This is a genomic window from Enterobacter sp. MGH 38 (genome assembly GCF_000492855.1).
Lineage (GTDB): Bacteria > Pseudomonadota > Gammaproteobacteria > Enterobacterales > Enterobacteriaceae > Enterobacter > Enterobacter hormaechei_C.
The window spans coordinates 766,995-991,959 of the sequence record NZ_KI535608.1; the positions used below are offsets into that span (position 1 = coordinate 766,995).

A 224,965-nucleotide genomic window follows, 5' to 3' on the forward strand; every position below is an offset into this window, starting at 1 on the left:
CGGCGACCCGAAAGGGTTCTAGAGTTCGAATCTCTACGCTTCCGCCAAATTCGAAAACCCTGCGATAGCAATATCGCAGGGTTTTTTCGTTATTCCAGCCCCAGCGTATACTGCGCAATTTTGAAGTAGATAATCAGCCCGGTGCCGTCGATTAGCGTGGCGATAAACGGTGCGGAGACCACCGCTGGGTCGATTTTGCAGCGTTTCAGTACCATCGGGATCACCGACGAGACGATGGCGCTCCACAGCGTAATGCAGACCAGCGTCAGGCTGACGATGAGCGTGATTTCCATCCCAATGCCCATCATCCAGGCGCGAACGCAACCCGCCAGACCCAGCGTGGCGGCAATCATTAACGAGGTGCTCATCTCTTTGCGCAGCACGCGACCCACATCGCGAAGGTGGACTTCACCCAGCGCCATGGCGCGCACCAGCGTCGAGGTGATCTGCGTCCCGCTGTTTCCGCCGGTGCCAATCAGCAGCGGAATAAAGAACGCCAGCGCCATGGCGGATTCCAGCGCCTCTTCAAAATGCTGGATCACCGAGCTGGTATACGCTTCCGCGACAAACAGCAGCAGCAGCCAGACGGAGCGTTTCTTCCACAGGCTGAAGGCGCTGGTTTCCAGATAGGGCTTCTCCAGCGGCAGCGTCGCCCCCTGAAGCTGGGCATCTTCAGTAACGTCATCTTCCAGCAGATGGGCGATTTCACGCTCGGTAAGGCAGCCCACCAGCTTGCCGTGGGTCACCACCGGCACTACATCCGCACCCGCATGCGCCAGCAGCCCGGCGACATCCGCCCGCTCATCTTCCGGTTTGAGCTGAATAAAATCCGATATCATCAACCCCTTAACGGGCTGCACGGTGTCGGTGGCCTGCAACAATTTGCGTACGGCGATCAAACCCGCGAGGCGACCGTTATCTTCGATAAAAATATGCGACGGAATATCATCATCTTTTAATTTTTCAAAGAACTGCTCGCGTGCCAGAGCCACGCATAATGAAATATCAATAACGATAAAATCGGTATTCATATATTGCGCGATGGCGCTGTCATTGAAAGCCAGGTTTTGGTTGTGAATAGCGTAAGACATAGTAAATTCCCTTTGAATAATAAAATCTCTCAGGGGCGAGCAAGACAGGGCATGTCGGAAAGGAGATCCCCACGTCCTGGGTTCAGCACTGTACACCGTATCCCGCAAGGGAAGTTATACTGACAAAGCCTTGATTCGACAGTGCCTGTTTTACCCTGTGCCGGTTCTCTCGAACCCACCAGAGCGATAACGTTTATTTGTACAGGAGCCTCGCCATAACGAGATCGTTGTAAAACGAGAGGGATAATACGCTTATTTAAAACTGCTGCTGAGGAATTTTAATAATGTTGAAGAACGGTTTAAATGAATAGTATTAAACGCATGTTGAGGTTTTATTTAACTGTTTTCTTTTTAAATGGAGAATTCATTTGTTACCGGAGAGAGTAAAATGGCATGGCTGGACACGCTGCTGGATCATTTTGCGCATTATCCGACGCATCTGTTCGCGCTGCTCGTTGTTATGGCGTTGAGTAAATCGACGGTGCTGGTCTCCTCGGTGCTGCCGCCCGCATCGGTCATGCTGATGGCGGGGATCGCCGTCAGCCAGTCGAGTCTGCATCCCGGAATGACGTGGCTGGCGGTGGTGATGGGCGCTACGGCAGGTTCGGTGCTGAATTACCATATCGGCCAGCTGATGGGGCATACCCGGCTGGTGTCACGCCTCACCGCAAAACATGCCGATAAGATTCTGCGGGTACAGCATCAGCTGCAAAAGAACGGCGTAGTCGCGCTGTTCACGTCGCGTTTCCTGGCGGTGCTGCGTTATATCGTGCCGCTGGCGGCCGGCATGCTCAGGATGAGCGCGATGAAGGTTTACGTCGTTAGCCTGCTGTCAGCCTGCGCATGGGCGGCGCTGTATGTCGGCATCGTCACCGGCATCAGCATCTGAACGTATTCATCAGTTTGAGAAATGCTTCCCGAAAAAACGGTCACCAGTCTGTCACACTCAGCGTAACGATAAAAACGCATGAGGAAAAAGGGATGAGAAAAGCACTACTCGCTGTCGCCGTGGCAGGAACGTTTTCAGTGACGTTTGGGGCGCAGGCACAGGACACGCCGGATGGCTATCAGCTGGAACAGGTGCTCATCATGAGCCGCCACAACCTGCGCGCGCCGCTTGCCAATAACGGCAGCGTGCTGGAGCAGTCCACGCCCAAGCAGTGGCCGGAGTGGGACGTCCCGGGTGGACAGCTCACCACCAAAGGCGGCGTACTGGAAGTGTATATGGGTCACTATATGCGCGAGTGGCTGGCAGAGCAGGGAATGGTGAAGACGGGTGAATGCCCGCCAGCGGATACCGTCTATGCCTACGCCAACAGCCTCCAGCGCACCGTGGCGACCGCGCAGTTCTTTATCACCGGCGCGTTCCCCGGGTGCGATGTTCCTGTGCATCACCAGGAAAAAATGGGCACCATGGACCCCACCTTCAATCCGGTCATTACCGATAACTCCCCTGAGTTTCGCGAGAAAGCGCTGAAAGCGATGGAGACGGAACGGCAGAAAATGCAGCTGGATGAAAGCTACAAACTGCTGGAACAGCTGACAAACTACAGCGACTCGCCGTCCTGCAAGGAGAAAAAAGTCTGCTCCCTGACGGAGGCGAAAGATACGTTCAGCGCCGATTATGAAAAAGAGCCGGGCGTCTCCGGGCCGCTGAAGGTGGGTAACTCGCTGGTAGATGCTTTCACGCTACAGTATTACGAAGGCTTCCCGACAGACCAGGTTGCCTGGGGGGAAATCAAAACCGATCAGCAGTGGCGCGTGCTGTCGAAGCTGAAAAACGGCTATCAGGACTCGCTGTTTACGTCGACGGAGGTGGCGCAGAACGTGGCTAAACCGCTGGTGAAGTACATTGATAAAGCGCTGGTGACCGACCAGGCAAAAGCGCCAAAAATCACCCTGCTGGTAGGGCACGACTCTAACATCGCCTCGCTGCTGACCGCGCTGGACTTCAGGCCTTATCAGCTGCACGACCAGCAGGAAAGAACCCCGATTGGCGGTAAAATTGTCTTCCAGCGCTGGCATGATAAAAACACTAACCAGGAGCTGATGAAAATTGAGTATGTTTACCAGAGTTCAGATCAGCTGCGTAACGCCAGCGTACTGTCGCTGCAATCCCCTGCGCAGCGCGTGACGCTGGAGCTGAAGGGCTGTCCGGTGGATGGCAACGGCTTCTGTCCTGTCGATAAATTCAATGCGGTGATGGATAACGCGGCGAAATAGAAAATACCCCCCCGCGTGGGCGGGGGGAACGTTCAGACGTTTTTACGTTCGATGGTTTGCTCGCCCCAGAACAGCGAGTCTTTGTCGGTTTTTTTGAAGGCGCGAACCAGCACTTCATCGTTGCCTTCTTCCCAAATCTGTTCAGCCAGCTTTTCGTCATAATTGGCGACTTCAAAGATGGCTTCGGCAATCTCCGGAGAGGTATTGCGTAAACTTGCCCATTCGCCCACGTGGTGAGCTTTGGATTCTTGAGTTGGCATACTTGTCCTCCTGTTAGGTTAGCCGTTCAGTTTTTTGGCAAGACCCGCGACGTATTCACCCTGATAGCGGGCGATTGAAAGTTCTTCATTGCTTGGCTGACGTGAACCATCCCCACCGGCAATCGTTGTTGCGCCATAGGGCGTACCACCACGGGCCTGGGAGACATCAAACAGTTCCTGCGCGCCGTAGCCAATCGGCACAATGACCATCCCATGATGCGCAAGCGTTGTCCAGGTGGAAGTGATCGTCTGCTCCTGACCGCCGCCCGTGCCGGTAGAGCTGAACACGCTGGCCAGCTTGCCGTATAACGCGCCGGAGGCCCAGAGCCCGCCCGTCTGGTCGAGGAAGGTGCGCATCTGGCCGGACATATTGCCGAAGCGGGTCGGGGTGCCGAAGATAATGGCATCATAGTCCGCGAGCTCCTGCGGGGTGGCGACCGGGGCGTTTTGTGTTTTCCCCCCGGCTTTGGCGAAGGCTTCCGCCTGCATGGTTTCCGGTACGCGTTTAACCACGACCTCAACGCCGTCTACTCTGTTTGCGCCTTCTGCTACTGCGTGAGCCATGGTTTCAATGTGTCCATACATGGAATAATAGAGCACCAGAACTTTTGCCATTTTGCATCACTCCTCGTTGGTTTTTCTTACAGCGGATCGCTGCGTTCCTTTAAAGATATGACATCACAGCCAGACTGCAAAAATGAACGGTATTTCTTTGATATATAACAATATCTTTTCGTTACGTGCTTTGTAGCAAAATGAAACAACTTTCGCGGCGCGGATTTTTCAAAATATAAGAATGGCTTATGAATGACTTCCTCAATATTTCATACGAAAGGCTGAGATCATGTTGCAGAATATTACCTCTCGCTTGCCGGATAGCCGCATTACACTAAGCTTAGTTTCACGCGGCACAGATAAAGGCACTGTCCTTGAGCCGCGAGGTGAAAGAATCCTCTTTTACTGAATGCAATATGATGTCTAATGTTTCACACTCTGGAGGTTAGAGATGGCAAACCATCGTGGTGGTTCAGGTAATTTCGCTGAAGACCGTGAAAGAGCATCAGAAGCAGGTCGTAAAGGTGGCCAGTCTAGCGGGGGCAACTTTAAAAACGACCCTCAGCGCGCATCAGAGGCTGGTAAAAAAGGGGGTAAAAATAGCCACGGCAGCAACAAGTAGTACGCCGGGTTAACTCTCTGCCGCCGGGTTTCCCGGCGGTTTTTTTATGTCTGCTACATTGAACTGTCATCAAAGGCATCGCACACTACAGGATTGATTCTTCGTGCTGGTGTCCCATGTCCGTTTCCCGTTTTACCTTCTCCATTAAGCCTCAGGAAGCCATCCTGATTTTGATCACCATGTTCTGGGGCGGAACCTTTCTTGCCGTTCAGTACGCGGTCACGATGAGCGATCCGTTTTTCTTTGTAGGGCTGCGTTTTGCAACCGCGGCGGTTGCCGTGGCGCTTATTTCACTGAAAACCCTGCGCGGATTGACCCTGAGAGAGCTTAAAGCGGGTGTCGCCATTGGCGTGGCGATTGCCATGGGTTACAGCCTGCAAACGTGGGGGCTCCAGTCTATCTCCAGCAGTAAATCCGCCTTCATCACCGCCATGTACGTACCGCTGGTGCCGCTGTTGCAGTGGCTGTGCCTCGGCAGAATGCCGGGCCTGATGTCGTGCATTGGCATCGTGCTGGCGTTCATCGGCCTTATTTTATTAGCCGGGCCGGAAAATAATCTGCTGGCGCTGGGGCCGGGGGAGATCATCACTCTGGTGGGGGCCGTCGCCATTGCGGCAGAAATTATTCTGATTAGCGCCTGGGCAGGAAAAGTGGACGTCAAGCGGGTGACGGTGGTGCAGCTTGCCACCGCGTCGCTGGTGGCGTTCGCGACGATGGTGCCGGCAGGGGAGTCCGTCCCGCCGATGTCTACCGGGCTTATCGTCGTGGCGCTGGGGCTGGGCATTTTCAGCGCCATTATCCAGGTTACCATGAACTGGGCGCAGCGCAGCGTATCCCCGACACGGGCGACGGTCATTTACACCGGTGAACCGGTGTGGGCGGGTATTTTCGGGCGACTCGCCGGGGAGCGTCTGCCGCTGCTGGCGCTGGTGGGCGCGGCATTTATTATCGCCGGGGTGCTGGTGAGCGAGTTGAAGTTAAAAAAACGACGTAAGGCGACTGCCGGATTGAGCGCTGAACAAGGGGCAGATAGCTAACAACGCGCACCCTGTCCGTTTAGCCCGGCGGCGCTTCGCTTGCTCGGGCCTACTTGCCAATTGTAGGCCGGGTAAGCGTAGCGTCACCCGGCAAGAATGCGGCACGTATTTCAGGTGGAAGGGGTGATGGCTTTTCCTTGCGGTACATCCCTTTTCCGGCGGCTCAGCAGGGCGTTGAGCAGGATCGCGCCGAAGGTCGCCGTGCCAATCCCGCCTACCGTAAACCCGCCCAGCGTCAGGGCGAAATCACCCGCCCCCAGCACCAGTGTCACCGCCACCATGATCAGGTTACCATTCTGGCTCAGATCAACATGATTCTGCACCCAGATACGTGCCCCCGCGACGGCAATAAGACCAAATACCACAATCGAGGCGCCGCCAATCACGGGTGCCGGGATGGTGTGGATCAATGCGCCGAATTTTGGGGAAAAGCCGAGCAGCATCGCCATCACCGCCGCCGCCACGAAGACCAGCGTCGAGTAGACTTTGGTCACTGCCATCACGCCGATGTTTTCCGCGTAGGTCGTCACGCCGCTGCCGCCGACCGAGCCGGAGAGCATGGTCGCCAGACCGTCTCCCACAAACGCCCGTCCCATATACGGGTCCATATTGCGGCCGGTCATTCCCGCTACGGCTTTCAAATGGCCCAGGTTTTCAGCCACCAGAATCACCGCGACAGGCGCGATGAGCATCATCGCCTGAGCGTTAAAGGTGGGCGAGGTTATGTGCGGCATGCCGAACCAGGCGGCCTGATGAATCAGTGTGAAATCAACCGGTTTGCCGAGGCCGAACACGTTCGCCAGCAGCGCGTAGACCAGACAGGCCGCAATCAGCCCGACCAGGATCAGCAGCCGCTGGATCATGCCGCGCGTAAAGACCGCCACCACGCCGATGCACAGCACCGTTATCACCGCCATCCAGCTTTCAAACGGCGAGCCGGATACGCTCTTCACCGCAATCGGCGCGAGGTTCAGGCCTATCGCCATCACCACCGCCCCGGTGACGACGGGGGGCATCATTCGCTCGATCCAGCGCGTGCCGACTTTCATCACCACCAGACCGGTCAGGGTGTAGACCAGCCCACAGGCGATAATGCCGCCGAGGGCCACGCTCAGGTTGGGGTTAATACCCTGACCGTTAAACCCGGTCGCTGCAATGACCACCCCAACGAAGGCGGCGCTGGAGCCCAGATAGCTGGGCACACGCCCGCCGGTGACAAAAAAGAACAGCAGGGTACCCATACCCGACATCAAAATGGCGAGGTTAGGATCCAGCCCCATCAGCATGGGCATCAGCACCGTCGCACCAAACATCGCGACCGCATGCTGCACGCCCATCACCATGGTCTGCCCGAGCGGGAGCCTTTCATCCGGCGCGACCACGCCTTCTTCTGTGGAGGTCGATTTCAACTGCCAGTGGGGAAGTCCGAACATGATCTGTCTCCTGAATGCGGATTAACAGGCGGGTCGCATAAGTGCGTGATAGCCGCGGTCGAACCACACCAGCCCTTGCGGCGCCGGGTGGCGGATAATCGATACAATGTCGCAAAACAGAATGTCGTGGGTGCCGACGCTCACCACCTGGCTGATGCGGCAGTCGAATGAGGCCAGGGCCGCCTCCAGACGCGGGCAGCCCGTCTCCCCCGTCTGCCAGCGGGCAGCGGCAAAGCGGTCCTCAGTCGGCGTTTTACCGCCAAACAGGTTGGATAAAGGCTCCTGTCCGGCACTCAGCGTGTTAACGCACAGGGTGCGGTTCTCGCTGAAAATCGGCCAGACCGACGCGCCGCGGTTGAGGCAAACCAGCAGAGTGGGCGGGGTATCGGTTACGCTGCATACCGCGCTTGCGGTAAAGCCCGCCATTCCCGCCGGGCCGTCGGTGGTGATGATATTGACCGCCGCACCGACGCAGGCCATGGCATCACGGAACGTTTGTTGATCAAGGGTCGTCATGATGGCTCCTTATTTACGCCAGCCCGCAGGCGTCTTCGAAGGTCAGACGCGGTAAGCGCCCATAAACTTTGCGCATATCGCCATAGCCGATGTTAATCAGCAGATTGCTTTTAAGCAGCGTGCCCGTGAAAAAGGCCGCGTCCACTTTTTCCCGGTCAAAACCCGACATCGGCCCGGTGTCCAGCCCGAGCGCGCGGCAGGCGAAGATCAGGTACGCGGCCTGCATCGAGCTGTTGCGAAAGGCGGTCTCTTCCGCCAGCGCGGGGCTTGCGGTAAACCAGCTTCTGGCATCGCCGTGCGGGAACAGTACAGGCAGGCGCTCATAAAACTCGCTGTCCCAGGCGACAATTGCCGTGACCGGGGCGGTGAGCGTTTTCTCAAGGTTGCCGCTGGAGAGCGCCGGGCGCAGCTTCTCTTTTCCTTCCGGGCTTCGCACAAAGACAATGCGCGCCGGGGAACAGTTGGCGGACGTCGGCCCCCATTTCATCAGGTCATAAATCTCGCGCAGCGTCTCGTCACTGACCGGTATATCCAGCCAGCCGTTATGGGTACGTGCGCCGGTAAACAGCGTTTCCAGCGCGGCGGGCGTGATGGCTTCGCTCATTCAAACTCCTTACAAAGCGGGTTCTGGGCTGTGCAGCAGGCTGGCAAGCCCGTTCAGCAGCAGAGTGTTAAAGATGTCCGGCGCGGTCACGTTGCAGGCATGCCCGCCCTGGCGCATGACCGTTTTGCGGGCGTGCGGGAGTGCGGCGTGCAGTTCATCAGAACAGACGGACGGCACCAGCAGATCGTCGGTGGAACAGATAATCTGCACGGGGCAGCGAACGCGTGCAGCGTGGCGGCTGAAATCGGCCTGCTTCAGCGCATGCAGCCTGCGCAGCAGATTGGCTTTGCCCTGAAAATGGGCCAGCGCCAGCGCGTCCTCGGCCTCCAGCCGCGGGGCGCGGGCGGCCATCCAGTCTGCCGGGTAGAGGAACAAGGGCTGTGCCTCTACCCACGCCTGCGCGCCGCCCGCATGCAGCAGACGTTCGCGAACGTCAAAACAGCGTCGGGTATGGGCATTGAGCGTCAGCCAGCCGTTGACGCAGACCAGCGCGGTAAGGGCGTCGGGCTTATCGATGGCCAGCCGCAGGCCCACCAGCGCCCCCAGCGCGTGGCCGACCACGCAGTAACGGGCGATCCCTGCCCCGGCTAACGCCAGTGCGAGCTCGTCGGCCATGTGTGCGAGGGTGTAGTCTTCCGGCAGGGTATCCGGGTTATTCCCCGTGCCCCGCTGGTCGTAGCACACCACCTGATACTCCTGCCCCAGCACGGCGAGCTGAGGCAGCCAGTAGCTCCCGCTGCCGCCGAGCCCGGCAATCAGTACCACCACGGGCGCGCCCGCAAAGGGGGGCGGGGAAATGGACAGTTTCATGGCGGCCTCACTTCGCGATGTGCGCAACGGTGGCAATTTCAACCAGCGCGTCCGGCTTTACCAGCCCGCACTGGATGCAAAACCGCGCCGGTTTATCGCCCGGGAAAAACTCCGCGTAGATTTCGTTAATCGCGGCGTAGTTTTTCCAGTCGGTGATAAAGATGCTGTTGAAGGTCACGTCCTCCATCGTGCCACCCGCCGTTTCGATCACGGTTTTGATCGTATCCAGCACGTGGCGGGTTTGCGCCTTTGGGTCATTGATAAACACCACGTTGTTGTCTTTATCAAACGGCAGCGTGCCCGAGACATACACCACGCCGTCGGCGAGGGTGCCGGGAACGAAGGGGGCAATCGGGGTGCTGGTGCCCGGCGGAATAATCACGGATTTCGGCATAGCGGTTCTCCTCAGGCGATACGGGCGAGCGGGGGATTCAGCGCGTCGCAGAAATCATTGACGTTACTGACCCAGCCAAAAAAGGTTTCGATATTGAACAGGGCGGCTTTCTGGGCAAAATCCGGCCCGGCCTGATGGGTAGCGTCTTCCAGCACCACGCCAAAATACTCGAGGAAAAAGCCGTCGCGCAGGGTCGACTCCACGCAGACGTTGGTGGCAATGCCCGTAAAGACCAGATGACGAATGCCCCGGCTGCGCAGCAGGCTGTCGAGCGGGGTATTGAAAAAGCCGCTGTAGCGCGGTTTCGGCAGTACGATATCGCTGGCTTCCGGTACCAGCTCATCCACCAGCTGATAATCCCAGCCGCCTTTCGCCAGCAGCGTGCCCTGGAGTTCTGGCCGTTGGCGCATGGTTTTCAGGGCGTTGGATTTGTGAAAGTTGGGGGAGCCGGGACCACCAGCTTCGACGTACTGGTCGTCCCAGCCGTTCTGGAACCAGACGATGAGCATGCCCGCAGCGCGCGCAGCGTGCACGGCGGTTTTGATGTTCTCAATCACCGGCTGCGTGGTGGAGACGTCAAACCCGGCCAGATCCAGATACCCGCCTTTACTGGCATAGGCGTTTTGCATATCCACCACGATCAGCGCGCTGCGCTGCGCGTCAAAGGTAATGGCTTCCGGGCGAGCGTTGAGGGTCGTCATTACGCCACCTCCTTCGTCACGGCAGGGATGTGGGCGCGGCACTGCATCAGCGGCTGAATGCGCTCGCCGAAGGTTTCCACGCCGGTGAGAAAATCATCGAAGGTCAGCAGCACGCCTTCGGCGCCGGGCACGGCAGCCACTTCGTCGAGCATTCTGGCGACGCTGGCATACGAGCCAACCAGGGTGCCCATGTTGATATTGACGGCAGACGTCGGGTCGGCCATCTGGCGAACGTTGGTGTCCGCGCCGGAGCGGGTATCCTTCTGGCTCTGCTCGGTCAGCCAGCTCAGCGCTTCGTCATCCGCGCCGTCCTTGTATCGTTCCCATTTGGCGCGCGCGGCGTCATCGGTTTCGTCGGCAATCACCATAAACAGCACGTAGGAGCCCACGTCGCGCCCGGTTTTATCGGCGGCCGCTTTCATGCGTGCCGCAGTGGGCGCGAAGGCGGCAGGGGTGTTAACGCCTTTGCCGAAGCAGAAGTTGAAGTCGGCGTATTTCGCGGAGAATTCCATCCCGGCGTCGCTCTGCCCGGCGCAGATAACCTTCATCGGCACCGACGGCTGCGGGCTGACGCGGCAGTCGTTCATGGTGAAGAAATCGCCTTTGAAATCGCTTTTGCCGGTGCCCCACAGATCGCGCAGCACCTGCACATATTCAGTCAGGTAGTCGTAGCGACGGGAGAAGTAATCGTCCCCCGGCCAGATCCCCATCTGCTCGTACTCCGGCTTTTGCCAGCCGGTGACCAGGTTAACGCCAAAGCGCCCGCCGGAGATGGAGTCGATGGTGGAGGCCATCCGCGCCACGATCGCCGGGGGCAGGGTAAGGGTGGCGGCGGTGGCGTAGATCTGGATCCGCGAGGTGACCGCCGCCAGGCCCGCCATCAGGGTAAAGGACTCCAGGTTGTGGTCCCAGAATTCGGTCTTACCGCCGAAACCGCGCAGCTTGATCATCGAGAGCGCAAAGTCGAAATGGTAATGCTCCGCTTTCTGCACGATGGCTTTATTCAGCTCAAAGGTCGGCATGTATTGCGGGGCAGTGGTCGAGATAAGCCAGCCGTTGTTGCCGATCGGTACAAATACGCCAATTTTCATCACGAACCTCTCTTCATTACGTCGCAGGTGTCACGATGTTTTTGCAAAGGCAGTGCCAGTTTTGAAAATCACTTTGTTATTAGGGTGTTAAATGATGGTTGTTGAAATTAACAGCGAAAATGTGGACTAGATGGTCAAAATCATTGCACAGAAAACAGGCACTCATGCGCGCTGAGGGTGCAGAAGGTCGTGGCGAGACGGGGGTTTTGCTATGCTGAGCGCAGGACAGAAAATGGAGAGCGAAAATGACACAAGGCGCAGTGAAAACACCCGGAAAACGTTCGCAGGCGGTGAGCGCCAAGAAACAGGCGATCCTCAGCGCTGCGCTGGAGACATTTTCGCAGTTTGGTATTCACGGTACGCGCCTTGAGCAGGTGGCGGAGCAGGCCGGGGTGTCCAAGACCAATCTGCTCTACTACTACCCGTCGAAAGAGGCGCTGTATGTGGCGGTGATGCAGCAAATCCTCGATATCTGGCTGGCACCTCTCAAGGCGTTTCGCGAAGAGCTGGCCCCGCTGGTGGCGATAGAGGAGTACATAAGGCTGAAGCTGGAGGTATCGCGTGATTACCCGCAGGCATCAAGGCTGTTCTGTCTGGAGATGTTGCAGGGCGCGCCGCTGTTGCAGGCGGAGCTGACGGGAGATCTAAAGCAGCTGGTGGACGATAAATCGGCCATTATTGCCGGATGGGTCGCCAGCGGAAAACTGGCGCCCGTCGATCCGCATCATCTGATCTTCATGATTTGGGCCTCAACCCAGCACTACGCTGACTTCGCGGCCCAGGTCGAGGCGGTGACCGGTAAAACGCTCCAGGACGAGGCGTTTTTCCAGAGCACCCTGGAAAACGTACAGCGGATGATTATCGAAGGGATCCGTGTGCGCTAATCAGCCGGTTGGAAAGGGCAGCTTAAATTGCCCTCTTCACACTGCATCAACGAGGCCAGAAAGGCTTCGCGCTCCGCTGTTTTCTCCGTCAGGCACTGGTTGATAATCATCGGCTGAATAGTGCCACCTTCGGTTCCTGAACCCATCAATTTACAGTCTGCGTCACGCAGGGCGATCCACGCCTGCTGCGCCTTTTTCAGCAGGTCGCGCTGAGGGGCTGCCGCGCGTTTGATGGCGGCCTGGTACGTCTGGTTGAGCTTTTTATCCGCAGCCTGGTACTGCTCTGCCGCACAGGCACTGAGTTCTGTCTGGGTGGTCGCTTTGTCGCACTCGTCGGCCAGCGCGCTGGCGCTGAGCAGCAGTGCTGCGCCTGCGATAAGATATCGTTTCATACACTCCCCAATAAAATAAGGCTCCGTCTCCGGAGCCTTATTAGCACAGCGTTAGCCGATTGTCATCAGGCTGGCGTTACCCCCCGCCGCCGCGGTGTTGACGCTGAGCGAGCGCTCAACGTACAGACGCTCCAGCAGCAGGTTGGTTTCCCCGCGCGCAAAGCCCTGCACGGAAACGATGGCACCGCTGCGGGCCGCAACCTGCTCGCACAGTTCGCGCAGCTGGTCGGAATCACCGTGGTAGATCACCGCGTCAAACGGCTGGGTCAGCAGGGCATCGGCCTTCGCAAAGCGAATGCGGGCCGAAACCGCTTTTGGCAACTGTTTGGCGAGGTCGCGATGCAGGGCATCTTCCGGCCACAGCACCTCACAGCCCGTTGCCGTTGCGGCTGCCAGCTGCACCAGCGCATCCTGCTCGTTATCCGCCACGCACAGCACACGCTCGCGCGGCATCAGCGTCCAGGTGTTGCGCTCGCCGGTAGGACCCGGCAGCAGACGCTGTGTTCCCGCCTGCGCCAGCTCGCCGTACTGCTGTGCAATCGCACGCAGCTCAGGACGATTTTCAGCCCACTTAATCAGCGCGTCCAGCGGCTGGGTCAGCACGGCTTTCACCTGCGCATCCACCGGATATTCCGCGTCCTGACGCGCCAGCGTCACGCCCAGCGCATTTTCCGGACGGTTTGCCAGCAGACGGTACAGATAGAGCGGACCGCCCGCTTTCGGGCCGGTGCCGGAGAGACCTTCACCGCCAAACGGCTGCACGCCCACGACCGCGCCAACCATGTTGCGGTTGACGTACAGGTTGCCAACTCTAGCATTGCCGGTCACCTGGGCAATGGTTTCGTCGATACGGGTATGCACGCCAAGCGTCAGGCCGTAACCCGAGGCGTTGATCTGATCGATCAGCTCGTTGAGGTTGTTACGGTTGTAGCGCACCACGTGCAGTACCGGGCCGAAGACCTCTTTTTTCAGCTCGTCGAAGCTTGCCAGCTCAATCAGCGTTGGCGGCACGAAGGTGCCGGTCTGCCACTCGCGGGCATCTTCGCTGTTCTCGCGCACCGCCTGGAACACCGGACGGCCTTTGGCACGCATGGTCTGAATGTGGTTTTCAATGTTGGCTTTGGCTTCCGCGTCGATCACCGGCCCGATGTCGGTGGTGAGACGGCCCGGGTTGCCCATGCGGCATTCCGCCATCGCACCGCGCAGCATCTTCAGCGTGTGGTCAGCCACGTCATCCTGTAAGCACAGTACGCGCAGGGCGGAACAGCGTTGGCCCGCGCTGTCGAAGGCAGAAGCCAGCACGTCAACGACGACCTGCTCGGTGAGTGCGGAGGAGTCCACGATCATGGCGTTCATGCCGCCGGTTTCAGCGATCAGCGGGGTAGGACGGCCCTGCGCATCCAGACGGGTGGCGATGTTGCGTTGTAGCAGGGAGGCCACTTCGGTAGAACCGGTAAACATCACGCCGCGTACGCGGTTATCGGAGGTCAGTTTGGCCCCGACCGTTTCACCGCGCCCTGGCAGCAGCTGCACCACGCCCGCCGGTACGCCCGCTTCCAGCAGAATGTTAATGCCCTGGGCGGCAATCAGCGGGGTCTGCTCTGCCGGTTTCGCCAGCACGCTGTTGCCTGCGGCCAGCGCCGCGGCAATCTGGCCGGTGAAGATCGCCAGCGGGAAGTTCCACGGGCTGATACACACCACCGGGCCGAGCGGACGGTGGGTTTCGTTGTCGAAATCATCGCGCACCTGACCGGCGTAGTAGTGCAGGAAGTCTACCGCCTCGCGCACTTCGGCGATGGCGTTGCTGAAGGTTTTACCCGCTTCACGCACCAGAATGCCGATCAGCTGCTGCATCTGATCTTCCATCAGCACCGCCGCGCGTTCCAGAATGGCGGCACGCTCCTGCGGCGGGGTGGCAAACCAGATTGGCGCGTTGTTCACCGCGCTCTCCAGGGCCTGCTCCACTTCCGTTTCCGTGGCTTCGCGCACGTAGCCGACGATATCCTTCGGCTCTGCCGGGTTGATCACCGGCTGCATTTCACCGTCCTCAACGGACTGCTCAAGGATCGGCCTGGCCTGCCACTTCTGCAATGCGCTGTTTAGCAGGGCAGAAGAGAGCGACGCCAGACGGTGTTCGTTGGCGAGATCCAGACCCGCCGAGTTGACGCGACCTGCACCATACAGCTCGCGCGGCAGGGCAATCTTCGGATGCGGCAGACCAATCTGGCCTTCCTGCGCCGCCATCTTCTCAACGGCCTGTACCGGATCGGCCACCAGTTCGTCCAGCGGCAGGGTGGTATCGGCGATGCGGTTAACGAAGGAGGTGTTCGCCCCGTTCTCCAGCAGACGACGCACCAGGTAGGCCAGCAGGGTTTCGTGGGTACCTACCGGGGCATAGATTCGGCACGGACGGTTCAGCTTGCCGTCGGCCACTTTACCGGTCACCTGCTCGTACAGCGGTTCGCCCATGCCGTGCAGGCACTGGAACTCGTACTGGCCCGGATAGTAGTTCTGACCCGCCAGGCTGTAGATCGCCGCCAGGGTGTGGGCGTTGTGGGTGGCGAACTGAGGATAAATCAGGTTCGGCACGCCGAGCAGTTTTTTCGCGCAGGCGAGGTAAGAGACGTCGGTATAGACCTTGCGGGTATAGACCGGATAACCTTCCAGACCTTCCATCTGGGCGCGTTTGATTTCGCTGTCCCAGTAGGCGCCCTTCACCAGACGGATCATCAGGCGGCGACGGCTGCGGCTGGCCAGGTCAATCAGGTAGTCAATGACGAACGGACAGCGTTTCTGGTAGGCCTGGATAACGAAACCAATCCCGTTCCAGCCCGCCAGCTCCGGCTCGAAGCACAGTTTTTCCAGCAGGTCGAGGGAGATCTCCAGACGGTCCGCCTCTTCGGCGTCGATGTTGATGCCGATGTCATACTGGCGCGCCAGCAGGGTCAGGGACTTCAGGCGCGGGTAGAGTTCTTCCATCACCCGGTCGTACTGCGCACGGCTGTAGCGCGGGTGCAGGGCGGAAAGCTTGATAGAGATGCCCGGACCTTCATAAATACCGCGACCGTTGGACGCTTTACCGATGGCGTGGATCGCCTGCTGGTAAGAGACCATGTAGGCCTGCGCGTCGGCGGCGGTCAGCGCCGCTTCACCCAGCATGTCGTAGGAGTAGCGGAAGCCTTTGTCTTCCAGCTTGCGGGCGTTCGCCAGCGCTTCGGCAATGGTTTCCCCGGTGACGAACTGCTCGCCCATCAGGCGCATCGCCATGTCCACGCCCTTGCGGATCAGCGGCTCGCCGCTCTTGCCGATGATGCGGTTCAGGGAGCGCGACAGGTTGGCTTCGTTATGGGTGGAGACCAGCTTGCCGGTAAACAGCAGGCCCCAGGTGGCGGCGTTAACGAACAGCGACGGACTGCGGCCAATGTGGGAGTGCCAGTTGCCGTTGCTGATTTTGTCGCGGATCAGGGCATCGCGGGTGGCTTTATCCGGAATACGCAGCAGCGCTTCCGCCAGACACATCAGCGCCACGCCTTCCTGTGAGGAGAGGGAAAACTCCTGCAGCAGACCCTGAACCATCCCGGCGCGTCCGCTGGCGGTTTTCTGATTACGCAGCTTGTCGGCGAGCTGATACGCCAGGCTGTGCGCCTGAGCGGCAACGGCTTCCGGCAGGCGCGCCTGCTCCAGCAGCATCGGCACGGCGTCGGTTTCGGCACGGCGGTAGGCGCCGGTAATGGCGGCGCGGCTGACGGACTGCGGCAGGATCTGCTCGGCAAATTCGAGGAACGGCTGGTGGTTCTCCTCAACGGCCGTCGCGGCTTCTTCGCTTTCGTTCGCTGCGCCCGCCAGCAGGGCAGGCAGCTCCGGCAGACCTTCTTCACTCTCCAGTCTTTCCAGATAGTTAAAAATCGCCTGCTTGATTAACCAGTGCGGTGTGCGGTCGATGCGGGTCGCAGCGGTTTTAATCCGTTCGCGGGTAGCGTCATCCAGCTTAACCCCCATGGTGGTCATCCCCATGCCAAAACTCCTGTTGTTCTGTAATAGCGTTCTGTTGATAGCGTGAAATATCCACCATGTTGCAACTTTGTGCAACCGTGTTAAATGTGACCTGGTCTGCAAGCTGGAAAATGAATGGATTGTTAACGATTAGTTAGCTGTGAAAAAGAACGTGCGGCCGTTTCTGAGCCCAGTTTTTATGCGGTGCTTAACACTTTTTAAAGGTGCAACCCGTAAAAGCGTGAGCGAGTGCAACCTATAGGAAAGACGTATAAAACCAGTGATGAAATTCATGTAAATGCAGTGTTAAATCGTTTGTCAGTGGGATGCGTATACGGCAGGATAGCGCGCCCAACGGAAACACATACACACATCACTACGTTCCGGTGATGACATAACAAGGCAACCCGGACGGTTGTCGCTCGACATTTTGGAGAATTTGAATGGCTATTAGCACACCGATGCTGGTGACATTTCTCGTTTATATTTTTGGCATGATCCTGATAGGGTTTTTGGCATGGCGTTCCACTAAAAACTTTGACGACTACATCCTCGGCGGGCGCAGCTTAGGCCCGATGGTCACCGCACTCTCTGCGGGCGCTTCCGACATGAGCGGCTGGCTGCTGATGGGGCTGCCGGGCGCGATTTTCATCTCCGGTATCTCCGAAAGCTGGATCGCCATCGGCCTGACCGTTGGCGCATGGATCAACTGGAAGCTGGTAGCAGGCCGTCTGCGTGTGCATACCGAAGCCAACAACAACGCCCTGACGCTGCCGGACTACTTCACCGGACGCTTTGAAGATAACAGCCGTATCCTGCGCATTATCTCTGCGGTGGTGATCCTGCTGTTCTTCACCATCTACTGTGCTTCCGGCATCGTGGCGGGCGCGCGTCTGTTCGAAAGTACTTTCGGCATGAGCTATGAAACCGCCCTGTGGGCCGGTGCGGCCGCGACCATCCTCTATACCTTCGTGGGCGGATTCCTGGCGGTAAGCTGGACCGACACCGTGCAGGCGAGCCTGATGATCTTCGCCCTGATCCTGACTCCGGTGATTGTCATTTTCACCGTCGGCGGCTTTGGCGAATCGCTGGAAGTGATCAAGCAGAAGAGCATCGAAAACGTCGATATGCTGAAAGGGCTGAACTTTGTCGCCATCGTCTCCCTGATGGGCTGGGGCCTGGGCTACTTCGGCCAGCCGCACATTCTGGCGCGTTTCATGGCGGCGGATTCTCACCATACCATCGTTCACGCGCGTCGCATCAGCATGACGTGGATGATCCTGTGTCTGGCGGGCGCGTGCGCGGTTGGCTTCTTCGGCATTGCGTACTTTAACAACAACCCGGCGCAGGCGGGCGCGGTGAACCAGAACGCCGAGCGCGTGTTCATCGAACTGGCGCAGATTCTGTTTAACCCTTGGATTGCCGGTATTCTGCTCTCCGCGATCCTGGCTGCGGTGATGTCCACCCTGAGCTGTCAGCTGCTGGTGTGCTCCAGCGCCATCACCGAAGACCTCTACAAAGCGTTCCTGCGTAAGGGCGCGAGCCAGAAAGAGCTGGTGTGGGTAGGGCGTTTTATGGTGCTGCTGGTTGCGCTGGTGGCGATTGCGCTGGCAGCAAACCCGGAAAACCGCGTGCTGGGGCTGGTGAGCTACGCGTGGGCGGGCTTCGGTGCCGCGTTTGGGCCGGTAGTCCTGTTCTCCGTCATGTGGTCACGCATGACCCGCAACGGCGCGCTGGCGGGGATGATTATTGGTGCGGTTACCGTTATCGTCTGGAAACAGTTCGCCTGGCTGGGCCTGTACGAAATCATTCCTGGCTTCATCTTCGGCAGCATCGGTATCGTGGTCTTCAGCCTGCTGGGTAAAGCACCGTCTGCCTCCATGCAGAAACGCTTTGCGGAAGCCGACGCGCACTACCACACTGCGCCGCCGACTAAGCTTCAGGCTGAGTAATCTCCCCTCACCCTAACCCTCTCCCCGGTGGGGAGAGGGGATAGTCCTTTCACCTATGTGAGTCTTCATCAATGAGAATTAAAACAGGGTTAATGGTGGCAGCATTCGTGATGCTGGCGGGCTGTAACGCACCCGCGCAGCACGTGCCGGTGGAAACCTGCAAAGCGGATAACCAGATGCAGCAGACCACGCTCTATTTTGGCTTGAATCGCCCGGCAGGGGCGCAGATTACCGGCAGCGAGTGGCAGCAGTTTGTTGACCAGGACGTGACGCCGCGTTTTCGCGATGGCTTAACGGTGTTTGATGCCCGTGGTCAGTGGCTGGGTAACGACGGCAAGGTGGCGCGCGAGCCGAGCAAGGCGCTGATGCTGATCCACGGGAAAGATGCGCAGAGTGAGAAGAATATTGAAGCGTTGCGCGGGATCTATAAGTCACGCTTCGCGCAGGAGTCGGTGATGCGGGTTGACCAGCCGGTGTGCGTGCAGTTTTAATGAAAAACGGCGGGAAATCCCGCCGTTGTAGTATCGTAGGCCCGTGCAAGCGAAGCGCCGCCGGGCATTAACCGCACAAAACTTACAACACCAACCCCGCAAAGCTCGCCGAAAGCAGGCTCACCAGCGTCGCGCCGTACACCAGACGCAAACCAAACCGCGACACCACGTTGCCCTGCTGCTCGTTCAGACCTTTTATTGCCCCCGCCACAATGCCAATGGAAGCAAAGTTAGCGAACGACACCAGGAACACGGACAAAATACCCAGCCCGCGAGGTGACATTTGATGGGCAATTTTTTGCAGCTCGATCATCGCCACAAATTCATTCGCCACCAGTTTAGTTGCCATAATGCTCCCCGCGTTTAAGGCATCGCTCAACGGAATACCAATAAGCCACGCCAGCGGATAAAACACATAACCCAGAACCTGCTGGAAGCTCATGCCAAATATGCTGGAGAAGAGGGCGTTAACGGCGCTAATAAGGGCGATAAAACCAATCAGCATCGCCAGAATAATCATTGCCACCTTAAAACCGGCCAGAATATACTCGCCCAGCATTTCAAAGAAGCTCTGGGATTCGTGCAGTTTTTCCAGCTTGATATCCGGCTCCGCTTCCGGGCGGGTCGGGTTAATGACCGAAAGAATAATAAAGGTGCTGAACATGTTCAGGATCAGCGCCGCGACGACAAATCTGGCGTCGAGCATGGTCATATAGGCCCCGACAATCGACAGCGACACCGTCGACATAGCCGTGGCAGCCATCGTAAACAGACGACGCGAGGAGAGATCCCCGAGTACGCCCTTGTAGGCAATAAAGTTTTCCGACTGACCGAGGATCAGCGAGCTCACCGCGTTGAAGGATTCCAGCTTGCCCATGCCGTTCAGTTTTGACAGCAGCGTCCCGATCACCCGAATAAAGATCGGCAGAATGCGCCAGTGCTGAAGAATACCGATCAACGCTGAGATAAAAATAATGGGGCAGAGCACGCCAAGGAAAATAAACGCCAGCCCTTTTTCACCCATCCCGCCAAAGACAAAATTCGTCCCTTCGGCAGCGAATTTAAGCAGCGACTCAAAGAAACCGGAGACGTATTTAATAATAAACAGACCGCTTTCTGCATGCAGGAAAAAGAACGCCAGCGCAATTTCAATCACGATCAGCTGTAAAACGAAACGAATACGAACTTTTCGGCGGTCGAAACTCACCAGCCAGGCAAGCGCAAGAATAATCACCAGCGCCAGCAGGAAATGGACAATTTTAAACATGGTTTATTTTCAGTTGGTTTTCGAGGTGGACATTTAGCCACAGCCCCGGTTAACCGTAAATGGGCATTTTCGTTATACCTTATAAACGCAACGGTTACTCAAGCAATTATTACTCCGCAATGCGTTTACATCTGGTCATCAAAACGCAACACATTTCGCTTGTTTTTCTTGTTGCCGTAATGATAATCACTATCACAAGAATTTGCCTTTCTTTGCATCAGTTGACCGCGATAAACATTTAAGGTGTCGGCATGTTTGTTCCTTTTCTCATTATGTTACGTGAAGGCCTTGAAGCGGCCCTGATTGTTAGCCTTATCGCCAGTTATCTGAAGCGTACCCAGCGCGGACGCTGGATTGGCGTGATGTGGGTTGGCGTTTCCCTTGCCGCGGCGCTCTGCCTGGGGCTGGGTATTCTTATCAACGAAACCACCGGTGAATTTCCGCAGAAAGAGCAGGAGCTGTTTGAAGGCATTGTTGCCGTAATAGCGGTGGTGATCCTCACCTGGATGGTGTTCTGGATGCGCAAAGTTTCCCGTAACGTGAAGGTACAGCTTGAGCAGGCGGTGGATAACGCCCTGCAAAAAGGCAACCACCACGGCTGGGCGCTGATCATGATGGTCTTTTTCGCCGTGGCGCGTGAAGGCCTGGAGTCCGTGTTCTTCCTGCTCGCGGCTTTTCAGCAGGACGTGGGCATCTGGCCGCCGCTGGGCGCGATGCTCGGGCTGGCCACGGCGGTTGTGCTTGGCTTCCTGCTCTACTGGGGCGGCATTCGTCTTAACCTGGGCGCGTTCTTCAAGTGGACCAGCCTGTTTATTCTGCTGGTGGCCGCGGGACTGGCGGCAGGGGCGATCCGCGCCTTCCACGAAGCGGGCCTGTGGAACCACTTCCAGGACGTGGCGTTCGATCTCAGCAACGTCCTGTCGACCCATTCACTGACCGGTACCCTGCTCGAAGGGATCTTCGGCTACCAGGAAACGCCGAGCGTCAGCGAAGTGGCGATGTACTTTATCTATCTGGTTCCGGCGCTGATCCTGTTCGCTATGCCGCCGCGTACCGGCTCGCAGACGTCGCGCGTTGCGCCGTAAGTGCTGTTTTAGTTACAACATACTTTAAAGGGAAGAGTCATGGCCATTCAGTTCCGTCGTAGTGCGTTATGCGCAGGCATCGCCGCGCTGCTCGTGTCTGCCTTCGCCGCTCAGGCAGCAGATATTCCGCAGGTCAAAGTCACCGTCAACGATAAACAGTGTGAGCCGATGACCATCACGGTTAACAGCGGTAAAACCCAGTTTATTATTCAGAACCACAGCCAGAAAGCGCTGGAGTGGGAGATCCTGAAAGGCGTGATGGTGGTGGAAGAGCGCGAGAATATCGCGCCGGGCTTCAGCCAGAAGATGACCGCAAATCTTCAGCCCGGGGAATATGACATGACCTGCGGCCTGCTGACTAACCCGAAAGGTAAGCTGATCGTCAAAGGCGCAGCGACGGCGGACGCGGCCAAAGGCACGGCGCTGCTGAGTCTCGGCGACGCTATTACCGCCTATAAAGCCTACGTCACCAAAGAGACGGCGGACCTGGTGGCAGGCACCAAAGCCTTTACCGACGCGGTGAAAGCGGGCGATATCGAAAAAGCGAAATCCCTGTATGCGCCTACACGTCAGCACTACGAGCGCATCGAGCCGATTGCCGAGCTGTTCTCTGACCTCGATGGCAGCATTGACGCCCGTGAAGACGACTACGAGCAGAAGGCCGCCGATCCGAAATTCACCGGCTTCCACCGTCTGGAAAAAGCCCTGTTTGGCGATAACTCCACCAGGGGGATGGAGAAATACGCCGAGCAGCTAAACAGCGACGTGCTGGAGCTGCAAAAACGCATCAGCGAGCTGGCATTCCCACCGTCGAAAGTGGTGGGTGGCGCAGCGGGCCTAATTGAAGAAGTAGCCGCCAGCAAAATCAGCGGTGAAGAAGATCGTTACAGCCACACCGACCTGTGGGACTTCCAGGCAAACGTTGACGGCGCACAGAAAATTGTCGATCTGCTGCGGCCACAACTGCAAAAAGAGAACGGCGAACTGCTGGCGAAAGTGGATGCCAATTTTAAGAAAGTTGACGCTATCCTGTCGAAATACCGCACCAAAGACGGGTTCGAAACCTACGACAAGCTGACCGATGCTGACCGTAACGCGCTGAAAGGCCCGATTACGACGCTGGCGGAAGATCTCTCCCTGCTGCGTGGCGTACTGGGTCTGGATTAAGCGATGAACGAGCATGACGAGTACGACGTGGCGGAACCTTCCCGACGTCGGTTGTTAAAAGGGGTAGGGGCGCTGGGCGGCGCGTTTGCCCTGGCGGGCGGCTGTCCGGTGGCGCATGCGGCAAAACCGCAAAGCGCCCCCGGCACGCTCTCCCCGGACGCGCGTATGGAAACGCAGCCGTTTTATGGTGAGCACCAGGCGGGGATCCTGACGCCGCAGCAGGCCTCGATGATGCTGGTGGCTTTCGATTCGTTGGCGAGTGATAAGGCCGACCTTGAGCGTCTGTTCAGGCTATTAACCACGCGCATTGCCTTCCTCACCGCCGGCGGTCCGGCACCGGAAACACCGAATCCGCGCCTGCCGCCGATGGATTCCGGGATCCTCGGGGCGTTTATCGCTCCCGATAATCTGACCATCACCGTGTCGGTGGGGGAATCACTATTTGATGATCGCTACGGTCTGGCGAAGCAGAAGCCGAAAGCGCTGCAAAAAATGACGCGATTCCCGAATGATTCTCTCGACGCGGCGCTGTGCCACGGCGATCTGCTGTTGCAGATCTGCGCTAATACCCAGGATACGGTGATCCACGCCCTGCGCGATATTATCAAGCACACCCCGGATCTGCTGAGCGTGCGCTGGAAGCGGGAAGGTTTTATCTCTGACCACGCCGCGCGCAGTAAAGGGAAAGAGACGCCGGTCAACCTGCTGGGCTTCAAAGACGGTACCGCCAACCCGGACAGCAGCAATACCGCGTTGATGAACAAGGTGGTCTGGGTTACGGCGGATCAGGGCGAACCGGCCTGGGCGGTGGGCGGCAGCTATCAGGCGGTGCGTATCATTCAGTTTCACGTGGAGTTCTGGGACCGCACGCCGCTGAAAGAGCAGCAGACTATCTTCGGCCGCGATAAGCAAACCGGCGCACCGCTCGGCATGAAGCTCGAGCACGATGAACCCGACTACGCCCGCGATCCGAACGGGGATGTCATCGCGCTGGACAGCCATATTCGCCTCGCCAATCCTCGCACCAAAGAGACGCAATCCAGCCTGATGATGCGCAGGGGTTACAGCTACTCGCTGGGGGTGACCAACTCCGGGCAGCTTGATATGGGACTGCTGTTTGTCTGCTATCAGCACGATCTGGAGAAGGGATTCCTAACCGTGCAGAAGCGGCTCAACGGCGAAGCGCTGGAAGAGTACATTAAGCCCATCGGCGGCGGCTATTTCTTTGCCCTGCCCGGCGCGCGTGACGCGAACGCCTGGCTCGCTCAGGGTCTCATAGAAGCCTGATAATCGTCCCTGCGACAGTTCGCGGGGACATTATTTTTTTCCCAGACTATCTTATTGTTATATTTCTGTAATATTTCTATATAAGACTGATTTTCCATGTAGGGGCAGTCCGAAAAGTTGCATTCAGGTAAAATAAATGTTGCATTTATGATAATTCCTGATGTACTTAAGAGAAGACAGCGGTAGTTCCCGGCAGTGATGTTAACTCACTATGGAGATCGCGAATGGTTGCGTCCTGTACTGGACAAGGTAAACATATCAACCGCAGTACCCGGCGCGGAGGCTCAGACTCCGGCAGCGATTTCTTCACCACCAAATTCTCTCCTTCACCTCAACAACCTTTTTCTACCGACGTGCATAACGGTGCGCGTAGCCGTTGTATATCGTCATCCGGTAATGCAAGCAATGGCTTACAAGGAAGCCAACCCTCTGATGTTCGTGCGCATAATCGTGCCGATGCTGGCGCGTGTGATGAATACCAACAACTCAAGGTGCTATCCATGGGAAGACAGAAAGCAGTGATCAAAGCTCGTCGCGAAGCAAAACGTGTGCTGAGACGGGATTCACGTAGTCATAAACAGCGTGAAGAAGAATCGGTCACCTCGCTTGTGCAGATGAGCGGCGTAGAATCGATTGGCATGGCGCGGGACAGCCGCGATGCATCGCCAATTGTGGCGCGAAATGAAGCTCAGGCGCACTACCTGAATGCTATCGAGAGTAAACAGCTCATCTTTGCAACCGGGGAAGCCGGATGCGGGAAAACCTGGATCAGCGCCGCCAAAGCGGCGGAGGCGCTGATTCATAAGGACGTGGAAAGGATCATCGTTACCCGTCCGGTACTGCAAGCGGATGAAGATCTGGGCTTCCTGCCCGGCGATATTTCCGAGAAGTTTGCCCCGTACTTCAGGCCCGTCTATGACGTGCTGGTGAAGCGGTTGGGCGCTTCCTTTATGCAGTACTGCCTGCGACCAGAGATTGGCAAGGTGGAAATCGCGCCGTTCGCCTATATGCGCGGACGTACATTTGAAAATGCGGTCGTTATTCTTGACGAGGCTCAGAACGTGACCGCTGCGCAAATGAAGATGTTTTTAACGCGCCTCGGGGAGAACGTGACGGTGATCGTCAACGGCGATATTACCCAGTGTGACCTGCCGTCGGGCGTGAAGTCCGGCCTGAGCGATGCCATGTCACGTTTTGAGGAAGATGAGATGATAGGGGTGGTCCGCTTCACAAAAGAGGACTGCGTCCGCTCGGCGCTCTGCCAGCGCACGCTACAAGCGTATTATTGAATATGCTGTTGTGTTCAAGGCCCGGGAAACCGGGCTTTGTTTTTTGTGCATTTTATCCCCTCTTCCCTGGGGAGAGGGTTAGGGTGAGGGGCTCAGGCCGCACCGAGCTGCATATAGCACCGGGGGGGATTGACTCGCTGCGCTCGCCCTGCGGGCAGCCTGTTCGCTACGTTCTCAGTCTGTCCAACTGGCTGCGCCAGTTGTCGAACCCCGGTCGGGGGTTCTCATTCCCCCCAAAGGCGTACAACATGCGAAAAAAAAGCCCGCATTTTCATGCGAGCTCTTCTTCAAATATGGCGGTGAGGGGGGGATTGACTCGCTGCGCTCGCCCTGCGGGCAGCCTGTTCGCTACGCTCTCAGTCTGTCCAACTGGCTGCGCCAGTTGTCGAACCCCGGTCGGGGGCTCTCATTCCCCCCAAAGGCGTACAACATGCGAAAAAAAAGCCCGCATTTTCATGCGAGCTCTTCTTCAAATATGGCGGTGAGGGGGGGATTCGAACCCCCGATACGTTGCCGTATACACACTTTCCAGGCGTGCTCCTTCAGCCACTCGGACACCTCACCATATTGTTTTGCTGCCTGACCGCTTGGGGGGGCAACGGGGCGCTACTATAGGGAGTTGCGCTAAAACGGTCAAGCAGATTTTCAGCATTCGTGCTTGTTCGGTTAAGCCTTAATCAGCTTATGTCGCAGCGCGCAGGATTAACGCTGCGAATCGAGCACTTCGCTATTTTTCACCACGTCCTGCGCTTTGCTGTAGCTTTCGATCAGCAGCTGGTAGGCAGGGAAGATGTGTGTGTACACCTCTGCCCATTCACCCGCATCTTCACGGTTCCACGTGCGCTGAATTTCGGAAGCAACGGCTGCCGTGTCCATCGGCACCACGCCTGCCTGCACCACGCGCGCCAGGGTGATCTCCTGCGCCATTTTGCTGTAGGTGCCGGAGGCATCAATCACCGCAAACACTTTATATCCGTCCGCCACCGCGCTGATGGACGGGAAGGCCATGCAGACGCTGGTGATCGTCCCCGCGATAATCAGCGTTTTGCGCCCGGTGGCTTTCACCGCCGCCACGAACTCCGGGTTATCCCAGGCGTTGATCTCACCCTTGCGTGCCACATACTGTGCGTGCGGCGCGTTGGCGTGGATCTCCGGGATAAGCGGGCCGTTCGGTCCCTGTGGAACCGACGCCGTGGTGATCACCGGGATCTTCGCCAGCGAGGCGATTTTTGCCAGCGCTGCTGCACGGGCGCGCAGCTCAGGCATTGGCATGTCTCCTACGGTCTGGAACAGCCCGCTCTGGTGATCGATAAGCAGCATAACGGCATCGTTTACGTCAATAACGGGACGTGCACCGTTGAAGTTTGCAGGGGTAGACATAATGCGCTCCTTTATTACGTTTAGATTTGGCCAAAGCGGCCGGAGTTAAAATCGCGAATAGCCTCGGCGATTTCGGTTTTACTGTTCATCACAAACGGGCCATAGCCCACGATGGGTTCATTCAGCGGCTCCCCGGCCATCAGCAGTACTTTGGCATCGCTGCTGGCTTCGAGATGCAGTTTGTCACCGCTCTGGCTCAGCACGACCAGTTGCGCCTCACCGGCAGGCGTGGTGCCGTTCACCGTCACGCTGCCTTCAACGACAACCAGCGCCGTGCTCCAGCCTTCGGGCTGATTAAGCGTCAGGTGGCTACCCTGATGCAGCGCGAGATCCCACACGTTCAGCGGTGAGAAGGTATGCGCCGGGCCGGTTACCTCTCCAAAGCGGCCAGCAATCACGCGCAATGTTCCGCTGTTATCTGGCAGGGTGACCACCGGGATATCCGCCTGAGTGATGCTCTGGTAGCCAGGCGTCGCCATTTTGTCTTTGGCGGGCAGGTTGACCCACAGCTGCATCATTTTCAGTTCACCGCCTTTCTGCGAAAACGCGCTGGAGTGGAACTCCTCGTGCAAAATGCCTGCGCCCGCCGTCATCCACTGCACGTCACCTGGACCAATAACGCCGCCTCTGCCGGTTGAATCACGGTGCTCCACTTCGCCTGAGTAGACGATGGTTACCGTTTCAAAACCGCGATGAGGATGCTCGCCCACGCCGCGTTTCGCGCCATCCGCCGGGAAGGTATGCGGTCCGGCGTAGTCCAGCAGCAGGAACGGGCTCAGGGGCTCGCCATGCGTCTGGTAAGAAAACATCGAACGAACCGGAAAACCGTCACCGACCCAGTGCGGACGAGGTGCGGTATACACGCCTGTTACGTTTTTCATGATTAACTCCTGATGTCCTGTTGATGGAATTAGCTTATATTCAGGGTTAATATCCCGGTAGATAGCAAAAATGACATTCACTGTTCCTTAAATGGAACAATGGAGGCGTATGCAGGACCTCAATGATTTCGTATGGTTTGTGAAGGTGGTGGAGCATGGCGGCTTTGCAGCGGCGGGTCGGGCGCTCGATCAGCCTAAGTCGAAACTGAGCCGTCGGATTGCGCAGCTGGAGGAACGCCTGGGTGTTCGGTTGATACAACGTACCACGCGGCAGTTTGCGGTGACGGAGGTGGGGCAGACATTCTATCAGCACTGTAAAGCTATGCTGGTGGAGGCTGAAGCTGCGGAGGAGGCGGTGGCTGCTTTACAGGCTGAGCCGCGTGGTATGGTCCGGATCACCTGTCCTGTCACCTTGCTGCACGTTCACGTGGGGCCCATGCTGGCGCGGTTTATGGCGCGCTATCCGGGGATCAACCTTCAGCTCGAAGCCACCAACCGCCGGGTCGATCTGGTGGCGGAGGGGGTGGATGTGGCGATCCGCGTTCGTCCGCGCCCGTTTGATGACAGCGATCTGGTATTAAGGGTGCTGGCGGACAGGGGACACTGTCTGGTTGCCGGGCCGGCACTGATTGAACGGATGGGCAACCCGGCGATGCCCTCTGAACTCAGCGAGTGGCCGGGGTTAAGTATGGGGGCGGGCAAGCACCTGCATAAGTGGGAATTGAACGGTCCGGAGGGCGCAAAGGCAGAAATTCACTTCACGCCGCGCCTGGTGACTACCGACATGCTGGCGCTGCGGGAGGCAGCGATGGCGGGCGTGGGCGTGGTACAGCTGCCCATTTTGATGGTGAAGGATCAGCTGGCTTCAGGTGAACTTGTTCGGGTGCTGAATGCCTGGGAACCCAGACGGGAAGTGATCCATGCGGTGTATCCTTCCCGGCGCGGCCTGCTGCCATCGGTCAGGACGCTGGTGGATTTTCTCACCGAAGAGTATGCAAAGATGGTTGAAGACTAGCTTTTTGTAGGTCGGGTAAGCGTAGCGCCACCCGACACAATTACCGCAGGGGCTGCAAAGTTCGAATCCCCCACAGGCGTGCAACATGTGAAAAAAAAGCCCGCATTTTCATGCGAGCTCTTTTTCAAATATGGCGGTGAGGGGGGGATTGACTCGCTTCGCTCGCCCTTCGGGCAGCCTGTTCGCTACGCTCTCAGTCTGTCCAACTGGCTGTCGCCAGTTGCCGAACCCCGGTCGGGGGTTCTCATCCCCCCTTACGAGAATATAAAAGAAAAAAGCCCGTACTTTCGTACGAGCTCTCATCATGAATATGGCGGTGAGGGGGGGATTCGAACCCCCGATACGTTGCCGTATACACACTTTCCAGGCGTGCTCCTTCAGCCACTCGGACACCTCACCATATTGTCATCCCGTTGTTGTCGGGACGGGCGCTAATGTAAGGAAAAGCCGTACTGCCGTCAACCCACTTTTTCAGTAATTTAGCGTGTTTAGACAAACTTCAGGCAACCTGATTCCGAAATGTGCGAAATGCGCCTCTTTTATCAGCAACGCGGTTTAGCGATAAATTTGTTATGCTGGCAAGCCAGTTGAAAATGAAAATAAAACAGCGCAATAAAAGGCAATGACTATGGATATTATCTTCTATCACCCCACTTTTGATACGGCTTACTGGATTAGCGCGCTCACGGCGGCTCTGCCTGGCGCACGCGTTCGCGAATGGAAACAGGGCGATAATGAACATGCCGACTACGCGCTGGTCTGGCATCCCCCGGTCGAAATGCTTCAGGGACGCCGTTTGAAGGCGGTGTTTGCTCTTGGTGCAGGGGTGGATTCCATTCTCAGTAAGCTGAAGGCACACCCTGAAATGCTGCCGGAAGATATTCCCCTGTTTCGTCTGGAAGATACCGGTATGGGGCAGCAGATGCAGGAATATGCCGTGAGCCAGGTGCTGCACTGGTTCCGCCGTTTCGACGATTATCAGGCGTTTAAACAGCAATCCCACTGGGAACCGCTTCCGGATTATCAGCGTGAAGATTTCACCATCGGCATCCTCGGCGCGGGAGTACTGGGTTCGAAAGTCGCCGAAGCGCTCGCACCGTGGGGCTTCCCACTGCGCTGCTGGAGCCGGAGCCGTAAGGAGTATCCGGGCGTCGAGAGCTTTGCCGGAACGGACGAACTCCCGGCGTTCCTGAAAGGGACTCGCGTCCTCATTAACCTGCTGCCGAATACGGCGGAAACGGTCGGCATTATCAATGGCACGCTCCTCAACCAGTTGGCAGAAGACAGCTACTTAATGAACCTGGCGCGCGGGGTACACGTTGTGGAAGACGATCTGCTGAAAGCGCTGGATAGCGGTAAACTGAAAGGCGCAATGCTGGATGTGTATAGCCGCGAACCGCTGCCAAAAGACAGCCCGCTCTGGGCACATCCGCGCGTGGCGATGACGCCCCATATTGCGGCCGTGACGCGACCGGCGGAGGCCGTGGCGTACATCTCGCATACCATCAGCGAAATAGAGAAGGGCAACGCGGTGTCCGGACAGGTCGACAGACAGCGAGGCTACTGAGAGAAACCCGGCGTTCGCCGGGTTTTTGCTAATATTCGCCGCTGATAACTGCTATCCTTTGGAAAAACCGCAGAGGAGAGAAAGATGTATCCCGTTGACCTGCATATGCACACCGTCGCCAGTACCCACGCTTACAGTAACCTCCATGATTATATCGCTCAGGCGAAGCTGAAAGGCATCAAACTGTTTGCGATAACCGATCACGGTCCGGATATGGCGGATGCGCCGCACTACTGGCATTTTGTGAATATGCGTATCTGGCCACGCCTGGTGGACGGTATTGGGATACTGCGCGGCATCGAAGCGAACATCAAAAATACCGACGGTGAAATTGACTGCACCGGCCCGATGCTGACCTCTTTAGATCTGATCCTCGCTGGCTTCCATGAGCCGGTCTTTGCGCCCCAGGATAAAGAGACCAACACCGCAGCGATGATTGCCACTATTGCCAGCGGCAACGTGCACATTATCAGCCACCCGGGAAATCCGAAATACCCGATTGATATTCAGGCCGTGGCGCAGGCGGCAGCGAAGCACCGCGTGGCGCTGGAGATTAACAACTCCTCCTTTGTTCACTCGCGTAAGGGCAGTGAAGCCAACTGCCGCGAAGTGGCGGCGGCCGTGCGTGACGCGGGCGGCATGGTGGCGCTGGGCTCTGATTCACACACGGCCTTCACGCTGGGGGATTTCAGCGAGTGCCTGAAAATATTGCGGGACGTGAATTTCCCGGAAGAACAGATCCTGAACGTCACGCCGCGTCGTATGCTCGACTTCCTTGAGTCGCGCGGCATGGCGCCGATTGATGAATTTGCCGATCTTTAATTAATAACGGAATAAAAACATGAATGAGTTTTCCATCCTTTGCCGCGTGCTGGGCACCTTATATTACCGCCAGCCGCAGGATCCGCTGCTGGTTCCGCTGTTTACCCTGATTCGTGAAGGTAAACTGGCGCAGAGCTGGCCGCTGGAACAGGATGAATTGCTGGAACGCTTGCAAAAAAGCTGCGATATGCAGCAGATTTCAACGGATTACAACGCGCTGTTTGTGGGGGAAGAGTGTCGCGTGTCGCCGTATCGTTCTGCCTGGCAGGAAGGTGCGACCGAAGCGGAAGTTCGGGCGTTTCTTTCAGAACGCGGCATGCCGCTGACGGATATGCCTGCCGATCATATCGGTACCCTGCTGCTGGCGGCCTCCTGGATTGAAGATAATGCAGGTGATGATGAGAACGAGGCGATTGAGACCCTGTTCGAAACGTATCTGCTGCCGTGGGTTGGCACCTTCCTGGGTAAAGTGGAAGCCCACGCCACTTCGCCATTCTGGAGAACGCTGGCTCCGCTGACGCGTGACGCTATCGCTGCTATGTGGGACGAGCTGGAAGAAGAGAACGAAGAGTGACTTGAATCACAAAAATCCTGCAACGATACATTTCAACTTGCACGTAATGTGCTTCTGATCTCATTTCTATGGTGCGCATCTGCTAAGATGCGCACCATGAACATATTACTTTGTATTGCAATCACGACTGGCATCCTCTCCGGCCTCTGGAGTTGGGTGGCTGTTTCTCTCGGCTTGTTGAGCTGGGCTGGTTTTCTTGGCTGCACGGCCTATTTCGCCTGCCCGCAGGGTGGTCTCAAGGGGCTCTTTATTTCAGGCTGCACGTTACTGAGTGGCGTGGTCTGGGCGCTGGTCATTATGAAAGGCAGCGCGCTGGCGCCGCATCTTGAAATCCTGGGGTACGCCATGACCGGCATTGTGGCCTTCCTGATGTGCGTTCAAGCAAAACATCTGCTGTTGTCCTTTGTGCCCGGCACATTCATGGGTGCCTGCGCGACCTTTGCAGGGCAGGGGGACTGGAAGCTGGTGGTCCCTTCGCTCATGCTGGGGTTACTGTTTGGCTACGCCATGAAGAACAGCGGCCTTTGGCTTGCGGCCCGACGCGAGAAGAGCCAGAGCGTTCCTGCGGTAAGTAAATAAAAAAAGGCGAGACGGAATTCTCGCCTTTTTTTTGCGCCGCTGATTATGACTCTGGCGGCACCGACATCTCACGATATTTCACCAGCACCGCATTACTCACGTCACTTTTATTCTGAAGATCCCACAAGCCGCGATCGATACCGTCATTAATCAGGAAAATCACGCCGGTTTCGATGGCCGACATCAGACACAGCATGACCGGCTCGTTAGAGGTATAGCCAATTTCACCCTCCAGCAGACGCTGGTAATCGATAAAGCGGAATACCCCGGCCTGCACTTCATAAGAGAGAATCGTTTTGCTGGTGGTCACCGAGGATAATATCTCACCCGTACTCACGTTAACCACGCGCAGGTTGACGGCAATCTGGTCCAGCTGATACTGCGTGTCGGCCCCGATGCCAAAGTAACGCGCACCCGCGCCACCCGATTTCACGTTACTTTCGTAGCCGATAATCGAGCCTTCCACCATGATATTGGCTGCGGTGAGAGACTGTAGCGGCATGCGGTTATTGACGCCAACGGTACCATTCTCCTGCGCGGCACGAATGATTTTTCGTTCGTTAAGCAGGTTTTGCAGCCCCTGACGTTCCAGCGGGATAAACCAGCGAGAATCTTTCAGGGCGGTAACCAGCATCGCGGTGGCGCTCTGCGGTACGGCTGTCGAGAAGTTACTGGCCGGATACGGTTTGAACTGACCCGTCTCATCCTGAATGTTATACACCGAGACGAATATCTTTCCGGTTGGGACCGGCAGATGCGTCAGATCCCGATAGCTCTGGGCACGAGGCATCAGGGTGGGTTTAGCGGCTTCTTTTGGCGGGGCAGTTAAACAACCGCTTAATAAGCACACTGCAACTAAAATAAAAAATCGCTGCATAATAATTGTCCTTATTTCGGGGTTGTTTAGAAATCAGTTGAACTGGTCTGCAAACCGGAAACCTGGATTGTCGACGTTTTACCGGTTTTTCGGTCTGTCACATTTAACTGAAGCTGCCCGTCTTTATTGGCAATATCGACGATAAAGTCGTTAGTGACCATCCGGCCGGGTTTTCCGGTATTAATGTTAGTTAATAAGCCACCTAATATTTGCGACTGGATGGCCTGAGTAAAATTATCCAGGGCTGACGGGGTCTCGATACCGAAATCATCGTCATAGCTGGGGTCTTTATAGGAGTTTTGAGCCTGAGCCTGGTTAAGCATAAAGGCTCCGTTATTCGGGTTGCCGCCAAAATTAGGGTTGCGGAACTGGAATGTCATATTTCCGGCCCAGCTCAACGGCGCAATGAGCATTAACGAAATCACTGTGTGTGCGAGACGCATTACAGCCTCCGAAATAGGTATCGTTGTTAGAACTCATCTTTTGCTAAATCGCCTGTGCTCAAAAGGGCTTTGTCTAACTGTAGGCGGTTAATAGCTTCTTCTGTTTGTGCCAGCGCGAAAGCGACGTTCTGATCGAAGTCTCTTTTCGTTGGGAATAAAAAAGTCTGGTAAATAACGTCCTGATTAGCGGTTATTGTGATCCAGCTTCCCCACCGCGCACTGGGCCGTTCGTTGATGGTTAAGTTACCCGGATAATCGCTTTCCCACTTATCGCTGAAGGCACGATAAAAATCGTGTCCGACAGAGGTGACGGTGTGGTCGGTTAACAGTCCGGGAACTTCTACCTCAACAGCCTGAAGGTTTCCGGCAGCAAGCATAATGCCTGCGGCGGCAATCCAACTTAAGGTGCGTTTCATGCTATTAACGCCTGAGGTTATCGTTTGCCCACGACACCGCCTGCGTGCGATTTTTAACAGCTATCTTTTTGAAAAGATTATAAAGATGCGTCTTAACCGTATTTTCGCTGATAAATAACGAACGGGCGATTTCAATATTTGAAGCACCAATACGCAGTTTGTTCAGGATCTCTTTCTCACGGTGCGTCAGAAGGGCCGATTCCGAACTGTTATAGCGATAATTTCCGGAGTGGGTAATGAGGTAGCTGGCCAGTTTCTGCGAGAAATAACACTCCCCCCGCAATATGCCCTGCAAACCCTCCACGACACGGTTTTCTTCTTCAGTGACGTAAAACACGCCGTTAATATGCGGCCAGCTCTCAATTTCGCGGAAAGGATACTCATCAGGCGTATTTAATAACAATACGCGGATATTATTGTTTTTCCTGCTTAAATTATCTTGCCAGTAATGAATGAGTTTTTTATCCGCTTCCATCATATCGAGAAGAATGATGCTGCCAGAAGCGATATCATCAAAAGAACGTTGAATATTATGCAGTTTCCCGTTAAGAGACAGGCATTGCTTTAAATGCTGCAATAACGCTGTCGCTTGTAAGGAAGGTTTTGTGATCAACAATAATGTATGACCGGGTAAGCTATGGACTTCATTAAACATGATGAAACCCCACGTTATTTATGACACCCGGCAGTTGCCCTCGTATTATTGAAAAGGGCACCAGAGGTACTGACAGGTGTGGCACTGCTGTGTGTAGTTAAAAAACCTTCCTCCAAAGGAGGCGGTAAAATTAAAAACAAATAACGTACTGCTGTTTTCAATCTAGCTATTGCAAACTTTAAAGCAAGTGTTAATCGTGTAACAGAATGTAAAATTAGATATTAATTTGTGTATATTGCAGGGCTAATAGATTTTAAGATAAGGGGAAAGTTGTACATGTGTATAAACGTGCACAGATTTTAAAAACCATAAAGTATATTATAATGGGTTGAATTATTTGGCTTTGTATTATTCTAAGCCAGCCGGTAAAAAGTATGATCTCTGCTAAAAACATAAGACTTCCCTAAGCCAGAATTTTTTCTTAAGAAAACTTGCTTCGTGTCACGCGCGTGGCAAAGGGCATTGTCTTTTTTGTCTGAAGAAGCCGGTGCAGGTTGGACAGTCTGTCTCGCTGTTGTACAAGCGCAGGAAGACATTTTTGGTTTCTGCTTTAGGCGTGTATCCCGTCGTTTCAGGCGAGATTTACGACTTTGAGGTGAAGGAGAATATAAAAATAAGGCGCACGGGTGAGATATTAAACATGTTTCGGCAGACATACTCTTTTCCGTAACGCGGAGTTAACAAAACGAATCGCGTTAACGGAGCAAGAGATACTTTTTTATAGCCAGGTCCAGGGTGACAGCATGAAAAACAAAACGTTGTTTATGATGTTTACATTACTGGGTGCGCCTGGGTTTGTAATCGCAGGTGATTCAGATTTAGCCAGTTCTGAATATAATTTTGCGATAAATGAATTAAGTAAAGCTTCATACAATCAGGCAGCCATTATTGGTCAACAGGGTTCAGGAAATAATTCTGATGTACGCCAGGGCGGTTCTAAATTGCTGTCCGTTATTTCTCAGGAGGGCGGGAATAACCGCGCGAATGTTGATCAGTCAGGGACGTATAACCTTGCTTATATCGATCAGACCGGCAACGGCAACGATGCGAGTATTAAGCAGGGCGCTTTTGGCAACACCGCCATGATTATCCAGAAAGGCTCGGGTAACAGGGCGAATATAACGCAGTATGGTACGCAGAAAACAGCAGTTGTAGTGCAGAGACAGTCGCAAATGGCTATTCGCGTTATTCAACGTTAGCGATGTGTGACGCCTTAATCAATCCGATGGGGGTTTACCATGAAACTTTTCAAAGTGGCAGTTATTGCAGCAATCGTAGTTTCTGGCAGTGCTTTCGCAGGTGCGGTACCACAATTTGGCGGCGGCCACGGTGGTGGCTGGGGTGGCGGCAATAACGGCCCTGACTCAACCCTGAGCATTTACCAGTACGGCGGCGGTAACTCCGCGCTTGCTTTGCAGACGGACGCCCGAGATTCTGAATTGACCATTACCCAACATGGTGGTGGTAACGGCGCAGATGTTGGCCAGGGCTCTGATGACAGTTCTATCGATCTGCTGCAAAAAGGCTTTGGTAACAGCGCCACCATCGACCAATGGAATAGCAAAGACTCTGTTATCAACGTGAAACAGTTCGGCGGCGGCAACGGCGCGGCGGTAGACCAGACAGCGTCCGGCTCAACGGTGACTGTGCACCAGGTTGGCTTTGGCAACAACGCGACCGCACACCAGTACTGATTCATTTCTGTACCAAAAAACAGGGCATGCGCCCTGTTTTTTTTCGGGAGGATCTCATGAGCACCTTCATTCTCCTTGCCGCGCTTGCCAGCCAGATAACGTTCAGCACCTCACAGCAGGCAAATATGACAACCATTATTCCTCAGGTCACGCTGGCAGACGCTTGCGAATGTCAGGTTGAGGTGTTATCTGTCCGACAGGGGCAGGGGGGACAAAGTACATCGCGGCAGAAAAATACTCTTTTTATACCCGCTAATCAGCCGATTGATTTAACGCGAATCAGTTTAAATATTCGCTCAGGGGATGCGGTAAAAATAATCGTCACCGTTTCCGATGGAAAATCGCTTCATTTATCACAGCAGTGGAACGCACCGGTAAGTGCGCTTTAATAATTCATGAAATCAATGATTTAATAAAGTGGCGGCGCTGCACAGGTAAGCTATGCTGATATCAAGAACCCAGTCATCGGGTTGCTTAAATTGATACTTCATAACGGAGCGTTTTTACCCCTCAAGGACGAATTTCATTGAGGAGTACAAATAATGTTCAAATCCGCAGCGTGTATTATTTCTGGTCTGGGACTGATCCTGTCCTCTTTTTTTTCTCCGGCTTATTCAGCAACTATAGAAAATGGTGGGGTGATTCATTTTCGTGGCGCGGTGGTCGCTGACCCGTGCGAAGTCACGCCCCGGCATCAGCAGTTTGCGATCTCCTGTCCGGAAAATAACCGTATGAAAACGCATACCATCAGTTATGACGAGGCGCTCCGGGGCCATCATCCTCATTCAGCTCTGGCCGCTGTCAGCATGAAATACCTGAATGAACAGAAAACGCTTGCGGTCGTTCAGGTGGATTACCGCTAACCGACGTTTTTTTCGCGGCAGTTTTTCTCCTTCTCCCTCTGCGATACACTGGTGAAAAAGGCGGGTTGCAGAGGGTGTTTATGAGACCGCAAATCGACGTTATTCATGGCGATATCACGACGGTGCGCGTTGACGTGATCGTCAACGCAGCCAATTCCTCCCTGATGGGTGGTGGCGGGGTGGACGGTGCCATTCACCGGGCCGCAGGCCCTCAACTCCTTGAAGCATGCAAAACCGTGCGTCAGCAGCAGGGAGAGTGCCCGCCGGGGCATGCTGTTATTACGCTTGCGGGCGATCTCCCGGCCAAAGCGGTGATCCATACCGTTGGACCCGTCTGGCACGGTGGCGACCGCCATGAGGCTGAGATTCTGGAGCAGGCGTATCGTAACTGCCTGCGGCTTGCGGCGGATAACGGGTATAAGACCATGGCGTTCCCCGCCATTAGCACCGGGGTGTTCGGCTATCCAAAGGAAGCGGCAGCTACAATCGCCGTGAATACCGTTTATCACTACCTTTCCCTCAAACCCATGCCGGAAAAAGTCATTTTTGTCTGTTTCGATGAGCACACCGCCGACCTGTATCAGCGGATTTTGACCGCGCGCAGCCAGGCATTTTGATGTCTGAAGTGCAAAAACGGCGCCCTGGAGGCGCCGTTTTGTTATCCCGCTTTAACCTGAGGTTTGCCTGAGAACAGGAAACGCAAAAGCGGGATCCGCAGGTGGATTTCATACAACACGATGGCAATGCCAACCACAAAGACCAGGCCGGTGAAGAAGCCCAGCGCATTCGAGGCGATATGCGGCGTAATGTACGCCCCGAAAAACAGCGTCAGCGGATGGTGAACCAGGTAGATAAACAGCGAAGCATTAACGAAATAGGTGACGCGACTGGATTTAAAATTCAGCAGACGATGGCCAAGGGCGAACACCACGTTCACCATCCACAGGCCCATCAGCATCGTTATAACGCTCTCTGTTTCATACATCCACGCGTCCCCGCTGCCATAGCGCTGATTGAGAAGATAGGCGGCAAAGGCCAGCGCAGCACCCACCGCACACCAGGGGGAGGGGGTGGTAAACAGCGCTTTAAGCCGGGGATGAATAAATGCCAGCGCCCCAATCAGGAAGAAGGGAATGTAGAACAGGGTCTGCATCACCACGAAATTAAACAGCCCATCGCTCAGAATGGGAGGGTAGACAATGAGCAGGGTACGCCTGATGGCGGCATACGCGACCCCCAGCGCAAGAAACAGCAGCGACAGCTTGCCCAGGGTGATGTTGGCGAAGAAGGTCGAGGATGTGGTGCTCGCGCGCTGACGCAGCTGGCTGAAGATCAGCAAACTCACCGTGGTTAGCACCACCAGTACCAGCAGGAACCAGAGGTGGGAAATAAGCTCCCAGACCAGGGTGTTGTATTTCTCATAGAAGGAGAGATTCGGCCAGTTTTCCGCCTTGCCTTTAACATGCTGCAACATGATGAACTGCGGCAGCGTCAGCAGCGGAATGGCCGTCAACATCGGTATGCCCACGCGCTCCACGCGCACTTTCCACCATCGCTTGAGGGGATAGCGCAAGAAGAGCATGTAAGAGAAATAACCGGAAATAACAAAAAACACCTGCATGCGGAAGGCATGGATAAAATCATTAAACAGCGTCAGCCACCAAGAGGGCATCTGGCTGTTCACGTGCCAGGTGTGGCTGGAATAGATCAGTGAAATATGAAAAGGGATCCCCAATAGCATGAGCCATGCGCGGATCGAGTCGAGGAAATATTCACGTTGTACAGGGGTTGTGCTCATATAACTTTGCGCATTCTCAGACTTTTCGCCTTATCCCTAAGGCTCATAATGGTTACATTCGGAGCCAACCCTACACCAAGACCGACACCCTGTCTCCAGGATAAGCACGCAAAGTGAAAAGCGGGTTCTTTCATTTGCTTAATCCATGAGCCAGCGAGCTGAACAAAGCAGTGATAATGTTGTCGGATTGCCTGAGTTTCCATTAAAATGGATCGGATCGATATAAGCACACAAAGGGGGAAGTGCTTACTTATTATGAAACATAAACCACAAATGATGAAAATGCGTTGGTTGGGTGTAGCAGTGCTGTTGTCACTGTATACCTCATCTGCACTGGCCTTTAACATCGATGATGTCGCAAAACAGGCAAAATCGATGGCGGGCAAGAGCTACGAAGCGCCAAAAAGTAACCTGCCCTCCGTTTTCCGCGACATGAAATACGCGGACTATCAGCAGATCCAGTTCAATCACGATAAAGCGTACTGGAACAATATTAAAACCCCGTTCAAGCTTGAATTTTACCACCAGGGTATGTACTTCGACACGCCAGTTGCCATCAATGAAGTGACGGCGACCGCGGTACGCAAAATCAAGTACAGCCCGGATTACTTCAATTTTGGCGATGTGCAACACGATAAAGACACGGTGAAAGACCTCGGCTTCGCAGGCTTCAAGGTGCTTTATCCGATTAACAGCAAAGATAAAAACGATGAAATCGTCAGCATGCTTGGCGCCAGCTACTTCCGCGTGATTGGCGCGGGGCAGGTGTACGGGCTTTCTGCGCGCGGTCTGGCAATTGATACCGCGCTGCCATCAGGTGAAGAATTTCCACGTTTTCGCGAGTTCTGGATCGAACGTCCAAAACCAACCGACAAACGTCTGACAATTTATGCGCTGCTGGACTCCCCTCGTGCGACCGGCGCTTATCGCTTCGTGATCATGCCAGGGCGTGACACGGTGGTTGACGTGCAGTCTAAAGTTTACCTGCGCGATAAAGTGGGCAAACTGGGCGTTGCACCGCTGACCAGTATGTTCCTGTTTGGGCCGAACCAGCCATCTCCGGCGACCAATTTCCGTCCTGAACTGCATGATTCCAATGGCCTCTCCATCCATGCCGGTAACGGCGAGTGGATCTGGCGTCCGCTGAACAACCCGAAACACCTCGCGGTCAGCAGCTTTGCGATGGAAAACCCGCAGGGCTTTGGTCTGCTGCAACGTGGCCGTCAGTTCTCCCGCTTTGAAGATCTGGATGACCGCTACGATCTGCGCCCAAGCGCCTGGGTTACGCCGAAAGGCGACTGGGGTAAAGGTAAGGTTGAGCTGGTTGAAATTCCAACCAACGATGAAACCAACGATAACATCGTGGCGTACTGGACACCGGATCAGCTGCCTGAAGCCGGTAAAGAGATGAACTTCAAGTATGCGATTACCTTCAGCCGTGACGAAGACAAGTTGCACGCACCGGATAACGCGTATGTGATGCAGACGCGTCGTTCAACGGGTGACGTGAAGCAGTCCAACCTGATTCGTCAGCCGGATGGCACGCTGGCATTTATCGTGGACTTCGCCGGGCAGGATATGAAAAAACTGGCGCCGGATACTGCCGTGACGGCACAGGCCAGCATTGGCGATAACGGTGAAATCGTTGAAAACGCCGTGCGGTACAACCCGGTCACCAAAGGGTGGCGTTTGACCCTGCGCGTGAAGGTGAAGGATCCGAAACAGACCACTGAAATGCGCGCCGCGCTGGTCAGTAACGATAAGCCGCTGAGTGAAACCTGGAGCTATCAGCTACCTGCCAATGAATAATACATCTGAATATATTGATGCCATGCCGCTGACGGACATTGAAAAAGCGGCGCTCCCTGCGAGCGACATCCGCGCGGTTCACACCGCGCTGGATGGTGAACATCGTCATTTTTCCCGTGATGATGATACGCCGCTGGGGTCAGTGAAGGCACGTCTGGAGCAGGCATGGCCGGACTCGCTGGCAGAAGGGCAGTTAATCAAGGATGACGAAGGGCGTGACCAGCTACAGGCGATGCCGAAGGCCACGCGTTCCTCCATGTTCCCCGATCCGTGGCGCACCAACCCGGTGGGCCGCTTCTGGGATCGTCTGCGTGGGCGTGACGTGACACCGCGCTATCTGTCACGTCTGACCAAAGAACAGCAGGCCTCCGAGCAGAAATGGCGTACCGTAGGAACGATTCGTCGTTACATTCTGCTGCTGCTGACGCTGGCGCAGACGGTTGTCGCCACCTGGTACATGAAAACCATTCTGCCGTACCAGGGCTGGGCGTTGATTAACCCTGCTGACATGATTGGCCAGGATATCTGGGTCTCCTTCATGCAGCTGCTGCCGTATATTTTACAGAGCGGCATTCTTCTGCTGTTCGCCGTGCTGTTCTGTTGGGTCTCCGCCGGGTTCTGGACGGCGCTGATGGGCTTCCTGCAACTGCTGATGGGGCGTGACAAATACAGCATTTCCGCGTCGACGGTCGGGGATGAACCCCTCAATCCTGAGCACCGTACCGCGCTGATCATGCCTATCTGTAACGAAGACGTTGACCGCGTATTCGCCGGGCTGCGTGCCACCTGGGAGTCCGTGAAGGCGACCGGTAACGCGGCGCATTTCGACGTCTATATCCTGAGCGACAGCTACAACCCGGATATTTGCGTGGCAGAGCAAAAAGCCTGGATGGAGCTGATTGCCGAGGTGCAGGGGGAAGGGCAGATCTTCTACCGCCGTCGTCGTCGTCGTGTTAAGCGTAAGAGCGGGAACATTGATGACTTCTGTCGTCGCTGGGGTAACCAGTACAGCTACATGGTGGTTCTGGATGCGGACTCCGTGATGAGCGGCGACTGCCTGAGCGGGCTGGTCCGTCTGATGGAAGCCAACCCGAACGCGGGTATTATTCAGTCCTCGCCAAAAGCGTCAGGTATGGACACGCTGTATGCGCGCTGCCAGCAGTTTGCGACTCGCGTCTACGGGCCGCTGTTTACTGCCGGTCTGCACTTCTGGCAGCTGGGTGAATCTCACTACTGGGGCCACAACGCCATTATCCGCGTGAAGCCATTCATCGAGCACTGTGCCCTGGCGCCGCTGCCGGGTGAAGGGTCGTTTGCCGGGTCCATTCTGTCGCATGACTTTGTGGAAGCTGCTCTGATGCGTCGTGCAGGGTGGGGCGTCTGGATTGCCTACGATCTGCCTGGCTCGTATGAAGAGCTGCCGCCGAACCTGCTGGATGAGCTCAAACGCGACCGCCGCTGGTGTCACGGTAACCTGATGAACTTCCGCCTGTTCCTGGTGAAAGGGATGCACCCTGTTCACCGTGCGGTGTTCCTGACGGGCGTTATGTCCTATCTGTCTGCGCCGCTGTGGTTTATGTTCCTGGCACTCTCGACCGCGTTGCAGGTTGTGCATGCTCTGACGGAGCCGCAATACTTCCTGCAACCGCGCCAGCTGTTCCCGGTGTGGCCGCAGTGGCGTCCGGAGCTGGCGATTGCGCTGTTCGCGTCGACCATGGTGCTGCTGTTCCTGCCTAAGCTGCTCAGTATCATTCTGATCTGGTGCAAAGGTTCGAAGGAGTACGGTGGTTTCTGCCGCGTGACCCTTTCACTGCTGCTGGAAGTGCTGTTCTCGGTCCTGCTGGCGCCGGTGCGTATGCTGTTCCATACGGTGTTTGTGGTGAGCGCGTTCCTGGGATGGGAAGTGGTGTGGAATTCACCGCAGCGTGACGATGACTCTACGCCGTGGAGTGAGGCCTTTATGCGCCACGGCTCTCAGCTGCTGCTGGGCCTGGTGTGGGCCGTTGGTATGGCCTGGCTGGATCTGCGTTTCCTGTTCTGGCTGGCGCCAATCGTCTTCTCGCTGATCCTGTCGCCGTTTGTGTCGGTGATCTCCAGCCGTTCCACGGTGGGCCTGCGTACCAAACGCTGGAAGCTGTTCCTGATCCCGGAAGAGTATTCTCCGCCGCAGGTGCTGGTGGATACGGATACCTATCTGGAGCAGAACCGCAAACGCACGCTGGATGATGGCTTTATGCACGCCGTGTTTAACCCGTCATTCAACGCGCTGGCAACCGCGATGGCGACGGCGCGTCACCGCGCCAGCCAGGTGCTGGAGATCGCCCGCGATCGCCACGTTGAGCAGGCGCTGAACGAGACGCCAGAAAAGCTTAACCGCGACCGTCGTCTGGTGCTGTTGAGCGATCCGGTGACGATGGCACGGCTTCACTACCGCGTGTGGTCCGCGCCGGAGAGATACTCTTCGTGGGTGAACTACTATAAGGACGTTAAGCTGAATCCGCTGGCACTGAAGGCGAAGTAAGTTGTTAAGTAGGGCGGGTAAGCGAAGCGCCACCCGCCAAATGAAATACCGGCTTAATCGCCGGTATTTTTTTAGAGGTCAGACATGAAAGTAATCATTGTCGTCATGATGGCATGCCTGCTCAGCGGCTGCGGCAGCATTATCAGCCGCACCATCCCCGGGCAGGGCCACGGGAATCAATACTACCCCGGCGTACAGTGGGACGTTCGCGATTCCGCATGGCGCTATCTCACCGTGCTCGATCTGCCGTTTTCGCTGATTTTCGACACGCTGCTGCTGCCCATTGATGCCAGTCACGGCCCTTACGAGTAACGGGAGCTCATCGCTCGTCCCATTCGTCCGCTGCGGCCTGACCCTCTTCGGTATCCAGCGGCGGTTCGAGCTGAAACTCGCCTTCGTCCCATTCGTGCAGCGTATTTTCTTCCAGCCACTCCTGACGTAACTCAATTTCGTCATAGTCGCCGTCGAATACCGCCTGTGCACCTTCACCACTCAGTATCGGCAGACATTCACCATCTTCACCTTCATCAGCAAAGAATTCGGCCTGCCACATAATATCGCCGTCCTGTAGGACGTATTTTTGGATATTGAGTTGTTGCACGTCAGCATCTTCTTCCTCAATGCCGGGATTATCGGCGAGGAACTCTTCGCGAGCGGCATCAATTGCTTCTTCCAGCGTGGCGTACATGGTCATTGGTGTCTCCCTGTTTTTCGTGAAGGTATTCAGGGAAAGAATAGCTGATTATGTGATTTTGCAAGTATGAATGCGAGAATTAGCCGTCACGATGTTGTCTTATTCGCCCCGGGCGTAGCGCCCGGGATAAGCTGAGCCACGAATAAACGGCGTTGAACAGCACGACGCCTGCCGTCACGATAAAGACCGCCCGGAAACCGAAACTGGCTGAAATCCCCGCACCGACCAGCGGCCCGGTGACGTTACCCAGATCGCGAAACGACTGGTTATAGCTGAAAATACGACCGGCTATCTGGTTGGTGGAATTATAGACCAGCAGCGTCTGCACGGCCGGGAGCAGTGCGCCATCGGCAGCCCCCAGCAGGAAGCGCAGGACGCCGAGCTGCCAGGGAGACTGCACCATCGCCATGGGGATCAGCAGCAGGACGGAGACGATCAGGGCGCAGATCAGGATCTTTTCCGGGCCGATACGGTCTCCCAGCTTGCCGAGCCGCGGCGCGCTCAGTAGCGCCGCCACACCGGGAACAGAGGCGATCAGGCCGCTGATAAAGGCGATATTGCTGACGTTTCCCGCCAGATCGCGGACATAGAGCGTCAGAATAGGCGCGATTGAACCGGTGGCCACTTGGATAATCATGGTGGTCACAAACAGACTCAGCACCAGCTTTGGGTTTTTCAGCGAGGCCAGTACATCCCGGGCGTGCAGCATCTCTTTTTTAGCTACCGGCGCGAAATTCTCCCGGATACAGATAAGCGTCACCAGGAAGCAGAGGAACAGCACGCTGGCGGTAATGAAGAATACCGGCCGCAGTCCGTAGTGGTCGGCCAGCAGCCCGCCCGCCAGCGGGCCCAGCAGTGCGCCACTTACGCCGCCAGTAGAGAGCGTGCCCAACGCCCAGCCGCTTTTCTGGCGCGGGATTTGGGTGGCGATCAGGGCGTTGGCGTTAGGGATAAATCCCCCGAGCAGACCCAGGAGTGCGCGTAATATCAGGAACTGCCAGACGTTCTGCGCCATCCCCATCAGCAGCATAATGATCGCCATGCCGAGCGCGGAGCGCAGCAGCATAATTTTGCGGCCTTTGCGATCCGCCAGCCCACCCCAGAAAGGCGACGCAATGGCGGAGAACAGGAACGTAATGCTGAACACCAGGCCGGACCACATATTCAGGGCGCTATGTCCGGTGACGCCGAGCTGTTCAACGTAGAGGGGCAGGAAAGGCATCACCAGGCTAAAGGCGGCGCCAGTAAGAAAACAACCCAGCCACGCAACCGTCAGGTTACGTTTCCAGTTTATGGGAGCATCTGTGGGGGACATAACTATCCGCATAATGAGGTGCAGGGCACCGTGACCAGTGAGGTAATAAGCCTGCTAATTATGCGCCCGGGGTATGATTGCCGCAATGACGGGGAGCTTTTAAAGCTAAAACAACATGCGGCCCGGATGGCCGCATGCAGATTAATAACGTGAAGGGACGCCCTGAGGCCGGGTTTTAAAGCGGCGATGCAGCCACATGTACTGCTCCGGGGCGAGCATAATGCATTTCTCGACAACGCCGTTCATCCAGCGGGCGGTGGTTTCCGCATCAATCAGCGGTGGCGCGAGCTCCGGCTCCAGCATGATGAGCTGATAGCCTGAACCGTCTGGTTTACGGCGCGGTACAAACGGCACGATAGCCGCTTTGGACATTCGCGCCAGCATCCAGGTCCCGGTGGTCGTCGCTGCATCTTCCACCGCAAAGAACGGAACAAACACGCTGGATTGCGGGCCATAGTCATGATCCGGGGCGTACCAGACCACTTCACCTGATTTCAGGGCGCGGATCATCCCTTTCAGGTCTTTTCGGTCGATCATGCTTTTATTGGAGCGCATACGTCCGTTGGTCTGGATCAAATCGATCACCGGATTATCGTTAGGACGATAAACGCCAATACCGGGCGCCTGCATGCCGAACATGCGTGCGCCAATTTCGAGCGTCAGAAAATGAACGCCAATCAGCAGGACGCCAGTCTGGTTGGCCTGAAGAGTATGCACTGGCTCCATGCCGGTCCCGGCCACTTCCGTCCAGCGCGCCATGCGCTTATCCGACCAGAACCAGGCCATACCGGTCTCCATCAGCCCCATGCCGACAGATTCGAAGTTTTTAACCACCATGTCGTGGCGCTCAGATTCACTCATCTGAGGAAAGCAAAGCTCAAGGTTGCGATACGCGATCCTGGCGCGACGCTTCATAAACTGCTGAGCAATGCGACCCAGCCCTTTACCCATGCGGAAAATGACGGGATAAGGCAGCTGTACAATTAGCCACAACAAGCCAATGCCTGACCATGTTAACCAATAGCGGGGATGCAAAAGCGCGGCAGTAAATTTCGGTAACTGGGTCATGTCTGTCCTGTGTTCTAACGTCCTGAAAGGCTATTGTCTCATTTTTTAAGGCATAGCCAAAATGTCTGTCATCGAAACATGAAAGAATATGCAAATGTTAAGTCTGATTAATCAGATTGACTGAAATGTAGCGTAAATTGTGTGGATGTAAATTGTCTTTGTTTGCTATATCATGCCGACCGATTTTTATTTCTCAACGATTGCAGGACTTGTACACCATGCCAGTGTTACACAACCGCGTTTCGAATGAGATGTTGAAAGCGCGTATGTTGGCCGAAACCGAACCGCGCACAACGATCTCTTTCTATAAGTATTTCACCATCGACGATCCACAGGCGACCCGCGATGCGCTTTACCAGGCTTTCACCGCCCTGAACGTGTTTGGTCGCGTCTATCTGGCGCGTGAGGGGATTAACGCGCAGATCAGCGTGCCGGAAAGCAAGGTCAGCGCCTTCCGCGATCTCCTTTACGGGTTTGATCCGGCGCTTAACGGCTTACGCCTGAATATTGCGCTGGATGATGACGGTAAATCATTCTGGGTGCTGCGCATGAAGGTGCGCGAGCGTATTGTGGCGGATGGCATTGACGATCCGAGCTTCAATGCTGCTAATGTGGGGGAATACCTGAAGGCCGCTGAAGTGAACGCGATGCTCGACGATCCGGATGCGGTGTTCATCGATATGCGTAACCACTACGAATATGAAGTGGGGCACTTCGAGAATGCGATGGAAATTCCTGCCGACACCTTCCGCGAGCAACTGCCGAAAGCGGTTGAGATGATGCAGGAGCATAAAGACAAAAAGATTGTGATGTACTGTACCGGGGGGATCCGCTGTGAAAAAGCCAGCGCCTGGATGAAGCACAACGGGTTTAATAAAGTCTGGCACATTGAGGGTGGGATTATCGAGTATGCCCGCCGCGCCCGTGAGCAGGGTTTACCGGTGCGTTTTATCGGTAAGAACTTTGTGTTTGATGAGCGTATGGGCGAGCGAATTTCAGAGGACGTGATCGCGCACTGCCACCAGTGCGGAACACCGTGCGATACGCATACCAACTGCAAAAACGACGGGTGTCATCTGCTGTTTATTCAGTGCCCTGCATGTGCCGAGAAGTTTAATGGCTGCTGTAGCGAGCTGTGCAGTGAAGAGAGTATGTTGCCTGAAGAAGAGCAACGTCGTCGCCGTGCCGGACGCGAGAACGGGAATAAGATCTTTAATAAATCCCGGGGCCGACTGAATACCAAACTGGGTATTCCGGACCCGGAGTAAAACACTGCCCGGCGGCTCACAAGCCTGCCGGGCCTGTTTTATGACTTCTGCTGAACGCCTTCCACCGAAATAATCAGCTCTACATCCTGCGATGCCGGGCCTAAATCCGTGGTGATATTAAAATCTTTCAGATGAATTTTGCCTGCGGCTTCAAAGCCAGCACGTTTTCCGCCCCATGGATCGTCACCCTGTCCAATTAATTTGGCATCCAGTGTGACCGGTTTTGTTACGCCGTTCAGCGTGAGATTACCGGTAATAGCCAGTTTATCACCGTCTTTCTTCACCTCTGTCGACGCGAAAGTAGCTTGCGGGAATTTGCCCACGTTCAGGAATTCAGCGCTGCGCAGATGTTTATCACGCTCGGCGTGATTAGTGTCGACGCTGTTGGTATTAATGGTGACGTTCACTTTATCGGCAGCAGGGTTTTTCTCGTCGAAAGTAAATGTGCCATCGAAATCATTGAACGTGCCATATAACCAGCTGTAACCCAGATGCTGAATACGGAAATTGACGAAGGCATGCTGGCCCTCTTTATCAATTTTATAGTCGGCGGCCAGGGCCGAACCGGTAGTAAATAACAGCGAACCTAATGCGATACCCAACAGGCGTTTTTTCATTTTATGCTCCAGAGTCAACTGACGAACGGCCAAGCATGCGCTTCAGCGTATCGTCTTTATCAATAAAGTGGTGTTTCAGGGCCGCAAGGCCATGCAGGACAGACAAGATCACTACGCTCCATGCCAGCCACAAATGAACCACACCTGCGGTGTCAGCCTGTGAACCGGCGTCAGCCAGCGTGGCTGGGACATCAAAAAGCCCAAATACGCTGATCGGTTTGCCGTCTGCGGTCGAAATGAGATAGCCGCTGATCAGAATGGCGAACAGCAGGGCATAGAGTGCGATATGCGCGCCAACAGCGCTTATGCGGGTAAGTCGGCCATGGCTTTTGGGCGCAGGAGGGGGCGGAGAGATATGTCGCCAGATCACGCGAAAAACCAGACCCATCATCAGCAGAACCCCAATGCTTTTGTGCAATTCGGGGGCCTGATGATACCAACCGTCATAATAGCTTAATGTCACCATCCAGAGGCCGAGACCAAACATGGCATAGACGGCAATTGCAAATAGCCAGTGTAAACACATGGATATTATTCCGTAGCGACGGGAGGAGTTACGCCATTGCATATGAATTTCCGTTCTCAAATGACTGAGCAATAAAAATGGACGGGTTAAATAAATAATGCAACTGAAAAAAATGAATAATGTATTTTATTTAATTTATTTCAGCGAATTTGAATGTGTTTCCGCAATGTATTTCAATCGCTTCGTTCAATAAATTTGAGGCGACGTTTTTTAAAAATATAAGTTAAATAAATTTAAAGGAGTGTCAATAAACGTCAGCGAGAACGTTCAGAAGAATACAATATAGATAACGTCAATGATCGCCAGTAGCGACCAAAGAACAATGTAGAGCATGAAATGCTCGCGGATGTTATTGATAAGGTAATTCACCAGTCTGCGCATCATGCCCCTCTCGCTAAACAGGCCCCGGTTACTCGGAGCCTGAAGAGGTATTATCGATCAAAGCGCGAGAGCGCGAAGGGCTTGAGATCAAACGAAGGCGCTTTCCCCTGAGCAAACTGGGCGGCGATTTCACCTAACACAGAGGCAAATTTAAACCCGTGACCGCTGAGCCCGGTTACGAGCAGGGTGTTGTCGTGCCCCGGCAGGGTGTCGATGATAAAGTCTTCATCCGGGGTGTTGTCGTAGGTGCACGCTGCGCCGTAAAGCAACCCGCCTACGCCCGGCAGGATATTACGCAGGAACGTGAAGGCTTCGGAACCATCCTGCGGATAAGCTCCGTACGGTTTGCGTTCTTCCGCAGAGGAAATTACCTGCCCGCCGTTATGTTTGCCAATCTTGAGCGCGTCTTTTTCCGAGGGGAAACCGTAGAACTGGTCGCCATTGGGTAACTCGCCTGTAAACGCCGGGAATTTGTTCTGGCTGCTGTAACGCCCGTCAGACTGGAACCAGGAGAAGACTTTTCGTACCGGCTGGATGGGCAGGTCCGGCAGCAGTTTCGTCACCCACGTTCCCGCACTCACCAGCAGACGCGTGGCGGTATATTCACCTTCAGAGGTGGTGACGGTTGAACCCTCTGCATGGTGGGTGATGCCCGTGACCGGACAGTTGAACAACTGCGCGCAGCCCGCTTTGGCGGCGAGATCAATCCAGGTCTTAATGGCCGTTTCGCTGTGCAGTACGCCAGAGTTGGCTTCAAACAACCCAATGTAGTCTTCAGGGACAGAAATTTCCGGCCAGCGCGCCATGATGCCGTTCGCATCCAGACGCTCGACGTCCAGGCGGTAGGCTTTCGCGCTCTCCTCGACGGTCGCCAGAAACGTGGAGCTTGCTGGCCCCAGGTTAACGACCCCGGTGCGCTCAAAAATGCGTTCTTCGGTGAGGGCGGCCAGCTCATCCCACAGCGTCTGAGCCCGAAGCACCAGCGGTACATAGCGCTCACCTTCGCCATAAGCGTGACGGATCAGACGGGTATCGCCGTGATGGCTTCCTTCAGAGTGGGGGGGACGATGGGCGTCAATCATCAGCACATTCAGACCCGCCTGCGTGGCGTAATAACCGGCGGCAGATCCTACGGAGCCGCTTCCGATAATGATCAAATCGTATTTCATAGGCTTCTCTTTACTAACGCTTTGTTAGCAGAGTAATTAACTATGTAGGCTTATACAAGAACGAAATAAATAAGGCACCGCGAGGGTGCCTGTTGAGTGAAGAGGCGTAAGATTAATGCCGTTTATACTCATTTTCCTGGTAGTCGCCAGATTCTATTTTTGCGATGCCTGCTTCCAAAATAGAGATAAACTGACGGGCGACGTCTGTTGTAAGCCACAGCGTCTGTCCAACTTCCGCTTCATCACGGTTTAGCTGATTTGGGGTCTGGTAGTGCAAACGCAGCATCAGCGCATCGTAGCTGTCTACGGTGCTGATATCCCAGCCAACAAGCGGATGGGTCTGGATCACTTCACTATTCTTTTCCATTATAACCCCCTTAATGCGTGTTAGAAGACAACGACTTTGAGGTTCAATGCATGTTTTTCTGAAAGCAATTTCAGTATATCAATTAATAAGGGTTCAGCAGGAAAAAATAAACGGGTAGCAACACATTTTTCTGCTTTTTAGGATTGTTCGAACAATAAAACGCCATCTTGTTCACGATTTTCTAAGAAGATGCTGAAATATTTTGAACTTTCAGGAGACGAAACGAAAAAAAGCCGGGGCGACCCGGCAAAAAACACAATGAGGGAGCAAATTTTAATCAGTGATGAACCAGTCGTCGGCGCTTTCCCATGTTTCCTGCAAAATTTCGCTGATGCGTTCTTTGTCTTCTTTCGCACCGCCGATGACGGAAAGATGGTTTGCTGTCGCATAACGTACCGTTACGGCGCCATCGTTTTCAGGAAAAGTGCTGTTAATACGTCGGGATAGTTCACCCGCCAGAGCGTCGAGTGCGCCAGCAGGCAGGACGGTGGATTTGGCAATGGTGACTTCAATACGCATAAATGCCCCCTGTGTAATATACTGTTTATTTATACAGTTATATTGTCGGTTTGACAACAGGGGGCGACAGTTTTTTAGCGTTTTACCGTCCAGTTTACGGTTTCACCGGCCAGGAAGGGGATCAGCGTATCGTCGGTGAGCGCAATCGACGCTTCAACCTGGCTTTCTTTGCGCTCCAGCTCAATGAACGTGTCATTGATCGGCAGACCGTAGAAACGCGGGCCGTTAAGGGAGCAGAAGGCTTCGAAATGGTCTAACGCATTCATCTCTTCAAACACGGTTGCGTAACTTGCCAGGGCGGTCGGGGCGTTAAAGCAGCCTGCACAGCCGCAACTCGCCTCTTTACGGTGACGGGCATGCGGGGCGGAATCCGTGCCGAGGAACGCGCGCGGGAAGCCGCTGGCGACCAGCTCACGTAGCGCCTGCTGGTGGATGTTGCGCTTGAGGATCGGCAGACAATACAGATGTGGGCGAACGCCGCCCACCAGCATGTGGTTACGGTTAAACATCAGGTGCTGCGGGGTGATGGTGGCGGCAATCAGCTCGTTTCCATCCCGGACATACTCTGCGGCATCTTTAGTCGTAATGTGTTCAAACACCACTTTCAGCCCCGGAAGACGCTGGCGCAGCGGCTCCATGACCGTTTCGATAAAACGTGCTTCGCGATCGAAAATATCAATGTCAGCGTGGGTCACTTCCCCGTGCACCAGCAGCGGCATGCCCAGTTTTTGCATACGCTCCAGAACGGGCATGATGGCGTCGATACTGGTCACCCCATGGCTGGAGTTGGTGGTGGCATTCGCCGGGTAGAGCTTCGCGGCGGTGAACACACCTTCGTTAAACCCGCGCTCAACCTCATTGGGATCCAGCGAGTCCGTCAGGTAGCAGGTCATCAACGGGGTAAAATCGTGCCCGGCCGGAACGGCGTCAAGGATACGCTGGCGATAGGCAATCGCGGCCTCGACGGTAGTGACTGGCGGAACCAGGTTAGGCATAACAATCGCACGGCCATAAATTTCGCTGGTATACGGCACGACGGTTTTCAGCATGTCGCCATCACGAAGATGGATATGCCAGTCGTCTGGGCGGCGGATTTTGAGAACCTGGGATTGTACAGTCATGGAAGCTCCGGCTTGAAAGAGATCAGTCATAAGATGGCTGTTTTTGCCGGACACAAATCATAAGCGGAAACGTTTTCGTTTGCACACTATTCCGTTAAAAAAAACGGGCGCCTGAGCGCCCGGAGTATTTAGTCGGTGAAAGGGATGATGATTTCACCCGGTTTCACCTCTATCCCTTTGGCATATTTTTTCGCCAGAGATTCCCCTTTGCTTTTGTCTTCGCTCAGAACATAGGCAGGCTGTTGGTTAAAGTAGTTCTGCAACGACTGGTTGAGATACGGCATCAGCGTTTGCAGCACCGGTTTCATTTTATCCGGCGTCACAACCGCATCGACGATTTCCATCTCTTGCAGGAAAATTGCCCCTTTCTCTTTATTAAAGACCGGCAGCGCCTTGAGCTTCAGCTTGATATCCGCTTTCTGATTGCCGAAGAGCGAGGTCATATCGAGGCTGGCATCGCCGGAAAGGGTGACTTTGTTAGGCTCCTCGCGACCAATCTGGCTGGCGAGATTCGTCAGGACGATATGCGCATCCGCAAGGCCGGGCACGCCGATATCTTTTGAAAAGTTATTATGTTTTTCCAGCGCCTGATTAATTTCCTGCTCACTGACGGTGTACTGCGTAAGCTGGTTACATCCCACCAGCAGACCACTGACAATTAACGCAGCGGCAATAACGATCTTTTTCATGGCGTTCCTCAACATAAAATCGGCGCATCTGTCCTGATACGCCAGTATGTCAGGGTGATCCTACAGAAACCAGCAGAAAAAACTGATAATGCAAGAGGTCAGGCGCCAGGCTCCAGCATCCCGCGGGTGCTGCGTTTATCACTGAACTGCCACCAGAGGGCAATCAGCGTCATAAAGCCGACCATGCCGAGCATGACCCACGGCAGCTCCGGCTGATGGAGCGCTTTTCCGGCATCAAACAGCCAGCCGCCACCGGTGTAACCCAGCGCGCCGCCAAGCGCCAGCCCGAGACGGCTGAAGCCCATGTAGCTGCCCCGGGCCCGGGCGTCGGCAAGTGACGCGCTCAGCGTTTCACGGGCTGGCTCGGCAATGATTGAGCCAATATAGAAGGTGCAGATCAGCATAAACAGCTGCTGAAGCGAACTTACCAGACCGATGGGCATCATGCTCAGCGTCATCAGCAACAGCCCGGCCATCAGACGGTGCTCAAGCCGGAAACGGCGCTCGCTCCAGCGGGCAATTGGATAGAGCAGAGTCAGTGAGAGGCAGGCCTCTATGGCATACATCCATTTCACCGCCGCTGGCGTGCCGGCAATATCGTTAACCATAATGGGCAGCATCAGCATGACCTGCACGGCGAGCATGTAGTAGCCGGTCAGGGTTAACACATAGGTGACGAAGCGTTTATCGCTCAACACACGGTCAAGCCCTTCCCGCACAGGTGCTTTCACCGTCGACAGCTTCCATGCGGGCAGAAACAGACCGTTAAACAGCGCGCAGAGAATAAACAACACCGCGCCGGTGGCGCAAACCAGGCGGAAATCGTATTGCAGCAGCCAGCTTCCCAGCAGGGCGCCCACCACCGCGCCTGCGCTGTCCTGCATCATCAAAATCGAGAAGAAGCGCCCCCGATGTTGCGGACGGATAAGCTTAACCACCAGCGCGGTACGCGGTGGGTCGAAAAGGGTGCCGCCAATCCCGGAAAGGAAACAGGAGAACCACAGCAGCCAGGGTTCATGAGCGATTGCCATGGTGGCGAATCCCGCCGCACGTAACAGCATGCCGGTGACGATCATCGGTTTCGCGCCGAAGCGGTCAGCTATTGCGCCGCCAAACACGCCCAGACCCTGTTGTACAAACTGGCGTAGACCCAGCGCGATCCCGACCATCAATGCCGCCCAGCCCATTTGATCGACAAAACGAATTGATATAAGCGGAAAAACGACAAAAAAGCCGAGCACGACCAGCATGTTATCGACGAGCAGGAAATATTTACCCAGGCTCCTGGTCTGTGATACGCGGGACATTTTCCCTCCAGGGAAAATAAAAGGTGAGCACGCTAACATTCTGCGGTGTCGCCGCGCTTTTTCCCATACCCGCTGGCGACAATATTTTTTTATCAAAAAGGTGCTTTGATAGAGAGTTCTCATCGAAAAATGTGAAAAGCGATCAAAATGGTATGTCACTGTTTTCACAGAAGGCGCAGGCACAGGTATAGTAAAGCTAACAGGCAGAGCAGAAGCGACGGGAAGGAGTGGTAACGATGTTTGGCTATCGCAGTAATGTGCCAAAAGTGCGTCTGACGACGGACAGGCTGGTCGTTCGTCTGGTGCATGAGCGTGATGCCTGGCGTCTGGCGGATTATTACGCCGAGAATCGCCAGTTTTTAAAACCCTGGGAACCCGTTCGGGACGAGAGCCACTGCTACCCCTCTGGCTGGCAGGCGCGCCTCAGTATGATTGCGGAATTTCATAAACAGGGAAGTGCGTTTTATTTCGCGCTTCTCGATCCGGAAGAGAAAGAGATCGTTGGCATTGCCAATTTTTCAAACGTGGTACGCGGGTCGTTTCACGCCTGCTATCTCGGGTATTCCATCGGCCAGAAATGGCAGGGACAGGGGCTCATGTTTGAGGCGCTGACGGCGGCGATTCGCTACATGCAGCGCACGCAACATATCCATCGCATTATGGCTAACTACATGCCGCACAATAAGCGCAGCGGCGATCTGCTGGCCCGCCTGGGGTTTGAGAAAGAAGGCTATGCCAAAGATTATCTGCTGATTGACGGCGAGTGGCGGGACCATGTGCTCACCGCGCTCACCACACAGGAGTGGACCGCGGGTCGTTAAGGAGAAAAGATGAAATATCAGTTAAATGGCGCCGAAGCGCGCGTGATCGGCTGCCTTCTGGAAAAGCAGGTCACCACGCCGGAACAGTATCCTCTGTCCGTGAATGCCGTCACGATGGCCTGCAACCAGAAGACGAACCGTGAGCCGGTGATGAACCTTGGCGAGCACGAGGTGCAGGATATCCTTGATGAGCTGGTGAAGCGCCACTACCTGCGCACCGTCAGCGGCTTCGGTAACCGCGTCACTAAATATGAACAGCGCTTTTGTAATTCTGAATTTGGCGATTTAAAACTCAGCGCTGCGGAAGTGGCTGTTATCACCACGTTGCTGCTGCGCGGGGCGCAGACGCCGGGGGAACTGCGCACACGCGCCTCCCGCATGCATGAGTTTCAGGATATGCAGGACGTTGAACAGACGCTGGAGGGATTAGCCTCACGCGAGGACGGTCCCTACGTGGTGCGTCTGCCCCGCGAACCGGGCAAGCGTGAAAGCCGCTACATGCACCTGTTTAGCGGCGACGTGGAGCCCTCTGCGCTGGCCGTCGTATCCGACACGCCAGCATCAAACGAAAGCCTGACCGCGCGCGTGGCAGCCCTGGAAGACGAGGTTGCCGGGCTGAAGCAGCGTCTGGATGCGTTACTCGCACATCTGGGAGATTAATCGTGACAACCTTACGCATTGGTGTTGTGGGGCTGGGAGGGATTGCGCAAAAAGCCTGGCTGCCCGTTTTAGGCGCCGCGTCAGACTGGACGCTGCAAGGGGCGTGGTCGCCCACCCGCGAGAAAGCAGAGCGCATCTGCAAAACCTGGCGCATCCCTTATGCCGGTTCGCTACAGGATTTAGCCCGTGAATGTGATGCGGTATTTGTGCATACCTCAACCGCGACGCACTACCAGGTGGTGAGCGAGTTGCTGAATGCAGGCGTTCACGTCTGCGTGGATAAACCCCTGGCGGAAAATGTACAGGATGCTGAGCGACTGATTGAGCTGGCCGCGCGTAAAAAGCTGACGCTGATGGTCGGCTTCAACCGCCGTTTTGCGCCCCTCTATCAGCAGCTTAAAGCGCAGTCCGGCTCGTTCGCCTCTCTGCGTATGGATAAGCACCGTACCGACAGCGTGGGGCCGAACGATCTGCGCTTCACGCTGCTGGATGATTATCTCCACGTCGTGGATACGGCCCTGTGGCTGAGTAACGGAAAAGCCCAGCTGCAAAGCGGCACGCTGTTGACCAGCGAGCAGGGTGAGATGGTTTACGCCGAACATCATTTTGCCGTTGAGCATTTGCAGGTGACGACCAGCATGCATCGTCGGGCGGGCAGCCAGCGCGAGTCCGTGCAGGCCGTTACGGATGGCGCGCTGTATGACGTCACCGATATGCGAGAGTGGCGGGAAGAGAAGGGCAATGGCGTGGTTGCGTTACCCGTTCCCGGCTGGCAGAGCACCCTGGAACAGCGTGGCTTTGTGGGCTGCGCGCGTCACTTCATCACCTGCGTGCAGAATCAGACGGTTCCTGAAACGTCCGGGGAGCAGGCCATTCTGGCGCAGCGCATCGTGGAACGACTCTGGCGCGAAGCCATGTCGGAATAACTCGCTGTAACATCTGCCGATAGTAATTCGTTGAAATCCGGTTAGACTAAGCGCCGCTTGTTGGCTTTGCCGGGTGGCGCTTTCGCTTATCCGTCCTGGAAATCCGTAGGGTTTTGGAACTTCACGTTAATGAACTTATTAAAATCGCTGGCGGCCGTCAGCTCGATGACCATGTTTTCCCGCGTGCTTGGCTTTGCGCGCGATGCCATTGTGGCAAGGGTTTTTGGCGCAGGGATGGCGACTGACGCCTTTTTCGTTGCGTTCAAGCTGCCGAACCTGCTGCGCCGTATTTTTGCCGAAGGGGCTTTCTCACAGGCATTTGTCCCGATCCTTGCGGAATATAAAAGCAAGCAGGGCGAAGATGCCACCCGCGTCTTTGTGGCTTACGTTTCCGGTTTACTGACGCTGGCGCTGGCGATCGTGACCGTCCTGGGCATGCTGGCAGCGCCCTGGGTAATCATGGTAACGGCACCGGGCTTTGCCGACACGGCGGATAAATTTGCCCTGACGACGCAACTGCTGCGGATAACCTTCCCCTATATTCTGCTGATTTCGCTGGCGTCGCTGGTGGGTGCCATCCTGAATACCTGGAACCGCTTCTCCGTGCCGGCCTTTGCCCCCACGTTCCTTAATGTCAGCATGATTGGCTTTGCGCTGTTCGCCGCGCCGCATTTTAACCCACCGGTGCTGGCGCTGGCCTGGGCCGTGACCGTCGGCGGGGTGTTACAGCTTGCTTACCAGCTTCCGCACCTGAAAAAGATCGGCATGCTGGTTCTGCCGCGCATTAGTTTCAAAGATGCGGGCGCAATGCGCGTTATTAAACAGATGGGACCGGCGATACTCGGCGTGTCCGTCAGCCAGATCTCGCTGATCATCAATACCATCTTCGCCTCTTTCCTGGTGTCGGGCTCGGTGTCCTGGATGTACTACGCCGATCGTCTGATGGAGTTTCCATCAGGGGTGCTGGGCGTGGCGCTGGGGACTATTCTGCTGCCGTCGCTGTCGAAAAGTTTCGCCAGCGGCAACCACGATGAATACTGCCGCCTGATGGACTGGGGACTGCGTCTCTGTTTTCTGCTGGCATTGCCAAGCGCGGTGGCGCTGGGGATCCTGGCAAAACCGCTGACGGTGTCGTTGTTCCAGTATGGAAAATTCACCGCCTTTGATGCCGCCATGACCCAGCGTGCACTGGTAGCCTACTCGGTGGGGCTGATGGGGCTGATCGTCGTGAAGGTGCTTGCGCCCGGTTTCTATTCACGTCAGGACATCAAAACGCCGGTTAAGATTGCCATTGTGACGCTGATTATGACGCAGCTGATGAACCTCGCGTTTATTGGACCGCTGAAACACGCGGGGCTGTCATTGTCGATTGGTCTGGCGGCCTGTCTGAACGCCGGGCTGCTGTACTGGCAGCTGCGCAAGCAGGATATCTTCACACCGCAGCCGGGCTGGGCAAGCTTCCTGCTGCGTCTGGCGATCGCGGTAGTGGTGATGGCGGCTGCGCTGGTTGGCATGTTGTATGTCATGCCTGAATGGGCGCAGGGCACCATGCCTTACCGCCTGATGCGTCTGATGGCCGTGGTGGCGGTCGGGGTGGTGGCGTACTTTGCCACGCTGGCGGTGCTTGGCTTCAAGGTGAAAGAATTCGCCCGCCGCACGGTATAAACGTCAAAAGGGGAGTTCACCAGAAGGTGCTCCCCGCTTCATGACGTGCCGCTACTGCGTCAAATCGAAATCTTTTTCCCGCCCGTGATACGTGCCGTGGCCGTCTGACCATCCGCACCGTACAGCCCCGGCTCTTTATAGGGCTTTAACACCTCAAGCGCCTGCTGATTACGGATAATCTGACCTTCCAGCAGCCAGCCGTTATGCTGGTTGAGATCGCGAAGATGCTGGGTTTTTTCTGTAATGGTCTGCCAGCGTTCGTTGATCTCATCATTGGCGCTGCGTTTCGCGTCTTGCTCAGCGCGTCGCTGTTTTTCCAGATAATCCAGGGTCGCCAGCAGCGAGCTTTTATCTTCAGTTATGCGTTGCAACGCGCTGCCGTTGATTTGACCAGAAGAGAGGTGGTGCTGTTCGGCATCCATCACCGTTTTCAGGTCGTTCAGGACCACCGTCATCTGATCCAGTATTTCTGACAGTCGACTCATACGGTTAGTTACTCTGGAGGAAACTCTGTGCGTCCTGAATCAGCGCATCAGCGATTTTGCTGGTATCCATTTTCAGTTCGCCGTTACGGATAGCCGTTTTCAGCGCTTCAACACGTTCCATGTTGATATCGCTGCTGCCTGGCTGCATCAGCTTCGACTGCGCATCGCTCAGCGTGACGCTGGTGCTGTTAGCCGTCGACGTTTTTTCCAGACGCGTTTTTTGCGGGGCAGCCTCATTCGTTTCGCGAGGTTGTACAGTGCTAACCGGCTTCAGGGCTGATGTACGATCAATGCTCATAGTGTTGTCCTCATCGAGGGTTCGCGGCGTTTGCGCCTGACATCATCATTTGTTGAATATTTATCGGCAGTCGCCGCGAAATCTTTAAAAAGATTACAGGTTAATCAGAATATTCCCATCAGGACCGACCGTGCCGCTGACCACCTGGCCTGAGGACATTCTGACCCGGGCATTTTGCGCCACTGCGGCATTATTCAGCGCTTTTCCTTCGCTGTTGATACTAAAGCCTTCGCCATTGGCGACCACCATCACCTGTTGTCCCGCTTTCACCCGCCATGCCTGGCGCAGCATGGATAGCTGTATCGCCTGTCCAGGGGCGACATCGCGCAGGCTGACCGCCTCCTGAGCCTGGTTAATGTCCAGCATCGTCCGCGGTGGAAGCTGATCCAGACGGCCTCGCTTCAGCGTTACGCTGTCAGGTTGCAGCAGGCTGCCTCGCGGAATCGGAACGGCGGCGACAACATAATTGCCCGTCGCCTGTACCGCAACCTGTAAATACCGTTTTTCATTGGCGCAACGCGCCAGCACGTTCACGTTACCCCATAACTTTGTGCTGCCGGTCACGCTAAATGACGGGGCTTCGCAGGAAGGGTAAAGGTTAGGCGGGGTGCGCACGGTCACGCGTACGTCATCGCTGAAACCGGCCAGCTTCTGCGCAAAGAATGCATTGAGCTGGTCCTCTAACCCCTCAGCCTGCACCAGAGGGCTCAAAAGCAGTAGGGTCGCCGCCAGGCCACGTTTAAAAGTCCGCATCGCACGTTCCACCATGTCCAGAATTAAGCAAATTCTACCCGCAGTGGTTTTCCATCAACGCAACAAATAGCGACGCATTTTGCGCTTATTCCGTCGATAAGGGAGACGCCTTGAGATTTAAGCTGTGAACTGAAATTTTCTCATCAGCGGAGGAGACATGCTCGATAAACTCGACGCCGCGTTACGTTTTCAGCAGGAAGCGCTCAATTTACGCGCCCAGCGGCAGGAGATTTTAGCCGCCAATATCGCCAACGCGGATACCCCCGGGTATCAGGCGCGCGATATTGATTTTTCCAGTGAACTCAAAAAAGTGATGGAGCGTGGACGTGCCGAAGGAACGGGTGTCTCACTGGCCCTGACATCCTCACGTCATATTCCCGCTCAGGCGATGACCGCGCCAACGACCGACCTGCTTTACCGTATTCCCGATCAGCCCTCGCTTGATGGTAACACCGTCGACATGGACCGGGAGCGCACACAGTTTGCCGATAACAGCCTGCAATACCAGACAGGCCTGACGCTACTCGGCGGGCAAATTAAAGGCATGATGACCGTCCTACAGGGGGGCAATTAGTAAATGGCCTTGCTGAATATTTTTGATATCGCCGGTTCGGCATTAACGGCGCAGTCTAAACGACTGAACGTGGCCGCCAGTAACCTGGCCAACGCCGACAGCGTGACCGGCCCTGACGGGCAACCGTATCGCGCTAAACAGGTTGTCTTCCAGGTTGATGCTGCACCGGGTGCGGCAACGGGCGGCGTAAAAGTGGCGGACGTGGTTGAGAGCCAGGCACCCGACAAGCTGGTTTACGAGCCAGGCAACCCGCTCGCGGATGCCAGCGGCTACGTGAAAATGCCGAACGTGGATGTGGTCGGGGAGATGGTGAACTCCATGTCCGCGTCGCGCAGCTACCAGGCAAACGTCGAAGTGCTTAATACCGTGAAGAGCATGATGCTCAAAACACTCACTCTCGGCCAGTAAAGGAGACACGCATGTCCATCGCCGTAAACGTGAATGACCCGACAAATACCGGCGTCAATAGCACCAGCAGTGCGACCGGTTCCAGCTCTCTCACCGGGAGCAATGCCTCCGATTTACAGAGCAGCTTCCTGACCCTGCTGGTGGCGCAGCTGAAAAATCAGGACCCAACCAATCCGATGCAGAATAACGAACTGACCACGCAGCTTGCGCAGATCAGTACCGTCAGCGGCATTGAGAAACTGAACACCACGCTCGGCTCGGTCTCCGGTCAAATCGATAACAGCCAGTCCTTGCAGGCCGCCAACCTGATCGGTCACGGGGTGATGATCCCGGGGACCACGATTCTGGCGGGCACCAGCACCACCGATGGCACGTCCACCACCACCACGACGCCGTTTGGCGTTGAGTTGCAGCAGCCGGCCGACAAAGTCACCGCCACCATCAAAGACGCCAGCGGCAACGTGGTGCGCACGATTGAGATTGGCGAGCTTAAAGCGGGCGTTCATACCTTTACCTGGGATGGCAGCCTGACCGACGGCACTAAAGCGCCTAACGGCTCGTATCAGGTTGCGATTAGCGCCAGCAACGGCACCACTCAGCTGGTGGCTCAGCCGCTACAGTTTGCCCTGGTTCAGGGCGTCATCAAAGGTAGCGATGGTAACAAACTGGATTTGGGTACCTCCGGTACCACCACACTCGACGAAGTTCGGCAGATTATCTAAGCCTTAATACTTATCAGGAGTAAGTCATGGCCTTTTCTCAAGCGGTCAGCGGCCTGAATGCTGCGGCCACCAACCTGGACGTCATTGGCAACAACATCGCCAACTCCGCGACCTATGGTTTTAAATCCGGTTCTGCGTCTTTTGCAGATATGTTTGCAGGCTCTAAAGTGGGCCTGGGCGTGAAGGTGGCGGGTATCACCCAGGACTTCACCGACGGGACGACCACCAACACCGGTCGCGGTCTGGACGTCGCCATCAGCCAGAACGGTTTCTTCCGTATGGTGGATGCCAACGGTTCCGTATTCTACAGCCGCAACGGCCAGTTCAAGCTGGATGAAAACCGCAACCTGGTGAACATGCAGGGGCTTCAGTTAACCGGTTATCCGGTTGCCGGCACGCCGCCTACGGTGCAAACCGGTGCGAATCCGCAGGCGATCTCCATCCCAACGACGCTGATGGCGGCGAAGTCCACCACCACGGCCTCTCAGCAGATCAACCTGAACTCCACCGATACCGCACCAACCGTCGCCTTCGACCCGGCCAACCCTGACTCTTACAACAAGAAAGGCACCGTGACGGTGTTTGACAGCCAGGGTAATGCGCACAACATGAACCTGTTCTATGTCAAAAACGCGACGCCAGCTAACTCCTGGAAGGTGTATTCCCAGGACGGCAGCGTAGCGGGAGATGCAGCGAAACTGGCAACCACGCTGACCTTTAATGCGAGCGGCGTGCTGACGGGTGGCGATGATATCAAGATCACAACGGGCACCGTTCCGGGCGCGACGCCAGCCACGTTTGACATGAGTTTCGCCAACTCCATGCAACAGAATACCGGTGCGAACAACATCGTGGCGACGAGCCAGAACGGTTATAAGCCGGGCGATCTGGTGAGCTACCAGATCAACGATGACGGTACCGTTGTCGGTAACTATTCGAACGAACAGACCCAGGTGCTGGGCCAGATCGTGCTGGCAAACTTCGCCAACAACGAAGGCCTGAAATCCGAAGGGGACAACGTCTGGTCTGCCACGCAGTCTTCCGGTGTTGCCCTGCTGGGTACTGCGGGTTCCGGTAACTTCGGCACGCTGACCAACGGCGCGCTGGAAGCCTCTAACGTCGATCTGAGTAAAGAGCTGGTGAACATGATCGTCGCGCAACGTAACTACCAGTCCAACGCGCAGACCATCAAAACCCAGGATCAGATCCTTAACACGCTGGTTAACCTGCGTTAAGCAGCTGACGGGAAAGCGCAATGGATCACGCAATATATACAGCGATGGGCGCAGCAAGCCAGACGCTCAACCAGCAGGCTGTTACCGCCAGCAACCTGGCGAACGCCTCCACGCCAGGTTTTCGTGCGCAGCTCAACGCGCTGCGTGCGGTGCCGGTAGAAGGGCTGTCATTGCCCACGCGTACGCTGGTCACCGCTTCCACGCCGGGCGCCGACATGACGCCAGGCCAGATGGATTACACCGCGCGTCCGCTGGACGTTGCCCTTCAGCAGGACGGCTGGCTGGCGGTGCAAACGGCTGACGGCGGGGAAGGGTATACCCGCAACGGTAATATCCAGGTGAGCGCCACCGGGCAGCTGACGATTCAGGGGCATCCGGTGATGGGCGAAGCCGGTCCGTTGACGGTGCCGGAAGGGTCAGAGCTGACCATTGCGGCAGACGGGACGATTTCGGCGTTAAACCCGGGCGACCCGGCTAACACCGTTGCGCCTGTCGGTCGTCTGAAGCTGGTGAAAGCGGAAGGCAACGAAGTGCAGCGTGGCGATGACGGGATGTTCCGTCTGACCCAGGCGGCGCAGGCCACGCGTGGCGCCACGTTACAGGCCGACCCGACCATCCGCGTGATGTCCGGCGTGCTGGAAGGCAGTAACGTCAAACCGGTAGAAGCCATGACCGACATGATCGCCAGCGCCCGCCGCTTCGAAATGCAGATGAAAATAATCAGCAGCGTCGATGAAAACGCAGGCAAGGCTAACCAACTTCTGGCTATGAGTTAACAGGACTCCCTATGATCAGTTCTTTATGGATCGCGAAAACCGGTCTGGACGCACAGCAAACCAATATGGATGTGATTGCCAACAACCTGGCAAACGTCAGCACCAATGGTTTCAAGCGCCAGCGTGCGGTTTTCGAAGATTTGCTTTATCAAACGATTCGTCAGCCAGGGGCGCAGTCTTCTGAGCAAACCACGCTGCCGTCCGGTCTGCAAATTGGTACCGGCGTGCGCCCGGTTGCCACCGAGCGTCTGCACAGCCAGGGCAACCTGTCCCAGACCAACAACAGTAAAGACGTTGCCATCAAAGGTCAGGGTTTCTTCCAGGTGCAGCTGCCTGACGGGACCTCCGCCTATACCCGCGATGGTTCGTTCCAGGTGGATCAGAATGGTCAGCTGGTGACAGCGGGCGGCTTCCAGGTTCAGCCTGCGATCACCATCCCGGCGAACGCGCTGAGTATCACCATTGGTCGTGACGGTATCGTCAGCGTCACTCAGCAAGGTCAGGCCGCGCCGGTCCAGGTTGGACAGCTCAATCTGACGACCTTCATGAACGATACCGGACTGGAAAGCATCGGTGAGAACCTCTACACCGAAACGCAGTCTTCCGGCACGCCAAATGAAAGTACCCCGGGCCTGAACGGGGCGGGGCTGCTGTATCAGGGGTATGTGGAAACCTCGAACGTTAACGTGGCGGAAGAGCTGGTGAATATGATCCAGGTCCAGCGCGCCTATGAAATTAACAGTAAAGCAGTGTCGACGACCGACCAGATGCTGCAAAAACTGACGCAACTCTAAGGTGTAGCCCGGTGCGGTAAACGTCGCACCGGCTCCCTGTTTTCGAAGATGAAGGCAATGCAAAAAAACGCGGCGTTTCGTTATCCGATCCTGACTGTTCTGGCCGTCACCCTCAGCGGGTGTGCCTGGATCCCGTCTAAACCATTGGTACAGGGTGCGACTACCGCCCAACCCGTTCCCGGCCCCGCGCCGGTGGTGAACGGCTCTATTTTCCAGACCGCGCAGCCGATTAACTACGGTTATCAGCCGCTGTTTGAAGACCGTCGTCCGCGTAACGTTGGCGATACGCTGACCATTGTGTTGCAGGAAAACGTCAGCGCGAGCAAGAGCTCGTCGGCGAACGCCAGCCGCGACGGCAAAACCAATTTTGGTTTCGACACCGTACCGCGCTATCTGCAAGGGCTGTTCGGCAACGCCCGTGCGGATGTGGAAGCCTCCGGCGGCAACACCTTTAACGGTAAAGGTGGCGCGAACGCCAGCAATACCTTCAGCGGAACGCTGACGGTAACGGTTGACCAGGTTCTGGTGAACGGCAACCTACACGTGGTGGGCGAAAAACAGATCGCCATTAACCAGGGTACGGAATTCATTCGTTTCTCCGGTGTGGTTAACCCTCGCACTATCAGCGGCACCAACACCGTACCGTCCACCCAGGTGGCGGATGCGCGCATTGAGTACGTCGGCAACGGCTACATCAACGAAGCGCAAAATATGGGCTGGCTGCAACGCTTCTTCCTTAACCTATCGCCGATGTAAGCGAGGTGACCTATGTATAAATTTCTCTTCGCCGTGGCGCTGTCGCTGGTCGCTACCGTTGCGCAGGCCGATCGCATACGCGATCTCACCAGCGTGCAGGGCGTGCGCGAAAACTCCCTGATTGGCTATGGCCTGGTGGTGGGGCTGGATGGGACGGGTGACCAGACGACCCAGACGCCGTTCACCACCCAGAGCCTGAACAACATGCTCTCGCAGCTCGGTATTACCGTACCGGCCGGGACCAACATGCAGCTGAAAAACGTGGCGGCCGTGATGGTGACCGCGTCTTATCCGGCCTTTGCGCGTCAGGGGCAAACCATCGACGTGGTTGTCTCGTCGATGGGTAATGCCAAAAGCCTGCGTGGCGGTACGTTGCTGATGACGCCGCTGAAAGGCGTTGACAGCCAGGTGTATGCTCTGGCGCAGGGCAACATTCTGGTTGGCGGAGCAGGCGCGTCGGCGGGCGGCAGCAGCGTGCAGGTGAACCAGCTGAACGGGGGACGTATTACCAACGGCGCGATCATCGAACGTGAGCTGCCGACCCAGTTCGGCACCGGCAACACCATTAACCTGCAACTGAATAACGAAGACTTTACGATGGCGCAGCAGATCGCTGACACCATCAACCGCAGCCGGGGCTACGGCAGCGCCACCGCGCTGGATGCCCGCACCGTGCAGATCCGCACGTCAACCGGCAGCAGCAACCAGGTGCGGATGCTGGCCGATATCCAGAATATGGAAGTGAACGTGCCGGTTCAGGATGCGAAAGTCATTATCAACTCCCGTACCGGCTCGGTGGTGATGAACCGCGAAGTGACGCTGGACAGCTGCGCCGTGGCGCAGGGCAATCTCTCCGTCACGGTTAACCGCTCGGCCAACGTCAGCCAGCCGGATACCCCGTTTGGTGGCGGTCAGACGGTAGTGACCCCGCAAACGCAGATTGATTTACGACAGAGCGGCGGTTCGTTGCAGAGCGTGCGCTCCAGCGCCAACCTGAACAGCGTGGTGCGTGCCTTGAATGCGCTGGGTGCAACGCCAATGGATCTGATGTCCATTCTGCAATCCATGCAAAGTGCAGGCTGCCTGCGCGCTAAACTGGAAATCATCTAAATGCTGACCGATAGCAAACTGTTGACCAGTGCCGCCTGGGATGCCCAGTCGCTCAACGAGCTGAAAACCAAAGCGGGCAAGGATCCGGCGGCGAATATCCGCCCGGTTGCCCGTCAGGTGGAAGGCATGTTCGTGCAGATGATGTTGAAAAGCATGCGTGAAACTCTGCCGAAAGACGGCATGTTCAGCAGTGATTCCACGCGGCTTTACACCAGCATGTACGATCAGCAGATTGCCCAGCAAATGACCGCCGGAAAGGGGCTCGGCCTGGCGGACATGATCGTGAAGCAGACCGCAGCCGCTCAGGGACTCCCGCCTGAAGAGGCCCCGCCGCAGGTGCCGCTGAAGTTTGATCTGGAAAAGGTGACCAGTTATCAAAATCAGGCGCTAACGCAGATGGTGCGTAAGGCGATGCCGAAGCCGGCAGAAACGCGTGACGAGCCGCTCTCCGGCGACAGCAAAGACTTCCTGGCGCAGCTCTCCCTGCCGGCGCGTCTTGCCAGTGAAGAGAGCGGCGTGCCGCACCATCTGATTCTGGCGCAGGCGGCGCTGGAGTCGGGCTGGGGGCAACGTCAGATCCGCAGGGAGAACGGCGAGCCGAGCTTCAACATCTTTGGCGTGAAGGCCACCTCCAGCTGGAAAGGGCCGACCACGGAAATCACCACCACCGAATATGAAAACGGTGCGGCAGTGAAGGTGAAAGCCAAATTCCGCGTCTACAGCTCGTATCTGGAAGCGTTGTCGGATTATGTCGGGCTGCTGAGCCGGAACCCGCGCTACACTGCGGTGACCCAGGCCGCCACGCCAGAGCAGGGCGCTCAGGCATTACAGAATGCCGGCTACGCGACCGATCCAAACTATGCACGCAAGCTGACCAGCATGATCCAGCAGCTGAAATCCATGTCTGAGAAGGTCAGTAAAGCGTATAGCACAGATCTCGAAAATCTGTTCTGAAAGTTCTCAAGTCCCGGAGGAGGTTGCCGATAACCTTCATCAGGACTCGTGTCTGAACGTATAAAAGGAACCCCCATGTCCAGTTTGATTAACAGCGCCATGAGTGGCCTCAGTGCTGCGCAGTCGGCACTCAATACCGTCAGTAATAATATTTCAAGCTACAACATGGCAGGTTATACCCGCCAGACCACCATTCTGGGGGCATCAAACAGCACCCTGACCGGTGGTGGCTGGGTGGGTAACGGGGTCTATGTCTCCGGCGTTCAGCGTGAATATGATGCGTTTATCACCAACCAGCTGCGTGCGGCGCAGAACCAGAGCAGTGGGCTGACCACGCGCTACCAGCAGATGTCAAAAATTGACGACGTGCTGTCGGATACCACGAACTCGCTTTCTGCCAACCTCCAGGATTTCTTTAAAAGCCTGCAAACGCTGGTGAGTAACGCAGAAGATCCGGCTGCACGCCAGACGGTGCTCGGTAAGGCGGATGGTCTGGTAAACCAGTTTAAAACCAACGATCAATATCTCCGCGATCAGGATGCGCAGGTCAATACGGCGATTTCTACCAGCGTCGATCAGATCAATAACTATGCGAAGCAGATTGCTAACCTTAACGATCAGATCTCCCGGCTGACTGGCGTAGGGGCGGGCGCATCCCCGAACGAACTGCTCGATCAGCGCGATCAGCTGGTGAGTGAACTGAACAAGATTGTCGGTGTGGACGTTACCGTACAGGACAGCGGCACGTATAACATCTCTATCGCCAACGGTTACACCCTGGTACAGGGCAGCAACGCAAGTCAGCTGGCGGCGGTGAAATCCAGTGCGGACCCAGCGCGTACAACGATTGCGTATGTGGATGCCGCAGCAGGCAACGTGGAGATCTCAGAAAAACAGATCACCACGGGGTCGCTTGGAGGGCTGTTAACGTTCCGTTCTCAGGATCTGGATCAGGCGCGAAACACCCTCAACCAGATGGCGCTGGCGTTTGCGGATGCCATGAATACCCAGCACCAGGCGGGCTTTGATGCCAACGGGGATAAAGGCGGCAAGCTGTTTGATTTTGGCTCCCCGGCAGTGCTGAGTAACGGCAAAAACACCGGAAGCGCGTCCGTTACGGCCACGATGACGGACAGTACCAAGGTCCAGGCGACAAACTACAAAGTTGAGTATAACGGTACTGACTGGACAATCACGCGTCTGTCGGACAACACCAGCTTCACGGCCAAGCCTGACGCCAGCGGTAATCTGTCGTTTGATGGTCTTAACGTTAAGATTAGCGGCTCAGCCAATAATAAAGACAGTTTCATCGTCAAACCGGTGAATGACGTCATTGTGAATATGGACGTTGCGATCAGCGACGAATCCAAACTGGCGATGGCCTCCGCGCAAGGAAGCGGCGAAAGCGACAATACCAATGGCCAGAAGCTGCTGGATTTGCAGAGCGCTAAGCTGGTGGGGGGGAACAAAACCTTTAACGATGCTTATGCCGCGCTGGTCAGTACGGTTGGCAGCACCACGGCGTCGCTGAAAACCAGCAGCGAAACCAAAGTTAACGTGGTGACGCAGCTGACCAAACAACAGCAGTCAATCTCCGGGGTTAACCTGGATGAAGAGTATGGCAACCTGCAACGCTATCAGCAGTACTATCTGGCGAATGCGCAGGTGCTGCAAACGGCGAGCACGCTGTTTGATGCATTGATCAATATCCGCTAAGGCTGAGGCATAAAAAATGCGTATTAGTACTCAAATGATGTATGAGCAAAGCATGCGCGGCGTGACGAACTCCCAAAGTCTCTGGCTCAGCTACGGCGAGCAGATGTCTACGGGGAAGCGCATCAATCGTCCATCTGACGATCCGATTGCCGCTTCGCAGGCCGTTGTGCTCTCTCAGGCACAAACGCAAAACAGCCAGTATGCGCTGGCGCGCTCCTTCGCTACGACGAAAGTCTCGCTGGAAGAGAACGTGTTATCGCAAGTGACAACCGCTATCCAGGCTGCTCAGGAAAAGATTGTCAATGCGGGCAACGGTACGTTAAGTGACGATGACCGCGCTTCGCTGGCCACGAACCTGCAAGGTATTCGCGATCAGCTCATGAACCTGGCTAACAGCACGGACGGTAACGGCCGCTATATTTTTTCCGGTTACAAGACCGAAGCGGCGGCTTTCGACCAGACTACGGGTGATTATAAGGGCGGCGGAACGCCAATCAGCCAGCAGGTTGACTCCGCGCGCACGATGCAAATCAGCCATACGGGCACTGAAGTTTTCGATAGCTTCACCAGCAATGCGAAGCCAGAGCCAGATGGTAGTAAACCGGAAACGAATTTGTTCAAGATCCTCGACTCCGCAATTGAAGCGCTGAATACGCCGATTGGGGAGGATGAAACGAAAGCCGAGGCGTTTACGGCGGCTATTGATAAAGCCAACCGTGGCCTGAGCAACTCCCTCAACAACGTGCTGACCGTGCGCGCCGACCTCGGCATCAAGCTGGATGAGCTGGGCAAGCTGGACGCTCTGGGTGAAGACCGCGCGCTGGGTCAGACCCAGCAGATGAGTAACCTGGTTGACGTGGACTGGAACTCGGTGATTTCGTCCTACACCATGCAGCAGGCGGCGTTGCAGGCCTCGTATAAAGCCTTTAGCGATATGCAGGGTATGTCTTTGTTCCAGATGAACAGATAAGACTCTGACCTGTTTAACATGTCTTGAAACTGGGCATGTTTTGACTGCCCAACCCGTCCGGGTTGGGCATTTTTTTTTAAACACTTTCTGCCTGTGCGGACAGCACCCGGGCGCTTTCAATCACTCTGATAGCCAGCGCAATGGCACCACACAGGGTTGCCAGAGCCACCACGCCAGACCAGCCTGCCAGCGTGTAGATATTGCTGCCTAATGCCGAACCCAGCGCCATTCCGATGAAAATGACGGTAAACAGCAGGGCGTTCAGGCGTCCGCGGGCCTGCGGCTCAAGGCTGTAGACCAGATTCTGGTGGGCCACGAGGCTGGACTGCAAGCCGAGATCGAAACCGACCGCGGAGAGGGCAATCAGGATCAATTGACCGTGTATACCCAGTGCCGGCATCAGGAACATCAGGGCAAACGAGAGGGTCACCAGCGCGGCACCCAGTTGGGTGACTTTACCGGCGCCCAGCTTATCTGCCAGACCACCTGCCAGCGGTGCGGCCAGCGCGCCAGCGGCTCCGGCAATACCAAATCCACCCGCCACAGCGCTGCCAAGGTGATACCGTTCCAGCAGCATGACCGCCAGCGTTGACCAGAATGCGCTAAAGGCAATCGACAGAAACCCCTGGGCCAGCGCGGCCCGACGCAGCGCCGGGTAGCGGCGCCAGAGGTGTTCCATGGAGCGCATCAGCGCCGGGTAGCTCAGCGTGGAGTGAACGGCGAAGCGGGGAAGCACGGCCCACATGACCACGCCGACAAAGGCAATACTTGCGGCGGCCAGCTGATACATCACCCGCCAGCCAAAGGCTTCACCCACCACGCCGCTCACGGTTCTGGAGAGCAAAATCCCCAGCAGCAGGCCGGTCATCACCGTGCCGACCGTTTTTCCCTGTTTGCCTTCCGGTGCGAGGATCGCTGCGGCCGGGACAATATCCTGCGCCATGGTGGCGGCCATGCCAATCAGCAGGCTGGTGAGCAGCAGGGAGTGCAATTGTCCGGTCAGGCTACAACCCAGCAGGAACAGCGCCAGAGCCGCACTTTTTATCAGGATCAGCGTTCTGCGATCATGACGATCGCCGAGCGGCAGCAGAAACAGGATACCTAAGGCATAACCCGCCTGGGTAAGCGTCGGGACCATGCCCATGCCTTCGATGCTCAGGTTCAGGTCTGAGCCCATCAGCGGCAGCAGAGGCTGGGCATAATAGATGGATGCCACGCTAAAGCCCGCACCGAGCGCCAGCATTAAGATTACCCAGCGGCTTACAGCCCGGGTGGTAGTTGTGTTCATAAGATGTTCCTCATTCGTCGTGTGCGGCTATTTTTTATCAGTACGCCTTGCGACGGTAGCGGGCGCGGTGGTAAAACGCTTATACGTGTAGCGTATGGATGGAAATGATATGAAAAGGCCTGAGCGTATAGATCGGGTAGAACTGATGCGAACGTTTGTTCGCATTGTGGAGGCGGGGTCTCTTTCTGCGGCAGCACGTCAGCTGGCAACAACCCAGGCCACGGTGAGCCGACGGTTGCAGTCGCTTGAGACCATGCTGGGAGTACGCCTGATGCTGCGCACAACCCATACGACCCGGCTGACCGATGACGGCGAACGCTGCTATCAGCATGCCCGACGGGTGATTGACAGCTGGCTGGCACTGGAAGACGAGGTAGGGCAGACGGAAGATGAACCGGTTGGGGTGCTGAGGGTGCGCGCCCCGCACGCGTTTGGCCAGGATCAGCTTCTGAAACCGTTAACCGAATTTTTGCAGCGCTATCCCCAGCTTTCTGTAGAGTGGATGCTCAACGATCGCTCGGTTGATTTCCTCGGCGACAACCTTGACTGTGCTATTCGGGTGGGTGTGGAAGTCGATCCGGCAACCGTGTCCGTGCTGCTGGCTGAAGTGCCGCGCTCGGTGGTGGCTTCACCGGAATTACTGGCCCGTTATCCCGCGGTTAACACGCCGGAAGATTTGCAACAGCTTCCCTGGATTGCCATCAGCTCTTTTTATCAACGCCATGTGGAGCTTTTCCACGATGCATCATCTGCCCCGACGCGGGTTACCATTACGCCACGCCTGAGTACCGACAGCCTGTATGTGGCGCGCAATACGGCACTCACCGGGCTAGGCGTTGCGGTGGTATCCAGCTGGACAGTACAGGATGATATTCAGGAAGGACGACTGGTGCATCTACTGCCAGAGTGGCAGCCGGCAGCGCTACCGGTACATCTGGTTTACCCCTGGTCTCGTTATTATCCGGCGCGCTTGCGGCGTTTTCTGGAGCTGATGCGGCAGATAATGCCGGAGGTCACCGGAATGAGAAAGCCCCTGCAACAGCCATAAAAAAGCCGACCCGAAGGTCGGCTTTCAGTATTAGCGTGCGTTATTCAACAGGCTGAGGACGAGTAGCTGGCGCAGTAGCCATGTGCGTTGCACTGTGACCACCGGCAGCACCTTTGCCTTCGAAGTTGAATGCCGGACGAACCCAGTCGCTATGGCGTGGCGCTTCAGGCACATACTCAGGTGCCGGGGCGCGAGTCATCGGCGCGGTAGCAACGTGAGCAGGCGCTACAGCTGCAACGACCTCAATCGGCTCTGATTTCACTTCAGGCGCTTTGACCTCTTCGACAACAGGTTCAACCTGAATCTCGACGTCCTGAACAACCTCTTCAGTCACCGTTTCGACGGTAACGTCTGCGGGCTCTTCTGCTGCGGAGACTGGCTGAGCGTCTTCCGCGACTTCTTCAGCCACCACGGTATCTTCTTCGGCAATGATCTGCGGAGCGGCATCAACCGGCGCAGCAATGACTTCAGGATGGGTCGTTTCCACTTCCACAGCCTGCGGTGCCGCCGTGTCAACAACCTGCGGTTCAACCACGGTTGCCGCTTCAGTCACGACGTCTTCCACCGCTGCTATCGGTGCAATCACCTCTTCGGTCACAGCCTGTTCTTCAATAGCCTGCTCCGGGCGAGCAACCGGATAACGGATCCAGACTTTACCGGATGCCATCTCTGGTGACGCACACGCCACGGTCAATGGCATTGGCGACTGAGTTGGGTAACGCTCGTCACGGTAACGACGACGACGCTGACCGCTCACGCGCAGATGACGCGGAGAACGACGGGAGCGACGCGGCATACCTGCGTTGTCACGGTTTTCGCTGCTTTCGTCCTGCTCAACCTGATTTTCTACTACGGCTGGCAGGTCAACTTTCGCAACCTGTGTACCCGTTGTGCTTTCTGCTGCTTCAACCGCGATAACGTCGTTTTCTTCCGCCTGAACAGCACCCACACGCACTTTCTGGGTCAGCTGACGCTGCTTACGACGCGGCATAACCTGAGTACGCTCTTCCTGCTCCGTGTCCTGCTGTTCAACAGGCGCTTCGCGGTTCAGGTTTTTGACTTCCTGCTGGGCCTGGCGTTTCTCGTCGTTACGACGACGGTTACGCTCGCGGCGAGGTTGCTGCTCGTCACGCTGTTTGCTCTTCTCGGACTCATCGCCCGCCTGCTGGCGAATCTCACGATCTTCAACGTTCTGCTGTTGCTTCTCGCGACGGTTGCGACGGTTGTCCTCGCGTTGTTCACGACCTTCGTTGTTCTCGGAACGATTATCACGGCGCTCGTTACGATCGCTACGGTCGTTGCGGTCATTACGATCGCGACGATTGTTCTGACGCTTACGACGGTCCTGCTGACGCTCTGGTTTCGCTTCTTTTGGCGCTTCTTTCGGCTGCTCAGGCTGAACTTCTTCGCCAGCAAACATTTTTTTCAGCGCGCCGAAGATGCGGCTCAGGAGACCCGGCTGCTCAGGCTGCGCTTTTGCCGCGGCAGGGGCAGCCTTTTGCACGGCAGGTTTTGCCGCTGGTTTTTCCAGCGTCGCTTCCGGCGGGGCTTCCGGCATGATGAAGGTTGCTAATGCAGGCTGCTCAGGCAGTTTACGCTCGGCAGGCTCTTCATCCGATGGCAGCGCCATTTCTTCTTCATGAAGCTTCGGCAGCAGGTAGCTGAGGGTGCTTGTCTCTTCACCTTTACGCACGCGCAGCACGTGATAGTGCGGGGTTTGCATCTCGTCGTTTGGCACGATGATGCAGCGAACGCCGCCCTGACGCGCTTCGATTGCGCTCACCGCTGCACGTTTTTCGTTCAGCAGGTAGGAGGCAATCGGCACCGGAACAATGGCGTGAACCTCTTTGGTGTTCTCTTTCAGCGCTTCTTCTTCAATCAGACGCAGAATAGAGAGGGAGAGCGATTCATTGTCACGCACGGTACCTGTCCCGGAACAGCGCGGGCAGACGTGATGGCTGGACTCGCCGAGTGACGGGCTCAGACGCTGACGGGACATTTCCAGCAGGCCGAAGCGCGAGATATGGCTAATCTGGATACGCGCGCGATCCTGGCGCACCGCTTCACGCAGACGGTTTTCAACCGCACGCTGGTGGCGAACCGGGGTCATGTCGATGAAGTCGATAACAATCAGACCACCCAGGTCGCGCAGACGGAGCTGGCGGGCGATTTCATCAGCGGCTTCTAGGTTGGTGTTGAAGGCGGTCTCTTCGATGTCGCCGCCGCGGGTTGCACGCGCGGAGTTGATGTCGATAGCGGTCAGCGCTTCGGTGGTATCGATAACGATAGAACCGCCGGACGGCAGACGCACTTCACGCTGGAAGGCAGACTCGATCTGGGATTCAATCTGATAGTGGCTGAACAGCGGGATTTCACCGGTGTACAGTTTAATTTTGCTGGTGAAATCCGGGCGACCCAGCGCGGCGATGTGCTGGCGAGCCAGCTCAAGCACTTTCGGGTTATCAATCAGAATTTCACCGATGTCCTGACGCAGATAATCACGGAAGGCACGCACAATGACGTTGCTTTCCTGGTGGATCAGGAACGGAGCAGGACGGCTTTCAGCCGCTTTCTTGATGGCTTCCCAGTGCTTCAGACGGAAGCTCAGGTCCCACTGCAATGCTTCGGCAGATTTGCCGACGCCTGCGGTGCGCACGATAAGGCCCATGCCGTCTGGCAGCTCGAGACTTGCCAGCGCTTCTTTCAGCTCTGTACGGTCATCACCTTCGATACGGCGAGAGATGCCACCCGCACGCGGGTTGTTTGGCATCAACACCAGATAGCTTCCTGCCAGACTGATAAAGGTGGTCAGTGCGGCACCTTTGTTGCCACGCTCTTCTTTATCGATCTGGACGATAACTTCCTGACCTTCACGCAGAACATCTTTAATGTTCGGACGGCCATGGGAGTTGTAATTTGCAGGAAAATATTCGCGGGCGATTTCTTTGAGAGGAAGGAAACCGTGACGCTCAGCACCGTAATCGACAAATGCAGCTTCAAGGCTTGGTTCAATGCGGGTGATTTTGCCTTTGTAAATGTTCGCTTTTTTCTGTTCGTGTCCAGGACTTTCGATATCCAGATCGTACAGGCGCTGCCCATCCACAAGGGCGACACGCAACTCTTCTTGCTGAGTTGCGTTGATTAACATTCTTTTCATCGTAACTTACTCGTTATTCTTACATTGACGACAAAGCTGCGGGCAAGGTGACGCTTTCCGGGGTATGAACCGATGGCCTCGTGTCTATTCACGTCGCCAACCTCACGGTTGTCGCTCGCTTAAGAGGCGCAGAGTGTCGGTTGCCTGTGTTTCATACGGAAACACAGCGCAATTATCAGGGGAATTGCCTGGGAAAACTCTCCAGAGAACAATCCTTATACCGGGAAGTACTGCAACCCGCAGCCCGCTAACTGCCTGAAAGATCAATACGTCTTACGCCATTGCTGCGTGGATGATCGGTCAGACAAAATTGGTCATTCCGTCGACATCCTTACAAAACCCGGATTTAACGCGGAAAACGGATTCATTATTCCACTGCTCGCCGGGTTATAGCAAGATGACTTTTACCAATTATCACCCGGTTACTCACAGTTTCTTCACTTCAACGGGGTGATTGGTTTAATAACCACCAAATCGATTGCGCGAAAGGGGAGCGGTCCGGATAAAAGTAAATATAAGCATAGAAAAATGAGTGGCGCTAATGCCTGACGCTATTTAGAATCGCCAACCATGAAAACAGAGACTCCAGCCGTAAAAATGGTTGCCATCGCCGACGACGAGGCGGGGCAACGTATCGATAATTTTTTGCGCACCCAGTTGAAGGGTGTGCCAAAAAGCATGATTTATCGCATCTTGCGTAAGGGCGAGGTGCGGGTGAACAAAAAACGCGTGAAGCCAGAGTATAAGCTCGAGGCGGGCGATGAAGTCCGCATTCCACCGGTACGTGTTGCAGAGCGTGAAGAAGAGGTCGTTTCTCCGAAGCTGCAAAAAGTCGCGGCCCTGAGCGACGTTATCCTTTATGAGGACGACCACATTCTGGTGCTGAATAAACCGTCCGGAACGGCGGTACACGGGGGGAGCGGCCTAAGCTTTGGCGTGATTGAAGGGTTACGCGCGCTGCGCCCGGAAGCGCGTTTCCTCGAACTGGTTCACCGTCTTGACCGTGATACCTCTGGCGTGCTGCTGGTAGCGAAAAAACGTTCTGCGCTGCGTTCACTGCATGAACAGCTGCGCGAAAAAGGGATGCAGAAAGATTATCTGGCGCTGGTGCGCGGCCAGTGGCAGTCCCACGTGAAAGTGGTGCAGGCGCCGCTGCTGAAAAATATTCTGCAAAGCGGCGAGCGCATTGTTCGTGTTAATCAGGAAGGGAAACCGTCTGAGACGCGCTTTAAAGTTGAAGAGCGCTACGAATTCGCCACGCTTGTGCGCTGTAGCCCGGTGACGGGGCGTACCCACCAGATTCGCGTCCATACCCAGTTTGCGGGCCATCCGATTGCGTTTGATGACCGCTATGGCGATCGCGAATTTGATAAGCAGCTGGCGGGGACGGGGCTATCGCGTCTGTTCCTGCATGCGGCAGCGCTGAAGTTCACCCATCCTAATACCGGTGAAGTTATCCGTATTGAAGCGCCGCTGGATGAGCAGCTCAAACGCTGTCTGAAAGTTCTGCGCGGCTGATTTTGTGCCGGGTAGCGCTGCGCTTACCCGGCCTACATGTTTTTCTCCCTCTCCCACAGGGAGAGGGCCGGGGTGGGGGCATCAGGCCGCAACGGTCACATCGTCAGCGGATTACACTCTTCTCGCCTTAACATCTGGCACAGCGCAATCAGCGGCAACCCCACCAGCGTATTGGGATCGCGGCCATCGAGCTTGTCGAACAACGCAATCCCTAGTCCTTCACTTTTAAAGCTCCCTGCACAGTTCAGCGGACGTTCCCGACGCACATAATCCATAATCTCCTGTTCGCTAAGATGACGGAAGTGCACATCAAACGGCTCGCACTCGGTTTGCAGATGACCGGAAGCAGAATTATAAAGCGCCAGGCCGGTATAAAAGGTCACGATACTGCCTCTCGCACGCAAAAGCTGCTGGCAGGCGATTTCTTCCGTATACGGTTTGCCGGTGATTTCGCCGTCCAGCACACAAACCTGATCGGAGCCTATAATCAGATGAGCGGGGTAACGTACGGCCAGCGACTGTGCTTTCTCTTTCGCGAGACGGGTCACCAGATGACGCGGTGACTCGCCCGGCTGTGGCGTTTCATCCACCTCCGGCGCAGCGCATTCAAACGGGATCCCGAGCTTTTCCAGCAGCATTCGGCGATAAGGTGAAGTGGAAGCAAGGACGAGATTTGGCATATTTTTATCACCAGATATAGCGTATCGATGCCAGCCATTTTAAACTACAGGCCGCAATGTGTGCGAATAATTGGCAAAAGGCAGCTCTGGTTGCCTTTTTCTTTGACTCTATGACGTTACAAAGTTAATATGCGCGCCCTATGCAAAAGGTAAAATTACCCCTGACTCTTGATCCGGTTCGTACGGCTCAAAAACGCCTCGATTACGAAGGAATCTATTCTTCCGATCAGGCTGAGCGTATTGCCGAATCTGTAGTCAGTGTGGACAGTGATGTAGAATGCTCCATGTCGTTCGCTATCGACAACCAGCGTCTCGCCGTGTTAACCGGTGATGCAAAGGTGACGGTAACGCTCGAATGTCAGCGTTGCGGGAAACCGTTTGTACAGCATGTTCACACAACGTATTGTTTTAGTCCGGTTCGTTCTGACGAACAGGCTGAAGCACTCCCGGAAGCGTATGAGCCGATTGAGGTTAACGAATTCGGTGAAATCGATCTTCTGGCGCTGGTTGAAGATGAAGTCATCCTCTCCCTGCCAGTCGTTCCGGTGCATGATTCTGAACACTGTGAAGTGTCCGAGGCGGACATGGTCTTTGGGGAACTGCCTGATGAAGCGCAAAAACCAAACCCATTTGCCGTATTAGCCAGCTTAAAGCGTAAGTAATTGAGGAGTAAGGTCCATGGCCGTACAACAGAATAAACCAACCCGTTCCAAACGTGGCATGCGTCGTTCCCATGACGCGCTGACCGCAGTTACCAGCCTGTCTGTAGACAAGACTTCTGGTGAGAAACACCTGCGTCACCACATCACCGCTGACGGTTTCTACCGCGGCCGCAAGGTTATCACTAAGTAATCACGCGTCAGCGTGATTAGGCTTAGTGAGGAACTTCCCCGTGCAAACGGGGAGTTTACCGAACCAGGCTGCGACGATACCTTGACACGTCTAACCCTGGCGTTAGATGTCATGGGGGGAGATTTTGGCCCTACCGTGACAGTGCCTGCAGCATTGCAGGCACTGAATTCTAATTCGCAACTCACACTTCTTTTAGTCGGTAATCCCGACACAATCACGCCATTACTTGCAAAAGCTGACTTTGAACAACGTTCGCGTCTGCAGATTATTCCTGCGCAGTCAGTTATTGCCAGTGATGCCCGGCCATCGCAGGCTATTCGTAATAGCCGCGGCAGCTCTATGCGAATGGCGCTGGAGCTGGTGAAAGAAGGGCGAGCGCAGGCTTGCGTCAGCGCGGGAAATACTGGCGCGCTGATGGGGCTGTCGAAATTATTGCTCAAGCCGATTGAGGGCATTGAGCGTCCGGCGCTGGTGACGGTGTTACCGCATCAGCAGAAGGGCAAAACGGTGGTGCTGGATCTGGGCGCTAACGTGGATTGTGATAGTACAATGCTGGCTCAGTTTGCCGTTATGGGGTCGGTGCTGGCAGAAGACGTGGTCGGGATTAACAATCCCCGCGTTGCGTTATTGAATATTGGTGAAGAAGAGACCAAAGGTCTGGACAGTATCCGCGACGCTGCGGAAATACTCAAACAGGTCCCCTCCATCAACTATATTGGTTATCTCGAAGCCAATGAGTTGCTGACGGGCAAAACGGATGTATTAGTGTGTGATGGCTTCACCGGAAACGTGACGTTGAAGACCATGGAAGGGGTCGTACGAATGTTCCTTTCTCTGCTGAAATCGCAGGGAGACGGTAAAAAAAGGTCCTGGTGGCTGATTATATTAAAGCGTTGGTTACAAAAAAGCCTGACGCGGCGATTCAGTCACCTCAACCCCGACCAGTATAATGGCGCCTGTCTGTTAGGATTGCGCGGCATCGTGATTAAGAGTCATGGCGCCGCCAATCAGCGAGCATTTACCGTCGCGATTGAACAGGCAGTGCAGGCGGTGCAGCGTCAAGTCCCTCAGAGGATTGCCGCTCGCCTGGGATCTGTATTAGCTAAAAGTGACTGAGCGTACATGTATACGAAGATTTTAGGTACCGGCAGCTACCTGCCAAAACAAGTGCGTACCAACGCCGATCTTGAAAAAATGGTAGATACGTCTGACGAGTGGATTGTCACGCGCACAGGTATCCGTGAACGTCGTATCGCCGCGCCAGACGAAACTGTGTCCACCATGGGCTACGAAGCCGCTCAGCGAGCGCTTGAGATGGCTGGCATTGATAAAGAACAGATCGGGCTTATTGTGGTGGCGACCACCTCTGCCACGCATGCCTTCCCAAGCGCAGCGTGCCAGGTGCAGAACATGCTCGGCATCAAAGGCTGCCCGGCATTTGATGTTGCAGCAGCATGCGCGGGTTTCACCTATGCACTGAGCATCGCCGATCAGTATGTAAAATCGGGCGCCGTAAAATATGCGCTGGTGATCGGCGCTGACGTGCTGGCGCGTACCTGCGATCCAACCGATCGCGGCACGATCATTATTTTTGGCGATGGCGCGGGCGCGGTGCTGCTGGGGCAGTCCGAAGAGCCGGGCATCATCTCCACGCACCTGCATGCCGATGGCCGCTACGGCGAGCTGTTAACGCTGCCTAACGCCGATCGCGTTAATCCGGACAGTTCAATTTACCTGACAATGGCAGGTAACGAAGTGTTTAAAGTGGCCGTGACTGAACTGGCTCACATCGTTGATGAGACGCTGGAAGCGAACAATCTGGACCGCGCCGCACTCGACTGGCTGGTACCGCATCAGGCTAACCTGCGTATTATCAGCGCGACGGCGAAGAAGCTGGGCATGTCTATGGATAACGTTGTGGTGACGCTCGATCGCCACGGCAACACCTCTGCGGCATCGGTACCGTGCGCATTTGACGAAGCGGTACGCGATGGACGAATTAAACGGGGCCAACTGGTCTTGCTTGAAGCCTTTGGTGGCGGGTTCACCTGGGGTTCCGCGCTGGTTCGTTTCTAGGATAAGGATTAAAAAATGACGCAATTTGCTTTTGTGTTCCCGGGACAGGGCTCGCAAACTGTTGGGATGTTGTCTGAAATGGCAGCAAACTATCCGGTTATTGAAGAGACTTTCCGTGAAGCTTCTGACGCGCTGGGTTATGATCTGTGGGCGCTGACCCAACAGGGCCCCGCTGAAGAACTGAACAAAACCTGGCAGACTCAACCGGCACTGCTGGCGGCATCCGTCGCATTGTGGCGCGTATGGCAGCAGCAGGACGGCAAAGCGCCGACGCTGATGGCGGGTCATAGCCTCGGTGAATACTCTGCGCTGGTCTGCGCTGGCGTGATTGCCTTCGCTGACGCGGTACGCCTGGTTGAATTGCGTGGTAAATTCATGCAGGAAGCGGTGCCAGAAGGCACGGGCGGCATGTCTGCCATCATCGGTCTGGATGATGCTTCTATCGCTAAAGCCTGTGAAGAATCTGCTGAAGGTCAGGTCGTTTCTCCGGTAAACTTTAACTCGCCAGGCCAGGTGGTAATCGCGGGTCATAAAGAAGCGGTTGAGCGTGCAGGCGCTGCCTGTAAAGCTGCGGGCGCAAAACGTGCACTGCCCCTGCCGGTGAGCGTGCCGTCTCACTGCGCGCTGATGAAGCCCGCAGCCGATAAGCTCGCGGTTGAGCTGGAAAAAATGACCTTTAACGCACCGACGATTTCCGTTGTGAATAACGTCGATGTGAAGTGCGAAACCGCGCCGGAGGCTATCCGTAACGCGCTGGTTCGCCAGCTCTACAGCCCGGTTCAGTGGACTAAAACTGTTGAATTTATGGCGTCTCAGGGCGTGGAACATCTGTATGAAGTCGGTCCAGGTAAAGTACTTACCGGTCTGACAAAACGTATTGTAGATACCCTGACTGCCTCGGCGATTAACGAGCCGGAAGCCATGAAAGCGGCACTCTCGCAATAAAAGAGGAATACCATGAGTTTTGAAGGAAAAATTGCCCTGGTGACCGGCGCAAGCCGCGGTATTGGGCGCGCTATTGCTGAAACACTGGTTGCGCGCGGCGCAACGGTGATCGGGACTGCGACCAGCGAGAATGGCGCACAGGCCATCAGCGACTATCTGGGTGCGAACGGTAAAGGTCTGGTACTGAATGTGACTGAACCAGCATCTATCGAATCTGTTCTGGAAAATATTCGCGCAGAGTTTGGCGAAGTGGATATTCTGGTCAATAATGCCGGGATCACTCGCGACAACCTGCTGATGCGAATGAAAGACGACGAGTGGAACGATATTATCGAAACCAACCTGTCATCTGTATTCCGTCTGTCAAAAGCGGTAATGCGCGCTATGATGAAAAAGCGTCATGGTCGTATTATCACTGTAGGTTCTGTGGTTGGTACCATGGGAAATGCTGGTCAGGCTAACTACGCTGCGGCGAAAGCAGGTCTGATCGGTTTCAGTAAGTCGCTGGCGCGTGAAGTCGCGTCCCGCGGAATTACTGTAAACGTTGTTGCTCCGGGCTTTATTGAAACGGACATGACGCGTGCGCTAACTGATGAGCAGCGTGCGGGTACGCTGGCGGCAGTTCCAGCGGGTCGTCTTGGCGACCCTAAAGAAATCGCCAGCGCGGTTGCATTTTTAGCCTCTGACGAAGCGGGTTACATCACTGGTGAAACCCTCCACGTCAACGGCGGGATGTACATGGTTTAATCACGATCGAAAATATTTGCGTTATTTGGGCAAATGGCCTCAAAATAACGTAAAATCGTGGTAAGACCTGCCGGGATTTAGTTGCAAATTTTTCAACATTTTATACACTACGAAAACCATCGCGAAAGCGAGTTTTGATAGGAAATTTAAGAGTATGAGCACTATCGAAGAACGCGTTAAGAAAATTATCGGCGAACAGCTGGGCGTTAAGCAGGAAGAAGTTGTGAACTCCGCTTCCTTTGTTGAAGACCTGGGCGCAGATTCTCTTGACACCGTTGAGCTGGTAATGGCTCTGGAAGAAGAGTTTGATACTGAGATTCCGGACGAAGAAGCTGAGAAAATCACCACCGTTCAGGCTGCCATTGATTACATCAACGGTCACCAGGCGTAAGTGAACATCTCCAGGCGGTCATTCGACCGCCTGAGTTTTATCTTTTGTTGTCCCACGAATCTCTTTTTTTATCCCTCCCTGGAGGACAAGCGTGTCTAAGCGTCGTGTAGTTGTGACCGGACTTGGCATGTTGTCTCCTGTCGGCAATACCGTAGAGTCCACCTGGAAAGCTCTCCTTGCCGGTCAGAGCGGCATCAGCCTAATCGACCATTTCGATACTAGCGCCTATGCAACGAAATTTGCTGGCTTAGTAAAGGATTTTAACTGTGAAGAGATCATCTCGCGCAAAGAACAGCGCAAGATGGATGCCTTCATTCAATATGGAATTGTCGCTGGCGTTCAGGCCATGCAGGATTCTGGCCTTGAGATTACGGAAGAGAACGCGACCCGTATCGGCGCCGCTATCGGCTCCGGGATTGGCGGTCTTGGTCTGATTGAAGAAAACCATACATCTCTGATGAATGGCGGCCCGCGTAAAATCAGCCCGTTCTTCGTTCCGTCTACGATTGTCAACATGGTGGCAGGTCACCTGACCATTATGTTCGGCCTGCGTGGCCCAAGCATCTCAATCGCGACAGCCTGTACGTCTGGCGTGCATAACATCGGCCAGGCCGCGCGTATCATTGCGTACGGCGATGCAGATGCTATGGTTGCGGGCGGCGCTGAAAAAGCCAGTACCCCACTGGGCGTCGGTGGTTTCGGTGCAGCGCGTGCGCTCTCTACCCGAAACGATAATCCTCAGGCGGCGAGCCGTCCGTGGGATAAAGACCGTGATGGTTTCGTGCTGGGTGACGGTGCAGGCATGATCGTACTGGAAGAGTACGAACACGCGAAAAAACGTGGCGCGAAAATTTATGCTGAAGTTGTTGGCTTTGGCATGAGCAGCGATGCTTATCACATGACGTCTCCTCCAGAGAATGGCGCAGGTGCTGCGCTGGCGATGGAAAACGCCATCCGTGATGCGGGCATTACGCCGGCACAGATTGGCTACGTTAACGCGCATGGGACGTCTACCCCTGCGGGCGATAAAGCAGAAGCGCAGGCTGTTAAGTCTATCTTCGGCGAATCTGCCAGCCGTGTGCTGGTGAGCTCCACGAAATCCATGACCGGTCACCTGCTGGGCGCTGCGGGGGCAGTAGAGTCAATCTACTCTATTCTCGCGCTGCGCGATCAGGCTGTACCACCAACCATCAACCTGGATAACCCGGATGAAGGTTGCGATCTGGACTTCGTTCCTCACGAAGCGCGCCAGGTTAGCGGTATGGAGTATACCCTGTGTAACTCCTTCGGCTTCGGTGGGACTAACGGTTCTCTGATCTTCAAAAAGGTCTGAGTCTGGTTGGTCGCTGACGATAAAAAAGGTCCGCTTGCCGGGCCTTTTTTATTAGGCGAAATCCCCTTGTCCGGCTGTTCACATCCTGCCAGACTGAGCCTCCACGCATAAGGAGCCACTATGTTTTTGATTAATGGCCTTGAGCAAGACACGCTGCCGGCAAGCGACAGGGCGACCCAGTTTGGCGATGGCTGTTTCACGACTGCGCGTATTCTCGACGGTGACGTGTGCCTGCTCGGGGCCCATATCCTTCGTTTACAAAAAGCCTGCGAAACATTACTGATCCCCTTCTCGCAGTGGGACATTCTTGAAAGTGAGATGCGTCGGCTGGCGTCAGAAAAAGCAAGCGGCGCCCTGAAAGTCATTATCAGCCGCGGGAGCGGTGGCCGGGGCTATAGCGGTTCTGCCTGTCTGCATCCTACGCGGATCCTTTCCGTTTCAGATTATCCTTCCCATTATGCGCACTGGCGTGAAGAGGGCGTAGCCCTGGCGCTAAGTCCGGTACGTCTGGGAAGAAACCCGATGCTCGCTGGCATAAAACACCTCAACCGCCTTGAACAGGTGCTAATTCGTACTCATCTTGAGCAGACGGAGGCCGGGGAGGCGCTGGTTCTTGACAGCGAAGGGTACATTACGGAATGCTGTGCGGCTAATTTACTCTGGCGGAAGGGTAGTGACGTGTTCACGCCTTCGCTGGAGCAGGCCGGCGTCAACGGCATTATGCGGCAGTTTTGTATGCACCAGCTGGCACGCGCAGGCTTTCGTGTTGTCGAAGTCAACGCTAAGGAAGAGGCGCTGTTGGCTGCCGATGAAGTTGTTATCTGCAATGCGCTGATGCCCGTTGTCCCCGTTCGCGCTTATGGCCGCAAATGCTGGTCATCCCGCGAGCTGTTCCAGTTTCTGGCCCCGTTATGTGAGCAAACCAGGTAGTCATGAAGAAAATGTTACGCTTTGCCCTCCTTCTGATCGTTGCGTTAGGTATCGCTGGCGGAGCAGGAGTGTGGAAAGTCCGTCAGCTGGCGGAGAGTCAGATCCTGATAAAAGACGAGACGATTTTTACCCTGAAAGCGGGGACCGGGCGGCAGGCGCTTGGTCAGCAGCTGTATGACGACAAAATTATCAATCGCCCACGCGTATTCCAGTGGCTGCTGCGTATTGAACCGGACCTGTCCCATTTCAAGGCCGGTACCTATCGCTTTACCCCTGGCATGACCGTGCGCGAGATGCTGCAACTGCTGGAAAGTGGTAAAGAAGCCCAGTTCCCGCTGCGTTTCGTGGAAGGTATGCGTCTGAGCGATTACCTCAGGCAGCTGCGTGACGCGCCGTACATCAAGCATACGCTGAAAGATGACCGCTACCAGACCGTGGCAGACGCCTTAAAATTCGAACATCCCGAGTGGGTGGAAGGCTGGTTCTGGCCCGATACGTGGATGTATACGGCAGGCACGACGGATGTGGCCATTCTGAAGCGCGCGCACAACAAAATGGTCGCGGCGGTAGACGCTGCCTGGGAAGGGCGAGCAGAAGGCCTGCCTTATAAAGATCAAAACCAGTTCATGACGATGGCCTCGATCATCGAGAAAGAGACGGCCGTTGCTGCCGAACGTGACCAGGTTGCCTCGGTGTTTATTAACCGTCTGCGCATCGGCATGCGTTTGCAAACCGATCCTACCGTCATCTACGGCATGGGCGAAAACTACAACGGCAGGATTTCCAGAAAAGATCTGGAGACGCCAACGGCGTATAATACCTACGTGATTAGCGGCCTGCCGCCTGGACCGATTGCGACGCCGAGTGAAGCATCGTTGAAGGCCGCCGCGCACCCGGCCAAAACGCCGTATCTCTATTTTGTGGCTGACGGAAAAGGGGGGCACACGTTCAATACCAACCTGGCCAGCCACAATCGCTCCGTTCAGGACTATCTGAAGGCACTTAAGGAAAAAAATGCGCAGTAAATACATTGTCATTGAGGGACTCGAAGGGGCGGGCAAAACAACTGCCCGTAACGTGGTGGTGGATACGCTTACGTCGCTTGGCGTTGCCGACATGGTCTTCACCCGCGAGCCGGGCGGTACGCAGCTGGCGGAAAAACTGCGCAGCCTGGTTCTGGATATCAAATCCGTTGGCGATGAAGTTATTACCGACAAAGCGGAAGTGCTGATGTTCTATGCGGCGCGCGTTCAGCTGGTGGAGACGGTGATCAAACCCGCTCTGGCAGAAGGGAAATGGGTGATTGGCGATCGCCACGATCTCTCAACCCAGGCATATCAGGGCGGTGGCCGGGGTATCGACCAGACCATGCTGGCTACGCTTCGCGACGCGGTTCTGGGCGATTTCCGTCCTGACCTGACGCTGTATCTGGACGTGACCCCTGAGGTGGGCCTGAAGCGCGCCCGTGCCCGCGGCGAACTGGACCGCATTGAACAGGAATCTTTTGATTTCTTTAACCGCACCCGTGCGCGTTATCTGGAGCTGGCCGGGCAGGACAAGACCATTCGTACCATCGATGCGACGCAATCCCTTGAAGACGTTACGCGTGATATTCAGCAGACAGTTACGCAGTGGCTACAGGAGCAGCAGGCATGAAATGGTATCCATGGTTGCGCCCACACTTTGAACAGCTGATCGGCAGCTATCAGGTTGGTCGGGGGCATCATGCGTTACTGATCCAGGCGCTTCCGGGAATGGGTGATGATGCGTTGATTTACGCCATCACCCGCTTTCTGATGTGCCAACAGCCGGAAGGACATAAAAGCTGCGGTAAGTGCCGGGGTTGCCAGCTCATGCAGGCGGGCACGCATCCTGACTATTACACCCTCGAACCCGAGAAAGGCAAAAATACGCTCGGTATCGACGCGGTGCGTGAGGTCAGTGAGAAACTGTACGAATATGCGCGTCTGGGCGGGGCGAAAGTGGTGTGGCTGAAAGACGCCGCGCTGCTCACGGAAGCCGCAGCCAACGCCCTGTTAAAAACCCTGGAAGAGCCGCCAGAGAACACCTGGTTTTTCCTCTCCTGCCGCGAGCCGGAACGCTTGCTGGCGACGCTGCGCAGTCGCTGCCGTCTTCACCACCTCGCTGTCCCTCAGGAATACTGGTCGCTCGCCTGGCTTGAGCGAGAAGTGACGGTGTCACAAGACGCGGCGCGCTCGGCGTTGCGCCTGTGCAGCGGTGCGCCTGCGGCTGCGCTGGCCTTATTGCAGCCGGAGGTGTGGTCCCAGCGTGAAACGCTGTGTCGTGCGGTTGAATCAGCCCTCGACAGCCATGACTGGCTGAGCATGCTGCCAGCGCTGAACAGCGATCAGGCTCCGGAACGGCTGCATTGGCTGGCCGCACTGCTGCTGGATGCGCTCAAAATTCAGCAGGGGGCTACGCTTCTGACTAACCCTGACGTGTGGGCGTTGGTCACCACACTGGCGAATCGCCTGTCAGGGCAGTCGCTGCACGCTATCCTTCATGATATCTGCCAGAGTCGTGAACAACTTTTGACGGTAACCGGTCTCAATCGCGAGCTTTTACTGACCGACCAGTTACTGCGTATCGAACACTACCTGCAACCGGGTGTCATACCGCCGGTTTCCCACCTCTGAGAGAGACATTATGTTTTTAGTCGACTCACACTGCCATCTCGATGGCCTGGATTATCAATCCCTGCATAAAAATGTGGACGACGTGCTGGCGAAAGCCGCCGCGCGCGATGTGAAATTTTGCCTGGCCGTAGCGACCACGCTGCCGGGTTACCGCTCCATGCGTGAACTGGTAGGCGAGCGCGATAATGTCGTCTTCTCCTGCGGCGTGCATCCGCTGAATCAGGATGAAGCTTACGACGTTGAGGATTTACGCCGTCTTGCCGCAGAAGAGGGCGTAGTGGCGATGGGCGAGACCGGTCTGGACTATTTCTACACCCCCGAAACAAAACCTCGCCAGCAGGAATCCTTCCGCAACCACATCCGTGTTGGCCGTGAGCTGAATAAGCCGGTTATCGTTCATACCCGCGATGCGCGCGCCGACACGCTGGCGATCCTGCGGGAAGAAAAGGTGACGGATTGCGGTGGCGTACTACACTGTTTCACAGAAGACAGAGAAACGGCGGGTAAGCTGCTTGATTTAGGCTTTTATATTTCATTCTCGGGGATTGTCACGTTCCGCAATGCTGAGCAACTGCGTGATGCGGCGCGCTATGTTCCGCTGGATCGTATCCTGGTGGAAACCGATTCCCCGTACCTGGCGCCGGTGCCTCATCGCGGCAAAGAGAATCAGCCAGCGATGACCCGGGATGTCGCTGAGTATATGGCCGTTCTGAAAGGTGTCAGTATTGAAGAGCTGGCTCGCGTGACAACGGAAAACTTCGCCAGCCTGTTCCATATCGACCCCGCCCGCCTGCAATCTGTCTGATACACCTGTTATTTTTAGGCTCGTAATTAATAAGTAAAACGAGTAAAGTTCACCGCCTCATTTGGGGCGGTGATGGCGTTTTTAGACACATCCAGACATGCTTTATGTAAATATCTGCAAGTTTTTTGGCCGTCTTGAACTGAAACGTGATAGCCGTCAAACAAACTCAGAGGGAATTATTTTACTCTGTGTAATAAATAAAGGGCGCTTAGATGTCCTGTCCACGGCGCGGTACTCCCCCCGGGCCAATGCGTGAAAACGTAAAAAAAGCACAAATACTCAGGAGCACTCTCAATTATGTTTAAGAATGCATTTGCTAACCTGCAAAAGGTCGGTAAATCGCTGATGCTGCCAGTATCCGTACTGCCTATCGCAGGTATCCTGCTGGGTGTCGGTTCTGCAAACTTCAGCTGGCTGCCAGCCGTAGTTTCCCACGTGATGGCCGAAGCAGGTGGTTCTGTTTTTGCTAACATGCCGCTGATCTTCGCTATCGGTGTTGCTCTGGGCTTCACCAATAACGACGGTGTATCCGCTCTGGCGTCCGTTGTTGCTTACGGCATCATGGTGAAAACCATGGCTGTGGTTGCGCCGCTGGTCCTGCATTTACCTGCTGAAGAGATTGCCGCTAAGCACCTGGCAGACACCGGTGTTCTCGGTGGTATCATCTCCGGTGCGATTGCAGCGTACATGTTTAACCGCTTCTATCGCATCAAGCTGCCTGAGTATCTGGGCTTCTTCGCGGGTAAACGTTTTGTGCCGATCATTTCTGGTCTGGCCGCGATTTTCACCGGTGTTGTCCTGTCCTTCATCTGGCCACCAATCGGTACGGCAATCCAGACCTTCTCTCAGTGGGCGGCTTACCAGAACCCGGTTGTGGCGTTCGGTATCTACGGCTTCATTGAGCGCTGCCTGGTACCATTTGGTCTGCATCACATCTGGAACGTTCCATTCCAGATGCAGATTGGTGAATACACCAACGCAGCAGGCCAGGTGTTCCACGGCGACATCCCACGCTACATGGCGGGTGACCCAACGGCAGGTAAACTGTCTGGTGGCTTCCTGTTCAAAATGTACGGTCTGCCAGCTGCCGCAATTGCGATTTGGCACTCTGCTAAACCAGAGAACCGTGCAAAAGTGGGCGGTATCATGATCTCCGCAGCGCTGACCTCGTTCCTGACCGGTATCACCGAGCCGATCGAGTTCTCCTTCATGTTCGTTGCGCCGATCCTGTACATCATCCACGCGGTACTGGCAGGTCTGGCATTCCCAATCTGTATCCTGCTGGGTATGCGTGACGGTACGTCCTTCTCTCACGGTCTGATCGACTTCATCGTTCTGTCCGGTAACAGCAGCAAGCTGTGGCTGTTCCCAATCGTGGGTGCAGGCTACGCAGTGGTGTACTACACCGTCTTCCGCGTGCTGATCAAAGCACTGGACCTGAAAACGCCGGGTCGTGAAGATGCAACGGAAGACAGCAAAGCCGGTGCGACCAGCGAAATGGCGCCTGCTCTGGTAGCTGCTTTCGGCGGTAAAGAGAACATCACTAACCTGGACGCGTGTATCACTCGTCTGCGTGTGAGCGTTGCCGACGTTGCGAAAGTAGACCAGCCGGGTCTGAAAAAACTGGGCGCAGCGGGCGTCGTTGTTGCAGGTTCTGGTGTTCAGGCAATCTTCGGTACTAAATCCGATAACCTGAAAACTGAAATGGATGAGTACATCCGCAACAACTAAGCTGTGACCTGGGGAGACTAAGGCAGCCGAATGGCTGCCTTTTTTATTATTGCGGCTTGTGGTGCCGGGTGGCGGCTGCGCCTTACCTGGCCTACGTGATGGGTAGGCCCGGTAAGCGCAGCGCCACCGGGCTTCTGTCACTCAGAAATCGTAGCTCGCGCTCACCGAGACGTTCAGCGGCGCGCCATACACCGCATACGATCCGACGTAGTCGTAATACTCTTTGTCGAACAGGTTGTTGACGTTAGCCTGTACCGCAAAATCTTTGGTGACCTGATAACGGCTGAACAGGTTCACCAGCCCATAGCTGCCTTGCTCCGCGCGGGAACGTCCTGCCGGGCCGCCTTCCACGTCCGTCCACACTTTGTTCTGCCAGTTTACGCCACCGCCCACGGTCAGTTCCGGCAGCATTGGCAACTGATAGCGGGTGAAGAGCTTCATGGTTGTGCGCGGCTGATCGGAGCTGACGGCGTTGCCATTCTTATCTTCTGCGATGTAACGCGTCGCGCCGAAGGTCAGCTGCCAGTTATCGGTCAGGGCACCGTTGAGCTCGAACTCGACCCCTTTGCTGACCACCCCGTCCAGCGATTCATAGATCGACTCACCGCTCGGCATGTAGGTGTAGGTATTGCTGGCGACGTTATCCTGCTCAATGCGGAAAATCGCCAGTGAGGTGGTGAGGCGGGTATTAAACCAGTCTGCCTTCACCCCGGCTTCGTAGCTTTTGCCCGTGGTAGGGTCGAGATAACGTCCGTTGGCATCGCGCTTATCCTGCGGCTGGAAGATAGAGGTATAGCTGACGTAGGTCGACCAGTCCTCATTGATGTCATACACCAGGCCAGCGTACGGCGTGACATCATCTTTGGTGCTTTCCAGACGGGTATTCGGCGATCCTGCCGGGTTATAACGAATATTGTATTGGGTGTAGCGCGCGCCCAGGATCAGGTGCAGCGGATCGGCCAGCGAGAAACGAGCCGAAGAATAGGCTGAAGACTGGCGAATATCATCCTTGCTGTAGAGTTTCCACGGCGTCCACTGCGGATCGGCGATGTTCCCGTTCCAGTTCTTAAAGTTGCCGACATCCACCATGCCGTATACCGCATCCGGCATGGAGTTGTCGTAATGGTTACGTTGACGGCTGAAGCTGCCGCCGAACATCATTTCATGTTGACGACCAAAGAGATCGAAGCCGCCGCGCAGGAAGGCGTCGACCGCATCCTGTTTACGTTCCCCGCGGTTCCAGCCGCCGTAACCCACCAGGCCCGCGCCGGTCTCTTTATCCGGATAGCCGGACATATACATCAGCTTAGAGTCAAAGTTGGTTTCAGCATGCATGCCGTTGATGTGCGCTTCCCAGCCATTATCGAAACGCTGGGTCAGGTTAGCGAAGATGCGGGTGCTGTCTTTATCCGAATAGGCCCAGTCAGGCGCGACGGTCTGGCTGCGATTGTAGTTAGTCTTACTTCCGTCGCTGCACCAGGTCGGCAGTCCGCCCCAGGTTGGGTCGGCGGTATGGCTTTCCTGATACTCATACCCTACCGAGAGAGTCGTGCTGTCGGTGACATCCGCGTCCATCACGCCGTAGAGGAATTTCTTCCGGTAGTGGTAGTTATCCACGAAGCTGTCGTTGTCCTGATAACCGGTGATCAGACGACCCCGTACCTTACCTGACTCTACCAGCGGCGCCTGGAGATCCAGCACGTAGCGCTGCTTGTCCCAGCTGCCGTAGCTGGCGGAGACGTTACCTTTAAATTCCGGGCTGTCCGCGTGCTTACGCACCATATTAACGTACGCCGCCGGGTTCCCCGTGCCGGACATCAGGCCGGTGGCGCCGCGAACCACTTCAATGCGGTCATAAATCGCGGTATCGGCGGCGGTATCACCAAAGTTCCACACTTCACTGATGGAGGTTGGCAGGTCGTCATAGGCGTAGTTGCTGACGAAAAAGCCGCGTGAGTAAAACACGGTACGGTCGCTGTCCTGCACCTGGGCCGTAATGCCCGTGGTGTTCGTCAGCACCTGTCCGATGGATTGCAGATTCTGGTCAGCCATACGTTGCTGGCTGATAACGCTGACGGACTGTGGGATGTCGCGGGGAACCAACAACAGTTTGGTGCCGGTGGTGGTGGTTTTTACGCTGTAATCCTGATCCTGGCTGGCAGAAAGATCCTGTGTGTTGTCAAAACCCCCGTCAACGACAACGGTATCTTCGGTGGTTGAAGCAGCGAAAGCGGCGGTTGGCGTCAATGCCATAGCAATGCAGGCGGCCAGCAACGAAGGTGTTGCGGCAGGCTGACGTTGCCCATCCCTGGTGTGATTAATGAAAGACATCATCAAACCCTTAGTGAATGGTGAAGGTATTTCGCGACAGTCCCGCTAGCACGGGCTGACGTCGTTTTCTATGTTAAAAATGCGCATGAAAATGCAAATGCGAAATATACGCATTGTGATTAACGCTGTAAACAGATGTTTCGGGATGAACTGAAATAAGGTTTCAGAAAAGAAATGTCCTAAAGCGATGCCTCTTCAGCCAGATGGGGGACAATCAGGAAAGAAATCACGGGAGAAGGTTGAAAGGACAGGAGAAACTCGCTCATACTCTTGTCTTGTGTCACGCAGTAAATCAGACAATGTGTGTTAACAACGGACGCACGACGCCAGATTAAACTTAAAAGGAAAAGGTCATGGCTGAAGAAACGATTTTCAGTAAAATTATCCGCCGCGAAATTCCGTCGGATATTGTCTATCAGGATGAACTGGTCACGGCTTTCCGCGACATTTCTCCCCAGGCGCCGACGCACATCCTTATTATTCCCAATATTCTGATCCCGACCGTTAATGACGTTAAAACCGAGCATGAAGTGGCGCTGGGCCGTATGCTGACGGTGGCCGCGAAAATCGCTGAGCAGGAAGGGATTGCTGAAGACGGATACCGTTTGATCATGAACTGTAATCGCCATGGCGGCCAGGAAGTCTATCATATTCATATGCATCTGCTGGGTGGACGTCCACTGGGACCGATGCTGGCACATAAAGGTCTTTAATATGTTAACTGGGCGTATTGCAGCGCTGATCGTGACGCTGGTAATGGTTGGGTGCAGCGCGCGTCCCGCCATCCCGGTCAGTGAAGAACAGACGCTGGTGATGGAGTCCTCAGTGCTTGCTGCGGGCATCACGGCGGAGAAGCCTTCGCTGACCATAAGCGAAATCCAGTCTTCAGCCTCTTCTACGCTCTATAACGAAAGGCAAGAGCCAGTGACGGTGCATTATCGCTTCTACTGGTATGACGTGAGAGGTCTTGAGATGCACCCGCTTGAGGCGCCGCGCAGCGTGACCATCCCGGCAAGATCGTCGGTCACGCTCTACGGCAGCGCCAGCTATCTGGGTGCACATAAGGTGAGACTTTATCTTTATTTGTAAGGAGTGAACCTTGATTAAAACAATGAGCCGTTATGCGCTCCTGAGTGCCTTTGCACTCTTTCTGGCGGGTTGTGTGACGCGAACGGAAGAACCTGCACCGGTGGATCAGGCGAAGCCGGGAACGGAACAGCCAACAACGCCAGCGCAGCCTGTTCCAACCGTGCCGTCTGTACCGACCATTCCGGCGCAGCCTGGCCCGATCGAACATCCGGACGACACCGCACAGCCTGCGCCGCGAGTACGCCACTATGACTGGAATGGCGCAATGCAGCCGATGGTGGGCAAAATGTTGCAGGCACAGGGTGTTACGCCCGGCAGCGTGCTGCTGGTGGACAGCGTGAACAACCGTACAAACGGTTCCCTGAATGCGGGAGAAGCGACGGAAACCCTGCGCAACGCGCTGGCAAACAACGGTAAATTTACGCTGGTCTCTGCTCAGCAGCTCGCGGTCGCCAAGCAGCAGCTTGGTCTGTCGCCTCAGGACAGCCTGGGTTCGCGCAGTAAAGCGATTGGTATTGCCCGCAACGTTGGCGCGCAGTATGTCCTTTATTCTAACGCGACAGGCAACGTGAACACGCCGTCGTTGCAGATGCAGTTAATGCTGGTTCAGACCGGCGAAATTATCTGGTCAGGTAAAGGTGCCGTTACGCAACAATAAGCGCACGCGTCATGAGGTCCTGACGCGTTATTTCCCTCAATACCATGTTATCGCGCCGCAAGCCCCCGCCGGGCTTGGCGGCGCGAGTTGCATTATTGAGCATGGCGACCATCGGCTGGTTTTACGTCAGCATCACGATGCCGCCGCGCCTGCCTCCCATTTTCGTCGCCAGTTCCGCGCCCTGAAGCGCCTGCCCGCCGACCTTGCGCCACAACCTCATCTCTTTATCAGAGACTGGATGGCGGTGGCGTTTATTGCGGGTGAGATCAAAAGCGAGCTTCCCGATACGCCTGCGCTGGCAGCCATGCTGTATCATCTGCATCGCCAGCCGCGTCTGGGCTGGCGGGTAACGTTACTTCCTTTGCTGGATCACTACTGGCAGCAGGCTGCGCCTGGACGACGCACGCCCTACTGGCTGGCGCAGCTTAAGCGGTTGCGTAAAGCGGGAGAGCCGCAGGCGTTACGTCTGGCGCCGCTGCATATGGATGTCCACGCGGGGAATATCGTTCATACCACGGCAGGCGAGAAACTTATCGACTGGGAATATGCCGGAGACGGTGACGTGGCGCTCGAACTTGCTGCGGTCTGGATGCCTGATGAGGCGTCGCGCGAGCAGCTGATAACCGCCTATGCCCGAAACGCCAACATCAATGCGCTCACCCTTGCGCGGCAGGTCGCGCGCTGGCGTCCGTGGGTGTTGATGCTGATGGCGGGATGGTTTGAAATGCGCCTTCAGCAGACAGGTGACAAACAATTTATTGCGCTGGCAAATGATGCCTGGCGTCAGTTACAAACGAAAGGATAAGAGAGGTTGGTGTGGGTCCAGTAATGTTGGATGTCGAAGGGTTTGAGCTGGATGCGGAAGAGCGCGAAATTCTGGCACATCCGCTGGTAGGGGGGCTGATTCTTTTCACCCGCAATTATCATGATCCGGAGCAGTTGCGTGAGCTGGTTCGCCAGATCCGTGCGGCGTCGCGCAATCACCTGGTGGTGGCCGTAGACCAGGAAGGTGGGCGTGTGCAGCGTTTCCGCGAAGGGTTTACCCGTTTACCCGCCGCGCAATCTTTTGCTGCGCTGCTGGGGATCGAAGAGGGCGGTCAACTGGCGCAGGATGCCGGCTGGCTGATGGCCAGCGAGATGATCGCCATGGATATCGACATCAGCTTCGCCCCGGTGCTGGACGTAGGACACATTAGCGCGGCAATTGGTGAGCGTTCGTATCATGACGATCCGCGTATTGCGCTGGCAATGGCGACGCGCTTTATTGACGGTATGCATGCTGCGGGCATGAAAACCACCGGCAAACATTTCCCGGGCCACGGGGCGGTGACGGCGGATTCCCATAAAGAAACCCCGCGCGATCCGCGCCCGGAAGCAGACATTCGCGCTAAAGATATGTCGGTTTTCCGCTCGTTGATCGCTGATAACAAGCTGGATGCCATCATGCCTGCGCACGTCATCTACAGTGAGGTCGATCCGCGTCCGGCCAGCGGCTCTCCACACTGGCTGAAAACCGTGCTGCGTCAGGAGTTAGGCTTCAATGGCGTAATTTTCTCTGACGATTTATCCATGGAAGGGGCGGCGATTATGGGTAGCTATGCCGAACGTGGGCAGGCTTCGCTGGATGCGGGTTGCGATATGATCCTCGTCTGCAATAATCGTAAAGGGGCGGTGAGCGTGCTGGATAACCTGTCGCCGATCAATGCTGAACGTGTTACACAATTGTATCATAAAGGTTCATTTAGTCGTCAGGAGCTGATGGACTCGGCGCGCTGGAAAACGGTAAACGCCCGGCTTGAAGCCCTGAACGAGCGCTGGCAGGCACATAAAGCAGCCCTTTAATTCATCCCGGAAGGCGTAGCGTGGTGAGACGATGATCATCTATTTACACGGTTTTGACTCAAACAGTCCTGGTAATCATGAGAAAGTGCTGCAATTGCAGTTTATCGATCCGGATGTCCGGCTGATCAGTTACAGCACACGTCATCCGAAGCATGACATGCAGCATCTGCTTAAAGAAGTGGATAAAATGTTGCAGCTCAATATCGACGATCGCCCGCTGATCTGCGGCGTGGGGTTAGGAGGATACTGGGCAGAGCGCATCGGTTTTTTGTGCGATATCCGTCAGGTCATTTTTAATCCTAACCTGTTTCCGAACGAAAACATGGAAGGCAAAATCGATCGCCCGGAGGAGTACGCCGACATCGCAACCAAATGCGTGAGCAATTTCCGTGAAAAGAACCGCGATCGGTGTCTGGTGATCCTCTCCCGCAACGATGAAGCGCTGAACAGCTCCCGCGCCGCCGAGCTTCTGCACCATTACTACGAAATTGTCTGGGACGAAGAGCAGACCCACAAGTTCAAAAACATTTCCCCGCACTTGCAGCGTATTAAAGCCTTTAAAACGCTGGGCTGATCTCCCTGAACCTGATAAAGGCTCGGTACGTGAAAGCGTACCGGGCCTCTTTTTTGTCAGAGTTGTCTACTTTTAAACCATCAAAACTTGATACATATCAATTTTGGTATGACCAATGCGCCTGACGTGCTATTCTCAATGAATCTGAACGGTTTCAGCGCAGTAACCTGTTGTTAATTAAGGGTTATTTATATAACTTTTAATTAACAATTGGTTAATAATTTGAGGGGGTCACGTTGACTACGCCATTGAAAAAGATAGTGATTGTCGGCGGTGGTGCTGGCGGACTGGAGCTGGCGACGCAGCTGGGTAAGAAACTGGGTCGCGGTAAGAAAGCCAAAATCACGCTGGTGGATCGTAACCACAGCCATCTGTGGAAGCCGTTACTGCACGAAGTGGCGACCGGGTCGCTGGATGAGGGCGTGGATGCGCTCAGCTATCTGGCGCATGCGCGTAACCACCACTTCCAGTTCCAGCTGGGTTCGGTGGTGGATATCAATCGTGAAAACAAAACCATCACGCTGGCTGAGCTGCGTGATGATAAAGGCGAGTTGCTGGTTCCTGAGCGCAAGCTGGCCTATGACACGCTGGTGATGGCCCTGGGCAGTACCTCCAATGATTTCAACACCCCAGGCGTAAAAGAGCACTGCATCTTCCTGGATAACCCGCATCAGGCGCGTCGTTTCCATCAGGAGATGCTTAACCTGTTCCTGAAGTACACCAACAACATGGGTGCTAACGGCAAGGTCAACATTGCTATCGTGGGCGGCGGCGCAACGGGCGTTGAATTATCGGCGGAGTTGCACAATGCGGTCAAACAGCTGCACAGCTACGGCTACAAAGGGCTGACTAACGAAGCGCTGAATGTGACGCTGGTGGAAGCAGGTGAACGCATTCTGCCTGCGCTTCCGCCGCGTATTTCCGGCGCGGCGCACAACGAGCTGACTAAACTGGGCGTGCGCGTGCTGACCCAGACCATGGTGACCAGCGCGGATGAGGGCGGCCTGCATACCAAAGACGGCGAGTACATCCAGGCCGACCTGATGGTCTGGGCTGCGGGGATCAAAGCGCCTGATTTCATGAAAGATATCGGTGGGCTGGAGACAAACCGCATTAACCAGCTGGTGACAGAGCCGACGCTGCAAACCACGCGCGATCCGGACATCTTCGCCATCGGCGACTGTGCCTCCTGCGCACGTCCGGAAGGCGGATTTGTACCGCCTCGCGCTCAGGCTGCGCACCAGATGGCAAGCCTCGTGCTGCATAACATCCTGGCGCGGATAAAAGGCAAACCGATGAAAGCCTATGTCTACAAAGACCACGGCTCTCTGGTGTCGCTCTCAAACTTCTCCACCGTGGGCAGCCTGATGGGTAACCTGATGCGCGGCTCCATGATGGTGGAAGGGCGCATCGCCCGCTTCGTGTACATTTCTCTGTACCGTATGCACCAGATTGCGCTGCACGGCTACTTCAAAACCGGCCTGATGATGCTGGTTGGCCGCATCAACCGCGTGATCCGTCCACGCCTGAAGCTGCACTAATTTCTCTCTCCCTCCGGACCCTCCGGAGGGAATTCTTAGCACATCATGCTGTGCATTTCCCTCCTGACGCTTAAGAGTTCTCTTAAACCCACGTTGTCCCGGCCAACAACCCTGATTTTGATCCTTTATCTTATTGGCGAAGCGTTTATTGCGCTGCAAAATTGCTACCAATTGCAACAAAGGAGGAAGTCCCGTGAATAAATCAATGTTGGCGGGTATAGGGATTGGCGTCGCAGCTGCGTTAGGTGTGGCTGCCGTTGCCAGTCTGAACGTACTTGATCGTGGCCCGCAGTATGCGCAGGTGGTTTCCGCTACACCGATCAAAGAGACGGTCAAGACGCCTCGTCAGGAGTGCCGTAATGTTTCTGTCACCCATCGTCGTCCGGTTCAGGATGAAAACCGTATCGCTGGCTCCGTGCTGGGCGCGGTTGCTGGTGGGGTGATTGGTCATCAGTTTGGTGGCGGCCGTGGTAAGGATGTCGCGACGGTGGTTGGTGCGTTGGGTGGCGGTTATGCCGGTAACCAGGTGCAGGGCGCGATGCAGGAAAATGATACCTACACCACAACGCAGCAGCGCTGTAAAACCGTGTATGACAAGTCTGAAAAAATGTTGGGCTACGACGTAACCTACAAAATTGGCGATCAGCAGGGCAAAATCCGCATGGATAAAGATCCTGGTACGCAGATCCCTCTCGACAGCAATGGTCAGCTGATACTGAATAACAAAGTGTAAAAAAGATGTTCTCTGAACTTAGCTCCTCATGCGCTCAGGCTGAGGAGCTTTTTTTTGCGTCAGAGTTTAAGAAGTTCAGGCCACAGGCGCAGCGTTGTGTGCGTAATCCCCTGCAATTTTTCCAGCGTCGCGCCTTCACGGGCGCTGATGGACATCCCCTGTAAAATACAGCTCAGATACTGGGCCAGCTCCTGCGGACGGCAATGCGCCGGGATTTCGCCGCGCAGCTGACGCTGAGCCAGAAACGTGCTGAGCGTCTCCTCCTGCATCGCATGTCGCGATTTGACCGTGTTGGCAATCTCTTTAGACGATGCCGCGAGGGTCGCGGAGGTGTTGATCATAAAACACCCCGCAGGCGTGTCCTTGCTGGTATAGCAGGTCGCGATTGCCGTGAAATAATCCTGTAATGCCTGCTCAACCGTTTTTTCTTCACAGAATAGCTGGGCTTCATGTTTTGCCGCGAAGCGCGAGATGTATCTGTCCAGAACGGCCCGGAATAAGCCTTCTTTGTTGGTGAACTCTGCGTACAGGGTAGGGGCTTTAGCACCCGTAGCTTCCACGAGATCGGAAAGCGACGTGGCTTCATACCCATGCTGCCAGAAGAGCGTCATGGCCTTATCGAGCGCCGCATCCCTGTCGAACACTTTTGGTCGGCCACGGCTTTTCTTTGCGCAACGCGTGACATCGGTTGTCATGTGCCGTTGGTCCTCTGTTGTTTTGTTGAATAGTCATTATAAAAATAAACGTCTGCAACGACCAGCGGTGATTTCTGAAAAATAATTTAATTTTATCTTTTTGAAATATAAGGCAAATGAAATTAATTTAACGACCATTATAAAAATGAGTTGACGTGTGACCTGGATCACATCTATCATTTACCTATCGATCGTTAACTAAATAACTAACGACCACTACATCATCTGCCTAAAGGTATAAAATCATGAAAAACGTTAAAACCCTCATCGCTGCCGCCGTTCTGAGTTCACTCTCTTTCGCAAGCTTCGCTGCTGTTGAAGTGCAATCCACTCCAGCAGACCAGCAGAAAGTCGGTACCATCTCTGCCACTGCCGGGACTAACCTGGGCTCTCTGGAAGATCAGCTGGCGCAAAAAGCTGACGAAATGGGTGCGAAATCATTCCGCATCACCTCTGTGACCGGTCCTAACACCCTGCACGGTACCGCAGTTATCTACAAATAAGCGTAACGCAACCCTCCGTTATGCCACTGCAATAAAAAACGCCCTGCTGATGCAGGGCGTTTGTCGTTATTGCTGCTTTACATTGACTGCTGAGCAACCTCATGATGCCGCGTAACATCGGTTGGCATCCCCGAACGTGCTTCCATCGCCCGCTCCATCACTGCGCCATCGGTGTTGGCATTCGTTTTAAAGCTCACCATCGAGGCATTCAGATTAATCGGCAGCGTCTGCGGATCGTCATTGATGTTTTTCGATAGCGGCTGGTGGATCTCAACCAGACGGACGCCACCTGGCTCTTCAGACACTTTAATCGGCGTATTAATGATATTCACTTTCGTGCCAGGGGCGATCACGCGGTAGAGCGTTTTGATATCGTCATCGCGCAGGCGAATGCAGCCGGAGCTGACGCGCATCCCGATCCCGAAATCCGCATTCGTTCCGTGCAGAAGATAAACCCCACCATATGCCGCCAGGCGAATTGCATGATGTCCCATCGGATTATCCGGGCCAGCAGGTACCACGGCGGGCAGGTCGATACCTTGAGCTTTATAACGGGCGCGAATGTTTGCCGTCGGGGTCCAGGTAGGATTAGCGCGCTTATCAGAGACGGTGGTGACCATGGTAGGTGTGAGCGTATCGCCCCCCAGTTGACCAATACCGATAGGGTAGACGGTCACTTCGTTCTTGCCCGGCGGGTAGTAATACAGACGTAGCTCGGCGAGGTTAATCACAATGCCCTGACGCGGCGCGTCCGGCAGGATGGTTTGCAGCGGAATCGTCAGTACGCTGCCCGCCCGGGGCACGTACGGATCTACGCCCGGGTTGGCCTGCAACAGCGCCAGGAACCCGACGTTATATTTTTTGGCAATCGCTTCCAGCGAGCCGCCATCGTTTTCAACCACGTGAAAGCGGTTTTCACCTACGACGTTGCTGCCGGCGGGCGGAAGAGGCCAGGTATTGGCGCGAGCAGGGAGCGCGACGGCAACCGTCGCGGCCAGCGCAACCAGAGTTAACCAGCGGGTAAAACGCGAAGAAATCATCATTATGATAATCCATACAAATGATAAGGTTATTGTTTTATAAGGCGTTAATGATAATTATGGCGAATGTATAGTCGGGAAGATCGGGCGAAGTGCAAAGAGTTTGTAAATTGTCCCCCACCAGCCGGGCGCTGGCGGGGGAAACCGTTATGCGATGGCGTTCTCTTCCAACTGACGCATAAAGTTACGCACCCAGTCCATGCGGGTTTTACGTTCCGTCAGATCCTGAGTAAATTTCAGACGCGTAGGGCCATCAAGACGGAAATGCTGCGGCTGTTTTTGCAGGAGGCCAATCAGCCACATCGGATCGACGTGGTTCTTTTCGGCAAACTCAATTACGCCGCCTTTCTCATTGCCTTCAAGTTTGCGAATGCCCAGCTTCTGCGCCTGCTGACGCAGGCGGGCAATATCCAGCAGGTTGCGCGCCGCATCGGGCAATATCCCAAAACGGTCAATCAGTTCGACTTTGATCTCTTCCAGCTCGCCTTCGCTTTTCGCGCTGGCAATGCGTTTGTAGAACGACAGACGGGTATTCACGTCAGGAATAAAATCATCCGGCAGCAGGGAAGGCATGCGCAGTTCCACTTCGGTCTGCTGGCTGGTGAGATCTTCCAGAGACGGTTCACGTCCGGCTTTAAGCGCGTCGACGGCATTTTCCAGCAGCTCCATATACAGCGAGAAACCGATGGTTTCCATGGAGCCGCTCTGGTCTTCACCCAGCAGCTCACCGGCGCCGCGGATCTCCAGGTCGTGGGTCGCCAGCGCAAAGCCAGCGCCCAGATCTTCCAGCGAGGCGATCGCTTCCAGACGCTTTTGCGCGTCGGTGGTCATTGCCTTCGGATGCGGCGTCAGCAGCCAGGCGTAGGCCTGATGGTGCGAACGCCCGACCCGCCCGCGCAGCTGGTGCAGCTGAGCCAGGCCGAAGTGATCCGCCCGTTCGATGATGATGGTGTTCGCCGTCGGAATGTCGATTCCGGTCTCAATGATGGTGGTACACACCAGCACGTTAAAGCGCTGGTGGTGGAAATCGTTCATTACCCGCTCCAGCTCGCGCTCGCGCATCTGGCCGTGACCAATGGCGATGCGCGCTTCCGGCACCAGCTCTGCCAGCCTGTCGGCGGCTTTCTGAATATTTTCAACGTCGTTGTACAGGTAATAGACCTGGCCACCGCGCAGCACTTCACGCAGGATCGCCTCGCGCACCACCAGATTGTCGTACTCGCGAACAAAGGTTTTCACCGCCAGACGGCGCGCCGGTGGGGTAGCGATTATCGACAGATCGCGCATGCCGCTCATCGCCATGTTCAGGGTGCGCGGGATCGGCGTTGCGGTCAGGGTCAGAATGTCGACGTTGGCGCGCATCGCTTTGATGCGCTCTTTGTGGCGCACCCCGAAGCGGTGCTCTTCGTCAACGATCAGCAACCCCAGATCTTTCCACTTCACGTCACTTTGCAGCAGCTTGTGAGTGCCGATCAGAATATCAATTTTGCCTTCACTTGCCTGTTCCAGGATCTGCGTCTGCTCTTTGGCACTGCGGAAGCGGGACAACATTTCGATACGTACCGGCCAGTTGGCGAAGCGGTCGCGGAAGTTGTCGAAGTGCTGCTGGGCAAGAAGGGTGGTCGGCACCAGCACCGCCACCTGCTTGTTGTTCTCAACCGCCAGGAAAGCGGCGCGCATCGCCACCTCGGTTTTACCGAAGCCCACGTCGCCGCAGACTAAGCGATCCATCGCCAGCGGCTGGCACATGTCGCTCAGCACGGCGTTGATGGCCTGGGCCTGATCCGGCGTAGTTTCAAACGGGAAGCTGTCGCAGAACAGCTGGTACTGCTCTTTATCATGCTTAAACGCATACCCTTCTTTGGCCGCACGCTGAGCGTAAATATCCAGCAGCTCGGCGGCCACGTCGCGCACTTTTTCCGCCGCTTTCTGGCGTGCACGCGCCCAGGCATCGCCGCCCAGCTTGTGCAGCGGCGCATTCTCTTCCGCGCCCCCGGCGTAGCGGCTGATCAGATGCAGGGACGACACCGGAACATACAGCTTGGCGTCGTTAGCGTAGGTCAGCATCAGGTATTCACCTTTGATGCCACCTGCTTCGAGGGTGGTCATCCCCTGATAGCGACCCACACCGTGTTCCAGGTGAACAATCGGCTGACCGGGGTGCAGTTCGGCCAGGTTGCGGATCAGGGTGTCCGGGTTGATGGTGCGACGGCTGTCCTGACGACGGCGCGCGACGCGCTCGCCCAGCAGGTCGCTTTCACATATCAACGCCAGGTTATTGAGCGTATCAATGAATCCGTGCTCGGCGGCGCCGATCATCAGGTAACGGCCATTTCCGGTCGCTTCGCTCAGGCGAAGAATACGCTTTGGCGCGACTTTGATCCTTCCCAGCAGTTCGCCCAGCGCTTCACGGCGACCTTCACTTTCAACGGAGAAGACCACCGGCCCGGTGAAGGACTCAAGAAACTTGCGCAGATTATCGAGCGGGGATTTCTGCTGCGCCTGAACGGCCAGGTCAGGCAGCATCCGGAAGGCGAGGTTAGTGTTGGCGGCCTTATCGGCAAGCGAATCGGTTTTGAGCTGCATACGCGGCCAGCGTTTCAGCTCGGCGTTGAGCTCGTCGGTACGCAGCCACAGCATTTCCGGCGGCAGCAGCGGACGCATCGGGTCAACGCCCCGGTTTTCAAAGCGGGCGCGCGTTTCGCTTTCAAAGCGGCTGGCACTGGCGTCGATATCCCCGGTGTTAACAATCAGCGTATTCGCCGGTAAGTAGCTGAACAGCGCCGGCAGCGGTTCGTTAAAGAACAGGGGCTGCCAGTACTCGATCCCGGCCGGAAGGGTGCCTTTGCTGACCTGCTGGTAGATATGTTCGGCATCACGCTTCACGTCGAACCTGTCGCGCCACTGGCTGCGGAACAGTTCGATGGCGGTTTTATCCGTCGGGAACTCATGGGCGGGCAGCAGATTAATAGAGTCCACTTCCTCCAGCGTGCGCTGGGTGTCGGCGTCGAACACGCGCAGGCTGTCGATCTCATCATCGAAGAAATCCAGACGGTACGGCTGATCGCTGCCCATCGGATAGAGATCAAGCAGCGCACCGCGCGTCGCGTATTCGCCGTGCTCCATCACCTGATCGACATGTCGATAGCCGGCTCCATCCAGCTGCACGCGCAGGGCATCGCGCGACAGGCGCTGGCCTTTTTTCATCACCAGCGCATGGCCGTGCAAATAGCTGTGCGGGCAGACGCGCTGCATCAGGGTATTCACCGGCACAATCAGCACGCCGCGCTGCATGGTGGGGAGCTGATACAGCGTCGACAGGCGCGAGGAGATGATCTCCTGGTGCGGAGAGAAACTGTCGTAGGGAAGCGTTTCCCAGTCGGCCAGGCTGAATACCAGACTGTCGGTGAACTGACGAATTTCGTCGTGCAGGCGCAGGGCGTTTTGCATGTCCGGGGCAACCAGCACCACCGGCCCTGGATGCCGCTCGGCAATTTCCGCCACCAGCGTGGCGCAGGCCGCGCCTGTCAGTTCGCCCAGCTGGCGTTGGTCACCTGCTTTTACAGGCAAGGAAAAACGATAGTGTTCAGGCATGGCTATGTCAGAGTCTCTTGGGGATATACCAACAGTATTGGGGCATATCACTGATACGCAATGTCTTTATTATCCTCGATCGTTATGCATAAGCAAATCGTAACCGCACAAGAGGGAAAGTGCCCCCGGATGGGGGCCGAGGAGATTAACGGGTAGCAGTCTGTGGAGAAAGCCGCGCGGGAGGGGAGAAGAAAAGGTCGCCAAAGAGGGCGGTTGAGAGCTTACGTGCCCCCAGCCCAACCAGCGTGCAGACGAGCAGGCTGATAAACGGATAGACCAGAATCAGCGTTAACTCCGCCCAGATCGGCCAGTACGCCGCATTCATTTCGCGAATCAGGAGCAGGCTAAACGCCTCAATTAAAATGCGGTGGGTGGTATAAATCGCGATGGTGTTTGAACCGATGACGTTCAGCAGATTATTGGGATGAACGGCATAACGCTGCTCGAAGCTGTAAAAGAGCTTCATGATGACTACGATCGACAGCAGTGAGAGCGGCAGAGGAACATTAGCGAACCACAGCACTACCGACACCGCGCCAGAGGCGATAAGTACCAGCCAGCTGCGGCGCAAATTCATCCCTTTCATCCACGCCATCAACTGCGCGCCGTACCATGCGCCGAGGCTGTAGTAGATCATGTTGCGCACCACGCTGTTCATTCCCCACCACGGTAACGGCAGGAAGTTGATGGCGATGCTTGCCAGCGCCAGAATCCCCAGCATCGGCAGTTTCCAGCGGCTCAGCAGCTTACAGAGCGTAAAGTAGACCACTAACGCGTACAAATACCACAGGCTGGTGCTGGCCGTGAGCATTCCCAGTACAAACCCTGAAACGGAATCGGCGTAGGCCGCATTGGATGCTGTCGCCAGTTCTCGCTCGGGGGCGAGCCAGGCATTCAGATGGGTCAGCGCCTGCCATTGCAGGACGCCCCACAGGGCCAAAACCCAGACGATGCTCCAGATCCGCTTGTCGAGACTGGTGCGCCAGTTCACCTCGTCAATATAACGACGGATCAAATAGCCGGAGATAAAGAAAAACACCGGCATACGGAACGGGGCAAGGTAAAGATTAAAGTAGACCCAGCATTTGGCGAGCAGGCCCGATAACGGATGCTGTAGCCCGTCAAGGTGAGGATAAAAGGTGATCACCGAGTGGTAAATTACCACCAGGCAGATGCACAGGCCTTTTATCTGGTTAATCCATAATGCTTTTTGTTTCATGGTGCGTGACGACCTTGTTGCCATAAACGAAACGCCGATTGTTGTAAAATGAAGCCCTGATGTAATGGGTAACAGTCTGTATCAGGACGATTTTCGGAAAAGGTGGAGGCTGTCTGGCGGAAGTTCAGTCAGTAGCATGATGATTTATCTGAATTTTTCGGAAAAATGATTACCGAATCTTACGGTTTCAGTCATTTACGCTTAACGGATTCGCTTATATACTCGTGGGTCTGCTATCAGCAAACAGACGGATTTCATGTATCAACCTGTCGCACTCTTTATAGGCTTACGTTACATGCGTGGGCGCGCCGCGGACCGCTTCGGTCGCTTTGTCTCCTGGCTTTCGACTATTGGCATTACGCTTGGCGTGATGGCACTGGTGACGGTGCTTTCCGTCATGAACGGCTTCGAGCGCGAGCTGCAAAACAATATCCTGGGGCTGATGCCGCAGGCCGTTCTCTCTTCCACTCAGGGTTCCGTTAATCCGCAACAGCTGCCGGAAAGCGCGGTGAAGTTACAGGGTGTCACGCGCGTTGCGCCGCTCACGACGGGCGATGTGGTGCTGCAAAGCGCCCGTAGCGTGGCGGTCGGGGTGATGCTGGGTATCGATCCCGCGCAAAAAGATCCGCTGACGCCGTTCCTGGTCAATGTGAAACAAACCGACCTGGAAGCGGGTAAATACAACGTCATCCTCGGCGAGCAGCTTGCCGGGCAGCTCGGGGTCAACCGTGGCGATCAGCTGCGCGTGATGGTGCCGTCAGCCAGTCAGTTTACGCCGATGGGGCGTCTGCCAAGCCAGCGCCTGTTCAACGTGATTGGCACGTTTGCGGCGAACAGCGAAGTTGATGGTTACCAGATGCTGGTGAACATTCAGGACGCCTCGCGTCTGATGCGCTACCCCGCGGGAAATATTACCGGCTGGCGTCTGTGGCTTGATGCGCCGCTGAAGGTGGATACCCTTAGCCAGCAGACGTTACCGGAAGGGACGAAATGGCAGGACTGGCGCGACCGGAAAGGCGAACTGTTCCAGGCCGTGCGCATGGAGAAAAACATGATGGGGCTGCTGCTGAGCCTGATCGTGGCCGTTGCCGCGTTTAATATCATCACCTCGCTCGGGCTGATGGTGATGGAGAAGCAAGGCGAAGTCGCCATTCTGCAAACCCAGGGGCTGACTCCGCGCCAGATCATGGCGGTATTTATGGTCCAGGGCGCCAGCGCCGGCATCATCGGCGCGCTGCTCGGCGCGGCGCTGGGGGCGCTGCTCGCCAGCCAGCTCAACAATCTCATGCCGATTATCGGCGCGCTGCTTGATGGCGCGGCGCTGCCGGTGGCTATCGAGCCGCTCCAGGTGGTCGGTATTGCGCTGGCCGCGATGGCCATTGCGCTGCTTTCTACGCTTTATCCTTCCTGGCGGGCTGCCGCCACTCAACCCGCTGAGGCTTTACGTTATGAATAAGATCCTGTTGCAGTGCGACAACCTGTCCAAACGCTATCAGGAAGGCACTGTGCAGACCGACGTGTTGCACAATGTGAGTTTTAGCGTGGGCGAAGGCGAGATGATGGCGATTGTCGGCAGCTCCGGCTCCGGTAAAAGTACGCTGTTGCACCTGCTTGGCGGGCTGGACACGCCAACCGAAGGCGATGTGATCTTCTCCGAGCAGCCGCTGAGTAAAATGTCGTCTACGGCGAAAGCCGAGCTGCGTAACCGTGAGCTGGGTTTTATCTACCAGTTCCACCATCTGCTGCCGGACTTTACGGCGCTGGAAAACGTCGCAATGCCGCTGCTGATTGGTAAAAAGAAACCCGCGGAAATTAATGCCCGCGCCAGCGACATGCTAAAAGCGGTAGGGCTGGGTCATCGCGGGAATCACCGTCCGTCTGAGCTTTCCGGCGGTGAGCGTCAGCGTGTGGCCATCGCCCGTGCGCTGGTCAACAACCCGCGCCTGGTGCTGGCGGATGAACCGACAGGTAACCTCGATGCGCGTAACGCAGACAGCATTTTCCAGCTTCTCGGCGAACTGAACGCCGCGCAGGGAACCGCGTTTCTGGTGGTCACCCACGATTTACAACTGGCTAAGCGGATGGGGCGTCAGCTGGAAATGCGCGACGGTCGTCTGAATGCTGAACTGACGCTGATGGGAGCGGAGTAATGGCTTCACCGTTATCGTTACTCATCGGGTTACGCTTTAGCCGCGGTCGTCGCCGGAGCGGGATGGTTTCCCTTATCTCCGTGATCTCCACCATCGGTATCGCCCTAGGCGTGGCGGTGCTGATTGTGGGCTTAAGCGCCATGAATGGCTTTGAGCGTGAACTGAATAACCGCATTCTGGCCGTTGTCCCTCACGGTGAAATCGAGCCGGTTAACCAGCCGTGGTCCAACTGGCAGGATGCCCTGAACAAAGTGGAAAAGGTGCCCGGTATTGCGGCGGCTGCACCTTACATTAACTTTACCGGGCTGGTAGAGAGCGGGGTAAACCTGCGCGCCATTCAGGTGAAAGGGGTAAATCCTCGTCAGGAAGAGCGTCTGAGCGCGCTGCCGCGCTATGTGCAAAATGGCGCATGGGCAAACTTTAAGGCCGGCGAGCAGCAGATTATCATGGGCAAAGGCGTTGCCGATGCGCTGAAGGTGAAGCAGGGCGACTGGGTCTCGATCATGATCCCGAACGCCAGCGCTGATCACAAATTGCAGCAGCCTAAGCGCGTACGTCTGCACGTCACCGGTATTTTGCAGCTGAGCGGCCAGCTCGATCACAGCTTCGCGATGGTGCCGCTGGAAGATGCACGCCAGTATCTGGATATGAGCGACAGCGTGACGGGCATTGCCATTAAGGTTAACGACGTCTTCAACGCCAATAAACTGGTGCGTGACGCTGGCAGCGTGACCAATAACTATGTCTACATCAAAAGCTGGATCGGCACTTACGGGTATATGTACCGTGATATCCAGATGATCCGCGCGATTATGTATCTGGCGATGGTGCTGGTGATTGGGGTGGCGTGTTTTAATATCGTCTCGACGCTGGTGATGGCCGTTAAGGATAAGAGCGGCGACATCGCCGTGCTGCGTACCTTAGGGGCGAAAGACGGTCTTATTCGCGCCATCTTCGTCTGGTACGGTTTACTGGCGGGGCTGTTTGGCAGCCTCTGCGGCGTGGCGATCGGCGTGGTGGTTTCCCTTCAGCTGACGCCGATTATCAACGGGATTGAAGCGCTTATTGGCCATCAGTTCCTGTCAGGCGATATCTATTTTATTGACTTCCTGCCGTCTGAACTGCACTGGCTGGACGTTATTTATGTGCTGGTTACAGCACTTTTACTGAGTCTGCTGGCAAGCTGGTATCCGGCGCGTCGCGCTAGCCGAATTGATCCGGCGAGGGTATTAAGTGGCCAGTAATTTCGTCATGGTTTAGCGGTCTTTTGGCCGCTGAATCAAACAGAGGAATGCATCATGTATTACGGATTTGATATTGGCGGCACCAAGATTGCGCTCGGCGTGTTCGATAAAGATCTTAAGCTACAATGGGAAACCCGCGTCCCCACGCCGCGCGAAAGCTACGATGAATTTTTAACCGCCATTGCCGCGCTGGTGGCGCAAGCGGATGAACGCTTTGGCGTCAAAGGCAGCGTTGGCATTGGTATTCCGGGTATGCCCGAAACCGACGATGGCACGCTGTACGCGGCCAACGTGCCTGCCGCCAGCGGCAAACCGCTGCGGGCCGATCTCTCCGCGCTCCTTGAACGCGACGTGCGTTTAGATAACGATGCCAACTGCTTCGCGCTCTCTGAAGCCTGGGATGATGAATTCCGTCGCTTCCCGCTGGTGATGGGGCTGATCCTCGGAACGGGCGTCGGTGGCGGGATTGTCATTAACGGTAAGCCCATTACCGGGCGCAGCTACATCACCGGCGAATTTGGCCATATCCGCCTGCCGGTGGATGCTCTGGAGGTCGTCGGACGTGATTTCCCGCTGACCCGCTGCGGCTGTGGGCAGCACGGCTGTATTGAGAACTACCTGTCAGGCCGCGGGTTTGCATGGCTTTACGAACACTTCTATCATCAGAAACTTGAGGCCCCTCATATCATTACCCTGTGGGAGCAGGGGGATGCGCAGGCGCGTGAGCACGTCGAGCGCTATCTGGATCTGCTGGCGGTGTGTCTGGGGAATATCCTGACTATCGTCGATCCGGATCTGCTGGTGATCGGGGGAGGGCTGTCAAATTTCACTGCGATTACGGAACAGTTGTCCGGGCGTCTGACCCGACATTTATTGCCGGTCGCCCGCGTGCCGCGCATTGAGCGTGCGCGACACGGGGACGCAGGAGGCATGCGCGGAGCCGCATTCCTTCATCTCACCGATTAGTTTACGAGGTTATTATGCTGTCGCGTCGCCAGGGTCGACTCAGCCGTTTTCGCAAAAATAAACGCCGCTTACGTGAACGCCTGCGTCAGCGGATCTTTTTCAGAGACAGGATGATGCCAGAAGCGATGGATAAACCCAGAGTGGTGGTGTTGACCGGGGCGGGGATCTCCGCCGAATCCGGTATTCAGACTTTCCGCGCAGCGGATGGACTGTGGGAAGAACACCGAGTTGAAGATGTGGCGACGCCGGAAGGTTTCGCCCGCGACCCGGCGCTGGTGCAGGCGTTCTACAACGCCCGCCGTCGCCAGCTTCAGCAGCCGGAGATTGCGCCGAATGCGGCGCACCTGGCGCTGGCAAAGCTTGAGGAAGCGCTGGGGGATCGTTTTCTGCTGGTCACGCAGAACATCGACAATCTTCACGAAAGGGCAGGAAACCACAACATCATTCACATGCACGGCGAACTGCTCAAGGTGCGGTGCGCATGGAGTGGTCAGGTGCTGGAGTGGAAAGAGGACGTGCTGGACGAAGACCGCTGCCACTGCTGTCAGTTCCCTTCGCGTCTGCGTCCGCATGTGGTCTGGTTTGGCGAAATGCCGCTGGGAATGGATGAGATCTACAGCGCCCTGGCCATGGCGGACGTCTTTATCGCCATTGGTACTTCAGGACATGTCTATCCGGCGGCGGGATTTGTTCACGAAGCGCGACTTCAAGGTGCCCATACGGTGGAGCTTAATCTGGAGCCAAGCCAGGTCGGGAGTGAGTTTGAAGAGAAACATTACGGTCTGGCGAGCGAGGTGGTGCCAGCCTTTGTGGATAAATTCCTGAAGGGGCTATAAGAGTAACGGGCGACATTGCGTCGCCCGTTATGCATTAACGGCCTGCTTTTAGCTTCTGATAATATTCTTCATACAGGCGGCTCGCGTCACCGACGTCGTTCTGCCATTCCCCTTTGCTGATGGTTTCAGCGTCCGGATAAAGCGATTTATCATTTGCCACTTCAGGGCTTAAAAGCTTCCGTGCGGCCAGGTTTGGCGTCGGGTAGCCGATAGTTTCCGCCACCTCTTTTGCCACATCCGGGCGCAGCAGGAAGTTGATCAGCTTCAGGGCACCCTCGACGTTTTTCGCATTCGCCGGGATCGCGAGGCTGTCCATCCAGAAGATGCCGCCCTCTTTCGGCCAGACCACCTCAAGCGGCGTCCCGGCCTGACGCGCCACAAACGCAGAGCCGTTCCAGACCATCCCCAGATTCACTTCACCTTCCATATACGGGTTAGCCGGGTTATCCGAGTTGAACGCCGCCACGTTTGGCATCAGCTTTTTCAGTTCGTTATACGCTGCTTCGATTTCTTTCGGATCGGTGGTGTTGCCGGAATAGCCGAGTTTACGCAGCGCCACCTGGAACACTTCGCGCGCATCGTCGGTTAACAGCAGGCTGCTTTTGTATTCCGGCTTCCACAGGTCAGCCCAGGATGAAACCGTTTTGGGATCAATGGCATCGCTGTTGATGCCAATTGCCGTCGCGCCCCAGATGTACGGAATGGAGTAGTCGTTGTTCGGGTCGAACGGCTTGTTTAGCATCTCAGGATCGAGGTTAGAAAAATTCGTTAGCTTCGTTTTGTCGATCTTCTGGATCATGCCTTCTTTGCGCATCTTGTCGACGAAATAGGTCGACGGCACCACCAGGTCATACGCGCCATCTTTATAGGTTTTGAGCTTGGCGTACATGGTTTCATTCGACTCGTAGGTCGAATAGATCACCTTGATGCCTGTCTCTTTGGTGAACTGCTCCAGCAGGCCCGGCGGCACATACTCGGTCCAGTTGTAGAAATAGAGCGTTTTGCTGTCATCAGCATGCGCAGCGCCCATTCCGAGCACCAGTGCCGCAGCGGCAAGCATTTTTTTCATTTCTGTGTCCCCTGAGATTTTGTTTTATCACGAGCAATAACCTGGCTGGCAATCACCAGAACCAGCGATAACACCAACAGAATAGTCGCCAGCGCGTTCACTTCGGGTGAAACACCGACTTTAACCATTGAGTAGATCTTCAACGGCAGAATTTCATAGCTCGGCCCGGTGACGAAGGAGGACACGACCACGTCGTCCATCGACAGGGTAAAGCTGAGCAGCCATCCTGCTGCCACGGCGGGCATCGCCAGCGGCAGAATGATTTTGCGCAGAATGGTCATCTCGCTGGCACCCAGATCTTTCGCCGCTTCCAGCATGCGTACGTCGAACCCTTTCAGACGCGCGTAGACGGTTACCACCACAAACGGCAGACAGAAGGTGATATGCGAGAACAGCAGCGACCAGAAACCGAGCTGGACGCCCAGCAGCATAAACAGCACCAGCAGTGAAATGGCCATCACGATATCCGGGGACATCATCACCACAAACAGCATACCGCTGACGAACGGCTTACCGCGAAAACGGTAGCGGTACAGCGCCACGGCGGTCAACGAGCCAATCAGCGTCGCGAAGGTGGCAGAGAATACCGCCATTGTCAGCGAGTGCTGAGCGGCCTGTAGCAGGCTGTCATTGTTCATCAGCAGGCCATACCATTTGGTGGTAAACCCTTGCCAGTTGATCCCGAAGCGCGAGCTGTTAAAGGAGTTCACGATCAAAATGATTATCGGAATATAAAGATACGCATAAATGGCGGTCATAAAACCACCGCGAAGCAGTCGACCGATCATTCCAGCTCCACCTTCTTATTCAGCAGGCGTGAGGCACGCCAGTAAACCAGCAGCATCAGCCCCATCACCACCGTCAGCGTTATGCTGGTGGCCGAGCCGAACGGCCAGTCGCGAATGTTAAGGAACTGGCTCTTAATCACGTTACCGATCAGCAGGTTTTTCGCCCCGCCCATCAGGTCCGAGACGTAGAACAGCCCCATCGCAGGCAGCATGACCAGCAGACAGCCGGCGATAATACCCGGCATGGTCAGCGGAATAATGATGCGGACAAAGGTTTGTAACTTACTGGCGCCCAGGTCTTTCGCTGCTTCCAGCAGCGGTTTATCGAGCTTTTCAATGCTGGAGTAGAGCGGCATCACCATAAACGGCAGCAGGATATAGACCAGGCCGACAATCACCGCGCCCGGGGTGAACATGATGCGGATCGGCGTCTCGATCACCCCCAGCCACAGCAGAAACTCGTTCAGATAACCTTTGGTGCTGAGGAAGATTTTCAGCCCGTAGATGCGGATTAACGAGTTGGTCCAGAACGGCACAATCAGTAAAAACAGCAGCAGCGGCCGCACTTTTTGCGGCAGGCGGGCCAGGAACCAGGCGAACGGATACCCCAGTACCAGGCAGGCGAGGGTGGCAATCAGCGCCATATTGAGCGAGTGCAGCAGCACGTCAAAATAGAGCGGATCGAGCAGGCGCGCGTAGTTGTCCAGCGTAAAGACCATCGCCACGAAGTTCGCGTCGTCGCGGGTCAGGAAGCTGGTCACGATGATCATCAGGTTGGGAAGAAAGACAAACAACACAAGCCAACCGACGATCGTGGCAATCACCACATTCTGGAACTTACTTGTGTTCTTCATCAGCCAGTACAACCTCCCAGCTTTCTACCCAGTTGATGACCATTTTCTGATCCAGCGAGTGGTCGAAGTCCGGATCGTCCTCGTTAAAGAATTCGCTGACCATCACCATTTTGCCGTTTTCCAGTTCGACCACGGATTCGAGGGTCATCCCTTTGTAGTTACGTTCGCGAACGTAACCGATCAGACCTTCGACGTCAGCCGTGTCGTGGATCTCATCAACGCGGAGATCTTCCGGACGCAGCAGGACGTTGAGCCTTTGCCCCTTTTCCACGGCAAAGTTCACCGTGATGTTGCATTCGCGGCCTTCCACGTTCGCGCGCACGCGCTGCTCGTCCAGACGCTCAATCACCGTGGCGTTGAAAATATTGATTTCACCAATGAAGCTGGCGACGAACAGGTTTTTCGGCTCTTCGTAAATTTCACGCGGGGTGCCATCCTGCTCAATCTTGCCGTCACGCATCACCACGATACGGTCTGACATGGTCAGGGCTTCTTCCTGATCGTGCGTGACAAACACGAACGTAATGCCGAGCTTACGCTGAAGTGCTTTAAGCTCGTTCTGCATCTGCTTGCGCAGCTTGTAGTCCAGCGCGGAAAGGGATTCATCCAGCAGGAGCAGGCGAGGTTTGTTGACCACGGCGCGGGCAATGGCCACACGCTGCTGCTGACCACCGGAAAGTTGATGAGGCTTGCGCTGGGCGAATGCCTCCAGCTGCACCATGCGCAGGGCTTCGGTAACCCGAGGCGGGATCTCGCTGGCCGGTGTTTTTTGCATCCGCAGGCCAAACGCCACGTTCTCAAACACGGTCATGTGCGGGAACAGGGCATAGCTCTGAAAGACGGTATTGACGTGGCGATCTTCGGCAGGAACCTGGGTAATGTCCTGGTTCTCAAGATGGATATGGCCGTTATCGACGTTTTCCAGCCCGGCGATAAGGCGCAGGACGGTGGTTTTGCCGCAGCCGGAGGGGCCGAGCAGCGTGAGAAACTCACCGTCATTGATGGTCAGATTAAGGTCGGAAATGACATCTTTGCCATCGAAACTTTTACGAATTCGTTCCAGTTGCACCAGCGGTGAAAGGGAACGGTGTTGTGTATTCAATTTTCGCGCTGTCCCATATAGACGCCTCAGGCAGCAGACTGAAGCGGGGTTTGTGTGTAACCACCTTGGTGACTCGTAATGAGGGCGGACATTCTACGGCAAACCCATTGAATCGCCAATCCTTCTCACTTATTCATAAGCTACATTTATTAACGCAGAACGATATAAACGTAAAAAGTTCTCGTTTGCGGGATAAAAGTGACCTGACGCAATATTTGCGTTTTGCTGCTTAATGATAATGTTGTCACAAAAAGTGAGGGTGACTGCATGGATAAACTACTTGAGCGTTTCTTACATTACGTTTCGCTGGATACCCAATCTAAGCCGGGGGTCCGACAGGTGCCAAGCACCGAAGGCCAGTGGAAGCTGCTAAATCTGCTGAAAGAGCAGCTGGAGGCTATGGGGTTGGTTGACGTCACGCTCAGCGAAAAAGGGACCGTGATGGGAACGCTGCCGGCGAATATTGACGGCGATATCCCGGCAATTGGCTTTATTTCTCATGTCGATACCTCACCTGATTTTAGCGGTAAACACGTTAATCCGCAGATTGTTGAAAACTACCGCGGCGGTGATATAGCACTGGGCATTGGCGACGAAGTGCTGTCGCCAGTGATGTTCCCGGTACTGCATCAGCTGCTGGGGCAGACGTTAATCACCACCGACGGCAAAACCTTGCTGGGGGCCGATGACAAAGCGGGCATCGCCGAGATCATGACGGCGCTGGCGGTGCTGAAGGGCAAAAATATCCCGCATGGCGATATCCGCGTGGCCTTCACGCCGGATGAAGAGGTTGGAAAAGGCGCGAAACACTTTGACGTTGAGGCGTTTAACGCGCAATGGGCCTACACCGTTGACGGTGGCGGCGTGGGTGAACTTGAGTATGAAAACTTCAACGCGGCATCGGTAACGATCAAAATCGTCGGGAATAACGTGCACCCGGGCTCTGCGAAAGGAGTGATGGTGAATGCACTGTCGCTGGCTGCGCGTATTCATGCGGAAGTGCCCGCCGAAGAGAGCCCGGAGATGACGGAAGGGTATGAGGGTTTTTATCATCTGACCAGCATTAAGGGGACCGTGGACAGCGCGCAGATGCACTATATTGTCCGCGATTTCGACCGCAAAGCCTTTGAAGCGCGCAAGCGTAAGATGATGGAGATCGCGAAAAAAGTCGGCAAGGGGCTACATCCGGATTGCTATATTGAGCTCATCATCGAAGACAGCTATTACAATATGCGCGAGAAGGTGATGGAACATCCGCACATTCTTGATATCGCCCAGCAGGCGATGCGCGATTGTGACATCGAGCCGGTGATGAAACCGATCCGTGGTGGAACCGATGGTTCACAGCTGTCGTTTATGGGCCTGCCGTGCCCGAACCTGTTTACCGGTGGATATAACTACCACGGCAAGCATGAGTTCGTGACGCTGGAAGGGATGGAGAAAGCGGTGCAGGTGATTGTGCGGATAGCGGAGTTAACCGCGAAGCGGTAAAAAAAGCCCGGTGGCGCTTCGCTTACCGGGCCTACAGGAACGGCTTTTGTAGGCCGGGTAAGGCGTAGCTGCCACCCGGCAAACATCATGGTTCAGTCCTCAAAAAACCAGTACCCGCTGTTAACCAGCGCGGCCAGCATGGCGAGGAAGGAGGGATCGTCCAGCGCGTCGCCAAAGGTATCCGCAGTCAGCACCATATGGCTGGCAATTGCTTCCAGCGCCGGGCGATGCGGAGAGTCCAGGCGCTCGCCGTTGACGAATACCTCTTCGCCAATGCGCAGTACACGTAATCCGCCCAGACGAACCAGCTTATCGCCCTGCTGGAGCGCATCATAAATTTCATCTGCCTGATAAGGCGGCTCTGGCGGTGCGACGTCCAGTTCGTGACGCGACTGGCTGATAAACTCGCCAAACCACTGTCCGAATTGCTCCGGTTCGTTGATCAGATCCAGCATCATCCCGCGCAGCTTATCCAGCTCCTCTGGCAGAATATCCGCCGGATGCTCACGCGCCGGCACGTCCGGATCGCTGTAACGGTAACTGCCCAGCTCACGCTGTAAAACATAGTCAGCAAATCCGCTGATCATCTCGCGCCCGCTTGGCGCGCGGAAACCAACCGAATAGTTCAGCGAGTTTTCCAGGGAATAACCTTCATGCGGGAAGCCCGGTGGGATATAAAGAATGTCACCTGGCTCCAGCTCTTCATCAATGATCCCTTCAAACGGATCAACCTGGAGCAGATCCGGGTGCGGGCAGTGCTGTTTCATTGGCACTTTTTCGCCCACGCGCCAGCGACGGCGACCGGTACCCTGAATGATAAACACGTCGTACTGATCCAGATGCGGACCCACGCCGCCACCGGGAACGGAGAAGGAGATCATCAGATCGTCCATTCGCCAGTCTGGCAGGGCGCGGAAGGGACGCATTAAGGCTGCGGTAGGTTCGTGCCAGTTGTTGACCGCCTGCACCAGTAAAGACCAGTTGTTTTCGCCCAGGTGATCGTAGCTTTCAAAGGGACCGTGGCTGACCTGCCATTTCCCGTCCTGGTGGCTTACCAGACGGCTGTCTACCTCGTTTTCCATCGCCAGACCAGCGAGTTCGTCAGGAGAAATAGGGTCGATAAAATTGCTGATCCCGCGTTTAAGAACGACCGGGCGTTTTTGCCAGTAACGTTCAATAAAGTCGGGCCAGTTAAGCGTTAATTGATAATCCATATTTATGTATTCCGCAGGCTCTTACTGAGTCGGATTATAACGGAAGCCCCGCTCCCTGGCTGCGAGATCCGCGTATTTTTCACATTCCGGGTCAACTATCGTTCGATACGGGATGCTGGCGGCCAAAAATGACTTCCATCCGGGCTCCGCCCAGCAAACTTTCACCGGTTTCAATCTTGCCCTCGTACTGATCGACAATTTCCCTGGCGACGGATAATCCGACGCCCTGGCCTGGCCGCAGCGTATCGGCGCGCTGGCCGCGATCGAACACCACTTCGCGTTTATTACGGGGAATGCCAGGACCATCATCCTCAACGATAATATGCAGTTCGTTATCCGTTACCCGCGCGGAGACCTCGACAAACTCCAGACAATATTTGCAGGCGTTATCGAGCAGGTTTCCCATCACTTCCATAAAGTCATTCTTCTCGCCAACAAAGCTAATTTCCGGTGAGATATCCAGACTGATGTTGACCCCTTTACGCTGGTACACCTTGTTCAGCGCCGAGGTGAGGTTATCCAGCAGCGGGGCTACCGGGTGCAGTTCACGGCTCAACAGGGCGCTTCCGGAGCGCATGCTCGCGCGGTGCAGGTAATAGCCGATCTGCTGTGAAATACGGCTGATTTGTTCCAGCATCACCGGCTCTGCATCATCCACGCTCATTTTCGAACTGCGCATGGAACGCAGGGTACTCTGCATCACCGCCAGCGGGGTTTTCAGGCTGTGCGTAAGGTCGGTGAGCGTCGTGCGATACTTGTCGTAGCGTTCACGTTCGCTTTTCAGCAGGCGGTTGAGGTTGCGCACCAGGCTGGTCAGTTCGCGCGTAGTTTCCGGGTTCAGCTTCTCGCGGTGATGTTCCTCCAGCTCGCGTACCTCTTTGGCAAGGGATTCAATCGGGCGGAGGCTCCACCATGCAGCAACCCACAGGAGAGGGATCACCAGCAGCAGGTTGGCAGCCAGAACATACACAAACCAGTTCCATACCATATATGAGCGTTTCAGCTCAACCGGGATGGTATCGATCACCACAATGGTTAACTGCGGCATGTTCAGGGTGGCGGGATAAAGGTTGATGGCCACAGAGTGGGTCATCTCCGTGTCGTCATCTTCGGCACGGATCTCATTAAGCTTGATCTGTAAGGCGCGATCGTCACGCAGCAGGCTGCTGGTGGAGTTGAGATCGGCTTCTATTTCATGAAAACCGTTGGTTTTCAGCCATTCCGGACGGATGCGCTTTTTCAGCCACGGGACATCGCGCTGGGCCCACAGCAATTTCCCTTTTTCATCGTAGATCAGCGCCAGCGTCGGGCTCTGCTGATTCAGGTTTTCCGGCATCTCGACGGTAATTCGGTTGTTCTCCCACTTCGCCAGGGTATAAAACAGGTTACTTTCGCCGCGAAGCAGGCGGAAGGTGGTTTTATCGAAGCTCACGCTATACCCGACCAGCGCCACCATCCCGTAAGAGAGCGACAGCACCAGCACGACGGCGGCGGTTGCCAGCAAAAAGCGAACCCGCAGCGAAAGGGGTAAAATGTGACGCAAAATCCCTTTCATTTAGCGTAATTCAAACAGGTAGCCCTGACCACGCACGGTGGTGATCACGTCATGCGGGTACTGCGCCTGAATTTTTTTACGCAGGCGGCCCATCAGCACGTCAATGGTGTGGCTTTCGCGCAGTTCGGCATCCGGATAGAGCTGAAGCATCAGGGAATCTTTGCTCACCACTTTACCGTTGTTACGGATCAGCGTTTCCATGATGGTGTATTCGAATGCGGTCAGCTTGATCACTTCATCATTAATAGAAAATTCGCGGCGGGAGAGATCCACCTGGAATGGCGGCAGAGAGATCACCTGCGACGCCAGCCCGCTGTTGCGGCGCAGAAGCGCCTGCATACGCGCGGCGACTTCTTCAATATGGAAGGGTTTGGTCACGTAGTCATCCGCGCCAGCGCTCAGGACTTCAACCTTGTCCTGCCAGCCTTCACGGGCAGTTAGCACCAGCACCGGCAGGGAAACGTCATGGCTACGCCAGCGGCGGATAAGGGACAATCCGTCTTCATCCGGTAGCCCTAAATCGACAATGGCGATGTCCGGCAGGTGTTCATTGAGATAATAATCGGCCTCTTTTGCGTCTTCAGCATCGTCCACCTGATGACCCATCTCCTGAAGTTGAACTTTCAGGTGATGACGTAGCAATGCGTTATCCTCAACAACCAGTACGCGCATCATCACTTCTCCCTTTATAAATGGTATGAATAGTTTAACGCTGATTATTCAGGTTGACACCAGCGCGATGAAATTAAATGATTTTTTTGCATGCTCCAGAACACAGGGGGCATGACGCCAGGCGCGGGTAATATAAACGGACTTGTTTTCGCAAGCTTCTGCAATCCGGATAAAACAGCCATCCGTTTATGAAATGTTGAAGGCGAGTCGCTTTTTTGACAGAAGGGTCACGCCAGTTTTGTAAAGATTGCCCTTTTTTTTGTAAGGATGTTCTCACTATGTATGCCTTTGTCTATGCTTATTTTATGGTGCGAAATTAGATTTGCATAAGATGTGCCAGAAAAGCAGCATTTTTACACGACAAAACAGCAATATAGCGAGTAAAGAGGGTTTTATGGAATGGAAGGTTGTTGAGACTATTGCGAGCCCGGAAAGCGGAACTATCTTTTGCAAAGTTGAAACACAGTATGGCCTGAATTATATCCTGTGGTTAAAGGGAGATTATTACGTTCGTACAGGTGAAATCATCACCACCTCAAACCAGGGGATCCTGATTAACGATCGACGCCGTAGAGTATGGATAGCGCAGGCAATGCCCTTTACATCCATAGGCTGGATGGGGTTCAAACAGAAAAACGCGTGTCCAGGCAACCGGCAAGAGATGGATCGTCCGTGCACGGCTGAAACCCTGTGCCAGTTCAAACTGTGCCCGTTCGGCTTAAAACGATATATTCCGGAAAGTTATTCCACAACGAAAATTAACAACCATCCTGACGGCAGGCTTTAATCCCGGCAAAACAGGTAATGTGACGTGAAAACATCAACTCGATGATGAAAAACAGCCCCCTTTCCGGATGGAAAGGGGGAAGGGCGATTACTTCAGCTCGTCAACCATAGTGATGGCACGGCCAATATAGTTTGCCGGGGTCATCTCTTTCAGGCGCGCTTTTTCTTCTTCGGGCAGCGGCAGACCATCGATAAACTGTTTCATACCCTCAGCATCAACGCGTTTACCGCGGGTCAGCTCTTTGAGTTTCTCGTACGGTTTTTCAATGCCGTAACGACGCATCACGGTCTGAATCGGCTCCGCCAGCACTTCCCAGTTGTGATCCAGCTCGTCCAGCAGACGGTCGCGGTTAACTTCCAGTTTGCTCACACCTTTCAGGGTGGACTGGTAGGCGATCAGCGCGTAGCCAATACCTACGCCCAGGTTACGCAGCACCGTGGAGTCAGTCAGGTCGCGCTGCCAGCGGGATACCGGCAGCTTGCTCGCCATATGCTGCAACACGGCATTCGCCAGACCCAGGTTACCTTCGGAGTTTTCGAAGTCGATTGGGTTCACTTTGTGCGGCATGGTGGACGAACCGATTTCCCCGGCGATGGTTTTCTGCTTGAAGTGGTTCAGGGCGATGTAACCCCATACGTCACGATCGAAGTCGATCAGGATGGTGTTGAAGCGCGCAATGCAGTCAAACAGCTCGGCGATGTAGTCGTGCGGCTCAATCTGGGTGGTGTACGGGTTCCACTGGATCCCCAGAGAGGTCACAAACTCTTCGCTGAACTGGTGCCAGTCCACTTCCGGGTACGCGGCGATGTGGGCGTTGTAGTTACCCACAGCGCCGTTGATTTTGCCGAGGATCTCAACCTGCTCCAGCTGACGATACTGGCGTTCCATGCGGTACGCCACGTTCGCCATCTCTTTACCCATGGTGGATGGGGTTGCTGGCTGGCCGTGAGTACGGGACAGCAGCGGAATGTCGCGGTATTCCACGGACAGCGCTTTCACCGCATCAATGATTTTACGCCAGTAAGGGAGTACCACCTCTTTCCGCGCGGTAGAGAGCATCAGCGCGTGAGACAGGTTGTTAATATCCTCAGACGTACAGGCGAAGTGAATAAATTCAGATACCGCGTGCAGGGCAGGGACGCATGCCACTTTCTCTTTCAGGAAGTATTCAACTGCTTTCACGTCGTGGTTGGTGGTGCGTTCGATGGTTTTAATGCGCGCGGCATCTTCTTCGCTGAACTCAGCAACGATTTTATCAAGGTAATCGTTTGCCTTTGCGTCAAAAGCAGGAACTTCCTTGATTGCTGTCTGGGCGGCCAGCTTTTGCAGCCAGCGTACTTCAACCTGAACACGGAACTTCAGCAGGCCATATTCGCTGAAGATCCCGCGCAGCGCGCTGACTTTATCGCCGTAGCGTCCATCGACAGGGGATACGGCGGTCAGTGAGGATAATTCCATAATTCGCAACTCCGGGAGGTTAACAATGAGCAAGAATTTGTTTTGCCTGAGTCGTCAGGCGATGACGAGAAAACATTAACTGTAGGCGGCCACCGCCGACCTGTTGCCACAGCACGGCGGCACGGATGCCTGCCAGCAGCGAAGCGCGTACCTTCGCCTGTACCTGTGGGCTTTGCAATACGGCAGGCGAACCGGTGACCTGAATACGCGGGCCGAGCGGGCTAATCACGTCAACATAGATACCGGCCATCGCGCTCAGCAGGGTCTCAGACTGGAGGTCAAAGTGGTCGAGCTGGCGCTGTAGCCCGGCGATGCGATCGCCCAGGGTATTCATTGCGCCTTTTGCCGCGTTCAGCTTACGTTCCAGCACCATCAGGCTTAAGGTGTAGCGGGTCAGTTCCGCATTCAACCCCTGACGGTTGCTGGCGTTGAGCACGCCGAGCAGAGTTTCAAGACCGAGACGAAGATTGGTTTCACTGCCGCCAAAGACGCCCAGCGTGGAGCCTGGGTTGAGGTCGATAACGCTGTTAAGTGAAACGTGCAGGGCGTCAGCGTCGCAATGACCCTGATGCGCCAGCTGTTGCACCAGACGGGCTGACTGGCAAATTCCCGCCAGCGCCAGGGTGATGTCGTAATAGTTCTTCGCCACACGGTCTCCTTTATGTGTGCAAACGGTTTAAACAGCAGGCAGCGGCAGGCGCTGTTCAATGATCCCACCGCCGAGGCAAATTTCGCCGCTGTAGAAAACAGCAGACTGGCCAGGGGTAACGGCGGAAACCGGCTCGTCGAAACGCACGTCAATGCGATCGTCATCCAGTGCGGTTACGGTGCAAGGGATGTCCGTCTGGCGATAGCGCGTTTTCACTGTGCAGCGCAGCGTGCCTTCCAGCGGCTCGCGATCGACCCAGTGCAGCTGTTGCGCGATCAGTCCAACGGACATCAGGCGCGGGTGGTCGTGACCCTGAGCCACAACCAGAATATTGTTTTCGACGTCTTTGTCGACCACATACCACGGATCTTCGCTGCCCTCTTTGGTGCCGCCGATACCCAGACCTTTACGCTGGCCGAGAGTGTGGTACATCAGTCCCTGGTGCTGACCAATCTCATCACCGTCAACGGTGACGATTTTGCCCGGCTGTGCAGGCAGGTAGCGCCCCAGGAACTCGCGGAATTTACGCTCGCCGATAAAACAAATACCGGTGGAGTCTTTTTTCTTCGCGGTGATCAGATCCAGATCTTCAGCAATCTTACGCACTTCCGGCTTTTCCAGCTCGCCGACCGGGAACAGACTTTGGGCAATCTGTTCGTGGCTCAGCGTATAGAGGAAGTAGCTCTGATCTTTATTGCCGTCCAGGCCGCGCAGCAGCTGGCTTTTGCCATTCACATCCGCGCGACGCACGTAGTGGCCAGTCGCAATGTAGTCTGCGCCCAGGTCTTCCGCAGCGAATTCCAGGAAGGCTTTAAATTTGATCTCTTTGTTGCACAGGATATCCGGGTTTGGCGTGCGGCCCGCTTTGTACTCTTCGAGGAAGAGTTCAAAAACGTTGTCCCAGTATTCTGCGGCAAAGTTAACGGTGTGCAGTTCGATGCCGAGCTTATCGCACACGGCCTGCGCATCGGCGAGATCCGCAGCGGCAGTGCAGTATTCCTCGCCATCGTCTTCCTCCCAGTTCTTCATGAACAGGCCCTCCACCTTATAGCCCTGTTGCTGCAACAGGTAGGCGGAAACGGAGGAATCGACACCGCCGGACATGCCGACGATTACTTTTTTCTGGCTGTTATCTGACATGGAATACTCACGACATTGAACTTCAAGGCGGCGTATTCTATCACGCCCCCCCACCATTGACACCCTCTGTAAACGGCCAGTTAAATTCTGCAATGACATCCAGCGGCAGGCGCGCCGTAGACTGCCAGCAGCGGATGCTTTCCGCAACCAGTGGCGAGCGCAGGTTTGGCGCGTTCAGGATCTCCTCTGCGGTCACCCACAGGCAGCGATCGATATCGTCGTCGTGCGGTTCAGTGGCGCACGTTTCGTTAAGCTCAACGGCGAATAAAAAGCGCAGGAAAGGTGTCTGGTCAGGCGCTATCCACTGATGCATACGGATAAAGTGCTGCGGTTCGGCGCGGATACCCGTCTCTTCCCAGAGCTCGCGTTTCGCTGCCTGCAATAAGGTTTCATTGGCTTCAAGATGCCCGGCTGGCTGGTTCCACAGCGCTTTGCCGTTAATGGTCTCTTCCACCACCAGGAATTTCCCCTGCGCGTGGACCACGCAGGCGACCGTAACATGAGGTTTAAACATCAGTTCTCCTTAGGGGTAACATCCCGCCATTCCCCGTTTGCCAGCGAGTCCAGCGTATAGCTGCCCATGGCGTAGCGAATGAGTCGCAGGGTAGGGAAGCCCACATGCGCAGTCATGCGCCTGACCTGTCGGTTGCGGCCTTCATAAAGGGTGATTTTAAGCCAGCTGGTAGGAATGGATTTACGCTCACGAATCGGCGGGTTGCGCGGCCACAGCCACTCGGGTTCATTCACACGTTCAATACCAGCCGGCAGGGTGGGACCGTCGTTCAGCGTTACGCCGTTGCGCAGTTTTGCCAGCGACGCGTCGTCCGGCTCGCCTTCAACCTGCACATAGTAAATTTTTCCGGTACGTTTGCCCGGCTGAGTAAGCCTGGCCTGGAGCACGCCGTCATTGGTAAGGACCAGCAGCCCCTCGCTGTCGCGATCCAGACGTCCCGCTGCGTAGACTCCCTGTACGGGGATAAAGTCCTTCAGCGTGCTGCGCCCGGCCTCGTCGGTAAACTGCGGCAATACATCGTAGGGTTTATTGAACAGTATGACCCGCGTTGGCTGGGGTTCTGGCGTTCTTCTGGTGGCTTGTCGTGAGCTGAATCGCTCAACCCGGTGTTTTCTAAAAGAAGTTTTCGTCATGGTATTTTCAGGCGTTATCAATTGCCGCATTATAGCCTAATAACGAAGACCTTTCATGGCGTCGGACAATCAGGTACTATCGGAAGGCTCATTACAATTTATTAACATAAGATCAGTAACAACCAGAAGCGCTCGAAGGAGAGGTTAATGGAAAGCAAAGTAGTTGTTCCGGCGGAAGGTAAAAAGATCACCCTGCAAAACGGCAAGATTAACGTTCCTCACAACCCGATTATCCCGTTCATTGAAGGCGACGGTATCGGTGTAGACGTTACCCCGGCGATGCTGAAAGTGGTTGATGCCGCTGTTGAGAAAGCCTACAAAGGCGAGCGTAAAATTTCCTGGATGGAAATTTACACCGGTGAAAAATCCACTCAAGTTTATGGCCAGGACGTCTGGCTGCCAGCCGAAACGCTGGACCTGATCCGCGACTATCGCGTTGCTATCAAAGGCCCTCTGACCACGCCAGTTGGCGGCGGCATTCGCTCCCTGAACGTGGCGCTGCGTCAGGAACTGGATCTGTATGTGTGTCTGCGTCCGGTGCGTTACTACCAGGGCACTCCAAGCCCGGTTAAGCACCCGGAACTGACCGACATGGTTATCTTCCGTGAAAACTCTGAAGACATCTACGCGGGTATCGAATGGAAAGCGGACTCTGCTGATGCAGAAAAAGTGATTAAATTCCTGCGCGAAGAGATGGGCGTGAAGAAAATTCGCTTCCCAGAGCATTGCGGCATCGGCATCAAGCCGTGCTCCGAAGAAGGGACCAAGCGTCTGGTGCGTGCCGCCATCGAATACGCTATCACCAACGACCGTGACTCTGTGACCCTGGTTCACAAAGGCAATATCATGAAGTTCACCGAAGGCGCGTTCAAAGACTGGGGCTACCAGCTGGCGACCGAAGAGTTCGGCGGTGAACTGATCGACGGCGGCCCATGGCAGAAAATTAAGAACCCGAACACCGGTAAAGAGATCATCATTAAAGATGTGATTGCCGATGCGTTCCTGCAACAGATCCTGCTGCGTCCTGCTGAGTATGACGTGATCGCCTGTATGAACCTGAATGGTGACTACATCTCCGATGCGCTGGCAGCACAGGTGGGTGGTATCGGTATCGCCCCGGGCGCGAACATCGGTGACGAGTGCGCCCTGTTCGAAGCCACTCACGGTACTGCACCTAAATACGCAGGCCAGGACAAAGTCAACCCAGGCTCTATCATTCTGTCCGCAGAGATGATGCTGCGTCATATGGAATGGTTCGAAGCCGCAGACCTGATCGTTAAGGGTATGGAAGGCGCGATTAACGCGAAAACCGTCACCTATGACTTTGAACGTCTGATGGAAGGCGCTAAACTGCTGAAATGCTCAGAGTTTGGCGACGCGATTATCGCGAACATGTAATCCACTCGCTGGGTTAAATGACAACGGGAGCCTGAGGGTTCCCGTTTTTTATGCACACAAGACGGAAACAACGCTATGACCCATGATATCCCGCTCAAGTATTATGACATCGTCGACGAGTATGCGACTGAAACGGCGAAACCGGTAGAAGAGGCAGAGCGTACGCCGCTGGCACACTATTTCCAGCTGCTGCTCACTCGCTTATACAACAATGAGGAAATCAGTGAAGAGGCGCAGCGGGAGATGGCTGTCCAGGCGGAGATAGACGAAGCGCGCATTGACGATATTGCGAACTTCCTGAATCAGTGGGGCAATGAATAACGCGTCATCGCGCTGAGTCTGCCAGCAGCCTGGCGAGGTCGTGCCGGGTTAGCGACTTTGAAAAGTACCAGCCTTGTACGAGGGCATCGGGGTATCTCTGCGCGATGAACTGAAATTGTGTTTCGCTTTCAACCCCTTCAAAAACCAGGGTTTTGTTCAGTTTAGCGAGCGCGTCGCTGAAGATCACCAGGATATCCTGTTTATAGTGCTCGCTGATGCCGTCCACTAACGACTTATCTACCTTGATTTCGTCATATTTGAGATTAGTGAGCCTGGCAAGATTAGAGTTTTGCACGCCAAAATCGTCTATTGAAATTTTGACGCCTGCCGATTTAAGCTCCTCACAAAACTCTTCAAGGATGGCCGAGGTGGAAACGCCATTCTCGGATAACTCAACTTTGATTAACGATAAAGGAATCGCGTTCTCTGAGCATGCATGACGTAATACCGACAGGAATTTGCCGTCTTCAATTTCCGTCCGGCCAACGTTCAGTGAAATCATTAACTGATGTTCAGCGGCCAGCGCGGCAATTTCCGCCAGGGATTTCTTTATCATGTTCTGATAATAAACGTTATACAGGCCAATTTTTTTGATTAACGGGATAAACAGCTCAGGAGAAACCTCTTTGTGATTGTTATCCTGCCATCTTGATAACACTTCAACCCCGACGATTTTCTTATCAGCCACCCGAATAACGGGCTGAAAATGAACGCTGATGGTATTCGCTTTCACCGCCTTGACCAGCGTTCGCTCCAGAGAACGTCGGTCTTCATAAAGTCGAAGAGAAAACAGCGTCAGGGATACCCAGATAAAGTATAAAAACAGACACAGAAGCACCATCACTACGTGGGAGAGCGAAGCCAGTCCGGCATCGTGGTGTGTGACGGTGACACACAAATCCCAGCGTGTACTGCACTCTGTCACAGCCAGCGTAAATAACAGAGACTGTAAGCGGCTAAGGTTTTCTGATGGCGGCGTAACGGTGAAAAAGGTGCGGCCGAAATCTTTAGTGGAAGAACGAAGCGAATAGTTGGCGGTAACGGGGGCAAATTTATCGTAGGCTGAACGGGAGGTGAAAATAATAAGGTGGTTATAAATTGTCGCATTACCGATAAAGAAATCTTTCTGCGAAAACTGCGCCAGACTGAATCCGTTCTGGGTTTTATGCAGCTCAGGGGGAAGGGCGATGGGATTTGCCAGCTTGCCCCAAAACGCGGTGCAGGTGATTTTCCCCTTTTCAATAAACCCCACATCGGCGAAATAGAGACTACGCATCTTTAATTTTCGGTAGACGTTCAGACTGGCGCTATCGCATCCCTGCACGGTGGTATTTTTAAGCGTACTGGCGATATTTTGTGTTAACTCTTCGGAATAGCTTAAGAGCGTGTGGGAGATCTCCCTCTGCCGGTTCTTTTGCTGCTCAGCGATAATGGCGTTAACCGCATACAGCGACAGGACGACCATTAGGGTTGAGATGATAGCAACGGCAATGGCCTTCTTCATTTTCCTGCTGTCCCGCCACGTCCTGAGGTGCAGGGATCTTATCACAGGTCATAAAAGCTACAAGTATGAGAGTTGAGCCGGCACGGAATCGGAAGGAAATCCACCTTGCCAGGCTCCTTTCAACTCAGAACCACTCAAACCGTGTTGAGAGCAGTAACAGTAGCGTACTGGCAGAAACAAGATTAAGGCAGATGACGAACTTGCTCGATACGTTCATGTTATCAACGCTTTTTGGTTATTCAGAAGCCACAGAGAATAGCGTTTCACCTCCACAGAAAAAACGCCAGATTTTGGTGGGTTGAGGCAAAAAAAAGCCCACTAAAAAGTGGGCAAGAAATACTGGAAGCAATGTGAGCAATGTCGTACTGAATACCTGAGTTATTTGCTCAACTATTCAGTAATGAGAAAGATAATCTTTCTCAGTAGAAGATGCAACCCCAGGATGAGTGTGGATCGACATTTTTTACTGCTCATATTTTACTCAAACGAGCCGTGTGATTCTTATCACAAATTTCCTTTCTCAGATCCTGTGCTATCCTTTTCTGTGTCGTTGATTTAATGACAAAAACCATACAGAGAGGAAAGCTATGGGAATTTTATCCTGGATTATCTTTGGGCTGATTGCGGGGATCCTGGCGAAGTGGATTATGCCGGGCAAAGATGGCGGCGGTTTCATCGTCACGATCATTCTGGGGATTGTGGGTGCAGTCGTCGGCGGCTGGATCAGTACCCTGTTCGGCTTTGGCAGAGTTGATGGCTTCAACTTCGGCAGCTTTGTCGTCGCGGTGATTGGCGCGCTGGTTGTTCTGTTTATCTACAGAAAAATCAAAAGCTAAATCTGACCTGTGTTAAAAAAGGCTGCCTGACGGCGGCCTTTTTACTTTGGGCGTTACCACCAGCCTAACTGCGTACCGGCGACGGCCACGATGGCGACAATCAGCATGATGATGGTCGTTTTTCTCATTTATGCCCCCGGCGCGGCGTAACCGCCAAGGAAAAACCAGCCTAAAAACACCACCGCTGTGATAAAAATAACCACCGGAAAGAGGATCCCTATTCTCATGCCATCACCTGTTTGAGTTTGTATAAGGCCGTAGAGTGTACGGTTTTAATCTAACGCGACAAAGCCTGTTTTGCTTTTTCCTTTTTTATCCTGATACATCGCGAGGTCCGCGGTGCGCAGGGCGCTATCTTCATCCGTGCTGTGAGGATCAACAATAACGACGCCAAGGCTTGCACCGGGATAAAGAATGGTGGCATTGCCTAACCCGTATTCGCCCGCAATAAGACCATTGAGGCGGGTTTTGATTGCGTTGATCTCTGTACTGGTGTCGCCATCATCGCTGTGACTCAGGCTGGCAACCAGAAATTCATCGCCGCCGAGCCGGCCAATAATCTCATCCTGCGTTTGCTCGTGAGTCAGTCGCTTGCCGACCTGTACGAGGAAGCGATCGCCCGCCTCATGCCCGTACTGGTCATTGATTCGCTTGAAATCATCGAGGTCAATAAAGGCAATCATGACGTTGCGGCTAAGATGGCGCGCCAGTGAGAACAGGGTGGTAAGGTTTTCAAAAATGGCGCGACGATTCGGCAGGCCGGTAAGGGGGTCGGTGTAAGAGTGGGTAATGAGCGCCGCATTTGCTTCACGAAGCTGAAGCACAAGCGACTCTTTCTGAATATACTGACCAATTAACCCGGCAAAGAGCCTGATCACCTGCTCGCCACGCTCGCTGAACTGTTTCTGTGCGGTGCTGGCAGCGCAAAGCGTGCCGTACAGAGAACCGTCAGCCAGGTGAACCGGCACGCTCATATAGGTTGTAATACCCAGTGCTTTTGCCGCTTCACACTCCGGCCAGCGGTCAGGCACCTCGTTACTGAACAAAGTGTCGCTATCCATGGCGCGCTTACAGAGCGTTTCGTCCCAGGGCACGCTGAACCCTTCCGGGATTTGCATTTGCTTGCTGTTACGGGCATATAAAATGTGCTGCAAACGCGCGTTAATATCGATTTTGGTCAGGTAGGTTGATTCCATATCCGTCACAATTTCCAGCATTTCCAGTAGCTGACGCACAAGACTGTCGAGAGATTGCTCAGTGGAGAGGGTTTCTGAAACACGGGCAAGAATGATATCTGACATGAGGCAGGTTGACTCCCATGCAGAAGACCTCTGTATCTGCATGTTATGCTGAAAATTTAGACTCCGGTCATAGTAAAACATGAACAGGATTAATTTTATAGATTCTTCTGAAAGCGGATGAGGGAGAGGCTAAAAAAAAGCCCCGATGTTGAGATCGGGGCAAAACATCTTGATTACGGAATGATGTTCTCTGGTCAGTGTGAGAACAGGTATCACTATAAGAGGGAATCGTGCAGGTTTAATGGAGAAATCATGGAGAAAACGGCGATGACCCGTTACTCTGACGTTTTTACACCCTGAAGGATCATGATAATGAAATATCTTCTCCTGGCGCTGGTTGTACCGCTGGCCGCCTGCTCAACAAAGACCACCCCTCCTGATGCGCCTCAACCGCCGCACGCTATTGGTATGGCAAACCCGGCGTCAGTGTACTGTCTGGAGAAAGGGGGAGAGCAAATCCCTGTTCAAAGCCCGCAGGGTGTACGTACCGAGTGCAAATTACCAGGCGGGGAAGTGATCGATGAATGGGATCTCTACCGACGCGATCACCCGCAACCAACCAGATGACAAGGGCAATAAAACTGCGATACACTTCTCTTTAGGATTATTCTTAGCCAGTTTCTGGCAGTACGTTTGCGAGAAGAAGTATGTTTCAGTTAAAACCGGGCAGCATGGCGATGATCGTGGGTGCGCGTACGGCGGCAGGCCGTCGAAATATCGGTAAATCCGTGGAGCTGTTTGGCCTTTGTCAGCCGGGCCAGCGTTTTGTAAACCCGGTTAACGGCGTCATGACGCAATTACCTGATACATCAGCACGTGCGCTGTGGCTGGTCACCGGTGATGTTTACGCCTTTGATAACCAGCACGGTTTTGCGTTTGTTCGCCCGGAACATTTGATGCCGCTAACTCCCGACGAGATGCCACACAACGTGGATGAGCTGGCGATCGGTTAATCACAGTTTACGTAGCCAGTCCGCCAGTACCCGCGCGTGATTCTGCTCCCTGTTTTTCGCCCCGTAGAGTAGCGTCACGGTCTGCTGTCGGGCGAGGGCCGCCAGGCGTTTGCCTTCATCCTGATGCTGCGCCAGCTCTTTACGATAAGCTTCACTGAACGCAGTGAAATCTATCGTTTCACTGTGAAAAGCTTTTCGCAGTTCGCTGGACGGCGTTAGCGATTTACACCACTCATCACAGGCGAGGTCGGTCTTTTTTATTCCTCGCGGCCAGAGTCTGTCTACCAGCACCCGGTAACCATCGTCTGACGTTGCCTGTTCATATACGCGCTTACATTGAATCATCCGTTTTCCTCCTGCCGTGCGACGTTCGGCAAGAACACTATAGCACCCGGCTTTTATCCACCCAATTTAAGGTATTGTGATAATTGCAAAAGATCGGTAGTCTGAGGCTCCTTATGTTATCTGAAAATCCTCCGGCATAAGGAATCTCTCATGGAACTCTCCCCGGTTAAAACGACGCTGCGCATTGCGCTGGTTGGTGATTTCAATCCTGATGTTATTGCGCACCAGGCGATCCCGCTGGCGATTGACGACGCCGCTGCGGTTCTGGATCTCACCGCTGATTATGACTGGCTCGCCACGCCTGAGCTGACCAGCCCCGAAGACCTCGTCGGGTATGATGCCATCTGGCTGGTACCGGCAAGCCCGTATAAAAACACCGAGGCGGCGTTTATTGCGGCGCGTTACGCGCGTGAGAATAGCATCCCCTTTCTCGGCACCTGCGGCGGGTTCCAGCATGCGCTGATTGAGTATGCGCGTAATGTACTGGGCTGGCACGATGCAGGCCATGCCGAAACCGATACCGAGGGAAGGATGGTGATTGCGCCGCTGACCTGCTCGCTGGTAGAAAAAACCGACGCGATAGAGCTGCGGAATAACACGCTGATTGCCAAAGCGTATGGCAAGCCGGAAATTCAGGAGGGGTATCACTGCAATTACGGTGTCTCGTCTGAGTTTGCCAGCCAGCTTGAGCGGGGCGACATGCGCGTAACGGGCTGGGACGAGCAGGGCGAGATCCGCGCGGCAGAGCTGATAACCCATCCTTTCTTTGTCATCACCCTGTTCCAGCATGAGCGGGCTGCGCTTCAAGGGCGACCTGTCGTGCTGGTACAGGCCATGCTGCGGGCGGCGCAGGGATAAAAAAAGCAGACCGTCAGGTCTGCCTTGAATGTCAGCGGGGTGTGATCTCCCGGTCACGCCCGGCCAGCATGCCGCACAGGGCCATCACTACCGCAGCCAGCGCACAGGCCAGCAGCGGAATGCGCCAGTCTCCGGCGGTATCGTGAATTTTCCCCATCAGCGGTGGGCCACAGGCCGCCAGAAGATAGCCAATCGACTGTGCCATGCCGGAGAGCGCGGCGGCCTGATGTGCCGAGCTGGCCCGCAGTCCGATAAACGTCAGGCCGAGGATCATGGTGGCGCCGGATCCAAAGCCAAACACCAGCGTCCAGACGACGGCCAGCCCCGGCGCGAACCAGAACCCGGCCGCACTGACAGCGCACATCAGAGCGACAAGCCCGGCTATGCCACGCTGATCGTTAAGACGGTGCAGGATCAGCGGAATGGCGAGACCGGGAACAGCGGTTGCCAGCTGGAGAAGCCCGTGCATGGAGCCAGCCTGCGTTTCGCTGTAGCCGTGGCTAAGCAAAATCGCGGGTAACCAGCCGATAATGACATAGTAAATCAGCGAGTTAATGCCCATAAAAAGCGTCACCTGCCAGGCGAGTGCCGAGCGCCAGATAGCCCGGTTGTGCAACGCGCCCGCGCCGGTCAGGGTGGCGGCCGGCCTCTGGCGCCATTGCGGTAACCACAGCAGCAGCGCCACCAGCGGGAAGAACATCAGCATCAACAGCGCTCCGTGCCAGCCACCACTCCCCAGCGACAGCGGGACGATCAGCGCCGACCCTGCGGCAGCGGCGGCCCCCATCGTCAGCGAATACGCCCCCGTGAGTTTTGCGACCTGGCCCGGAAAATCACGTTTGATTAAGCCAGGTAACAGGACATTGCCCAGCGCAATCCCACAGCCCACGATCGCCGTACCGATAAACAGCAGCGCGGCCGACGGCAGCGAACGTACGCCAATCCCGATGCAAATCAGCAGCAGAGCGATAAAAAGGCTGCGCTCCATGCCCAGGCGCCGGGCGACGCCTGCGGCAAGGGGAGAGATAAAGGCGAAGGCAAGCAGGGGCAGCGTTGTGAGCAGGCCGGTTTGCGCCGTGCTTAAGCCATAGTCCTGTCGGATGGTGTCGAGCAGGGGGGCGACACCGGTAAATGTGACGCGCAGCGTCGTGGCGATCATCAGGATGCCTGCAACCAGCAGTGCACCCTGTTTCCCGGAAGGTTGAATAGCAGTAGTCATTATTGTCTCTTACGTTCAGGCGAGCGCATACCATACCGATTTAAGTTGTGGTTGAAATCAGGCTAAAATGACAGTTTATCGCTAATATCGGACAACTTTATGTACGGACTGGGGCTCGACGGCTACGATCCCGATAGCCAGCACGACGCGGCGGTGGCCTTTCGCATCCGCGTGGTGGCACAGGAACAATTTATTCCGCTGCATCAGCACCGCAAAGGGCAGCTGATTATGGCGCTGGGTGGAGCGATCACCTGTGAAGTGGAGAGCGCGATGCTGATGGTGCCGCCCCAGTATGCGGTGTGGATCCCAGGACAAACGCCGCACAGCAACAAGGCGACGCCCGGCGCGCAACTCTGCCTGCTGTTTATTGAACCCGGTGCGCTCGAATTGCCGACGCGTACCTGTACGCTGAAAATATCGCCCCTGGTGCGGGAGCTGGTGCTGGCGCTTGCGGACAGGTCACGGGAAGAGTTGCCTCTTCCCGCTACGGGAAGGCTGGTAGACGTCCTGTTTGATGAACTGCCCCTGCAACCGCAGGAGCATCTACAGCTGCCGGTATCTCCGCATCCAAAAATTCGCCTGATGAGTGAGACCATGGCAAACGAACCTGCCGCCTGGCAGACGCTGGCGCAGTGGGCAAGCCACTTTGCCATGAGCGAACGCAATCTGGCGCGGCTGGTGGTGAAAGAGACCGGCTTAAGCTTTCGCCGCTGGCGGCACCAGCTCCAGCTGATTGTCGCATTGCAGTTTTTGATCGGCGGGAAGTCGGTCCAGCAGGCGGCGCAGGCGCTGGGGTATGACTCCACCACCGCCTTCATCACCATGTTTAAGAAAGGACTGGGACAGACGCCCGCCCGCTATATCGCCAGCCTGACTACGACTTCCCGATAAACAGCGAAACCAGGCCGGCAGCAATCAGCGGGCCAACCGGCACGCCACGAAACAGCGCCACGCCTAACACGGTCCCCACCAGCAGCCCGGCCACCAGCGAAGGCTGGCTGCTCATCAGCGTCACGCCGCGACCGCCAAGCCACGAGACAAAAACGCCCACCGCAATCGCCACCAGCGATTTCCAGTTTACAAAGGAGTGCAGCAGCGTTGAGGCCGGTAGCGTTCCGCTGGCAATCGGGGCCATCACGCCGATGGTCAAAATAATGATCCCGATGGTAAGCCCCTGTTTTTCTATCCACGGGAAGAAGGTGTTCAACGGTGTGACGCGAACGATGATCAGGACCAGAATGGAAATCGCGACGGTGGTGTTGTGGCTGACAAAACCCAGTGCAGCCAGGGCCAGAAGTATGAGCAGTGTAGGGTCGAACATGACGGGATCCTTGCCAAAAATAGTAAGCCTGCTTACTTTACGCGCAAACGCGACGGCAGGCAGGCTTTACTGAAAAAATTGTCTATTTTTGGGCACTTGCCTGACGTCAGTCCACCAGCTGCTGGATAAGCGGACTTCCTTCGCGGATAAACACCGGGATGGTTTCCAGCGCCGCAGGCACCCTGATATGCTCCCCACCGGCGTAGCGCTCACCGTTGAGAGCGACCCAGCTATTGCCCGTCGGCAACCAGACATCGCGCTCACGCTGGCCGGCCTGCATAACCGGTGCCACCAGAAGATCTTCGCCAAACAGATACTGATCTTCACACGCCCAGCTCTGCTTGTCCTGCGGATAGTGCCAGAACAGCGGACGCATGAGCGGGTCTCCGTGCAGATGAGCCTGCTGGTACAACGCGTCAATATACGGGCGCAGGGTTTCGCGCACGGTAAGCCAGTGCTGCATGATGGCGTAATTCTCTTCTCCGTAACTCCACAGCTCATTAGGCGAACCGCTGTTACACTGAGGAATGCCGTCATGGTAGCGCTCCGGAGGCTGGATCTGCGGTTCGCGATAGCCGTGCATGCGCAGAACCGGTGTAAACACCGCCCACTGGAACCAACGGATCAGTAATTCGTGGAACGCCGGGTCGTTAACGTTCCCTCCCTGGAAGCCGCCGATATCGGTCGTCCACCATGGGATCCCCGCCAGGCCCATATTCAGTCCCGCGGCGAGTTGATTGCGAAAAGCATGGAATGAGGAGTGGACATCACCCGACCACGCCAGCACGCCGAATCGCTGGCTGCCTGCCCAGGCGCAGCGTACAAGGTTAACAATGTCGGTTTCACCGTTTGCCTGGAGCCCATCGTAAAAGCCCTGCGCAAAATCACGCGGGTAGCGATTGCCCACTTCCAGTACCGGACCGGCGTGGTAGCGATAGTTGTCAAAATCATAGGCGCGGTATTCCGGTTCCGCTTCGTCCAGCCAGAACAGCTTAATGCCCATGTCGTAGTAATTTTTCTTCACCGTATCCCAGACGAATTTCCGCGCCTCAGGATGGGTCGCATCAAAGAAGGTGGTATTGCCCATAAAGTCGAGGTTGACCTGCACGCCACGTTCACTGCTGACCAGCCAGCCTTTGGCTTTCATCAGCGGATAGAGAGGGCTGCGCGCCTCTACCGTTGGCCACACCGACACCATCAGCGCAATACCCATTTCGCGCAGCTCGTCGACCATCCCTTCAGGGTCGGGCCAGTCTACGGGGTCGAAGCACCAGGTGCCCTGATTCGGCCAGTGGAAAAAGTCGATGACCATCACCGACAGCGGCAGATTACGGCGGCGATACTCCCGCGCAACCTCTAGCACCTCCTGCTGGGTGCGGTAGCGTAATTTGCACTGCCACAGCCCGCTGATAAACGCCGGGGCGGCGGGCGGAGTTCCGGTGGCTTTTACATACTGGCGGGTGATATCCGCCACCGTATCAGCGGCGGTGATCCAGTAGTCCATTTCTCCCGTCACGCGGGCGCGCCATTCCGTCTGATTTTTTGCAAAGCTGGCTTCACCAATCGCCGGATTGTTCCACAGCAGGCCATAGCCAAGGCTGGACTGCATAAAGGGCACGCTGGCCTGGGAGTTGCGCTGCGCCAGTTCCAGCGTACAGCCTTTCAGATCCAGCCACGGCTGTTGATACTGACCCATGCCATAGATGCGTTCATCCGGACGCGATTCAAACCGGACGGTGAGCTGATATTTTCCCCCCATTAGCGGCTTAAATTCACGGCCATCCAGCTTCAGGGCGCTGACATATTTATCCTGACTCTTCTCGCTGGCACCGATACCCACCGTTGAACGCTGGCGCCACATCTCTTCCAGCAGCAGTTCGCCGCGCTGATTGTAGAAGGCCAGCTGACCTTTAAGGTTCAGCGTCGCGGTAATATTGCCGTTGCGCAGCGTCAGGCTTTCCGCTTCGGCGATAATCTCAGCCTGGCAAGGGGCGGCGGGCAACAGTGCCTGTAAGGCGTCCTCAAAAGCCGGGGAGCAGGTGGCCCTGACGCGCAGGCTGTTTTCTCCCCACGGTTCAATACGCAGGATCTGGCGTTCAAAACGCCATTCGATGCTGTTGGAATGTTGAATCAGCTCACTCATGGATAACGCGTCCTTCTAAACAGGGTTTTTGGCGAGATGGATGGATTGCATTGTGCTGTCGTCGAGCTTATACCAGCGCAGCGTGGCAAACGCGCAGAGTGACAAGACGCCAGGCACGACGGTGAAGAGGGCGATGATGCAGTACATGGCCGTGTTGGTCTGCTCCGGGGCATTGGCAACATAACCGCTTAAGCCCAGCGTCCAGCCAACAATCGCGCCGCTGATCGCCATCCCCAACTTGAGTACGGCGAGGAAAGTGGAGAAGATCACGCCGTCCATGCGTTTGCCCTGTTTCCATTCGCCGTAATCGGCGACGTCCGCCATCATTACCCACATCAGCGTGGTGGTGGCCTGGTAAAGGGTGGAGACGATAAACGTCATGGGCACCAGAATAAGCACCGACTTAGGCGCAAAGAACAGAGCGATGCTGAGTACCCCCGCTAGTACGGAACAGTATCCAAACATCTGCACTTTGCTGACGTTCTGCGTCAGACGTTTGGCCAGCGCGCTGCCTGCGGCTTTCCCGAGAATATGCGCCCCGAGCATCCACATAAAATAGCTTGCGCTACCGAGATAATAAGTGACGAAATACATCATTGCGCCAAGGCGAATAACGCCAAAACCAATGTTGGTTAATACCAGGACGGCGACAATCCGCCATTGGTCGTTTCGTAATAAATCCCGCAGTTCCGCAAGATAATTATTGTGGGTAGCGGGAGCCTTAATACGTTCACGCGTATTGGCGAAGCAGATCCAGAACATGACGACCGCGACGGTCGCCATAATGGCCATTGCCCAGCGGTAGCCCAGTAATTTATCGTCGCCACCTAAAAACTCTGCCAGCGGCATCATAAAGAATGTCGACAGCGCGCCACCCAAAGTGGCAAGGAAAAAGCGATAAGACTGGAGGGAAATTCGCGCATCGTTGTCGGGCGTAATCACCGCGCCCATGGAGCAATAGGGAATATTGATTGCGGTATACATCAGCATCATCAGGGTATAACTGACGGTAGCGAAAATCATTTTACCGTGCAGATCGAGGGACGCCGGCACGGCGTAGGTCAGCAGACAACTTGCGCCAAAGGGCAGCGCCAGCCACAGCATCCAGGGACGGAATTTGCCCCAGCGCGTGCGCGTCCTGTCAGCGATATAGCCCATCGCCGGGTCTATTATGGCATCGGCGGTTCTCGCCAGAAGAAACATGGTGCCCACGAATGCGGCAGGTAGCCCCACCACGTCCGTATAGTAAAACGTCAGAAAAATAATGACGTTATCCAGCCCAATATGGCTCGCCATATCGCCTAACCCATAACTGATCTTTTCTTTACGGGTAATTATCTCGGTCATTGTATTCACCTTGCCAGTGTAAGGTTTATTTTTGTGGTGCTCCGTAAACAGGGTTAACCAGGATGAAGAGGTTAACAATTGCGAGATCTGGCATCAGGGTTACGTAAATTTCTTTTCGTGATACCGGTAACAAATAAAATATTTAAACAGTGACTTTATACGGGGGAGGATCGTTAACAGCGAATCGTTTCAGCGAAAAAATCGTCATTTCGCGGACGCGTCATTGTCATTTAGCTGTCATTGTGGGGGAGTAAAAAAAGAGGTAAATGGGCAAAGCAGAGGGCATCATGAACGATCCTATGTTTGTCGAAACGCTAATTATTTCCTCATCATTTTTTATCATCGCGATTATTTTGATTGCTTCCGTGCTGCTGCTGGAAAACGGCTGACCGTTAGCCAGCCGCTGTATTTATTGTTTACGGAACGTCACCAGTTCAGGACGGGCGATACGCAGATAGTCCTGGGTATCCATTATCACCGATTTTTCCAGCAGGCCGGCGTTAAAGGCGATTTCATCGAAGCGCTCAAACAGCAGCGGATCGGCGACCAGCGTCAGATCCGGATGAAAACTGAAGGGGGGAATGGCGCCGAAAACGCAGCCGGTAAGCGCATCCACTTCTGCCGGACTGGCGAGAGAGGCCTTTAGCCCACCGAAATGGCTGGCCAGCAGGCTCAGATCGGCCTGCCGATCGGCGGCAAGGATTGCCAGAATATGTTTCTTAACGCCGTTGCCTTTTACCTTGCAGACCAGTGCTTTTGCACCCTGCCGGAGATCGGTCCCGCGAATTTCACTGACCGCTTCGCATTTCCCAACGGCCTCATGCGCCACCACGCGAAAGCGCGCCTCCTGCTCGGTTAATAAGCTGATTAGCCGCTGATGGGTCGTCGTCCCGGTCACGTCATCAGACATAACGATTTCACCTGTGATTTGCCAATACGTAGCTTGCTACATTAGCACGGGACGGAGAGGGCTGAAAGAAAACAGCCAGCGGGAGCGCTGGCTGTTGGGTCATGCGTTGCTGGTGGATGACTGTTTCTGGAACAGTTCCCGGAAGACCGGATAGATGTCATCCTGGTCACGAATGTGCTGCATCGCAAAGTTATCAAACATCGCTTGCAGATGCTCATACTCACGCCATAGCGTCTGGTGGGCGCGACGGGTAATTTCAATGTAGCTGTAGTAACGCACCACCGGCAGGATCTTCTTCGCCAGAATTTCATGACACAGCGGCGAGTCATCCGCCCAGTTATCGCCATCCGATGCCTGCGCGGCGTAGATGTTCCACTGCGCCGGATCGTAGCGCTCCTTCACTACCTCATCCATCAGCTTCAGGGCGCTCGACACGATGGTGCCACCGGTCTCCTGCGAGTAGAAGAACTCATGTTCATCCACCTCTTTCGCCTGAGTGTGATGGCGGATGTAGACCACCTCCACGTTCTTATACGTTCTGCTCAGGAACAAATAGAGCAGAATATAAAAACGCTTAGCCATATCCTTGGTGGCCTGATCCATTGAACCTGACACGTCCATCAGGCAGAACATCACCGCCTGGCTGGAAGGCTCAGGGCGTTTTTCGTAGTTCTTGTAGCGCAGGTCGAACGTGTCGATAAACGGCACCCGGTCGATCTTCGCCCGCAGTTCGGCAATCTCTTTTCGCAGGCGCTCCTCTTCCAGCAGTTGCGCCGGTTCCGTGTTTTCTACTACTTTCAGGCTGGTTTCCAGCTCGCGCAGTTCGCGCCGTTTGCCTGCCGTCATCGCCGTGCGTCGCGCCAGCGAGTTTTGCAGTGAACGCACCACGCTGATGTTGGCGGGCACCCCATTTGCGGTATAGCCCGCACGATGGGTTTTGTATTCGTTGAGTTGACGGTGCTGATTCTTTCTCAGATTCGGCAGGGCCAGATCCTCAAACAGCAGATCGAGATATTCGTCTTTTGAAATCTGGAAGACAAACTCATCCTGGCCTTCTCCGTCCTGGCTGGCTTGCCCCTGACCGCTGCCAGAACCGCCGCCTCCGCCTTGGGGACGCTCGATTCTGTCATTCTGGACGAAGTGGTCATTACCTGGGTGTACACGATGGCGAAGGCCGCCACGCCCCTGATGAAACATCGGTTCGCTGATGTCATCGTTGGGGATGGAGACGGATTCGCCGCTGTCGACGTCGGTCACCGAGCGTTTGTTGATGGCCTCGGAGATCGACTGTTTAATTTGCGCTTTATAACGGCGCAAGAAGCGCTGGCGATTCACCGTGCTCTTGTTTTTGCCGTTAAGACGCCGGTCAATAAACCAGGTCATATATCCCCCGTACTGCATTTGCCAACTTGCAGCGTCCGTAAGTGCCGGACATTTTGTTGGCCCGGTAAGCGCGTTACCGGGCACTTGTTTTAAGACGATTTACGCACGCGCAGATACCATTCACAAAGCAGGCGGACCTGTTTGCGCGTATAGCCTTTTTCCATCATACGGTCGACAAAATCGTCGTGCTTTTTCTGCTCGTCGGTTGAGGTTTTGGCGTTGAACGAGATAACCGGCAACAGCTCTTCCGTGTTAGAGAACATTTTCTTCTCTATAACGGTGCGCAGTTTTTCGTAGCTGGTCCAGTTCGGATTGCGGCCGTTGTTATGCGCTCTGGCGCGCAGCACGAAGTTCACAATCTCGTTTCGGAAGTCTTTCGGGTTGCTGATCCCGGCTGGTTTCTCGATTTTTTCAAGTTCCGCGTTCAGGGATTCACGGTCAAACAGCTGGCCGGTATCCGGGTCGCGATACTCCTGATCCTGGATCCAGAAGTCAGCGTAAGTGACGTACCGGTCGAAGATGTTCTGGCCGTATTCGGAATAGGATTCCAGATAGGCGGTCTGGATCTCTTTGCCAATGAACTCGGCGTATTTCGGGATCAGGTAGCCTTTCAGGAACTCCAGGTAGCGTTCAGCATGCTCCTGTGGGAACTGTTCACGTTCAATTTGCTGTTCCAGCACGTAGAACAGATGTACCGGGTTGGCGGCCACCTCCGCGTGGTCGAAGTTAAAGACGCGGGAGAGGATCTTAAACGCGAAACGCGTCGACAGACCGTTCATCCCTTCGTCGACCCCGGCGTAATCGCGGTATTCCTGGTACGATTTCGCTTTCGGGTCGGTATCCTTCAGGCTTTCGCCGTCATACACGCGCATTTTTGAGTAGATGCTGGAGTTTTCCGGCTCTTTCAGGCGCGACAGGATCGAGAAGCGCGACAGCGTTTCCAGCGTTCCCGGTGCGCAAGGGGCATGGACCAGCTCACTGTGGTTGAGCAGTTTTTCGTAAATCTTGATCTCCTCGGAGATCCGCAGGCAATAAGGCACTTTGACGATGTACACACGGTCAAGGAACGCCTCATTGTTTTTGTTGTTACGGAAGGTCACCCATTCAGATTCGTTAGAGTGGGCAAGGATAATCCCGTTAAACGGCAGGGCGGAAATACCTTCCGTCCCGTTGTAGTTCCCCTCCTGGGTGGCGGTCAGCAGCGGATGCAGCACTTTGATCGGTGCTTTAAACATCTCGACGAATTCCATAATCCCCTGGTTGGCACGGCACAGCGCACCGGAATAGCCGTAGGCATCCGGGTCGTTTTGCGCGTGATGCTCCAGCTTACGGATATCGACTTTACCCACCAGCGCCGAGATATCCTGGTTGTTCTCGTCACCGGGTTCTGTTTTGGCAATGGCGATCTGCTCGAGGATAGACGGCCACACTTTCACGACGCGGAATTTGGTGATGTCCCCGCCAAACTCGTGCAGACGTTTTGCCGCCCACGGCGACATGATCGTACCGAGATAGCGATGCGGAATGCCAAACTCTTTTTCCAGAATTTGCGCATCCTCTTGCGGATTAAACAGGCACAGCGGATGGTCATTGACCGGGCTGCGCTCGCCGTTGGCGCTCAGCACATAGATCGGCACGCGCTGCATCAGCGCTTTCAGCCGTTCAGCCAGGGAGGATTTACCCCCACCGACAGGACCCAGCAGGTAAAGGATCTGCTTCTTCTCTTCCAGCCCCTGAGCGGCATGCTTCAGGTAGGAGACGATCTGCTCAATGGCATCTTCCATGCCATAGAACTCTTCAAACGCCGGGTATCGGGCGACCACCCGATTCGAAAAGAGACGGGAAAGCCGTGGCTCCAGGGCAGTATCAACCATGTTTGGCTCACCAATAGCCATCAATAGCCGTTCTGCCGCATTGGCATAGGCACTGCGATCTTGCCGACAAATGGTAAGAAACTCCTGCAGTGTGAACTCTTCGTCCTTGGCAGCTTCGTAGCGCTGGCGATAGTGATCGAATATATTCATGGCATGCCGTCCTTTCGTTTTTTAGCACAGGATAAGAGCCGTTCGTATGAGTAGTGGAGGCTCCCGGAAGAGAATTTTTCGCACCTCACTGCCAGAGCAGCAACCTGTGTGCCAGGTCGAAGGCTATGAACCGCAGGGTGTTCAGCAAAACCTCTTCTTAAATTAAAGCGTAGATGGCAATTGCAAAACTTGCATACGGATAAAATCTACTTTCAATGACATATCAATAACTCATCCAAAAATTTCCACTGCGGTTATAAGCGAAAAGCGGGTTTTTCATTTATCGGTCACATAAATGAAAGCGGGATGTCATCTGAAAAATGAAAAATAACGGGTTAATCAAACGGATTAGTGCGCAAAAAATTTTGGGATGTACGGGAATGGCGGTTACACTTCACCCGCTGATTATTTGACTACAGGAAAGAATGGATTGTGACCAAACTCAAACTTCTGGCATTGGGCATCCTTGCCGCTACCGCAGCGAGCACCGTACAGGCTGAGAGCCAGTGGACTGTTGGCGCGGGTGCTGGCGTGATTAACAGCCCGTACAAGCAGTATGACCGCGACGTTTATCCTGTCCCCGTTGTCACCTATGAAGGCGATAACTTCTGGTTCCGTGGGTTGGGCGGCGGCTACTATCTGTGGAACGATACGGCCGATAAGCTCTCCATCATGGCCTATTACGACCCAACGCACTTTAAACCAGGCGACAGCGACAGCAATGCGCTTCGTCAACTGGACAAACGCAGAAGCTCACTGATGGCAGGGCTTTCTTACGTCCATAATACCGAGTATGGCTTCCTGCGCACTGCGCTGGCGGGCGATACCCTGGACAACAGCAACGGCTTCATCTGGGATCTGGCGTGGCTTTACCGCTATACCAACGGCGCAGTGACGCTGACGCCGGGTATCGGTGTGCAGTACAGCAGCGAAAATTACAACGACTACTACTATGGCGTGTCTAAAGCGGAGTCTCGCCGCAGTGGTTTGAATAGCTACAGCGCGGATGATGGCTGGGACCCGTACCTGGAACTCACCGCCTCGTATAACTTCCTCGGTGACTGGAATGTGTACGGTACTGGCCGTTACATTCGTCTGAGCGATGAAGTGAAAGACAGCCCGATGGTCGACAAGTCCTGGTCTGGCATCTTCTCCGTGGGTGTGACCTACAAGTTCTGACCAGAACGTGATGCATTAAAACGGGGCGCTAGCGCCCCGTTTGTTTTTTTATGATGCCTGAACAATATTAGCGCTTCACAATCTTGATCGTCTGGCCTAAGCGGGACGGTTTTTCTTCGCTGGTTTTCTGCGGCGCGGTCACGCACGCGGTTTCCACGCACACGAAGGTCTTGTAACCGTCATCCGGGATATCCGCCATGCTGACGGAAAGGGCAGGGCCCGGGTTCCAGCCCACCACGTTGCTGTGGTGGTGATGAACCACATCAATACCGCGGTTCAGCGCGCTGTCGTGGATGACGCTACAGGCTTCCGGGTGCAGATATACGCGGTCGGTACGATCCGGGAAAGTCTGCACGCCGTCGTCCAGCTTGCCTTCTTTCGCGTTATCCACTTTGTCGATAAAGGTATCGCCAAGTCCGCTCACCTTAACGGCCTGAATGTCGCCTACGTTGAAATAGGTGTGCAGGGCGGACGTTGTTTCGAATTCGCCGTGCGCTTCCAGTTCAATCTCGCAGGTTTTACCCAGCTTGAAGCGGGCATACAGGGTGAATTCATGTGGCCACAGGGCGCGCGTTTCATCATTCGCCTGGAGCTCAAAGGTCAACACCGCGCCGTTTTCATCTTCGTTGTGGGCTTTCAGCGTCCACTGCTGGTTACGGGCGAAACCGTGAGACGGTAATCCCTGCTGCGCTGACGGGCCAAACCATGGCCAGCAAATCGGTACGCCGCCGCGGATCGCCGCCCCTCTTTTGAACGAGGTGGCCTCGCTTAGCCACAGGCCTTCTTCTTCACCTTCTGGTTTCCAGGAGAGCAGGTGGGCGCCGTTGAGCGCGACGGAGGCTTTAACGCGCGGATGATCAACGACGATGATATCGGCACCGTCAATCTGACGGCGGGAGAGCACAGGGGTAAGTTGTTCGACTACCGGAAGTGCAAAAATTTTATTAATCATTAAGCAATCCTCTGTCTAAAAACAATAAAAAAGGCGACCGAAGTCGCCTTTTAGGATCAAGCACTCATCTCAACTTATTTGGAGATGTGAGCGATCAGGTCCAGTACTTTGTTAGAGTAGCCAGTTTCGTTGTCGTACCAGGAAACCAGTTTCACGAAGTTGTCGTTCAGTGCGATACCTGCTTTAGCATCGAACACGGAAGTGCACACTTCGCCGTTGAAATCGGTAGATACAACGTCGTCTTCGGTGTAACCCAGAACGCCTTTCATTGGGCCTTCGGAAGCAGCTTTGATTGCTTTCTTAATTTCTTCATAAGAAGCAGCTTTTTCCAGACGAACGGTCAGGTCAACAACGGATACGTTAGGAGTTGGAACGCGGAACGCCATACCAGTCAGTTTGCCATTCAGTTCTGGCAGTACTTTACCTACTGCTTTAGCAGCACCGGTAGAAGATGGGATGATGTTCTGAGCCGCGCCACGGCCGCCGCGCCAGTCTTTGTGAGACGGGCCATCAACGGTTTTCTGAGTAGCGGTGGTTGCGTGAACGGTAGTCATCAGACCTTCGATGATGCCGAAGTTGTCGTTGATAACTTTAGCCAGCGGTGCCAGGCAGTTGGTGGTGCAGGATGCGTTGGAAACGATGTCCTGGCCAGCGTAAGTTTCAAAGTTTGCACCGCGAACGAACATTGGGGTGTTGTCTTTGGAAGGACCAGTCAGAACAACTTTCTTCGCACCCGCAGTGATGTGTTTACGTGCAGTTTCGTCGGTCAGGAAGATACCGGTAGCTTCAGCTACAACGTCAACACCGATTTCGTTCCATTTCAGGTTAGCTGGGTCTTTCTCAGCAGTAACGCGGATGGTTTTGCCGTTAACAACCAGGTGGCCGTCTTTCACTTCAACGGTGCCGTCGAAACGACCGTGAGTTGAGTCGTACTTCAGCATGTACGCCATGTATTCAGCGTCCAGGAGATCGTTGATACCAACGATTTCGATGTCAGAACGTTCCTGAGCAGCACGGAAAACAATACGGCCGATACGGCCAAAACCGTTGATACCTACTTTGATAGTCATATATTCCACCAGCTATTTGTTAGTGAATAAAAGGTTGCCTGTAAAATTACAAAAACCTTACGCAGCGTCAAGCGGAATCGTGTCAATCATTGCGACAAATCAATCCTGTGACTAACGTTTGTGCGACTGACTCGCCTCACTTTCCCTTTGAGCTAGCAACCACATGGGGGCTGCGCCCGGAATTTTAAAGGCCTCGCAGGATTAAAATGTGAAATTGATCACAATTGCCTGACCGCCTTTTCGCGACACATAAGTTTAGAACAAAAGTGCACGCGCGGGTGTTAATGTTTTGTTAGAATCTGGGTTAAAAGATGTCTGTTTCAACAGCGAGATGTAAGCATATGTCGAACCAACGTAACCCCGACGATTTGAAAAAAAACCTTACAGAGATGCAGTTTTACGTGACGCAAAATCACGGCACAGAACCGCCGTTTTCCGGGCGTTTGCTGCACAATAAACGGGAAGGCGTCTACCACTGCCTGGTGTGTGATGCACCGCTGTTTAACTCCCAGACGAAGTACGATTCTGGCTGCGGCTGGCCGAGTTTTTACGAGCCTGTCAGCGATGATGCGATCCGCTACCTGACGGACACCTCGCACGGCATGGTGCGCACCGAAATTCGTTGCGGGAACTGCGACGCCCATCTCGGGCATGTCTTCCCGGATGGCCCGCAGCCGACGGGGGAGCGTTTCTGCGTAAATTCGGCTTCCATGAGCTTTACCGATGATGAAAACGGCGACCAGACCAAGGGTTGAAAAAACGATTCAGCAAATTATTCCTTTGAAAGGGAGAGATCATGAATATTGATGACATGATTGCAGGTATGACCCCGGAGGTTTATCAGCGTCTGGTGACGGCCGTTGAGTTGGGAAAATGGCCGGACGGTGTGGCGCTCACACCTGAGCAAAAAGAGAACAGCTTGCAGCTGGTGATGCTGTGGCAGGCGCGTCACAATACCGACGCCCAGCACATGACCATCGACACTAACGGTCAGATGGTGATGAAAAGCAAGCGCGAGTTGAAAGAAGACTTCGGCATCACGCCGAAGCCGATTGCGACGATGAAAATGCAATAACGGTGCGGGTTTATGCCCTCACCCAACCCTCTCCCAAAGGGAGAGGGCTTGATTGTCTTACTACTGATGCGGGATCCCAAGCGACTCCGCCAGCTGTTTCGCGAGCTGGTTTTCGTCGTCAGCCCCATACTCCCAGAACATGGCGCCGGCAAGTCCTTTCTCCTTGATGTAATCCGCTTTGATCGCCACGGAGCGCGGGTTCTCATAGGAAATCGCAAACAGCGCCTTCCCGTCGGCGGATTTCACCGACAGCCACGGCACCTTCGCCTGTTCGTCCCAGTGCTCGGTAAAGCGTTTTTGCGGATCGTTCAGCAGCTTGCGGACGATATCGTTGTATTTCACATAGGTATCTTTGGTCAGATCATAGCCAAGCGATTTGAACAGGCTCAGTTCCTGCGGCCCGAAGTAGGGCTGCGTCACCGGATTGTTTTGCGCGTCTGGTTTGCTCCAGTCGATCCCTGGCTCTACGGCACGTTTCGGCACGCGCCCATAGAAACCAATTCCGAGATTCATCTGCTGCGGCTTCAGCCCGGCGGCCAGATAGTTATTCACCACAAACTCGACGCTGTATTTGTCTGCGGCAGCTACCGTTGGCCAGTCGCTGGAGTCATACAGATTCGCGTTAAAATACTGAGTACCGTACGCCATGTCGTAGGTCATCAGGTTGATGTAATCAAGCAGGGGGGCAATGGCTTTCACATCCACCCAGCTTTTCGGACTTTCCGCATTCGCGCCCACCGCAATCGTGACCAGCTTTTTCTTACCAAACGCGTCACGCATCTCTTTTAACAGCGCGGTGAAATTATCCCGGTCGGCAGGGGTGCTTTCGACAAGTCCCCACGCGCCGTTGACCGGATATTCCCAGTCCAGGTCGATCCCGTCCAGGCCGTATTTACTGACGATCTCCTGCGCGGAGCGAATAAACACCGCGCGACTCTCTTTGGTTGCCGCTGCGCCAGAAAATCCTCGCGCGCCCCAGCCGCCAACGGAAAGCAGGACTTTCAGGTTCGGGTTTTGTTTACGAAGCTGAGGAAGTAACGCCAGATCGGATGCCACCTTGGGTGATAACCAGATTTGATGCAGTTTTGCCGGATCTTTCAGCGCGGCGTTGGTTTCGTCTTTCTCGTTGTTATAGACCAGACCAAACGAGTAGTTGAGGTGGGTGATCTGGCGGACGTCGAGTTTATGAATATCGCCACCCGGTCCGGCGGTAACATCGCCACCCCCATTGAAGTAGCCCACGGACATCAGGGGCGCGGCGGAAGCCAGTGACGCGCAAAGCAAGGGTAATGCTGCCAGCAAGGGCAAACGTTTCATATAAGTTCCTCTTTGACTGAATAAAAATAACCACGCCACAGAAAAGGCGTGGCGAAAAAACAGCCTGAAGAGAATAGCATCGCCGTTTCGCTTGTGATGCGAGGGAGTTCACTTTATGGGGATTGGGGAAGAAATGCCGGGTGGCGCTGACGCTTACCCGGCCTACAAAACCAGAGAAAGTAGGCCGGGTAAGGCTAAGCCGTCACCCGGCTAAAAAGCTTACGCCTGCGTCTCCATCCAGTCAGCCAGCGTATACAGCGTTGCGCCTTCTGCTGCCATATCCATAAACGCCTGAGCGCTGTCCTGCGGCTGAATATTTACCCCGCGACAGCCGTCGGTGATGACATTCACGGTATAGCCCAACTGGAGCGCATCCAGCACGGTGAACTTCACGCAGTAATCCGTCGCCAGGCCCAGCACAATCAGCTCGGTGATCTCATGGTGGCGTAACCACGCGTCCAGCGCCGTCTTCTGGCGGTGACCGTTATCAAAGAACGCGCTGTAGCTGTCGATGATTGGGTTTTCACCTTTGTGGAACACCGCGTCGATGGCCTTCTGGTTCAGCAGCGGATGCAGCTCAGCGCCCTCCGTCTGCTGCACGCAGTGATCGGGCCAGAAGGTTTGCGCCAGCCCGTCCAGATCGCCCTGGCTGTAAGGCTCAACGTTGTGCTGGCTGGCAAAGCTGCCGTGGTTTGCCGGATGCCAGTCCTGACTCGCCACCACCGCTTCACCACGAGCTTTACACCACGCAATCAGCGAATTCGCGACGTCTACGGTGCTGTCGCCTTCCGCGACGGCCAGCGCACCACCCGCACAGAAATCATTTTGCAAATCGACCAGTAACAGGGCGCGTTGCTTCATGGGATCTCCTTATTCGTCCGGCGTCAGTTCACCGCGCAGGTTTTGCATCATGGCGCGGCGAATGGAATCAATATCCAGATCCTGACTCAGTAAATAGTGAAGTTTAGTCAGCGTTGCCTCAACGGTCATATCGAAACCACTTATCACGCCTGCGTGAGCCAGAGCATTACCGGTGGCGTAGCCGCCCATATTGACCTTGCCGGACATACACTGGGTGAGGTTGACCACCACAATCCCGCGATCGCTCGCCTCCTGAAGCTCTTTCAGGAACTCACCGTTCTGCGGGGCGTTACCCACACCATAGGAGCGCAGGATCAGCGCCTTCACCGGCTGGCGCAGGAAGTTGCGCACCACGTCGGCGGAGATCCCCGGATAAATCGTCACCACGCCAATCGGCTGCGGGGTGATCGGATGAACGATCAGCTCGCCTGCCGTATTTGGTGCGGGCGGCGTGCCCAGACGACGGATATGGATCCCCGCTTCCAGCAGCGGTTGCAGGTTAGGTGAGGCAAAAGCGTCAAAGCCATCGGCGTGCGCTTTAGTGGTACGGTTCCCGCGGTACAGTCGGTTGTTGAAGAACAGCGTTACCTCGTTGATCGGGTAATTAGCGGCCACGTACAGGGAGTTAAGCAGGTTGATCTGCCCGTCTGAACGCAGTTCCGCCAGCGGGATCTGCGAACCGGTCACGATGACGGGCTTGCTCAGGTTCTCCAGCATGAAGGAGAGCGCCGAGGCGGTGAACGCCATGGTGTCGGTACCGTGAAGGATCACGAAGCCGTCGTACTGGTCGTAATGGGCTTTAATATCATCCGCAATATGCTGCCAGTCTTCCGGCGTCATGTCGGAGGAGTCCATCAGCGGCTCATATTCGTGGATGGTAAAGTCCGGCATTTCCGGACGGTGAAATTCAGGCATCAGCGCCAGCTGGCGCTGCAAGTGGCCGGAAACCGGGATATAGCCATTTTCTGAGCGCTGCATACCGATGGTACCGCCGGTATAGGCGACATATATTGATTTCTTCTGCATGGTAATGAGTTCTTGTTCTTCAAAAGAAAAAATCCCCTCTTCACGGGAAGAGGGGACGGTTTTTAACGCACGTTCGCGCAGGTCAGGCAAAACGCGTAACGGCTCTGTGGATCATTAAAGGCTGCGAGCTTGTCGCTCTCCGCTTTCATGGCTTTCGCCGCGGTCGCCACCGGCGCCGGCAGATAAGCCTGAAGCGCGTCCGGCAGCATGGCACGGACGGAGCCGGACATGCTGTCCATGACCATATCGAAGAACGTCGGTTCGTCCTGATAATAGTCCACGTGCCACTGCTTGAGCTTCGCCAGCTCCGCCGCTTTCTTCACGGCGTCGTCGAAGTCACCCAGGCTGTCTACCAGACCGTTGCTCTTCGCATCCTGGCCAGTCCAGACGTGGCCCTGCGCGATCTGGTCAATCTGGTCTGGCGTCTTTTTACGGGAGTCCGCAACCAGCGTGATGAAACGTTTATAGCCACTCTCAATGCTGAGCTGCATCATCTCAGACACCTCAGGCGGCAGGGATTTGGTAACGGACACGTCTGCCAGCGGCGAGGTGGAAACGCCGTCGGTGTGGACGCCGAGATAATCCAGGCTGTTCTCAACGGTGTTGATCACACCGAAGATGCCAATCGAGCCGGTCAGCGTGCTTGGGTTAGCCACGATGTAGTTGGCTGGCGTCGAGATCCAGTACCCTCCGGAAGCCGCCATGCCGCCCATCGAGACCACTACCGGCTTGCCTGCGGCGCGCGCGGCGGCCAGTTCAGCACGGATCACTTCAGAGGCGCTGACGCTGCCGCCAGGGCTGTTCACCCGCAGGACAATTGCCTTCACTTTCGGATCCAGGCGCGCATCGCGGATCTGCGACGCGGTGGTGTCTCCGCCGACGTTCCCCGGCGTTTCTTCCCCGTCCATAATGGCCCCGTTAGCAAACACCACGGCGATGCTGTCACCGCTGTCGTCCGATTTTTTCGCGGCGTAGTCATACATGCTGATGGCGCTGTAGTTTTTGTCCTCTTTACTCCAGCCGAACTGTTTGGTCAGCGCTTTTTCAATTTCAGCGCTGGAACCCAGCTGATCGACCAGTTTGTTATCAAGCGCGTATTTCGCTGTATCGCCGTCCACCTTGCGCAGGCCGTCCAGCACGCCGCGCGCGCCCGGAAAGACCTGCTCAGCGGTAATCTGACGGTTAGCGGCAATGGTGCCGAGGTAGTTCTGCCACAGCTCGCCAATCCAGCGGCTGTCCGCTTCACGAGCGGCAGGGGACATATCATCGCGGATAAACGGCTCCACGGCGGATTTATAGGTCCCGACGCGGAAGACGTGAGTAGTGACCTTCAGCTTGTCGAGCAGCGATTTGTAGTACAGACCGTTAGTGGCGAAGCCATGCAGATCGACCGTACCCTGCGGAGAGAGCCAGATCTTATTGGCGAAGCTCGCCAGATAATATTGCCCCTGGCTATAGCTGTCGCCTACGGCAATCACCGGCTTGCCGCTGTCGCGGAATTCGCGCAGCGCTTTACCGATGTACTGCATCGACGGCTGATCGCCTCCGGCAAAATCTTTCAGATCCAGCACGATGCCGGTGATGTTGCGGTCATCTTTCGCCTGGCGGATGGTATCGACGATATCGAAGAGAGAGTTTTCCTGCAGGCGGTCGGACGTGGCGCCGAACAGCTGGCGGCCAATCACGCCCAGACGGTTGCTGGTCGATGGCTTATCAACAATCACCCCGGTGATATCGAGTAACAGTGCGCCGCGCGTCGAATGCTGCGACTGGTTTGCGTTGCTGATATGCATCCAGATACCAGCGCATACCAGGACCAGGAAGATGAAAAAGATGTTCATCACCAGGTTGCGGACGAAGTTGAGCAGTCGCCACGTCCATTTAAAGAAACCGGCAATAATTCGCCAAAGGGTTCGCATGTATTCTCCCTAACCAGAAAATGACTGTTTCCGTCGCCACTGGACGGTAATGTTGGGTTATCGTAATGACCCAACCGCCACTTGTCAGCAGGAATCGCCTGCCAGGCTGTAACAAAATCTGCCGTCGTGTTAATTTTGTGAGTAAATTTCATGAAAGGAGTTAACCAATGGACGCACTTGAACTGCTTGTTAACCGTCGTAGCGCTTCCCGCCTGGCCGAACCGGCACCCGTCGGCGAGCAGCTGGAAAACATTCTGCGTGCCGGAATGCGTGCGCCGGACCATGGCACATTGCAGCCGTGGCACTTCTTTATTATTGAAGGCGAAGGGCGCGGCCGCTTCAGCCAGCTGCTGGAGCAGGGGGCTGTTGCCGCAGGCCAGGATGAGAAGGGGATTGATAAAGCCCGCAACGCGCCATTCCGTGCGCCGATGATCATCGCGGTAGTCGCAAAATGCCAGGCCGATCATAAAGTGCCGGTCTGGGAGCAGGAGATGTCTGCCGGTTGCGCGGTAATGGCAATGCAAATGGCCGCCGTCGCGCAGGGCTTCAATGGCATCTGGCGCACCGGACCGCTGACCGAAAGTTCGGTCGTGCGTGATGGCTTTGCCTGTGGCGAGCACGATAAAATTGTCGGCTTCCTCTATCTCGGCACCCCGCAGCTTAAAGCCTCCAGCACCATCAGCGTGCCGGACACCACGCCTTTCGTCAGCCGTTTTTAATTACCCGCGCTAAACTGTCTGGATTCTGAGCATCCGCCGCAGAATTCAGACAGTCATACTTACCTCTTTATGGAATGAGCGCTACCATAGCGCGATTGAGATGACAGGAGACGTCCATGAGCGAGCAAACCATTCGTTTAACGCAATACAGCCACGGAGCCGGTTGCGGTTGTAAAATTTCCCCGAAAGTGCTGGAGACCATCCTGCACAGTGAGCAGGCGAAGTTTGTCGACCCGAACCTGCTTGTCGGTAACGAAACGCGTGACGATGCAGCGGTTTATGACTTAGGTAACGGCACCAGCATTATCAGCACCACTGACTTTTTTATGCCGATTGTCGACAACCCATTCGACTTCGGACGCATTGCGGCCACCAACGCCATCAGCGATATCTTTGCGATGGGCGGTAAACCGATCATGGCGATCGCCATTCTGGGCTGGCCGATTAACACCCTGCCGCCGGAAATTGCCCGCGACGTGATTGAAGGCGGACGCTTTGCCTGCCAGCAGGCGGGTATTGCCCTGGCCGGTGGACACTCTATCGATGCGCCGGAGCCGATCTTCGGCCTGGCCGTCACCGGCGTGGTGCCCACCGAACGCGTGAAGCGCAACAGCACGGCGCAACCGGGCTGCAAACTGTTCCTCACCAAGCCGCTGGGCATTGGCGTACTGACCACTGCCGAGAAGAAATCCCTGCTGAAGCCCGAGCATATCGGTCTGGCAACGGAAGTGATGTGTCAGATGAACCTCGCCGGTGCGGCATTCGCTAATATCGACGGCGTGAAGGCCATGACCGACGTGACCGGATTTGGTCTGCTGGGGCACCTCTCTGAAGTCTGTCAGGGCGCAGGCGTGCAGGCGCAGGTCTGGTATCAGGATGTGCCGAAACTGCCGGGCGTGGAAGAGTACATTGCTCAGGGCGCGGTGCCGGGCGGGACGCAGCGCAACTTCGCCAGCTACGGCCATTTAATGGGCGAAATGCCGGAAGTATGGCGTAACCTGCTGTGCGATCCGCAAACCTCCGGCGGTCTGCTGCTGGCGGTGACGCCGGAAGCTGAAGCTGACGTTCAGGCGACGGCTGCCGAGTTTGGCATCACCCTGACGGCCATTGGCGAGCTGGTGACCGCCCGCGGTGGCCGCCCGATGATTGAGATCCGTTAATTCGATGCGGTTGTTTATTGCCGAAAAGCCGAGTCTGGCGCGAGCCATCGCCGACGTGCTGCCCAAGCCGCATCGCAAAGGTGATGGCTTTATCGAATGCGGTAACGGGCAGGTGGTCACCTGGTGTATCGGTCACCTGCTTGAACAGGCGCAGCCGGATGTCTACGACAGCCGCTACGCCCGCTGGAATCTCAACGATCTGCCAATTGTGCCGGAAAAGTGGCGTCTGCAACCGCGTCCTTCCGTCACCAAACAGCTCAACGTCATTAAGCGCTTCCTGCATGAGGCGACGGAAGTGGTCCACGCGGGTGACCCGGACAGGGAAGGGCAACTGCTGGTCGATGAAGTGCTGGACTACCTGGAGCTGGCGCCGGAAAAGCGTCAGCAGGTGCAGCGCTGCCTGATCAACGACCTCAACCCGCAGGCGGTGGAGCGCGCGATTTCGCGCCTGCGCGCCAACAGCGAATTTATTCCCCTGTGTGTCTCCGCGCTGGCACGTGCCCGCGCGGACTGGCTGTACGGGATCAACATGACCCGCGCCTACACCATCCTGGGACGCAATGCGGGCTATCAGGGCGTACTCTCTGTTGGGCGTGTTCAAACCCCGGTGCTGGGGCTGGTGGTGCGTCGCGACGAAGAGATCGAAAATTTCGTCGCCAAAGACTTCTTCGAAGTCAAAGCGCATATCGTCACGCCGAAAGACGAACGCTTTACCGCCGTCTGGCAGCCGAGCGATGCCTGTGAGTCATATCAGGACGAAGAGGGACGGCTGCTGCATCGTCCGCTGGCGGAGCACGTGGTTAACCGCATTACCGGCCAGCCCGCGATAGTCACCAGCTATAACGACAAACGGGAATCAGAGCCCGCACCACTGCCGTTCTCCCTTTCGGCGTTGCAGATCGAGGCCGCGAAAAAGTTTGGCCTGAGCGCGCAGAACGTGCTCGATATCTGCCAAAAGCTCTATGAAACCCACAAGCTGATCACCTATCCGCGTTCGGACAGCCGCTATCTGCCGGAGGAACACTTCGCCGGACGCCACTCGGTGATGAACGCCATTGGTGTCCATGCGCCGGATCTGTTGCCGCAACCGGCGGTAAACCCGGATACCCATAACCGCTGCTGGGACGATAAAAAAGTCGATGCCCACCACGCGATAATCCCGACGGCGCGCACCAGCAACGTCAACCTGACCGACAACGAAGCAAAAGTCTATAACCTGATCGCGCGTCAGTATCTGATGCAGTTCTGCCCGGACGCGGTTTTCCGCAAGTGCGTTATTGAGCTGGAAATTGCCAAAGGCAAATTTATCGCCAAAGCGCGTTTCCTCGCGGAAGCGGGCTGGCGCACGCTGCTCGGCAACAAAGAGCGTGACGAAGAGAACGACGGTACGCCGCTGCCGGTCGTAGCCAAAGGCGACGAACTGCTGTGCGAGAAGGGGGAGGTGGTTGAACGACAGACCCAGCCGCCGCGCCACTTCACCGATGCGACGCTGCTTTCGGCCATGACCGGGATCGCCCGTTTTGTGCAGGATAAAGATCTGAAGAAGATCCTCCGCGCCACCGACGGTCTGGGTACGGAAGCAACCCGCGCGGGGATCATCGAGCTGCTCTTTAAGCGCGGTTTTCTTGAGAAAAAGGGGCGCTATATCCATTCGACCGAGCCGGGGCGCGCGCTGATTCATTCCCTGCCGGAGCTGGCCGCCAGGCCGGACATGACCGCGCACTGGGAATCGGTGCTGACGCAGATCAGCGAGAAGCAGTGCCGCTATCAGGACTTTATGCAGCCGCTGGTGGGGACGCTTTACCAGCTGATCGATCAGGCGCGCAGCACGCCGGTGAAGCGCTTCAGAGGGATGGTTGCACCAGGCGCGGGTGCGAAGAAACCGTTTAAAAAGAAGAAAAGCGCGGCCTGATACGCCCGGTTTTCACCCTCTCCCTATGGGAGAGGGCCGGGGTGAGGGCACCCGGCCGCACGATATAAACCTTAAATCACACCCTGCCCAATCATCGCATCCGCCACCTTCACGAACCCGGCGATATTCGCCCCGCGCACGTAGTTGGTTTGCGATGCCTCCCCGCCGTACTCCACGCAGGCATGGTGAATATCCAGCATGATGTGGTGCAGGCGCGCATCCACTTTCTCCGCCTTCCAGCCGAGACGCGCGGCGTTTTGCGCCATCTCGAGGCCGGAGGTGGCCACGCCGCCCGCGTTAGCGGCCTTGCCCGGCGCAAACAGCACGCCCGCGTCCAGGAACAGGTCCGTGGCGTCGATGGTGGTTGGCATGTTCGCCCCTTCGGCCACCGCTTTCACGCCATTGCTAATCAGCGTCCGGGCGGCATCCACGTCCAGTTCGTTTTGCGTCGCGCACGGCAGGGCGATATCCACCGGCACGCCCCACGGCTGTTTACCTTCCAGATAGGTCAGGCCAAACTCACGGGCATAATCCGCTACCCGACCGTCACGGCTGGCTTTGATTTCACACAGACGCGCCAGTTTTTCTGCCGTAAAGCCAGCTTCATCCACTACGGTGCCGCTGGAGTCGGAGGCGGTAACCACGCGCGCGCCAAACGCCATCGCTTTCTCGATAGCGTACTGCGCCACGTTGCCGGAGCCGGAGACCGCCACGCGCATCCCCTCGAAGCTCAGCCCGTGACGCTTAAGCATCGCTTCAGTGAAATAGACCAGACCGTAACCCGTCGCTTCCGGGCGAATCAGGCTACCGCCAAACGACAGACCTTTGCCGGTAAAGACGCAGGCGCTGTTGTTGGAGAGCTTTTTCATCATCCCGGCCATAAAGCCCACTTCACGCCCCCCCACGCCGATATCTCCGGCGGGAACGTCGGTGTCGGGCCCAAGGTGGCGATAGAGTTCAGTGACCAGCGCCTGGCAGAAGCGCATCACTTCGCCTTCGCTCTTGCCTTTCGGATCGAAATCACTCCCGCCTTTACCGCCGCCCATCGGCAGGGTAGTGAGCGCATTTTTAAAGGTCTGCTCGAAGCCGAGGAACTTCAGAATCGACAGGTTCACCGAAGGATGGAAGCGCATCCCGCCCTTAAACGGCCCAATGGCGGAGTTAAACTGCACGCGCCATGCGCGGTTGACCTGCACCTGATTGCGATCGTCCACCCACGCCACGCGGAACTGGATGACGCGCTCTGGCTCTACCAGACGTTCAAGCAGCGCCATCTGGCGGTAGCGCGGATTTTCCTCAAGGAAGGGCCACAGGGTGGTCATGACTTCACGAACGGCCTGGGCAAACTCGCTTTGGTGCGGGTCGCGCTGCTGAACATGGGCAAGAAAGCTTTCCAGAGAGCGTGTCTGATCCATAGATATAAGAACCTCTTATAATAATTTATGCGTGTGGCGGAGATGTTTTGTGTCGTTTTTTTGACTATACCACCCGCACCGCTTTGAGAGGCAAGCAGAAATTTATGCTGCAAGGGAAATTAATGACAGGGCGCGCGTCATAACTAAAAGCGATGACGTGATACATTAAAGATCCCGTCCGGATCGACCGTTATAGATATAAACGATGCAAAGGAAACAAAGTCTATGAACCGTTACGCAATGGCCGCGTTATGTTTGATGGTGTCCGCCGGGGCACAGGCTGATCGCATTCGCCCGGATGTCGAGGTTAACGTGCCGCCAGAGGTCTTTAGCGCTGGCGGCCAGCGTGCGCAGCCGTGTAATCAGTGCTGTATCTATCAGGATCAAAACTATTCCGAAGGCGCAGTGGTCAGGGCGGATGGCGTGCTGTTGCAGTGCCAGCGTGATGAACGCACCCTCAGTACAAACCCGCTGGTCTGGCGTCGCGTAAAAGAATAAACGCTTCCAGCAGCGGTATATCCGCCGGGGCTAAATCATACGTGAACGCGTCTTCTGGCGTACACCATACCAGCGCCGAGTGATAATGCGCCTTCAGCTCACCGCTAAATTCAGGCACATGCCAGGCGTGGAGGTGAATCAGCCGCTGCGACACCTCCCGCTGGTGGCTTGCCACATACCGCGCGGGCACGGCCTCAATGCCGAGCTCTTCGCGCAGTTCGCGGATCAGCGCTTCCGGCTGGGTCTCACCGGCTTCAACCTTCCCGCCCGCAAATTCCCACATTCCTGGCTGATCGGCATGTTCGGGACGCTGCGCCAGCAAAATCTTGCCCTCATTTTCGAGGATGGCCGCAACCACATCGAGTGTTTTCAGCATGTTCGTCAATAATTAATAGCGAAAAACGACATATTATCGTGCCCTTCCAAAGAGTCCAGTCATCAGGAGAATCAGGTGAAAGAGATATCCGCCTGGGTTGCGCCCATGGAAACCCTTCCCGTCAGCCTTAGCCCCATCGCCGCCATGCAGAAAAAACACTTCGGCGCGGTGCTGAACCCCACTCGCTGGTGGGGGCGTATGCCGCGTCTTTTCTGGCTGGTGGCGCTGTTTGTCGGCTATCTGGAGCGGCGCAAGGCGCGTTTGACCCCGGTTCTGCGATCGCTACTAATGACGCGGGTCTCGCAGATCTGCCACTGCGCATTTTGTATTGATGCCAACAGCCTGCGTCTGGCCGAGCGGAGCGGGGCGCTGGATAAAGTGCAGGCCGTCAGCGACTGGCAAAATTCCACCCTGTTCAGCGAAGAGGAGCGCGCGGCGCTGGCCTATGCGGAAGCGGTCACCGCCACGCCGCCTGAGGTGGATGAAAATATCAAAAGCCTGCTGAAGCGCCACTTTACGGAAGAGACCATCACCGAAATGACGGCTCTGATTGCCTTTCAGAATCTTTCCGCCCGCTTTAACGCCGCGCTGGATATCCCGACTCAGGGGCTGTGCGCCACGTTTAAAGGTAAACCACATGCTGGATAAACATCTGCACCCCCGGCTGAAACCCGGGTTAAATCAGCTGGCCGCCGCGCTGGATAAACCGTTTATCACGCCTGATGGCTTAACGCTCGCCGGGTTTGCGATTGGCGTGCTGGCGTTACCTTTTCTGGCGCTGGGCTGGTATCCGGCGGCGCTGATCGCCATTGTGCTGAACCGGCTGCTGGATGGTCTGGACGGCGCGCTGGCGCGTCGCCGTGGCCTGACGGAAGCGGGAGGATTTCTTGATATCGCCCTCGACTTCCTGTTTTACGCCCTGGTGCCGTTTGGTTTTGCGCTGGCCGCTCCGGCTGATAATGCGATCGCCGCCGCCTGGCTGCTGTTCGCGTTTATGGGGACGGGCAGCAGTTTTCTGGCCTTTGCCGCGCTGGCGGGGAAGCATGATATCGACAACCCCGGCTATGCGCACAAGTCGCTTTATTACATTGGAGGATTAACGGAAGGAACAGAGACCATCGCGCTGTTTGTGCTGTGCAGCCTGTTTCCGGCGCATTTCGCGCTCTTTGCATGGGGGTTTGGCGCGTTGTGCTGGCTGACCACCACAACGCGCATCTGGAGCGGTTATATCACGCTGAAGTCACTTCCCCGCTAGCGTGCGCTCTCCGGTCCGCGCTCCCCGGTGGAGACCGGGTTCTGCGGATGGCTGCTCCATTCGTACCACCCGCCGTCGTAGACGGCAACGTTCTGCCAGCCCATGGCGCGGGCGTACATAAAGGCTTCAGACGCGCGCCAGCCGGTACCACAGTAAAACGCAACGTGCTGCTCCGGCAGGATATTCCACGTTTTCCACATGGCGGCAATATCATCGGCGCTGCGCATGGTGCCATCCGGATTGTGGAAATCTTCCATGTGGGTCGCGTCGCTGCCCGCATGGCCCCAACGCGCACCGGCAATTTCACCTTTTGGCTTGATATAGCTGTAGCCGCTGGTTTCACCGATAAACTCTGGCCAGGAACGAATGCTCACCAGCGACGCGTCCTGACGGTGCAGCATTCCCCGGGCCTGCTCCATATCCACCATCAGCTGCGGCTGGCCCGGGATCGGCGCGCCAAAATCAGGGGCTGGCTTCACGTTTGCAGGCGTTCCGCGCTCAACGGGCAGGCTGGCGTCGGACCACGCCTTCCAGCCGCCATCCAGAATCCGTACATCCCTCACGCCCGCGTAGAGCATGATCTGCGCCACGCGCGCGGCGGCATACACGTCGCGACCGTACAGAATGACGGTGGTATCGTGACGGATCCCGTGCTTCGCCAGCATCGCTTTCAGCTTTTCGTCAGAGACCTTATTCCACAGCGGTTCGCTTTCCACTTCATTGGTGTCGATATAGCCCGCGTCGGGAATGTGGCTCAGGAGATAAAGCTTCGGCGTACCCCAGCCAGCCTCGATCACCTTCCACTCTCCGGCTGGTGCGGCGGTAACGGGTTTGCCCTGCTGCAACTGGCGGATCCACTGCGGATAAACCAGCTGTTCGAAATGCGCCAGACGTTGCAGACGGTCGGATTGTTGCAGGGCATCGCTCAGGGTGGAGACGTGGGTAAAGCCCGCTTTCTCCAGCCGTGTTTTGACGGTCTGGTTGTCATTATCGTTGCCATAGAGCGCAACCGGCATGTCTGGCGTAAGCCGATGCTGTTTTGCCCAGCCGCTGAGCTGTTCATCGCTCATTGCCCCAAGCCAGCTGGCAGAGAGATTAAGTGCGGCGGGCTCGTGCCCGGACGTTCCGCTCAGGGTCTGCGGCCAGCCGTTATAGAACGCACTGATGCGCGTATCAATTACCGCGCCATTTTGCGTCTGAAGCTGAGCCAGCGTGAGGGAGTGGGGCATATCAGCCGCCGTGGAGGAGAGTGAGGCGAGGCCGCAGATCAGGGCCAGCGCGGTCAGTTGAGAAACACGTTTCATCGAAAAACCTGACGTCATTAAAAGAGGGGGGCATTGTCGTCTCTCCTGAAGCCAAAAACATTGCGTTAGCACATTATTGCCAGCGAGAAATCTCAATCACCTCGCCGCCGGGCGGAATATCGTCCTCATCATGCGTGACCAGCACCACCGGGATCCTGCGCTGGCGAGTGACCTCGAATACCCACGCCCGGAATGAGGCGCGCAGCGTTTTATCCAGTCGACTGAACGGCTCGTCGAGCAGCAATGCCTGCGGCTGGGCGAGAAGGGCGCGCAACAGGCTGACCCTGGCGCGCTCGCCGCCGGAAAGGGTCGCCGGATCGCTGGTGTAGTGGTTTGCCAGCCCGGCAGTCTCCAGGGCCTGCTCGACCGCGTTGCGGCGGGCGCGCCCGACGATGTGCGCCGGCAGCGCCAGCATCAGGTTTTGCCCCACGCTGAAGGCGTCAAACAACAGGGCATCCTGAAACAGAATGCCGGTCCCGCGCGTTTCCACGGGGAGCATATCGCAGCGGCGATCGTTCAGCCATAGCTCGCCGTGCGCCTTAAAATCAGCGGATAACGCCCCCACCATCCAGGCGAAAAGGGTCGATTTCCCGCTCCCGGAGGGCCCCATCAGCGTGACAATCTCCCCCGCCGGGACGCGGAAGTTGACCTCACGGAAGAGCGGCGCAATGGTGAGATTTTTCACGGTCAGCATTAACGTAATCCTTGTCTGTGACGGCCCACGAGCCGGGAGAGCAGCGCGGCAAGTGCAAATACGCTGCTGGTCAACAACAACAGACCCAGCGCCCGGCTGGCGAGGATCGGAATGCTGCCGCCGCTGCTGAGGGCGACCGCCTCCGTCGTCAGGGTGGTGAAACGTCCCGCCCCCAGCCAGAGGGTAGGCATGTACTGGGCCATGCTCACGGAAAAGCCGGTGGCAAAGGCCAGCAGGGCCGGACGAACCATCAATGGGCATTTCACTAGCCAGAAAATTTTCGCCCGCCGCCAGCCCAGCGTTCTGGCAGTGAGGATAAGCCGGGGATCGAGCCGGCGCCAGGCCGGTTGTAGCACCAGGAGCATCCACGGGAGAACCCATAGCATATGGCTCCAGAGCACCGCAGCGTACTGGCCGTCGATGCCCAGCCACAGCGCCACGGCGTATTGCCCGGACACGAGGGGCAGCGCCGGGAGGGCAAGCGGCAGCCAGATCCACACCGCGCCGCGCTGGGATCCCCACTCAAGCCAGAGCATGAGGATGGCCAGCGCTGTCAGGCTGGACAGCAGCCCCAGTGAAAGGCTGTCGCTGACGGGGCCGATGTCGTCCCGGCGTGCCAGCATCAGCAGAACCAGCGCACAGAGCACGCCGCACAGCGGCAGTAACCCGCCCAGCACCCGTGCGGGCAGCGCACTATGCGAAGCGCGACGTACCCCGGAGGGGTCAGGCTGGGCGCGCCGCCATGCCGTCCAGAAGCCGTATCCCACCGCGGCAAGCGCCGCCAGCAGCAGGAGCAACACCAGACACAGCAGCGTTCCCTTGGTTTGCTGCTGCGCATCGCCCTGGGTGAGCCACTGCCAGGCCAGCACCGCCAGCGTCGGCGGGTTGCCCGGCCCGAGCACAATCGCCACATCCACCACGGAAAGCGACCAGGCGAGCACCGCCAGCATCACGGCGCCCAGCGCGGGGGCGATTGCCGGGAGGACGAGCAAGTTGAGCGCCTGCATTCGTCCGTAGCCGAAGGTATGCAGGACAATTTTCTGCTGTGCGAGGCGCTTTTCAGGCAGCGCGGCGTAGATTGCCCACAGAACGAACGCGCTCTCTTTGACCGCAAGCGTCAGGCCAAGCCCGATACCGTAGCGGTCAAGCTGCGGCGAACAGACTGTACAGATCCGGTAAAACTGCCCCCCTTCCGCAAACAGCAGCAGCGCGCTGGTGGCGAAGGCGACGTGCGGCACGGCTAACAGCCACGGCAAACGGGTGCTCAGGCGCTGCCAGCCTTCACCCGGCCAGAGAAGCGCAAGCAGGGTCAGGGCGATAAACAGTGAGCCCAGCGTCGCGATAAGCGTGGAAACCAGCGTGGCGGCCAGCGCCTGCGGCAGCTGCGGATCGGCAAACAGCGTCGCCCAGTTGCCGGGAGAAAACGCCGGGGCCAGCAGCATGCCGCTGGCGGGAAGCAGGGGCAGATAGATGACCGCCATTGCCGCCCAGACCAGCCCGCTTAGCGGGTTCCGTAGCGGCGAAGCCATTCCTGCTCCAGGGCGTTAACCCAGGCGGCGTGCGGTTCGGGAAGTACATCAGGCGTGCCTGAGGGGGTAAAGGCGCGAAGCTGTTTTGCCGCTTTTGCAGGCAGTTTTTCGCCATCCAGCACGCTCGGGTCACCCCAGACGTCAGGATTAGCTTTGCGGATCTGCGCCTGTGGTGACAGCAGGAAATTCGCCACCACTTTCGCACCTGCGCTCGCGCTGGCGTTTGCCGGGATGGCGACAAAATGGACGTTGTCGATCATGCCTTTGAGAAAGCCGAAACTGTAGCTGTCGGCAGGCAGTTCACCGCTCGCCACCTTTTGCATCGCATGGGCGGGGTTAAAGGTGAGCGACAGGTTCAGACTGCCGCTGGCCAGCAGCGTATCCATGCGCGCAGGCGACGGAGGAAAATCGTTCCCTTCGCGCCACAGCAGGGGGTGCAGCGTATCAAGGTAATCCCACAGCGGCGCGGTGACCTGCGCAAAGGTACTGTCTGGCGCGTTTTTTAACGCCTCCGGATGGGCGGTCAGCGCCAGCAGTAGCTGCTCAAGAAACGCCGTGCCGGTAAAATCCGGCGGTCGCGGATAGCTCACCTTGCCAGGGTGCTGTCGGGCGTATACCAGCAGCGCGTGGGGATCTGCCGGTGGTGTCGGCGTACTCGCTTTACGGGCGATAAAGGTTAATTGCGCGCCGCCCCACGGGGATTCTGCCCCATCGGTCGGGATGGCAAAATCTTCCGTTACCGGTTTACGGGTATCGACGTAGCGCCAGTTGGGCAGGGTTTGCGCCCAGCCGGTGAGCAGCAGGTTTGCCGCTTTCAGGTTGCGGAAGTTTTCCCCGTTTACCCAGAGCAGATCCACCGACCCGTTACTGCTACGTCCTGCGGCATGTTCCGTCTGGATCCGCTTCACCGCGTCGGCGGCATCGGCCAGATGAACGATCTTCAGGTTGATGGCGTAGTGCGTTTTCATCTCGCCGCTTACCCAGTCGAGGTAGCGGTTAACGGCCTCGTCACCGCCCCAGGCGTTAAACCAGACGGTCTGCCCGGTGGCCTGTTGCTGAATGGATTGCCAGCTCTCTGCGGCGAAGGCAGAGGTTGCCAGCAGCAGACTCGTCAGAAACGCGCAAAAACGCACCCGGCGCATAATGCCTCACTTTTTAATCGAAGGGATGTAACGGGAAAACAGCCAGCGAGTGACCAGCGGTAATAACCCTAATAGTGTAAAGGCGAACAGCAGTCCCGGCGACAGAATATCGCGCAGCGAGGTGAGTTTCCCCAGCTCGCGTCCGGCGTTCAGATAAATGACGGTGGCAGGTAGCATTGCAAGCTGGCTGACCCACCAGTAGTGACACACCCTGAGACGGGTTAGCCCCATCAGCAAATTGACCAGAAAGAACGGGAACAACGGCATCAGGCGCAGGGCAAAAAGGTAGCGCGCGCCGTCGCGATCCATTCCCGCATCTATCGTGCTCATCTGTGCGGCAAAGCGCCGTTGCACCCAGTCTCGAAGCAGATAACGGCTGACGAGCATGGCAAGCGTGGCGCCGAGCGTCGAGGCAAATGACACCAACAGCGTCGCCTCCCACAGGCTGAAAAGCGCCCCGCCGAGCAGCGTCAGAAGCGCGGCTCCGGGGATCGATAGCGCGGAGAGCAGAACGTAAACCGCAAAATAGAACAGCGCGCTCTGAAGGGGCGCTTGCTCCACACGAGCGAGCAACGTTTGCTGGTGTATTTTTAGCGTGTCGAGGGAGAGCATGCCCGGTGGAAGCAAAACAACAATTAAAACAAATGCGCCCAGAAGGGCGCACAGGAGACTGATTTTTTTAATATTCACTGAAGTTTACAGCTTGAACGTTGCCCATACCGGCGCATGGTCGGACGGCTTTTCCATGCTGCGGATGTCATAGTCGATACCGGTTTCGATGCAGCGTTCGGCCAGGGGGGCGCTCGCCAGCAGCAGATCAATACGCAGGCCCCGGTTGTCATCGAAGCCTTTAGAGCGGTAGTCAAACCACGAGAAACGGTCCTGCGTTTCCGGGTTAGCCGTGCGGAAAGTATCCACCAGCCCCCAACCCAGCAGGCGCTCCATCCACTCGCGCTCCTCCGGCAGGAAAGAGCATTTGCCGGTGCGCAGCCAGCGCTTACGGTTCTCTTCGCCAATACCGATATCCAGATCCGTCGGGCTGATATTCATGTCGCCCATGATAAGCACCGGGTTTTCTTTTTTGAGTTCGGTTGTCAGGTAGTTTTGCAGATCCTGATAAAACTTCGCTTTGGCCGGGAATTTGGTTTCATGATCGCGGCTTTCACCCTGCGGGAAATAGCCGTTGATGACGGTCACATTGCCGAGTGCGGAAGGAATTTCCGCCATGATGATGCGGCGCTGCGCCTCTTCACCGTCACCCGGGAAGCCACGGCGCACCGACACCGGCGTATCTTTGGTCAGCAGCGCAACGCCGTAGTGGCCTTTCTGACCGTGGTAAAAAACGTTATAGCCCAGCTTCGCTACCTCTTCAAGCGGGAACATATCGTCGTGAACTTTTGTCTCCTGCAAGCCGATCACATCTGGCTGATGTTGCTCAACAATCGCTTCAAGCTGGTGAGGGCGGGCACGCAGGCCGTTGATATTAAAAGAGACAAATTTCATAGTCGCTGCCAATGCAAGGTGAATAGTGCAAGGATGGTAGCAGAATTTACGTCGTCTGTTATCCGCTTCGCCCAATTACTGCGACAGATAATGCCAACGGTGCAATATTTGCACCATTTCGGCGCGTTTTGCCCTCGAACAGGGCGTAAACGACCGATAAATTTCGCGAGCGATCACAATTCCAGAATTATATTTGGCCTCTGCATACTCTTTCTTGTTTTCATGCGGCAAAGCGCCGCTTGTCGTAAAAATATTCACTATTTATGCATTATAAGTGAATATCTCCATATTGTAACTCATTGATATTCTGTTACCCAAACCCATTTATGCATTTTTATCGCTGGCTGGCACGAACGCTGCAATCTACATTCACAGTGCAAACACTCAATTATTTAACATTTAAACAACCTTTTATTTACCGGATGAGGTCGCTATGTCTCTGTCAGTTACGCGTGAAAATTTCGATGAATGGATGATGCCGGTATACGCTCCGGCGGCTTTTATTCCGGTACGTGGGGAAGGCTCTCGCCTGTGGGATCAGCAGGGCAAAGAGTATATCGACTTTGCAGGTGGGATTGCGGTGAATGCGCTGGGGCATGCAAACCCGGCGTTGCGGCAGGCGCTGAATGACCAGGCGGCGAAATTCTGGCATACCGGCAACGGTTATACCAACGAACCGGCATTGCGTCTGGCGAAGAAGCTGATCGACGCCACCTTCGCAGAAAAAGTCTTTTTCTGTAACTCCGGCGCGGAAGCGAACGAAGCGGCGCTGAAGCTGGCGCGCAAATATGCGCACGATAAATTCGGCGCGCATAAGAGCGGCATCGTAGCCTTTAAAAATGCTTTCCATGGCCGCACGCTGTTTACCGTCAGTGCGGGCGGTCAGCCCTCATATTCTCAGGATTTTGCGCCGCTGCCGCCGGATATCCGTCATGCGGCGTATAACGATTTACACTCTGCCAGCGAGCTGATTGACGACACCACCTGTGCGGTGATTGTCGAGCCCATGCAGGGGGAAGGCGGCGTCATGCCCGCCCAGAAAGCGTTCCTGCAAGGGCTGCGCGAGCTGTGCGATCGGCATAACGCGGTCCTGATTTTTGACGAAGTCCAGACCGGCGTGGGCCGCACGGGTGAGCTGTATGCCTACATGCACTATGGCGTGACCCCGGATGTGCTCTCAACAGCCAAAGCGCTCGGCGGCGGTTTCCCGGTGGGGGCGATGCTGACCACCGATAAATTCGCCAGCGTGATGACCGTGGGCACTCATGGCACCACATACGGCGGCAACCCGCTGGCAACCGCTGTCGCCGGACAGGTGCTGGATATCATCAACACCCCTGAGGTGCTGAACGGCGTGAAGCAGCGTCACCAGTGGTTTGTTGAGCGACTCACGGCCATTAACAGCAAAACTGGCCTGTTCAAAGAGATCCGCGGTCTGGGGCTGTTAATAGGCTGTGAGCTTGCCCCTGAGTTTGCCGGCAAAGCGAAGCTGATTTCACAGGAAGCGGCAAAGCAGGGCGTAATGGTGCTGATTGCCGGTGCTAACGTGGTGCGCTTTGCCCCTGCGCTGATCGTCAGCGAGGAAGAGGTCAGAACTGGCTTAGATCGTTTTGCGCTGGCCTGCGAACAGGTGAAGTCCGGGGTGTCATCATGATGGTCATCCGTCCCGTTGCGCACGGCGATCTCGCCGGGCTTATGCAGCTTGCCGGTAAGACAGGGGGCGGGCTGACCTCGCTGCCTGCCGATGAAAAAACGCTGTCGGCGCGCATTGAGCGCGCCCTGCAAACCTGGCAGGGGACGTTGCCAAAAAGCGAACAGGGCTATGTGTTCGTGCTGGAAGACACCGACACGGGGACCGTGGCCGGGATTTGCGCTATCGAGGTGGCCGTCGGGCTTAATGATCCGTGGTACAACTACCGCGTCGGCACGATGGTCCACGCCTCGAAAGAGCTGAACGTTTACAACGCGCTGCCGACGCTCTTTCTCTGTAATGACCATACCGGCGCCAGCGAACTCTGCACACTGTTTCTCGATCCGGACTGGCGCAAAGAGGGCAACGGTTATCTGCTCTCCAAATCGCGCTTTATGTTTATGGCCGCCTTTCGCGACCGCTTCAACGAAAAAGTGGTCGCGGAGATGCGCGGCGTGATTGATGAGACGGGCTACTCGCCGTTCTGGGAGAGTCTGGGCGAACGCTTCTTCTCCATGGAATTTAGCCGGGCGGATTACCTGTGCGGCACCGGTCAGAAGGCGTTTATCGCCGAGTTGATGCCGAAGCATCCTATTTATACCCATTTCCTAACGCCAGAAGCGCAGGCGGTGATCGGCGAAGTTCACCCGCAAACCGCCCCGGCCCGCGCGGTGCTGGAGAAAGAGGGATTTCGCTACCGTAACTACGTCGACATCTTCGACGGCGGCCCGACGCTGGAATGCGACATTGACCGCGTTCGCGCCATCCGTAAAAGCCGCCTGGTTGAGGTTTCAGAAGGCCAGCCCGCGCCGGGCGAGTGGCCAGCCTGCCTGGTTTCGAACGAGAATTACACCAACTTCCGCGCCATGCTGGTGCGAACCAACCCATCATGCGAGCGTCTGGTACTGACGGCTGCGCAACTGGATGCCCTGAAATGTAACGCTGGCGACACGGTTCGCCTGGTGCGGCTCTGCCCTGAGGAGAAAACAGCATGACTCTATGGATTAACGGTGACTGGGTTACGGGCGAAGGTGACGCGCGGACAAAAACTAACCCGGTCGGCCAGGAGGTGCTCTGGTCTGGGAACGACGCAAGCGCCGGGCAGGTTGAGCAGGCCTGTCAGGCTGCACGCCGCGCGTTTCCGGCGTGGGCGAAACGGCCATTCTCCGAGCGCCAGGCGCTGGTTGAGAAATTTGCTGCGCTGCTGGAGGCCAATAAAGCCGAGCTGACCCGCATCATTGCCTGCGAAACCAGTAAGCCGCGCTGGGAGGCAACAACCGAAGTCACGGCGATGATCAACAAAATTGCGATATCGGTGAAGGCGTACCATACCCGCACCGGCGAGCAGCATACCGAGATGCCAGACGGCGCGGCCACGCTGCGCCACCGTCCGCACGGGGTACTGGCGGTGTTTGGCCCGTATAACTTCCCCGGGCATCTGCCGAACGGGCACATTGTGCCTGCGCTGCTGGCGGGGAATACCGTCATCTTCAAGCCGAGTGAGTTAACCCCCTTAACCGGAGAAGCAGTGGTAAAACTCTGGGAGCAGGCGGGGCTGCCGCCGGGGGTGCTGAATCTGGTGCAGGGCGGGCGTGAAACCGGTCAGGCGCTGAGTGCGCTGAGTGACATTGACGGTCTGCTGTTTACCGGCAGTGCCGGAACGGGCTATCAGCTGCATCGTCAGCTGGCGGGGCAACCGGAAAAAATTCTGGCGCTGGAGATGGGCGGCAACAACCCACTGATTGTGGAAGATCCGGAGGATATCGATGCCGCGGTCCACTTGACCATTCAGTCGGCGTTCATTACCGCCGGACAGCGCTGCACATGCGCCCGCCGCCTGCTGGTTAAGCGCGGCGCGCAGGGGGATGCGTTCCTGAAGCGTCTGGTGGAGGTGAGCGCGCGTCTGGTTCCCGCGAAATGGGATGCCGACCCGCAGCCGTTTATCGGCGGGCTGATCTCCGGGCAGGCGGCGCTGAACGTACTGAAAGCGTGGCAGGAGCACGTGGCGCGCGGGGCGAAAACCCTGCTGGAGCCGAAGCTGGTTCAGCCCGGCACGTCGCTGCTGACGCCGGGGATTATTGACATGAGTGCGACAAGCAACGTGCCGGATGAAGAGGTCTTTGGCCCGCTGCTGTGCGTCTGGCGCTATGACGATTTTGAGTCGGCGATCGAGATGGCCAACAATACCCGCTACGGCCTGTCGAGCGGCCTGATATCGCCGCATCGCGAGAAATTCGACCAGCTGCTGCTGGAAGCGCGCGCCGGGATCGTGAACTGGAACAAACCGCTGACCGGTGCGGCGAGCACTGCGCCGTTTGGTGGCGTAGGGGCGTCGGGCAACCATCGCGCCAGCGCCTGGTATGCCGCCGATTACTGCGCGTGGCCGATGGCAAGCCTCGAAACCCCGGCGCTGACGCTGCCGGAGACGTTGAATCCGGGGCTGGATTTTACAGAGGGTGACGCCCATGAAAGCGCGTGAGGTTAACTTTGACGGCCTCGTGGGGCTGACGCACCACTATGCCGGGCTGTCGTTCGGTAATGAAGCCTCGACGAAGCACCGTTTCCAGGTCTCGAACCCGAAGCTGGCGGCGAAGCAGGGGCTATTGAAAATGAAGGCGCTGTCCGATGCCGGTTTCCCGCAGGCGGTGATCCCACCGCAGGAGCGCCCAAACGTGGCCGTGCTGCGCCAGCTGGGGTTCAGCGGTACGGATGAACAGGTGGTGGAAAAAGCAGGCACGCAGACGCCACACCTGCTTTCCGCAGCCAGTTCAGCCTCCTCGATGTGGGTGGCGAATGCCGCCACCGTTGCGCCGTCGGCGGATACGCTGGACGGCAAAGTGCATCTGACCGTTGCTAACCTGAACAACAAATTCCACCGCGCCAGCGAAGCGGAGACCACCGGGCGCGTGCTGCGCGCCATTTTTAATCATGATGCGCATTTCGAGGTACATTCGGCGCTGCCGCAGGTCGCGATGTTTGGCGATGAAGGGGCGGCAAACCACAACCGTCTGGGCGGCGACTATGGCGAGCCGGGTTTGCAGCTGTTTATCTATGGACGGGAAGAGGGCGGCCACGCCGCGCCGGTTCGTTATCCGGCGAGACAAACCTTAGCCGCAAGCCAGGCGGTTGCGCGGCTGAACCAGGTTAATCCTTCTCAGGTGATTTTTGCCCAGCAAAATCCGCAGGTGATCGACCAGGGCGTGTTTCATAACGACGTCATTGCCGTTTCCAACCGTCAGGTACTGTTCTGCCACGAGCAGGCGTTTGCCCATCAGAAAAAGTTGCTGGCCACGCTGCGCGAACGCGTGCCGGGATTTATGCCGATTCAGGTGCCCACGCAGGCGGTAAGCGTGCAGGACGCGGTCGAAACGTATCTGTTCAACAGCCAGCTGCTGAGCCGGGATGACGGCAGCATGATGCTGGTGCTGCCGCAGGAGTCCCGAAACCATCAGGGCGTCTGGCGCTATCTCAGCGAACTGGTGCAGGCGGATAACCCGATTGATGAACTGCGCGTGTTTGATCTTCGGGAAAGTATGGCCAACGGCGGGGGACCGGCGTGCCTGCGACTACGCGTGGTGTTAACGCCGGAGGAATTGCAGGCCGTGAATCCGGCGGTGATGATGAACGACACGCTGTTCAATACTCTCAATGACTGGGTGGACCGCTATTATCGTGACCGTCTGGTTCAGGCCGATCTGGTTGATCCGCAGCTGCTGCGCGAAGGCCGCGAAGCGCTGGATGCATTATCAACCATCCTGCAACTGGGATCGGTTTATCCGTTCCAGCGCTAAGGAGACGACATGGAAAACTTACTGGCGCTGACGCTGGCCGAAGAGACACCGGAGCGGCAAGAGGGGGCAGGCCCTTCGTTCCACTGGCGATGGCTGGGGCCGGGCGTGCTTGAACTCACGCCGACGGGGAAATATAACCTGTCGCTGCTGCTTTCTACCGGCATTCACGGAAACGAAACCGCGCCCGTGGAGATTGTCGAACTATTGCTGCGCGCGCTGTATCGCGCAGAGATCACGCTGCACTGCCGTCTGCTGGTGGTACTGGGAAATCCGCCTGCGCTGGCGCAAAATAAACGGTATCTCGTGAGCGACATCAACCGCATGTTTGGTGGTCGCTGGGCGCAGTTTCCACAGAGTGATGAGACGACTCGCGCGCAATGGCTGGAGAAGGTGGTCACGGCGTTTTTTGCCGGGGCGGGGGAAACGCGCTGGCACCTTGATCTGCATACGGCCATTCGCGCCTCGTACCATGTGCGTTTTGGCGTGTTACCGCAGCGTCATCAGCCGTGGGATGAGGCGTTTCTGACCTGGCTTGGCGATGCGGGGCTGGAGGCACTGGTTTTCCACCAGACGCCAGGCGGCACTTTTACCCACTTCACCTGCGAAAATGTTGGCGCGTTATCCTGCACCCTGGAGCTCGGAAAAGCGCTGCCGTTCGGGCAAAACGACCTGACGCGTTTTACCCCTACGCATCAGGCGCTCCGGGCGTTGCTCGCCGGGGTTGCGCCGGAACCCACCCGGGAACCCGTCGTGCGCTATCGGGTCGTGCAGCAGATCACGCGTCAAAGCGAGGCTTTCCAGCTTCATATGGCACCCCATACGCTGAACTTTACGCCGTTTCGCCAGGGCGTCCTGCTGGCGGAAGATGGTGAGACGCGCTATGCGGTACAGAAATCCACGGAATATGTTTTATTTCCTAATCCGTCGGTCGCGTTTGGTTTGCGAGCAGGTCTGATGCTGGAAAAAATGCCCTGAACGTCTCCCCTCGCGCAGACCGGAGGGGAAATGAAGAATAAATTTCTTAGCATTAAAAGCGCTCTGGTATTGTTTGCGGAATATTCCTGGAGAATTGCTTTATTATTAAACGGCACTTCGCTATACTTCTCCATAATCTCTTTAAAATCATCCTGTTGAATATTTTTGTTTCATCTCTCCACGCTTTTTCCTTAATTTCTCCATAATTGGCGAAAAGTTGTTTTTTACACTTTCATTGTTTTACCGTTGCTCTGACTAATTGACGATAAACGCCGTAAAGTTAATCTCGTCAACACGGCATAGCGCCGAAGAATAACTGAAAGTAAGGAAAGACATTATGCGTAAATTAACTGCACTGTTTGTTGCCTCTACCCTGGCTCTGGGCGCTACCAGCATGGCGTTCGCCGCCGATACCGCGACCACTACCGCCGCGCCGACGGAAGGCAAAATGATGATGCATCATAAAGGCAAGCCGGGTATGCACCATGAGATGATGATGTTTAAAGATCTGAACCTCACCGATGCGCAGAAGCAGCAGATCCGCGACATCATGAAAAGCCAGCGTGACCAGATGAAACGTCCTCCGCTGGAAGAGCGCCGCGCAATGCATGACATCATTGCCAGCGACAGCTTCGATAAAGCAAAAGCGGAAGCGCAGATCGACAAAATGGCCGAGCAGCATAAAGCACGCATGCTGGCCCACATGGAAACCCAGAACAAGATTTACAACATTCTGACGCCGGAACAGAAAAAGCAATTTAATGCCAATTTTGAGAAGCGTCTGACAGAACGTGCAGCGCCGGAAGGTAAAATGCCTGCACCAACCGAATAATCGGTTCACTCTCTTAAGACCGCCGGGCTCCTGTCTACAAAAGCGAAAACGCTGTGGACAGGACCGGCGGTTTTTCTTTTATCCCATGCCTAAGGTCTGGCCTGACTGCTGCCGATAATACGTCTGTGAAAATGCCCTGGCGCACGGTGCGTCCTTCAGGAGTGGTCATGGAATTCTTTGATATCCGTAAAATGCCGGTCAGTCTCTGGCGTAATGGTGCGGGTGAGACGCGTGAGATTTGCTGTTTTCCTCCCGCGACGCGGGATTTTTTCTGGCGGGCCAGTATTGCCTCCATCGCCAGTAACGGCGAATTCTCCGCGTTCCCGGGCGTTGACCGGGTGATTACGCTGCTGGAAGGCGGCGAGGTGACCCTGGATGCAGGCAGGGCGTTTTGTCATACCCTGAAGCATCACCAGCCTTACCGATTTGCGGGCGATCTGGCGGTGAAAGCCGTGCTCACAGAGGGGCAGATGTCGATGGACTTCAACATCATGACCCGACGGGATTGCTGCCAGGCAAAGGTGCGCGTTGCTACCCGAACGTTCACTACCTTCGCGTCACGCGGTGGGGTGGTCTTTGTCTTAAGTGGCGCCTGGCAACTGGGCGACAAATTACTGACCGCCGATCAGGGTGCCAGCTGGGAAGCGGGCAGTCATACCCTACGTTTACTGGAAACGAAGGGGTCGCTGCTGTTCAGTGAAATTACCTGGCTGCCGGGTCACTGAGGACGATGATCTCATATTTTCCGGTTAATAATGGCTTACAGAGAATTTTGTAACCATCCTGATCGAACCCGGCAGGGGTGCGCAGCAGGGCGGTAGCGTCATCCAGGCTTTCAACGGCGCCAAGCCAGAGCCAGTTGCGGATGATGTGATAATGCGTCATCGCATCGCGGGTTTCTTTCAGCGCCACCGCGCCTTCCCACGGCCAGCAGTTAACGCTGATAGAGGCCAGGCCCGCCATAAACCGGGCATGATGTTCTTCAACGCTCTCTTTTCCACAACACGCCCCGGCGCAGCGTTTCAGCGCGGAGCGGAAACAGGCGCGACCGCGGGTGGTGGCTTCCAGTCCTAACAGGCCGTAACAAAGCTGTAATTCATCAGCCAGGGATTGCAGGGTTTGCAGTGCGGCACGTTTGTTGGCAAACAGACCGTAAAGATTGGGTTCATGCGAAAAATCCACTTCCCGGGCATAAACAACCTGCGGTTTTCCTGCGTTAACCTGCAAGGAACACAGCTGGCGGTTGCGGCGCAGGCGTTTGTTAAACAGCGGCTGCTGTTCCTTGATGAGCCGGGCTTCGAGCAGAAGCGCGCCCAGTTCGCCTGCCGTCTCGATCCAGGTGATCCGCCGGGACTGCCTGAGCATCGATGCTTCATCCGGCGTACGCAGGTGCGACATCACCCGGCTGCGGATATTCACGCTTTTGCCGATATAGAGCGGCATGGTATCGCTGTCGCCGTGGAAGAAATAGACGCCAGGCTGTTTAGGCAGAGCCTCAAGCCAGGGGCGAAGATGCTCGGGATATTCGTAGATAGCCGCCGCTTCAAACTCAAGACGCGGGGCGGATTGACGCCTGCTCACATACTGCTCCATATACTGTTCAGGCATACAGTGTAGCAGGTGTTCGGTGGTTAAAAAAGAGCCGGGTGGCGGTTACGCCTTACCCGGCCTGTAAAACTGAGTTACCGTTTTGCTTTTACTTTTTCCAGAAATCATCAAACACCGTAATCGGCGGACGGCGCTTGTGCTCGGTTTTCAGATACCAGCCTTCGATAATGTTAGCGGTACCTTCGTCGAGCGTTTTGCCTTCCAGATAATCATCTATGTTGTCATATGTGACGCCCAGCGCGGCTTCATCCGGCAGGGAAGGGCGATCGTCCTCCAGGTCCGCCGTTGGCGCCTTCTTATACAGGTGCTCCGGGCAGCCCAGCGCCGCCAGCAGTTGCTTGCCCTGACGCTTGTTCAGGCGGAAGAGGGGGTTGATATCCGTGCCGCCATCGCCGTATTTGGTGAAGAAGCCGGTGATGGCTTCCGCGGCGTGGTCGGTGCCGACGACAACCCCTTTGGTCATCCCTGCGATACTGTACTGCGCTTTCATGCGCTCACGGGCTTTCTCGTTGCCGCGAACAAAATCGCTCAGTTCAATACCGGCTTCACGCAAGGCCTGCTCGCTTGCCAGTACCGAACCTTTGATGTTTACGGTAAGAACACGGTCCGGCTGAATAAACGCGATCGCATCCTGACAGTCCTGCTCGTCAGCCTGCACGCCATACGGCAGACGTACGGCAATAAATTGCAGCGCGGTGTCACCGGTCTCGTCACGCAGCTCGGAGATGGCCATCTGGCTCAGCTTGCCGGCCAGAGTGGAATCCTGACCGCCGCTGATACCCAGCACCAGCGTCTTCAGGAAAGGGTGTGCAGACAGGTAAGCTTTCAAAAAATCAACGCTACGACGGATCTCTTCATTGGCATCAATCGCAGGTTTCGCGCCCAGCGCCTGAATAATTTCTTGTTGCAGAGCCATTACGCCCTCCCTATGCAGAACCAAACAGAAAGTGTGATCTGTTAAAACTAACCCTTTGTCGGGGAAACGACAAGGATCACAGTTTTGAGTGTACTGTTTTACAGCGATTTAGCAGCTTACCGTTGTTTTATTAGAATTTTCCGAAATTCGTCTGGCGTAACTCGCAAAGTTGAACAATAGTAATTTTTATCCCATGCTTAGTTAACACGCTGATAAACAAGAGGACGGAATATGAACAAGAACGTAGCAGGAATTTTAAGCGCAGCGGCGGTACTGACTATGCTGGCAGGGTGTACAGCTTACGATCGCACCAAAGATCAGTTCACACAGCCAGTGGTAAAAGACGTCAAAAAAGGCATGACGCGTTCCCAGGTTGCAGCCATTGCCGGTAAACCTTCTTCAGAAGTTACTATGATCCACGCGCGTGGTACCTGCCAGACCTATATTCTGGGTCAACGTGATGGTAAGGCAGAGACCTACTTTGTCGCCCTGGATGATACGGGTCACGTGATCAATTCTGGTTACCAGACCTGTGCCGAATACGACACCGACCCACAGGCACCTAAGGCACAGTAAGCCTGCTTGCCTGAGAGCGTTAACAAACCGGCCGGAAGGCCGGTTTTTTTATGCATACGTGAATCTTATTTCTTGGCGCGAATTATTTGCCTGAAATGTGAAGGTAGTCAACAAGCCAGGTCAATGAGAGACAATTTCAGTCTATCCAGAATTATCCCCTCCCTGTACCATTGCGTATACTCACTTCAACGATAAACAATGTTCAGCACACTGCCCGTCAGCCAGGATAGCGAGTCGAGTGATAGCGAGACGGCGGGTAGCCAAACAAGAGGGAAGTTATCATGGAAAAGAAACATATCTATCTGTTTTGCTCTGCGGGCATGTCCACTTCGCTGCTGGTTTCTAAAATGCGCGCGCAGGCCGAAAAATATGAAGTCCCTGTGGTGATTGAGGCGTTTCCGGAAACGCTGGCGGGCGAGAAGGGCCAGACAGCAGACGTTATTTTACTCGGGCCGCAAATCGCTTATATGCTGCCAGAAATTCAACGTCTGCTACCCAATAAGCCGGTCGAAGTGATCGATTCCGTTTTATACGGCAAGATTGATGGTTTAGGTGTATTAAAAGCTGCCGTTGCGGCGATTAAAAAAGCTGCTAATTAATTTTTTATTTTTCCCGTCAAAGAGTTATTTCACACACAATCTGCCGTAACGATCGTTGCGGCCTTTAAGGGTATTTTCCTATGAGTAAAGTCATCGCTTCACTTGAAAAGGTACTCCTTCCTTTTGCTGTTAAAATAGGAAAGCAGCCTCACGTTAATGCCATCAAGAACGGCTTTATTAAATTAATGCCGTTGACATTAGCCGGGGCAATGTTCGTTTTAATTAACAACGTTTTTCTGAGCTTTGGAGAAGGTTCCTTTTTTTATTCATTAGGAATTAGGTTAGATGCTTCAACTATTGACACCCTTAATAGTTTAAAAGCCATTGGCGGCAATGTATACAACGGTACGTTGGGTATTATGTCGCTAATGGCGCCTTTCTTTATTGGAATGGCGCTGGCGGAAGAGCGTAAAGTGGATCCGCTGGCGGCAGGCTTACTGTCCATTGCCGCGTTCATGACCGTCACACCGTACAGCGTGGGCGACGCTTATGCCGTTGGCGCCAACTGGCTGGGTGGGGCAAACATCATTTCCGGTATTATTATCGGGCTGGTGGTGGCCGAAATGTTCACCTTCATTATTCGCCGTAACTGGGTTATCCGCTTGCCGGATAGCGTTCCGGCCTCTGTTTCTCGTTCATTTTCCGCGTTGATTCCGGGCTTCATTATTCTCTCCATCATGGGGATTATTGCCTGGGCGCTCTCTCACTGGGGAACTAACTTCCACCAGATCATTATGGACTCTATCTCAACGCCGCTGGCGTCGATGGGTAGCGTGGTCGGTTGGGCGTATGTCATCTTTACCTCCCTGCTGTGGTTCTTCGGCGTGCATGGTTCACTGGCACTGGCGGCGCTGGACAGCGGTATTATGACCCCATGGGCACTGGAAAACGTCGCGCTTTACCAGCAGTACGGCTCCGTCGATGCGGCGCTGGCGGCCGGTAAAACCTTCCATGTGTGGGCGAAGCCGATGCTTGACTCCTATATCTTCCTGGGCGGTACCGGGGCGACGTTGGGTCTGATCATCGCGGTCTTTATTGTCTCTCGCCGCGCTGACCATCGTCAGGTTGCGAAGCTGGCCCTGCCGTCAGGCATCTTTCAGATTAACGAGCCGATCCTGTTTGGTCTGCCAATTATCATGAACCCGGTGATGTTCATTCCCTTCATCCTGGTTCAGCCGCTGCTGGCCGCGATTACGCTGACGGCGTACTACCTGGGCATTATCCCGCCGGTGACCAACATTGCGCCGTGGACGATGCCGGCTGGTCTGGGCGCGTTCTTCAACACCAATGGTAGCGTGGCCGCCTTCCTGCTGGCGATATTCAACCTCGGGATTGCAACCCTGCTCTACATGCCGTTCGTGGCGATTGCGAACAAGGCCGCAACGGTTATCGATGAAGAAGAGAGCGAAGAGGATATCGCCCTCGCACTGAAATTCTAAAATTGCACGGCGCGGGGCAACCCGCGCCAGCGGAAAGGAGCTTAAAAAATGTTAGATTTAGAGAGTATCGTTGCCGAAGAAACCGCAGAGAACGATCTGGAAGAGGTGGTGATGGGCCTCATCATCAACTCCGGGCAGGCACGCAGCCTGGCGTATGCGGCGCTTAAGCAGGCCAAGCAGGGCGACTTCGTTGCCGCGAAAACCATGATGGAGCAGTCCCGTACGGCGTTAAACGAAGCGCATCTGGTGCAGACGAAGCTTATCGAAAGCGACCAGGGCGAAGGGAAGATGAAAGTGAGTCTGGTGCTGGTACATGCGCAGGATCATCTGATGACCTCCATGCTGGCACGCGAGCTGGTAGCGGAGCTCATCGAGCTTCACGAGAAGATGCAATAAGTCAGGATGAAGTAACAGGAGGTCAGCACGATGGAAATCAAAACCGCACATGAGCAGCAGCTGTTTAATGGCAAGAATTTTCACGTGGTGATTTACAACAAAACGGAGAGCGCCAGCGGTCTGCACCAGCATGACTACTACGAGTTCACGATTGTTCTGACCGGCCGCTACTATCAGGAGATCAACGGTAAGCGCGTCCTGCTTGAGCGTGGCGATTTCGTCTTCCTGCCGATGGGATCTTATCACCAGAGCTTTTATGAGTTTGGTGCGACGCGCATTCTGAACGTAGGCGTGAGCAGGCGTTTCTTCGAGAAGCATTATCTGCCGCTGGTGCCGTTCTGCTTTGTGGCGTCACAGGTGTATCGCGTTAAAAATGAGTTTATGACCTGGATTGAAACGGTTATCGCCTCGCTGAATTTCCGCGACAATGAATTTGATGAATTTATTGAAACCGTGACGTTCTACGTCATGAATCGCCTCCGCCATCACCGTGAAGAACAGCAGGTGGTGGATGATATTCCTCAGTGGCTGCGTAGTACCGTGGAGCTGATGCACGACAAAGGACAGTTCAGCGATAACGCCCTGGAGAATATGGTGGCGCTGTCGGGTAAATCGCAGGAATATTTGACGCGCGCCACGCAGCGTTATTACCGTAAAACGCCTGTGCAAATTATTAATGAAATCCGCATTAACTTTGCCAAAAAACAGCTGGAAATTACTAATTACTCTGTCACCGATATCGCTTACGAATCGGGTTACAGCAGTCCCAGTCTGTTTATTAAAACCTTTAAAAAATTGACTTCATTCACACCGAACAGTTACCGCAAAAATTTAACGGTAATTAATTAACTTTCGGCGGTTTATCCGCCAGGAACAGTGACGTAATGGCTTGCCCAAATAGCGGGAAGAGCACGCTATACCTTGCAGGCGATTAACCTGATACGCTAAGGGAGATATTATGCAACAGAAATTAAAAGTCGTAACCATTGGTGGCGGCAGCAGCTATACTCCGGAATTACTTGAAGGTTTCCTGAAACGGTATCATGAATTACCGGTCAGCGAATTATGGCTGGTGGATGTTGAAGAAGGTCAGGAGAAGCTGAATATTATTTTTGAACTGTGCAAACGCATGGTTGAAAAAGCGGGCGTGCCCTTAACCGTGCATAAAACGCTGGATCGTCGCCTGGCACTGAAAGATGCTGACTTCGTGACCACGCAGCTGCGCGTCGGCCAGCTGAAGGCGCGTGAGCTGGACGAGCGCATTCCGCTGAGCCATGGTTATCTGGGCCAGGAAACCAACGGGGCAGGTGGCCTGTTTAAAGGCCTGCGTACTATTCCGGTCATTTTTGACATCATTAAAGACGTGGAGGAGATCTGCCCGAACGCCTGGGTGATCAACTTTACCAACCCGGCCGGGATGGTCACCGAGGCAGTCTATCGCCATACCGGTTTCAAACGCTTTATCGGCGTCTGCAATATTCCGATTGGCATGAAGATGTTCATCCGCGATGTACTGGAACTGACCGAGCACGATGATCTGTCCATTGACCTGTTCGGCCTGAATCACATGGTCTTTATCAAAGATGTGATTGTGAACGGGCAATCGCGCTTTGCGGAACTGCTCGACGGCGTCGCCTCTGGTCGCCTGACTGCGGCCTCGGTGAAAAACATCTTCGATCTGCCGTTCAGCGAAGGGCTGATCCGCTCCCTGAATCTGCTGCCGTGCTCGTATCTGCTTTACTACTTCAAGCAGAAAGAGATGCTGGCCATTGAAATGGGCGAATACTACAAAGGTGGCGCACGCGCTCAGGTTGTGCAGAAAGTAGAGAAGCAGCTGTTTGATTTGTATAAAGATCCGAACCTGAACGTCAAACCGAAAGAGCTGGAGCAGCGCGGCGGGGCATACTATTCGGATGCGGCGTGTGAAGTGATTAACGCCATTTACAATGACAAGCAGGCCGAGCACTATGTGAACGTTCCCCATCACGGGCACATCGACAATATCCCGGCAGACTGGGCCGTTGAGATGACCTGCATCCTTGGACGCGAGGGTGCAAAACCGCATCCCCGCATTACCCACTTCGACGATAAGGTGATGGGGCTGATTCACACCATCAAAGGCTTTGAAGTGGCGGCGAGCAATGCTGCCCTGAGCGGCGAACTGAATGACGTACTGCTGGCGCTGAATCTCAGCCCGCTGGTGCATTCTGACCGTGACGCTGAAAAACTCGCGAGTGAGATGATCCTGGCGCATGAAAAATGGCTGCCAAACTTTGCTGCAACGGTTGAGAAACTGAAACTCACACACCGTTAAGAGGAGGCGCGATGGAAAACCTGCTGATCGTCAATGCCGATGATTTTGGCCTGTCAAAAGGGCAGAACTACGGCATTATTGAAGCCTGTCGCCGGGGCGTCGTGACCTCTACAACAGCGCTCATCAACGGTGAGGCGGTGGAACATGCGGCGCAGTTAAGCCGTGAGCTGCCCGAGCTGGGCGTGGGCATGCACTTTGTGCTGACGCTTGGGTTGCCCCTTTCACCGATGCCGGGTCTGACGCGCGAGGGACAACTGGGGAAATGGATTTGGGAAATGGCGGAGCAGGACGCTCTGCCGCTCGATGAGATTGCCCGCGAGCTGGAGTGCCAGTTTAACCGCTTTGTGGATATGTTTGGCCGCGAACCTACCCATATTGACAGCCATCATCATGTGCATATGATCCCGGCGATTTTCCCGCTTGTGGCAGAGTTTGCGCAACGTAAAGGCGTGGCGATGCGCGTGGATCGTGAGGTGCGCGGGTTGCCGGACGTCGCGGTGACGTCAACGGAGGGGTTCAGCAGCGCATTTTATGGCGACGAGATCGACGAAGCGCTGTTCCTGAAGGTGCTGGATGACTCCGCCGCAAAAGGGGAGCGCTCGCTTGAGGTAATGGCGCACCCGGCGTTTGTCGATGAGATAGTACGTAAGAGCGCCTACTGCTGGCCGCGTCTGGCAGAACTGGATGTGCTGACATCGGCGTCGTTAAAGTATGCGATTGCCGAGCGTGGGTATCGTCTGGGGACGTTCAGGGATCTTTGAGGCAAAGCCCGGTGGCGAGGTAAAAGCAAAACGGTAACCTTTTGGTTACCGTTTTTATTGTTTTCTCCCTCTCCCAGGGGAGAGGGCCGGGGTGAGGGCTTCAGGTTTTTTACGCCGGTATCTGGTCAATCTTACTGCTGCGCGACCACACGCGGTGCGCGGCGAGCAGGTCAAACAACCGGGTCATAAACGCATCATCGACGTTATCACCTTCGACAATGCCTTCTTCCCCTTGATCCCGTACCTTCAGCAGAGTTTTAAACTTCCGCGCATCGCCTGCCAGAGCGATTGGCTTCAGGTGCTTATAGGCTTCCAGCAGATAATAGGCGGCATCACCGTTACCGAGCAGGCTCTCAACGTCGCCGCACGGCATAATCACCGCATCAACCGTCAGCGACGGTGCTCCGGCGAAGGTCGCGGCAATCGGCAGGACGGAGCCATCATCGGCCGTCACTTCACCCATGCGAGAGTAAAGCAGTTTGGCATGTACGCCCTGGGTTTTGAGCGCCCGCATGATCCCCAGTACGTCGCTGGCGCGCGGTTTATCGTTCAGCAGAATAGCCACTACGCGGCCTTTAATTGACCCGCCAGGTACCGCGTACAGGCTCAGGGACGGATCCTTCTTCAGCCCGTTCACGTCTTTTGGCGGTGCGGCATGGCATTGCTCATCGGTGAGCGTGATGCCGAGATTATTCGCCACGCCCTGAGCAAGCTGGATATCAATATGCGCCAGATGGTCGACCACGCGCTCGCGAATGTAGGTACGCACCACTTTGCTCAGCTCAAAGCTGAAACCGCCGATAATGTGCTGCTGTTCAATCGGGGTCTGGCTGTTCCAGAACAGGCGAGGCTGAGCGTAATATTCGCCGAATGACGGGCTGCGCTCGCGAATTTTTGTTCCATCCACGCGCTCCTGATACGACTCGAATCCGCCACGTTTTGGCCCCGGCGGGGTTTCACGCGGCCAGTTATCGTTAATGGAGTTTGGCTCGTAGTTCGCCGGGTTGGTATCGATATCCTGGCGATGCATCCCGTCACGCTGGAAGTTATGGTACGGGCAGGTCGGACGGTTGATAGGAATTTCGTGGAAGTTCGGTCCGCCGAGACGGCTGATCTGCGTATCGGTATAAGAGAACAGACGGCCCTGGAGCAGCGGATCGTTGGTGAAATCCAGCCCCGGCACAATATGGCCCGGGTGGAACGCAGCCTGCTCATTCTCCGCGAAGAAGTTATCCGGGTTGCGATTAAGCACCATTTTGCCCACCAGCTGAACCGGCACCAGCTCTTCGGGAATAAGCTTGGTCGGGTCGAGCAGGTCGAAGTCGAATTTGAACTCGTCCTCTTCCGGGATCAGCTGTAACCCCAGCTCGTATTCCGGGAAATCACCGGCTTCAATGGATTCCCACAGTTCGCGACGGTGGAAGTCCGGATCGCGCCCGGTCAGCTTCTGTGCTTCATCCCACACCAGGGACGCTTTCCCCGCGACCGGTTTCCAGTGGAAACGCACAAACGTCGCTTTACCTTCAGCGTTAATCAGACGGAAGGTATGAATACCAAAGCCTTCCATGGTGCGATAGCTGCGTGGGATCCCCCGGTCAGACATCGCCCACATCACGTTGTGAAGGGTTTCCGGTTGCAGGGAGACGTAGTCCCAGAAGGTGTCATGCGCACTTTGTCCCTGCGGTATCGCCCAGTGTGGCTCTGGTTTTACCGCATGGACAAAGTCAGGGAATTTATGCGCATCCTGAATGAAGAAAACCGGGGTGTTATTCCCGACGAGGTCGAAAATGCCCTCTTCGGTATAGAATTTGGTGGCGAAGCCGCGGATATCACGCACCGTGTCGGCCGAACCCGCGCCGCCCTGTACGGTAGAGAAGCGCACAAATACCGGTGTAATTTTGTTCGGATCGGAAAGGAAATCCGCCTTCGTGATCTCCTTCAGGCTCTTGTACGGCTGGAAATAGCCGTGCGCCGCAGAGCCGCGAGCGTGAACGATACGTTCAGGAATACGCTCATGGTCGAAATGGGTGATTTTTTCCCGCAGGATGAAATCTTCCAGCAGCGTCGGGCCGCGCGTTCCGGCGCGCAAGGAGTTCTGATCATCGGCGATGCGCACGCCCTGATTGGTGGTCAGCGCATAGCCTTCACCCCCTTTGCGGTGCGGGTCGAGAGATTTTAACTTTTCGTTGTCCGCATCGGGTGACTTCATGCTTCCCGGTGCAGTAGGTTGCTCGCCCGGCGCGGAGAGGCCCGGCGACGGTTTATGAGAGCCATCCGCAGGGGCGAGTGAGTCCATTCCCGGTTGAGATTCTTCGGTGCCATGAATAGGGGATTGATGGGGTTTATCATTGTTCGACATTGCACGATTCTCCTTTGTTCGTTCCTGAAAACCCTATTAAGGATAGAACAATGTGATGAATTAGCAGGCGAACTAAGCGTTTTCAGAGGAAGTGATTAGCGAAAGGAGCCATCTGCCACATGTCAGGCGCGACGGGTGGGGGGAGAATCGGCTATGATAGAAATTTCCTGCTTTAATAATTTGCATTAGTGAACCCGTCGCTTATGAAACCTCTTCGTCAACAAAACCGCCAGGTTATTAGCTATGTGCCCCGCGTTGAACCCGCGCCGCCTGACCATGCCCTGAAAGTGGATGGTTTTCGCGATGTCTGGATGTTACGGGGTAAATACGTTGCCTTCGTGCTGATTGGCGAGCACTTCCGTCGCTCCCCTGCGTTTACGGTGCCAGAATCGGCGCAGCGATGGGCTATGCAGACCCGCCAGGATGAAGAGGTTGAAGAATAACAGCCATAAAAAAACCGCCCTCAGGCGGTTTTTTTATTTCGGCCGTGATTAACGATGGGCCAGTTCCGCATCTTCTTCACTGTCGAGAATTGTTTTGTCGGTCTGCTTCAGCCACTGGCTGGTCAGGGTACCGGCGGTCATTGAGCCACTCACGTTCAGGGCGGTACGACCCATGTCGATCAGCGGTTCAACAGAGATCAGCAGGGCAACCAGCGTCACCGGCAGTCCAAGCGCAGGCAGAACGATCAGCGCAGCGAAGGTCGCGCCGCCGCCCACGCCCGCAACACCGGCGGAGCTAATGGTCACGATACCGACCAGCGTCGCAATCCAGACCGGATCCAGCGGATTAATCCCCACTGTTGGGGCAACCATTACGGCCAGCATCGCCGGGTAGAGACCCGCACAGCCGTTCTGCCCGATGGTGGCGCCAAAGGAGGCCGAGAAGCTGGCGATAGACTCCGGTACGCCCAGACGACGGGTCTGTGCTTCGACGTTCAGCGGGATAGATGCCGCGCTGGAACGGCTGGTAAAAGCGAAGGTCAGCACCGGCCAGACTTTACGGAAGTATTTCAGCGGGCCAACGCCGTTCACCGCCAGCAGAATGCCGTGCACAACAAACATGATGCCCAGACCGAGGTACGAGGCAATCACAAAGCTGCCAAGCTTAATGATGTCTTGCAGGTTAGAACCTGCAACGACTTTGGTCATCAGCGCCAGGACACCGTACGGCGTCAGCTGCATGACCAGACGCACCAGCTTCATCACCCAGCTTTGCAGGGTATCGATGGCCGTCAGAACGCGCTCGCCTTTCGGCGCATCGTCCTTCAGCAGCTTCAGCGCAGCCACGCCCAGGAATGCCGCGAAGATCACCACGCTGATAATGGAGGTTGGGCTTGCGCCGGTCAGGTCAGCAAACGGGTTCTTCGGAATGAAGGAGAGCACCATCTGCGGAACGGTCAGATCGGCCACTTTACCCACGTAGTTGGTCTCAATCGCCGTCAGACGCGCGGTTTCAGCGCTACCCTGCACCAGACCTTCAGCAGTCAGGCCAAACAGATTGGTTACCAGCACACCCACCAGCGCTGCAATCAGCGTGGTGAAGAGCAGGGTACCAATGGTCAGGAAGCTGATTTTACCCAGTTGAGAGGCATTGTGCAGGCGGGCTACGGCGCTCAGAATAGAGGCGAATACCAGCGGCATAACGATCATTTGCAGCAGCTGTACATAGCCGTTACCGACAATGTTGAACCACTGAATGGAGTCTTTCAGTACCGGGCTGTCGGAGCCGTAAATAGCGTGTAAGGCCAGGCCAAACACCACGCCCATGACCAGACCGACCAGTACCTTTTTCGCCAGGCTCCACTGTTTGTGGCGAGCCTGGGCGAGAAGCAATAGCAATACGACGAACACAACAATGTTCGCGATGAGTGGAAAATTCATCCCCGTTCTCCTGATTTATTATACGGTCGGTTTTTACCGAACCTGTTGGCGCAAGGTTATCAGAAGTGTGATGTCACGCTTATATCCATATGGAATGGTTTATGACAAAAGTGATTATATTGTCGGTTTAATGTTCAATCTGGTGATTAATAAAACGATTGAACTGAAATTGCAGCGAGTTGATCATCTGCGATGACCAGCGCACTGCACCATTTTCGGGCAATGTCTGCGGCATCCAGACGGCATACGCAAACAGCGCCATGCACAGAACGCGCTCCAGCTGGTTGCCTTTTTGCGGCACGAGGATTGGCAGGCGGAAACGCCAGCGGCAGGGCCAGAGCAGCGGTACGCCCGCTGGCGTCAGCATATCGGCGAGGATATGGCTTAAGTAGCCAAGCACCATGCCCTGAATGGCATCCGCCGGGACGATCCAGCTCTCCGGAACCTTTAAATAGAAGAGTGTAAGCAGGCCAAATACGGCCAGCAGGCTGTGGGTAAACCCGCGATGACCAAAGGCTCTGGCGATGGGCTTTGAAATCCACTTTAGCCGCTGGCCAAGGAATGACTTTGGATGATCTATGTCCGGCAGCAGGCAGGTAAGTACGGCGGAAGGGACAATATGCCACCAGTCCCCCTGTGCCAGCACAGGGGTCAGTTCAGCGTTTTTGGCAAACACTGCACAGGCAAGTGAAAAAAGCAGGTGGCCTTCCGCCGTCATGATAAAACCCGGTAAACTGTCGATTCATACAGTATAGGGTTTTTATACAGTGTGTGAAAGAGGTGACGGTGTAACTCTTTGTCACAAACGCGCGGTTAGCGCGCCAGCCAGCCACCGTCTACGGCGAGAGTATGACCGTTAACGTAATCAGATGCTCTTGAAGCCAGAAACACCACCGGACCCTGTAAATCCTCCGGGAGACCCCAGCGGCCCGCCGGAATCCGGTCGAGGATCGCCTGGCTGCGCTGCTCATCATCGCGAAGCTGCCTGGTGTTATTGGTCGCCATATAACCTGGCGCGATAGCGTTCACGTTAATACCTAGCGGCGCCCATTCGTTCGCCAGCAGGCGGGTGAGGCCCAGCACGCCGCTTTTGGACGCCGTATAGGAGGGCACCCGGATGCCGCCCTGGAAGGAGAGCATGGAAGCAATGTTAATGATCTTGCCGCCCTGACCCTGCGCGATAAACTGTTTCGCCACTGCCTGAGAGAGGAAAAAGACTGATTTCAGATTGAGATCGATGACCTCGTCCCAGTCCTTCTCACTAAATTCCAGCGCATCGGCACGGCGGATGGTGCCGGCATTGTTAACCAGAATATCGATGCGGCCCATCTCAGCGACTGCGGTATCCACCACGCTCTGAATACTCTCCTGCTTGCCAAGATCGGCGCGAATCGCGATAAAGCGTCGTCCCAGCGCCGTAACGCGCGCTGCCGTTTCGTCAGGAACCTTGCGGTTAACCCCCACGATATCGCATCCTGCTTCGGCGAGGGCAATGGCCATGCCTTGCCCCAGACCGGTATCGCACCCGGTCACCATCGCCACTTTTCCTGCCAGAGTAAAAGCATCCAGTATCATACGCGCCTCAGAAGTCAGGTTATTGTCATTCTGCACGTAAGAATAGGAGTCTGGAATGAGAAAAGCAAATAAAGTAAAACGTTGTTTTGATTTTGCGGGGCAGGCAGCCGAAGCTGCCTGAAAGAGCGTTACTCCCCACGCAGATGGCGGGCAGTCAATTCTTCAAGAGACGTCAGCCTGACATCCGCCAGGGCAAAACGGGGATCGTGTCGGCCTTCTTCAGCCGGCACAACGATGGAGCGCATACGTGCGGCTTTGGACGCCACCATGCCGTTAACCGAATCTTCCAGCGCCACACAGGTAAGCGGATCCAGCCCCAGTTTCGCGGCGCAGTCCATATACACCTGCGGATGTGGCTTGCTGTACGGAAGCTTTTCGGCCGAGGCCAGCGCGTCGAAGCTGTCGCGCAGCCCGAACATCGTCAGCACTTTTTCCAGCATATGCAGCGGTGAGGCGGAGGCCAGTCCCACTTTCAGCCCTTGCGCCTTGCACAGGGCGATAGCGTCGCGTACGCCCGGTAACAGAGGCTTATACTCTTCTACGAGGGAGATGGCGCGGTTGATAATGCGCGCCGTAACTTCGTCGCGATCCGGGCCAACCCATGGCTGGTGGGCATACCAAAGGTCAACCACCATATCGATGCGCAGCCCCAGGGTATCGGGAAGCTCGTTACGACGACTGATATCGACGCCGAGGCTGGCCATCACGTCCAGTTCAGCCCGATCCCACAGGGGTTCGGAATCAATCAGCAATCCATCCATGTCAAAAATAGCGGCAAGTATCTGGCGCGGTGTCGACATTACAACATCTCCTTATCTTGGGGTAAGACGAACGGTGCTAAGCACAAGCAATTTAGCATATTGCATGCAAAGAGCGGGCGAAATTGACCGACAGCAGGTAGACTTAGGCACAAATAACGCGTCTTTATGAAGAGGAACTAATGACGTATCAACAAGCTGGACGCATCGCGGTCTTAAAACGTGTTGCTGGTTGGGTTATTTTTATTCCCGCCCTGATTTCAACGCTGATCTCCGTACTCAAATTTATGTACGATCACAGCGAAAAACAGCCGGGCATCAATGCCGTTATGCTTGATTTTGCCCACGTCATGATTGAGATGATGCGGTTTAACACTCCGTTCCTGAACGTCTTCTGGTTCAACTCCCCCACGCCGGATTTTCACCACCAGCTGAATGTCGGTTTCTGGATAATCTATGCGTTGATATTTATCGCGATGGCGTTGCAGGCCTCCGGCGCGCGCATGAGTCGCCAGACCCGCTTTTTACGCGAAGGGGTGGAAGATCAGCTGATACTTGAGAAGGCGAAAGGCCCTGACGGGATGAGCCGCGAGCAGATCGAATCGCGCATTGTCGTTCCGCGTCATACCATTTTTGTGCAGTTTTTCCCGCTCTACATCCTGCCGGTCATCATCATTGTGGCCGGGTATTTCTTCTTTACGCTGCTTGGCTTCCTGTAAATCCTAAGGGAAGGGGCGTGATGCTGCCCCTTCCCGCTATGCCGCCAGAATACGGTCCAGCGCCCGCTGGGCATTTACCAGATGACTCCCGCCAAACAAAATAGCCCGGTTTAGCAAGGTGTACAGCTGATAAACCGGCTGACGATCAAGGAAACCCGCAGGTAACGGCGAGACAGACTGATAGCCATCATAAATTTGCGGCGGCTGTTCAGGGTGCAACGGCAGCATCGCGAGGTCACACTCTCTGTCGCCCCAGTAGCAGGCCGGGTCATATATATAGGGACCATCAGGCCCAAGCGCGCAGTTGTTTGACCATAAATCACCGTGCAGAAGGGAAGCCTGAGGCTGATGCGAAGCCAGACGCTGCTGAATATGTTCAACAATCGCGTCGATGTTGCCGAACGCTAATCCCTTTTCAGCGGCCAGCTCCAGCTGCCAGCCGATGCGCTGTTCGGCGAAAAAAGTCGACCAGCGGCGCTGCCATGCGTTTGGCTGTGGGGTGGTGGAGAGGTCGTTATCGAAATCGAGCCCAAACTGAGGTTGATCGCTCCACTGGTGCAAACGGGCGATCTGTTGCCCGAGAATAAAGGCGTTATGCGCATCCAGAGGACGCGCGGGAAGATAGTTCATCACCAGAAAGCTATAGTCACGATCGCTGCCGACGGCTAAAACCTGCGGAACGGTGACTGTTTTACTGCGCGATAACAGCTCAAGCTGATCGGCTTCGGCAGTAAAAATGGGGAGCAATTCGCGCTCATCACATTTAACGAAAAGATCGCGCTCGGCGTAACGTAAATGCCATGCGGCATGGATCTCTCCGCCTGGCAGTTCGTTACGCAGTTCAATTTCACCTTCACCCAGCTGCTCACTTAAAAGATGACTGATAGCCTGCCACATGATGTCTCTCCCATGTTGTCTGCCAGATCATAAAGTTAGCGCAAAACGGCTATAAAAAAACAGGAACTAACGCACAACTGAGCGGTTTAATTTTATACAGGGCACTTATTGTTCTTTTTTATGCCAGTTTTCCCAGCTATCCACATCAATTTCCGTGGCTTTGTCAGTCACGCTTTCCACCAGGCTACTGGCCAGCGCCTTCACCTCTTCCTGACTCAGCGGGCTTATCAGGCCAAATGCCAGTGAGCCGAGATCGTGAATATTGCCCTCATCGTCCGTCAGCGTGAGCAGAAAATTGGCGCGCGTGAACGCGTTGTTGAGTTCATTCAGTTCGGTCAGCGACGCCTCATGAATATTCACGGTTACGACGTAGCGGGTGATATCACCACTGCTCATAATTCACCTCGTTGTTATCCTGAAAGTTTTCTTAGCATAGTCGATAAGCCCTGTTTAGCGACTTCCCCCTCCATGGGAAGGGGAAGCAGGTTCAGCTTCTCTCGAGGTAATCGACAATTTTCTGGGTATCCGCAAGCGAACACAGACGCGTTCCCTGATTGATGGTGGCTGCACTCCCTGCCGCGACGCCATAGCGTGCCATCTCCAGAAGCGAAGCGCCCTGCGCCAGCTTCAGCACCATCGCGCCAACCATACTGTCACCGGCACCCACGGTGCTCTGGCTTTTCATCGGCGGTGGCACAACCTGCACAAAGCCCGTCTTATCGACGGCCAGCGCCCCCTGAGGACCGAGAGAAACAACAACGCGATGTGCTTTGCCCGTACGTACCAGCTCTTCTGCGGCAGTACGAACGTCATCAGGCTGGCTGAGTTCTCGATTAACCAGGGCACTGAGCTCTTTCTGGTTAGGTTTAACGAGTTCAAGTTGTCCGGGTTCTAACGCCGCCTTCAGGGCTTCGCCCGAGCTATCGACAATGCAGCGGATGCCGCGCTGGAGCGCCGCCTGAACCAGCGCCGTCAGTTTCTCTGTTTTGACGCCCGGCGGCAGGCTACCGCTGATCACCAGTAATGAGCCGCTTTCAATGGTCAGCACTTTCTCTTCCAGTTGACGAAACTCATCATCGGTCAATTTCGCCCCCGGCATCACAAAGCGATATTGCTCGCCGCTGGATTCAACATGGACATGCAGGTTCTGCCGGGTCCAGTCTTTAGCGTCGACGGTGTCTACGGCCACCTGTTCATCTGCCAGCAACGCCACCAGATGTTCTCCCGTGGCGCCGCCAGCGGGGAAGATGGCGGTGGCTTTTCCGCCGAGATGGGTAATAGCGCGCGCCACGTTGATGCCGCCGCCGCCCGGCTCAAACACCGGCGCGCTACAGCGCAGCTTACCTTCCGGGTAGATTTGCGGCGTCATGGTCGCGGAGTCGAGGGAAGGGGAGAGTGTCAGCGTATAAATCGAAGCCATCATGACCTCCTTTTATCATGGGTTCTTTTAAGCCTGGCACCGTTTGGCAGGAAGGCAACGTAAATAACAGTATGATTTTAAATATGAATGCTGACAAATAAGCTGCGCCGGGCATATAAAATAAAACGCGTTTTGGGATCGTTCTTATTCAAAAAATGAAAGAAGAAAATATTGCTATGTTATTTGCGGCTTTTTATAATTTGTTACCTTTCTATGGTCGCCTTGTCATTGATCCGCAAGAAAGTTTCCGAGACCGTGACGGTCTCTTTTTATGTTGTACGGACTCCTTAAATAAAATGAAGCTTTTGAAGACAGTACCCGCAGCACTGATGCTGGCGGGTGGCGTATTTGCGTCACTGAATGCAACCGCCGATGATACCGTTTTTACTGTCATGGACGATCCCTCCACTGCCAAAAAACCCTTTGAAGGTAACGTGAATGCCGGGTATCTGGCGCAATCCGGTAATACGAAAAGCTCCTCCCTGACCGCAGACAGCACCCTGACCTGGTACGGCAACACCACGGCCTGGTCGCTGTGGGGAAATGCCAGCAACACCTCTGCTAACGATCAACGCTCATCGGAGAAATACGCGGTAGGCGGACGTAGCCGATACAACATGACCGATTATGACTACCTGTTCGGGCAGGCGAGTTGGCTGACTGACCGCTACAACGGCTATCGCCAGCGTGATGTCGTAACTGCGGGTTATGGTCGTCAGTTCCTCAATGGGCCGGTGCACAGCCTGCGTTTTGAATTCGGTCCGGGTGTCCGTTACGACGAGTACACCAACGGCGAAGATGAAACCCAGCCGCTGGGTTATGCATCGGGCACCTACGCATGGCAGATGACGGATAACGCAAAATTCACCCAGGGTGTGTCGGTGTTTGGCGCTGAAGATACAACGCTGAACTCTGAAAGTGCGTTGAACGTGGCCATCAACGAACACTTTGGACTCAAGGTGGCGTACAACGTAACCTGGAACTCATCCCCACCTGATTCTGCGCCGGAACATACCGATCGCCGAACCACGATTTCTTTAGGTTATAAAATGTAATTTCGTCGGGCCGGGACTCTTCTCGGCCCGTTTTTTATTTTCTGAAACTGTGCTTATTTATATTAAACGGCGTTTTAAAATAATGTGTCTGGTTTCATCTTCATAATTTCTCCATAATTAGCTGGCCAGAGCTTATTCAGTTTATTTGACACGAATTGATAAATAATTTGACTAGGCAAAAATGTGATCCAGATCTACACTTACGGCACAGGCGAAAAACTCGCCTCAGGCCTATCGCATTAAATAAGTATGAGAATAAAATTATGAAAAAAATCAAAACCGCTACAGCAGCGATGGTGCTTTCCGCACTTTCATTTGGCGTATTTGCTGCTGATAATATGACGCAACCTGCCAGTGACGTTAACAACCCAATCGGGATCGCTAAAGCCTCTGATGTAGAAGCGGGCTCCAACATTGCCCCCGGCTCTCAGTCTACCGGCCAGTCAATGAATGACGCATTTGATGTACACAAGCTGGTGGCGGGTGAGTGGTCCTGATATTTCAACTGCCGCCTGTGACGCAATATATACGCTGTTACAGCCTGTCGAAAACCGGATTATGACGTACCGGTTTTTGTACCCTAAATTATCGTAAAGATAGTTAAAATTTATTCAGTAAATTAACGCCACGTTTTCGCAGACAAAATATTAGCCCCAGATCATTGCGGCCCAGCGCAGCAGCAACATCGCGCCGCAAATAGCAATTAACACCACGACCATTTTCCAGTGCTTCACGGCAAATTTTTTTGTTGGCATAACCTAATCCTTGTCAGTTGATACCCTTAGTCTACCAAAGTCTGCGCCAGAAAGCGCTCAACAAGGGAGAACAGGTTATGCCGGAACACCGGTTCGGCTTAAAACCAATGGAATCTGTCAGCCAGAATCAATACCAGGCCAGCAGCGGAAAGTAGATTTAATATCACAACGGTTCTACTCGATACGTTCATGTGATACCCCTTCGATGTTTAAGGACCAGATCAAGAATAGCTCAGCACTTACGGATTGCGAGCACCCGTCAACAAAAGTTCATTAATGCAGACAACAGGATGTGCGGTTCAAAACGGTCGCAGGAAGGTGCATTCGCCCTGTCAATAGTGTTACCATTACGTCGCCTGTCGTAAACCCGCATTATTCTGAAATCGGCCGGTGAATGATGACGAACCAATTTGACGATTGTTGGTCAGATGGTTTCGTAATCTACTGTTTAATCACGATTATTTTCTTTGTATATGCTCTTATGTGTGGGGCATCACTGCAAATAAGGATATAAAATGCCTGTAATTACTCTTCCTGATGGCAGCCAACGCCATTTCGACCACGCTGTTAGCCCAATGGATGTTGCCCTGGTTATCGGTCCTGGACTTGCAAAAGCAACCATTGCAGGCCGCGTAAACGGCGAGCTGGTAGACGCGTCCGATCTGATTGAAAGCGATGCAACGCTTGCGATCATCACCGCGAAAGACGAAGAAGGTCTGGAGATCATTCGTCACTCCTGCGCGCACCTGTTAGGCCATGCTATCAAGCAGCTGTGGCCAAACACCAAAATGGCGATCGGCCCGGTTATCGACAACGGTTTCTACTACGACGTTGACCTTGACCACACCCTGACCCAGGAAGATATCGACGCGCTCGAAAAACGTATGCACGAGCTCGCCGAAACTAACTATGACGTCATTAAGAAGAAAGTCAGCTGGCACGAAGCGCGTGAAACCTTCGTGAAGCGCGGCGAGAGCTACAAAGTCTCGATTCTTGATGAAAACATCGCTCATGATGACAAGCCAGGCTTGTACCATCACCAGGAATACGTCGACATGTGCCGTGGTCCGCACGTGCCGAATATGCGCTTCTGTCATCACTTCAAACTGATGAAAATCGCAGGCGCTTACTGGCGTGGCGATAGCAACAACAAGATGTTGCAGCGTATCTATGGTACCGCGTGGGCCGATAAGAAAGCCCTGAACGCATACCTGCAACGCCTGGAAGAGGCGGCTAAGCGTGACCACCGTAAAATCGGTAAGCAGCTTGACCTGTATCATATGCAGGAAGAAGCGCCGGGGATGGTGTTCTGGCATAACGACGGCTGGACTATCTTCCGTGAACTGGAAACGTTCGTGCGCTCCAAGCTGAAAGAGTACCAGTATCAGGAAGTGAAGGGCCCGTTCATGATGGACCGTGTGCTGTGGGAAAAAACCGGCCACTGGGACAACTACAAAGATGCGATGTTCACCACTTCGTCTGAGAACCGTGAATACTGCATCAAGCCAATGAACTGCCCGGGCCACGTTCAGATCTTCAACCAGGGTCTGAAATCCTACCGCGATCTGCCGCTGCGTATGGCGGAGTTCGGTAGCTGCCACCGTAACGAGCCATCAGGTGCGCTGCACGGTCTGATGCGTGTTCGTGGCTTTACTCAGGATGATGCGCATATCTTCTGTACTGAAGATCAGGTCCGTGAAGAAGTTAACGCCTGTATTCGTATGGTCTACGATATGTACAGCACCTTTGGCTTCGAGAAGATCGTGGTCAAACTCTCAACGCGTCCGGAAAAACGTATCGGCAGCGATGAGACATGGGATCGCGCAGAGGCGGATCTCGCCGTAGCGCTGGAAGAGAACGGTATTCCGTTCGAATACCAGCTGGGCGAGGGCGCATTCTACGGTCCGAAAATTGAATTTACCCTGTATGACTGCCTCGATCGCGCATGGCAGTGCGGAACGGTACAGCTGGACTTCTCCCTGCCGCAGCGTTTAAGCGCCTCTTATGTTGGCGAAGACAACGAGCGTCAGGTGCCGGTTATGATTCACCGTGCGATTCTCGGTTCACTGGAGCGCTTCATCGGCATCCTGACCGAAGAGTTCGCAGGCTTCTTCCCAACCTGGCTTGCGCCAGTGCAGGTCGTGGTGATGAACATTACCGATTCTCAGGCGGATTACGTTAAAGAATTGACGCAGAAACTACAAAATGCGGGCATTCGCGTAAAAGCAGACTTGAGAAATGAGAAGATTGGCTTTAAAATCCGCGAGCACACTTTACGTCGTGTCCCGTATATGTTGGTCTGTGGTGATAAAGAGGTGGAAGCAGGCAAAGTTGCCGTTCGCACCCGCCGTGGTAAAGACCTGGGGAGCCTGGACGTAAGTGAAGTGATTGAGAAGCTGCAACAAGAGATTCGCAGCCGCAGTCTTCAACAACTGGAGGAATAAGGTATTAAAGGCGGAAAACGAGTTCAAACGGCACGTCCGAATCGTATCAATGGCGAGATTCGCGCCCAGGAAGTTCGCTTAACAGGTCTGGAAGGCGAGCAGCTGGGGATTGTGAGTCTGAGAGAAGCGATCGAAAAGGCTGAAGAAGCTGGAGTAGATTTAGTTGAAATCAGCCCTAACGCCGAACCGCCAGTTTGTCGTATCATGGACTACGGCAAGTTCCTTTATGAAAAGAGTAAGTCTTCTAAGGAACAGAAGAAGAAGCAAAAAGTTATCCAGGTTAAGGAAATCAAATTCCGTCCTGGTACCGACGATGGCGATTATCAGGTAAAACTCCGCAGCCTGATTCGCTTTCTGGAAGATGGCGATAAGGCCAAGATCACGCTGCGTTTCCGCGGTCGTGAGATGGCCCACCAACAGATTGGTATGGAAGTGCTTAACCGCGTCCGTGACGATCTGAGTGAACTGGCAGTAGTCGAATCCTTCCCTACGAAGATCGAAGGCCGCCAGATGATCATGGTGCTCGCTCCTAAGAAGAAACAGTAAGGCCTTCAAGCAGCAAAATCTGTGGAGCCTTCGGGTTTCATAGGTTTTGTTCGCCTATGTTTCGTTTATTTAACAATGCGAAGTGGAAGTTATTAAAATGCCAAAAATTAAGACCGTACGCGGTGCTGCTAAGCGCTTCAAAAAAACCGGTAAAGGTGGTTTTAAGCACAAGCACGCTAACCTGCGTCACATTCTGACTAAGAAAGCTACCAAGCGTAAACGTCACCTGCGTCCAAAAGCCATGGTTTCTAAAGGCGATCTGGGCCTGGTCATCGCGTGCCTGCCGTACGCATAAGTCGTTAACGTTTAACTTTTTTAACTTAGAATAGATACAGGAGAGCACACATGGCTCGCGTAAAACGTGGTGTAATTGCACGTGCACGTCACAAGAAAATTTTGAAACAAGCTAAAGGCTACTACGGTGCGCGTTCACGCGTATACCGCGTTGCCTTCCAGGCTGTTATCAAAGCAGGTCAGTACGCTTACCGTGACCGTCGTCAGCGTAAGCGTCAGTTCCGTCAACTGTGGATTGCGCGTATCAACGCAGCAGCACGTCAGAACGGTATTTCTTACAGCAAATTCATCAACGGCCTGAAAAAAGCCTCTGTTGAAATCGACCGTAAGATCCTGGCTGACATCGCAGTATTCGACAAAGTAGCGTTCACCGCTCTGGTCGAAAAAGCGAAAGCAGCACTGGCATAAGCCAGTTGAGAGAGGGGGCTTTGCCTCCTCTTTTCATTTAACACCATCAGAAGATTGACATTTATCCGTGCAGGCTTTTCAATAAGGTCTTAACGGTTTTTACCCTACAAGGTAACGCAAGCATGAATGCTGCTATTTTCCGCTTCTTCTTTTACTTTAGCACCTGACTTCAGGAGGCTAGCGCGTGAAAGATGAAACGAAAAACAGCGCCAGATAAGCCTCCCGATGGAGGCTTTTTTTGTGCCTGAAGTTAAGAGAATACGTCCAACAATTCGGTGTCTGCACCGACATAATGAGGAAAACCATGTCACATCTCGCAGAGCTGGTTGCCAGTGCAACGGCCGCCATTAACCAGGCCTCAGATGTTGCCGCGTTAGACAATGTCCGCGTCGAATATCTGGGCAAGAAAGGGCATTTGACCCTTCAGATGACTACCCTGCGTGAACTGCCAGCAGAGGAGCGCCCGGCAGCCGGTGCAGTGATTAACGAAGCCAAAGAGCAGGTACAGCAGGCGCTGAACGCGCGTAAAGCCGAGCTGGAAAGCGCAGTACTGAATGCGCGTCTGGCGGCAGAAACGATTGACGTTTCTCTGCCGGGTCGTCGTATTGAAAACGGCGGTCTGCATCCGGTTACCCGTACTATCGATCGTATTGAAAGTTTCTTCGGTGAGCTCGGCTTTACCGTGGCGACTGGCCCGGAAATTGAAGATGATTACCACAACTTCGATGCCCTCAACATTCCTGGCCATCATCCGGCACGTGCTGACCACGACACTTTCTGGTTTGACGCTACCCGTCTGCTGCGTACCCAGACTTCCGGCGTTCAGATCCGTACCATGAAGGAACAGGAACCGCCTATCCGCATCATCGCGCCGGGCCGCGTCTATCGTAACGACTACGATCAGACCCACACCCCAATGTTCCACCAGATGGAAGGTCTGATTGTTGATAAAAACATCAGCTTCACCAACCTGAAAGGCACGCTGCACGATTTCCTGAACAACTTTTTTGAGGAAGATTTGCAGGTTCGCTTCCGTCCGTCCTACTTCCCGTTCACCGAACCGTCTGCGGAAGTTGACGTGATGGGTAAAAACGGTAAATGGCTGGAAGTGCTGGGCTGCGGCATGGTGCATCCAAACGTGCTGCGCAACGTGGGTATCGATCCAGAAGTGTATTCCGGCTTTGCGTTCGGTATGGGCATGGAGCGTCTGACCATGCTGCGCTACGGCGTAACCGATTTACGTGCGTTCTTCGAAAACGATCTGCGTTTCCTCAAACAGTTTAAATAAGGGCAGGACAGAACAATGAAATTCAGTGAACTGTGGTTACGCGAATGGGTGAACACCACGCTGGACAGCGACGCGCTTTCCAACCAGATCACCATGGCGGGTCTGGAAGTTGACGGTGTAGAGCCGGTTTCTGGCGCCTTCACCGGCGTGGTCGTGGGCGAAGTGGTTGAATGCGGTCAGCACCCTAACGCTGACAAACTGCGCGTAACAAAAGTCAATGTGGGCGGTGATCGTCTGCTGGATATCGTCTGCGGTGCGCCAAACTGCCGTCAGGGCCTGAAAGTGGCCGTGGCGACCGTCGGTGCGGTACTGCCGGGCGATTTCAAAATCAAAGCGGCTAAGCTGCGCGGTGAGCCGTCTGAAGGTATGCTGTGCTCCTTCTCCGAACTGGGTATTTCCGACGATCACTCCGGCATTATTGAACTGCCGCAGGATGCGCCAGTCGGCACCGATATCCGCGAATACCTGAAGCTTGATGACAACACCATCGAAATCAGCGTAACGCCAAACCGTGCCGACTGCTTAGGCATCATCGGTGTGGCCCGCGACGTGGCCGTGCTAAACCAGACCGAACTGAACGTGCCGGAGATCGCGCCGGTTGAGGCAACCATCAGTGACGTGCTGCCGATTCAGGTAGACGCGCCTGAGGCCTGCCCACGCTACCTCGGTCGTGTGGTGAAAGGTATTAACGTTAAAGCGCCAACCCCGCTGTGGATGAAAGAGAAACTGCGTCGCTGCGGTATCCGTTCTATCGACGCCGTGGTTGACGTCACCAACTATGTTCTGCTGGAGCTGGGCCAGCCAATGCACGCCTTTGATAAAGATCGTATCGAAGGTGGGATCGTCGTGCGCATGGCGAAAGAGGGCGAAACCCTGGTTCTGCTGGACGGCAGCGAAGCGAAACTGAACGCCGACACCCTGGTGATTGCCGATCACAACAAAGCGCTGGCGATGGGCGGTATCTTCGGCGGCGAGCACTCTGGCGTTAACGACGAGACGCAAAACGTCCTGCTGGAATGCGCGTTCTTCAGCCCGCTCTCCATCACCGGCCGCGCACGCCGTCACGGTCTGCACACTGATGCTTCTCATCGCTACGAGCGTGGCGTGGATCCTGCGCTGCAATACAAAGCGATGGAGCGTGCAACTCGCCTGCTGATCGATATCTGCGGCGGTGAAGCGGGTCCGGTAATTGATGTGACCAACGAAGCGACACTGCCGAAGCGTGCGACCATTACCCTGCGCCGCAGCAAGCTGGATCGCCTGATTGGTCACCACGTTGCCGATGCGCAGGTGACCGACATTCTGACGCGTCTGGGCTGCGAAGTCACTGAAGGTCAGGACGAGTGGAAAGCCGTTGCGCCATCCTGGCGTTTCGACATGGAGATCGAAGAAGATCTGGTGGAAGAAGTGGCCCGCGTTTACGGCTACAACAACATCCCTGACGAGCCGGTGCAGGCGGGTCTGGTGATGGGCAGCCATCGCGAGGCCGATCTGTCTCTGAAGCGTGTGAAAACCATGCTGAACGACAAAGGCTACCAGGAAGTGATCACCTACAGCTTCGTTGATCCTAAGCTGCAACAGCTGATCCACCCGGGTCAGGAAGCGCTGATCCTGCCAAGCCCGATTTCCAGCGAGATGTCAGCGATGCGTCTGTCCCTGTGGACGGGACTGCTGGGCACTATCGTTTATAACCAGAACCGTCAGCAAAACCGTGTACGTATTTTCGAAAGCGGTTTGCGCTTTGTACCGGATACTCAGGCGAATTTAGGCATCCGTCAGGATCTCATGCTGGCCGGCGCCATCAGCGGTAACCGCTATGAAGAGCACTGGGACCTGGCAAAAGGGACGGTTGATTTCTACGATATGAAGGGCGATCTGGAAGCAATTCTCGATCTGACCGGTAAATTATCCGAAATTGAATTCCGCGCAGAAGCGATTCCAGCCCTGCATCCGGGTCAGAGTGCGGCGATCTATTTAGACGGCAAACGTGTTGGTTTCATTGGGGTTGTTCACCCGGAACTGGAACGTAAGCTGGATCTGAATGGCCGTACCATCGTATTCGAACTTGAGTGGAACCCGGTTGCAGACCGCGTCATTCCTCAGGCGCAGGACGTCTCACGCTTCCCGGCAAACCGCCGTGATATCGCGGTTGTGGTCGCTGAAAATGTGCCCGCAGCAGATATTTTGGCCGAATGTAAGAAAGTTGGCGTAAATCAGGTAGTTGGCGTAAACTTATTTGACGTGTACCGCGGCAAGGGCGTAGCAGAAGGTTTCAAGAGCCTCGCTATTAGCCTTATCCTTCAGGATACCAGCCGTACACTCGAAGAAGAGGAGATTGCCGCTACCGTCGCCAAATGTGTAGAGGCATTAAAAGAGCGATTCCAGGCATCATTGAGGGATTGAACCTATGGCGCTTACAAAAGCTGAAATGTCAGAATATCTGTTTGATAAGCTTGGGCTTAGCAAACGGGATGCCAAAGAGCTGGTAGAGCTGTTTTTCGAAGAGATCCGTCGTGCTCTGGAAAATGGTGAGCAGGTTAAACTCTCCGGCTTTGGCAATTTTGATTTGCGAGACAAAAACCAACGTCCGGGCCGTAACCCGAAGACGGGGGAAGATATTCCCATTACAGCCCGCCGCGTGGTGACCTTCAGACCCGGACAGAAGTTAAAAAGCCGTGTCGAAAACGCAACGCCCAAAGCAGAGTAATATGAACTAACTAAAAAGGCCGCTCACGCGGCCTTTTTTCTTTGCGCTATTTGCTAAACCCGCCGTAAAATCAATGATATCTCAACCGGATAACCTATCGTCTATGCTTGATCTTGCCCGTCTTCAGCACCGCTCCGATCTCCGCCGCCTGTGTCTGCTCGGGGTGCTGTTGATTGTCTCCACCACCGTCAGCCTGTGCGCGGGCGATCGGTGGCTGGGGCCGGAAAGCTGGTTTACGCCTGAAGGGCAGCTCTTTGTCTGGCATATCCGCCTGCCGCGGACGCTGGCTGTCCTTTTAGTCGGCGCTGCGCTGGCGCTGTGCGGTACGATCATGCAGGCATTATTTGAAAACCCTCTGGCGGAACCCGGGCTTCTCGGGGTCTCGAATGGTGCAGGCGTCGGGCTTATCGCCGCCGTGATGTTGGGGGGAGGCGAGCTCTCCGGCTGGGGGATTAGCCTCAGCGCCATCCTTGGCGCGCTGTTGATAACCCTTATCCTTCTGCGCTTTGCTCGTCGCCATTTATCCACCAGCCGGCTGCTGCTTGCCGGGGTAGCGTTGGGGATCATCTGTAGTGCGCTGATGACCTGGGCCGTCTACTTTTCTACCTCCTTCGATCTGCGCCAGTTAATGTACTGGATGATGGGGGGATTTGGTGGCGTCGACTGGCGTCAGGGGTGGCTGATGGTGCTCCTGATCCCGGCTATCCTGTGGATGGTTTTCCAGGCGCAGCCGCTGAATATTCTCGCGCTGGGCGAAACGTCTGCTCGCCAGCTCGGGATGCCGATTGGATTCTGGCGCAACGTGCTGGTTATCGCCATCGGCTGGATGGTGGGCGTAAGCGTGGCGCTGGCGGGGGCGATTGGCTTTATTGGGCTGGTGATCCCGCATATGCTGCGTCTGTGCGGCATGACGGACCACCGAACCCTGCTCCCGGCCTCGGCGGTTGCCGGGGCGGCAACGCTGCTGGTTGCCGATATCATCGCCCGACTCGCCCTGACGGCCGCTGAGTTGCCCATAGGCGTGGTGACCGCAACGCTGGGCGCGCCGGTCTTTATCTGGCTACTATTAAAAGCTGGACGTTAAAACACAACCTGTAAGTCAACCTGAGGGAATGCTATGCAGTCTGATATTCTGAATACCGAAGTGACGACCATTGACGGCGAGAAAACCACGCTGGAAGGCTACAAGGGCAAGGTGCTGCTCATCGTGAACGTGGCGTCGAAATGTGGCCTTACGCCGCAGTATGAACAGCTGGAAAACATTCATAAAGCCTGGGAAAAAGACGGCTTTACCGTACTCGGCTTCCCGTGCAACCAGTTCCTGGGCCAGGAGCCGGGCAGCGAAGAGGAAATTAAGACCTTTTGCAGCACAACCTATGGCGTGACGTTCCCGATGTTCAGCAAAATTGACGTGAACGGGGAAAATCGTCATCCGCTGTATGCCAAACTGGTGGCCGCGGCGCCGACCGCCGTTGCGCCTGAAGAGAGTGGTTTCTATGAGCGTATGGCGAGTAAAGGCCGCGCGCCGCTCTATCCGGACGATATTCTGTGGAACTTCGAAAAATTCCTGATTGGACGTGACGGTCAGGTCGTGCAGCGTTTTTCGCCTGACATGACGCCGGAAGATCCTATCGTGATGGAATCAATCAAGCTGGCGCTGGCGAAATAATGACGCTGCTGATGCAGCTCACGGACGTTGCCGGGAAGGGACGTCTTGAGCCTGTGACTGCCGCAGTCAACGCAGGTGAAATCCTTCACCTGGTTGGGCCAAACGGCGCCGGAAAAAGCACGCTGCTGGCTCGCATGGCGGGGCTGACCACCGGGGAAGGAGAGATAACCTTTCTCGGGCAATCGCTCGTCGACTGGCTACCCGCTACACTTGCCTCCCGTCGAAGCTACCTGGTTCAGCAGCAGGTTCCGCCCTTTGCGATGCCCGTCTGGCACTACCTGACGCTGCATCTGTCTGATAAAAATCAGGTGGGCTTGCTCAACGAGGTTGCTGCGGCGCTCGGGTTAGACGATAAGCTCACCCGGCAGGCAAATCAGCTTTCCGGCGGCGAGTGGCAGCGCGTGCGTCTGGCCGCCGTTATCCTTCAGATCCATCCGGCGGGAAATCCTCACGGGCGGATGCTGCTGCTGGACGAGCCGATGAGCGGGCTGGACGTTGCCCAACAGGCAGCGCTGGATACCCTGCTCAGCGCGCTATGTCGCAAGGGGATCGCCATTGTGATGAGCAGCCATGATTTAAACCATACGTTGCGCCACGCGCATCGGGTGTGGTTGCTGGCGCGTGGCAAACTGATTGCCAGCGGAACGCGCGACAACGTGCTGACGGCCGCCAATCTTGCGAGCGCTTACCACATGTCGTTCCGGAGGCTGGATATTGAAGGCCACAAGATGCTCATTTCCACGGCGCAGGAATAACCTTTCTTGCACAGTCGCATAGATGCACGCTAAATTACCGAAAGAACAAAAAAAGCAGAGGATTCGTCTGAAATGCGATTCTGGTTTCTCCTTGTTGCGGCGCTATTTCTTGCAGGATGCAGCAGCCATCGTGCACCTCCGCCCAACCCACGGCTTTCCGATTCCATTACGGTCATTGCCAGCCTGAACGATCAGCTCAGCAACTGGCGCGGCACCCCTTATCGCTACGGCGGCATGAGCCGGGGCGGGGTGGATTGCTCAGGATTCGTGCTGATGACCTTCCGCGATAAATTTGACCTCCAGCTTCCGCGAGAAACGCGTATGCAGGCGAAAATCGGCACTGAAATTGATAAAGACGAACTCCTGCCCGGCGATCTGGTCTTTTTTAAAACGGGCTCCGGTGAAAGCGGCCTTCATGTCGGCATTTATGACACCGATAATCAGTTCATTCATGCCTCGACCAGCCGTGGCGTGATGCGCTCCTCTCTGGATAATGTTTACTGGCGTAAAAACTTCTGGCAGGCCAGACGTATTTAACCGCTGCATAAAAATGCAGTGCGGAGGGCCTGGCGGTGAAAATAGACGTCAGGCTTTTCTTACGGGTTGATTAAAGTTAAATTTTTTGCCCAATTATTTATGGCGGCATGTGCCTGTTTTATCTAAAACTGGCTATTATTCAATAACCAGGATAAAATTAATTAAGATTCAGGGAAAAATCTGAAAATTAATACGGAAAGAATGAAATTAATCTTATTAAAATCAAGACAGTGGAATTGTGCCTGCAATTGCTCCAGGATGTTCTCTCTCATCTTTAATGCAGGACAAGCGCGATGATTATTACGCTAGATAATGCTTACCAGTCTGAACTTTTACTCCTTCCGGCGCGTGATAGTGCAGGTTTGCTTAAAGGTTTAGAGATTTTGGTTAACTTTACTGGCGTGGGTGCGGACGTACGGATCCCGACTGAACTGGTTATCCCCCATCTTTCTCAGGAAGATGAATTAGCGCTGTTTCAGGAGAAACTACAATTACTCGATACCTGTAAGCTATTTTTTATTCAGCATCAGTTAATTGCATGGATCAATATTACACCTGCAATTGTTGAGTTTTTATTAACTAATGAGAACGCTGTTTCAATCCTTGAACGATATCCGTTTCTTGAGTTTACTGTTAATGAGAACTATCCAGGTTTAAATAACGGGAAAGACGATCCCTGTCTGGCAAGAATGGCGATCCATTTCCCCTTAGTGCTGGCTAACTTCGGTGCAGGGGCTGCGTCCCTTAAGCCGGTTTATGATGGTCTGTTCAAACGGGTGGTTCTGGATAAAAACTTTATCCAGCAGCGTGTCTCGGCACTCTCGTTTGAGCCTTTTATGCGCGCTATTCTCTGGCAGATCGCGCCGCACTGTCAGTCGGTCATGGTCTCGGGAATTGACGATCACGGCATCTTACAACGCGTGCTGCCATTCAATTTTGGTGCAATGCAGGGAAGCCTGTGGCCTGCCGTCCCGGCAGAGCGGGTCACGACTCTCGTACAGCAATAACCCCTTTCTTCGCCCGTGTTTACGTCCAGGGAAACCCTCTACACTCAAAGCAGGAGGACTTATGACCCTGTCTTTTACTGCTCACTGGCACGATGAATTACCCGGCTTTTACACCGCGCTTAAGCCAACGCCTTTACAAAACGCGCGTCTTATCTGGCATAACGATGCATTAGCGGATTCGCTTGGCATCCCTTCGACGCTTTTTCAGCCAGAAAAAGGCGCCGGCGTCTGGGGCGGCGAAACGCTGCTTCCGGGCATGAAGCCGCTGGCTCAGGTCTACAGCGGACATCAGTTTGGCGTCTGGGCGGGACAGCTCGGCGATGGCCGCGGTATCCTGCTGGGTGAACAAGTTCTGCCGAATGGCGAAACGCTCGACTGGCACCTGAAAGGGGCAGGGCTAACCCCATACTCACGCATGGGAGATGGCCGCGCGGTGCTGCGTTCAACCATACGTGAAGGTCTGGCTTCCGAGGCGATGCACGCTCTGGGGATCCCTACCTCACGTGCGCTGTCCATTGTCACCAGCGACACGCCGGTGGCCCGCGAAACGATGGAGCAGGGAGCGATGCTGGTCCGCGTGGCGGAAAGCCATCTGCGTTTCGGTCATTTTGAACACTTCTACTATCGCCGCGAGCCGGATAAAGTCCGCCAGCTTGCCGATTACGCTCTTCGTCGTCACTGGCCGCACCTGCAAAACGAGCCGGACCGCTATGTTCTCTGGTTCCGTGATGTTGTTGCGCGCACCGCCGCAATGATTGCCCGCTGGCAGGCCGTCGGCTTTGCCCACGGGGTGATGAACACCGACAACATGTCCCTGTTAGGGCTGACGTTTGACTACGGTCCGTACGGCTTCCTTGATGACTATCAGCCGGGTTACATCTGTAACCATTCGGACTATCAGGGGCGTTACCGTTTCGACAACCAGCCTGCGGTGGGGCTGTGGAACCTTCAGCGGCTTGCACAAAGCCTGTCGCCGTTTATCGACGTTGATGCCCTGAACGATGCGCTGGACAGCTATCAGGAGGTCCTGCTGCGGGAATACGGTGTGTTAATGCGCACCAGGCTGGGGCTGATGACGCAGCAAAAAGGCGATAACGCGCTGCTGAATGGGCTGTTTGCCATCATGGCGCGTGAAGGCAGCGACTATACCCGAACCTTCCGTATGCTGAGCCAGACCGCGCAGCAGAGCGCCGCGTCACCGCTGCGCGACGAGTTCGTCGATCGACAGGCGTTTGATGACTGGTTTGCCGCTTACCGGGCGCGTTTACAGCAGGAACAAATTGATGACGATACCCGCCAGGCGCGGATGAAGGCGGTTAACCCGGCGATGGTATTGCGCAACTGGCTGGCGCAGCGGGCCATTGAGCAGGCAGAGCAGGGGGACTATACCGAGTTGCATCGGCTACATATCGCCCTGCGCACGCCGTTTGCCGACCGGGAGGATGACTATGTCAGCCGCCCGCCGGACTGGGGCAAGCGGCTGGAAGTGAGCTGCTCAAGCTAAGGGGCGAGAAAAACCTGCGGCGCGGCGTGCGCCGGATGTCTGCCGACGTGCACCTGCGCACCGTACCAGCGTGCCAGCGCGTCGGCCTGCAAAACCGTCTCCGGTATGCCCTGAGAAACAATCCTGCCGTTGTGTAACAGTAGGATCCGGTCCGACCATAATGCGGCAAGATTGAGATCGTGCAGCACCACGCAGGCGTGAAGATGGCCCTGACGGGTCAGCGATTTCAACAGGCGCAGCAGATGCTGCTGGTGGTAGAGATCCAGCGCGGAAGTGGGTTCGTCGAGAAACAGCCAGCCGCGTGGCGTTCCGTCACGCCACAGCTGCGCCAGCGCGCGGGCGAGCTGGACGCGCTGCTGCTCGCCCCCCGAGAGGGCATGATAGCGCCTGCCGGCCAGCGGCAGGCAACCGGTCAGCTGCAACACCTCACGCACAATTGACGGTTCCGGGTGACGCGTCCAGGGCGCACGCCCCATTCCAACGATCTCCTCCACCTGCCAGTCAAATCCAGGCTGAGATTGCTGGCGCATCACCGCCCGATAGCGCGACAGCACCTGCGGATGCCATTCATCCAGCGCTTTTCCCGCCAGCGAACAGCCTCCGCTGTCGGGTTTCAGATAGCCGGTCAGCAGCCGCAGCAGCGTGGATTTCCCTGCGCCGTTGGGGCCGATCAATGTAACCAGCTCTCCCTGCGACAGTGACAGCGAAACGTTATCTGTCAGCGTGCGGCCAGACCGGGTAAAAGTCAGATTTTCAGCCGTATAACGTTCAGCCATGCTGTTCTCCACGACGAAAAATGAGCCATAAGAACCAGGGAGCGCCAAGGATACTGGTGAGCAGGCCGACCGGCATTTCTGCCGGGGCGACCAGGGTGCGCGCGACCGTATCCGCCACCAGCAGCAGTAACGCGCCCGCGAGTACCGTGCCGAGGAGGGTTGCCCGGTGATCGGCGCCCAACCACATGCGCATCAGGTGCGGCACCACGAGTCCGACAAAGCCAATCACGCCGCTGACGGCGACAGCCGCAGCGACCAGCAGGGCGCTGCATAACAGTAATATTCGCTGTACAAGGGCAACGTCCACGCCAAGGTAATGCGCTTCCTCTTCACCCAGTTGCAGTAAATTTAACGCACTGGCACAGCGCCAGATCGCCAGAGCGGCAGGCACCATCAGCGAGGTCACGGCGAGCAGCGTGGACCACTGCGCCTGACCAAGACTTCCCATTCCCCAGAGTGAAAGCTGACGCAGCTGGGCGTCATTGCTGACCCACGAAAGCACACCCACTGCCGCACCGCACAGGGCATTGATGGCGATACCCACCAGCAACAGACGTGACAGAGAGGTGTCATGCTGCTTGCTGAGCAGGAAGATCACGCCTGTGGCTGCCAGCGCCCCAAGAAATGCCGCCAGCATAGGGGCGTAGAGCATCACCAGCGCGGGCAGCGCGAGCGGGAGCACCACCCACAGGGCGACGGCCAGCGCCGCACCGCTGCTGATCCCGAGCAGGCCCGGGTCGGCAAGCGGATTGCGGAACAGCCCCTGCATGACGCAGCCGGCGAGCGCCAGCGACCCGCCAATCACCAGCGCCAGCAGCACGCGGGGCAGACGGATGGTGAGCCAGATCTGGCGTAGCGTCTCATCGCTGCCGCTCCAGAGCACGTTCACCGGCAGGCGTAACGCCCCAAAACCGGTAGCCATGATCGTCATGACGGTAAGCGACCCCGCCAGAAGCCATAACGATAACGTGATGCGCCGGGACATCAGGGCAGTTGCTCCGCTCTGGCACGCAGCTGTTGTATGGCTTTCGGCGTGCGGACGCTGAAGCCCAGCAGGGCCATGTCATCAATAGCCAGCACCTGCTTGCTTCGTCCCGCTGGCGTTTGCGCCAGACCGGGCAGTTTCCACAGATTTTCTTCGCCGCCCAGCGCGTTAAGGCCCTCCTGCGAAATCACCACCAGATCCGGCTGGCTGGCCATCACCCCCTCCTGGGAAAGCGGCTGATAGCGGGTAAAGCCCTGCATGGCGTTCTGCAACCCGGCGGCGCGTATTGCCGCATCCGCGCCGGTCTGTTGCCCGGCCGCCATTGCGGTCATTCCGCCGTGGCTGAGGATAAACAGCACCCGCTTGTTGAGCGGTATTGAGGGCAGTGCCGCCAGCGCCTGACGCAGCGAGCTGCGCAGGGTTTCCCCTTGCGCCTCATGATGCGTCGCCTGAGCTATCACCCTCACTTTTTCGTCAATCGCGCGCAGGTCAGGCGTGCCGGGAACGGTAACCACGCGGACGTGGCTCTGTTCAACCTGCTTCAGCGCCAGAGAGGGCTGCGCCTGGTCGCTTGCCAGCACCAGCGTCGGGCGTACGGACAAAATCCCCTCCGCATTCAGCTGGCGAAGATACCCCACGTCAGGCAGCGCGTTTGTCGCCTGCGGCCACTGGCTGGTACTGTCGCGCGCAACCAGAGAAGACTCCGCGCCGAGGGCGTAGACGATCTCCGTCACGTCGCCGCCGAGGGCGACAATTCTCTCCGGCGCGGCGACGGCGACCAGCGGCAGGGCGCAGAGCAGGGCAAACCAGTTTTTCATGCGGCCAGCCCTTCTGGCGTCAGGGCGTCAATCTGGCGACGCCACTGGCTCTGCTCAGGCTCGCCTTCGGTACGCTGCCCATAGAGCTGGGCGATTTGGGTGCCATCCGCCGCAAACAGCTCCAGGCTGGTGACGTGACCGTCCGCCGTCGGCTTGCGCGTTACCCACGTCTCCGCGACGGCCTCCTCCAGCAGGTGCAGGGTAAAGGTTGGGTTGAAGATGTTCAGCCAGCCTTTCATGGGCGTCAGTTTTTCCACCACACCGGTGAAAATCTGCACGCAGCCGCGGTTGCCGACGAAGATCATGATTTCGTTTCTGTCCTGTCGCGCCGTCTCCAGCAGCTGTGCCAGCGCGCTGTTATCCACCTTACAGGCCAGATCGTCACTCACCAGACGAAACGCCTGCTGGCGGCTCAGGTTATGGCGCTTCAGTAAGCTAAAGAACTGATGCACGTCGGTCATGGCGCGCCACTCTTTCTCCACCGAGCCTGCATCAGCACCGTCGGAATGCGCAGGGGCCTCGACAGCCTTTAGCGCCAGAGCGGGGTTATCGGCAATGATAAAACGGGTCAGCACGTCGCCCCAGGCGGCAACGTCGGTGTGATCCGTGGTGTAGACCTTAAGTAAAGCGTCGCCCTGATGATCGAAGAACTGAATGCTCTGACGTTCGCCGCGGGAGGTCGTTTCACTTATGTGAAACGCGCTCGCCCACTGGTTGAGGAACAAACGCAGATCCAGCGCACGCGGATTTAGCACCAGCCCGGCGTGGCCGCCGAGGTGCTGGTTAGTAAACGCTCCGATCTGTTCATGAACGGCGTATTCGTTACGGCAGATGCATTTGGTTTCCCCCACCGACTCCAGCGCCGCCAGAATCTCACGGATTTCACCGCGCAGCCGCCAGGCGTCGTGTCCCACGCGCGCAAATGCCAGCTCTGCTTCGCTGATGTGCATTAATCCGGCGATATCACGGGCGTACTTACCCGGATGTTCTTCTTTAAGCTCAAGCCAGCGTGTGTAGTGACCCATAATCTTATCCTTCTGAATCGTTGCCCCGAAGGGAATTACCATTGATAACTGACGAAGATCTTGCCGTTGCGGCCATCCTGCGGGATGCCCTGCGGTGACCAGTAGGCTTTGTCGAAGGCGTTCCCCAGCACGAGGGTGGTGGTGATGCCTTTGAACTGCTGCTGACCTTTATAGCTGACGTAGAAATCATTCACTGCGTAGCCAGGCTGCTCGCTGTAGCTGCTGCTGATATGCGTTGAACGTTCGACGAAGGTTCCGATCCAGCCCACGGAGAATCCGCTTTGCGCCACCGGGATATCCAGCTTGCTGGTGACGGTGTCCGGGTTGATGCTGGAGATGTATTCGCCCGTGTCGGTATCTTTCCCGCGCGTGCGGTTGTAGGCCACGTCCAGGTTGAACAGGCTGGTCGCGTAGGTTGCCATCATGTCCCAGCCCCAGATTTTGGCATTTGGTACGTTATAGGACATGGTGGTGGCCGCCGCAAAATCGACGGTAGTGGAGATGTAATCTTTCGCTTTGGTGTCGAAGTAGCTGGCTTTGAACTCCAGCGCGTCGTTGGCGAGCAGCAGATCGTCAAAACGCAGCCCAAAACCGAACTCCTGGGTTTCGTTAGTTTCCGGACGCAGGTTCGGGTTCGGCACCCAGTAGTTGGTGTAGAAGCTGCCGATAGAGAAGTGCTTCGAGTCGTTATACATCTCGCCCATCGTTGGCGCGCGGAAGGCCTGGGCGTAAGAGCCGAACAGCATCAGCCAGTCGGCTGGACTCACGGTTAACCCGGCGCGTGATGACCACTTATCCGCATCCACGTCATCGTAACCGCTGCTGCTGCCGCGGTAGTTGTCGTAACGCGTCCCGCCGAGAAGCGTTACCGGCAGGTCGCGCAGGGTAATCTCATCCTGCAACCAGCCGGAGCTGAAGTCGATTTTAGCGTCCGGGAAGCCGGTGGTCGCGCCGCCAGGGTGTTGCTCCTGACGATAGTATTCCCCGCCGTAGGTCAGCAGGTGCGAGGCGAAGGAGTCGCTGAACAGGCGGGTGCGGTTTTCGACTTTGCCGCCTTTGGTGGTCTGCTTACGGAACTCACCGCTGGCGTCGATGTTCTGGGCGTTAATCCGCGCTTCGGACCAGTAAATTTTCGCATCGGCGTTCAGCCAGTTGTTTCCGGCTGGCGCAATGCGGTAGCCAAGCTGGGCATCGCGCTGAATGGTGGAACGATCGGTCATCGGGTTACTGCTGCTGGCATCCGTGGTCTGCGGATTTTTCGGCTCCTGCGCGTCGTTGTTGTAGTAGCGCAGGGAGCCGCTCAGCGTCTGCGCCGGATCGATTTTCCAGCTGCCTTTCGCCAGCATATTGTTGATGGATTCGTCGTTTGGCGCCCTCGCGCCGTCACTCTGGCGAATGTCGCCGCGATCGCGGCTGGACCAGGAGACCACACCGTCCAGGGTATCGGTGCGGCCATAGGCGCTGGCGCCCATCCCGATGCTGTGATCGCCCGTTGCACCGGTAGCAAATACGCGATAGCCGCTGTTTTTACCTGCATCCAGCAGATCGCTGGCGTCGACGGTGTCATACGAAATTACGCCGCCCAGCGCGCCGCTGCCGTACAGCAAGGCGGAAGGGCCGCGCACCACTTCGATACGTTTGATCAGCGCCGGATCGAGGAACGTGCTGTTCAGGTGTCCGGTATCGGTGCCCTGGCGCACGCCATCCACCAGCACCAGCACGCCACGGCGGTCATAGCCACGGAGGTTAACGTCCTGACCGTTGGTGCGCCCGGTGCCGTCCAGCGTCAGACCGGGCACCTTGCGCAGCAGGTCGGCAGCGGAGCTGGCGGTCTGGTTTTCCGGCGCGGTGGCGTCAATCACGCTCACCATCATGGGGGCTTCAAAGGCGCTGCGGGTATTGCCGGTGGCGGTGACGGTGATCTCGTCTGCAGCGGCAAACGTAACGCCCGGCAGGGTGCTGACAATCGCCAGCGCCAGAAGAGACGGGCGTAAAGACGCGGATTGCAGGTGTGGCATAGCAACTCTCCATAAGAATTGAAAAGCGCTGGCTGCCTGGGGATCACCTGGGTGGCTGGCGAATGTGTTGTCTGGTTTATTTAGTCAGTATCAGTTTTCCGGCATTGGTTTGGCGCAGCAGGTAGTGCTGGCCGTCATGCTCGATAATGACCCGTCCCTCCTCACCCAACAGGCTTTTACTGTCGATTCGGCGATCGGTGGGAGCAGGGGACGGCGCTGTGTGTGTTTTTGTTGGCGTTGCCGCGCTGTTATCGGTCGGTGACATAATGTTTATAAATAACAATCAATGTAACAATGATAATCATTATCAATAAACTGCAAATTCACAGCAAGCGTTTTTGTGAAAATTGTGTGACGGGATCAAATTTGGGGGAGAGATGCGGTCTGACGCCATCACCCCGACCCTCTCCCACGGGGAGAGGGAGAAGGGCACGTACCGTAGGCCGGGTAAGCGCAGCGTCACCCGGCAGGATTTTAAAAGCGCGTGTCCACGGCTGAAGCCAGCATCTCCAGCAGCCGTTCGCTGTCTTCCCAGCTCAGGCACGGGTCGGTGATTGACTGGCCGTAGACCATTTGCTGTCCGGCGACGATCTTCTGCGTGCCTTCTTTGATAAAGCTCTCCGCCATAATTCCTGCAATGGCGGTCGAGCCGCTGCGGACCTGCTGGCAAACTTCCTCGCAGACGTCCAGCTGGCGGCGGTGCTGTTTCTGACAATTGCCGTGGCTGAAATCCACCACCAGATGCTCCGGCAGGTCAAATTCCGCCAGCGTTTCGCAAGCGGCGGCAATATCTTCTGCATGGTAATTCGGTTTTTTACCGCCACGCATAATGATATGTCCGAACGGGTTGCCGCTGGTCTGGTAGATGGTCATCTGGCCATTTTTATCCGGCGAGAGGAACATATGGCTGGCGCGTGACGCGCGGATGGCATCTACGGCAATTCGGGTATTACCGTCCGTTCCGTTTTTGAAGCCCACCGGACAGGAGAGCGCCGACGCCATTTCACGGTGGATCTGACTTTCGGTGGTACGCGCGCCAATCGCGCCCCAGCTTATGAGGTCGGCAATAAACTGTCCGGTCACCATATCCAGAAATTCGGTGGCAGTCGGCACGCCCAGCTCGTTAACCTGTAACAGCAGCTTGCGCGCCAGCGCAATACCGTGATTCACCCGGTAGCTACCGTTCAGATCCGGATCGGAAATCAATCCTTTCCAGCCCACGACGGTACGGGGCTTTTCAAAGTAGGTACGCATCACGATCTCCAGGCGATCCTGATACGTGCCGCGCAGCGTCTGAAGGCGTTGTGCATAATCCATTGCCGCGTCCAGGTCGTGGATGGAGCAGGGGCCAATCACCACCAGAAGACGTTTGTCTTCACCATTGAGAATTTTTTCGATGCGGCGACGGGAGGCCGTCACATGGTCCGCCACCACGGCGGAAACGGGATGCAGCCTGGCCAGTTCAGCCGGTGTGACCAGGCTATCAATGCGCGCGGTGCGCAGTTCGTCGGTTTTGTTCATGGAATGTCTCAGAAATTTTTTGCTTCATCGGCAGACTACCGGGAAGTGATGGGCATCACCTTAAACCAATCCCTGCTGATTTCAAGTTCGGGGCACGTCGCCCCGAGGATGGCATGATAATAACTGAAACTGGATTAATGTACTAGCATATTAGTACATGCGGCGATTTAGCCCCATGATATCGAGGATCTTGGTGGCAATTTCTTCTACTGAATAGTTGGTACTGTTCAGCCAGGGAATTTGATTTTTCCGGTACAGCGCTTCGACTTCAGAGACTTCCATTCGGCACTGGCGCATCGAGGCGTAGCGGCTGTTCTCGCGACGTTCTTCGCGGATCGCCGCCAGTCGTTCCGGGTTGATGGTCAGCCCAAACAGCTTATGCTGGAGCGGCTTGAGCGCGGCGGGCAGCACCAGGTTATCCATATCATCGGCAATAAAGGGGTAGTTGGCGGCGCGGATGCCAAACTGCATTGCCAGGTATAGGCTGGTGGGAGTTTTACCGCAGCGCGACACGCCGAGCAAAATCACCTGCGCCTGGTCGAGATTGCGCAGCGAGATCCCGTCGTCGTGCGCCAGGGTGTAGTCAATAGCGGCAATACGCGCATCGTATTTGGTCAGGTTACCGGGGTTCAGCCCGTGGGTACGGTGGGCGATCGGCGTCGGGTCGAGCTTCAGTTCGCTTTGCAAGGGGGCAACCAGCGCCTGCACGATGTCCTGACAGAAGCCCTCGCTTTGCAGAATGATATTGCGGATCTCAGGGATCACAATGGAATAGAACACCAGCGGACGAACGCCGGTCTGCTGGTAAATAGCGTCGATCTGGTCCTTGACCGCTTTGGCCCGGCTCTCATTTTCCACGAACGGCAGCGTGATGCTGTTTATCGATACCGGAAACTGCGACATCACCGCGTGTCCCAGCACCTCGGCGGTAATCGCCGTCCCATCAGAAATATAAAAAACGTGGCGATCGACAGCATTATCCATTTTATCCACCCTGAATAGCGTACGTAATTGCCTGAAAGCATAAATTAAAAAAGTTAATTTCACAGCAAAGAACTTATCTGAATTTAAAATGAAATGGTGTTTTTGATTTTCCTGAAAAGTGGATTTCATTTTTCGAATAGCGGCTTTATTTCTATGGTTTTTGCCGGAATCTATAGGAATCATCGGGTTAGCGAATGCCGGGAAACTGTCCGAAAAGTTGAAAATTTAAATTGCTTACACGATTCACCGTTTTTTTAGCGGAAATAAATATGCCAGTATAAATACGTAGTCAGGTGTTTCTTACTCCGATCAAATATCACAAAAGGATTGTTTCGATGTCCAACAATGGCTCGTCACCGCTGGTGCTTTGGTATAACCAACTCGGCATGAATGATGTAGACAGAGTTGGGGGCAAAAATGCCTCCCTGGGTGAAATGATTACAAATCTGTCCGGTATGGGTGTCTCCGTACCTAACGGGTTTGCCACAACCGCCGATGCGTTTAACCTGTTTTTAGACCAGAGCGGTGTAAACCAGCGCATTTACGACCTGCTGGATAAAACGGATATTGATGATGTCACCGAGCTTGCCAAAGCCGGCGCGCAAATCCGCCAGTGGATTATCGACACACCTTTCCAGCCGGAACTGGAAAAAGCCATCCATGACGCCTACAACCAGCTCTCCGCTGACGACGCGCAGGCCTCCTTTGCCGTGCGCTCTTCCGCTACCGCAGAAGATATGCCGGATGCCTCTTTCGCCGGGCAGCAGGAAACCTTCCTCAACGTCCAGGGTTACGAGGCGGTACTGGTGGCGGTGAAGCATGTGTTTGCTTCCCTGTTCAACGACCGCGCCATCTCCTATCGCGTCCATCAGGGCTATGACCACCGCGGCGTCGCGCTCTCCGCAGGCGTACAGCGCATGGTGCGCTCCGACGTGGGCTCTTCCGGCGTGATGTTCTCTATCGACACTGAATCCGGCTTCGACCAGGTGGTGTTTATCACCTCCGCATGGGGTCTGGGCGAGATGGTGGTGCAGGGGGCGGTGAACCCTGACGAATTCTATGTGCACAAGCCTACGCTGGCGGCTAACCGTCCGGCAGTGGTACGCCGCACCATGGGCTCGAAAAAAATCCGCATGATCTATGCCCCGACGCAAGAACATGGCAAGCAGGTCACCATTGAAGATGTGCCGCATGAGCAGCGGGATCGCTTCTCCCTGACCGACGCCGAAGTGGAAGAGCTGGCGAAGCAGGCGGTGCAGATTGAAAAACACTATGGCCGTCCGATGGACATCGAGTGGGCCAAAGACGGACACACCGGCAAGCTGTTTATCGTGCAGGCGCGTCCGGAAACCGTCCGTTCACGCGGTCAGGTCATGGAGCGCTACACCCTGCACGCGCAGGGCAAAATTGTCGCGGAAGGCCGCGCAATCGGCCACCGCATCGGTGCCGGTCCGGTGAAAGTGATCCACGACATTAGCGAGATGAACCGCATTCAGCCCGGCGACGTGCTGGTGACCGACATGACCGACCCGGACTGGGAACCGATCATGAAGAAAGCGGCTGCCATCGTCACGAACCGCGGCGGCCGTACCTGTCACGCGGCAATCATTGCCCGTGAGCTGGGGATCCCGGCGGTAGTCGGCTGTGGTGACGCGACCGAACGCATGAAGGACGACCAGAACGTGACGGTCTCCTGTGCCGAAGGCGATACCGGTTACGTGTATGCTGATATCCTCGACTTCAGCGTGAAAAGCTCCAGCGTGGATACCATGCCGGATCTGCCGCTGAAGATCATGATGAACGTCGGCAACCCGGACCGCGCGTTTGACTTCGCCTGCCTGCCGAACGAAGGCGTGGGCCTGGCGCGTCTGGAATTTATTATTAACCGTATGATCGGGGTGCACCCGCGTGCGCTGCTGGAGTTCGACGACCAGGACGCAAAACTGCAAAACGAAATCCGCGAGATGATGAAGGGTTACGACTCGCCGAGAGAGTTCTATGTTGGTCGTCTGACGGAAGGGATCGCCACGCTCGGCGCGGCCTTCTACCCGAAACGCGTGATCGTGCGTCTGTCGGACTTTAAGTCCAACGAATACGCCAACCTGGTGGGCGGCGAACGCTACGAGCCGGAAGAAGAGAACCCGATGCTGGGCTTCCGCGGCGCCGGACGCTACGTGTCGGAAAGCTTCCGCGACTGCTTCGCGCTGGAGTGCGAGGCGGTAAAACGCGTGCGCAACGACATGGGGCTGACCAACGTGGAAATCATGATCCCGTTCGTCCGTACCGTGGATCAGGCGAAGGCGGTGGTAGATGAGCTGGCGCGTCAGGGGCTGAAGCGCGGCGAGAACGGGCTGAAGATCATCATGATGTGTGAAATTCCGTCTAACGCCCTGCTGGCAGAGCAGTTCCTGGAGCACTTCGACGGCTTCTCCATTGGCTCGAATGACATGACGCAGCTGGCGCTCGGCCTGGACCGCGACTCCGGCGTTGTCTCTGAGCTGTTCGATGAGCGTAACGAGGCGGTGAAAGCGCTGCTCTCCATGGCCATCCGCGCGGCGAAGAAACAGGGTAAATATGTCGGGATTTGCGGCCAGGGTCCTTCTGACCATGAAGACTTTGCGGCCTGGCTGATGGACGAGGGAATTGATAGCCTCTCCCTGAACCCGGACACCGTGGTGCAGACCTGGCTGAGCCTGGCAGAGCTGAACAAGTAAAACCTGCATAATCTGAAAAAGGCGAGGATATCTGTCCTCGCCTTTTCTATTTTCCTGCGAATATGCTCACCATCACAAATAAAGCAAAAAACCAAATATCATAATTTATCTGTTAATTTAGACAATTGTTAGCGGGCAGGGCGTTGCTAATACTTGAGCCTTACCGCGTACATCCGTCGGGATGATGCGCGACTGGTTGAAATACGTTTTAACCTGATAAAAAGGCAAATAACAATGACAATCTCCTCTGTATTACGTACCAAAGATAAAATAGGTTATGGCCTCGGCGATATGGCCAGCGCGCTGGTCTGGCAAACGGCAACTTTATTTCTCGCTTATTTCTATACGGACGTATTCGGTTTGCCTGCCGCCATTATGGGCACCATGTTTTTAGTGGTGCGCGTGGTCGATGCGTTTGTCGACCCGTGCATTGGCGCGCTGGTGGACCGCACTCAGACCCGCCACGGTCGTTTTCGTCCCTGGCTGCTCTGGTTTGCCATTCCGTTTGGCGTGAGCTGCCTGATTACCTTCTACGTACCGGATGCCGGGCAGACGGCGAAAATTGTCTATGCCTGCGTAACCTATGCCATCCTGAGCCTGATCTATTCCGCGATTAATGTCCCTTACTGTGCCATGCCCGGCGCGCTGACGCTCGACCCGCGAGAACGCCACTCGCTGCAATCCTGGCGCTTTGGCCTGTCGTTTATCGGCGGGTTGATTGTAACGGTCATCGCGCTGCCGCTGGTCTCATTATTAGGCCAGGGGAATGTGCAAAAAGGCTATTTCTATGCCATGAGCCTGATGGGGCTGCTGGGCATTGTTTTATTCTTCTGCTGCTTCTTTATGACCCGGGAGCGTTACTCGCCGCGCAATGACACCTCCGGTTCGATGCTGACGGATTTAAAACTGCTGGCCGCCAATAGCCAGTGGCGAATAGTTTTTCTGTTTAATATTTTACTGTTAACCGCCGTCGTGACGCGTGGCTCTGCGACCATGTATTACGTTAACTATGTTCTGTTACGTCCGGAACTGGTTTTTGCCTTTATTGTTTCCGGCATGGTGGCCTCCTTAAGTGGCGCATTATTATCTGAACGCCTGCTGGGGAAATTTGACCGGGTGCGTGCCTATCAGTGGACCATTATTTCTTTCGTTATTTTTGGCGCGCTGATTTTCTTCATTCCGCCTTCGCAGGTGTGGCTGATATTCGGTCTGAATATTGTGTTTAGCTTTATTCAGAACCTGACCACGCCGCTGCAATGGACCATGTTCTCCGATGTGGTGGACTACGAAGAACACCGTAGCGGCCGCCGCCTGGACGGGCTGGTCTTTTCAACCGCCCTGTTTGCCATCAAGTTTGGGCTGGCGCTGGGTGGGGCGGTGGTCGGTTGGGTGCTTGGCATGGTGGATTACGCTCCGGGTCAGGCAAACCAGGCGCCTCATGTTCTTGCAACCATCAATGCCCTGTTCACCCTGATCCCCTGCGCGCTGTTCCTCTGCATGGTGGCGCTCCTTGCCATCTACAAACTTAACAGCCGGCTGGTGGACAGCATCGCCCGCGAGCTGGCGAGCAAACGCGATAGTCGAAACGATGCGGGGCAGCTCAGCCCGGCAACCCAATCCGCACTACAGGAGTAAACCATGACTGCGATCTACAAGGACGCGGGACGTCCCGTACACGAGCGTGTCGCTGATTTACTGGCGCGTATGACGCCGGAAGAGAAATTTGCCCAGATGCACGCGTACTGGCTGATCCTCGATGAACACGGCAACCACCGCGAGCGCAGCGATCTGAGCGATGAATTCGCTGGCGTGAGCGAACAGGCGTCCCTCAACGAAAGGCTGAAGCTCGGCGTCGGGCAGATCACCCGTCCGCTCGGCACGCACATTGTTAATGCAAAAACCGGCGTGCGTGCCGCCAACCGCCTGCAACGCATGATGATGGAGGAGACCCGGCTCGGCATTCCGGCGCTGTTTCATGAGGAGTGTCTGGTGGGGCTGCTGTGCAAAGATGCAACCCTGTTCCCGTCGTCGCTAAACTACGGTTCCACCTGGGACCCGGCGCTGGTGCAGCGCGCGGCGGAGCAGATTGGTAAAGAGGCCCGATCCGTCGGTTGCCAGCAGGGGCTGGCCCCGGTGCTGGATGTCTCGCGCGATGTGCGCTGGGGACGGACGGAAGAGACATTTGGGGAAGATCCGTGGCTGGTAGGGGTGATGGCGACGGCGTACGTGAAGGGGTTGCAGGGCGATAAGCGCGATCTGCTGGCGACCCTGAAACATTACGTCGGCCACTCCTTCAGCGAAGGGGCGCGCAACCATGCGCCGGTCCATCTCGGTTTCAGCGAGCTAAACGATACCTTCCTGCTGCCGTTTGAGATGGCGGTGAAGCTGGCCAACGCCGGTTCGGTGATGCCAGCCTATCACGACATTGATAATCAGCCAGGGCACAGCGACCATTTCCTGCTCACTACCGTGCTGCGTGAACAGTGGGGCTTCGACGGCATTATCGTGGCGGATTACGGCGGCGTCAGCCTGCTGCACCAGCACCACGGAATTTCTCACGATCCAGCGGAATCGGCGGCGCTGGCGTTTAACGCCGGGCTGGACGTGGAATTGCCGAAGGATGACTGCGCGCGTAATCTGGCGGAAGCGGTAGAGCGTGGGCTTATCTCAATGGCGAAAGTGGATGAGATTGTGGCGCGCGTGCTAAGTGAAAAATTCCGTCTCGGGCTGTTTGAAAAACCGTACGCCGACGAAGACGGCATCGATTTGCAGAGTGAGGCGACCCGGCAGGTGGCGCGCGAGGTGGCAACAAAATCGATCACGCTGCTGGAAAATAACGGCATTTTGCCCCTCGGCGGAAAACCCCGTGTAGCGGTAGTGGGGCCGACGGCGGACGATCCGCTGGCGCTGCTGAGCGGCTACAGCTTCCCGGTTCACCTGATCATCAGCGATATGGTTGAAGAGACCTCGCAGGTGACTACCCCGCGCGCGGCGCTGGAACAGTACCTTGGTGCATCGCAGATACGTTACGCCAAAGGGTGCCAGATTATCGAAAAACGGATGGCGGGTGCGCCGGTGTTCCCGGGCGACAGCGGCGGTAAACCGATGCAGCAATCGCCGGTTTCACAACGCACGGATTTGATCCCCGACGCCGTGAGCGCGGCAAAAGAGAGTGACGTGGTGGTGGCCTGCGTGGGCGACCTCGCCGGGCTATTCCAGAGCGGCACCGTGGGGGAAGGATCGGATACCGACTCGCTGGATCTGCCAGGCGTGCAGCAACAGCTGCTGGAGGCGCTGGTGGCAACCGGTAAGCCGGTGATTGTCGTCATGACGGGCGGGCGTCCTTATAACCTTCAGGGGCTGGAAGAGAAGGTGGCCGCGCTGATGATGGCCTGGGCGCCGGGGCAGGAAGGGGGCTGGGCGATTGCCGATGTCTTAACCGGCCGCGCGGAGCCGCAGGGCAGGCTGGTAGTGAGCGTGCCGAAAAACGCCGGGGCGATGCCGTACTACTATAACCACAAGCTGAAAAGCGGCGGCACGCCGTTTGCGTTCCATTTCGGCGCACTTTACCCGTTCGGTTACGGTCTCGGCTGGACGCAGTTTCGCTGGGGCGCGGCCCGCCTGGCTGAAAGCCGCGTCCCGATCGACGGAGAGGTGGCGTTAAGCGTCGATATCACCAACACCGGCGAGCGCAGCGGCAGCGAAGTGGTACAGGTGTACGTACGCGATAAGGTCGCCACGCAGGTGCGTCCGCTTCAGGAGCTGAAAGCGTTCCAGCGCGTGACGCTTTCACCGGGAGAAACCGCCACGCTGACCTTTACCCTGCCGGTGGAGATGTTTAATTTCACCCGCCGGGACGGAAAGCGAATTGTCGAGCCAGGGGAGTTTGAGCTACAGGTTGGCGCGTCCTCGGCGGATATTCGCGAGGTGGTGAACGTGCTGGTGACCGGGGAAACGCGGGTGCTGGCGGGGGATTGGCGGATGCTTAGTCGCTGTGACATTACATTGGCGTAAAAAGGATAAAAAAAAGCCCATCGTGGGAGATGGGCAAAATTCCCCATCCTACAAACCCACGATAAGCACACAGGCCTTTAAGCCTTGTGCGGCGGGCTTTTACAATGCTCTCAGGAAAAAATGAGTGATGGTTCAATGTGGGTCAGGTTCGGTGGTGCTCGTATGGCTTATAGCTATATGCAGGGTAAGCTGAAATCAACCGTTCATAGTGTCATGGTGCAGCACAGTTTAATTAGCTCGTGGCGTGGTTAAGAAAAGTCTGAGGGGTTAGCACAAATACCTCATAAAATTAAAGGTGCTGACTTTATTATTTAATTCCCGATTATCCGAGATAAATAAAATGTTTCGTAAATACTTTGTTGTAAAAACAGGCGTATGTGGTGCTTTGTTTTTAGGTGTGTGTGCTCTTACCGCTGGTAGTTTAATGTAGCCTGATGCACCTGCTGCTGTAGCTCAGGCTAATCATAAGACACCTACTGTAGAGGCTAATTATTCTGCTGCTGATATGGTTCCTTTTACTCAGTGGAATGATATTACTGAACACACCACAGCAAAATATAAATGCTCAGGTGGTCAAGAGGTGACATTAGATAGTGTTAATACTTCAGATGCCAATTCAAATGGAATGCCTCAACTAGGTTTTTATGACTTCTTAACGGTTACTCAGAATGGCTTTGTTATTGCTAAGAATGAAGTGCAAACAAACCGCTATGAGGAAAGTAGCGTAATGAGTCTGGACTATAACGGGAAATATGTAAGCAAAGCTTCAGCAGGTGGCAATAACGCCAAAGGTGAGGAAGTTGTATTTACATTTTTCTCTGTTCTGGATTCAGAAGCTAAATCTACTAGCTATACCCTGATTGCTCAAACACTATCTAAAGATGATGTAGATGAAAAATATACTTGTGAGGTGGTGAAATGATTAGTGTGATTATTCTTTTGGGTTTCTTTGTTTCTCTTGGGTTGTTCGTGAGCAAGCTGCAAGAGGTAGTAATTCTGGCAAGGATTTTAAAGTCTTTAGCTGGTGAATGAAATCATATTATTGAAAGGTGAATTATGATTTTATTAATTGCTGCTGGTTTCGTTTTTTTTGTCTGCTTTATGCTTTGGGTTATATATCAGCAAACTATCCCACGTGCTAGCTATGAGATTCCAAAGTGGCAATGGGATGCAATGCAAGACCGTTTTAATGAGCTTGAATCTGAAATGGAACATTTAAGAGAAATAAAATGAAACGTTTAATGGTGGCTGGTTTATTGTTGGCTTCTTTCGGTGCTTCTGCTTCAAGTGTTGATGCTGTCTATCATTGTGGTATTGGTCAGGCTGGTAATGATTTGCAGATTAGCAATGGTGTAGATAAGCATGGTGAGTTTATGGCGTGGTACTCAGACGTTTACTATCACACTGGAACAGGTGCTGATGGTTCATCTGTGTTTACTCAGCAAGAAACAGGCAATAAGCTATTCGTGAAGTATGTGAATGACAATTTAACTCTTATTACTTCAATTAATGCTAACCCTCATTCAGAAATGAATTTCATGTGTAAGGCATAGCAATGAAGATAAAGCCTTTCGACCTGTTCAGGGCGGAGAGGGAGGAAGTAACACCTACAGGACGGGCTATAGAGTGTTTAACTGAACATCCCTATGGAAACCTTCAGGGGAGGCTACGGAGGCCTACAGTGGCTCTGATGTTGTGGAAGTATAAAGACAATAAATAATAGTTAGTGATGGTAGTAAACCTTTTCTTTTAAACTTGCTTGGAAATACAAATGAAAATTAAAGCTGTGGCTATGGCTATGTCTATTGTTGTGGGTGCTGTTTCTCTTTCTGGATGCTGTTTAGTAGTCGATGGGAAAACTCAGCCTGTAGCAATTAAAACTAATGTACCTGCTTTGTATAGCATTAGAAATGCAGATGGTCAGGAAGTCGCTGATGGTGTAGCACCTGCTACAGTGAATTTAAAACGTGGTGATGCACCTTATACAATCAGCTTACGCAGAACGGCAGACAGTACGCCAGCCACCTCTACAATCAATGACAATTTAAATGGCTGGCTTTGGGGTGACTTGTTCTGCGGGCTTATTATTTGTGGTGGTGTAGACCTTGCTACAGGTAGCGCATGGGATTTAGATAAAGAGGTTACTGTAACTACAACAGGAGCGGGTGTAGTGGTTAATAGTCCTCTTCAAACCATTCAGCCAAAAGGGGCAGGGGTAACTATTAACAACACCGTTAATAACAAGCAGAGCTAAACATGAAACGCATATTAATTGGTTGTGCTTTGATTGTGTTTTTGGGTATGGCTGTTCGTTTGGTTTACTTGCAGCAGTTCTATAATATTGCAATGCAGGAAGCTAATATTGAATCTAGGCTAGGCACTGAATGCAAATTCACTAGAAAGACCCCTCACTGCTATGTGTTGCTGGACCAACTACAAAACACTGTTAAAGAGTGGGCTGCTTTTAATATTCGCTGGCATAGAGAGAACAAATGATGAAGATTGTGATGGGGGCTGTTCTGCTTGCTGTGTGTGGTTCTGCATCAGCAGCAGATAAGCCTGATACTATCTACACCTGTACACGTGAGGCCGATAATGGCTTTATTGTTCAGGATGTGAGATATACACAACACGAGGGGGACAGGAATTATATTTTGTTAGGTGAGCATTACGACACTCAGAAAATATACTTCTATAATATAGTAGATGATTTAAAGCGTGGTGTTTATGATAGTTCTCAGCAATCCGCTATTAAAATATCATCTTCTAAACAGATACCTCTGATTGTGAAATATAAAACAGCTTCAGAGGCGCTTGAATATCATTGTGATTATGATGTGGCTCTTAGCCTGATAGCACAAGATGATTGGAATAAGGAACAGGAAAGGAAGCACAGAACAGCAGGGCAGGAGGCCGCACTTAAAAAGGCTGCTGCTGAACGTGCTGCTAAAGCAAAAGCTGCTGCTGTGAAAGCTGCTGCGGCTACTGAAGCTGATAATATGCTCTCTGACCTTAACCAAAGCAAGCCTAAAGCCCCACAGCCCGCCTCTGGTGGTGCATCAGGTGCAGAGATAAGCCAGTATGCCAACACCATCAGAACAGCGATACAGAGCCGTTTAGACACGTCTAAATACGCTGGTAAACGTTGCTCTCTGACATTGCACCTAAGCAGGGATGGAACTGTTCAGGCTGTAGACCATCTGACAGGGGATGATAATCTCTGCAATGATGCTATGGCTGCTGTCTATCAAATAGATAAGTTTTCTGCACCGCCTAGCGATGGAGTGTATGCAGCATTCAAAGATGCAACTTTGAGCTTGCGGCTATAGAACGCTGAGAGGATAAAAGGGCTAATGTCCTGATTGTTATGAAGGGCTATCTAGTAATAGGTAGCTCTTTTTTATTTCTTTTCTTTCAGCGTCTGCCTTTAGGCAGTATAGCTATCTTCCATAAGTATAATTTTTATTCGTTATTAAGATGCATCTTTTAAGTAAGTATTAGTTGAATCTTAATAGAGTATAAATATTATACCTATGGAGCACTTCGGAATTATCACGGCTAGTGTTAGTACCTATGTAATATGAAAAGAATTATATTTATTCATTTACTAAAGGACTAACCCTCATGAACAATATTGCAGAATTATCTTTCCCTGAACATTTTTTCTTATATGAGGGAATGAAGCTTTTGCTGTTAATTGACTTGTTGCACTATTCAACGCTTGCATATAAGGCGGGATGGAAAAACTTACCATCTGAGATTTATATTGACTTTGCACAAATGCAAGCGGAATTAAAAGTATCACACCCTGCTTACAGGGCATCACTGAAACGTCTTGTTAAAGCAAAGCTATTAACTAAAATGGCAAAGCATAAATACATCATTGTCAATTTTCGTGATGTGGCTGGTGAATTGGGGGGGATTCCTGATGAAGTCTGCTAATCCTCAATTCTTAATGTTTATGATGGAGCTTTATCAGCGTACAGATTTAAAGCCCATTGAAACTATCGTTTATAGCCTGATGCTGAATACGTACAGATATTATAAAAAGAGTCATATTGAAT

Annotated in this window: 234 protein-coding genes, 3 tRNA genes, 1 other RNA gene, 1 riboswitch and 1 other annotated feature (2 of these 240 only partly in view); of the genes, 133 read left to right on the forward strand and 105 right to left on the reverse strand. The window is 55.3% G+C overall.

The features are described 5' to 3' along the window. Nucleotides 1-47, forward strand: a tRNA-Ser gene (locus tag L384_RS07785) (it extends 41 nt beyond the left edge of the window). Between the two features lie 42 nt (nt 48-89). Here the strand turns inward: L384_RS07785 and L384_RS07780 are convergent. Continuing rightward, entirely contained in the window at nt 90-1,091 is a 1,002-nt protein-coding gene (locus tag L384_RS07780; protein ID WP_023324424.1) for a magnesium transporter, read from the reverse strand. A gap of 60 nt (nt 1,092-1,151) precedes the next feature. Next, nucleotides 1,152-1,321, reverse strand: a riboswitch (M-box (ykoK) riboswitch). 158 nt (nt 1,322-1,479) lie between these two features. Between L384_RS07780 and L384_RS07775 the strand changes: the two genes are divergently transcribed. Further along, entirely contained in the window at nt 1,480-1,980 is a 501-nt protein-coding gene (locus L384_RS07775; RefSeq protein WP_003858113.1) for a DedA family protein, read from the forward strand. A 92-nt stretch (nt 1,981-2,072) separates the two neighbouring features. Next, nucleotides 2,073-3,314 (forward strand): bifunctional glucose-1-phosphatase/inositol phosphatase, encoded by a 1,242-nt coding sequence (gene agp / locus L384_RS07770; protein ID WP_023324425.1) that lies wholly within the window; start codon nt 2,073-2,075, stop codon nt 3,312-3,314. 32 nt (nt 3,315-3,346) lie between these two features. Here agp and L384_RS07765 read toward each other — a convergent pair whose 3' ends face one another. Both L384_RS07765 and wrbA read right to left on the reverse strand, forming a co-directional pair. Beyond that, nucleotides 3,347-3,574: a YccJ family protein gene (locus L384_RS07765; RefSeq protein ID WP_003858110.1), complete on the reverse strand. Its 228-nt coding sequence runs from the start codon at nt 3,572-3,574 to the stop codon at nt 3,347-3,349. Between the two features lie 18 nt (nt 3,575-3,592). Further along, nucleotides 3,593-4,189 carry an NAD(P)H:quinone oxidoreductase gene (gene wrbA, locus L384_RS07760; RefSeq protein ID WP_023324426.1) on the reverse strand — a complete coding sequence of 199 codons (597 nt, stop codon included), beginning with the start codon at nt 4,187-4,189 and terminating at the stop codon, nt 3,593-3,595. Between the two features lie 391 nt (nt 4,190-4,580). On the opposite strand from wrbA, the gene L384_RS07755 reads away from it, so the two are divergent. Beyond that, nucleotides 4,581-4,751: a con-10 family general stress protein gene (locus tag L384_RS07755; RefSeq protein WP_001273664.1), complete on the forward strand. Its 171-nt coding sequence runs from the start codon at nt 4,581-4,583 to the stop codon at nt 4,749-4,751. Between the two features lie 116 nt (nt 4,752-4,867). Further along, nucleotides 4,868-5,788, forward strand: coding sequence for a DMT family transporter (locus tag L384_RS07750; protein WP_003858106.1), 921 nt, complete (start codon nt 4,868-4,870; stop codon nt 5,786-5,788). A gap of 110 nt (nt 5,789-5,898) precedes the next feature. On the opposite strand, the gene rutG is transcribed toward L384_RS07750, so the two are convergent. Genes rutG through rutA form a run of 7 tightly spaced genes read right to left on the reverse strand, consistent with a single transcriptional unit; the run spans nt 5,899 to nt 11,337 of the window. Next, nucleotides 5,899-7,221 (reverse strand): pyrimidine utilization transport protein G, encoded by a 1,323-nt coding sequence (rutG, locus tag L384_RS07745; protein ID WP_023324427.1) that lies wholly within the window; start codon nt 7,219-7,221, stop codon nt 5,899-5,901. Nucleotides 7,222-7,242: 21 nt separating this feature from the next. Further along, on the reverse strand, nt 7,243-7,737 hold the full coding sequence (gene rutF, locus L384_RS07740; RefSeq protein ID WP_023324428.1) for an NADH-dependent FMN reductase RutF: 495 nt from the start codon (nt 7,735-7,737) through the stop codon (nt 7,243-7,245). Between the two features lie 13 nt (nt 7,738-7,750). Beyond that, complete coding sequence (locus L384_RS07735) at nt 7,751-8,341, reverse strand: malonic semialdehyde reductase (protein ID WP_023324429.1); 591 nt, start codon at nt 8,339-8,341, stop codon at nt 7,751-7,753. 9 nt (nt 8,342-8,350) lie between these two features. Then, a complete protein-coding gene (gene rutD / locus L384_RS07730; RefSeq protein ID WP_023324430.1) occupies nt 8,351-9,151 on the reverse strand; it encodes a pyrimidine utilization protein D in 801 nt (266 codons plus the stop codon). 7 nt (nt 9,152-9,158) lie between these two features. Beyond that, complete coding sequence (gene rutC, locus L384_RS07725) at nt 9,159-9,545, reverse strand: pyrimidine utilization protein C (protein WP_023324431.1); 387 nt, start codon at nt 9,543-9,545, stop codon at nt 9,159-9,161. 11 nt (nt 9,546-9,556) lie between these two features. After that, on the reverse strand, nt 9,557-10,246 hold the full coding sequence (gene rutB, locus L384_RS07720; RefSeq protein ID WP_023324432.1) for a pyrimidine utilization protein B: 690 nt from the start codon (nt 10,244-10,246) through the stop codon (nt 9,557-9,559). Further along, a complete protein-coding gene (gene rutA / locus L384_RS07715) occupies nt 10,246-11,337 on the reverse strand; it encodes a pyrimidine utilization protein A (RefSeq protein ID WP_003858092.1) in 1,092 nt (363 codons plus the stop codon). The genes rutB and rutA overlap by 1 nt, the downstream gene beginning before the upstream one ends. A gap of 245 nt (nt 11,338-11,582) precedes the next feature. On the opposite strand from rutA, the gene rutR reads away from it, so the two are divergent. Next, nucleotides 11,583-12,221: an HTH-type transcriptional regulator RutR gene (rutR, locus tag L384_RS07710; protein WP_023324433.1), complete on the forward strand. Its 639-nt coding sequence runs from the start codon at nt 11,583-11,585 to the stop codon at nt 12,219-12,221. On the opposite strand, the gene L384_RS07705 is transcribed toward rutR, so the two are convergent. Together L384_RS07705 and putA are read right to left on the reverse strand one after the other, a co-directional pair. Beyond that, nucleotides 12,218-12,613, reverse strand: coding sequence for a lysozyme inhibitor LprI family protein (locus L384_RS07705; protein WP_015570864.1), 396 nt, complete (start codon nt 12,611-12,613; stop codon nt 12,218-12,220). The two genes, rutR and L384_RS07705, sit on opposite strands and share 4 nt — an antisense overlap. A gap of 51 nt (nt 12,614-12,664) precedes the next feature. After that, nucleotides 12,665-16,627, reverse strand: a complete 3,963-nt coding sequence (putA, locus tag L384_RS07700) for a trifunctional transcriptional regulator/proline dehydrogenase/L-glutamate gamma-semialdehyde dehydrogenase (protein WP_023324434.1) — start codon at nt 16,625-16,627, stop codon at nt 12,665-12,667. Between the two features lie 422 nt (nt 16,628-17,049). Here putA and putP point away from each other — a divergent pair, with 422 nt between their 5' ends. Together putP and L384_RS07690 are read left to right on the forward strand one after the other, a co-directional pair. Further along, nucleotides 17,050-18,558, forward strand: a complete 1,509-nt coding sequence (gene putP / locus L384_RS07695; protein ID WP_003858085.1) for a sodium/proline symporter PutP — start codon at nt 17,050-17,052, stop codon at nt 18,556-18,558. A 71-nt stretch (nt 18,559-18,629) separates the two neighbouring features. Next, a complete protein-coding gene (locus L384_RS07690; protein WP_023315789.1) occupies nt 18,630-19,049 on the forward strand; it encodes a DUF3574 domain-containing protein in 420 nt (139 codons plus the stop codon). Nucleotides 19,050-19,131: 82 nt separating this feature from the next. On the opposite strand, the gene L384_RS07685 is transcribed toward L384_RS07690, so the two are convergent. After that, entirely contained in the window at nt 19,132-20,316 is a 1,185-nt protein-coding gene (locus L384_RS07685; RefSeq protein ID WP_023324435.1) for a NupC/NupG family nucleoside CNT transporter, read from the reverse strand. A gap of 251 nt (nt 20,317-20,567) precedes the next feature. On the opposite strand from L384_RS07685, the gene efeU reads away from it, so the two are divergent. From efeU to phoH, 4 genes are all read left to right on the forward strand, one after another. After that, complete coding sequence (gene efeU, locus L384_RS07680; protein WP_023324436.1) at nt 20,568-21,401, forward strand: iron uptake transporter permease EfeU; 834 nt, start codon at nt 20,568-20,570, stop codon at nt 21,399-21,401. 39 nt (nt 21,402-21,440) lie between these two features. Further along, nucleotides 21,441-22,568 carry an iron uptake system protein EfeO gene (gene efeO, locus L384_RS07675; protein ID WP_023324437.1) on the forward strand — a complete coding sequence of 376 codons (1,128 nt, stop codon included), beginning with the start codon at nt 21,441-21,443 and terminating at the stop codon, nt 22,566-22,568. A 3-nt stretch (nt 22,569-22,571) separates the two neighbouring features. Beyond that, nucleotides 22,572-23,855 (forward strand): iron uptake transporter deferrochelatase/peroxidase subunit, encoded by a 1,284-nt coding sequence (gene efeB / locus L384_RS07670; RefSeq protein WP_003858074.1) that lies wholly within the window; start codon nt 22,572-22,574, stop codon nt 23,853-23,855. Between the two features lie 500 nt (nt 23,856-24,355). Then, nucleotides 24,356-25,144 (forward strand): phosphate starvation-inducible protein PhoH, encoded by a 789-nt coding sequence (gene phoH, locus L384_RS07665; RefSeq protein WP_003858070.1) that lies wholly within the window; start codon nt 24,356-24,358, stop codon nt 25,142-25,144. Between the two features lie 476 nt (nt 25,145-25,620). On the opposite strand, the gene L384_RS07660 is transcribed toward phoH, so the two are convergent. From L384_RS07660 to L384_RS07650, 3 genes are all read right to left on the reverse strand, one after another. Next, nucleotides 25,621-25,708, reverse strand: a tRNA-Ser gene (locus L384_RS07660). A 138-nt stretch (nt 25,709-25,846) separates the two neighbouring features. Further along, nucleotides 25,847-26,524, reverse strand: coding sequence for an isochorismatase family protein (locus L384_RS07655; RefSeq protein ID WP_003858068.1), 678 nt, complete (start codon nt 26,522-26,524; stop codon nt 25,847-25,849). Nucleotides 26,525-26,544: 20 nt separating this feature from the next. Beyond that, nucleotides 26,545-27,405, reverse strand: coding sequence for a pirin family protein (locus tag L384_RS07650; protein WP_003858066.1), 861 nt, complete (start codon nt 27,403-27,405; stop codon nt 26,545-26,547). Nucleotides 27,406-27,514: 109 nt separating this feature from the next. Between L384_RS07650 and L384_RS07645 the strand changes: the two genes are divergently transcribed. Beyond that, nucleotides 27,515-28,420 (forward strand): LysR family transcriptional regulator, encoded by a 906-nt coding sequence (locus L384_RS07645; RefSeq protein ID WP_023324439.1) that lies wholly within the window; start codon nt 27,515-27,517, stop codon nt 28,418-28,420. 131 nt (nt 28,421-28,551) lie between these two features. On the opposite strand, the gene L384_RS22020 is transcribed toward L384_RS07645, so the two are convergent. Both L384_RS22020 and L384_RS07640 read right to left on the reverse strand, forming a co-directional pair. Then, a non-coding RNA gene (locus L384_RS22020) (RtT sRNA) lies at nt 28,552-28,689 on the reverse strand. Nucleotides 28,690-28,731: 42 nt separating this feature from the next. Further along, nucleotides 28,732-28,819 (reverse strand) — tRNA-Ser (locus L384_RS07640). Nucleotides 28,820-29,048: 229 nt separating this feature from the next. Here L384_RS07640 and ghrA point away from each other — a divergent pair. The 4 genes from ghrA to L384_RS07620 all read left to right on the forward strand — a co-directional run bounded on the left by ghrA (nt 29,049) and on the right by L384_RS07620 (nt 31,962). Then, nucleotides 29,049-29,987: a glyoxylate/hydroxypyruvate reductase GhrA gene (ghrA, locus tag L384_RS07635; protein WP_023324440.1), complete on the forward strand. Its 939-nt coding sequence runs from the start codon at nt 29,049-29,051 to the stop codon at nt 29,985-29,987. Nucleotides 29,988-30,071: 84 nt separating this feature from the next. Next, nucleotides 30,072-30,809, forward strand: coding sequence for a phosphatase (locus tag L384_RS07630; protein WP_003858061.1), 738 nt, complete (start codon nt 30,072-30,074; stop codon nt 30,807-30,809). A gap of 19 nt (nt 30,810-30,828) precedes the next feature. After that, a complete protein-coding gene (locus L384_RS07625; RefSeq protein WP_003858059.1) occupies nt 30,829-31,383 on the forward strand; it encodes a TorD/DmsD family molecular chaperone in 555 nt (184 codons plus the stop codon). A 96-nt stretch (nt 31,384-31,479) separates the two neighbouring features. Beyond that, nucleotides 31,480-31,962 (forward strand): DUF1097 domain-containing protein, encoded by a 483-nt coding sequence (locus L384_RS07620; protein WP_057979956.1) that lies wholly within the window; start codon nt 31,480-31,482, stop codon nt 31,960-31,962. Between the two features lie 43 nt (nt 31,963-32,005). Here the strand turns inward: L384_RS07620 and csgG are convergent, their stop codons facing one another. The 4 genes from csgG to csgD are packed head-to-tail and all read right to left on the reverse strand — an operon-like array spanning nt 32,006 to nt 34,353. Continuing rightward, nucleotides 32,006-32,839, reverse strand: a complete 834-nt coding sequence (csgG, locus tag L384_RS07615) for a curli production assembly/transport protein CsgG (RefSeq protein WP_003858055.1) — start codon at nt 32,837-32,839, stop codon at nt 32,006-32,008. A gap of 26 nt (nt 32,840-32,865) precedes the next feature. Beyond that, nucleotides 32,866-33,282, reverse strand: coding sequence for a curli production assembly/transport protein CsgF (csgF, locus tag L384_RS07610; RefSeq protein WP_003858054.1), 417 nt, complete (start codon nt 33,280-33,282; stop codon nt 32,866-32,868). A 26-nt stretch (nt 33,283-33,308) separates the two neighbouring features. Further along, complete coding sequence (csgE, locus tag L384_RS07605) at nt 33,309-33,698, reverse strand: curli production assembly/transport protein CsgE (protein ID WP_003858052.1); 390 nt, start codon at nt 33,696-33,698, stop codon at nt 33,309-33,311. A gap of 4 nt (nt 33,699-33,702) precedes the next feature. Further along, entirely contained in the window at nt 33,703-34,353 is a 651-nt protein-coding gene (gene csgD, locus L384_RS07600) for a biofilm master transcriptional regulator CsgD (protein ID WP_003858049.1), read from the reverse strand. A gap of 743 nt (nt 34,354-35,096) precedes the next feature. On the opposite strand from csgD, the gene csgB reads away from it, so the two are divergent. The 5 genes from csgB (at nt 35,097) to ymdB (ending at nt 37,527) form a co-directional block, all read left to right on the forward strand. Continuing rightward, on the forward strand, nt 35,097-35,552 hold the full coding sequence (gene csgB / locus L384_RS07595) for a curli minor subunit CsgB (RefSeq protein ID WP_023315797.1): 456 nt from the start codon (nt 35,097-35,099) through the stop codon (nt 35,550-35,552). Between the two features lie 39 nt (nt 35,553-35,591). Then, nucleotides 35,592-36,047 (forward strand): curli major subunit CsgA, encoded by a 456-nt coding sequence (gene csgA, locus L384_RS07590; protein ID WP_003858043.1) that lies wholly within the window; start codon nt 35,592-35,594, stop codon nt 36,045-36,047. A 56-nt stretch (nt 36,048-36,103) separates the two neighbouring features. Then, nucleotides 36,104-36,436 (forward strand): curli assembly chaperone CsgC, encoded by a 333-nt coding sequence (gene csgC / locus L384_RS07585; protein ID WP_003858040.1) that lies wholly within the window; start codon nt 36,104-36,106, stop codon nt 36,434-36,436. Between the two features lie 153 nt (nt 36,437-36,589). Next, nucleotides 36,590-36,910, forward strand: a complete 321-nt coding sequence (locus L384_RS07580) for a type 1 fimbrial protein (protein ID WP_003858038.1) — start codon at nt 36,590-36,592, stop codon at nt 36,908-36,910. An 80-nt stretch (nt 36,911-36,990) separates the two neighbouring features. Then, nucleotides 36,991-37,527 (forward strand): O-acetyl-ADP-ribose deacetylase, encoded by a 537-nt coding sequence (gene ymdB / locus L384_RS07575; RefSeq protein ID WP_023324442.1) that lies wholly within the window; start codon nt 36,991-36,993, stop codon nt 37,525-37,527. A 41-nt stretch (nt 37,528-37,568) separates the two neighbouring features. On the opposite strand, the gene mdoC is transcribed toward ymdB, so the two are convergent. Further along, nucleotides 37,569-38,708 (reverse strand): glucans biosynthesis protein MdoC, encoded by a 1,140-nt coding sequence (mdoC, locus tag L384_RS07570; protein ID WP_023315799.1) that lies wholly within the window; start codon nt 38,706-38,708, stop codon nt 37,569-37,571. Nucleotides 38,709-38,963: 255 nt separating this feature from the next. Here mdoC and mdoG point away from each other — a divergent pair, with 255 nt between their 5' ends. From mdoG to L384_RS07555, 3 genes are all read left to right on the forward strand, one after another. Then, nucleotides 38,964-40,517, forward strand: a complete 1,554-nt coding sequence (gene mdoG / locus L384_RS07565; protein WP_032608994.1) for a glucans biosynthesis protein MdoG — start codon at nt 38,964-38,966, stop codon at nt 40,515-40,517. Next, entirely contained in the window at nt 40,510-43,038 is a 2,529-nt protein-coding gene (gene mdoH, locus L384_RS07560; RefSeq protein WP_015570846.1) for a glucans biosynthesis glucosyltransferase MdoH, read from the forward strand. Before mdoG ends, mdoH begins: the two co-directional genes overlap by 8 nt. Nucleotides 43,039-43,122: 84 nt before the next feature. Beyond that, nucleotides 43,123-43,350, forward strand: coding sequence for a YceK/YidQ family lipoprotein (locus tag L384_RS07555; protein WP_003858030.1), 228 nt, complete (start codon nt 43,123-43,125; stop codon nt 43,348-43,350). A 7-nt stretch (nt 43,351-43,357) separates the two neighbouring features. Here L384_RS07555 and L384_RS07550 read toward each other — a convergent pair whose 3' ends face one another. The 3 genes from L384_RS07550 to L384_RS07540 all read right to left on the reverse strand — a co-directional run bounded on the left by L384_RS07550 (nt 43,358) and on the right by L384_RS07540 (nt 46,115). Then, nucleotides 43,358-43,732 (reverse strand): MysB family protein, encoded by a 375-nt coding sequence (locus L384_RS07550; RefSeq protein ID WP_003858026.1) that lies wholly within the window; start codon nt 43,730-43,732, stop codon nt 43,358-43,360. A 79-nt stretch (nt 43,733-43,811) separates the two neighbouring features. Then, entirely contained in the window at nt 43,812-45,047 is a 1,236-nt protein-coding gene (gene mdtG, locus L384_RS07545) for a multidrug efflux MFS transporter MdtG (protein WP_023324444.1), read from the reverse strand. 141 nt (nt 45,048-45,188) lie between these two features. Then, nucleotides 45,189-46,115: a Kdo(2)-lipid IV(A) acyltransferase gene (locus tag L384_RS07540; protein WP_003858019.1), complete on the reverse strand. Its 927-nt coding sequence runs from the start codon at nt 46,113-46,115 to the stop codon at nt 45,189-45,191. A 218-nt stretch (nt 46,116-46,333) separates the two neighbouring features. On the opposite strand from L384_RS07540, the gene L384_RS07535 reads away from it, so the two are divergent. Continuing rightward, complete coding sequence (locus L384_RS07535; protein WP_003858018.1) at nt 46,334-47,383, forward strand: oxygen-dependent tRNA uridine(34) hydroxylase TrhO; 1,050 nt, start codon at nt 46,334-46,336, stop codon at nt 47,381-47,383. Between the two features lie 38 nt (nt 47,384-47,421). Here the strand turns inward: L384_RS07535 and L384_RS07530 are convergent, their stop codons facing one another. The 9 genes from L384_RS07530 to mdtH form a co-directional block, all read right to left on the reverse strand. Beyond that, nucleotides 47,422-48,000 carry a YceI family protein gene (locus L384_RS07530; protein ID WP_022650779.1) on the reverse strand — a complete coding sequence of 193 codons (579 nt, stop codon included), beginning with the start codon at nt 47,998-48,000 and terminating at the stop codon, nt 47,422-47,424. Between the two features lies 1 nt (nt 48,001). Next, nucleotides 48,002-48,568: a cytochrome b gene (locus L384_RS07525; protein ID WP_003858015.1), complete on the reverse strand. Its 567-nt coding sequence runs from the start codon at nt 48,566-48,568 to the stop codon at nt 48,002-48,004. A 225-nt stretch (nt 48,569-48,793) separates the two neighbouring features. After that, nucleotides 48,794-48,907, reverse strand: coding sequence for a YceO family protein (locus L384_RS07520; protein ID WP_003858014.1), 114 nt, complete (start codon nt 48,905-48,907; stop codon nt 48,794-48,796). 50 nt (nt 48,908-48,957) lie between these two features. Beyond that, nucleotides 48,958-50,076, reverse strand: a complete 1,119-nt coding sequence (gene solA, locus L384_RS07515; RefSeq protein ID WP_023324445.1) for an N-methyl-L-tryptophan oxidase — start codon at nt 50,074-50,076, stop codon at nt 48,958-48,960. A gap of 112 nt (nt 50,077-50,188) precedes the next feature. Beyond that, complete coding sequence (bssS, locus tag L384_RS07510) at nt 50,189-50,443, reverse strand: biofilm formation regulator BssS (protein ID WP_003858012.1); 255 nt, start codon at nt 50,441-50,443, stop codon at nt 50,189-50,191. A gap of 273 nt (nt 50,444-50,716) precedes the next feature. Beyond that, entirely contained in the window at nt 50,717-50,962 is a 246-nt protein-coding gene (dinI, locus tag L384_RS07505) for a DNA damage-inducible protein I (protein ID WP_003858011.1), read from the reverse strand. Nucleotides 50,963-51,036: 74 nt separating this feature from the next. Next, a complete protein-coding gene (gene pyrC, locus L384_RS07500) occupies nt 51,037-52,083 on the reverse strand; it encodes a dihydroorotase (RefSeq protein ID WP_023315804.1) in 1,047 nt (348 codons plus the stop codon). 128 nt (nt 52,084-52,211) lie between these two features. Then, nucleotides 52,212-52,772, reverse strand: coding sequence for a lipoprotein (locus L384_RS07495; RefSeq protein WP_023305855.1), 561 nt, complete (start codon nt 52,770-52,772; stop codon nt 52,212-52,214). A 98-nt stretch (nt 52,773-52,870) separates the two neighbouring features. Further along, on the reverse strand, nt 52,871-54,079 hold the full coding sequence (mdtH, locus tag L384_RS07490) for a multidrug efflux MFS transporter MdtH (RefSeq protein ID WP_023324446.1): 1,209 nt from the start codon (nt 54,077-54,079) through the stop codon (nt 52,871-52,873). 236 nt (nt 54,080-54,315) lie between these two features. Here mdtH and rimJ point away from each other — a divergent pair, with 236 nt between their 5' ends. The 4 genes from rimJ (at nt 54,316) to murJ (ending at nt 58,151) form a co-directional block, all read left to right on the forward strand. Further along, nucleotides 54,316-54,900 carry a ribosomal protein S5-alanine N-acetyltransferase gene (gene rimJ / locus L384_RS07485; RefSeq protein WP_003858007.1) on the forward strand — a complete coding sequence of 195 codons (585 nt, stop codon included), beginning with the start codon at nt 54,316-54,318 and terminating at the stop codon, nt 54,898-54,900. A 9-nt stretch (nt 54,901-54,909) separates the two neighbouring features. Beyond that, on the forward strand, nt 54,910-55,560 hold the full coding sequence (locus tag L384_RS07480) for a YceH family protein (protein ID WP_003858006.1): 651 nt from the start codon (nt 54,910-54,912) through the stop codon (nt 55,558-55,560). A 2-nt stretch (nt 55,561-55,562) separates the two neighbouring features. Then, nucleotides 55,563-56,486, forward strand: coding sequence for a Gfo/Idh/MocA family protein (locus L384_RS07475; RefSeq protein ID WP_023315806.1), 924 nt, complete (start codon nt 55,563-55,565; stop codon nt 56,484-56,486). A 129-nt stretch (nt 56,487-56,615) separates the two neighbouring features. Then, nucleotides 56,616-58,151 (forward strand): murein biosynthesis integral membrane protein MurJ, encoded by a 1,536-nt coding sequence (gene murJ / locus L384_RS07470; protein WP_023324447.1) that lies wholly within the window; start codon nt 56,616-56,618, stop codon nt 58,149-58,151. Between the two features lie 59 nt (nt 58,152-58,210). Here murJ and flgN read toward each other — a convergent pair whose 3' ends face one another. The 3 genes from flgN to flgA form a co-directional block, all read right to left on the reverse strand. Further along, nucleotides 58,211-58,636 (reverse strand): flagella biosynthesis chaperone FlgN, encoded by a 426-nt coding sequence (flgN, locus tag L384_RS07465; protein WP_003858003.1) that lies wholly within the window; start codon nt 58,634-58,636, stop codon nt 58,211-58,213. A gap of 4 nt (nt 58,637-58,640) precedes the next feature. After that, on the reverse strand, nt 58,641-58,934 hold the full coding sequence (gene flgM / locus L384_RS07460) for a flagellar biosynthesis anti-sigma factor FlgM (protein ID WP_003858002.1): 294 nt from the start codon (nt 58,932-58,934) through the stop codon (nt 58,641-58,643). Nucleotides 58,935-59,027: 93 nt separating this feature from the next. Then, entirely contained in the window at nt 59,028-59,687 is a 660-nt protein-coding gene (gene flgA, locus L384_RS07455; RefSeq protein WP_003858001.1) for a flagellar basal body P-ring formation chaperone FlgA, read from the reverse strand. A 157-nt stretch (nt 59,688-59,844) separates the two neighbouring features. Here flgA and flgB point away from each other — a divergent pair, with 157 nt between their 5' ends. The 11 genes from flgB (at nt 59,845) to flgL (ending at nt 69,702) form a co-directional block, all read left to right on the forward strand. Continuing rightward, complete coding sequence (gene flgB, locus L384_RS07450; protein WP_003857999.1) at nt 59,845-60,261, forward strand: flagellar basal body rod protein FlgB; 417 nt, start codon at nt 59,845-59,847, stop codon at nt 60,259-60,261. 3 nt (nt 60,262-60,264) lie between these two features. Further along, on the forward strand, nt 60,265-60,669 hold the full coding sequence (gene flgC, locus L384_RS07445; RefSeq protein ID WP_003857997.1) for a flagellar basal body rod protein FlgC: 405 nt from the start codon (nt 60,265-60,267) through the stop codon (nt 60,667-60,669). An 11-nt stretch (nt 60,670-60,680) separates the two neighbouring features. After that, nucleotides 60,681-61,391, forward strand: a complete 711-nt coding sequence (gene flgD / locus L384_RS07440) for a flagellar hook assembly protein FlgD (protein ID WP_003857994.1) — start codon at nt 60,681-60,683, stop codon at nt 61,389-61,391. A 26-nt stretch (nt 61,392-61,417) separates the two neighbouring features. Beyond that, nucleotides 61,418-62,626 (forward strand): flagellar hook protein FlgE, encoded by a 1,209-nt coding sequence (flgE, locus tag L384_RS07435; protein ID WP_003857992.1) that lies wholly within the window; start codon nt 61,418-61,420, stop codon nt 62,624-62,626. A 20-nt stretch (nt 62,627-62,646) separates the two neighbouring features. After that, on the forward strand, nt 62,647-63,402 hold the full coding sequence (locus L384_RS07430; RefSeq protein WP_003857990.1) for a flagellar basal body rod protein FlgF: 756 nt from the start codon (nt 62,647-62,649) through the stop codon (nt 63,400-63,402). Nucleotides 63,403-63,413: 11 nt separating this feature from the next. Beyond that, entirely contained in the window at nt 63,414-64,196 is a 783-nt protein-coding gene (gene flgG / locus L384_RS07425; RefSeq protein ID WP_000625853.1) for a flagellar basal-body rod protein FlgG, read from the forward strand. Between the two features lie 57 nt (nt 64,197-64,253). Beyond that, nucleotides 64,254-64,952 carry a flagellar basal body L-ring protein FlgH gene (flgH, locus tag L384_RS07420; RefSeq protein ID WP_003857987.1) on the forward strand — a complete coding sequence of 233 codons (699 nt, stop codon included), beginning with the start codon at nt 64,254-64,256 and terminating at the stop codon, nt 64,950-64,952. A gap of 12 nt (nt 64,953-64,964) precedes the next feature. Then, a complete protein-coding gene (locus L384_RS07415) occupies nt 64,965-66,062 on the forward strand; it encodes a flagellar basal body P-ring protein FlgI (RefSeq protein ID WP_003857984.1) in 1,098 nt (365 codons plus the stop codon). Next, nucleotides 66,063-67,016 (forward strand): flagellar assembly peptidoglycan hydrolase FlgJ, encoded by a 954-nt coding sequence (gene flgJ, locus L384_RS07410; RefSeq protein ID WP_017384732.1) that lies wholly within the window; start codon nt 66,063-66,065, stop codon nt 67,014-67,016. Nucleotides 67,017-67,091: 75 nt separating this feature from the next. Then, complete coding sequence (flgK, locus tag L384_RS07405) at nt 67,092-68,732, forward strand: flagellar hook-associated protein FlgK (RefSeq protein ID WP_023324448.1); 1,641 nt, start codon at nt 67,092-67,094, stop codon at nt 68,730-68,732. A gap of 16 nt (nt 68,733-68,748) precedes the next feature. Further along, nucleotides 68,749-69,702 carry a flagellar hook-associated protein FlgL gene (gene flgL / locus L384_RS07400; protein ID WP_003857977.1) on the forward strand — a complete coding sequence of 318 codons (954 nt, stop codon included), beginning with the start codon at nt 68,749-68,751 and terminating at the stop codon, nt 69,700-69,702. A gap of 76 nt (nt 69,703-69,778) precedes the next feature. On the opposite strand, the gene L384_RS07395 is transcribed toward flgL, so the two are convergent. Further along, nucleotides 69,779-70,990: an MFS transporter gene (locus L384_RS07395; protein WP_003857976.1), complete on the reverse strand. Its 1,212-nt coding sequence runs from the start codon at nt 70,988-70,990 to the stop codon at nt 69,779-69,781. Between the two features lie 109 nt (nt 70,991-71,099). On the opposite strand from L384_RS07395, the gene L384_RS07390 reads away from it, so the two are divergent. Next, a complete protein-coding gene (locus tag L384_RS07390; protein WP_023324449.1) occupies nt 71,100-72,038 on the forward strand; it encodes a LysR family transcriptional regulator in 939 nt (312 codons plus the stop codon). Nucleotides 72,039-72,078: 40 nt separating this feature from the next. Here the strand turns inward: L384_RS07390 and rne are convergent, their stop codons facing one another. After that, nucleotides 72,079-75,195 carry a ribonuclease E gene (gene rne, locus L384_RS07385; RefSeq protein WP_023324450.1) on the reverse strand — a complete coding sequence of 1,039 codons (3,117 nt, stop codon included), beginning with the start codon at nt 75,193-75,195 and terminating at the stop codon, nt 72,079-72,081. Nucleotides 75,196-75,765: 570 nt separating this feature from the next. Between rne and rluC the strand changes: the two genes are divergently transcribed. Further along, the gene (gene rluC / locus L384_RS07380; RefSeq protein ID WP_003857970.1) at nt 75,766-76,713 is read left to right on the forward strand and encodes a 23S rRNA pseudouridine(955/2504/2580) synthase RluC; all 948 of its coding nucleotides are present in this window, start codon (nt 75,766-75,768) and stop codon (nt 76,711-76,713) included. A gap of 95 nt (nt 76,714-76,808) precedes the next feature. Here rluC and L384_RS07375 read toward each other — a convergent pair whose 3' ends face one another. Next, the gene (locus L384_RS07375; RefSeq protein ID WP_032628189.1) at nt 76,809-77,393 is read right to left on the reverse strand and encodes a Maf family protein; all 585 of its coding nucleotides are present in this window, start codon (nt 77,391-77,393) and stop codon (nt 76,809-76,811) included. Nucleotides 77,394-77,533: 140 nt separating this feature from the next. Here L384_RS07375 and yceD point away from each other — a divergent pair, with 140 nt between their 5' ends. From yceD to ptsG, 14 genes are all read left to right on the forward strand, one after another. Then, a complete protein-coding gene (gene yceD / locus L384_RS07370; RefSeq protein ID WP_003857966.1) occupies nt 77,534-78,055 on the forward strand; it encodes a 23S rRNA accumulation protein YceD in 522 nt (173 codons plus the stop codon). 16 nt (nt 78,056-78,071) lie between these two features. After that, on the forward strand, nt 78,072-78,245 hold the full coding sequence (gene rpmF, locus L384_RS07365; protein ID WP_003857964.1) for a 50S ribosomal protein L32: 174 nt from the start codon (nt 78,072-78,074) through the stop codon (nt 78,243-78,245). An 81-nt stretch (nt 78,246-78,326) separates the two neighbouring features. Further along, on the forward strand, nt 78,327-79,361 hold the full coding sequence (plsX, locus tag L384_RS0121185; protein ID WP_153677011.1) for a phosphate acyltransferase PlsX: 1,035 nt from the start codon (nt 78,327-78,329) through the stop codon (nt 79,359-79,361). 6 nt (nt 79,362-79,367) lie between these two features. After that, a complete protein-coding gene (locus L384_RS07360) occupies nt 79,368-80,321 on the forward strand; it encodes a beta-ketoacyl-ACP synthase III (RefSeq protein WP_003857960.1) in 954 nt (317 codons plus the stop codon). A 15-nt stretch (nt 80,322-80,336) separates the two neighbouring features. Further along, complete coding sequence (fabD, locus tag L384_RS07355) at nt 80,337-81,266, forward strand: ACP S-malonyltransferase (RefSeq protein WP_023324453.1); 930 nt, start codon at nt 80,337-80,339, stop codon at nt 81,264-81,266. Between the two features lie 12 nt (nt 81,267-81,278). Beyond that, the gene (gene fabG / locus L384_RS07350; protein WP_003857956.1) at nt 81,279-82,013 is read left to right on the forward strand and encodes a 3-oxoacyl-ACP reductase FabG; all 735 of its coding nucleotides are present in this window, start codon (nt 81,279-81,281) and stop codon (nt 82,011-82,013) included. A gap of 154 nt (nt 82,014-82,167) precedes the next feature. Continuing rightward, complete coding sequence (gene acpP, locus L384_RS07345; RefSeq protein ID WP_003857954.1) at nt 82,168-82,404, forward strand: acyl carrier protein; 237 nt, start codon at nt 82,168-82,170, stop codon at nt 82,402-82,404. A 91-nt stretch (nt 82,405-82,495) separates the two neighbouring features. Next, nucleotides 82,496-83,737, forward strand: coding sequence for a beta-ketoacyl-ACP synthase II (gene fabF, locus L384_RS07340; RefSeq protein WP_003857950.1), 1,242 nt, complete (start codon nt 82,496-82,498; stop codon nt 83,735-83,737). Between the two features lie 120 nt (nt 83,738-83,857). Further along, nucleotides 83,858-84,667 carry an aminodeoxychorismate lyase gene (pabC, locus tag L384_RS07335; RefSeq protein ID WP_023324454.1) on the forward strand — a complete coding sequence of 270 codons (810 nt, stop codon included), beginning with the start codon at nt 83,858-83,860 and terminating at the stop codon, nt 84,665-84,667. A gap of 2 nt (nt 84,668-84,669) precedes the next feature. Then, nucleotides 84,670-85,692: a cell division protein YceG gene (yceG, locus tag L384_RS07330; protein WP_023324455.1), complete on the forward strand. Its 1,023-nt coding sequence runs from the start codon at nt 84,670-84,672 to the stop codon at nt 85,690-85,692. After that, on the forward strand, nt 85,682-86,323 hold the full coding sequence (tmk, locus tag L384_RS07325; protein WP_003857946.1) for a dTMP kinase: 642 nt from the start codon (nt 85,682-85,684) through the stop codon (nt 86,321-86,323). Before yceG ends, tmk begins: the two co-directional genes overlap by 11 nt. Next, complete coding sequence (gene holB / locus L384_RS07320) at nt 86,320-87,324, forward strand: DNA polymerase III subunit delta' (protein WP_022650787.1); 1,005 nt, start codon at nt 86,320-86,322, stop codon at nt 87,322-87,324. Before tmk ends, holB begins: the two co-directional genes overlap by 4 nt. 10 nt (nt 87,325-87,334) lie before the next feature. After that, on the forward strand, nt 87,335-88,129 hold the full coding sequence (locus tag L384_RS07315) for a metal-dependent hydrolase (protein ID WP_023324456.1): 795 nt from the start codon (nt 87,335-87,337) through the stop codon (nt 88,127-88,129). A gap of 297 nt (nt 88,130-88,426) precedes the next feature. Beyond that, nucleotides 88,427-89,860, forward strand: coding sequence for a PTS glucose transporter subunit IIBC (gene ptsG / locus L384_RS07310; RefSeq protein WP_003857942.1), 1,434 nt, complete (start codon nt 88,427-88,429; stop codon nt 89,858-89,860). A 141-nt stretch (nt 89,861-90,001) separates the two neighbouring features. On the opposite strand, the gene fhuE is transcribed toward ptsG, so the two are convergent. Next, nucleotides 90,002-92,191 carry a ferric-rhodotorulic acid/ferric-coprogen receptor FhuE gene (fhuE, locus tag L384_RS07305; RefSeq protein ID WP_032628193.1) on the reverse strand — a complete coding sequence of 730 codons (2,190 nt, stop codon included), beginning with the start codon at nt 92,189-92,191 and terminating at the stop codon, nt 90,002-90,004. Between the two features lie 353 nt (nt 92,192-92,544). On the opposite strand from fhuE, the gene hinT reads away from it, so the two are divergent. The 8 genes from hinT (at nt 92,545) to L384_RS07265 (ending at nt 98,628) form a co-directional block, all read left to right on the forward strand. Further along, nucleotides 92,545-92,904 (forward strand): purine nucleoside phosphoramidase, encoded by a 360-nt coding sequence (gene hinT, locus L384_RS07300; protein WP_006809243.1) that lies wholly within the window; start codon nt 92,545-92,547, stop codon nt 92,902-92,904. Nucleotide 92,905: 1 nt separating this feature from the next. Then, the gene (locus L384_RS07295; protein ID WP_003857939.1) at nt 92,906-93,280 is read left to right on the forward strand and encodes a YcfL family putative periplasmic lipoprotein; all 375 of its coding nucleotides are present in this window, start codon (nt 92,906-92,908) and stop codon (nt 93,278-93,280) included. A 13-nt stretch (nt 93,281-93,293) separates the two neighbouring features. Further along, nucleotides 93,294-93,938: a penicillin-binding protein activator LpoB gene (lpoB, locus tag L384_RS07290; protein WP_085929697.1), complete on the forward strand. Its 645-nt coding sequence runs from the start codon at nt 93,294-93,296 to the stop codon at nt 93,936-93,938. After that, a complete protein-coding gene (gene thiK, locus L384_RS07285) occupies nt 93,919-94,743 on the forward strand; it encodes a thiamine kinase (RefSeq protein ID WP_023324458.1) in 825 nt (274 codons plus the stop codon). Before lpoB ends, thiK begins: the two co-directional genes overlap by 20 nt. An 11-nt stretch (nt 94,744-94,754) precedes the next feature. Beyond that, on the forward strand, nt 94,755-95,780 hold the full coding sequence (gene nagZ / locus L384_RS07280; protein ID WP_003857934.1) for a beta-N-acetylhexosaminidase: 1,026 nt from the start codon (nt 94,755-94,757) through the stop codon (nt 95,778-95,780). Between the two features lie 31 nt (nt 95,781-95,811). Beyond that, nucleotides 95,812-96,354: an alpha/beta hydrolase YcfP gene (ycfP, locus tag L384_RS07275; protein WP_006809239.1), complete on the forward strand. Its 543-nt coding sequence runs from the start codon at nt 95,812-95,814 to the stop codon at nt 96,352-96,354. A gap of 236 nt (nt 96,355-96,590) precedes the next feature. Continuing rightward, complete coding sequence (locus tag L384_RS07270) at nt 96,591-97,895, forward strand: NAD(P)/FAD-dependent oxidoreductase (protein ID WP_023324459.1); 1,305 nt, start codon at nt 96,591-96,593, stop codon at nt 97,893-97,895. Between the two features lie 193 nt (nt 97,896-98,088). Then, the gene (locus L384_RS07265; protein WP_017384715.1) at nt 98,089-98,628 is read left to right on the forward strand and encodes a glycine zipper 2TM domain-containing protein; all 540 of its coding nucleotides are present in this window, start codon (nt 98,089-98,091) and stop codon (nt 98,626-98,628) included. A gap of 59 nt (nt 98,629-98,687) precedes the next feature. Here the strand turns inward: L384_RS07265 and comR are convergent, their stop codons facing one another. Next, the gene (gene comR, locus L384_RS07260; RefSeq protein ID WP_022650790.1) at nt 98,688-99,323 is read right to left on the reverse strand and encodes a TetR family copper-responsive transcriptional repressor ComR; all 636 of its coding nucleotides are present in this window, start codon (nt 99,321-99,323) and stop codon (nt 98,688-98,690) included. A 245-nt stretch (nt 99,324-99,568) separates the two neighbouring features. Between comR and bhsA the strand changes: the two genes are divergently transcribed. Continuing rightward, entirely contained in the window at nt 99,569-99,826 is a 258-nt protein-coding gene (gene bhsA / locus L384_RS07255) for a multiple stress resistance protein BhsA (protein ID WP_006809234.1), read from the forward strand. A gap of 77 nt (nt 99,827-99,903) precedes the next feature. Here bhsA and L384_RS07250 read toward each other — a convergent pair whose 3' ends face one another. The 3 genes from L384_RS07250 to L384_RS07240 all read right to left on the reverse strand — a co-directional run bounded on the left by L384_RS07250 (nt 99,904) and on the right by L384_RS07240 (nt 105,679). After that, complete coding sequence (locus L384_RS07250) at nt 99,904-100,869, reverse strand: L,D-transpeptidase LdtC (protein WP_022650791.1); 966 nt, start codon at nt 100,867-100,869, stop codon at nt 99,904-99,906. A 144-nt stretch (nt 100,870-101,013) separates the two neighbouring features. Then, complete coding sequence (mfd, locus tag L384_RS07245; protein ID WP_023324460.1) at nt 101,014-104,460, reverse strand: transcription-repair coupling factor; 3,447 nt, start codon at nt 104,458-104,460, stop codon at nt 101,014-101,016. A gap of 145 nt (nt 104,461-104,605) precedes the next feature. Beyond that, nucleotides 104,606-105,679: an acyltransferase family protein gene (locus L384_RS07240; RefSeq protein ID WP_023324461.1), complete on the reverse strand. Its 1,074-nt coding sequence runs from the start codon at nt 105,677-105,679 to the stop codon at nt 104,606-104,608. 256 nt (nt 105,680-105,935) lie between these two features. Between L384_RS07240 and lolC the strand changes: the two genes are divergently transcribed. From lolC to cobB, 5 genes are read left to right on the forward strand one after another with little or no spacing between them, the layout of a single operon-like run. Then, complete coding sequence (gene lolC, locus L384_RS07235; protein WP_017384712.1) at nt 105,936-107,135, forward strand: lipoprotein-releasing ABC transporter permease subunit LolC; 1,200 nt, start codon at nt 105,936-105,938, stop codon at nt 107,133-107,135. Further along, a complete protein-coding gene (gene lolD, locus L384_RS07230; RefSeq protein ID WP_023324462.1) occupies nt 107,128-107,829 on the forward strand; it encodes a lipoprotein-releasing ABC transporter ATP-binding protein LolD in 702 nt (233 codons plus the stop codon). The genes lolC and lolD overlap by 8 nt, the downstream gene beginning before the upstream one ends. Next, nucleotides 107,829-109,073 (forward strand): lipoprotein-releasing ABC transporter permease subunit LolE, encoded by a 1,245-nt coding sequence (gene lolE / locus L384_RS07225; protein ID WP_003857918.1) that lies wholly within the window; start codon nt 107,829-107,831, stop codon nt 109,071-109,073. The genes lolD and lolE overlap by 1 nt, the downstream gene beginning before the upstream one ends. 54 nt (nt 109,074-109,127) lie before the next feature. Further along, entirely contained in the window at nt 109,128-110,039 is a 912-nt protein-coding gene (gene nagK / locus L384_RS07220) for an N-acetylglucosamine kinase (protein WP_023324463.1), read from the forward strand. Nucleotides 110,040-110,053: 14 nt separating this feature from the next. Next, nucleotides 110,054-110,875: a Sir2 family NAD+-dependent deacetylase gene (gene cobB, locus L384_RS07215; RefSeq protein WP_003857915.1), complete on the forward strand. Its 822-nt coding sequence runs from the start codon at nt 110,054-110,056 to the stop codon at nt 110,873-110,875. Nucleotides 110,876-110,909: 34 nt separating this feature from the next. On the opposite strand, the gene potD is transcribed toward cobB, so the two are convergent. The 4 genes from potD to potA are packed head-to-tail and all read right to left on the reverse strand — an operon-like array spanning nt 110,910 to nt 114,718. After that, nucleotides 110,910-111,944: a spermidine/putrescine ABC transporter substrate-binding protein PotD gene (potD, locus tag L384_RS07210; RefSeq protein WP_022650796.1), complete on the reverse strand. Its 1,035-nt coding sequence runs from the start codon at nt 111,942-111,944 to the stop codon at nt 110,910-110,912. Further along, entirely contained in the window at nt 111,941-112,732 is a 792-nt protein-coding gene (gene potC, locus L384_RS07205; RefSeq protein ID WP_015570805.1) for a spermidine/putrescine ABC transporter permease PotC, read from the reverse strand. The genes potD and potC overlap by 4 nt, the downstream gene beginning before the upstream one ends. Continuing rightward, nucleotides 112,729-113,586, reverse strand: coding sequence for a spermidine/putrescine ABC transporter permease PotB (gene potB / locus L384_RS07200; protein ID WP_017693625.1), 858 nt, complete (start codon nt 113,584-113,586; stop codon nt 112,729-112,731). The genes potC and potB overlap by 4 nt, the downstream gene beginning before the upstream one ends. Then, nucleotides 113,570-114,718 carry a spermidine/putrescine ABC transporter ATP-binding protein PotA gene (potA, locus tag L384_RS07195; protein WP_180252565.1) on the reverse strand — a complete coding sequence of 383 codons (1,149 nt, stop codon included), beginning with the start codon at nt 114,716-114,718 and terminating at the stop codon, nt 113,570-113,572. Before potA ends, potB begins: the two co-directional genes overlap by 17 nt. Nucleotides 114,719-114,955: 237 nt before the next feature. On the opposite strand from potA, the gene pepT reads away from it, so the two are divergent. Next, nucleotides 114,956-116,179, forward strand: a complete 1,224-nt coding sequence (gene pepT / locus L384_RS07190; protein ID WP_023324465.1) for a peptidase T — start codon at nt 114,956-114,958, stop codon at nt 116,177-116,179. A 92-nt stretch (nt 116,180-116,271) separates the two neighbouring features. Here pepT and L384_RS07185 read toward each other — a convergent pair whose 3' ends face one another. From L384_RS07185 to phoP, 3 genes are all read right to left on the reverse strand, one after another. Then, complete coding sequence (locus L384_RS07185) at nt 116,272-117,393, reverse strand: ribosomal protein uL16 3-hydroxylase (RefSeq protein ID WP_023324466.1); 1,122 nt, start codon at nt 117,391-117,393, stop codon at nt 116,272-116,274. A 91-nt stretch (nt 117,394-117,484) separates the two neighbouring features. Then, the gene (gene phoQ, locus L384_RS07180; protein ID WP_015570801.1) at nt 117,485-118,948 is read right to left on the reverse strand and encodes a two-component system sensor histidine kinase PhoQ; all 1,464 of its coding nucleotides are present in this window, start codon (nt 118,946-118,948) and stop codon (nt 117,485-117,487) included. Continuing rightward, the gene (gene phoP / locus L384_RS07175) at nt 118,949-119,620 is read right to left on the reverse strand and encodes a two-component system response regulator PhoP (protein WP_026094318.1); all 672 of its coding nucleotides are present in this window, start codon (nt 119,618-119,620) and stop codon (nt 118,949-118,951) included. A gap of 394 nt (nt 119,621-120,014) precedes the next feature. Between phoP and L384_RS07170 the strand changes: the two genes are divergently transcribed. Continuing rightward, on the forward strand, nt 120,015-120,407 hold the full coding sequence (locus L384_RS07170) for a hypothetical protein (protein WP_023324467.1): 393 nt from the start codon (nt 120,015-120,017) through the stop codon (nt 120,405-120,407). A gap of 87 nt (nt 120,408-120,494) precedes the next feature. On the opposite strand, the gene purB is transcribed toward L384_RS07170, so the two are convergent. Genes purB through rluE form a run of 5 tightly spaced genes read right to left on the reverse strand, consistent with a single transcriptional unit; the run spans nt 120,495 to nt 124,830 of the window. Beyond that, nucleotides 120,495-121,865: an adenylosuccinate lyase gene (gene purB / locus L384_RS07165; RefSeq protein ID WP_023324468.1), complete on the reverse strand. Its 1,371-nt coding sequence runs from the start codon at nt 121,863-121,865 to the stop codon at nt 120,495-120,497. 19 nt (nt 121,866-121,884) lie between these two features. Next, the gene (gene hflD, locus L384_RS07160) at nt 121,885-122,514 is read right to left on the reverse strand and encodes a high frequency lysogenization protein HflD (RefSeq protein ID WP_006809213.1); all 630 of its coding nucleotides are present in this window, start codon (nt 122,512-122,514) and stop codon (nt 121,885-121,887) included. Between the two features lie 27 nt (nt 122,515-122,541). Further along, the gene (gene mnmA, locus L384_RS07155) at nt 122,542-123,654 is read right to left on the reverse strand and encodes a tRNA 2-thiouridine(34) synthase MnmA (protein ID WP_032628201.1); all 1,113 of its coding nucleotides are present in this window, start codon (nt 123,652-123,654) and stop codon (nt 122,542-122,544) included. A 40-nt stretch (nt 123,655-123,694) separates the two neighbouring features. Then, the gene (locus tag L384_RS07150) at nt 123,695-124,168 is read right to left on the reverse strand and encodes an NUDIX hydrolase (RefSeq protein ID WP_022650804.1); all 474 of its coding nucleotides are present in this window, start codon (nt 124,166-124,168) and stop codon (nt 123,695-123,697) included. Continuing rightward, complete coding sequence (gene rluE / locus L384_RS07145; protein WP_022650805.1) at nt 124,168-124,830, reverse strand: 23S rRNA pseudouridine(2457) synthase RluE; 663 nt, start codon at nt 124,828-124,830, stop codon at nt 124,168-124,170. Before rluE ends, L384_RS07150 begins: the two co-directional genes overlap by 1 nt. Nucleotides 124,831-124,947: 117 nt before the next feature. Between rluE and icd the strand changes: the two genes are divergently transcribed. Together icd and L384_RS07135 are read left to right on the forward strand one after the other, a co-directional pair. Then, nucleotides 124,948-126,198: an NADP-dependent isocitrate dehydrogenase gene (icd, locus tag L384_RS07140; RefSeq protein WP_003857898.1), complete on the forward strand. Its 1,251-nt coding sequence runs from the start codon at nt 124,948-124,950 to the stop codon at nt 126,196-126,198. Nucleotides 126,199-126,273: 75 nt separating this feature from the next. Next, the gene (locus L384_RS07135; protein WP_022650806.1) at nt 126,274-126,519 is read left to right on the forward strand and encodes a YmjA family protein; all 246 of its coding nucleotides are present in this window, start codon (nt 126,274-126,276) and stop codon (nt 126,517-126,519) included. 4 nt (nt 126,520-126,523) lie between these two features. Here L384_RS07135 and L384_RS07130 read toward each other — a convergent pair whose 3' ends face one another. Together L384_RS07130 and yncL (L384_RS22035) are read right to left on the reverse strand one after the other, a co-directional pair. After that, nucleotides 126,524-128,023: an EAL domain-containing protein gene (locus L384_RS07130; RefSeq protein WP_023324469.1), complete on the reverse strand. Its 1,500-nt coding sequence runs from the start codon at nt 128,021-128,023 to the stop codon at nt 126,524-126,526. Nucleotides 128,024-128,147: 124 nt separating this feature from the next. Beyond that, a complete protein-coding gene (gene yncL, locus L384_RS22035; protein WP_071524166.1) occupies nt 128,148-128,240 on the reverse strand; it encodes a stress response membrane protein YncL in 93 nt (30 codons plus the stop codon). Between the two features lie 370 nt (nt 128,241-128,610). Here yncL (L384_RS22035) and L384_RS07125 point away from each other — a divergent pair, with 370 nt between their 5' ends. After that, nucleotides 128,611-128,859, forward strand: a complete 249-nt coding sequence (locus tag L384_RS07125) for a GlsB/YeaQ/YmgE family stress response membrane protein (RefSeq protein WP_003857896.1) — start codon at nt 128,611-128,613, stop codon at nt 128,857-128,859. 53 nt (nt 128,860-128,912) lie between these two features. Here the strand turns inward: L384_RS07125 and yoaJ are convergent, their stop codons facing one another. From yoaJ to L384_RS07115, 3 genes are read right to left on the reverse strand one after another with little or no spacing between them, the layout of a single operon-like run. Next, a complete protein-coding gene (yoaJ, locus tag L384_RS22915) occupies nt 128,913-128,987 on the reverse strand; it encodes a protein YoaJ (RefSeq protein WP_015570794.1) in 75 nt (24 codons plus the stop codon). Then, nucleotides 128,988-129,086 (reverse strand): YoaK family small membrane protein, encoded by a 99-nt coding sequence (locus L384_RS22480; protein WP_015570793.1) that lies wholly within the window; start codon nt 129,084-129,086, stop codon nt 128,988-128,990. A gap of 45 nt (nt 129,087-129,131) precedes the next feature. After that, nucleotides 129,132-130,160 carry a sensor domain-containing diguanylate cyclase gene (locus L384_RS07115; protein WP_023324470.1) on the reverse strand — a complete coding sequence of 343 codons (1,029 nt, stop codon included), beginning with the start codon at nt 130,158-130,160 and terminating at the stop codon, nt 129,132-129,134. Nucleotides 130,161-130,472: 312 nt separating this feature from the next. Here L384_RS07115 and L384_RS07110 point away from each other — a divergent pair, with 312 nt between their 5' ends. Next, nucleotides 130,473-130,727 carry a putative hemolysin gene (locus L384_RS07110; RefSeq protein ID WP_022650809.1) on the forward strand — a complete coding sequence of 85 codons (255 nt, stop codon included), beginning with the start codon at nt 130,473-130,475 and terminating at the stop codon, nt 130,725-130,727. An 80-nt stretch (nt 130,728-130,807) separates the two neighbouring features. After that, nucleotides 130,808-131,113: a hypothetical protein gene (locus L384_RS07105; RefSeq protein WP_022650810.1), complete on the forward strand. Its 306-nt coding sequence runs from the start codon at nt 130,808-130,810 to the stop codon at nt 131,111-131,113. Here L384_RS07105 and L384_RS07100 read toward each other — a convergent pair whose 3' ends face one another. Continuing rightward, nucleotides 131,114-131,458 carry a DUF488 domain-containing protein gene (locus tag L384_RS07100; protein WP_003857886.1) on the reverse strand — a complete coding sequence of 115 codons (345 nt, stop codon included), beginning with the start codon at nt 131,456-131,458 and terminating at the stop codon, nt 131,114-131,116. 150 nt (nt 131,459-131,608) lie between these two features. Here L384_RS07100 and L384_RS07095 point away from each other — a divergent pair, with 150 nt between their 5' ends. Further along, nucleotides 131,609-132,316 (forward strand): CTP synthase C-terminal region-related (seleno)protein, encoded by a 708-nt coding sequence (locus tag L384_RS07095; RefSeq protein ID WP_022650811.1) that lies wholly within the window; start codon nt 131,609-131,611, stop codon nt 132,314-132,316. A 31-nt stretch (nt 132,317-132,347) separates the two neighbouring features. Here L384_RS07095 and L384_RS07090 read toward each other — a convergent pair whose 3' ends face one another. Beyond that, the gene (locus L384_RS07090) at nt 132,348-133,535 is read right to left on the reverse strand and encodes a CynX/NimT family MFS transporter (protein WP_023324471.1); all 1,188 of its coding nucleotides are present in this window, start codon (nt 133,533-133,535) and stop codon (nt 132,348-132,350) included. Between the two features lie 99 nt (nt 133,536-133,634). Between L384_RS07090 and L384_RS07085 the strand changes: the two genes are divergently transcribed. After that, the gene (locus L384_RS07085; protein ID WP_022650813.1) at nt 133,635-134,426 is read left to right on the forward strand and encodes an AraC family transcriptional regulator; all 792 of its coding nucleotides are present in this window, start codon (nt 133,635-133,637) and stop codon (nt 134,424-134,426) included. Here L384_RS07085 and L384_RS07080 read toward each other — a convergent pair. The 3 genes from L384_RS07080 to L384_RS07070 all read right to left on the reverse strand — a co-directional run bounded on the left by L384_RS07080 (nt 134,410) and on the right by L384_RS07070 (nt 138,346). Then, on the reverse strand, nt 134,410-134,856 hold the full coding sequence (locus tag L384_RS07080) for a DUF441 domain-containing protein (protein ID WP_003857881.1): 447 nt from the start codon (nt 134,854-134,856) through the stop codon (nt 134,410-134,412). The genes L384_RS07085 and L384_RS07080 overlap by 17 nt on opposite strands. A gap of 106 nt (nt 134,857-134,962) precedes the next feature. Next, nucleotides 134,963-136,999 carry a glycoside hydrolase family 31 protein gene (locus L384_RS07075; protein WP_023324472.1) on the reverse strand — a complete coding sequence of 679 codons (2,037 nt, stop codon included), beginning with the start codon at nt 136,997-136,999 and terminating at the stop codon, nt 134,963-134,965. 15 nt (nt 137,000-137,014) lie between these two features. Then, nucleotides 137,015-138,346 carry a glycoside-pentoside-hexuronide (GPH):cation symporter gene (locus tag L384_RS07070; RefSeq protein WP_022650815.1) on the reverse strand — a complete coding sequence of 444 codons (1,332 nt, stop codon included), beginning with the start codon at nt 138,344-138,346 and terminating at the stop codon, nt 137,015-137,017. Nucleotides 138,347-138,633: 287 nt separating this feature from the next. Here L384_RS07070 and yoaI point away from each other — a divergent pair, with 287 nt between their 5' ends. After that, nucleotides 138,634-138,735, forward strand: a complete 102-nt coding sequence (yoaI, locus tag L384_RS22795) for a small membrane protein YoaI (protein ID WP_017384693.1) — start codon at nt 138,634-138,636, stop codon at nt 138,733-138,735. A gap of 20 nt (nt 138,736-138,755) precedes the next feature. On the opposite strand, the gene L384_RS07065 is transcribed toward yoaI, so the two are convergent. The 3 genes from L384_RS07065 to yeaG all read right to left on the reverse strand — a co-directional run bounded on the left by L384_RS07065 (nt 138,756) and on the right by yeaG (nt 142,663). After that, a complete protein-coding gene (locus L384_RS07065) occupies nt 138,756-139,256 on the reverse strand; it encodes a YbaK/prolyl-tRNA synthetase associated domain-containing protein (protein ID WP_022650816.1) in 501 nt (166 codons plus the stop codon). A 99-nt stretch (nt 139,257-139,355) separates the two neighbouring features. Further along, on the reverse strand, nt 139,356-140,639 hold the full coding sequence (locus L384_RS07060) for a YeaH/YhbH family protein (RefSeq protein ID WP_017384692.1): 1,284 nt from the start codon (nt 140,637-140,639) through the stop codon (nt 139,356-139,358). A gap of 89 nt (nt 140,640-140,728) precedes the next feature. Further along, nucleotides 140,729-142,663 carry a protein kinase YeaG gene (gene yeaG / locus L384_RS07055; RefSeq protein ID WP_023324473.1) on the reverse strand — a complete coding sequence of 645 codons (1,935 nt, stop codon included), beginning with the start codon at nt 142,661-142,663 and terminating at the stop codon, nt 140,729-140,731. Between the two features lie 432 nt (nt 142,664-143,095). Here yeaG and L384_RS07050 point away from each other — a divergent pair, with 432 nt between their 5' ends. Further along, nucleotides 143,096-143,842 (forward strand): MipA/OmpV family protein, encoded by a 747-nt coding sequence (locus L384_RS07050; protein ID WP_022650867.1) that lies wholly within the window; start codon nt 143,096-143,098, stop codon nt 143,840-143,842. A gap of 67 nt (nt 143,843-143,909) precedes the next feature. Here the strand turns inward: L384_RS07050 and L384_RS07045 are convergent, their stop codons facing one another. Both L384_RS07045 and gapA read right to left on the reverse strand, forming a co-directional pair. After that, nucleotides 143,910-144,794: a D-hexose-6-phosphate mutarotase gene (locus tag L384_RS07045; RefSeq protein ID WP_023324474.1), complete on the reverse strand. Its 885-nt coding sequence runs from the start codon at nt 144,792-144,794 to the stop codon at nt 143,910-143,912. 74 nt (nt 144,795-144,868) lie between these two features. Continuing rightward, on the reverse strand, nt 144,869-145,864 hold the full coding sequence (gapA, locus tag L384_RS07040) for a glyceraldehyde-3-phosphate dehydrogenase (protein ID WP_023324475.1): 996 nt from the start codon (nt 145,862-145,864) through the stop codon (nt 144,869-144,871). Nucleotides 145,865-146,205: 341 nt separating this feature from the next. Here gapA and msrB point away from each other — a divergent pair, with 341 nt between their 5' ends. Together msrB and L384_RS07030 are read left to right on the forward strand one after the other, a co-directional pair. Further along, entirely contained in the window at nt 146,206-146,619 is a 414-nt protein-coding gene (gene msrB / locus L384_RS07035; protein ID WP_003857865.1) for a peptide-methionine (R)-S-oxide reductase MsrB, read from the forward strand. A 41-nt stretch (nt 146,620-146,660) separates the two neighbouring features. Further along, nucleotides 146,661-146,939 carry a YeaC family protein gene (locus tag L384_RS07030; protein WP_003857863.1) on the forward strand — a complete coding sequence of 93 codons (279 nt, stop codon included), beginning with the start codon at nt 146,661-146,663 and terminating at the stop codon, nt 146,937-146,939. Between the two features lie 60 nt (nt 146,940-146,999). Here the strand turns inward: L384_RS07030 and L384_RS07025 are convergent, their stop codons facing one another. The 4 genes from L384_RS07025 to sppA all read right to left on the reverse strand — a co-directional run bounded on the left by L384_RS07025 (nt 147,000) and on the right by sppA (nt 152,062). Further along, nucleotides 147,000-148,256, reverse strand: a complete 1,257-nt coding sequence (locus L384_RS07025) for a chitinase ChiD (RefSeq protein ID WP_023324476.1) — start codon at nt 148,254-148,256, stop codon at nt 147,000-147,002. Nucleotides 148,257-148,475: 219 nt separating this feature from the next. Further along, on the reverse strand, nt 148,476-149,117 hold the full coding sequence (gene pncA, locus L384_RS07020) for a bifunctional nicotinamidase/pyrazinamidase (RefSeq protein ID WP_023324477.1): 642 nt from the start codon (nt 149,115-149,117) through the stop codon (nt 148,476-148,478). Between the two features lie 9 nt (nt 149,118-149,126). Continuing rightward, the gene (gene ansA, locus L384_RS07015; RefSeq protein ID WP_023303507.1) at nt 149,127-150,143 is read right to left on the reverse strand and encodes an asparaginase; all 1,017 of its coding nucleotides are present in this window, start codon (nt 150,141-150,143) and stop codon (nt 149,127-149,129) included. 62 nt (nt 150,144-150,205) lie between these two features. Beyond that, nucleotides 150,206-152,062 carry a signal peptide peptidase SppA gene (gene sppA, locus L384_RS07010; protein ID WP_023324478.1) on the reverse strand — a complete coding sequence of 619 codons (1,857 nt, stop codon included), beginning with the start codon at nt 152,060-152,062 and terminating at the stop codon, nt 150,206-150,208. Between the two features lie 167 nt (nt 152,063-152,229). On the opposite strand from sppA, the gene L384_RS07005 reads away from it, so the two are divergent. The 3 genes from L384_RS07005 to L384_RS06995 all read left to right on the forward strand — a co-directional run bounded on the left by L384_RS07005 (nt 152,230) and on the right by L384_RS06995 (nt 155,853). After that, nucleotides 152,230-152,781 carry an NAD(P)H nitroreductase gene (locus tag L384_RS07005; protein ID WP_023324479.1) on the forward strand — a complete coding sequence of 184 codons (552 nt, stop codon included), beginning with the start codon at nt 152,230-152,232 and terminating at the stop codon, nt 152,779-152,781. A gap of 116 nt (nt 152,782-152,897) precedes the next feature. Next, nucleotides 152,898-153,941, forward strand: a complete 1,044-nt coding sequence (gene selD / locus L384_RS07000) for a selenide, water dikinase SelD (RefSeq protein WP_023324480.1) — start codon at nt 152,898-152,900, stop codon at nt 153,939-153,941. A gap of 4 nt (nt 153,942-153,945) precedes the next feature. Further along, nucleotides 153,946-155,853 (forward strand): DNA topoisomerase III, encoded by a 1,908-nt coding sequence (locus L384_RS06995; protein WP_023324481.1) that lies wholly within the window; start codon nt 153,946-153,948, stop codon nt 155,851-155,853. A gap of 71 nt (nt 155,854-155,924) precedes the next feature. On the opposite strand, the gene gdhA is transcribed toward L384_RS06995, so the two are convergent. Then, the gene (gdhA, locus tag L384_RS06990; protein WP_023324482.1) at nt 155,925-157,268 is read right to left on the reverse strand and encodes an NADP-specific glutamate dehydrogenase; all 1,344 of its coding nucleotides are present in this window, start codon (nt 157,266-157,268) and stop codon (nt 155,925-155,927) included. A 225-nt stretch (nt 157,269-157,493) separates the two neighbouring features. On the opposite strand from gdhA, the gene L384_RS06985 reads away from it, so the two are divergent. Beyond that, nucleotides 157,494-157,766: a YnjH family protein gene (locus L384_RS06985; protein ID WP_003857857.1), complete on the forward strand. Its 273-nt coding sequence runs from the start codon at nt 157,494-157,496 to the stop codon at nt 157,764-157,766. Here L384_RS06985 and L384_RS06980 read toward each other — a convergent pair. Further along, nucleotides 157,726-158,142: a pyrimidine (deoxy)nucleoside triphosphate diphosphatase gene (locus L384_RS06980; protein WP_023315911.1), complete on the reverse strand. Its 417-nt coding sequence runs from the start codon at nt 158,140-158,142 to the stop codon at nt 157,726-157,728. The genes L384_RS06985 and L384_RS06980 overlap by 41 nt on opposite strands. Nucleotides 158,143-158,217: 75 nt before the next feature. Here L384_RS06980 and L384_RS06975 point away from each other — a divergent pair, with 75 nt between their 5' ends. Both L384_RS06975 and L384_RS06970 read left to right on the forward strand, forming a co-directional pair. Then, nucleotides 158,218-158,790, forward strand: coding sequence for a carboxymuconolactone decarboxylase family protein (locus tag L384_RS06975; protein WP_003857852.1), 573 nt, complete (start codon nt 158,218-158,220; stop codon nt 158,788-158,790). Then, nucleotides 158,780-159,397, forward strand: coding sequence for a CDP-alcohol phosphatidyltransferase family protein (locus L384_RS06970; protein WP_023324483.1), 618 nt, complete (start codon nt 158,780-158,782; stop codon nt 159,395-159,397). Before L384_RS06975 ends, L384_RS06970 begins: the two co-directional genes overlap by 11 nt. On the opposite strand, the gene L384_RS06965 is transcribed toward L384_RS06970, so the two are convergent. The 6 genes from L384_RS06965 to xthA form a co-directional block, all read right to left on the reverse strand. Then, nucleotides 159,394-160,701 carry a sulfurtransferase gene (locus L384_RS06965; protein ID WP_023324484.1) on the reverse strand — a complete coding sequence of 436 codons (1,308 nt, stop codon included), beginning with the start codon at nt 160,699-160,701 and terminating at the stop codon, nt 159,394-159,396. The genes L384_RS06970 and L384_RS06965 overlap by 4 nt on opposite strands. A gap of 73 nt (nt 160,702-160,774) precedes the next feature. Next, nucleotides 160,775-161,395 (reverse strand): ATP-binding cassette domain-containing protein, encoded by a 621-nt coding sequence (locus L384_RS06960; RefSeq protein ID WP_023324485.1) that lies wholly within the window; start codon nt 161,393-161,395, stop codon nt 160,775-160,777. Further along, complete coding sequence (locus tag L384_RS06955; RefSeq protein WP_023324486.1) at nt 161,395-162,924, reverse strand: ABC transporter permease family protein; 1,530 nt, start codon at nt 162,922-162,924, stop codon at nt 161,395-161,397. The genes L384_RS06960 and L384_RS06955 overlap by 1 nt, the downstream gene beginning before the upstream one ends. Then, a complete protein-coding gene (locus L384_RS06950; RefSeq protein ID WP_023324487.1) occupies nt 162,897-164,066 on the reverse strand; it encodes an ABC transporter substrate-binding protein in 1,170 nt (389 codons plus the stop codon). Before L384_RS06950 ends, L384_RS06955 begins: the two co-directional genes overlap by 28 nt. Before the next feature lie 6 nt (nt 164,067-164,072). After that, the gene (locus L384_RS06945; RefSeq protein ID WP_032628204.1) at nt 164,073-164,756 is read right to left on the reverse strand and encodes a TVP38/TMEM64 family protein; all 684 of its coding nucleotides are present in this window, start codon (nt 164,754-164,756) and stop codon (nt 164,073-164,075) included. A gap of 6 nt (nt 164,757-164,762) precedes the next feature. Further along, the gene (gene xthA, locus L384_RS06940; protein WP_022650885.1) at nt 164,763-165,569 is read right to left on the reverse strand and encodes an exodeoxyribonuclease III; all 807 of its coding nucleotides are present in this window, start codon (nt 165,567-165,569) and stop codon (nt 164,763-164,765) included. A gap of 433 nt (nt 165,570-166,002) precedes the next feature. On the opposite strand from xthA, the gene L384_RS06935 reads away from it, so the two are divergent. From L384_RS06935 to ves, 7 genes are all read left to right on the forward strand, one after another. Next, nucleotides 166,003-167,223 (forward strand): succinylornithine/acetylornithine transaminase, encoded by a 1,221-nt coding sequence (locus L384_RS06935; protein WP_023324489.1) that lies wholly within the window; start codon nt 166,003-166,005, stop codon nt 167,221-167,223. Continuing rightward, nucleotides 167,220-168,254: an arginine N-succinyltransferase gene (gene astA, locus L384_RS06930; protein ID WP_022650887.1), complete on the forward strand. Its 1,035-nt coding sequence runs from the start codon at nt 167,220-167,222 to the stop codon at nt 168,252-168,254. Before L384_RS06935 ends, astA begins: the two co-directional genes overlap by 4 nt. Then, on the forward strand, nt 168,251-169,738 hold the full coding sequence (astD, locus tag L384_RS06925; protein ID WP_023324490.1) for a succinylglutamate-semialdehyde dehydrogenase: 1,488 nt from the start codon (nt 168,251-168,253) through the stop codon (nt 169,736-169,738). The genes astA and astD overlap by 4 nt, the downstream gene beginning before the upstream one ends. After that, nucleotides 169,725-171,050, forward strand: coding sequence for an N-succinylarginine dihydrolase (astB, locus tag L384_RS06920; RefSeq protein ID WP_023324491.1), 1,326 nt, complete (start codon nt 169,725-169,727; stop codon nt 171,048-171,050). The genes astD and astB overlap by 14 nt, the downstream gene beginning before the upstream one ends. A 9-nt stretch (nt 171,051-171,059) precedes the next feature. Continuing rightward, nucleotides 171,060-172,025 carry a succinylglutamate desuccinylase gene (gene astE / locus L384_RS06915; RefSeq protein ID WP_022650890.1) on the forward strand — a complete coding sequence of 322 codons (966 nt, stop codon included), beginning with the start codon at nt 171,060-171,062 and terminating at the stop codon, nt 172,023-172,025. Between the two features lie 337 nt (nt 172,026-172,362). Further along, nucleotides 172,363-172,857, forward strand: a complete 495-nt coding sequence (gene spy, locus L384_RS06910) for an ATP-independent periplasmic protein-refolding chaperone Spy (RefSeq protein ID WP_015570753.1) — start codon at nt 172,363-172,365, stop codon at nt 172,855-172,857. Nucleotides 172,858-173,024: 167 nt separating this feature from the next. After that, complete coding sequence (gene ves / locus L384_RS06905; RefSeq protein ID WP_022650891.1) at nt 173,025-173,582, forward strand: environmental stress-induced protein Ves; 558 nt, start codon at nt 173,025-173,027, stop codon at nt 173,580-173,582. Here ves and cho read toward each other — a convergent pair. Together cho and nadE are read right to left on the reverse strand one after the other, a co-directional pair. Beyond that, the gene (gene cho, locus L384_RS06900; RefSeq protein ID WP_072139661.1) at nt 173,560-174,438 is read right to left on the reverse strand and encodes an excinuclease Cho; all 879 of its coding nucleotides are present in this window, start codon (nt 174,436-174,438) and stop codon (nt 173,560-173,562) included. The genes ves and cho overlap by 23 nt on opposite strands. 115 nt (nt 174,439-174,553) lie before the next feature. Continuing rightward, complete coding sequence (gene nadE, locus L384_RS06895) at nt 174,554-175,381, reverse strand: ammonia-dependent NAD(+) synthetase (RefSeq protein ID WP_022650893.1); 828 nt, start codon at nt 175,379-175,381, stop codon at nt 174,554-174,556. A gap of 231 nt (nt 175,382-175,612) precedes the next feature. Between nadE and osmE the strand changes: the two genes are divergently transcribed. The 7 genes from osmE (at nt 175,613) to chbG (ending at nt 181,466) form a co-directional block, all read left to right on the forward strand. Beyond that, entirely contained in the window at nt 175,613-175,957 is a 345-nt protein-coding gene (gene osmE / locus L384_RS06890; protein WP_003857836.1) for an osmotically-inducible lipoprotein OsmE, read from the forward strand. 281 nt (nt 175,958-176,238) lie between these two features. Further along, on the forward strand, nt 176,239-176,556 hold the full coding sequence (gene chbB / locus L384_RS06885; protein ID WP_015570750.1) for a PTS N,N'-diacetylchitobiose transporter subunit IIB: 318 nt from the start codon (nt 176,239-176,241) through the stop codon (nt 176,554-176,556). A gap of 80 nt (nt 176,557-176,636) precedes the next feature. Further along, the gene (gene chbC, locus L384_RS06880) at nt 176,637-177,995 is read left to right on the forward strand and encodes a PTS N,N'-diacetylchitobiose transporter subunit IIC (protein WP_023315923.1); all 1,359 of its coding nucleotides are present in this window, start codon (nt 176,637-176,639) and stop codon (nt 177,993-177,995) included. A 48-nt stretch (nt 177,996-178,043) separates the two neighbouring features. After that, nucleotides 178,044-178,391 (forward strand): PTS N,N'-diacetylchitobiose transporter subunit IIA, encoded by a 348-nt coding sequence (chbA, locus tag L384_RS06875; RefSeq protein ID WP_003857835.1) that lies wholly within the window; start codon nt 178,044-178,046, stop codon nt 178,389-178,391. A gap of 30 nt (nt 178,392-178,421) precedes the next feature. Beyond that, nucleotides 178,422-179,240, forward strand: a complete 819-nt coding sequence (gene chbR, locus L384_RS06870; protein ID WP_017384663.1) for a transcriptional regulator ChbR — start codon at nt 178,422-178,424, stop codon at nt 179,238-179,240. A 109-nt stretch (nt 179,241-179,349) separates the two neighbouring features. Further along, nucleotides 179,350-180,705 (forward strand): 6-phospho-beta-glucosidase, encoded by a 1,356-nt coding sequence (locus tag L384_RS06865; protein ID WP_022650894.1) that lies wholly within the window; start codon nt 179,350-179,352, stop codon nt 180,703-180,705. Nucleotides 180,706-180,716: 11 nt separating this feature from the next. Beyond that, complete coding sequence (gene chbG / locus L384_RS06860; RefSeq protein ID WP_023324492.1) at nt 180,717-181,466, forward strand: chitin disaccharide deacetylase; 750 nt, start codon at nt 180,717-180,719, stop codon at nt 181,464-181,466. A gap of 109 nt (nt 181,467-181,575) precedes the next feature. On the opposite strand, the gene katE is transcribed toward chbG, so the two are convergent. Further along, nucleotides 181,576-183,825 carry a catalase HPII gene (gene katE / locus L384_RS06855; protein WP_023324493.1) on the reverse strand — a complete coding sequence of 750 codons (2,250 nt, stop codon included), beginning with the start codon at nt 183,823-183,825 and terminating at the stop codon, nt 181,576-181,578. Nucleotides 183,826-184,013: 188 nt separating this feature from the next. Between katE and cedA the strand changes: the two genes are divergently transcribed. Beyond that, entirely contained in the window at nt 184,014-184,268 is a 255-nt protein-coding gene (cedA, locus tag L384_RS06850; protein WP_071785203.1) for a cell division activator CedA, read from the forward strand. Between the two features lie 48 nt (nt 184,269-184,316). Here cedA and tcyP read toward each other — a convergent pair whose 3' ends face one another. The 4 genes from tcyP to hxpB all read right to left on the reverse strand — a co-directional run bounded on the left by tcyP (nt 184,317) and on the right by hxpB (nt 188,083). Further along, on the reverse strand, nt 184,317-185,708 hold the full coding sequence (tcyP, locus tag L384_RS06845; RefSeq protein WP_023324494.1) for a cystine/sulfocysteine:cation symporter: 1,392 nt from the start codon (nt 185,706-185,708) through the stop codon (nt 184,317-184,319). A gap of 127 nt (nt 185,709-185,835) precedes the next feature. Further along, the gene (locus L384_RS06840) at nt 185,836-186,426 is read right to left on the reverse strand and encodes a metal-dependent hydrolase (protein ID WP_015570742.1); all 591 of its coding nucleotides are present in this window, start codon (nt 186,424-186,426) and stop codon (nt 185,836-185,838) included. 95 nt (nt 186,427-186,521) lie between these two features. After that, nucleotides 186,522-187,283, reverse strand: a complete 762-nt coding sequence (kduD, locus tag L384_RS06835) for a 2-dehydro-3-deoxy-D-gluconate 5-dehydrogenase KduD (protein WP_003857827.1) — start codon at nt 187,281-187,283, stop codon at nt 186,522-186,524. Between the two features lie 128 nt (nt 187,284-187,411). Next, the gene (hxpB, locus tag L384_RS06830; RefSeq protein WP_003857825.1) at nt 187,412-188,083 is read right to left on the reverse strand and encodes a hexitol phosphatase HxpB; all 672 of its coding nucleotides are present in this window, start codon (nt 188,081-188,083) and stop codon (nt 187,412-187,414) included. 140 nt (nt 188,084-188,223) lie between these two features. Here hxpB and L384_RS06825 point away from each other — a divergent pair, with 140 nt between their 5' ends. Then, nucleotides 188,224-188,760, forward strand: a complete 537-nt coding sequence (locus L384_RS06825) for a YniB family protein (RefSeq protein WP_003857823.1) — start codon at nt 188,224-188,226, stop codon at nt 188,758-188,760. A gap of 36 nt (nt 188,761-188,796) precedes the next feature. Here L384_RS06825 and L384_RS06820 read toward each other — a convergent pair whose 3' ends face one another. The 3 genes from L384_RS06820 to pfkB all read right to left on the reverse strand — a co-directional run bounded on the left by L384_RS06820 (nt 188,797) and on the right by pfkB (nt 191,077). Beyond that, nucleotides 188,797-189,657 carry a fructosamine kinase family protein gene (locus L384_RS06820; protein ID WP_023324495.1) on the reverse strand — a complete coding sequence of 287 codons (861 nt, stop codon included), beginning with the start codon at nt 189,655-189,657 and terminating at the stop codon, nt 188,797-188,799. Nucleotides 189,658-189,762: 105 nt separating this feature from the next. Next, entirely contained in the window at nt 189,763-190,053 is a 291-nt protein-coding gene (ghoS, locus tag L384_RS06815) for a type V toxin-antitoxin system endoribonuclease antitoxin GhoS (RefSeq protein ID WP_003857822.1), read from the reverse strand. A gap of 91 nt (nt 190,054-190,144) precedes the next feature. Beyond that, on the reverse strand, nt 190,145-191,077 hold the full coding sequence (gene pfkB / locus L384_RS06810; RefSeq protein ID WP_023324496.1) for a 6-phosphofructokinase II: 933 nt from the start codon (nt 191,075-191,077) through the stop codon (nt 190,145-190,147). Nucleotides 191,078-191,373: 296 nt separating this feature from the next. Between pfkB and L384_RS06805 the strand changes: the two genes are divergently transcribed. Both L384_RS06805 and L384_RS06800 read left to right on the forward strand, forming a co-directional pair. Then, a complete protein-coding gene (locus tag L384_RS06805) occupies nt 191,374-192,132 on the forward strand; it encodes a DUF481 domain-containing protein (protein WP_026080717.1) in 759 nt (252 codons plus the stop codon). Between the two features lie 263 nt (nt 192,133-192,395). Then, nucleotides 192,396-192,629 (forward strand): YdgH/BhsA/McbA family protein, encoded by a 234-nt coding sequence (locus L384_RS06800; protein ID WP_023324497.1) that lies wholly within the window; start codon nt 192,396-192,398, stop codon nt 192,627-192,629. Nucleotides 192,630-192,779: 150 nt separating this feature from the next. On the opposite strand, the gene yniD is transcribed toward L384_RS06800, so the two are convergent. Together yniD and yncL (L384_RS22050) are read right to left on the reverse strand one after the other, a co-directional pair. Beyond that, complete coding sequence (yniD, locus tag L384_RS22485; protein ID WP_023324498.1) at nt 192,780-192,887, reverse strand: small membrane protein YniD; 108 nt, start codon at nt 192,885-192,887, stop codon at nt 192,780-192,782. Between the two features lie 98 nt (nt 192,888-192,985). Further along, nucleotides 192,986-193,078 (reverse strand): stress response membrane protein YncL, encoded by a 93-nt coding sequence (yncL, locus tag L384_RS22050; RefSeq protein WP_071785204.1) that lies wholly within the window; start codon nt 193,076-193,078, stop codon nt 192,986-192,988. A 324-nt stretch (nt 193,079-193,402) separates the two neighbouring features. Between yncL (L384_RS22050) and thrS the strand changes: the two genes are divergently transcribed. The 14 genes from thrS to selO all read left to right on the forward strand — a co-directional run bounded on the left by thrS (nt 193,403) and on the right by selO (nt 206,046). After that, nucleotides 193,403-195,331: a threonine--tRNA ligase gene (gene thrS, locus L384_RS06795; protein ID WP_023324499.1), complete on the forward strand. Its 1,929-nt coding sequence runs from the start codon at nt 193,403-193,405 to the stop codon at nt 195,329-195,331. 3 nt (nt 195,332-195,334) lie between these two features. Beyond that, nucleotides 195,335-195,877 carry a translation initiation factor IF-3 gene (gene infC / locus L384_RS0121200; RefSeq protein ID WP_023616141.1) on the forward strand — a complete coding sequence of 181 codons (543 nt, stop codon included), beginning with the start codon at nt 195,335-195,337 and terminating at the stop codon, nt 195,875-195,877. A 97-nt stretch (nt 195,878-195,974) separates the two neighbouring features. Beyond that, nucleotides 195,975-196,172, forward strand: coding sequence for a 50S ribosomal protein L35 (gene rpmI / locus L384_RS06790; RefSeq protein ID WP_001124225.1), 198 nt, complete (start codon nt 195,975-195,977; stop codon nt 196,170-196,172). Nucleotides 196,173-196,222: 50 nt separating this feature from the next. Further along, nucleotides 196,223-196,579, forward strand: coding sequence for a 50S ribosomal protein L20 (gene rplT / locus L384_RS06785; RefSeq protein ID WP_000124850.1), 357 nt, complete (start codon nt 196,223-196,225; stop codon nt 196,577-196,579). A 117-nt stretch (nt 196,580-196,696) separates the two neighbouring features. Further along, nucleotides 196,697-196,821: a sequence feature (Phe leader region), on the forward strand. Beyond that, nucleotides 196,702-196,746 carry a pheST operon leader peptide PheM gene (pheM, locus tag L384_RS22490; protein ID WP_001386830.1) on the forward strand — a complete coding sequence of 15 codons (45 nt, stop codon included), beginning with the start codon at nt 196,702-196,704 and terminating at the stop codon, nt 196,744-196,746. It overlaps the preceding feature by 45 nt. A gap of 62 nt (nt 196,822-196,883) precedes the next feature. Then, nucleotides 196,884-197,867 carry a phenylalanine--tRNA ligase subunit alpha gene (gene pheS, locus L384_RS06780; RefSeq protein WP_003857809.1) on the forward strand — a complete coding sequence of 328 codons (984 nt, stop codon included), beginning with the start codon at nt 196,884-196,886 and terminating at the stop codon, nt 197,865-197,867. Nucleotides 197,868-197,882: 15 nt separating this feature from the next. After that, the gene (gene pheT / locus L384_RS06775; protein ID WP_022650903.1) at nt 197,883-200,270 is read left to right on the forward strand and encodes a phenylalanine--tRNA ligase subunit beta; all 2,388 of its coding nucleotides are present in this window, start codon (nt 197,883-197,885) and stop codon (nt 200,268-200,270) included. A gap of 4 nt (nt 200,271-200,274) precedes the next feature. Next, nucleotides 200,275-200,574, forward strand: a complete 300-nt coding sequence (ihfA, locus tag L384_RS06770; RefSeq protein ID WP_003857805.1) for an integration host factor subunit alpha — start codon at nt 200,275-200,277, stop codon at nt 200,572-200,574. Between the two features lie 103 nt (nt 200,575-200,677). Further along, the gene (btuC, locus tag L384_RS06765) at nt 200,678-201,658 is read left to right on the forward strand and encodes a vitamin B12 ABC transporter permease BtuC (protein ID WP_023324500.1); all 981 of its coding nucleotides are present in this window, start codon (nt 200,678-200,680) and stop codon (nt 201,656-201,658) included. A 33-nt stretch (nt 201,659-201,691) separates the two neighbouring features. Continuing rightward, nucleotides 201,692-202,243: a glutathione peroxidase gene (locus L384_RS06760; protein ID WP_022650905.1), complete on the forward strand. Its 552-nt coding sequence runs from the start codon at nt 201,692-201,694 to the stop codon at nt 202,241-202,243. Next, on the forward strand, nt 202,243-202,998 hold the full coding sequence (gene btuD, locus L384_RS06755) for a vitamin B12 ABC transporter ATP-binding protein BtuD (protein WP_022650906.1): 756 nt from the start codon (nt 202,243-202,245) through the stop codon (nt 202,996-202,998). Before L384_RS06760 ends, btuD begins: the two co-directional genes overlap by 1 nt. A 72-nt stretch (nt 202,999-203,070) precedes the next feature. Beyond that, on the forward strand, nt 203,071-203,535 hold the full coding sequence (locus tag L384_RS06750; RefSeq protein ID WP_015570730.1) for an NlpC/P60 family protein: 465 nt from the start codon (nt 203,071-203,073) through the stop codon (nt 203,533-203,535). A 293-nt stretch (nt 203,536-203,828) separates the two neighbouring features. After that, nucleotides 203,829-204,542, forward strand: coding sequence for an EAL domain-containing protein (locus tag L384_RS06745; protein ID WP_003857794.1), 714 nt, complete (start codon nt 203,829-203,831; stop codon nt 204,540-204,542). Nucleotides 204,543-204,603: 61 nt separating this feature from the next. Continuing rightward, nucleotides 204,604-206,046: a protein adenylyltransferase SelO gene (gene selO, locus L384_RS06740; RefSeq protein WP_023324501.1), complete on the forward strand. Its 1,443-nt coding sequence runs from the start codon at nt 204,604-204,606 to the stop codon at nt 206,044-206,046. Here selO and L384_RS06735 read toward each other — a convergent pair. The 8 genes from L384_RS06735 to ppsR form a co-directional block, all read right to left on the reverse strand. After that, the gene (locus L384_RS06735; RefSeq protein ID WP_023324502.1) at nt 206,043-206,822 is read right to left on the reverse strand and encodes a heme ABC transporter ATP-binding protein; all 780 of its coding nucleotides are present in this window, start codon (nt 206,820-206,822) and stop codon (nt 206,043-206,045) included. The genes selO and L384_RS06735 overlap by 4 nt on opposite strands. Then, a complete protein-coding gene (locus tag L384_RS06730; RefSeq protein ID WP_023324503.1) occupies nt 206,815-207,807 on the reverse strand; it encodes a FecCD family ABC transporter permease in 993 nt (330 codons plus the stop codon). The genes L384_RS06735 and L384_RS06730 overlap by 8 nt, the downstream gene beginning before the upstream one ends. After that, nucleotides 207,807-208,625 carry a heme/hemin ABC transporter substrate-binding protein gene (locus L384_RS06725; RefSeq protein WP_022650910.1) on the reverse strand — a complete coding sequence of 273 codons (819 nt, stop codon included), beginning with the start codon at nt 208,623-208,625 and terminating at the stop codon, nt 207,807-207,809. Before L384_RS06725 ends, L384_RS06730 begins: the two co-directional genes overlap by 1 nt. Beyond that, nucleotides 208,622-209,650, reverse strand: a complete 1,029-nt coding sequence (chuS, locus tag L384_RS06720) for a hematinate-forming heme oxygenase ChuS (RefSeq protein WP_022650911.1) — start codon at nt 209,648-209,650, stop codon at nt 208,622-208,624. The genes L384_RS06725 and chuS overlap by 4 nt, the downstream gene beginning before the upstream one ends. A 35-nt stretch (nt 209,651-209,685) precedes the next feature. Then, on the reverse strand, nt 209,686-211,668 hold the full coding sequence (locus tag L384_RS06715; RefSeq protein ID WP_023324504.1) for a TonB-dependent hemoglobin/transferrin/lactoferrin family receptor: 1,983 nt from the start codon (nt 211,666-211,668) through the stop codon (nt 209,686-209,688). A gap of 76 nt (nt 211,669-211,744) precedes the next feature. Beyond that, nucleotides 211,745-211,933: a hemin uptake protein HemP gene (hemP, locus tag L384_RS0121205; RefSeq protein WP_015570723.1), complete on the reverse strand. Its 189-nt coding sequence runs from the start codon at nt 211,931-211,933 to the stop codon at nt 211,745-211,747. Nucleotides 211,934-212,142: 209 nt separating this feature from the next. Next, a complete protein-coding gene (gene aroH / locus L384_RS06710) occupies nt 212,143-213,189 on the reverse strand; it encodes a 3-deoxy-7-phosphoheptulonate synthase AroH (protein ID WP_023324505.1) in 1,047 nt (348 codons plus the stop codon). A 150-nt stretch (nt 213,190-213,339) separates the two neighbouring features. After that, nucleotides 213,340-214,173 (reverse strand): posphoenolpyruvate synthetase regulatory kinase/phosphorylase PpsR, encoded by an 834-nt coding sequence (gene ppsR, locus L384_RS06705; protein WP_017384644.1) that lies wholly within the window; start codon nt 214,171-214,173, stop codon nt 213,340-213,342. 335 nt (nt 214,174-214,508) lie between these two features. On the opposite strand from ppsR, the gene ppsA reads away from it, so the two are divergent. From ppsA to L384_RS06670, 11 genes are all read left to right on the forward strand, one after another. Further along, a complete protein-coding gene (gene ppsA, locus L384_RS06700; protein ID WP_023324506.1) occupies nt 214,509-216,887 on the forward strand; it encodes a phosphoenolpyruvate synthase in 2,379 nt (792 codons plus the stop codon). A 234-nt stretch (nt 216,888-217,121) separates the two neighbouring features. Next, nucleotides 217,122-218,522 carry an MFS transporter gene (locus L384_RS06695; protein ID WP_003857776.1) on the forward strand — a complete coding sequence of 467 codons (1,401 nt, stop codon included), beginning with the start codon at nt 217,122-217,124 and terminating at the stop codon, nt 218,520-218,522. A gap of 3 nt (nt 218,523-218,525) precedes the next feature. Continuing rightward, complete coding sequence (locus tag L384_RS06690; protein WP_023324507.1) at nt 218,526-220,901, forward strand: glycoside hydrolase family 3 N-terminal domain-containing protein; 2,376 nt, start codon at nt 218,526-218,528, stop codon at nt 220,899-220,901. Between the two features lie 505 nt (nt 220,902-221,406). After that, nucleotides 221,407-221,823: a hypothetical protein gene (locus L384_RS22495; protein ID WP_131773770.1), complete on the forward strand. Its 417-nt coding sequence runs from the start codon at nt 221,407-221,409 to the stop codon at nt 221,821-221,823. Between the two features lie 134 nt (nt 221,824-221,957). Next, entirely contained in the window at nt 221,958-222,134 is a 177-nt protein-coding gene (locus L384_RS22500; protein ID WP_023324510.1) for a hypothetical protein, read from the forward strand. Then, on the forward strand, nt 222,131-222,454 hold the full coding sequence (locus tag L384_RS0121210; RefSeq protein ID WP_032628205.1) for a hypothetical protein: 324 nt from the start codon (nt 222,131-222,133) through the stop codon (nt 222,452-222,454). The genes L384_RS22500 and L384_RS0121210 overlap by 4 nt, the downstream gene beginning before the upstream one ends. Before the next feature lie 218 nt (nt 222,455-222,672). Beyond that, nucleotides 222,673-223,155 carry a hypothetical protein gene (locus tag L384_RS22505; protein WP_023324511.1) on the forward strand — a complete coding sequence of 161 codons (483 nt, stop codon included), beginning with the start codon at nt 222,673-222,675 and terminating at the stop codon, nt 223,153-223,155. Nucleotides 223,156-223,157: 2 nt separating this feature from the next. Next, nucleotides 223,158-223,397, forward strand: a complete 240-nt coding sequence (locus L384_RS06680; protein WP_023324512.1) for a hypothetical protein — start codon at nt 223,158-223,160, stop codon at nt 223,395-223,397. Next, entirely contained in the window at nt 223,394-224,230 is an 837-nt protein-coding gene (gene tolA / locus L384_RS21555) for a cell envelope integrity protein TolA (protein ID WP_023324513.1), read from the forward strand. Before L384_RS06680 ends, tolA begins: the two co-directional genes overlap by 4 nt. 295 nt (nt 224,231-224,525) lie before the next feature. After that, nucleotides 224,526-224,843 (forward strand): hypothetical protein, encoded by a 318-nt coding sequence (locus L384_RS06675; protein WP_023324514.1) that lies wholly within the window; start codon nt 224,526-224,528, stop codon nt 224,841-224,843. Then, nucleotides 224,830-224,965, forward strand: partial view of a helix-turn-helix domain-containing protein gene (locus L384_RS06670; protein ID WP_032628206.1) — the start only. The gene runs 266 nt beyond the window's last position; 136 of the gene's 402 nt are visible here — the first part of the coding sequence; the start codon lies at nt 224,830-224,832; the stop codon falls past the right edge of the window. Before L384_RS06675 ends, L384_RS06670 begins: the two co-directional genes overlap by 14 nt.

Excerpts from the sequence above, each read along its gene's own strand:
- L384_RS07780 (WP_023324424.1), bottom strand. The coding sequence starts at position 1,091 with ATGTCTTACGCTATTCACAACCAAAACCTGGCTTTCAATGACAGCGCC.
- L384_RS07775 (WP_003858113.1), top strand. The coding sequence starts at position 1,480 with ATGGCATGGCTGGACACGCTGCTGGATCATTTTGCGCATTATCCGACG.
- agp (WP_023324425.1), top strand. The coding sequence starts at position 2,073 with ATGAGAAAAGCACTACTCGCTGTCGCCGTGGCAGGAACGTTTTCAGTG.
- L384_RS07765 (WP_003858110.1), bottom strand. The coding sequence starts at position 3,574 with ATGCCAACTCAAGAATCCAAAGCTCACCACGTGGGCGAATGGGCAAGT.
- wrbA (WP_023324426.1), bottom strand. The coding sequence starts at position 4,189 with ATGGCAAAAGTTCTGGTGCTCTATTATTCCATGTATGGACACATTGAA.
- L384_RS07755 (WP_001273664.1), top strand. The coding sequence starts at position 4,581 with ATGGCAAACCATCGTGGTGGTTCAGGTAATTTCGCTGAAGACCGTGAA.
- L384_RS07750 (WP_003858106.1), top strand. The coding sequence starts at position 4,868 with ATGTCCGTTTCCCGTTTTACCTTCTCCATTAAGCCTCAGGAAGCCATC.
- rutG (WP_023324427.1), bottom strand. The coding sequence starts at position 7,221 with ATGTTCGGACTTCCCCACTGGCAGTTGAAATCGACCTCCACAGAAGAA.
- rutF (WP_023324428.1), bottom strand. The coding sequence starts at position 7,737 with ATGACGACCCTTGATCAACAAACGTTCCGTGATGCCATGGCCTGCGTC.
- L384_RS07735 (WP_023324429.1), bottom strand. The coding sequence starts at position 8,341 with ATGAGCGAAGCCATCACGCCCGCCGCGCTGGAAACGCTGTTTACCGGC.
- rutD (WP_023324430.1), bottom strand. The coding sequence starts at position 9,151 with ATGAAACTGTCCATTTCCCCGCCCCCCTTTGCGGGCGCGCCCGTGGTG.
- rutC (WP_023324431.1), bottom strand. The coding sequence starts at position 9,545 with ATGCCGAAATCCGTGATTATTCCGCCGGGCACCAGCACCCCGATTGCC.
- rutB (WP_023324432.1), bottom strand. The coding sequence starts at position 10,246 with ATGACGACCCTCAACGCTCGCCCGGAAGCCATTACCTTTGACGCGCAG.
- rutA (WP_003858092.1), bottom strand. The coding sequence starts at position 11,337 with ATGAAAATTGGCGTATTTGTACCGATCGGCAACAACGGCTGGCTTATC.
- rutR (WP_023324433.1), top strand. The coding sequence starts at position 11,583 with ATGACACAAGGCGCAGTGAAAACACCCGGAAAACGTTCGCAGGCGGTG.
- L384_RS07705 (WP_015570864.1), bottom strand. The coding sequence starts at position 12,613 with ATGAAACGATATCTTATCGCAGGCGCAGCACTGCTGCTCAGCGCCAGC.
- putA (WP_023324434.1), bottom strand. The coding sequence starts at position 16,627 with ATGGGGATGACCACCATGGGGGTTAAGCTGGATGACGCTACCCGCGAA.
- putP (WP_003858085.1), top strand. The coding sequence starts at position 17,050 with ATGGCTATTAGCACACCGATGCTGGTGACATTTCTCGTTTATATTTTT.
- L384_RS07690 (WP_023315789.1), top strand. The coding sequence starts at position 18,630 with ATGAGAATTAAAACAGGGTTAATGGTGGCAGCATTCGTGATGCTGGCG.
- L384_RS07685 (WP_023324435.1), bottom strand. The coding sequence starts at position 20,316 with ATGTTTAAAATTGTCCATTTCCTGCTGGCGCTGGTGATTATTCTTGCG.
- efeU (WP_023324436.1), top strand. The coding sequence starts at position 20,568 with ATGTTTGTTCCTTTTCTCATTATGTTACGTGAAGGCCTTGAAGCGGCC.
- efeO (WP_023324437.1), top strand. The coding sequence starts at position 21,441 with ATGGCCATTCAGTTCCGTCGTAGTGCGTTATGCGCAGGCATCGCCGCG.
- efeB (WP_003858074.1), top strand. The coding sequence starts at position 22,572 with ATGAACGAGCATGACGAGTACGACGTGGCGGAACCTTCCCGACGTCGG.
- phoH (WP_003858070.1), top strand. The coding sequence starts at position 24,356 with ATGGGAAGACAGAAAGCAGTGATCAAAGCTCGTCGCGAAGCAAAACGT.
- L384_RS07655 (WP_003858068.1), bottom strand. The coding sequence starts at position 26,524 with ATGTCTACCCCTGCAAACTTCAACGGTGCACGTCCCGTTATTGACGTA.
- L384_RS07650 (WP_003858066.1), bottom strand. The coding sequence starts at position 27,405 with ATGAAAAACGTAACAGGCGTGTATACCGCACCTCGTCCGCACTGGGTC.
- L384_RS07645 (WP_023324439.1), top strand. The coding sequence starts at position 27,515 with ATGCAGGACCTCAATGATTTCGTATGGTTTGTGAAGGTGGTGGAGCAT.
- ghrA (WP_023324440.1), top strand. The coding sequence starts at position 29,049 with ATGGATATTATCTTCTATCACCCCACTTTTGATACGGCTTACTGGATT.
- L384_RS07630 (WP_003858061.1), top strand. The coding sequence starts at position 30,072 with ATGTATCCCGTTGACCTGCATATGCACACCGTCGCCAGTACCCACGCT.
- L384_RS07625 (WP_003858059.1), top strand. The coding sequence starts at position 30,829 with ATGAATGAGTTTTCCATCCTTTGCCGCGTGCTGGGCACCTTATATTAC.
- L384_RS07620 (WP_057979956.1), top strand. The coding sequence starts at position 31,480 with ATGAACATATTACTTTGTATTGCAATCACGACTGGCATCCTCTCCGGC.
- csgG (WP_003858055.1), bottom strand. The coding sequence starts at position 32,839 with ATGCAGCGATTTTTTATTTTAGTTGCAGTGTGCTTATTAAGCGGTTGT.
- csgF (WP_003858054.1), bottom strand. The coding sequence starts at position 33,282 with ATGCGTCTCGCACACACAGTGATTTCGTTAATGCTCATTGCGCCGTTG.
- csgE (WP_003858052.1), bottom strand. The coding sequence starts at position 33,698 with ATGAAACGCACCTTAAGTTGGATTGCCGCCGCAGGCATTATGCTTGCT.
- csgD (WP_003858049.1), bottom strand. The coding sequence starts at position 34,353 with ATGTTTAATGAAGTCCATAGCTTACCCGGTCATACATTATTGTTGATC.
- csgB (WP_023315797.1), top strand. The coding sequence starts at position 35,097 with ATGAAAAACAAAACGTTGTTTATGATGTTTACATTACTGGGTGCGCCT.
- csgA (WP_003858043.1), top strand. The coding sequence starts at position 35,592 with ATGAAACTTTTCAAAGTGGCAGTTATTGCAGCAATCGTAGTTTCTGGC.
- csgC (WP_003858040.1), top strand. The coding sequence starts at position 36,104 with ATGAGCACCTTCATTCTCCTTGCCGCGCTTGCCAGCCAGATAACGTTC.
- L384_RS07580 (WP_003858038.1), top strand. The coding sequence starts at position 36,590 with ATGTTCAAATCCGCAGCGTGTATTATTTCTGGTCTGGGACTGATCCTG.
- ymdB (WP_023324442.1), top strand. The coding sequence starts at position 36,991 with ATGAGACCGCAAATCGACGTTATTCATGGCGATATCACGACGGTGCGC.
- mdoC (WP_023315799.1), bottom strand. The coding sequence starts at position 38,708 with ATGAGCACAACCCCTGTACAACGTGAATATTTCCTCGACTCGATCCGC.
- mdoG (WP_032608994.1), top strand. The coding sequence starts at position 38,964 with ATGAAACATAAACCACAAATGATGAAAATGCGTTGGTTGGGTGTAGCA.
- mdoH (WP_015570846.1), top strand. The coding sequence starts at position 40,510 with ATGAATAATACATCTGAATATATTGATGCCATGCCGCTGACGGACATT.
- L384_RS07555 (WP_003858030.1), top strand. The coding sequence starts at position 43,123 with ATGAAAGTAATCATTGTCGTCATGATGGCATGCCTGCTCAGCGGCTGC.
- L384_RS07550 (WP_003858026.1), bottom strand. The coding sequence starts at position 43,732 with ATGACCATGTACGCCACGCTGGAAGAAGCAATTGATGCCGCTCGCGAA.
- mdtG (WP_023324444.1), bottom strand. The coding sequence starts at position 45,047 with ATGTCCCCCACAGATGCTCCCATAAACTGGAAACGTAACCTGACGGTT.
- L384_RS07540 (WP_003858019.1), bottom strand. The coding sequence starts at position 46,115 with ATGACCCAGTTACCGAAATTTACTGCCGCGCTTTTGCATCCCCGCTAT.
- L384_RS07535 (WP_003858018.1), top strand. The coding sequence starts at position 46,334 with ATGCCAGTGTTACACAACCGCGTTTCGAATGAGATGTTGAAAGCGCGT.
- L384_RS07530 (WP_022650779.1), bottom strand. The coding sequence starts at position 48,000 with ATGAAAAAACGCCTGTTGGGTATCGCATTAGGTTCGCTGTTATTTACT.
- L384_RS07525 (WP_003858015.1), bottom strand. The coding sequence starts at position 48,568 with ATGCAATGGCGTAACTCCTCCCGTCGCTACGGAATAATATCCATGTGT.
- L384_RS07520 (WP_003858014.1), bottom strand. The coding sequence starts at position 48,907 with ATGCGCAGACTGGTGAATTACCTTATCAATAACATCCGCGAGCATTTC.
- solA (WP_023324445.1), bottom strand. The coding sequence starts at position 50,076 with ATGAAATACGATTTGATCATTATCGGAAGCGGCTCCGTAGGATCTGCC.
- bssS (WP_003858012.1), bottom strand. The coding sequence starts at position 50,443 with ATGGAAAAGAATAGTGAAGTGATCCAGACCCATCCGCTTGTTGGCTGG.
- dinI (WP_003858011.1), bottom strand. The coding sequence starts at position 50,962 with ATGCGTATTGAAGTCACCATTGCCAAATCCACCGTCCTGCCTGCTGGC.
- pyrC (WP_023315804.1), bottom strand. The coding sequence starts at position 52,083 with ATGACTGTACAATCCCAGGTTCTCAAAATCCGCCGCCCAGACGACTGG.
- L384_RS07495 (WP_023305855.1), bottom strand. The coding sequence starts at position 52,772 with ATGAAAAAGATCGTTATTGCCGCTGCGTTAATTGTCAGTGGTCTGCTG.
- mdtH (WP_023324446.1), bottom strand. The coding sequence starts at position 54,079 with ATGTCCCGCGTATCACAGACCAGGAGCCTGGGTAAATATTTCCTGCTC.
- rimJ (WP_003858007.1), top strand. The coding sequence starts at position 54,316 with ATGTTTGGCTATCGCAGTAATGTGCCAAAAGTGCGTCTGACGACGGAC.
- L384_RS07480 (WP_003858006.1), top strand. The coding sequence starts at position 54,910 with ATGAAATATCAGTTAAATGGCGCCGAAGCGCGCGTGATCGGCTGCCTT.
- murJ (WP_023324447.1), top strand. The coding sequence starts at position 56,616 with ATGAACTTATTAAAATCGCTGGCGGCCGTCAGCTCGATGACCATGTTT.
- flgN (WP_003858003.1), bottom strand. The coding sequence starts at position 58,636 with ATGAGTCGACTGTCAGAAATACTGGATCAGATGACGGTGGTCCTGAAC.
- flgM (WP_003858002.1), bottom strand. The coding sequence starts at position 58,934 with ATGAGCATTGATCGTACATCAGCCCTGAAGCCGGTTAGCACTGTACAA.
- flgA (WP_003858001.1), bottom strand. The coding sequence starts at position 59,687 with ATGCGGACTTTTAAACGTGGCCTGGCGGCGACCCTACTGCTTTTGAGC.
- flgB (WP_003857999.1), top strand. The coding sequence starts at position 59,845 with ATGCTCGATAAACTCGACGCCGCGTTACGTTTTCAGCAGGAAGCGCTC.
- flgC (WP_003857997.1), top strand. The coding sequence starts at position 60,265 with ATGGCCTTGCTGAATATTTTTGATATCGCCGGTTCGGCATTAACGGCG.
- flgD (WP_003857994.1), top strand. The coding sequence starts at position 60,681 with ATGTCCATCGCCGTAAACGTGAATGACCCGACAAATACCGGCGTCAAT.
- flgE (WP_003857992.1), top strand. The coding sequence starts at position 61,418 with ATGGCCTTTTCTCAAGCGGTCAGCGGCCTGAATGCTGCGGCCACCAAC.
- L384_RS07430 (WP_003857990.1), top strand. The coding sequence starts at position 62,647 with ATGGATCACGCAATATATACAGCGATGGGCGCAGCAAGCCAGACGCTC.
- flgG (WP_000625853.1), top strand. The coding sequence starts at position 63,414 with ATGATCAGTTCTTTATGGATCGCGAAAACCGGTCTGGACGCACAGCAA.
- flgH (WP_003857987.1), top strand. The coding sequence starts at position 64,254 with ATGCAAAAAAACGCGGCGTTTCGTTATCCGATCCTGACTGTTCTGGCC.
- L384_RS07415 (WP_003857984.1), top strand. The coding sequence starts at position 64,965 with ATGTATAAATTTCTCTTCGCCGTGGCGCTGTCGCTGGTCGCTACCGTT.
- flgJ (WP_017384732.1), top strand. The coding sequence starts at position 66,063 with ATGCTGACCGATAGCAAACTGTTGACCAGTGCCGCCTGGGATGCCCAG.
- flgK (WP_023324448.1), top strand. The coding sequence starts at position 67,092 with ATGTCCAGTTTGATTAACAGCGCCATGAGTGGCCTCAGTGCTGCGCAG.
- flgL (WP_003857977.1), top strand. The coding sequence starts at position 68,749 with ATGCGTATTAGTACTCAAATGATGTATGAGCAAAGCATGCGCGGCGTG.
- L384_RS07395 (WP_003857976.1), bottom strand. The coding sequence starts at position 70,990 with ATGAACACAACTACCACCCGGGCTGTAAGCCGCTGGGTAATCTTAATG.
- L384_RS07390 (WP_023324449.1), top strand. The coding sequence starts at position 71,100 with ATGAAAAGGCCTGAGCGTATAGATCGGGTAGAACTGATGCGAACGTTT.
- rne (WP_023324450.1), bottom strand. The coding sequence starts at position 75,195 with ATGAAAAGAATGTTAATCAACGCAACTCAGCAAGAAGAGTTGCGTGTC.
- rluC (WP_003857970.1), top strand. The coding sequence starts at position 75,766 with ATGAAAACAGAGACTCCAGCCGTAAAAATGGTTGCCATCGCCGACGAC.
- L384_RS07375 (WP_032628189.1), bottom strand. The coding sequence starts at position 77,393 with ATGCCAAATCTCGTCCTTGCTTCCACTTCACCTTATCGCCGAATGCTG.
- yceD (WP_003857966.1), top strand. The coding sequence starts at position 77,534 with ATGCAAAAGGTAAAATTACCCCTGACTCTTGATCCGGTTCGTACGGCT.
- rpmF (WP_003857964.1), top strand. The coding sequence starts at position 78,072 with ATGGCCGTACAACAGAATAAACCAACCCGTTCCAAACGTGGCATGCGT.
- L384_RS07360 (WP_003857960.1), top strand. The coding sequence starts at position 79,368 with ATGTATACGAAGATTTTAGGTACCGGCAGCTACCTGCCAAAACAAGTG.
- fabD (WP_023324453.1), top strand. The coding sequence starts at position 80,337 with ATGACGCAATTTGCTTTTGTGTTCCCGGGACAGGGCTCGCAAACTGTT.
- fabG (WP_003857956.1), top strand. The coding sequence starts at position 81,279 with ATGAGTTTTGAAGGAAAAATTGCCCTGGTGACCGGCGCAAGCCGCGGT.
- acpP (WP_003857954.1), top strand. The coding sequence starts at position 82,168 with ATGAGCACTATCGAAGAACGCGTTAAGAAAATTATCGGCGAACAGCTG.
- pabC (WP_023324454.1), top strand. The coding sequence starts at position 83,858 with ATGTTTTTGATTAATGGCCTTGAGCAAGACACGCTGCCGGCAAGCGAC.
- yceG (WP_023324455.1), top strand. The coding sequence starts at position 84,670 with ATGAAGAAAATGTTACGCTTTGCCCTCCTTCTGATCGTTGCGTTAGGT.
- tmk (WP_003857946.1), top strand. The coding sequence starts at position 85,682 with ATGCGCAGTAAATACATTGTCATTGAGGGACTCGAAGGGGCGGGCAAA.
- holB (WP_022650787.1), top strand. The coding sequence starts at position 86,320 with ATGAAATGGTATCCATGGTTGCGCCCACACTTTGAACAGCTGATCGGC.
- L384_RS07315 (WP_023324456.1), top strand. The coding sequence starts at position 87,335 with ATGTTTTTAGTCGACTCACACTGCCATCTCGATGGCCTGGATTATCAA.
- ptsG (WP_003857942.1), top strand. The coding sequence starts at position 88,427 with ATGTTTAAGAATGCATTTGCTAACCTGCAAAAGGTCGGTAAATCGCTG.
- fhuE (WP_032628193.1), bottom strand. The coding sequence starts at position 92,191 with ATGTCTTTCATTAATCACACCAGGGATGGGCAACGTCAGCCTGCCGCA.
- hinT (WP_006809243.1), top strand. The coding sequence starts at position 92,545 with ATGGCTGAAGAAACGATTTTCAGTAAAATTATCCGCCGCGAAATTCCG.
- L384_RS07295 (WP_003857939.1), top strand. The coding sequence starts at position 92,906 with ATGTTAACTGGGCGTATTGCAGCGCTGATCGTGACGCTGGTAATGGTT.
- ycfP (WP_006809239.1), top strand. The coding sequence starts at position 95,812 with ATGATCATCTATTTACACGGTTTTGACTCAAACAGTCCTGGTAATCAT.
- comR (WP_022650790.1), bottom strand. The coding sequence starts at position 99,323 with ATGACAACCGATGTCACGCGTTGCGCAAAGAAAAGCCGTGGCCGACCA.
- bhsA (WP_006809234.1), top strand. The coding sequence starts at position 99,569 with ATGAAAAACGTTAAAACCCTCATCGCTGCCGCCGTTCTGAGTTCACTC.
- L384_RS07250 (WP_022650791.1), bottom strand. The coding sequence starts at position 100,869 with ATGATGATTTCTTCGCGTTTTACCCGCTGGTTAACTCTGGTTGCGCTG.
- mfd (WP_023324460.1), bottom strand. The coding sequence starts at position 104,460 with ATGCCTGAACACTATCGTTTTTCCTTGCCTGTAAAAGCAGGTGACCAA.
- L384_RS07240 (WP_023324461.1), bottom strand. The coding sequence starts at position 105,679 with ATGAAACAAAAAGCATTATGGATTAACCAGATAAAAGGCCTGTGCATC.
- lolC (WP_017384712.1), top strand. The coding sequence starts at position 105,936 with ATGTATCAACCTGTCGCACTCTTTATAGGCTTACGTTACATGCGTGGG.
- lolD (WP_023324462.1), top strand. The coding sequence starts at position 107,128 with ATGAATAAGATCCTGTTGCAGTGCGACAACCTGTCCAAACGCTATCAG.
- lolE (WP_003857918.1), top strand. The coding sequence starts at position 107,829 with ATGGCTTCACCGTTATCGTTACTCATCGGGTTACGCTTTAGCCGCGGT.
- nagK (WP_023324463.1), top strand. The coding sequence starts at position 109,128 with ATGTATTACGGATTTGATATTGGCGGCACCAAGATTGCGCTCGGCGTG.
- cobB (WP_003857915.1), top strand. The coding sequence starts at position 110,054 with ATGCTGTCGCGTCGCCAGGGTCGACTCAGCCGTTTTCGCAAAAATAAA.
- potD (WP_022650796.1), bottom strand. The coding sequence starts at position 111,944 with ATGAAAAAAATGCTTGCCGCTGCGGCACTGGTGCTCGGAATGGGCGCT.
- potC (WP_015570805.1), bottom strand. The coding sequence starts at position 112,732 with ATGATCGGTCGACTGCTTCGCGGTGGTTTTATGACCGCCATTTATGCG.
- potB (WP_017693625.1), bottom strand. The coding sequence starts at position 113,586 with ATGAAGAACACAAGTAAGTTCCAGAATGTGGTGATTGCCACGATCGTC.
- pepT (WP_023324465.1), top strand. The coding sequence starts at position 114,956 with ATGGATAAACTACTTGAGCGTTTCTTACATTACGTTTCGCTGGATACC.
- L384_RS07185 (WP_023324466.1), bottom strand. The coding sequence starts at position 117,393 with ATGGATTATCAATTAACGCTTAACTGGCCCGACTTTATTGAACGTTAC.
- phoQ (WP_015570801.1), bottom strand. The coding sequence starts at position 118,948 with ATGAAAGGGATTTTGCGTCACATTTTACCCCTTTCGCTGCGGGTTCGC.
- phoP (WP_026094318.1), bottom strand. The coding sequence starts at position 119,620 with ATGCGCGTACTGGTTGTTGAGGATAACGCATTGCTACGTCATCACCTG.
- L384_RS07170 (WP_023324467.1), top strand. The coding sequence starts at position 120,015 with ATGGAATGGAAGGTTGTTGAGACTATTGCGAGCCCGGAAAGCGGAACT.
- purB (WP_023324468.1), bottom strand. The coding sequence starts at position 121,865 with ATGGAATTATCCTCACTGACCGCCGTATCCCCTGTCGATGGACGCTAC.
- mnmA (WP_032628201.1), bottom strand. The coding sequence starts at position 123,654 with ATGTCAGATAACAGCCAGAAAAAAGTAATCGTCGGCATGTCCGGCGGT.
- L384_RS07150 (WP_022650804.1), bottom strand. The coding sequence starts at position 124,168 with ATGTTTAAACCTCATGTTACGGTCGCCTGCGTGGTCCACGCGCAGGGG.
- rluE (WP_022650805.1), bottom strand. The coding sequence starts at position 124,830 with ATGCGGCAATTGATAACGCCTGAAAATACCATGACGAAAACTTCTTTT.
- icd (WP_003857898.1), top strand. The coding sequence starts at position 124,948 with ATGGAAAGCAAAGTAGTTGTTCCGGCGGAAGGTAAAAAGATCACCCTG.
- L384_RS07135 (WP_022650806.1), top strand. The coding sequence starts at position 126,274 with ATGACCCATGATATCCCGCTCAAGTATTATGACATCGTCGACGAGTAT.
- L384_RS07130 (WP_023324469.1), bottom strand. The coding sequence starts at position 128,023 with ATGAAGAAGGCCATTGCCGTTGCTATCATCTCAACCCTAATGGTCGTC.
- yncL (WP_071524166.1), bottom strand. The coding sequence starts at position 128,240 with ATGAACGTATCGAGCAAGTTCGTCATCTGCCTTAATCTTGTTTCTGCC.
- L384_RS07125 (WP_003857896.1), top strand. The coding sequence starts at position 128,611 with ATGGGAATTTTATCCTGGATTATCTTTGGGCTGATTGCGGGGATCCTG.
- L384_RS22480 (WP_015570793.1), bottom strand. The coding sequence starts at position 129,086 with ATGAGAATAGGGATCCTCTTTCCGGTGGTTATTTTTATCACAGCGGTG.
- L384_RS07115 (WP_023324470.1), bottom strand. The coding sequence starts at position 130,160 with ATGTCAGATATCATTCTTGCCCGTGTTTCAGAAACCCTCTCCACTGAG.
- L384_RS07110 (WP_022650809.1), top strand. The coding sequence starts at position 130,473 with ATGAAATATCTTCTCCTGGCGCTGGTTGTACCGCTGGCCGCCTGCTCA.
- L384_RS07105 (WP_022650810.1), top strand. The coding sequence starts at position 130,808 with ATGTTTCAGTTAAAACCGGGCAGCATGGCGATGATCGTGGGTGCGCGT.
- L384_RS07100 (WP_003857886.1), bottom strand. The coding sequence starts at position 131,458 with ATGATTCAATGTAAGCGCGTATATGAACAGGCAACGTCAGACGATGGT.
- L384_RS07095 (WP_022650811.1), top strand. The coding sequence starts at position 131,609 with ATGGAACTCTCCCCGGTTAAAACGACGCTGCGCATTGCGCTGGTTGGT.
- L384_RS07090 (WP_023324471.1), bottom strand. The coding sequence starts at position 133,535 with ATGACTACTGCTATTCAACCTTCCGGGAAACAGGGTGCACTGCTGGTT.
- L384_RS07085 (WP_022650813.1), top strand. The coding sequence starts at position 133,635 with ATGTACGGACTGGGGCTCGACGGCTACGATCCCGATAGCCAGCACGAC.
- L384_RS07080 (WP_003857881.1), bottom strand. The coding sequence starts at position 134,856 with ATGTTCGACCCTACACTGCTCATACTTCTGGCCCTGGCTGCACTGGGT.
- L384_RS07075 (WP_023324472.1), bottom strand. The coding sequence starts at position 136,999 with ATGAGTGAGCTGATTCAACATTCCAACAGCATCGAATGGCGTTTTGAA.
- L384_RS07070 (WP_022650815.1), bottom strand. The coding sequence starts at position 138,346 with ATGACCGAGATAATTACCCGTAAAGAAAAGATCAGTTATGGGTTAGGC.
- yoaI (WP_017384693.1), top strand. The coding sequence starts at position 138,634 with ATGAACGATCCTATGTTTGTCGAAACGCTAATTATTTCCTCATCATTT.
- L384_RS07065 (WP_022650816.1), bottom strand. The coding sequence starts at position 139,256 with ATGTCTGATGACGTGACCGGGACGACGACCCATCAGCGGCTAATCAGC.
- L384_RS07060 (WP_017384692.1), bottom strand. The coding sequence starts at position 140,639 with ATGACCTGGTTTATTGACCGGCGTCTTAACGGCAAAAACAAGAGCACG.
- yeaG (WP_023324473.1), bottom strand. The coding sequence starts at position 142,663 with ATGAATATATTCGATCACTATCGCCAGCGCTACGAAGCTGCCAAGGAC.
- L384_RS07045 (WP_023324474.1), bottom strand. The coding sequence starts at position 144,794 with ATGATTAATAAAATTTTTGCACTTCCGGTAGTCGAACAACTTACCCCT.
- gapA (WP_023324475.1), bottom strand. The coding sequence starts at position 145,864 with ATGACTATCAAAGTAGGTATCAACGGTTTTGGCCGTATCGGCCGTATT.
- msrB (WP_003857865.1), top strand. The coding sequence starts at position 146,206 with ATGTCGAACCAACGTAACCCCGACGATTTGAAAAAAAACCTTACAGAG.
- L384_RS07030 (WP_003857863.1), top strand. The coding sequence starts at position 146,661 with ATGAATATTGATGACATGATTGCAGGTATGACCCCGGAGGTTTATCAG.
- L384_RS07025 (WP_023324476.1), bottom strand. The coding sequence starts at position 148,256 with ATGAAACGTTTGCCCTTGCTGGCAGCATTACCCTTGCTTTGCGCGTCA.
- pncA (WP_023324477.1), bottom strand. The coding sequence starts at position 149,117 with ATGAAGCAACGCGCCCTGTTACTGGTCGATTTGCAAAATGATTTCTGT.
- ansA (WP_023303507.1), bottom strand. The coding sequence starts at position 150,143 with ATGCAGAAGAAATCAATATATGTCGCCTATACCGGCGGTACCATCGGT.
- sppA (WP_023324478.1), bottom strand. The coding sequence starts at position 152,062 with ATGCGAACCCTTTGGCGAATTATTGCCGGTTTCTTTAAATGGACGTGG.
- L384_RS07005 (WP_023324479.1), top strand. The coding sequence starts at position 152,230 with ATGGACGCACTTGAACTGCTTGTTAACCGTCGTAGCGCTTCCCGCCTG.
- selD (WP_023324480.1), top strand. The coding sequence starts at position 152,898 with ATGAGCGAGCAAACCATTCGTTTAACGCAATACAGCCACGGAGCCGGT.
- L384_RS06995 (WP_023324481.1), top strand. The coding sequence starts at position 153,946 with ATGCGGTTGTTTATTGCCGAAAAGCCGAGTCTGGCGCGAGCCATCGCC.
- gdhA (WP_023324482.1), bottom strand. The coding sequence starts at position 157,268 with ATGGATCAGACACGCTCTCTGGAAAGCTTTCTTGCCCATGTTCAGCAG.
- L384_RS06985 (WP_003857857.1), top strand. The coding sequence starts at position 157,494 with ATGAACCGTTACGCAATGGCCGCGTTATGTTTGATGGTGTCCGCCGGG.
- L384_RS06980 (WP_023315911.1), bottom strand. The coding sequence starts at position 158,142 with ATGCTGAAAACACTCGATGTGGTTGCGGCCATCCTCGAAAATGAGGGC.
- L384_RS06970 (WP_023324483.1), top strand. The coding sequence starts at position 158,780 with ATGCTGGATAAACATCTGCACCCCCGGCTGAAACCCGGGTTAAATCAG.
- L384_RS06965 (WP_023324484.1), bottom strand. The coding sequence starts at position 160,701 with ATGAAACGTGTTTCTCAACTGACCGCGCTGGCCCTGATCTGCGGCCTC.
- L384_RS06960 (WP_023324485.1), bottom strand. The coding sequence starts at position 161,395 with ATGCTGACCGTGAAAAATCTCACCATTGCGCCGCTCTTCCGTGAGGTC.
- L384_RS06955 (WP_023324486.1), bottom strand. The coding sequence starts at position 162,924 with ATGGCTTCGCCGCTACGGAACCCGCTAAGCGGGCTGGTCTGGGCGGCA.
- L384_RS06950 (WP_023324487.1), bottom strand. The coding sequence starts at position 164,066 with ATGCGCCGGGTGCGTTTTTGCGCGTTTCTGACGAGTCTGCTGCTGGCA.
- xthA (WP_022650885.1), bottom strand. The coding sequence starts at position 165,569 with ATGAAATTTGTCTCTTTTAATATCAACGGCCTGCGTGCCCGCCCTCAC.
- L384_RS06935 (WP_023324489.1), top strand. The coding sequence starts at position 166,003 with ATGTCTCTGTCAGTTACGCGTGAAAATTTCGATGAATGGATGATGCCG.
- astA (WP_022650887.1), top strand. The coding sequence starts at position 167,220 with ATGATGGTCATCCGTCCCGTTGCGCACGGCGATCTCGCCGGGCTTATG.
- astD (WP_023324490.1), top strand. The coding sequence starts at position 168,251 with ATGACTCTATGGATTAACGGTGACTGGGTTACGGGCGAAGGTGACGCG.
- astB (WP_023324491.1), top strand. The coding sequence starts at position 169,725 with ATGAAAGCGCGTGAGGTTAACTTTGACGGCCTCGTGGGGCTGACGCAC.
- astE (WP_022650890.1), top strand. The coding sequence starts at position 171,060 with ATGGAAAACTTACTGGCGCTGACGCTGGCCGAAGAGACACCGGAGCGG.
- spy (WP_015570753.1), top strand. The coding sequence starts at position 172,363 with ATGCGTAAATTAACTGCACTGTTTGTTGCCTCTACCCTGGCTCTGGGC.
- ves (WP_022650891.1), top strand. The coding sequence starts at position 173,025 with ATGGAATTCTTTGATATCCGTAAAATGCCGGTCAGTCTCTGGCGTAAT.
- nadE (WP_022650893.1), bottom strand. The coding sequence starts at position 175,381 with ATGGCTCTGCAACAAGAAATTATTCAGGCGCTGGGCGCGAAACCTGCG.
- osmE (WP_003857836.1), top strand. The coding sequence starts at position 175,613 with ATGAACAAGAACGTAGCAGGAATTTTAAGCGCAGCGGCGGTACTGACT.
- chbB (WP_015570750.1), top strand. The coding sequence starts at position 176,239 with ATGGAAAAGAAACATATCTATCTGTTTTGCTCTGCGGGCATGTCCACT.
- chbC (WP_023315923.1), top strand. The coding sequence starts at position 176,637 with ATGAGTAAAGTCATCGCTTCACTTGAAAAGGTACTCCTTCCTTTTGCT.
- chbA (WP_003857835.1), top strand. The coding sequence starts at position 178,044 with ATGTTAGATTTAGAGAGTATCGTTGCCGAAGAAACCGCAGAGAACGAT.
- chbR (WP_017384663.1), top strand. The coding sequence starts at position 178,422 with ATGGAAATCAAAACCGCACATGAGCAGCAGCTGTTTAATGGCAAGAAT.
- L384_RS06865 (WP_022650894.1), top strand. The coding sequence starts at position 179,350 with ATGCAACAGAAATTAAAAGTCGTAACCATTGGTGGCGGCAGCAGCTAT.
- chbG (WP_023324492.1), top strand. The coding sequence starts at position 180,717 with ATGGAAAACCTGCTGATCGTCAATGCCGATGATTTTGGCCTGTCAAAA.
- katE (WP_023324493.1), bottom strand. The coding sequence starts at position 183,825 with ATGTCGAACAATGATAAACCCCATCAATCCCCTATTCATGGCACCGAA.
- tcyP (WP_023324494.1), bottom strand. The coding sequence starts at position 185,708 with ATGAATTTTCCACTCATCGCGAACATTGTTGTGTTCGTCGTATTGCTA.
- L384_RS06840 (WP_015570742.1), bottom strand. The coding sequence starts at position 186,426 with ATGACGGCGGAAGGCCACCTGCTTTTTTCACTTGCCTGTGCAGTGTTT.
- kduD (WP_003857827.1), bottom strand. The coding sequence starts at position 187,283 with ATGATACTGGATGCTTTTACTCTGGCAGGAAAAGTGGCGATGGTGACC.
- hxpB (WP_003857825.1), bottom strand. The coding sequence starts at position 188,083 with ATGTCGACACCGCGCCAGATACTTGCCGCTATTTTTGACATGGATGGA.
- L384_RS06825 (WP_003857823.1), top strand. The coding sequence starts at position 188,224 with ATGACGTATCAACAAGCTGGACGCATCGCGGTCTTAAAACGTGTTGCT.
- L384_RS06820 (WP_023324495.1), bottom strand. The coding sequence starts at position 189,657 with ATGTGGCAGGCTATCAGTCATCTTTTAAGTGAGCAGCTGGGTGAAGGT.
- ghoS (WP_003857822.1), bottom strand. The coding sequence starts at position 190,053 with ATGAGCAGTGGTGATATCACCCGCTACGTCGTAACCGTGAATATTCAT.
- pfkB (WP_023324496.1), bottom strand. The coding sequence starts at position 191,077 with ATGGCTTCGATTTATACGCTGACACTCTCCCCTTCCCTCGACTCCGCG.
- L384_RS06805 (WP_026080717.1), top strand. The coding sequence starts at position 191,374 with ATGAAGCTTTTGAAGACAGTACCCGCAGCACTGATGCTGGCGGGTGGC.
- L384_RS06800 (WP_023324497.1), top strand. The coding sequence starts at position 192,396 with ATGAAAAAAATCAAAACCGCTACAGCAGCGATGGTGCTTTCCGCACTT.
- yniD (WP_023324498.1), bottom strand. The coding sequence starts at position 192,887 with ATGCCAACAAAAAAATTTGCCGTGAAGCACTGGAAAATGGTCGTGGTG.
- yncL (WP_071785204.1), bottom strand. The coding sequence starts at position 193,078 with ATGAACGTATCGAGTAGAACCGTTGTGATATTAAATCTACTTTCCGCT.
- thrS (WP_023324499.1), top strand. The coding sequence starts at position 193,403 with ATGCCTGTAATTACTCTTCCTGATGGCAGCCAACGCCATTTCGACCAC.
- rpmI (WP_001124225.1), top strand. The coding sequence starts at position 195,975 with ATGCCAAAAATTAAGACCGTACGCGGTGCTGCTAAGCGCTTCAAAAAA.
- rplT (WP_000124850.1), top strand. The coding sequence starts at position 196,223 with ATGGCTCGCGTAAAACGTGGTGTAATTGCACGTGCACGTCACAAGAAA.
- pheS (WP_003857809.1), top strand. The coding sequence starts at position 196,884 with ATGTCACATCTCGCAGAGCTGGTTGCCAGTGCAACGGCCGCCATTAAC.
- pheT (WP_022650903.1), top strand. The coding sequence starts at position 197,883 with ATGAAATTCAGTGAACTGTGGTTACGCGAATGGGTGAACACCACGCTG.
- ihfA (WP_003857805.1), top strand. The coding sequence starts at position 200,275 with ATGGCGCTTACAAAAGCTGAAATGTCAGAATATCTGTTTGATAAGCTT.
- btuC (WP_023324500.1), top strand. The coding sequence starts at position 200,678 with ATGCTTGATCTTGCCCGTCTTCAGCACCGCTCCGATCTCCGCCGCCTG.
- L384_RS06760 (WP_022650905.1), top strand. The coding sequence starts at position 201,692 with ATGCAGTCTGATATTCTGAATACCGAAGTGACGACCATTGACGGCGAG.
- btuD (WP_022650906.1), top strand. The coding sequence starts at position 202,243 with ATGACGCTGCTGATGCAGCTCACGGACGTTGCCGGGAAGGGACGTCTT.
- L384_RS06750 (WP_015570730.1), top strand. The coding sequence starts at position 203,071 with ATGCGATTCTGGTTTCTCCTTGTTGCGGCGCTATTTCTTGCAGGATGC.
- L384_RS06745 (WP_003857794.1), top strand. The coding sequence starts at position 203,829 with ATGATTATTACGCTAGATAATGCTTACCAGTCTGAACTTTTACTCCTT.
- selO (WP_023324501.1), top strand. The coding sequence starts at position 204,604 with ATGACCCTGTCTTTTACTGCTCACTGGCACGATGAATTACCCGGCTTT.
- L384_RS06735 (WP_023324502.1), bottom strand. The coding sequence starts at position 206,822 with ATGGCTGAACGTTATACGGCTGAAAATCTGACTTTTACCCGGTCTGGC.
- L384_RS06730 (WP_023324503.1), bottom strand. The coding sequence starts at position 207,807 with ATGTCCCGGCGCATCACGTTATCGTTATGGCTTCTGGCGGGGTCGCTT.
- L384_RS06725 (WP_022650910.1), bottom strand. The coding sequence starts at position 208,625 with ATGAAAAACTGGTTTGCCCTGCTCTGCGCCCTGCCGCTGGTCGCCGTC.
- chuS (WP_022650911.1), bottom strand. The coding sequence starts at position 209,650 with ATGGGTCACTACACACGCTGGCTTGAGCTTAAAGAAGAACATCCGGGT.
- L384_RS06715 (WP_023324504.1), bottom strand. The coding sequence starts at position 211,668 with ATGCCACACCTGCAATCCGCGTCTTTACGCCCGTCTCTTCTGGCGCTG.
- hemP (WP_015570723.1), bottom strand. The coding sequence starts at position 211,933 with ATGTCACCGACCGATAACAGCGCGGCAACGCCAACAAAAACACACACA.
- aroH (WP_023324505.1), bottom strand. The coding sequence starts at position 213,189 with ATGAACAAAACCGACGAACTGCGCACCGCGCGCATTGATAGCCTGGTC.
- ppsR (WP_017384644.1), bottom strand. The coding sequence starts at position 214,173 with ATGGATAATGCTGTCGATCGCCACGTTTTTTATATTTCTGATGGGACG.
- ppsA (WP_023324506.1), top strand. The coding sequence starts at position 214,509 with ATGTCCAACAATGGCTCGTCACCGCTGGTGCTTTGGTATAACCAACTC.
- L384_RS06695 (WP_003857776.1), top strand. The coding sequence starts at position 217,122 with ATGACAATCTCCTCTGTATTACGTACCAAAGATAAAATAGGTTATGGC.
- L384_RS06690 (WP_023324507.1), top strand. The coding sequence starts at position 218,526 with ATGACTGCGATCTACAAGGACGCGGGACGTCCCGTACACGAGCGTGTC.
- L384_RS22495 (WP_131773770.1), top strand. The coding sequence starts at position 221,407 with ATGGTTCCTTTTACTCAGTGGAATGATATTACTGAACACACCACAGCA.
- L384_RS22500 (WP_023324510.1), top strand. The coding sequence starts at position 221,958 with ATGATTTTATTAATTGCTGCTGGTTTCGTTTTTTTTGTCTGCTTTATG.
- L384_RS0121210 (WP_032628205.1), top strand. The coding sequence starts at position 222,131 with ATGAAACGTTTAATGGTGGCTGGTTTATTGTTGGCTTCTTTCGGTGCT.
- L384_RS22505 (WP_023324511.1), top strand. The coding sequence starts at position 222,673 with ATGAAAATTAAAGCTGTGGCTATGGCTATGTCTATTGTTGTGGGTGCT.
- L384_RS06680 (WP_023324512.1), top strand. The coding sequence starts at position 223,158 with ATGAAACGCATATTAATTGGTTGTGCTTTGATTGTGTTTTTGGGTATG.
- tolA (WP_023324513.1), top strand. The coding sequence starts at position 223,394 with ATGATGAAGATTGTGATGGGGGCTGTTCTGCTTGCTGTGTGTGGTTCT.
- L384_RS06675 (WP_023324514.1), top strand. The coding sequence starts at position 224,526 with ATGAACAATATTGCAGAATTATCTTTCCCTGAACATTTTTTCTTATAT.